The organism is Escherichia sp. E1130, from assembly GCF_005781065.1.
GTDB lineage: Bacteria > Pseudomonadota > Gammaproteobacteria > Enterobacterales > Enterobacteriaceae > Escherichia.
Genome location: NZ_VATL01000012.1, coordinates 230686 through 461371, shown reverse-complemented (window position 1 = coordinate 461371; position 230686 = coordinate 230686). Strand labels below are relative to the sequence as shown.

The window sequence follows — 230686 nt, the reverse complement described above, 5'->3', positions numbered from 1 at the left end:
TCGCCCCTCCCCCAGCATCTATACTTATCTTTTTGCTCTGTTTTCTCACTGGAGGAGTCATGCGGTGGATCCTGTTCATCCTCTTCTGCCTGCTGGGCGCACCTGCCCACGCGGTATCCATACCCGGCGTTACAACCACAACGACAACGGACTCAACGACTGAACCGGCCCCGGAACCGGATATCGAACAAAAAAAAGCGGCTTATGGCGCACTGGCGGATGTGCTGGATAATGACACCTCGCGTAAAGAGTTGATCGACCAGTTGCGCACCGTCGCCGCGACGCCCCCTGCGGAACCGGTCCCGAAGATCGTGCCGCCAACGCTGGTTGAAGAGCAAACCGTGCTGCAAAAGGTCACCGAAGTCAGCCACCATTATGGTGAAGCCCTTTCCGCCCGCTTCGGGCAACTTTATCGCAATATCACCGGCTCCCCACATAAGCCGTTTAATCCACAAACCTTCAGCAATGCGCTGACCCATTTTTCAATGTTAGCGGTTTTAGTGTTTGGTTTTTACTGGCTGATTCGCCTGTGCGCACTGCCTCTGTATCGCAAAATGGGCCAGTGGGCGCGGCAAAAAAATCGTGAGCGCAGTAACTGGTTGCAGCTTCCGGCGATGATTATCGGGGCGTTTATTATCGACCTGCTGTTACTGGCTCTGACATTATTTGTCGGTCAGGTTTTAAGCGACAACCTGAATGCGGGCAGTCGCACCATCGCTTTCCAACAAAGTTTGTTTCTCAACGCCTTTGCCCTGATTGAATTTTTCAAAGCGGTTTTACGCCTGATTTTTTGCCCGAACGTGGCGGAGTTGCGCCCGTTTAACATCCAGGATGAGAGCGCCCGTTACTGGAGTCGCCGCCTGAGCTGGTTAAGCAGTTTGATAGGCTATGGCCTGATTGTGGCAGTGCCGATTATCTCTAATCAGGTGAATGTACAAATTGGCGCGCTGGCAAACGTAGCAATCATGCTGTGCATGACCATCTGGGCGCTGTACCTGATCTTTCGTAATAAAAAAGAGATTACCCAGCATTTGCTCAACTTTGCGGAGCATTCGCTGGCCTTTTTCAGCCTGTTTATCCGCGCCTTTGCGCTGGTCTGGCACTGGCTGGCAAGCGCCTATTTTATCGTGCTGTTTTTCTTTTCGTTGTTCGATCCGGGCAATAGCCTGAAATTTATGATGGGCGCGACGGTGCGCAGCCTGGCGATTATTGGTATCGCAGCGTTTGTTTCCGGTATGTTTTCCCGCTGGCTGGCGAAAACCATCACCCTCTCGCCACATACTCAGCGTAACTATCCGGAGCTGCAAAAACGGCTGAATGGCTGGCTTTCGGCGGCACTGAAAACGGCGCGTATTCTGACAGTCTGCGTGGCGGTAATGTTGCTGTTGAGCGCATGGGGATTGTTCGATTTCTGGAACTGGCTGCAAAACGGTGCGGGGCAAAAAACGGTAGATATCCTGATCCGTATCGCGCTCATTCTTTTCTTCTCAGCGGTTGGCTGGACGGTGCTCGCCAGTTTGATCGAAAACCGACTGGCCTCGGATATCCATGGTCGCCCGCTGCCCAGCGCCCGCACACGTACCCTGCTGACGCTGTTTCGTAACGCGCTGGCAGTGATCATCAGTACCATCACCATCATGATTGTGTTGTCGGAAATCGGCGTCAACATTGCGCCGCTGCTGGCAGGTGCAGGGGCGTTGGGGCTGGCTATCTCTTTCGGTTCGCAAACGCTGGTGAAAGATATTATCACCGGGGTATTTATTCAGTTTGAAAACGGTATGAACACCGGAGATTTAGTGACCATCGGGCCGTTGACGGGTACGGTGGAACGAATGTCGATTCGATCCGTTGGCGTGCGCCAGGATACCGGGGCGTATCACATCATTCCGTGGTCTTCGATTACCACCTTTGCCAACTTTGTCCGTGGCATTGGTTCAGTGGTGGCAAATTACGATGTTGATCGCCATGAAGATACTGATAAAGCCAATCAGGCGCTGAAAGATGCGGTAGCGGAATTAATGGAAAACGAAGAAATTCGCGGGCTGATTATTGGTGAACCGAACTTTGCCGGGATTGTCGGCTTAAGCAATACCGCATTTACACTGCGTGTGTCGTTCACCACGCTGCCACTCAAACAGTGGACGGTACGCTTTGCCCTCGACAGCCAGGTGAAAAAGCATTTCGACCTGGCGGGTGTTCGCGCGCCAGTGCAGACTTATCAGGTGCTGCCGGCTCCGGGCGCGGCCCCGGCAGAACCGCTGCCACCGGGGGAGCCAACGCTTTAACGCTGGCGATTGACAAAACGGCGACGCTGCTCGTCGTTCATAAAGGTCCAGGCAATAAAGCGACTCTGCTTTTGCCCCTGGGCCATCTCTTTTTTTACCACCTTCACCGCGCCCACGTCCGTCAAAGCACGATACAACGGCGGTAAGTTTTCACCACGAGATACCAGCGAGGTAAACCACATCACTTGCTTCGCGAAGCCTTTGCTCTCTTCAATCATCTTTTTGATAAAGGCGACTTCACCGCCTTCACACCACAACTCCTGTTGCTGACCACCAAAGTTCAGTGCATCGTCTTTGTTCAGCCCAAGGTTACGGCGTTTACGCTCACTACCTGCCCGTGCCGCAGCGGCGGAATCGTGGAACGGTGGGTTACACAAGGTGGCATCGTATTGCTCATTTTTATGGATAATGCCGTTAAAAATCGCCCCGCTCTCTTTCTGCCGACGCAGACGAATGGCGCGGTTAAGCCCCGGATTAGCACTGATGATCGCCTGCGCACTGCTTAACGCCTGGCTGCTGGTTTCGCTGCCGGTAAAACGCCAGCCATATTCATGTACGCCAATCAGCGGGTAAATACAGTTCGCACCAACGCCGATATCCAGAATGCTGGCATTAGCTGGAATTGTTCCGCTTGCTTCAGCCAGTAAATCGGCAAGGTGATGAATATAATCCGCCCGGCCCGGTACTGGCGGGCAGAGAAAACCGTCCGGAATGTCCCAGTTCGCTACGGCGTAAAAATGGGCCAGCAACGCCTTATTGAGCGCCTTCACCGCCAGTGGATTGGCAAAGTCTACGCTTTGCTCCCCGGCGGGTGTAAGCGTGAGGAATTGCTTGAGTTCAGGATTGACCTGACAAAGCGTGGCGAGATCGTAGCGGCTGTGATGACGGTTGCGCGGATGCAACCCCGGTTTCTGGGCGGACATAGCATTCTCCTTTAAGCAGCGGCGTAAGATACCCGCATAACGCGACAGGGTAAATATCTGGCTGCATTTATCATTCCCAAAAACCTTAACATGACTATGGTTTATGGCAATTCACCATAAAAATCAGCATCATGCATGTCATTGATTTGTCTTATTTTGTAAAAATATATCGTTCAAAAAACAAGCACATCTCTGTCAATTTTTTGCGTCATTTGCATCGCACAGGCGACCTACACTTATCAGGCACTACTCGTTGTATTTCTGAGGATGTCATTATGAAAAAGTGCCTCGCACTACTGATTACCACCGTCCTGAGCGGAATCTCTCTCACGGCTTATGCCGCGCAGCCTCTGAGTAACCAGGACAGCGGTCAGCTACGGCCCGCCGGTACCGTTTCGGCAACTGGCGCATCAAACCTAAGCGATCTGGAGGATAAACTGGCAGAAAAAGCGCGCGAACAAGGCGCGAAAGGTTATGTCATTAATTCCGCAGGCGGAAATGACCAGATGTTCGGTACTGCAACCATCTACAAATAACCCCACCAACGTAACTGCATTCGCCTCTGGATGCAGTTTTCGTTTGTTTTGTAATCAAAAAACATCAAATATGAACGCAATGTAAATAAATGTATTTCTTTTTCGCGCAATGGGTGATAGAAAATCGCGCCAAGTGATAATGCTTATCAAAATTATTATCACTTTCACGAATACTATTACGGGATTAACAGTGGCATCGCATCCGCAGAGATGCTTTCTCGTGACAGTGAAAACTTAAACATATAAGAAAAAGTCACCTGCTAAATGGAAAACAATCGCAATTTCCCTGCCAGACAATTTCATTCGCTCACGTTCTTTGCCGGTCTTTGTATTGGCATCACGCCTGTGGCACAGGCACTCGCCGCCGAAGGGCAAACTAACGCGGATGACACGCTGGTTGTCGAAGCATCAACGCCTTCGCTTTATGCGCCACAACAATCTGCCGATCCGAAATTCTCGCGTCCGGTAGCGGATACGACCCGCACGATGACGGTGATTTCCGAACAGGTGATTAAAGATCAGGGCGCGACTAACCTTACCGACGCACTCAAAAACGTCCCCGGCGTAGGCGCATTTTTTGCTGGTGAGAACGGTAACTCCACCACTGGCGACGCCATTTATATGCGCGGTGCCGATACCTCTAACAGTATTTATATTGATGGCATTCGCGATATCGGCAGCGTCTCGCGCGACACCTTCAATACCGAGCAGGTCGAAGTAATTAAAGGGCCGTCAGGCACCGACTACGGGCGCAGCGCACCGACAGGCTCGATCAATATGATCAGCAAACAGCCGCGCAATGATTCCGGCATTGACGCCTCCGCCAGTATTGGCAGCGCCTGGTTCCGCCGCGGCACGCTGGACGTCAATCAGGTCATTGGTGATACCTCCGCGGTGCGTCTGAATGTGATGGGCGAAAAAACGCACGATGCCGGACGCGACAAAGTCAAAAATGAGCGTTACGGCGTCGCCCCTTCTGTAGCTTTTGGCCTTGGCACAGCGAATCGTTTGTATCTTAATTATCTGCATGTCACCCAGCACAACACGCCAGACGGCGGCATTCCGACCATCGGTTTGCCGGGCTATTCCGCCCCATCTGCGGGAACAGCGGCACTGAATCATTCCGGAAAAGTAGATACGCATAACTTTTATGGCACGGATTCCGATTACGACGATTCGACCACCGATACCGCCACCATGCGTTTTGAGCACGACATCAACGATAACACCACCATTCGCAATACGACTCGATGGTCGCGCGTGAAGCAGGATTACCTGATGACGGCGATTATGGGCGGGGCGTCGAATATTACCCAGCCCACCAGCGATGTGAATACTTGGACCTGGTCACGTACGGCGAACACCAAAGATGTGAGTAATAAAATTCTCACCAACCAGACCAACCTGACTACCACATTTTATACCGGCTCTGTCGGTCATGATGTCAGTACTGGCGTGGAATTTACCCGTGAAACGCAGACCAACTACGGCGTTAATCCGGTGACGTTACCGGCGGTGAATATTTATCATCCTGACAGCAGCATTCATCCCGGCGGCCTGACGCGCAACGGCGCAAACGCCAATGGTCAGACGGATACCTTCGCAATTTATGCCTTCGATACGCTGCAAATCACCCGTGATTTTGAGCTGAACGGCGGGATCCGTCTGGATAATTATCATACTGAATATGACAGTGCCACCGCCTGCGGCGGCAGTGGACGCGGCGCAGTCACCTGCCCTGCTGGCGTGGCAAACGGTTCTCCGGTCACCACCATCGACACTGCCAAGTCGGGCAATCTGGTGAACTGGAAAGCCGGGGCGCTGTATCACCTGACGGAAAACGGCAATGTCTATATTAACTATGCCGTTTCCCAGCAGCCGCCAGGCGGCAACAACTTCGCCCTTGCGCAGTCTGGCAGCGGTAACAGCGCCAGCCGCACCGACTTTAAACCGCAAAAAGCCAACACCAGTGAGATTGGCACCAAATGGCAGGTGCTGGATAAACGCCTGTTGCTTACCGCCGCGCTGTTCCGTACTGATATCGAAAATGAAGTTGAGCAAAACGATGACGGGACTTACTCGCAATACGGTAAGAAACGCGTCGAAGGCTATGAGATATCCGTGGCCGGGAATATCACGCCCGCGTGGCAGGTGATTGGCGGATATACCCAGCAAAAAGCGACCATTAAAAATGGCGCGGACGTGGCTCAGGATGGTTCCTCATCTCTGCCATATACGCCGGAGCACGCCTTTACCTTATGGAGCCAATATCAGGCAACCGATGATATTTCCGTTGGCGCGGGCGCGCGTTACATCGGCAGTATGCATAAAGGTTCAGACGGCGCGGTGGGAACGCCAGCATTTACCGAAGGTTATTGGGTCGCCGATGCCAAACTGGGGTATCGGGTTAATCGCAATCTCGACTTCCAGCTAAACGTCTACAACCTGTTTGATACCGATTACGTCGCCTCGATCAACAAGAGCGGCTACCGTTATCACCCGGGCGAACCAAGAACGTTCCTGCTCACCACCAATATGCATTTCTGATTCAGATGTGGGGCGCACGGCCCCACTTTTTGGAGAACTTGTATGATGTACCACATTCCTGGCGTGCTATCGCCACAGGACGTCGCCCGGTTTCGCGAACAACTGGAACAAGCCGAATGGGTTGATGGACGCGTCACCACCGGTGCACAAGGCGCACAAGTTAAGAGCAATCAGCAAGTGGACACCCGTAGCGCCCTGTACGCCGCACTGCAAAATGAGGTGCTGAACGCGGTTAACCAACATGCTTTGTTCTTTGCCGCTGCCTTGCCGCGTACCCTTTCCACACCGCTGTTTAATCGCTATCAGAACAATGAAACTTATGGTTTTCATGTGGATGGCGCAGTACGCAGTCATCCACAAAACGGCTGGATGCGCACTGACCTTTCAGCCTCGCTGTTTTTGAGCGATCCACAAAGCTACGACGGCGGCGAACTGGTCGTTAATGACACCTTTGGACAACATCGGGTAAAACTTCCGGCAGGCGATCTGGTGTTGTACCCCTCCAGCAGCCTGCACTGCGTGACACCCGTAACCCGCGGCGTGCGAGTGGCATCATTTATGTGGATCCAGTCGATGATTCGCGATGATAAAAAGCGCGCCATGCTGTTTGAACTGGACAACAATATTCAGTCGCTGAAAAGCCGCTATGGCGAAAGTGAAGAGATCCTGTCGCTGCTCAATCTTTATCATAATCTGCTGCGGGAATGGTCGGAGATCTGACGCTTGAACTGCCCGAGTTCGTCCCTATATTAGCTACACTTAACTGTACAAGCATTGATATGGGGAGGACGATATGGCATACGGTTGGGCTAACGATGACGCCGTCAACGAACAGATCAACAGTACAATTGAAGATGCGATCGCTCGCGCTCGGGGTGAAATTCCGCGTGGCGAAAGCCTGTATGAATGTGAAGAGTGTGGCGCCCCCATCCCGCAGGCCCGTCGGGAAGCCATTCCTGGCGTGCGCTTATGCATTCATTGTCAGCAGGAGAAAGATTTACAAAAACCAGCTTATACAGGATATAATCGCAGAGGTTCGAAAGACAGCCAGTTACGTTAACTGCAACTGGCGCGATGCATAGCGAGTATAATTTGTATTTTGCGTGGCATTCCGTGCCTTTAACGCTACCGTGACTGCCACGCGATATAAAACGGGTCCATAAGTACAACAAATAAATGGTTTATCAATATGTTAGATATCAATCAATTTATTTGAACAAGGTGGTCAATTCTCTTCGATTTTATCTCTCGAAAAAAAACGTGATACTCATCACATCGACGAAACAACGTCACTTAAACAAAAATCACCTGCGAGAGATTAATTATGAAAACTATCAATACTGTTGTTGCTGCTATGGCTCTTTCAACTCTGTCATTTGGCGTGTTTGCGGCGGAACCGGTAACGGCATCTCAGGCCCAGAGCATGAACAAAATCGGCGTAGTTTCTGCCGATGGCGCATCCACCCTCGATGCCCTGGAAGCGAAACTGGCTGAGAAAGCTGCGGCAGCCGGTGCTAGTGGATACAGCATTACTTCCGCCACCAACACTAATAAATTAAGTGGTACCGCGGTAATTTATAAGTAATTCGTAAGCCGGATCAAGCGTTTACACCGCATCCGACAACAGATGCCTGATGCGACGCTACCGCGTCTTATCAGGCCTACAAAATCCGAACCGTTGGTCGGATATGACGTTTACGCTACGTCCAGCACAAGTATTTCCCTGTCTGTTTGCCGACAGACGCATGTGCTCTAACCCTCATTGATCCTATGTTACCCTTGTTTGCCCGTCCGTCACTGGACGGGCTTTTTTTAGCTGGCTAATTGTTAGCAGAAAGCCAGCAACGTCTCTTCTGACATACCAACCTGTCGCGCTGCATCGCAAATGGCCTGCCAGCTCCCAGCATCCAGCGGGATCCCAAACTCCTGCCGTTCACGGCGCATATTCACTTCCCACTCGCCTGGTAGCAAAATCGGTTTATCTTCATCATGCGGCGAGGCTTTCACCCACTGGGTAAAGGCTTCTGTTTGCGCTGTGCATTCCGGCGCACCAAACAACTCCGGATTAACGATAATAGTGGTCTACAGTTAAAACCGGCATCGGGGCTACTCTGCAATGTGTCCTGATGGGTAGTTTTACCGCCAGAAAGCGCACCACCAAGAATTTCGCACATCATCGCCAGAGCATAACCTTTATGTTCAGCAAAACTCAGTAACGCTCCCAACGGTGGCTCCTGCATTACCGCCGGATTGGTCGTTGGCACACCGTTAGCATCAATCAGGCAACCTGGCGGCACGGGTACGCCTTTATGCCAGGCGACACGCGTTTTACCAAACGCAATGGTGCTGGTCGCGTAATCAAGCAGCAGCGGGAAACCATCTTTTCGAGGAAAGACGACGCAAAACGGATTTGTGCCTAAGCGACTGTCCCGGCCACGGAACGGCGCAACAGCCTTACTCCCGACCACACTGACAAAGTGGATAGAGACGAATCCCGCCGCCGCGCACTGTTCCGCCCAATAACCGATACGCCCGATATGATGTGAGTTACTCAGCGCTATGGCGGCAATGCCGTGCTGGCGTGCTTTTTCAATCCCCAGCGCCATTGCCTCATATGCAGCTACCTGACCGCATGCACGATCGCCATCAAGCGTGACCATTGCCCCCGCATCTTTGACAATTTTAGCGTGATGGTTGAGTTGCAAATAACCCTGCTGCCAGGAACGCACATAGTTCGGGATCATGCCAATACCATGTGAATCATGTCCTGCCAGATTTGCCGCAATTAAATGATCTGCTACTAGTTTTGCTTCCTGTTCCTCGCTACCCATCTGACGAAACACAGCCAGGATAAAGTTGTGCAGCGTCTGGGCATCAAAGCGACGACCACTTTCCATGGTTAACTCCTTTTATGTTATATGCCTGTTGCTTTTTTATGCTGCGCGCCGCACACGGGAAGGTCAATCAAGATGCTGCACTTTGATTTTGCTGGGGAGTAAAGACCGGATGACAGTGATCATCCGGCTGGGGGAGAACTTAAAATGATTGTTTAACGCGCGCCAGACCGTCGTTAACGGTTGCCACTTCACCCGCCGCCAGCAGGCAGCAAGCCATCTGGATTTTCAGCGATTCAGGAATCGGTTCGCTGCCAGCCAGGCAACGCTCAATCCACTTCGCCGTGGTTTCCGGGTCTTTGGCTTGTGGCAGTAGCTCGTTGCCAGCAGTGTCCTGTTTTTCATACAGCACCCGCATCCCTTCACGGTCGATCAAATTGATTTGCGGGCAGCGTTGCGGATTAGCATAAACTTCACCTTCGGTGCCATGCATTAACAGCGCTCGTCCGCCAATATCGCTAAAGAATTTTGCGACTCGCCCGATATATTCCGGATGCGAAACGCTGGAAAGACGCAGCGCCTCACCTTCGGCAAATGGCGTCGCCAGTTTCGCCAGGGTATGCGCACTGTTACGCACGCCCATCCGCCAGCGCATCGCCAGTTGTTTTTCCAGCGGCGGGCAAAACGCGCCTACAGGCATAAACACCGGTTGATGTTCGTCGAGCTTCGCCTGCGCCTGCCCGGCATGTAGCGTTGGCGTAATACCCATCAGTTCGAAAATGGTTTCGGTCAGCACGCGGGTTGGATCTTCGCTAACCCCGTGAACCACCACAGGAAAACCGAGTTTGTGTAGCAGAAGTGCCAGCAACGGCGTCAGGTTGGCCTGTTTACGCGCACCGTTGTAACTGGGGATGACAATGGGCATCGGCTTGCCGGTAGGCGGCGTCAGCTTGATGGTGTGATTTTGCATGGCTTCGTAAAAGCCGAGCATCTCTGCTTCCCCTTCCCCTTTGATACGCAGCGCAATCAATACGCCGCCCAGCTCGAGGTCAGGGACTTCACCGTTGAGCATATGGGCATACAGACCGCGCGCAGTATCCCGGTCTAAATCGCGCGCGTGGTTTTTCCCGCGCCCGATCTCTTTAATGATTTTGCGATAGTCCATTTACGACTCCTTACCTGACTCACATCATTAACGCCGCCGACGGCGTGGGGATTTCGCTTTTTCTTTCTTTTTAACTATACCTTCAGGGACTTCCGGTTGCTCAATCGGAAATACCGGTAATGCATCCAGTAGTCGCTTGCCATAGTTTTTGGTCAGCAAGCGTTTATCGTAAATCACCACTTCCCCCCAGCAGCCGTGGCTTCGGATCAAACGCCCAACCTGCTGGATCAGGTTAAACGAGGCGCTCGGCAGGCTTTGCACCTCAAACGGATAGCGGTTGAGGCTTTTCAGCCATTCTCCTTCGGTGATCACCACCGGGCTGTCAATAGGCGGAAAAGCGATTTTGTGGATATGCACCTGGCTGAGAAGATCGCCTTTCAAATCCAGCCCTTCGGCAAAAGACTGTAAACCCACCAGTACGCTGCGCTCACCGTTGGCGACGCGTTTGCGATGCAGTTCAACTAAACGGTAACGCGGCTGATCGCCCTGCACCAGCAACATCAACCGTAAATCCGTCACATAGTCGAGAAACCGCTGCATCGCACGCCCGCTGGCAAACAGTACCAACATACCGAGATGTTTTTTGCTCTCCACCTGCTCACGGAAGAACGCCGCCATTTCAGCAATGTGCTGTTCTTCGTTGTCAATGGAAGGCTCAAAGCGCATCCGGGGAATAACAATTTTGCCCTGTTCGCAGTGGTTGAAGGGAGAATCCAGCGCCACAAAGCGGTCGCCTGCTTTCTCTTTCAGCCCGCTCATCTCCTGCAAACGCGAAAAACTGTTCAGCGAACGCAAGGTCGCGGAGGTGACAATAATGTGCGGAATGCTGCGCCACAGCAGCCTTTCCAGTTGATCGCTAACACGTATTCCCACGCAGTGAAACCAGAGATGCAGCTGCCCTTCGCGCTCTTCCCGCGTCGCCCATTTGGTCACGGGCGCACCGGAAGATTGCGCCAGCGAAGCCAACCGCCAGAGTTTGCTTTGCGCCTCAAACATCCCCAGCGCGCGGTTCATCTGCAAAATCAAACGGTGCAGACGCACAATGTCATGAGTACCAGTTTTCTCGCTTAAATCGTTAAGAAATAACTCCGCCAGACCACGCAGCATCTCGGTGAGTTTTGCCAGCCGCTGGCAGATCTCCAGCACTTCCTCAGGCAGTTCGCCCATCGCAAAACGGTGCTCTGCCTCCTGCCCGGCAGGCATGTAGAGATTGAGAATGTTGTTTAACGAGGCGATAAGCTCATACAACTCTTCACAATGCGCATTCAAACGCTCGGGGATCGCCAGCGGTGGGATCGTCTTCGGGCGAAACTGTTCCATGCAGGTGGCGACCAGTTTGGTGAACAAGTCCAGCTGTAGCCGATACCACGGTGCGGTGATTTCGGCGCTCATCTCCAGCGCATCTCGCGCCACATCCGGCAGGTGATGACCTTCGTCCAGCACCAGCAGCAGATTTTTCGGGTCAGGTAATACGGCTTCGCTTTCCATCGCCGCCATCACCAGCGCATGGTTTGCCACCACCACTTCCGCTTCCTGAATCTCCCGACGGGCAACAAAAAACGGGCATTCGCGATAGTAATAACAGTTGCGGTTAAGGCAACTGGCCTTGTCGGTACTCAAACGACGCCAGAGATCGTCATCTATAGCGATATCAGTATGATCGCGCAGACCGTCCCATTTATAAGTGTCGAGATCGCCCTTCAGCTTCGCACAACGTTTTTGCTCTTCCTGATTATTTGGCGTCAGTTCGTCGTCAAGAAACGCCAGCAGATCCTGTTGCGTGGGTTCAGTGCTGGCTAGCGCCGTCAGGTTACGCGGGCAAACGTAGCGCCCACGCCCAAAAGCAGCGGTGAATTTAAGATCGGGAATGATCTTTTTAAGCAGCGGTAAATCTTTGCTGTAGATCTGATCCTGCAACGCCACGTTGGCGGTACTCACCACCAGCGTTTTTTGCTCTTCGCGGGCAATGGCGATGCCGGGAATCAAATAGGAGAGCGTTTTCCCAACGCCGGTGGGCGCTTCAATCGCCAGATGCCGCCCTTCTTCTCCGGCCAGCGTTTTGGCGACGTCCGCAATCATCTGCCGCTGCGGCGCACGGGGAATAAAGTCGGGGATCTGTTCCTGAAGCGCCTTATACCAGGCAGCGATTTGCGCTTTAAGCGCGGCGGTTAATGCCATGAGAAAACCTGAAATACTGTATAAACAGCCAATATTGTGGCATTTTTCGGTTTTCAGGGGTAATGGTTTTTCTGTTTCTGGAAAGCGGCTCGCAATAACGTTTACTGGAGGTGAGATTTTCCCGCAGCAGAAGAAGCATCATTGCGTAGTAAAAGACAATGCACGCAGGCTTATTGCGCTGGCGGCCATTGCAGGGCGGTATGTAAAACACGCAATACCGAGAGCGTATCGCCCTCCACTTGATAGATAAGCACATAATGCGGCCTGACAACGGCTTCATGTGTACCAGCGACTCGTCCGGCCCGGTACATATCCGGGCGTTCACAGGCCTGTTCCGCAATGGCTTCAAATTGATTATCCAGGGCAATTGCCGCTTGCGGATTATCTTTACTGATGTATTTCATGATTTGCTCCCTGTCAGACAGGGACATTGGCTTCCATTCCAGACGCATTAATCCCCCTTCAACAAGGCTTTTTTACGGGCAGCAAATAGACTTTTGGCCTCTTCATGAGAGAGCGCCGGGCGTGGATCGTCAATGGCGGCCTGCACCTGTTCACGAAACCAGGCATCATACGCGGCAGCTTCATGAGCTCGTTTTAATGCCTCTGCCCTGTCAGGTCGGGTCGTTTTCTTCTGACCGTCCGGGTCGTAATTAGAGGCGTCGACTTCAAACCGGGCAATACCAACATCTTTCAGGTAGTTGACAACCGTTTCCAGCCGTTTAAACAAGCGAATTTGCCGACTGCGTTGTGCTGCAAGAGGCCGTTCAGTGTGGCCGTATTTCACGGTCAACGACCAGCCTCCCTGGGTGCCAATAACATGTGCTGCATCCACTACGCCAGATTCAACCAGTTTATGTAAGGTTGAGTGATCGATCGTTTCTGGTGCCATAATGCGCTAACCTCTTTGTATACGGCATGCAATTTATAATTAAAGATAGCGCAATTAATAATAAGTTGCAGCACCTTGATCGTAAATTGCCCAGGATATAATTGCGGTAGAAAGAGACTTGTTGCGAAGATGCCGGGCATAGCCCGGCATAAAAGATTACTGCGCAGCGGCAGGTTTACGCGGACGGCGACGACGTTGTTGCTCGCCTGCCGGTTTGGCATCGCCGAGGCGACGAGACGGTTTTTCTGCGGGCTTCGCATTACCAGACTTCGCACCACCTTCAGCGCGGCGTGGTTGCTGTTGACCGCGACCACCACCTTGCCCACGACCGCCGCCACCACGTTGCTGGCGACCATTCTGGATTGGTTCCGCTTTGATTGACGGGTCCGGCTCATAGCCCGGAATCGCAATGCGCGGGATCTCTTTTTTCAGCAGTTTTTCGATATCACGCAGCAGTTTGTGTTCATCAACACATACCAGCGACAACGCTTCACCGGTAGCTGCGGCACGACCGGTACGCCCGATACGGTGGACATAATCCTCCGGTACGTTTGGCAGTTCATAGTTGACGACGTGCGGCAACTCTTCGATATCCAGACCGCGCGCAGCGATGTCAGTTGCCACCAGTACGCGAATATCGCCCGATTTAAAATCGGCCAGCGCACGAGTACGCGCACCTTGCGATTTATTACCGTGGATCGCCGCACTGCGGATGCCATCTTTATTGAGCTGTTCCGCCAAATGGTTAGCGCCATGTTTGGTACGGGTAAACACCAGCACCTGCTGCCAGTTCCCTTTACCAATCATATGCGACAGCAATTCGCGTTTGCGTTTCTTATCAACAAAGTGAACGTGCTGGGTCACCTGATCAGACGCGGTATTGCGGCGTGCCACTTCGATTTCCAGCGGGTTGTGCAGCAGCTTTTCTGCCAGCGCTTTAATATCGTCAGAGAAAGTGGCGGAGAACAGCAGGTTCTGGCGCTTCGCTGGCAGTTTTGTTAACACGCGACGAATATCGTGGATAAAGCCCATGTCGAGCATGCGGTCAGCTTCATCGAGGACGAGGATTTCTATCTGGTCCAGCTTCACCGCATTCTGATGTTCCAGGTCCAGCAAACGCCCCGGCGTTGCCACCAGCACATCAACGCCGCCACGCAGTTTCATCATCTGCGGGTTAATGCTCACACCACCAAACACCACCAGCGAACGAATGTTCAGGTATTTGCTGTAATCACGGACGTTTTCGCCAATCTGTGCCGCCAGTTCACGGGTCGGGGTAAGAATGAGCGCACGAACCGGACGACGCCCTTTGGCGTGCGGCTCGCGGGAAATCAGGTGTTGTAGTAGCGGCAACGTAAAGCCCGCTGTTTTGCCCGTGCCGGTCTGGGCACTGGCCATCAGGTCGCGGCCTTCCAGCACCGCAGGGATCGCCTGCTGCTGAATAGGGGTGGGTTCACGGTAACCTTGCTCGGCAACGGCGCGCAGGATATCAGGGCTTAAACCCAAAGAATCGAAAGACATAACTACTCCGAACCGCCCCGACCGTTACCGGTGTAGTTTTCAGGGAGATACTGAAAAGGAAAATGACAAAAACCACAATGTCATGAGGGAGCGGAGTGTAGCAGTTTTTGTGACGCAGCGCATAAATTATCCCTGTGACTGGCGTTGCTAAAATTCCTGGCCATACTGGACAACGCTAAAAATGAGTCATAATCTTAATCAATCATTTGATTAAGAATGGGCTGTGCTATGAATAGTCCTGCCATGACAACCAAAGGTGAACAGGCGAAAAAACAGCTGATTGCTGCGGCACTGGCACAGTTTGGTGAGTATGGAATGAACGCCACCACCCGCGATATCGCCGCCCAGGCCGGGCAGAATATCGCTGCCATTACCTATTACTTCGGTTCGAAAGAAGATTTGTACCTCGCCTGCGCCCAGTGGATTGCCGATTTTATTGGCGAGCAGTTCCGTCCGCACGCCGAGGAAGCCGAACGCTTGTTCGCACAACCACAGCCGGATCGCGCCGCTATCCGCGAACTGATCCTTCGCGCCTGCAGGAACATGATCCAACTGCTCACCCAGGATGACACCGTCAACCTCAGCAAGTTTATCTCCCGTGAACAGCTCTCTCCCACGGCGGCCTACCATCTGGTGCATGAACAGGTGATTAGCCCGCTACACAGCCACCTGACACGCCTGATTGCCGCCTGGACCGGCTGCGACGCCAATGACACCCGCATGATCCTTCATACCCATGCGCTGATCGGCGAGATTCTGGCGTTTCGTCTCGGCAAAGAAACGATTCTGTTACGTACCGGCTGGACCGCGTTCGATGAAGAAAAGACCGAACTGATTAACCAGACGGTAACCTGTCATATCGACCTGATTTTGCAAGGATTATCGCAAAGGAGTTTGTAGTGATGAAAAAACCTGTCGTGATTGGACTGGCGGTAGTGGTACTTGCCGCCGTGATTGCCGGAGGCTACTGGTGGTATCAAAGTCGCCAGGATAACGGCCTGACGCTGTATGGCAACGTGGATATTCGCACCGTAAATCTGAGCTTCCGTGTCGGTGGTCGCGTTGAATCGCTGGCGGTGGACGAAGGTGATGCGATCAAAGCGGGTCAGGTGCTGGGCGAGCTGGATCACAAGCCATATGAGATTGCGCTGATGCAGGCGAAAGCGGGCGTTTCGGTGGCGCAGGCGCAGTATGACCTGATGCTTGCCGGGTATCGCGATGAAGAAATCGCTCAGGCTGCCGCCGCTGTAAAACAGGCACAGGCCGCTTATGACTATGCACAGAACTTCTATGCTCGTCAGCAAGGATTGTGGAAAAGCCGCACCATTTCGGCAAATGACCTGGAAAATGCCCGCTCCTCGCGCGACCAGGCGCAAGCCACGCTGAAATCAGCACAGGATAAATTGCGTCAGTACCGTTCCGGTAACCGTGAACAGGACATCGCCCAGGCGAAAGCCAGCCTCGAACAGGCGCAGGCGCAACTGGCGCAGGCGGAGCTGAATTTACAGGACTCAACGCTGGTAGCTCCGTCTGATGGCACGCTGTTAACCCGCGCGGTGGAGCCAGGCACGGTCCTCAATGAAGGTGGCACGGTGTTTACCGTCTCACTGACACGTCCGGTGTGGGTACGTGCCTATGTTGACGAACGTAACCTTGACCAGGCCCAGCCGGGACGCAAAGTGCTGCTTTATACCGATGGTCGCCCGAATAAGCCCTATCACGGACAAATTGGCTTTGTCTCGCCAACCGCTGAATTTACGCCGAAAACCGTCGAAACGCCGGATCTGCGTACCGACCTCGTCTATCGCCTGCGTATTGTGGTGACCGACGCCGATGATGCGTTACGCCAGGGAATGCCGGTGACGGTGCAATTCGGTAACGAGGCAGGACATGAATGATGCCGTTATCACGCTAAACGGCCTGGAAAAACGCTTTCCGGGCATGGACAAGCCCGCCGTCGCGCCGCTCGATTGTACCATTCATGCCGGTTATGTGACGGGGCTGGTGGGGCCGGACGGTGCGGGCAAAACCACGCTGATGCGGATGCTGGCGGGATTACTGAAACCCGACAGCGGCAGCGCCACGGTGATTGGCTTTGATCCGATCAAAAACGACGCTGCGCTGCACGCCGTTCTCGGCTATATGCCGCAGAAATTCGGTCTGTATGAAGATCTGACGGTGATGGAGAACCTCAATCTGTACGCGGATTTGCGCAGCGTCACCGGTGAAGCACGTAAACAGACTTTTGCTCGCCTGCTGGAGTTTACGTCTCTTGGCCCGTTTACCGGACGGCTGGCGGGCAAGCTCTCCGGCGGGATGAAGCAAAAACTCGGCCTGGCCTGTACCCTGGTGGGCGAACCGAAAGTGTTGCTGCTCGATGAGCCCGGCGTCGGCGTTGACCCTATCTCACGGCGCGAACTGTGGCAGATGGTGCATGAGCTGGCAGGCGAAGGAATGTTAATTCTCTGGAGCACCTCGTATCTCGACGAAGCCGAACAGTGCCGTGACGTGTTACTGATGAACGAAGGCGAGCTGCTGTATCAGGGAGAACCGACGGCCCTGACGCAAACCATGGCCGGACGCAGCTTTCTGATGACCAGCCCGCACGAGGGCAACCGCAAACTGCTACAACGCGCCTTGAAACTGCCACAGGTCAGCGACGGCATGATTCAGGGGAAATCGGTACGCCTGATCCTCAAAAAAGAGGCCACGCCAGACGATATTCGCCATGCCGACGGGATGCCGGAAATCGACATCAACCCAACCACGCCCCGCTTTGAAGATGCGTTTATTGACTTGCTGGGCGGTGCCGGAACCTCGGAATCGCCGCTGGGCGCAATATTACATACGGTGGAAGGTACACCTGGCGAGACGGTGATCGAAGCAAAAGAGCTGACCAAGAAATTTGGTGATTTTGCCGCTACCGATCACGTCAATTTTGCCGTTAAACGTGGGGAGATTTTTGGTTTGCTGGGGCCAAACGGCGCGGGTAAATCCACCACCTTTAAGATGATGTGCGGTTTGCTGGTGCCGACCTCTGGTCAGGCGCTGGTGCTGGGGATGGATCTGAAAGAGAGTTCAGGTAAAGCGCGCCAGCATCTCGGCTATATGGCGCAAAAGTTTTCGCTCTACGGCAACCTGACGGTCGAACAGAATTTACGTTTTTTTTCTGGTGTGTATGGCTTACGCGGTCGGGCGCAGAACGAAAAAATCTCCCGCATGAGCGAGGCATTTGGCCTGAAAAGCATTGCCTCACACGCCACCGATGAACTGCCATTAGGTTTTAAACAGCGACTGGCGCTGGCCTGTTCGCTGATGCATGAACCGGACATTCTGTTTCTCGACGAACCGACTTCCGGCGTTGATCCCCTCACCCGCCGTGAATTTTGGCTGCATATCAACAGCATGGTAGAGAAAGGCGTCACGGTGATGGTCACCACGCACTTTATGGATGAAGCGGAATATTGCGACCGCATCGGCCTGGTGTACCGTGGGAAATTAATCGCCAGCGGCACGCCGGACGATTTGAAAGCACAGTCGGCTAACAATGAGCAACCCGATCCCACCATGGAGCAAGCCTTTATTCAGCTGATCCACGACTGGGATAAGGAGCATGGCAATGAGTAATCCGATCCTTTCCTGGCGTCGCGTGCGGGCGCTGTGCGTCAAAGAGACGCGGCAGATCGTTCGCGATCCGAGTAGCTGGCTGATTGCGGTAGTGATCCCACTGCTACTGCTGTTTATTTTTGGATACGGCATTAACCTCGACTCCAGCAAGCTGCGCGTCGGGATTTTACTGGAACAGCGTAGCGAAGCGGCGCTGGATTTCACCCACACCATGACCGGTTCGCCCTACATCGACGCCACCATCAGCGATAACCGTCAGGAACTGATCGCCAAAATGCAGGCGGGAAAAATTCGTGGTCTGGTGGTGATTCCGGTGGATTTCGCCGAACAGATGGAGCGCGCCAACGCCACCGCACCGATTCAGGTGATCACCGACGGCAGTGAGCCGAATACCGCTAACTTTGTGCAGGGGTATGTCGAAGGGATCTGGCAGATCTGGCAAATGCAGCGAGCGGAGGATAACGGGCAGACTTTTGAACCGCTTATTGATGTACAAACCCGCTACTGGTTTAACCCGGCGGCGATAAGCCAGCACTTTATTATCCCCGGTGCGGTGACCATTATCATGACAGTCATCGGCGCGATTCTCACCTCGTTGGTGGTGGCGCGAGAATGGGAACGCGGCACCATGGAGGCTTTGCTCTCTACGGAGATTACCCGCACGGAGCTGCTGCTGTGTAAGCTGATCCCTTATTACTTCCTCGGTATGCTGGCGATGTTGCTGTGTATGCTGGTGTCAGTGTTTATTCTCGGCGTGCCATATCGCGGGTCGCTGCTGATTCTGTTTTTTATCTCCAGCCTGTTTTTACTCAGTACCCTGGGGATGGGGCTGCTGATTTCAACGATTACCCGCAACCAGTTCAACGCCGCTCAGGTCGCCCTGAACGCCGCGTTCCTGCCGTCGATTATGCTTTCCGGCTTTATTTTTCAGATCGACAGTATGCCCGCGGTGATCCGCGCGGTGACGTACATTATTCCCGCACGTTATTTCGTCAGCACCCTGCAAAGCCTGTTCCTCGCTGGGAATATTCCAGTGGTGCTGGTGGTGAACGTGCTGTTTTTGATCGCTTCGGCGGTGATGTTTATCGGCCTGACATGGCTTAAAACCAAACGTCGGCTGGATTAGGGAGAAGAGCATGTTTCATCGCTTATGGACGTTAATCCGCAAAGAGTTGCAGTCGCTGCTGCGCGAACCGCAAACCCGTGCGATTCTGATTTTACCCGTGCTGATTCAGGTGATCCTGTTCCCGTTCGCCGCCACGCTGGAAGTGACCAACGCCACCATCGCCATCTACGATGAAGATAACGGCGAGCACTCGGTAGAACTTACTCAACGTTTTGCCCGCGCCAGCGCCTTTACCCATGTGCTGCTGCTGAAAAGCCCACAGGAGATCCGCCCGACCATCGACACACAAAAGGCGTTACTACTGGTGCGTTTCCCGGCTGACTTCTCGCGCAAACTGGATACCTTCCAGACCGCGCCGTTGCAGTTGATCCTCGACGGGCGTAACTCCAACAGTGCGCAAATTGCCGCTAACTACCTGCAACAGATCGTCAAAAATTATCAGCAGGAACTGCTGGAAGGAAAACCGAAACCCAACAACAGCGAGCTGGTGGTACGCAACTGGTATAACCCGAATCTCGACTACAAATGGTTTGTGGTGCCGTCGCTGATCGCCATGATCACCACTATCGGCGTGATGATCGTCACTTCACTTTCCGTCGCCCGCGAACGTGAACAAGGTACGCTCGATCAGCTACTGGTTTCGCCGCTCACCACCTGGCAGATATTCATCGGCAAAGCCGTACCGGCATTAATTGTCGCCACCTTCCAGGCCACCATTGTGCTGGCGATTGGTATCTGGGCGTATCAAATCCCCTTCGCCGGATCGCTGGCGCTGTTCTACTTTACGATGGTGGTTTACGGTTTATCGCTGGTGGGATTCGGTCTGTTGATTTCATCACTCTGTTCAACACAACAGCAGGCGTTTATCGGCGTGTTCGTCTTTATGATGCCCGCCATTCTGCTTTCCGGTTACGTTTCGCCGGTGGAGAACATGCCAGTATGGCTGCAAAACCTGACCTGGGTTAACCCTATTCGCCACTTTACGGACATTACCAAGCAGATTTATTTGAAGGATGCGAGTCTGGATATTGTGTGGAACAGTTTGTGGCCGCTACTGGTGATAACGGCCACGACAGGGTCAGCGGCGTACGCGATGTTTAGACGTAAGGTGATGTAACTTCTTATCTTTCGCCAGCAAAGATACTACCGCCGGGCCGGCAAGGATTGCCAGCCCTGCAATCGCCAGCAAAAAGTTGTTTTCCAGTACGCGGGACAGCAGCCACAGCACAATCAGCGCCGCGCCAAAATACCAGGTGGTGGTCAGCTCTTCCAGCACATCCGCCACCTCACGCCAGCGTTGCTCGGGGTGACGCTGAAACACCAGCATCATTACCACGGTGACACAATACAGCACGCATAATCCCACGCCGACGTGAACCAGAGTTTTACTCATCCAGCCCACCACCAGCAGCGCCACTACCAGTAAATGCAACATAATCTGCCAGCAACTTAGGCCAGTTGCGACACGAACACGTTGTTGCCACTTCATGGCTTCTCTCCTGAAGAATTTATCTCTACTTACTCAGAGTACCGAACTTTACGGAAAATTCCGTAAGACCGCACCTTTTTGTGACGCCGACTACACTATTTCAATGAGATAAGAGGCCAAAACGGGAAAATTATGCCCGATCAAACACAACACGTTTCGTTCAAGGTACTCACCATCAATATTCACAAAGGCTTTACCGCGTTTAACCGACGCTTCATTTTGCCGGAACTTCGCGACGCCGTGCGCACCGTCGGCGCCGATATAGTTTGCCTGCAGGAAGTGATGGGCGCGCACGAAGTTCATCCGCTGCATGTAGAAAACTGGCCCGATACCTCGCACTACGAGTTTCTCGCCGACACAATGTGGAGCGATTTTGCCTACGGTCGCAATGCTGTATATCCGGAAGGGCATCACGGCAACGCCGTACTGTCGCGCTATCCCATTGAACATTATGAGAATCGCGATGTTTCGGTCGATGGTGCGGAAAAGCGCGGCGTGCTCTATTGCCGCATTGTTCCGCCGATGACCGGGAAAGCGATTCATGTGATGTGCGTACATTTGGGCCTGCGTGAGGCGCACCGTCAGGCGCAGATTGCGATGCTCGCCGAATGGGTGAATGAGCTGCCGGACGGCGAACCGGTATTGGTGGCGGGTGATTTCAACGACTGGCGGCAAAAAGCTAATCATCCATTAAAAGTGCAGGCCGGGCTGGATGAGATATTTACCCGCGCCCACGGGCGCCCGGCGCGCACGTTTCCGGTGCAATTTCCTCTACTACGACTGGACAGGATCTACGTCAAAAATGCCAGCGCCAGCACGCCAACCGCGTTGCCGCTGCGGACATGGCGACACCTTTCTGATCATGCCCCTTTAAGTGCGGAGATTCATTTATGAAATGTAGCTGGCGCGAAGGCAATAAGATCCAGTTGCTGGAAAACGGCGAGCAATATTATCCCGCGGTGTTTAAAGCAATTGGCGAAGCGCAAGAACGCATTATTCTTGAAACGTTTATCTGGTTTGAGGATGACGTCGGCAAACAGCTGCATGCGGCGCTACTGGCAGCAGCGCAACGCGGAGTAAAAGCGGAAGTCTTGCTGGATGGCTACGGTTCGCCGGATCTCAGCGATGAGTTTGTCAATGAACTGACGGCGGCTGGCGTGGTGTTCCGCTACTACGATCCCCGCCCTCGCCTTTTTGGTATGCGCACCAATGTGTTTCGCCGGATGCATCGCAAAATTGTGGTGATCGACGCGCGTATCGCCTTTATTGGCGGGCTGAATTACTCCGCTGAGCATATGTCCAGCTACGGTCCAGAGGCTAAACAGGATTACGCGGTACGCCTCGAAGGGCCGATTGTTGAAGATATTCTCCAGTTTGAACTGGAAAACCTGCCAGGACAGAGCGCGGCACGACGCTGGTGGCGACGTCATCATAAAGCGGAAGAAAACCGCCAGCCGGGAGAAGCGCAGGTATTGCTGGTCTGGCGCGATAACGAAGAACATCGCGATGATATCGAACGTCACTATCTGAAAATGCTCACTCAGGCGCGGCGGGAAGTCATTATCGCCAACGCCTACTTCTTCCCCGGCTATCGATTTTTACACGCCTTACGTAAAGCGGCACGGCGCGGGGTGCGGATCAAACTGATCATTCAGGGCGAACCGGATATGCCCATTGTCAGAGTCGGCGCACGCTTGCTGTATAACTATCTGGTTAAAGGCGGCGTTCAGGTGTTTGAGTACCGCCGCCGCCCGCTACATGGCAAAGTCGCATTGATGGACGATCACTGGGCAACGGTGGGTTCCAGTAATCTCGACCCGCTCAGTTTGTCGCTGAATCTCGAAGCAAATGTCATCATCCACGATCGAAACTTTAACCAGACGCTGCGAGACAATCTTAACGGCATTATCACCGCCGATTGCCAGCAAGTGGATGAAAGTATGCTGCCAAAACGGACCTGGTGGAACCTGACCAAAAGCGTGCTGGCGTTCCACTTTTTACGCCACTTCCCGGCGCTGGTGGGCTGGCTTCCGGCGCACACGCCACATCTGGCGCAAGTTGATCCCCCCGCACAACCGGCAATGGAAACGCAGGATCGGGTCGAAACTGAAAGTTCGGGGATGAAGCCCTGATGAGTAAATCACATCCGCGCTGGCGCTTAGCAAAGAAGATCCTCACCTGGCTGTTTTTTATCGCGGTGATTGTGTTGCTGGTGGTCTACGCCAAAAAGGTGGACTGGGAAGAGGTCTGGAAGGTCATCCGCGACTACAATCGCGTTGCGCTGCTCAGTGCGGTCGGGCTGGTGGTCATCAGTTATCTGATTTACGGCTGTTATGACCTGCTCGCCCGCTTCTACTGCGGTCACAAACTGGCGAAACGCCAGGTGATGCTGGTGTCGTTTATCTGCTACGCCTTCAACCTGACACTCAGTACCTGGGTCGGCGGCATTGGTATGCGCTATCGTTTGTACTCCCGGCTAGGGTTACCGGGCAGCACTATTACACGAATTTTCTCGCTCAGTATTACCACCCACTGGCTGGGCTATATTTTACTGGCAGGGATTATCTTTACCGCAGGCGTGGTGGAACTGCCGGATCACTGGTATGTCGATCAAACTACGCTGCGTATTCTCGGCATTGGCTTAATGATGATTATCGCGGTTTATTTGTGGTTTTGCGCTTTCGCAAAGCACCGCCATATGACCATCAAAGGGCAAAAGCTGGTGCTGCCTTCATGGAAATTCGCCCTCGCCCAGATGCTGATTTCCAGCGTTAACTGGATGGTAATGGGAGCGATTATCTGGCTGTTACTTGGTCAAAGCGTGAACTATTTCTTTGTACTGGGCGTGTTGCTGGTCAGCAGTATTGCCGGGGTAATTGTGCATATTCCAGCGGGTATTGGCGTGCTGGAAGCGGTATTTATCGCGCTACTGGCTGGGGAGCATACCTCCAAAGGCACAATTATTGCCGCCCTACTCGCTTACCGTGTGTTGTATTACTTTATCCCGCTGCTGCTGGCGCTGATCTGTTACCTGTTGCTGGAAAGCCAGGCGAAGAAGCTACGGGCGAAAAATGAAGCGGCGATGTGAAGTTCGGTTAAGTTCTTTAGTATGTGCATTTACGACTAATGAAAAAACCGCGGATGCCTTTGCCAGACAAGCGTTATCGCTATTGCTGCAAGTATCCCAAAGAAGCCGATAAAATAGTAATAGAGTGTTAATGCACCTATAAAAGCGCAACGAACCGGACTCCATAATTCTTCACTATGGCATTTTCCCGCCAGTGCAAGGAGCTTATTTCGTCCATGAAAGATGGATGCGAAAAACACAACCACCACGCCATAAATTGCTTTTTATACCAGACTCTTGTTTGTTATCGTTTTAAATAAAAAAATCCCGACACATGGCCGGGATATTGGTGGTGAAAAAAGAATTAACGACGATTGCCAAAAATTCGCAGCAACATCAGGAACAGGTTGATGAAGTCCAGATACAAGGTTAATGCGCCAAGAATGGAGTATTTGCGCAGGTTCGACACGTCGCGGGTATCAATCTGCTCACCCATATTTTTCAATTTCTGAGTGTCATACGCCGTCAATCCGACAAAGACAATCACGCCGATGTAGGTGACCGCCCACATCAACGCTTCGCTTTTCAGCCAGAAGTTGACCAGCGATGCCAGCACAATGCCGATCAACGCCATAAACAGCATATTGCCGAAGCCGCTTAAATCGCGTTTGGTGGTGTAACCGTACAGGCTCATTGCGCCGAACATCCCGGCAGTAACGACGAAGGTGCTGGCGATAGAGGCAGCGGTATAGACAATGAAAATACTGGAAAGCGTCAGGCCCGTCAGCGCTGAATAAAGCATAAAGAGCATGGTTGTCACACCTGCACTCAGCTTTTGAATCATCGCTGATAACACAATAACCAGAGCTAATTGTGCTATTACCAGACCAATTAAAAAGATGCGGTTGGTGAATAACAGCTCCATAACGGCGGCGGAATTGGCCGCATACCAGGCAACAAACGCAGTAAGCAGCAAGCCTACCGTCATCCAGCCATAGACCTGTGCCATATAGGTTTGCAGGCCAGTTCGGGTTTGTACGATTGAATCAGAACGTGGGAATCTGTCCATGACTTTCTCCTGAAGATATAAGGAATAACTTAAGGATACTGCAAATGATGGGGCTGTGCATCGGCGCAGCGTAAACGCATGTACTGAGCGGTGAAATTGCCGGATGCAGCTGTGCGGTATCCGGCCTGCTAAAAACTACCAGCGTTTTGCCGCCTGCTGATCGCTCTCCCGGGCTTCGACCCAGCGGTCGCCTTCCGGCGTGGCTTCGCGCTTCCAGAACGGCGCGCGGGTTTTGAGATAGTCCATAATAAACTGCCCGGCTTCAAACGCACTGCTGCGATGCGCACTGGTAACACCGACAAAAACAATTTCATCACCCGGCCATAATTCACCAATACGGTGAATTACCGTGACACGCCCCAGCGGCCAGCGGTTACGCGCTTCATCAACGATTTCCGCCAGTGCTTTTTCTGTCATTCCCGGATAGTGTTCGAGGGTTAATGCTTTGACGCAGTCTCCCAGGTTATGATTGCGCACCTTACCGGTAAACGTGACCACTGCACCGTCTTCGTCACGCTCCGCCAGCCACGGGTACTCTTCCCCTACACTGAACGGCTGCGGGCCGACAACAATTTTGGTTTCTGCCATTTTAACCTCCAGTTACCGGCGGGAAGAAAGCCACTTCGTCGCCGTCAGTCAGCGGATGGTCAAAACTCACCAGCGTCTGGTTGACGGCAGCCAGCAATTTGCCATCTTCCAGCGCCAGCGCCCAGCGATCGCTCTGCGCAGCCAGGTGCTGGCGTAACGCTTCAACGGTTGGGAAATCCGCAGCCACTTCGGTTGCATCTGTTCCCACCAACTCGCGTACCTGGGCGAAAAAAAGAACTTTAATCATCCGCTTCCACCTTAAAGTCACCTGATTTGCCGCCGCTCTTTGCCAGCAAACGTACCGGACCAATCACCATATCTTTTTGCACCGCTTTGCACATGTCATAAATGGTCAGCGCCGCCACGGAGGCCGCGGTTAACGCTTCCATTTCAACGCCGGTTTTCCCGGTCAGGCGGCATAAGGTTTCTATACGCACCCGATTGTGCTCCGGCTCGGCCTGTAAATTGACTTCGACTTTACTGAGCATCAGCGGATGACACAGCGGGATCAGATCCCAGGTGCGTTTTGCCGCCTGAATACCGGCAATACGTGCGGTAGCAAACACGTCGCCTTTGTGGTGGCGACCATCGATGATCATCGCCAGCGTCTCGCTGCGCATAGTGACAAAGGCTTCAGCTCGCGCTTCACGTACGGTTTCCGCTTTGGCGGAGACATCCACCATGTGCGCTTCGCCAGCGGCGTTGATATGGGTCAGTTGCGACATACTTATTTCTTCAAATGTGGATGGAAATTACACGGACGCGTACGGGCATCCAGCTGCGGCGCGATGATATTTTCCCACGCGGTGCGGCACGCTTTGGTTGAACCCGGCATGGCGAAAATCAGTGTCTTATTCGCTACGCCCGCTACCGCACGGGATTGCAACGTTGCTGTGCCAATCTCTTCGAACGACAGCATACGGAACACTTCACCAAAACCTTCGACTTCACGGTCGAACAGCGGCAGCAGTGCTTCAGGAGCCTGATCGCCTTCAGTCAGGCCAGTGCCGCCAGTAATCAACACCACTTGTACATCGTCACTGGCTATCCACGCAGATACCTGAGCGCGAATAGCGTAGCGGTTTTCTTTGACAATGGCTTTATCGACAACGTGATGGCCCGCTTCCTGCGCCGAATCGCGCAGATAGTGACCGGAGGTATCGTCTTCTTCACCGCGACGATTAGAAACCGTAAGAATAGCAATACGGGTCGGGATAAATTCAGTGCTTACCTGACTCATCTGATCTCTCCTTTTGACGTTTTATCCGCCAATGTACGATAAGTTTTGCGTAATACCGGTATTGTTTTGATGCAGGAAATGGGTCTGTTTTTTCTCCCGCAGCGCCGCTGAAATACGCGCTTCCAGCGCCTGTTGCTGGGTATCGTCTTCCAGCAGATCGCGCAGGTTAACGCCGCCTTCACCAAACAGGCAGAGATGGAGTTTACCAATGGAGGAGACACGCAGGCGGTTGCAAGTGGCGCAGAAGTCTTTTTCATACGGCATAATTAGGCCAATCTCTCCGGCGTAATCCGGATGACAAAAGACTTGCGCGGGACCGTCGCTACGTTGACGTAATTGGTGGATCCAGCCGCGACGCAGTAGCTCGTCACGCAGAACCTGACCAGAGATGTGATGTTTACGGAATAGCTCGCTGCCCTCTCCCGTTTCCATCAGTTCGATGAAACGCAGCTGGATAGGACGATGTTGGATCCAGTTCAGAAAGGTGTCGAGCTGGTGATGGTTGACATCGCGCATCAGCACGGTATTGACTTTGACCTTCTCAAAGCCCGCCTCAAATGCAGCATCAATGCCAGCCATGACCTGATTGAATTTATCCTGGCCGGTAATGGCATGAAACTGACGAGCGTCGAGACTATCAACACTGACGTTAATGCCCGTCAGTCCGGCATCGCGCCAGTTCGCCACGTCGCGTTCCAGACGGTAACCATTAGTGGTGACCGCAATCTGACGGATGGCGTCATTTTCCCGCACTGCGGCGATGATATCGGTAAAGTCGCGACGTAAAGACGGCTCTCCGCCTGTCAGACGAACTTTTTCGGTGCCCAGACTGGCAAAGGCGCGCGTAACCCGGCGAATTTCATCGACGGTCAGAAAGCCTTTATTGGTGACGCCGCTCGGCTTGTAGCCATCCGGCAGGCAATATGTGCAACGAAAGTTACACACATCGGTAATCGACAGGCGCAAGTAATAAAACTTACGCGCAAATGCATCAGTCAGTTGTGAAGCCATGTACACCTTTCCAGATACGGGAGGCGAAGTCATTTCTTCCTTCGCCCTGGTGGCAACCTTTCAAAGCATTGTCACGGCCAAAGCACCATATCAGTTGACCCAGGTGCAGAGGCTAGAGTGTTTAGTGGTTATGCCGATACTAGCGCGTAAATGAGATTTTTACCATTCACCCTTTTCGCTATGTAATCATGTATATAGCGTCATGATCGGCCTATTTCGCTACAGAATAAGGGAAAATGGCGGTTTTACTTTGATATACATCATCAGGGACGCAGAGCGAATATTGTCCTTTGGGGGTAGAAAACCATGAGTTGTATCCTCAATATTGGCAGGCTAATTGCTGTTTCCCCGTAATTTGCGCTACTGTAGCGCGGATAATCTGACTTCAGGAATGTATATGCGCAATCGTACGCTGGCTGACCTTGATCGTGTCGTTGCTCTCGGCGGGGGGCATGGACTGGGACGCGTTCTCTCATCACTTTCGTCTTTAGGCTCTCGCTTAACGGGTATCGTCACCACCACGGATAACGGTGGCTCGACGGGACGTATTCGTCGCTCGGAAGGCGGTATTGCCTGGGGCGATATGCGCAACTGTCTCAACCAACTGATAACGGAACCGAGCGTCGCCTCCGCGATGTTTGAATACCGTTTTGGCGGCAATGGCGAGCTTTCCGGTCATAATCTCGGAAACTTGATGTTAAAGGCGCTGGATCACCTTAGCGTGCGGCCTCTGGAAGCCATCAATTTAATTCGTAATCTGTTGAAAGTGGACGCGCAATTAATTCCGATGTCAGAGCATCCCGTTGATCTGATGGCCATTGACGATCAGGGACATGAAGTTTACGGCGAGGTCAACATCGACCAGCTAACTACGCCGATTCAGGAACTACTGTTAACCCCCAACGTACCTGCCACCCGTGAAGCGGTGCTGGCAATTAATGAGGCTGACCTGATAATCATCGGGCCAGGCAGTTTTTATACCAGCCTGATGCCAATCCTGCTGCTTGAGGAAATGGCGCAGGCACTACGCCGCACGCCAGCCCCGATGGTTTATATTGGCAATTTGGGAAGAGAATTAAGCCTGCCTGCGGCGAATCTGAAGCTTGAAAACAAGCTGGCGATTATGGAGCAGTATGTCGGTAAAAAGGTGATTGATGCGGTTATTGTTGGGCCGAAGGTCGATGTTTCTACAGTTAACGACAGATTAGTCATTCAGGACGTACTGGAGGCCAGCGATATCCCCTATCGTCATGACCGCCAGTTGTTACATAACGCACTGGAAAAGGCATTACAGGCTTTGGGTTAACGGGAAGTCGAAAGAAAATTCCGGCTTCCTATTGAAGACAAAGTACACGTTGTTCATGCCGGATGCGGCGTGAACGCCTTATCCGGCCTACAAACCGCGCAAATTCAATGTATTGCAGAGATCATGTAGGCCTGATAAGCGTAGCGCATCAGGCAATTTTGCTTTTGCCATCTCTCTTCTTCGTTATCCTGTCACGAAGCCGCAATAAACAACTCACGCAGCTGATGCAACTGGTCACGAATTTGCGCCGCCTCTTCGAACTCCAGATTTTGCGCGTGTTGCATCATCAGCCCTTCCAGTTCATGGATTTTCTGCTGCAACGCTTTAGGCGACATATCCATCGGTACATTATCCGGCTCAACAATCGGGCGCGATTTTCCTCTGCCCTTCGCTTTGGTTTTGGCAATGTTCTGCCCCAGCGCCAGGATATCGACCACTTTCTTGTTCAAACCTTGCGGCGTAATGCCGTGTTCCTCGTTGTACTTCTGCTGCTTCTCGCGGCGACGTTCGGTTTCGCCAATCGCTTTCGCCATTGATGGGGTGATCTTATCGCCGTAGAGAATCGCTTTACCGTTGACGTTACGCGCCGCGCGACCAATGGTCTGAATCAATGAACGTTCGGAACGCAGGAAGCCTTCTTTGTCAGCGTCGAGGATCGCCACCAGCGAAACTTCTGGCATATCCAGACCTTCGCGCAGTAAGTTGATCCCCACCAGCACATCAAACTCGCCCAAACGCAAGTCGCGGATGATTTCCATACGCTCGACGGTGTCGATATCCGAGTGAAGATAACGCACGCGTTCACCGTGTTCTTCCAGATATTCGGTGAGATCTTCCGCCATCCGCTTAGTCAACGTCGTGACCAGTACGCGTTCGTTAATTGCCGCTCGCAGGCGAATTTCTGAGAGAAGATCATCAACCTGGGTCGCTACCGGGCGCACTTCGATAATCGGGTCCAGCAGCCCTGTTGGACGCACGACCTGATCCACAACATCGCCACCGGATTTCTCCAGCTCGTAATTACCGGGTGTTGCAGAAACATAGATGGTTTGCGGGGCTAACGCTTCGAACTCTTCGAATTTCAGCGGACGGTTATCCAGCGCCGATGGCAGGCGGAAACCGTACTCCACCAGCGTCTCTTTACGCGCCCGATCACCTCGATACATGCCGCCAATTTGCGGAATAGTCACGTGGGATTCATCGACCACCAACAGGCCATCGGCGGGGAGATAATCAAACAGCGTCGGCGGTGGCTCACCGGGTCCACGACCGGAAAGAAAGCGCGAATAGTTTTCAATGCCTGAGCAATAACCGAGCTCGTTCATCATCTCCAGATCAAACTGGGTACGCTGAGTCAGGCGTTGTTCTTCCAGCAGCTTGTTATTTGCCAGCAGCACTTTGCGCCGATCGGCCAGCTCTTCTTTGATCTCTTCCATCGCCTGCACAATACGTTCACGCGGGGTAACGTAGTGTGTTTTCGGGTAAATGGTAAAGCGGGGAATGGTTGAGATAATCTGCCCTGTTAACGGGTCGAAAAGCGACAACCGCTCTACCTCTTCGTCGAACAATTCAACACGTAGCGCAACGTCGTCGGACTCCGCCGGAAAAATATCAATCACTTCCCCGCGAACACGGAAAGTCCCGCGCTGGAACGCCTGGTCGTTACGGGTGTATTGCAGTTCCGCCAGGCGCCGCAGAATCGCGCGCTGATCGATAATCATGCCGACCGTCAGATGCAGCATCATCTTAAGATATAAGTCAGGGTCGCCCAGACCGTAGATGGCTGAAACAGAGGCGACCACCACCACATCGCGCCGCTCCAGCAAAGCTTTGGTCGCTGAAAGCCGCATCTGTTCAATATGTTCGTTTACCGAGGCATCTTTTTCAATGAAGGTGTCCGAGCTCGGCACATAGGCTTCCGGTTGATAGTAGTCGTAGTAAGAGACGAAGTATTCCACCGCATTTTCCGGGAAAAATTCTTTCATCTCGCCGTACAACTGGGCTGCCAGCGTTTTGTTGGGCGCCAGCACCATCGTCGGGCGCTGAAGGTCGGCAATGACGTTAGCAATGGTAAATGTTTTCCCGGAGCCCGTTACGCCGAGTAGAGTCTGGTGAGCCAGGCCATCTTCAAGCCCTTCTTCGAGGCGTCGAATTGCCTCAGGCTGATCGCCAGAAGGTTTAAAAGAGGAATTCAGTTTGAACGGTTTACTCATGAGTCGCTACCTGAAGGAGTGGGCGGGCAGGTATGTAATTTTACTCGTCGTGTTTAATAATGCCAACAAATTATACTGGATAAAAAAACAGTTTCACGCCACATTATTTCTGTTACACCGTCAACGAAGGTATCAATCATGAGCATAATTTGCTCAGTGACGAGATAAAACTCCAGGATTGCGGGGTTATCCCCAAAGCAACGGCTTTTTTAACAATTGTCAAGATGGCTGATGACGGATTTATGGCAAGAGATGTCACTTTCATGACTGCCATTGCTTTTATATAATTAATTGAAAAATAACAAATATTTCCTTAAGCCTTCTTTCGCGTCAATTCGCGTGCAAGCCGCGTATTCTCTCGCTTGCATCGCGTTTTCTAACTCTAATGCACATGGTTATCCACAGGAATAGTGGATAACTGCCTGCAGCCCGTATGCCCTGCCGCCTGGGCAATTCCCACACTAACCGCATATTGTGGGGGTAAATATTTTTTCTCAATTCTTTTGAAATTTAATTGGTTGAATTGCAGGCAGCAGACGACGCGATCTCGCTCGCAATTTAACCAAATATATTGCTACAACAATGCGGTGAGATTGAGGTACTTTCCGGTTAGCGCGTTTTCAGGGGGTTCATCAAGCCATGGGATCTCCCCAAGCAGCGGTGCGGAAATCATCCGCTTGAGCGTGGCCATATATTCAGCGTGACGTTTGCCTGGTGGAGTGACATCGTTCGCTACCCACCCTGCAAGGGTAAGTCCGGCTTGCTGTACAGCCTGTGCGGTCAGCATCGCGTGATTAATACAGCCGAGTTTCACGCCCACAACCAGTATCACTGGCAGTTGTTCTTGCGTTACCCAATCCGCGAAAGTGAAAGACTCAGAAAGCGGCGTAAACCAGCCTCCTGCACCTTCTACCAGTACCCAGTTTGCATGCTGTGCCAGCGCGTGTAACCCGGCGCTCATAACCACGGGGTCGATGGGTCTGCCCTCTTGCGCGCTGATGATGTGCGGCGAGGTCGGTTCTGCGAAGGTGTAAGGGTTTACCGTGGCGTAATCCAGCTGCAGGCTACTGTTGCGTTGCAACGCCAGTACGTCGCTATTACGTAAGCCTTCTACTGTCATTTCGCTGCCGGAGGCAACAGGTTTGTAACCTGCCGTCCGGTAGCCTGCCGCCTTCGCGGCCTGTAAAAGCGCACAACTGGCGACGGTTTTCCCTACTTCGGTATCCGTTCCGGTGACAAAATAACGTTTACTCACGAGCAATCACTCCCAAAAAAAGATGATACGTCAGAGGATATCGCCCCTGTTGTTGCGGCCAGGCTAGTTGCAATCGCTGCAACTGCGAACGCGTTAATATTCGCGGGTCGCGCCCTTCATGAAGATGCGTTGCGCCAATGCCTTTCAGCGAGCGCATGGCACTGAGCGCATCATCAAACCACAGTGTGACGGGCTGAATATGGTGTTGATAACGCAAGCCTTTCAGCGACTGTTCGATTTCATCTGGCGGTAAAAAGCGATTAGCATGCGGGCGTTCGTCTACCGCCAGCCACGCCTGATGCAGTTCGGGTAACGATCCCTGCGCCAGCGTGGTAAACGCGACCATGCCTCCGGGGCGCACCACCCGATACAGCTCGCGGAGTGCCGTGGATAAATTACCGCACCACTGCACCGCGAGATTGCTCCATGCAAGATCGAACGTCGCGTTTGCCAGCGGTAAGGATTCGATATCGCCCGCCAGATAATGATCTGCGGCATCTTGTTGGCGTGCCTGCGCAAGCATAAGTGGCGAGAGGTCTAAGGCCGTCACCTGTGCATAACGTTCGCGCCAGTGGCGGCTCATCCAGCCTGGTCCACAGCCAGCATCCAGTACGTGGGGGTATTTACGCTGTGGGAGCATTGCCAGTAAGGCATCGGCACTCTGGCGCTGTAAATCTGCGTGTTCCTCGTATTGCGCGGCTGCCCGACCAAATGCCGCCGCAATGGCTTGTTTATTGACCGTTGCCATGCAGCACCTCCAGCAGGCGGTCGATATCCTGTGTTTCATGTGCCGCAGTCAACGTCAGGCGCAGTCGCGCAGTGCCGACGGGTACGGTTGGCGGGCGAATCGCCGTGACCCAGCAGTCTTGCTGGCGCAGTTTTTCTGCCAGTTGTAACGCACGGCTGTTATCACCGACAATCAATGGCTGGATGGCGCTGCATGAATCCACAAGCGTAAACGGCAGCCCCTGCACTCCGGCACGAAAACGCGTAATGAGTGCCGCCAGTTTTTCGCGCCGTGCATCACCCTCATCACTACGAATGACCGCCAGCGATGCACGTAATGCCTGCGCCTGAGCGGGCGGCATACTGGTGCTGTAGATAAGATGGCGGGCGAATTGCAGCAGATAATTCGCCACGCTATCAGAACAAAGCACCGCCGCGCCGCTGACACCAAATCCTTTGCCAAAAGTGACTACCAGCAGTTCCGGCTTCACCTTTTGCTGCCAACAACTGCCTCGCCCCTGTTCACCGATAACCCCCGTGCCGTGGGCATCATCGACCATCAACCAGCCATTGTGCTGTTGCGTTACCTGTTGAATTTCCGTAAGCGGCGCGCTATCGCCGTCCATACTAAACACACCTTCTGTCACCACCAGTTGCTGCCCCAGACAGGAGGCAGCAAGCAGACGTTCCAGATGAGCGACATCGTTATGAGTAAAACGGCGAAGCTGCGACGGGCTTAAACTGGCAGCCTCCAGCAAGGAGGCGTGGCTAAGCCGGTCGGCAACAATACGATCCTCTTTCGCCATCATCGCAGTAATGACCGCCTGATTAGCGGCAAAACCAGAGATAAACAACAGCGCCCGCGAATAGCCCAGCCACTCGGCCAACTCTTCTTCCAGCGACTGATGCGCCACGCTATAACCGCTGACATGACCGGAACCGCCGCTACCGACGCCAAATTGTTCCGCCCCCTTCTGCCAGGCACGGATAATTTGCGGATGATGGCTTAAACCGAGGTAATCATTGCTGGAAAAGTTCAGATACTGGCGCTCGTCCGCCACCAGCCAGCGTCCGGCTCCTTGCGCCACCGGATAACGGCGACGCAGGGCATCGGCAGCACGCCGCGCATCGAGCGCCGCGTTGATTTTCTCCTGCCAGCTCATAGTGCTGCCGCGTTGTAATATTCGTCGGTGTCCGGGGTCATCAGCGCCTGCTCCAGACGCTGTTGTTGCTCGTTATCGCCCGCCAGAACGGCGGTTTGCTGCGGATTTAGCCCCAGTTTGCGGAACAGTTGCAGGTCTTTATCTTCTTCTGGATTCGGCGTGGTTAGCAGTTTGCAGCCGTAGAAAATCGAGTTTGCGCCAGCCATAAAGCACATCGCCTGAGTCTGTTCGTTCATCTGCTCACGTCCGGCAGAAAGGCGCACGTAAGAGGTCGGCATCATGATCCGCGCTACGGCAATGGTGCGAATAAAATCAAAGGCATCGACATCATCGTTATCGGCCAGAGGCGTGCCTTTCACCTTCACCAACATGTTGATTGGCACGCTTTCCGGCGGCGTCGGCAGGTTTGCCAGTTGCAGCAATAATCCGGCGCGATCTTTTACTGTTTCGCCTAAGCCGACAATGCCGCCAGAACAGACTTTGATCCCGGCATCGCGCACTTTTTCCAGCGTATCGAGACGTTCCTGATAAGTGCGTGTGGTGATGATATTGCCGTAAAACTCCGGCGAGGTGTCGAGGTTGTGGTTGTAGTAATCCAGCCCGGCATTCGCAAGGCGCTGCGCCTGAGATTCACTCAACGTACCCAGCGTCATACACGCCTCCAGGCCCATCGCTTTTACCCCCTGCACCATTTGTTCCAGATACGGCATATCGCGTTCGTGGGGATTCTTCCACGCCGCGCCCATGCAAAAACGCGTCGATCCCGCCGCTTTCGCTTTGCGCGCCGACTCCAGCACCTGTTCGACTTCCATCAACCTCTCGGCTTCCAGTCCGGTTTTGTAGCGCGAGCTTTGCGGGCAATATTTGCAATCTTCCGGACAAGCTCCGGTTTTAATCGACAGCAAAGTGCTGACCTGCACCTGACGAGGATCAAAATGCTGGCGGTGGACCTGCTGTGCTTCAAACAGCAGATCCAGCAACGGTTTTTCAAATAATTCTGTGACTTGCGACAATGTCCAGCGTGGGCGGTGAGCCATGGGGCTTCTCCAAAACGTGTTTTTTGTTGTTAATTCGGTGTAGACTTGTAAACCTAAATCTTTTCAATTTGGTTTACAAGTCGATTATGACAACGGACGATCTTGCCTTTGACCAACGCCATATCTGGCACCCATACACATCCATGACCTCCCCGCTGCCGGTTTATCCGGTGGCGAGCGCCGAAGGTTGCGAGCTGATTTTGTCTGACGGTAGACGCCTGGTTGACGGTATGTCGTCCTGGTGGGCGGCGATCCACGGCTACAATCACCCGCAGCTTAATGCCGCGATGAAGTCGCAAATTGATGCTATGTCGCATGTGATGTTTGGCGGTATCACCCATGCGCCAGCCATTGAGCTGTGCCGCAAACTGGTGGCAATGACGCCGCAACCGCTGGAATGCGTTTTTCTCGCGGACTCCGGTTCCGTGGCGGTGGAAGTGGCGATGAAGATGGCGTTGCAGTACTGGCAGGCCAAAGGCGAAGCGCGCCAGCGTTTTCTGACCTTCCGCAATGGTTATCATGGCGATACCTTTGGCGCGATGTCGGTGTGCGATCCGGACAACTCAATGCACAGCCTGTGGAAAGGCTATCTGCCAGAAAACTTGTTTGCTCCGGCTCCACAAAGCCGTATGGATGGCGAATGGGATGAGCGCGATATGGTGGGCTTTGCCCGCCTGATGGCAGCGCATCGCCATGAAATCGCGGCGGTGATCATTGAACCGATTGTCCAGGGCGCAGGCGGGATGCGCATCTACCATCCGGAATGGTTAAAACGAATCCGCAAAATGTGCGACCGTGAAGGTATCTTGCTAGTTGCTGACGAGATCGCCACCGGATTTGGTCGTACCGGCAAACTGTTTGCCTGCGAACATGCAGAAATCGCGCCGGACATTTTGTGCCTCGGTAAAGCCTTAACCGGCGGCACGATGACCCTTTCCGCCACGCTTACCACGCGTGAGGTTGCAGAAACCATCAGTAACGGCGAAGCCGGTTGCTTTATGCATGGGCCAACTTTTATGGGCAATCCGCTGGCCTGCGCGGCAGCAAACGCCAGCCTGGCGATTCTCGAATCTGGCGACTGGCAGCAACAGGTGGCGGCTATTGAAGTACAGCTGCGCGAGCAACTTGCCCCCGCCCGTGATGCCGAAATGGTTGCCGATGTGCGCGTGCTGGGGGCAATTGGCGTGGTCGAAACCACTCGCCCGGTGAATATGGCAGCGCTGCAAAAATTCTTTGTCGAACAGGGCGTCTGGATCCGGCCTTTTGGCAAGCTAATTTACCTGATGCCGCCCTATATTATTCGCCCTGAACAGTTGCAGCGCCTGACCGCAGCGGTTAACCGTGCGGTACAAGATGAAACATTTTTTTGCCAATAACGAGCAGTCAGCCTGAAGGTTTCTGGCTACACTTTCTGCAAACAAGAAAGGAGGGTTCATGAAACTCATCAGTAATGATCTGCGCGATGGCGATAAGCTGCCACATCGTCATGTCTTTAACGGCATGGGTTACGATGGCGATAATATTTCGCCGCATCTGGCGTGGGATGATGTTCCTGCAGGAACCAAAAGTTTTGTTGTCACCTGCTATGACCCGGATGCGCCAACCGGCTCCGGCTGGTGGCACTGGGTGGTGGTTAACTTACCCGCTGATACCCGCGTATTGCCGCAGGGGTTTGGCTCTGGTCTGGTAGCAATGCCGGACGGCGTTTTGCAGACGCGTACCGATTTTGGTAGAACCGGGTACGATGGCGCCGCGCCGCCGAAAGGCGAAACGCATCGCTACATTTTTACCGTTCACGCGCTGGATGTAGAACGTATTGATGTCGATGAAGGTGCCAGCGGCGCGATGGTCGGGTTTAACGTCCATTTCCACTCTCTCGCCAGCGCATCGATTACCGCGATGTTCAGTTAATCACTCTGCCAGATGGCGCAATGCCATCTGGTATCACTTAAAGGTATTAAAAACAACTTTTTGTCTTTTTACCTTCCCGTTTCGCTCAAGTTAGTATAAAAAAGCTGAATGAGAAACAGGAAAAATAACCAATATCAATGTGTTATGATGGTTTTAGTCTAAATAATAGACTACATAATACTGCAAAACACAGCATGTGCAGTCACTATGAATCAACTACTTAGATGGTATTAGTGACCTGTAACAGAGCATTAGCGCAAGGTGATTTTTTGTCTTCTTGCGCTAATTTTTTGCCATCAAACCTGTCGCACTCCGGAGAAGCACAAAGTCTTGCAATCCAGTGCAAAGATTTGTGCGCCCCCCCCCCACTACGACCTGCATAACCAGTAAGAAGATAGCAGTGATGTCAAACGACGCAGTTGTCTTCTTTTCTTTCACGACTTCCCCACACCCAGCAAAGACTTAACAGTGTTGCCAGACAGCTCAACGAAAGGCCGAGAAAAACGCTAGACTATGAATCACCCGCAGAGCTGTTCAATAAGTGTGTTGCGTCCATCGATTGGACTCACAGCACAAAGCGGCCCCAAAAGTGTCCATTCTATCTAAACGTTCTGGGTGAAAATGTTGAGTGCCGCTTCCTCGCTGATTCGCCGTCAGAAATATTTTACCTCTTTTAGTAATGGGGCATCATCTATTATGGAGGAAATTATTAAATGCTTCAGGCAGAACGTAATTTTCAGGTTGAATAAAGTCTGCGTCTAAAATGTTATCAACCAATGTTATTTTTAACGATACTGCTATATTCCCAAGGAGGCTTTCGATTCTTGTTGATGAATGTAAAACAATAATTGTCAGAGGACATGCCTTAGGGTATTTTTTAAATATCTCCTCAATTTCATCTTTTGATTCTATTTTGGCTTTACTTATTGTTTCGTTGATATCGTGGGTGATAATATTAATAGCTTGATGGGGATTGGCATACAAGATCCCTTCTATTTTTGCATGTTCCGCAATATTCATTGCATTCAATAAAATATAACCAGTATTACATTGTGCGCGATTAATCTGCTTTGCAGCAGATCGGATGTTATCAACCACAGTTTTGGGATTATTACTGTTTAATGTCTTGCAAGCAACAGATGTGACTGTATCATTAAAATCGAATATTATATCAGGGTTCGAGCCATTAGAGGAATTAATGGGATCATCCAAGGTGACATTTTTTCCTGCTGATACCGCAAATAAACCAAAAATTAGCTCAATGAATTTATTGGTTTTGTCGTCTTGCTTACCTGTAACGTTACTCAAAAAATTAGTTTTTCTATTAATTTTAGGAACAGCTTCAACTAAAAGTTTTAAATGAGGAATGAGTTTGTCAAATTCTTCACAATCTTTGACAGACCAAATCCACCGATATAATTCATGTAATCCCATAACTGCAATCCGTCCCTTTTCGGATAGAGTCGGTTGTGGTGTTTGGTTGTATTTTTCAATATAATCCATTGCTTCTAAATAATCATCTTCCAAACCAGAACCAGTTTTGGGGATGACATCCGAATCTTTTAGGAATGACACTAATTCGTCAAGTTGTGGCTTCACTTCATTTATATTAAAAAACATAGTTTCCTCATATCTCAAGCAACCCAAGAAAATGTGTGTTTAAAAGGCTTATTTAATAACAACACAAATATAATTACATTATGAATGTCACTCACTAGCGATGAAAAACAGCGAATGTTCTATAGCATTCTTGCATCCATGTCAATTTTTATCGCTAGTAAAATATTGCGAATTTTTTGTTCTAAATACCAATTCTCGTAATCTTGGAAAGATTAATCTTTTGAAGATAACGTTGCATCACCACGTTGAATCCACAGCGATAATCGGAAATAACACGATGGTATGATGAGATATGGGCGGCAGATTAATTAATTTGCTCCTTAGTGTGACACTCAGGGTTTCCATCCTTATGCTGCCATTTTTATTTAGGACGGGATGATGTTAATGTTGCAAGGTATGTTGGCATGAACCATTCTCTAACAAGTTCTTCGTACATATTTGAAAGATTTGTTAACCGATGCCAAATATATTCAGAGCAGCAAGTCAAAAAATGTTCATAATCTTCAGGCTTTAATTCCTTATCAATGTCAATTTTAAGTTCGAGCAGTTCTTTGTGGCTCCATACCATTGGTTCCCAAAATTCATGCCCAGACCAAATGTCTTGCCTTAGGGCAATTACGATAAAATTCTTTATCATTTCAACGGTATCTTCAAAAGAGACTGAATGTGGTGCAGTCGCTTTACCTTGCATTCGATTAATCTCTTTTAATTGATAATTAAAAAGAGAGAATGCTCCATACATTTTTGATCTTTTGCCATATACACGTAATGGGACAAGTGCATATTCATCATCCAAAATTTCGTTTTCAAGAGGTATATGGATAACCTTTGAATTCCTTTGTGAAAACACGGGGTCTTCTGGGATGAGAACTTTGTCTATGTAATCATTGAGACAAACAAAATATGCTTTTTCTGTATTAGTATCAACTAGTATCAACAATACTGGAATTGCAATACCAATAGATTGCACGGTCAATATATCTGATATATCCAACTGAAATTTGGCAACAGGAATTTCAACAAAATCATCTTTATTTTCTGTTAACTTACTTTTTGCTACATTTCCACGTTTGTAAACTTTGCGGGAAGTATATTCAATGCAGTCTGACGATTTTAGTTGTACAAAGAAATTTTCGCCAAGGGTTTCTGCTACAGTTTCACTTTCATCAATAAAGTCAAATAATTCAACGACGCAATCAATACCATAATCGGCGCCATAACTATGCACAACCCATTCACGAGGTAGTTTCTTTCGCAGAACCGTAACAGAAATTTCTTCTTTTACTTGATTAATTGAGCGTCTTTTCTTTGGCACAGTACCACCTACTTAACTAAATAAAAAGAGATATTACACTATAAAATTTACATTGTCCGCCTCAGACACATAGCAGCCCTAGAGATAGTGGCGTACAGTCATAGATGGTTGGTGGGAGGTGGTGGAAATCCTCTCATGCAAAAAATACGTAAAATCGATAACAGCTGGAAATCATTCAATACTCGCACTATCGGAAGTTCACCAGCCAGCCGCAGTATTCTGCCATGACAAGTTGCTGCGGCTTTTTATGTTTAACGGATAAACAGCCAGACCAGCAGACACGCCACCACCGGCACAGAAAAATCCATAAGGCTTCCTCCATCCCAAGCGCGCGGATCAAAACCGCTCCACCACGGCATGTTAATCCGCTTGCCATGCCCAAACATTTCAATCCAGCGATATTCTGCCTGGGTGTGTTCACGCGCAATGAAGAACGTACAACCAGCTATCGCTCCGTAAGCCAAGTTTCCGGTAAAAATACCAACCAGTATCTGCGCAGCCACAGCACAAAGTACATGAAGAATTGAGGTTATATCCATCATAAATTCTTCGACGAAACCACAGCATAATTACCTTTGTTATTAAATCGGAAAACATTGTAACCCACGTTACGGAATTGCTTGCTTCACTGTGAATGATATACATGATAGAATCTGCAACTTAAATCATATAAAACTTAAGCCGTTCCGCGTTTTATGCCCGTTGCTTCCACGGGCTATTTTCACAAAGATCACTCACAAAAAACTATCATATTCACTTTTATTCTAATAAAGAATAAAATAATCAGTCGTCAATTTGTACCATTAATTTTGTTTCAAGCCTTCCCCGCTTTCGAGAGAATGCGGGGTTTTTTATATGGACATAACTTCTCACCCACTATTTGTACACTTATAATTCAGCTTCGCTGAAAGACGTTCAGGATGTACTTTGACAGATTTAATCATGTTTCACTTATCACCAACAAAATAATAACCAAGAAAACTATCACACACATTAACTATACCTCGCCGCATTGCAGCACGGTATACAGATGACATCATTAAATGATGTTACAATGCTGAGATATAATGCTTCATGTTATGATGATAGAATTTTGAACATTCATAAACACTACTAATATTAGAGGCTACAATATGAGAAATGATATTACTGCCACATCTGAAAATATAGTGGATTTTTTTAAACAGTCACCATTAAATGACTACATAAAAAAAGCATGGTTATACAATGAAAATTGCTTCGTTGTTGATTTTGAATATAATGGCGTGAAATTTGCTCTGGATTTCTCATATAGTCAACCAATTGATAAACAAAATTTAAATGTTGATTTCGTACCAAGAAGCAATCCGTTTAACTTCACAATTGCGAAGGGGGAAAATAAAGAACGTATATCATCAGAGGCAAATCTTACATCTGCATTGGCTTCTTCCCTTCTAAAAGTAACAAGTGTAATTAACATCATTAATTCTTGTCACCCTATTGATGTTAGTGTAGTTATACCTGTGCACAACCGCGAAAAACTTATTCTTGAATGCATTAATTCACTTAATAACCAAACAATTAATAAGGATCGCTTTGAGGTTATTTTTGTCGATGATTGTTCAAGTGACAAAAGCATTGCCGCTATAGAATATAATATATCACCGGATATTAACTACAGAATTATTCGCCGAGAAATTGGTTCAGGTAACGCTTCAACCCCGCGAAATGAAGGGATAAAAGCAGCAAAAGGGCGTTATATTTTCTTCATGGATTCTGATGATTATATTGACGAAACCCTTCTTGAGAGAGGGGTTCATATTGCTGATAAAAATAATAGTGATATTGTTTACTTCAAAATTGCATCAGATGGTAATCGTAAGGTGCCGACCCGTCCATACAAAGTAAAAATTGTAGATAAAGCCGATATAACCAAGCACCATCTATTGCGGTCATTAGCCATATTCAAATTCTTCCGAAGAAACATGCTTAAAGAGCATAACATACTCTTTAATCCTGCTATCACTGTAGCTGAAGATAAAATATTTATGGTTCACGTTTTGTCTGTAGCTAAGAATATATCCATTCTTGCCGACAAAGATTATTATCACATAACACTTCATGACGGAAGTCATTTATCACGACAAAAATTCCCTCTTGAGGACAGGCATTTCATTCTCAACTCGATCATTAACACTATTTACTTTTGCGAAAAAACGGATGAAGAAAAGGCCAAGCTTTACAATGCGTGGCTGGTGATATGCCTTGAAATGATGGAAAAAATATGTGGTAAAGCAGGTGGCAACGAGCAAAAGAAACGGATGTTCTTTAACATGCTCTCAACCACTTTCAATATCCGCTCAGATTTAGTAAATCAGGATATGATTTATACCCCTCAGCGTAAGTTCATCAAACCTTTTTTACAAAATAATTATGAAGGTTTTATAGCTGAAATTTAAAACATTGCCCAGCATGTAGCTGGGCATACATTAAAAGTATCACATATCAACCATTTAGTGTTAATTTTAATAATCTTTCCAGATCATTAATCTTTGATGTGATATTGGCAATATCCTGCTCATGGCGATGATATAGTGCGCTCATTGCCAGAAACATTAACTCGTCATAGCGCACTGATAATTTCCTTCCTGATTCTACAAGTAGCCTTACCTCACCCGTTTCATACTCTTCTTCCTCTGTGATTTCATCATATTGACCAGACTCTTCATCAACCAAAATTTTCCTGGTCACATTTCTTGTTGCATAGACTTTCTCGAACTCGTCATTCCACTCTTCATAACAAAGAACCCCATAAGAAAATGCATCAAGCCCTGCCGATTCAAAGATGGATTGTATATCTTGCGCAATTACACCGATATGCTCACGCGCTAATAAGCCTTTTTCTTTTACAGCATCCTTCATTCTGAATTTTTTTATCAGCGGGTAAATAGCCATTCCAACCCGCAGTTCTGCATCAGATAATGAAGTTTCATCCTGCTTGTAATTTCTGTCGCTGGTTACAATTGGACTATTATTGATGTACAGATTTCTGACAGTATTCGACTGTGTACCAATATCATAGAGATTTGAACCTGATGGTCGAAAATGACCTAATTCTGTTAATACCCATCTGTCACGCAAGCCGTCACTCTCTCCCATAGTTCCAAAGTAAAAAGCAACTGGGATATTTTCTCCGGAAGGATTGCCTCTTGTGACGCATTTAATGCTTGCGCATTGCACAGCCTTACTACCCGTATCACCGGCCCATACATGAGTACCCAATACATCCCCTGTCTGCAGGGCTCCAAAATTATCAGTTGATACAACACCAGAACGAGATTTATACATTATTGCTCTTGGTCCTTCTGCGGTATCTGACTGATGCCGAGAAACCCAAGAGTTGCTCATCCCTTCCGTACCATTTGAAGCTAACTGCATTCCACCAGTAATTCCGCCATCAAGGAACAATATAGGGTTATCCCGGTTAGTTTGAATACCCTTTCTTGTTGGCCAAACTGTCCAGTGAAAAGTATCATTATACTCCCTTACTCCATATTTGTACTCCGGGGAGCCAGAGCTATGAAGACCAGTATTACTGGATACAGAACGGCTTGCTTTGCTTTGCACTACCGAACCAGACCTGCCTATATCAAACAGATATACATTTTTCCCGTTCTCAGCAACTCCTTTATATGTGCATATCCCCAGCGTTAAAACATACCCACTCTCCGTTCTAATTACTGTTAGGGACTCAGGCTCTTTATAAACAGGAGTTCCTGTACTATCAGATTTTGCTTCATCATCACCAACAGTTGAAATATCTACTCGCTCAATAAACCTGCCTGTTAAGTCAAATACGTAAATATAATTAGTCATGCCAACATACGTATGTGACTCAAGTATGTAAATGTATGCCCCATCGCAAGCAATTGATTGGGTAAATGCTTCTTGTGATGGTTTTTGATAGCTAAACTCAACTAAATAATCATCACTATAATCAGTTTTATGAGCTCTGTTATTCCACATGCTGACTATGTCGAAAACACGAACCGTGCAGGTAATTCCATCCGATGAAATTTTCTTGGCAAGGAGATAGTTTTCACAACTTGATACAGTTGGAGTAGAGCTTGCGCTCATTCCATCATAGGGGAACAACTTCCAGGTGATAAAACCTTCAGATACTCCGTTAGTTGTCCCTGTGTAACTCAATATATTTTCCATCGAAATACATTGATTGGCGGCATCAGTTCCATAAGGCTTCGATGTCCACAGCACGACAGTACCATCAGGATTATGATGCAATCCAAGCCCCTGATGCCCAAGTTCAGTAGAACGAGTTCTGTCGTATCTTCCTAGTTCACCAGAATTCGTCACGTCAAAGGCATTAATGCAATAACCGTATGCTGTGGTAGATGATAAAGTAAAAATCTTGTCGTTAATTTCATCATAACAACACCCTTGAATGACCGCATATAAACCTCCCGCACCTTCAGTTCTGCGCAACGTGTGTCTGGTGTTATATACTTTTGGCATTCCGGAAAATATCAATGGCTCTCTTTTATCTCTTACTTTAAGATCACCAATCGCAATTCGTTTACTGCCATCACGAATAAAAGAACCATTTATATAGCTATTTTTAATAAAACTTTTAGTAACAAAAAATGCTCTTCCACTTAAATCAATAACCCTATTTTTTATATCCATTTCCAACGCGACAAATGCTTCAGTATCATCGCTAATCCCATCCCCCTTAGCTCCAAAATAAAGAGGAGACATATTTAGCATATCATTTGATAATACTTTTTGTTTAAACTGATCCGGGTCATACTTCAGCACATTAGGAAAATAGAACTGCTGTGCACCATACGCATCATAAACAGCCATAGAATGGCCTTGCACAGTTACGAACTTGGCAATCTGTCCGTTATATACCGGATATCCAGCAGCGTTAATGATGATTGGTTGCGAAACAGGAGCATGAGAGCCATCTTCGTTCTCTACATAAACCTGAATCTGGTTTTCAGGGTTTACCGGGTCAGTGTCAATTTTACCGATATAAATTTTACCATTGGCTACGGCTTTAAAAGAACGCGCCATAGTGAAGAGTTGCGAAGGCATACTCACTACAACATTAGCTGTAATGTCTGTCATTTAATTTGCTCCAGATACAAGGAATCGCCGCAGCATTGCCACAGTGATGCATTATTAATCAAACAAAGAGACCACTGTGGTCTTATTGAGGATGCAACCAGCAGATAATAAGATGCCGATCCACTCACAAAAGCGAGGCATCAAGAATGGGAAGAGATGACCCGCAATTTAATCTGCGGCTACCTTACGAATTAAAGGAAAAACTAAAACAGCGAGCCAAATCCAATGGCCGCTCTCTTAATTCAGAATTAGTTCAGATAGTGACTGATGCTGTATCAAAGCCATCCAAAATTTCAGGCTATCGAGACGATGCGGAACGAATCGCTGATGAGCAGTCCGAACTTGTTAAGAAGATGGTGTTTGATACGCTGAAGGATTTGTACAAAAAACCCACCTGACGGTGGGTTTTATTAGTGCTTGTATAGCTTGAACTCCCTGTCGAGCCATAAGACATAAAAAGTGGCTCAGGACACAAACACAAGCCTCTGACAGCGAGAATCAACAGTGATAATTCTGTTACGTTACATTCATGGCTTGATCGCTACGAAAAAATCCTCGCCAACAGAGGAATCAAGCAGAAGACACTCATAAATTACATGAGCAAAATTAAAGCAATAAGGAGGGGTCTGCCTGATGCTCCACTTGAAGACATCACCACAAAAGAAATTGCAGCAATGCTCAATGGATACATAGACGAGGGCAAGGCGGCGTCAGCCAAGTTAATCAGATCAACACTGAGCGATGCATTCCGAGAGGCAATAGCTGAAGGCCATATAACAACAAACCCGGTCGCTGCCACTCGCGCAGCAAAATCAGAGGTAAGGAGATCAAGACTTACGGCTGACGAATACCTGAAAATTTATCAAGCAGCAGAATCATCACCATGTTGGCTCAGACTTGCAATGGAACTGGCTGTTGTTACCGGGCAGCGAGTTGGTGATTTATGCGAAATGAAGTGGTCTGATATCGTAGATGGATATCTTTATGTCGAGCAAAGCAAAACAGGCGTAAAAATTGCCATCCCTACAACATTGCATGTTGATGCTCTCGGGATATCAATGAAGGAAACACTTGGTAAATGCAAAGAGATTCTTGGCGGAGAAACCATAATTGCATCTACTCGTCGTGAACCGCTTTCATCCGGCACAGTATCAAGGTATTTTATGCGCGCACGAAAAGCATCAGGTCTTTCCTTCGAAGGGGATCCGCCAACCTTTCACGAGTTGCGCAGTTTGTCTGCAAGACTCTATGAGAAGCAGATAAGCGATAAATTTGCTCAACATCTTCTCGGGCATAAGTCGGACACCATGGCATCACAGTATCGTGATGACAGAGGCAGGGAGTGGGACAAAATTGAAATCAAATAATGATTTTATTTTGACTGATAGTGACCTGTTCGTTGCAACAAATTGATAAGCAATGCTTTTTTATAAGGCCAACTTAGTATAAAAAAGCAGGCTTCAACGGATTCATTTTTCTATTTCATAGCCCGGAGCAACCTGTGAACACATTTTCAGTTTCCCGTCTGGCGCTGGCATTGGCTTTTGGCGTGACGCTGACCGCCTGTAGCTCAACACCGCCCGATCAACGTCCTTCTGATCAAACCGCGCCTGGTACCTCTTCTCGCCCGATTCTGTCGGCAAAAGAAGCGCAGAATTTCGATGCTCAACACTATTTTGCGTCCCTGACGCCTGGTGCTGCGGCGTGGAATCCTTCCCCGATTACTCTGCCTGCGCAACCTGACTTTGTTGTCGGCCCGGCGGGTACACCGGGCGTGACGCACACGACTATTCAGGCAGCGGTGGATGCGGCAATTATCAAACGTACCAATAAACGCCAATATATTGCTGTGATGCCAGGTGAGTATGAAGGCACGGTCTATGTCCCTGCAGCTCCGGGTGGAATCACCGTCTACGGTACAGGCGAAAAACCGATTGATGTGAAGATTGGGCTTTCCCTTGATGGTGGCATGAGTCCTGCCGACTGGCGTCACGACGTCAACCCGCGCGGCAAATATATGCCAGGTAAACCAGCGTGGTACATGTACGATAGCTGCCAGAGCAAACGCAGCGACAGTATTGGCGTGCTCTGTTCTGCGGTTTTCTGGTCACAAAACAATGGCCTGCAACTGCAAAACCTGACCATCGAAAACACGCTGGGCGATAGCGTAGATGCGGGTAACCATCCGGCGGTGGCACTGCGTACTGATGGCGACAAAGTGCAGATCAATAACGTCAACATTCTCGGTCGTCAGAACACCTTCTTTGTCACCAACAGTGGTGTGCAAAACCGTCTGGAAACCAATCGTCAACCGCGTACTCTGGTGACGAATAGCTATATTGAAGGGGATGTGGATATCGTTTCTGGTCGCGGCGCGGTGGTGTTCGATAATACCGAATTCCGCGTGGTGAACTCCCGTACTCAGCAAGAAGCGTATGTGTTTGCACCGGCTACGCTGTCTAACATCTATTACGGTTTCCTCGCCGTAAACAGCCGTTTCAATGCTTCCGGTGATGGCGTGGCGCAACTGGGCCGCTCGCTGGATGTTGATGCCAATACCAACGGTCAGGTGGTGATCCGTGATAGCGCCATCAACGAAGGTTTTAACACGGCTAAACCGTGGGCCGATGCGGTGATTTCCAATCGTCCATTTGCGGGTAATACCGGCAGCGTTGACGATAGCGACGAAGTACAGCGCAATCTGAATGACACTAACTACAACCGCATGTGGGAATACAATAACCGCGGCGTGGGTAGCAAAGTGGTTGCAGAAGCGAAGAAGTAATACGTTTAAAATTACCGGATGGTGATGTGTATACATCTCATCCGGAATTATAAAGTCATGAAAGTCAATATTAACATCATGACAAATAAAACCGCTGCAATTTTTATCGATAACGGAAAGAAAATAACTTTAGCGTTTTTCTTATTTCGCTCCAATACACTAATTAATCTTTTTTTAGCATCTGTTTCAGGAAAATTTATCCCTTCCGCTTTAGTCTCCCACTCCAGTTCATTTTTGCTGGTCGTCGCATAAACATATTTTTTCCCTTTCAAATAAAACTGAATAAATACCCTGACGTTATTTCCTGCAGAAAATTTTTTTAATGAGTATGGAACATCCACATTTTCAATCACAATCCCTTTGTCTGAAATTTCGATAGCTTTGATAAAAAAATAGGGTATTAGCAAACCACTAATGCCAACCATTAATCCACTTCCAAGCAACCATGCCATCAGATTATCCATACCTGTTAAAAAGTGTATATTATTTTCAGTTACGACTTGACAATTGCGAATAAAACCGATAAAAAATGAAAATGCCATTATACACAAACTGCTGGTGAAAATTTTTATAGGTAAAGATACCGGCTGCATAACTAAATAGCTATTTTCAATTTTACACGCTTTAGATAACGACTTCATTTTTATCAGAAATAGAATCTGCAATAATGATAAAAAGAATAAATACATACCCCACTTCATAAAACCACCTGTTATCAATAGTTATGTAACAATAGATATATAAGCAATCATTTTGAATATTGCATCTTTAAATTACGATACAAAAATATCATCAAACTCCCTTACTACAATTGTAACCATGGAGCCATATATCTCGCCAAAGCATCTTTAAGATAGACATATTATTGCGACAGAGAAATCATTTCTTAGTAACAATTTACAATATTCATCATCATTGGTTATATTAAAACACCAACACATCCACAATGTGGATAAATAATGTGACGCATACCATTAATCGAATGGATAATAATTAATTGATAGAAATATAATTGCTGTATGAGAGGGATACCAATGAAAACATTGGTATCCCTTGCTCTGCTATATCTGACGGTTTTTATTGAAGTTAATCAAACTACCCGCTTTGATAATCTCGCGCTCTTCAGCAGTCAGACTTTCCATATAGAGCGTAATCTCCGTTACCGGCGCATCTTTATGGATCACATAACCTTTAAACGTCATACCTGGATTATCCAGCGCAGCTTTAATGCCAGGGATGTAAATGTAATCACCTACGTTAAAATTCGGTGCTTCCGCCATTTGCAGCGGTAACATCCCCCAGTTGATGACGTTAGAACGGTAGCGTTTAGTCGCGTACTCCTCGGCAATATTCGCCAGACCGCCAATCACACGCTGGCAACTCGCCGCCTGCTCACGCGCAGAACCATCGCCTGGTTTGACCGCATAGACCATGCTGCCAATTTCAGTTTGCAGCGGATCAATATTTTCCTGACCAGCAATCTGCTTAATACGCGCAAAAACGTCTGCCAGTTCGCTGACATTCCCCGCCAGACGCTGATTTTCCAGCTCGGCAGTGGCTTTACTTCTGCCAACATAACCCGGATCACGGCGTGACAGGGTAAACTCCGCCAGACCAATTGGATTTGAACGATACGAAGAGGTTTCACCGGAAGGAATCAATTCGTCAGTGGTGGTCACTTCGTCGAGGATCTTCGAGCACACTTTGAGGACGATATTGTCAGTCAGCGCGCCTAATTCCGGCCAGTCTTTAATGTTCGGTCCGTAGATCAGCGGTTGCTGAGTCGCCCCTTTCACAAAACCCTGATAAACACGGTTTTTATACGGCGTTACATCGAAGGCGTACTCCGGCACGTTGTCCCAGCAATCGAGTTCGCTGGCAGAGGTTAAATAGCCACCGTTTGCCGCAGTCGCAGCGATAGAGCGAGCGTCCATCAACGCCACCGCTGACATCTGCCCATTGGCTGGCTTAGAGCCTTCGCGGTTCGGGAAGTTACGCGTGGTGTGGCGAATACTCAAACCGTTGTTGATTGGCGTATCGCCCGCGCCAAAGCATGGGCCGCAGAACGCAGTTCTGATGATTGCGCCTGCGCCAATCAAATCTGCTACCACACCTTTTTTGGCGAGATCCATAAACACCGGCTGTGATGACGGGTAAACCGCCAGCGAGAAGGTGTCATTGCCACAGGATTGACCGCGCAGCGCATTTGCTGCGGCGATAACGTTTTCATAGTTACCGCCAGAACAGCCAGCGATAATCCCCTGCTGCACTTTCAGGCGACCATTTTCCACTTTATCCAGCAGCGAGAGTTTGGCTTTACCATGCGCCACGCGTTCGGACTCAATTTCAATCTCACGCAGAATGTCAGTCAGATTCTGGTTCAGCGTGTCGATTTCATACACGTTGCTCGGGTGGAACGGCAGCGCAATCATCGGTTTGATGGCACTTAAATCAACGCTGATGCAGCCATCGTAGTACGCCATTGGCTGAGGATTAAGCTGGCAGTAATCCTGGCCGCGACCGTGCAGCGCCAGCCAATTATGCACTTCTTCATCGGTTTGCCAGACAGAACTTAAACAGGTCGTTTCAGTGGTCATCACGTCAACGCTGTTACGGAAATCGGTAGAGAGCGCAGCAACACCGGGACCTACGAATTCCATCACTTTGTTTTTGACGTAGCCGTTTTTGAACACGGCGCCGATGATAGCCAGCGCCACATCCTGCGGCCCCACATACGGCGCAGGTTTTCCGGTCAGATGCACCGCAACCACGCCCGGATAGTCGATATCCCAGGTGTCATTAAGCAGTTGTTTTACCAGCTCGCCGCCGCCCTCACCGACTGCCATTGTCCCTAATGCACCGTAACGGGTGTGGCTGTCTGACCCGAGGATCATTTTGCCGCCGCCTGCCATCATTTCACGCATATATTGATGGATGACCGCAATATGCGGAGGCACAAAAATACCGCCATAACGCTGGGCCGCCGATAAACCAAAAATATGGTCATCACCGTTAATGGTGCCGCCCACAGCACAGAGTGAGTTATGGCAGTTGGTCAGCACATACGGCAGCGGGAAACGTTCCATACCGGACGCTTTAGCGGTCTGTACAATACCAACAAAGGTAATATCGTGAGAGGCTAATGAATCAAACTTAATTTTAAGTTTATCCATATTTCCGGACGTATTATGAGAAGAGAGTATTGACCAGGCAATAGTGCCTTTTTTTGCTTCTTCTTTTTTTATTTCGCCGGTGAAATGTTCTTCGGCAATTATTTCGTTATTACTGGCGAGAAACACGCCTTTTTCAGATAACTTGATCATCAAATGCTCCAGATATCTGCGCACCGTGAAGTGCGCAGAAAGATAATAAATGGATATACTCTAAATAATTCGAGTTGCAGGAAGGCGACAAGCGAGTGAATCCCCAGGAGCTTACATAAGTAAGTGACTGGGGTGAGCGAACGCAGACGCCGCACATGCAGCTTGAAGTATGACGAGTATATTTACAGCATGTTCCAGCCGATCAGCATATTCCACCACCATACGCCGAGGGTGATATGCACCAGGAAGGTTAATATCGTCAGTACCGCACCGACCAACCACCAGGATTTAATATCGTTGTAACCCACACCAAAGATGACCGGACCAGCCGCGCCACCATAGTGAGTAACCATGCCGCCATAGGAGTTGGAGAACAACAGTGCCAGCGCGGTTAACATTAACGGTGCGCCGGAGACGTTCGCCAGCATGGCAAATACCGGCAACATGGCAACGATATAGGCACTACCGGAAGCGAAGAAATAACGCACGATGATGCTAAGGAAAATAATAACGAAGAAAGCAACGTTACCGTGGCCATCAAATGCCAGGTTATTTTTAAAGACTTCAGCTAACCATTCGAAGAATTTCACTTTCGATAATAATGAGCTTAAGCCGATAATACCGCCGTACCAGATTAAGGTATTCCAGCCGCCTTTATTTTTAACCACGTCTTCCCAGGTAACAATACCCAGCAGCAGCATGGTCGCCATAACAACGATTGCCACTGAAGATTCATCAACACCCAGGCTCTTACTGAAAATCCAGCCCAGCAGTGCCAGCACAAAGACAACGAGCAGCATTTTTTCACGGATTTTCATCGGCCCCAGTTCAGCAAGGCCCGCTTTGGCGATGGTTTTGTTATCCACCTTTTTAATTTCTGGCGGATACATGGTGTAAATCACCAGCGGAGTAACCAGCAGCATAATGATGCCCGGCAATCCGGCGGCCAGCGCCCATCCACCCCAGCTAATTTGCAGGTGCAGAATGTCGTTGATCATTTTCAGCGCCAGAATGTTCCCCGCCATTGCGGTAAAGAACATATAGCTGGTGGTTTTGGTGACCATGTAAATGGACATCATCAAGTAATGTCCGACACGACGCGGGCTTTTTTCAGGTTCTGACCCCAAAGCCACCGCCACGCTGTTGATGATCGGTAACACAATGCCGCCCGCACGCGCGGTGTTAGACGGTGTTGCCGGAGCCAGTACCAGATCGAGGAATACCGTAACGTAACCCAGACCCAGGGTAGTGCTACCAATTTTACCAATCAGCAAATAGGCAATACGTTTGCCTAAGCCGGTGGTCACAAATGCGGCGCTTAAGGTAAACGCCGAGAACACCAGCCAGGTGGTACCTGAAGAGTAACCGCTTAATACGGCGGTGGTTTTAAACGCACCGTCGGATAAGTTACCGACCACCACCATCGAGGCAGCAACGGCAATTAACAGTACGACAGGTTCCGGGAAAGGCTTGATAACCAGCCCCACAATCGCCGCCAGGTAAATACCAAAAAGTACCCATGCCAGTTCGCTTAATCCTGCCGGGGCTGGCATAACGCCAATAATACATGGGATCGCTAATATCAGAATTAGCTTCCATAACGATTTCTTATTCATTTAAAATCCTGTTCTTTCTGTATGACTCATACAGAAGTCCTTTATTGATTGTCCTTATCACGACAACGAAATTTTTCAGGGAAGATAAACTTCACCGGAAAATATTTTTCTGGTCGTCCGAATAACAGATGCACGTAACGTTGTGGCATCCTGACCGTCATTACTTAAATGAACGTCAAGCGCACCACTGGGGTGTTCAATATTGATATTGCCGTACCCCACAGAAGGGACAATTTGTCGGGTGACGGTGCCTTCCAATGCACAGCTACTGGAAATGGCAATAGCGCCAGTTATCGCCAGTGCGCGATGGCAAGAATGCGGCATAAAATAACGCACATTAATTGCCCCGCCTTTCTGCGCTGGAGAAATAAGCACAGGTTTAGGGATAACCATATTACTAACATCGCCTAAGCCCATTGCTTTACCCGCTTGCAGACGGATAGATTCAATGCGGGCTAATAATGCTTTGTCGGCATCCAGTTCCGCCGGTAATTCATAGCCTGTTTTGCCCAGATATTCAGCCGGAATAATGACGACTGGCATCGCCATATCAATACAGGTCACTGGAACATCGTCAAAATAATCAATCTGTTTATCAGTCGGGAAGACTTTTCCGGTTTTTGTTCCTGCTGCATTCAGGAAAGTGAGAGCGACCGGTGCGGCTGTCCCTGGCACACCATCAATTCTGGCGCTACCCTCGTACTTGACAACACCATTTGGCGTTTGCACATCAGCTTCGATGAACGTACCAGTATTGACGTTGCGGATACGCACACGGGTGATCGGTGATGTCGCTGCAATCAAACCATTTTCAATGGCGAATGCCCCAACCCCAGACAGCATATTGCCGCAGTTTGGTGTCGTATCAACACGCTGCTCATGGACGATAACCTGAGCAAACAGATAATCGACATCAGCACACGGATCGTCGGAACGGCTAATAATGGCGACTTTACTGGTCAGCGGATTACCGCCGCCGATACCGTCTATTTCCAGATCGTTACCGGAACCCATAATTGCCATCAATATTTTATCGCGCTGCGTTTGATCTTCGGGTAAATGTTCCGCTAACAGGAACGCGCCCCTCGAGGTTCCACCTCGCATCATCACGCAGGGTATTTTTTTCATAATAATGCCCTCAATTTAAAAACATAACTTATTGCGATATGGTTACATTAAGGGCAAAGCATCTCTAATGACTTTAGCTCCACGATTAATAACATTTTTTCATTAATTTAAGTGATTAAATTGCAGTTAAACTGTTTAACTGTAAATCACTAAAATGCACCGCTTCCATTTTTCGGAGTAATAATGAAGCATGAATTATCAGGTATGAAGGCATTTGTCATACTGGCAGAGTCCAGTTCATTTAACAATGCCGCTAAATTACTCAATATTACGCAACCTGCATTAACGCGAAGAATAAAAAAGATGGAAGAAGATTTACATATTCAACTTTTTGAGCGTACAACTCGCAAGGTTACGTTAACAAAAGCAGGAAAAAGGTTGCTCCCGGAGGCGCGGGAATTAATAAAGAAATTCGATGAAACGCTTTTTAGTATTCGTGATATGAATGCTTATCATCGTGGTATGGTGACGTTAGCGTGTATTCCGACCGCCGTATTTTATTTTTTACCGCTGGCTATCGGTAAATTTAATGAGCTGTATCCCAATATTAAAGTGCGGATTCTGGAACAAGGTACGAATAATTGCATGGAATCGGTGCTGTGCAATGAATCTGACTTTGGCATAAACATGAACAATGTCACAAATTCATCCATTGACTTTACCCCACTGGTCAATGAGCCGTTCGTGCTGGCCTGTCGGCGTGACCATCCATTGGCCAAAAAGCAGCTAGTGGAATGGCAGGAGTTAGTAGGTTACAAAATGATTGGCGTGCGTTCCTCCAGCGGCAACCGACTGCTAATTGAGCAAAGATTGTCCGACAAGCCCTGGAAACTGGACTGGTTTTATGAAGTGCGTCATCTTTCGACGTCATTAGGATTGGTGGAAGCGGGACTGGGGATTTCGGCGCTTCCTGGCCTGGCAATGCCTCATGCGCCCTATTCTTCGATTATTGGTATCCCATTGGTGGAACCCGTTATACGTCGGACATTGGGAATAATTCGCCGTAAAGATGCCGTACTTTCTCCAGCAGCAGAACGCTTTTTTGCCTTGCTGATTAATTTATGGACTGACGATAAAGACAATTTGTGGACCAATATCGTCGAACGCCAGAGACACGCGTTACAGGAGATAGGCTAATACTCCCGGCGCAGGAGATTCAGCGCCGGGTAAATCAGCGGTTAGTGTGCGTTCACCACAACCCACATTGGCCCCTGCCCTACCGCATAGCGGCCTTTTTCATGCAGCAGCCCCTGCTCGCCGACAATTTCGTATACCGAGATATGGTGCGATTTTTGCCCGGCGGCAATCAGATATTTGCCACTGTGATCAACATTAAAGCCGCGCGGCTGAGTTTCCGTTGGCTGGAAGCCTTCTTTACTCAACACGCTGCCATCTTCCGAAACGCTGAAAACGGTAATCAGACTGGCGGTACGGTCGCAGGCGTATAAATGACGACCATCCGGGGTGATATGAATATCAGCCGCCCAACGGGTGTCGGAGAAGTTTTCCGGCATCATATCCAGCGTCTGGACACATTCGATATTGCCGTGCGGATCTTTCAGTTCCCAGACATCCACTGAGCTGTTTAACTCATTGACGCAATATGCATATTGTTCGTTTGGATGGAACACCATATGACGCGGACCGGCCCCTTCAACGGTAGTCACTTCTGCGGGGTCCTGCGCCACCAGATGACCGTCATCGCTGACCGTAAACAGGCAAATACGATCCTGCTTTAATGCCGGAACCCACAGGGTGCGGTTATCTGGTGAAATATTGGCGGAATGACAGCCGTCCAGTCCCTCAACCACATCGACAACGCCCACAGGCAGGCCATCTTCCAGTCGCGTTACGCTCACGTTACCCGCATTATAAGAGCCGACAAAGACAAACTGCCCATGGTGATCGGTGGAAATATGCGTCGGGCTACCCGGCAGCGCAGACTCTGCGGCAAATGTCAGTGCGCCATCATCTGGTGCAATGCGATACGCCAGAACGCGAAATTCGGGACGAACGCCAACGTAGAGGTAACGTTTATCCGGGCTGACCACCATCGGCTGCACCTGCCCCGGCACATCGACAACCTGTGTCAGCGTCAGCACGCCTTCATGATTCAGGTTCCAGACGTGAATTTGCTGGCTCTCAGGGCTGGCGATATAAACTGTTTGCTTCATGAATGCTCCTTTGCATTTAGCAACTGACTTTAACAGCTAAAATTAGTCGCTTTTGGCGGTGAATGCTGAATTAAAACGCAGAATTTTGTCCGATAGTGGTATCGGTGTACCATTCGTGCAGACGAAAATTCTTAACCTTAATCTGGAAAACGCCATGACCACACGCGTGATTGCTCTCGACTTAGACGGCACCTTATTGACCCCGAAAAAGACTCTGCTTCCCTCATCGATTGAAGCGCTTGCCCGCGCTCGCGAAGCAGGTTACCAATTGATTATCGTCACGGGTCGCCATCACGTCGCTATTCATCCTTTTTATCAGGCGCTGGCGCTGGATACACCTGCTATTTGCTGTAATGGCACCTATTTGTATGATTATCATGCAAAAACTGTGCTTGAAGCCGATCCAATGCCCGTTAACAAAGCCCTGCAACTCATCGAGATGCTGAATGAACACCACATTCACGGTCTGATGTATGTGGATGACGCAATGGTCTATGAGCATCCGACCGGACATGTCATTCGCACGTCTAACTGGGCGCAGACTTTGCCGCCGGAACAACGCCCGACTTTCACACAAGTCGCTTCTCTGGCTGAAACGGCGCAACAAGTTAACGCCGTGTGGAAGTTCGCTCTGACGCACGATGACCTGCCGCAGTTACAGCATTTTGGTAAGCATGTTGAACATGAGTTGGGTCTGGAGTGTGAATGGTCCTGGCACGATCAGGTTGATATTGCACGCGGCGGCAACAGTAAAGGCAAACGCCTGACGAAATGGGTTGAGGCGCAAGGCTGGTCGATGGAAAACGTAGTCGCATTCGGCGATAACTTCAATGATATCAGTATGCTGGAGGCTGCCGGAACGGGTGTAGCGATGGGCAATGCCGATGACGCGGTAAAAGCACGCGCCAATATCGTGATTGGTGACAATACCACCGACAGCATCGCCCAGTTTATTTATAGCCACCTGATTTAATCAGGCGGTTATCGACACACTTTTAATTTGCGCGTATAGCCACAGGCCAGGTTTGATCGCCAGTTCATCCCTGGCCCACGGGCTTATTCGCGCCCACAGCGTTTTACCGCCGACTTCCAGTTCCACTTCCACCTGGCCGTTATCGTCATAGCTATTGACGACTTTTGCGCGCAGCACATTGCGGATGCTGGTTTGTTGCGGCGGTTGTAAAACCAGAGAAACATCGGAAGCCTGGATGCGGATGCGTAGCGCGGCTTGCAGCGGTTCATCCAGCTTATTAACCCATAAATGCTGATCGCCCAGCGCCAGCGCGGTCATTGCGTAACGCGGATGATGTTCCAGTACCGTTACTTTCAGAATGCTGCTTTGTTGCTCTTTCGGCAGCCACGGATTCATCACGCTACTGCCCCACACTTCTTCCAGCGCCCCGAAAGCTTTCACCTGGCCGTTTTCCAGTACCATCACTTTGTCCGCCAGATGGAGGATTTCATCCAGCGAATGACTGACATACAGCATCGGAATGTTGATTTCCCGCGTCAGCCGTTGCAGATAAGGCAATAGCTCGCGTTTGCGCGGAAGATCCAGCGACGCCAGTGGTTCATCCAGCAATAATAATTCCGGAGCCGTCAGCAATGCCCGACCAATTGCCACACGCTGTTTTTCGCCTCCGGACAGGCTGCCCGGTAAACGGTCAAGCAACGGTTCAATGCCTAAAAGCGCCACCAGCTTATCGAACTGATCGACCATACTTTTCGACATGCCGTAGCGCAGATTGCCACGCACTTTGTAATGCGGGAACAGCCGTGCATCCTGAAACACATAGCCAACGCGACGCTTTTCCGGCGTCAGGCAGATACCTTTTTCGGCATCATTTAGTACCCGACCATTGAGGACAATCCGCCCTTTTTGCGGGCGCGTCAGTCCACTAATGGCGTTAATCAGCGAAGTTTTTCCGGCACCGGAGACGCCAAAGATAGCAGTGATGCCATTGGCGGGCAGCGTTTCATTAATGGTCAGGCAATGGTTGCCCAAGGTCTGGGAAAAATTCAGTTCCAGCATGATTATCGCCCCGCCCGTTCACGGCTGATTCTGGCCAGCCATTCTGAAATCAACAGGGAGATCATCGCCAGCGCAATAGAAATAATGCAGAGTCTCGCCGCGCCGCTTTCACCGCCTGGGGTCTGGATCAGGGTATACATGGCAGAAGGAATGGTTCGCGTTTCACCTGGAATGTTAGAAACAAAGGTGATGGTTGCACCAAATTCACCGAGCGAACGAGCAAATGCCAGTACTGTACCGACGATAATTCCCGGCAACGTCAGCGGTAACGTGATAGTAAAGAAAACACGCCAGCGCCCAGCCCCCAGCGTTCTTGCGGCCTGTTCCAGTTTGACATCAACCCCTTCCAGCGCCAGACGAATCGCCCGCACCATCAACGGAAAAGACATGACTGCGGCAGCGAGAACCGCGCCGCGCCAGCTAAACGCGAAGGTAATGCCAAACCAGTCATACAGGCGTTCGCCGATAAATCCGCGCCGTCCCATAGAAACTAACAGCAAGTAACCGACAACCACGGGCGGTAACACCAGCGGTAGATGCAGTACGCTGTCGAGCAGAGCTTTGCCCGGAAACGTGCAACGCACCAGTAACCAGGCAAAAAAGATCCCAAACGGCAGGCTAAACAGCACAGCCAGGGAAGAAACTTTCAGGCTTAATAAAACCGCCTGCCATTCTGGATCGGTCAGTATCATTACTTAGTTGTAAATCCGTAACGTTTAAAGATTTCCGCAGCCTGCGGTCCCTTCAGATAATCGTAAAATGCTTTCACTGTCGCGTTGTTATGCCCTTCCACGACGGCAACCGGATATTCCACTTTTTTATGCGAATCTTCCGGGAAAGTGGCGACCACTTTTACCCCTTTGCTGGCAACTGCGTCAGAACCGTAGACAATACCCAGCGGCGCTTCATTACGTTCGACCAGCGCCAGCGCCCCACGAACATCTTCTGCCGGAGCCAGTTTCGGGGAGAGCGTATCCCATGCGCCCAGTTTTTGCAGAGCTTCTTTCGCATAAATGCCAGCCGGAACATGTTCCGGATCGCCAACCGCCAGGCGGCCGCCATTCAGCAGAGAGGTCCAGTTAGTTTTGCTGTCGATGGTGAACTCTTTCTGCTCGCTGGTTTTCGGTGCTACAACGACCAGGCTATTGCCGAGCAAGGTTTGACGCGTGGCGGTATCAATTCCTTTTTTATCAATTGCATAATCCATCCATTTCTGATCGGCAGAAATAAACAGATCCGCAGGCGCACCTGCTTCAATCTGACGAGCCAGAGTAGAAGAGGAGGCGAAAGAAGAAACGACGTCTACGCCTTTCTCTTTTTTATACTGCGTAGCGATATCCTGCATCGCGTTGGTCAGTGATGCTGCGGCAAAAACCGTGATTTTCCCTTCATCCGCCAACGCATTGCCAGCAACAGTGAAAGAGAGCGCCGCCCCGGCAAACAGGTTTAACCATTTACGAGCCATTTGTAACCCCTTTATTTAACGTTATGTAGGCGTCAATATAACGGCAAGTTCAGAATTTTCCCAGCAGTTATTGTTAACCTTTGAGAGGTAGATAGAAAAAATATCGGCAGGAAAAGCAGGAAGTTGAGAAAAAGAAAATGCCCGACTCAGCGGGCATTCATGGAATCAATGATTTTGTCCGGGCTGGTCTTTTTTACCAACACCAGAAAAGATGTTGAATACTTCACCAAGACCGTAAATCAGACCCAGGATGATGGCCATCACGACAGGTACCATGATTACGGCGAATACCAGACTTTTTAATAACTCTAACATGGTCAACTCCAGATGTAGTCCTGTGACTATTCTAACCGTTAAGCACAGAAAAGCACTCCCCTTTTGTGCGGTCAGCTTTGCGTGGCGCTCATTTTCCGTCACAATAAGACTTTTGCCAGGACATTGTTATGCAGGCCGAAATCCTTCTCACTCTTAAGCTGCAACAAAAGCTCTTTGCCGACCCACGCCGCATTTCGCTACTAAAACACATCGCGCTTTCCGGTTCCATCAGCCAGGGGGCGAAAGATGCCGGTATCAGCTATAAAAGCGCCTGGGATGCCATTAACGAAATGAATCAGTTAAGTGAGCATACGCTGGTTGAACGAGCTACGGGCGGAAAAGGCGGTGGCGGTGCTGTGCTGACCCGCTATGGTCAACGACTGATTCAGCTTTACGATCTTCTCGCCCAGATCCAGCAAAAAGCCTTTGATGTGTTAAGTGACGATGACGCCCTGCCGCTGAACAGTCTGCTGGCCGCGATCTCACGTTTTTCACTGCAAACCAGCGCCCGTAACCAGTGGTTCGGTACCATCACCGCCCGCGATCATGATGACGTTCAACAGCATGTTGATGTCTTACTGGCCGACGGCAAAACACGCTTAAAAGTCGCGATTACCGCGCAAAGTGGCGCGCGTCTGGGGCTGGATGAAGGCAAAGAAGTGTTGATTCTGCTGAAAGCGCCGTGGGTGAACATTACCCAAGATGACACCGTAGCCCAGAGTGCCGACAACCAATTGCCGGGCATTATTCGCCATATAGAGCGCGGCGCAGAACAGTGCGAAGTATTAATGGCGCTACCCGACGGGCAAACCTTGTGCGCCACGGTGCCGGTAAATGAAGCGACTTCTCTTCAGCAAGGACAGAATGTCACGGCCTACTTTAATGCCGACAGCGTGATTATCGCCACGCTGTGCTAAGCGTGTTGACAATTTGTTATGAAACACGTATCCCTGTCAGTAATCGCTGCACAAAATGGGATATAAAATGTCATCGTTGCAAATTTTGCAAGGCACGTTTCGTCTTAGCGACACAAAAACGCTGCAATTGCCTCAGCTAACGTTAAACGCGGGCGATAGTTGGGCGTTTGTCGGTTCTAATGGCAGCGGGAAGTCGGCGCTGGCCCGCGCGCTGGCCGGTGAACTTCCGCTTTTGAAAGGTGAACGGCAAAGCCAGTTTTCCCACATCACTCGTCTCTCCTTCGAGCAATTGCAAAAGCTCGTCAGTGACGAATGGCAGCGGAATAACACCGATATGCTCGGCCCTGGCGAAGATGACACCGGGCGCACCACGGCTGAGATCATTCAGGATGAAGTTAAGGATGCACCGCGTTGTGCGCAACTGGCGCAGCAGTTCGGCATTACCGCCCTGCTCGACCGACGTTTTAAATATCTTTCCACTGGCGAGACGCGTAAAACCCTGCTCTGTCAAGCGCTGATGTCGAAGCCTGACTTATTGATTCTTGATGAACCGTTCGATGGTCTTGACGTTGCCTCACGTCAGCAGCTGGCAGAATTACTCGCCTCGTTACATCAGTCCGGTATTACTCTGGTACTGGTGCTCAATCGCTTCGATGAGATCCCGGAATTTGTCCAGTTTGCTGGCGTGCTGGCAGATTGCACGTTAGCGGAAACTGGCGCTAAAGAGGAACTGCTCCAGCAAGCACTCGTCGCGCAACTGGCGCATAGCGAACAGCTTGAAGGTGTGCAACTGCCGGAGCCGGATGAACCTTCAGCACGTCACGCCTTACCCGCCAACGAACCGCGCATTGTGCTGAACAACGGCGTGGTTTCTTATAACGATCGCCCCATTCTTAATAACCTTAGCTGGCAGGTGAATCCCGGCGAACACTGGCAAATTATCGGGCCAAATGGCGCGGGAAAATCGACATTATTAAGCCTGATTACTGGCGATCATCCGCAAGGTTACAGCAACGATTTGACGCTTTTCGGCCGACGTCGCGGCAGCGGCGAAACCATCTGGGATATTAAAAAGCATATCGGTTACGTCAGCAGTAGTTTGCATCTGGATTACCGGGTCAGCACTACCGTGCGTAATGTGATCCTTTCTGGCTATTTTGATTCGATTGGCATTTATCAGGCCGTTTCGGATCGCCAGCAAAAGCTGGTGCAGCAGTGGCTGGATATTCTCGGCATTGATAAACGCACGGCTGACGCCCCTTTCCATAGTCTTTCCTGGGGGCAACAACGCCTGGCACTGATCGTCCGCGCACTGGTGAAACATCCGACTTTGCTTATTCTCGATGAACCACTACAGGGGCTGGATCCGCTCAATCGCCAGCTTATCCGCCGTTTTGTTGACGTGCTAATTAGCGAAGGTGAAACGCAATTATTGTTTGTTTCGCACCATGCGGAAGATGCGCCTGCCTGTATTACCCATCGTCTGGAGTTCGTGCCAGACGGTGACCTCTATCGTTATGCGCTGACAAAAATAAATTGAGTCGGTAATGCTGACTGTGCCGGATGCGGCGTAAACGCTTTATCCGGCCCACGGTTCGACGCATCTAGGCATAAAACCGCATCTTTTTTTCAGATAAAAAGCGCAATCATTCATAAACTCTCTGTTTTATAATCACTTAATCGCGCATAAAAAACGGCTAAATTCTTGTGTAAACGATTCCACTAATTTATTCCATGTCACACTTTTCGCATCTTTGTTATGCTATGGTTATTTCATACCATAAGCCTAATGGAGCGAATTATGAGAGTTCTGGTTACCGGTGGTAGCGGTTACATTGGAAGTCATACCTGTGTGCAATTACTGCAAAACGGTCATGATGTCATCATTCTTGATAACCTCTGTAACAGTAAGCGCAGCGTACTGCCTGTTATCGAGCGTTTAGGCGGCAAACATCCAACGTTTGTTGAAGGCGATATCCGTAACGAAGCGTTGATGACCGAGATCCTGCACGATCACGCTATCGACACCGTGATCCACTTCGCCGGGCTGAAAGCCGTTGGCGAATCGGTACAAAAACCGCTGGAATATTACGACAACAACGTCAACGGCACTCTGCGCCTGATTAGCGCCATGCGCGCCGCTAACGTCAAAAACTTTATCTTCAGCTCCTCCGCCACCGTCTATGGCGATCAGCCCAAAATTCCATACGTTGAAAGCTTCCCGACCGGCACACCGCAAAGCCCTTACGGCAAAAGCAAACTGATGGTGGAACAGATCCTCACCGACCTGCAAAAAGCCCAGCCGGACTGGAGCATTGCCCTGCTGCGCTACTTCAACCCGGTTGGCGCGCATCCGTCGGGCGATATGGGCGAAGATCCGCAAGGCATTCCGAATAACCTGATGCCGTACATTGCCCAGGTTGCTGTAGGCCGTCGCGACTCGCTGGCTATTTTTGGTAACGATTATCCGACCGAAGACGGTACTGGCGTACGCGATTATATCCACGTAATGGATCTGGCGGACGGTCACGTCGTGGCGATGGAAAAACTGGCTAACAAGCCTGGCGTACACATCTACAACCTCGGCGCAGGCGTAGGCAGCAGCGTGCTGGACGTGGTTAATGCCTTCAGCAAAGCCTGCGGCAAACCGGTTAACTATCATTTTGCACCGCGTCGCGAGGGCGACCTTCCAGCCTACTGGGCGGACGCCAGCAAAGCCGACCGTGAACTGAACTGGCGCGTAACGCGCACACTCGATGAAATGGCGCAGGACACCTGGCACTGGCAGTCACGCCATCCACAGGGATATCCCGATTAAGGAACGACCATGACGCAATTTAATCCCGTTGATCATCCACATCGCCGCTACAACCCGCTCACCGGGCAATGGATTCTGGTTTCACCGCACCGCGCTAAGCGCCCCTGGCAGGGGGCGCAGGAAACGCCAGCCAAACAGGTGTTACCTGCGCACGATCCAGATTGCTTTCTCTGCGCAGGTAATGTGCGGGTGACAGGCGATAAAAACCCCGATTACACCGGGACTTACGTTTTTACCAATGACTTTGCGGCCTTGATGTCTGACACGCCAGACGCGCCAGAAAGCAACGATCCGTTGATGCGTTGCCAGAGCGCGCGCGGTACCAGCCGGGTGATCTGCTTTTCACCTGATCACAGTAAAACACTGCCAGAACTCAGCGTTGCGGCATTGACGGAAATCGTCAAAACCTGGCAGGAGCAAACCGCAGAGCTGGGAAAAACCTATCCGTGGGTGCAGGTATTTGAAAACAAAGGTGCAGCGATGGGGTGCTCTAACCCGCATCCGCACGGACAGATTTGGGCAAATAGCTTCCTGCCTAACGAAGCTGAGCGCGAAGACCGCCTGCAAAAAGAATATTTTGCCGAGCAGAAATCGCCAATGCTGGTGGATTATGTCCAGCGCGAGCTGGCAGACGGTAGCCGTACCGTTGTCGAAACCGAACACTGGTTAGCCGTAGTGCCTTACTGGGCTGCCTGGCCGTTCGAAACGCTACTGCTGCCCAAAGCCCATGTTTTGCGGATCACCGATTTGGCCGACGCCCAGCGCAGCGATCTTGCGCTGGCGTTGAAAAAGCTGACCAGTCGTTATGACAACCTCTTCCAGTGCTCCTTCCCCTACTCTATGGGCTGGCACGGTGCGCCGTTTAATGGCGAAGAGAATCAACACTGGCAGCTGCACGCGCACTTTTATCCGCCTCTGCTGCGCTCCGCCACCGTACGTAAATTTATGGTCGGTTATGAAATGCTGGCAGAAACCCAGCGTGATCTGACGGCAGAACAGGCAGCAGAGCGTTTGCGCGCAGTCAGCGATATCCATTTTCGCGAATCCGGAGTGTAAGAAATGAGTCTGAAAGAAAAAACACAATCTCTGTTTGCCAACGCATTTGGCTACCCTGCCACTCACACCATTCAGGCGCCTGGCCGCGTGAATTTGATTGGTGAACACACCGACTACAACGACGGTTTCGTTCTGCCCTGCGCGATTGATTATCAAACCGTCATTAGCTGTGCGCCACGCGATGACCGTAAAGTTCGCGTAATGGCAGCCGATTATGAAAATCAGACTGACGAGTTTTCCCTCGATGCGCCCATTGTCGCGCATGGAAACTATCAATGGGCGAACTACGTTCGTGGCGTGGTGAAACATCTGCAACTGCGTAACAACAACTTCGGCGGCGTGGACATGGTGATCAGCGGCAACGTGCCGCAGGGTGCCGGGTTAAGTTCTTCCGCCTCACTCGAAGTGGCAGTCGGAACCGTATTGCAGCAGCTTTATCATCTGCCGCTGGACGGCGCACAAATCGCGCTTAATGGTCAGGAAGCAGAAAACCAGTTTGTTGGCTGTAACTGCGGGATCATGGATCAGCTAATTTCCGCACTCGGCAAGAAAGATCATGCCTTGCTGATCGACTGCCGCTCGCTGGGGACCAAAGCGGTTTCCATGCCGAAAGGCGTAGCTGTGGTCATCATCAACAGTAACTTCAAACGTACCCTGGTTGGCAGCGAATACAACACCCGTCGTGAACAGTGCGAAACCGGTGCGCGTTTCTTCCAGCAGCCAGCCCTGCGCGATGTCACCATTGAAGAGTTCAACGCTGTTGCGCATGAACTGGACCCGATCGTCGCGAAACGCGTGCGTCATATCCTGACCGAAAACGCGCGTACCGTTGAAGCTGCCAGCGCGCTGGAGAAAGGCGACCTGAAACGTATGGGCGAGTTGATGGCAGAGTCTCATGCCTCTATGCGCGATGATTTCGAAATCACCGTGCCGCAAATTGACACTCTGGTCGAAATCGTAAAAGCTGTGATTGGCGACAAAGGTGGCGTACGCATGACCGGCGGCGGATTTGGCGGCTGTATCGTCGCGCTTATTCCGGAAGAGCTGGTGCCTGCCGTACAGCAAGCTGTCGCTGAACAATATGAAGCAAAAACAGGTATTAAAGAGACTTTTTACGTGTGTAAACCATCACAAGGAGCAGGACAGTGCTGAACGAAACTCCCGCACTGGCACCCGATGGTCAGCCGTACCGACTGTTAACTTTGCGTAACAACGCAGGGATGGTAGTCACGCTGATGGACTGGGGTGCGACTTTACTTTCCGCCCGTATTCCGCTTTCCGATGGCAGCGTCCGCGAGGCTCTGCTTGGCTGCGCCAGCCCGGAATGCTACCAGGATCAGGCCGCATTTCTTGGAGCCTCTATTGGTCGTTATGCCAACCGTATCGCCAATAGTCGTTATACCTTTGACGGTGAAACCGTGACGCTGTTGCCAAGTCAGGGCGTCAACCAACTGCACGGCGGCCCGGAAGGGTTCGACAAACGCCGCTGGCAGATTGTGAACCAGAACGATCGTCAGGTGCTGTTTGCCCTGAGTTCAGATGATGGCGACCAGGGCTTTCCGGGTAATCTCGGCGCAACGGTGCAATATCGTCTGACCGACGATAACCGCATCTCTATTACTTATCGCGCCACAGTTGATAAACCTTGCCCGGTGAATATGACTAATCACGTCTATTTCAATCTTGACGGCGAGCAGTCTGACGTGCGCAATCACAAGTTGCAGATTCTGGCGGACGAATACCTGCCGGTTGATGAAGGCGGCATTCCGCACGACGGCCTGAAATCTGTCGCCGGAACGTCTTTTGATTTCCGCAGCGCCAAAATCATCGCCAGTGAGTTTCTTGCCGACGACGATCAGCGCAAAGTGAAAGGTTACGATCACGCGTTCTTGTTACAGGCCAAAGGCGATGGCAAAAAAGTGGCGGCGCATGTCTGGTCAGCAGATGAAAAATTGCAGCTGAAGGTCTACACCACCGCTCCGGCTCTGCAATTCTACTCCGGCAACTTCCTCGGCGGCACGCCATCAAGAGGAACTGAACCTTACGCCGACTGGCAGGGGCTGGCACTGGAAAGCGAGTTTCTGCCGGACAGCCCGAACCACCCTGAATGGCCGCAGCCGGACTGCTTCTTGCGGCCTGGCGAAGAGTATTCCAGCCTGACGGAATATCAGTTTATTGCTGAGTAATGTTAAGCCCTCGTCATGAGGGCTTTATCCTCGTATTGTTCAAATCACCAGCAAATACCGACATATTTGCAACTCAATATTCACAACAACCTTACACTGCGACACTATTTTCGCTATGGTTATGCGTAAGCATTGCTGTTGCTTCGTCACGGCAATATAATGAGAATTATTATCATTAAAAGATGATTTGAGGAGTAAGTATATGGCTGTAACTAAGCTGGTTCTGGTTCGTCATGGCGAAAGTCAGTGGAACAAAGAAAACCGTTTCACCGGTTGGTACGACGTGGATCTGTCTGAGAAAGGCGTAAGCGAAGCAAAAGCAGCAGGTAAGCTGCTGAAAGAGGAAGGTTACAGCTTTGACTTTGCTTACACCTCTGTGCTGAAACGCGCTATCCATACCCTGTGGAACGTGCTGGACGAACTGGATCAGGCATGGCTGCCCGTTGAGAAATCCTGGAAACTGAACGAACGTCACTACGGTGCGTTGCAGGGTCTGAACAAAGCGGAAACTGCTGAAAAGTATGGCGACGAGCAGGTGAAACAGTGGCGTCGTGGTTTTGCGGTGACTCCGCCGGAACTGACTAAAGATGATGAGCGTTATCCGGGCCACGATCCGCGTTACGCGAAACTGAGCGAGAAAGAGCTGCCGCTGACTGAAAGCCTGGCGCTGACCATTGACCGCGTGATCCCTTACTGGAATGAAACCATTCTGCCGCGTATGAAGAGCGGTGAGCGCGTAATCATCGCTGCTCATGGTAACTCGTTGCGTGCGCTGGTGAAATATCTCGATAACATGAGCGAAGAAGAGATTCTTGAGCTGAATATCCCGACTGGCGTGCCGCTGGTGTATGAGTTCGACGAGAACTTCAAACCGCTGAAACGCTATTATCTGGGTAATGCTGACGAGATCGCGGCGAAAGCAGCTGCTGTCGCTAACCAGGGTAAAGCGAAGTAAACGTCATTTGTTTAATAATGAGAAAGCCGACTGCAAGCGAGTCGGCTTTTTTGTTTGTCGTTGCTAACAATGGAGCACATTGCCTGATGCGACGCTGCGCGTCTTATCAAACCTACAAACATACAGTCATGGCGATTTGACTATAAATTATCCACGACGCGCTTTTACTGCATTTGCCAGTTGACGTAACAGAGCATCGGTATCGTCCCAGCCAATGCAGGCATCAGTGATACTCTTGCCATAAGCCAGCGGCTCCCCGCTCTCCAGACTCTGATTGCCTTCCACCAGATGACTTTCCACCATCACGCCAATAATGGCCTTTTCGCCACCGGCAATCTGCTGGCAAACGTCAGCACAAACATCCATCTGCTTTTTGAATTGTTTGGACGAGTTAGCATGGCTGAAATCGATCATCACTTGAGCTGGCAGGCCTGCTTTGTTCAGCCCTTCTTTCACTTCAGCAACGTGTTTTGCACTGTAATTAGGCTCTTTACCGCCGCGCAGAATGATATGGCAATCGCCGTTACCGCTGGTATTCACAATCGCCGAATGCCCCCATTTGGTCACTGAAAGGAAGCAGTGCGGCGCACCGGCGGCATTAATGGCATCGATAGCCACTTTAATCGTACCGTCTGTGCCATTTTTGAAACCTACCGGGCAAGAAAGACCAGACGCCAGTTCGCGATGCACCTGCGATTCGGTGGTACGTGCGCCAATTGCGCCCCAGCTCATCAGGTCAGCGAGATACTGAGGGGTGATCATGTCGAGAAATTCGCCCGCCGCTGGCAGACCGCTGTCGTTAATATCGAGCAGCAATTTACGGGCAATTCGCAAACCGTCGTTGATCTGGAAGCTGTTGTCCATATGCGGATCGTTAATCAGCCCTTTCCAGCCCACCGTGGTGCGCGGCTTTTCAAAATAAACGCGCATTACGATTTCCAGGTCGTCTTTTAGCTCTTCACGCAGCGCCAGCAAGCGAGTGGCATACTCTTTTGCCGCGACAGGATCATGAATTGAGCATGGGCCAATCACCACTAACAGGCGATCATCATTACCTTTCAGGATCTTATGGATCGCTTTTCGGGCATGGGCTACCGTATTCGCGGCATTTTCAGTAGCGGGGAATTTTTCCAGCAGTGCGACAGGAGGAAGTAACTCTTTGATTTCTTTGATGCGTAAATCGTCGTTCTGATAATTCATGTCTGTTCCAGTGTTGCCATACTTATCTTGGTGAATGCAATCCTTCCAATCTATATCTTCCGTCAGAATGTGTAAACGGGGTTTTACACTATGGACGGAATAATCCTGGAATCGACAAGAAATACGCCAGATTGTCGCGAAAAACGAGATCTCCCCTACAATTTCTAACTGTAACTTCTCTATTTATTAATTTTTTCAAGATTCTCAGCTGGATCTCTTCTTCTGGCTGAAATCTTCAACCATTGCCTGATATTCACCTGCAAATGCACTGTTGGAAGAGGTTATCCGACATAACGACCATAACAGGAGCATCCTATGAAAATGACAAAACTGGCCACACTATTTCTGACTGCCACTCTGAGCCTTGCCAGCGGTGCCGCACTGGCTGCCGATAGCGGGGCGCAAACCAATAACGGCCAGGCAAACGCCGCAGCTGATGCGGGCCAGGTAGCCCCTGACGCCCGTGAAAATGTCGCACCAAATAACGTCGACAATAACGGGGTTAATACCAACTCGGGCGGGACGATGCTGCACCCGAATGGTTCATCCATGAATAATGACGGCATGACCAAAGACGAAGAGCACAAAAACACCATGTGCAAAGACGGTCGCTGCCCGGACATCAATAAAAAGGTACAAACCGGTGATGGCATCAACAATGATGTCGATACCAAAACCGACGGTACTACGCAGTAAGCCAGGATATATGGCTGATAATGGGAGAGCGGAGGCTCTCCTTTTTAATTTTTCCCTTCTAAAAGCAGTATGATGTCATAAAGTTAAGTGAGATAAATTAAGGGATGACTCGTCATGGCGCACTCACACACTTCCCCACACCTGCCAGAAGATAATAATGCTCGTCGCTTGTTGTATGCTTTCGGCGTAACTGCCGGGTTTATGCTGGTAGAAGTCATTGGCGGTTTTCTTTCCGGTTCTCTGGCATTGCTGGCTGATGCCGGACATATGTTGACCGATACTGCCGCCCTGCTTTTCGCCCTACTCGCAGTGCAATTTTCACGTCGTCCTCCCACCATTCGCCACACTTTCGGTTGGCTAAGATTGACCACGCTCGCGGCGTTTGTGAATGCCATCGCCCTGGTGGTGATTACGATTTTGATTGTCTGGGAGGCGATAGAACGTTTCCGCACGCCGCGTCCGGTTGAAGGCGGTATGATGATGGCGATTGCCGTGGCGGGATTGCTGGCAAATATACTTTCTTTCTGGTTACTTCATCACGGTAGTGAAGAGAAAAACCTCAACGTGCGAGCAGCGGCACTGCATGTGCTTGGGGACCTGCTGGGTTCCGTTGGTGCTATCGTCGCCGCGTTGATAATTATCTGGACCGGCTGGACACCTGCGGACCCCATTCTCTCGATACTCGTGTCGCTTCTGGTTCTACGCAGCGCGTGGCGATTATTGAAAGACAGCGTGAATGAATTACTTGAAGGTGCGCCCGTTTCGCTGGATATTGCTGAAATGAAACGCCGCATGTGCCGGGAAATCCCGGAAGTCCGCAATGTGCACCATGTACATGTGTGGATGGTGGGCGAAAAGCCAGTGATGACGCTGCATGTGCAGGTGATCCCGCCACACGATCACGACGCGTTGTTGGATCAGATCCAACACTATCTGATGGATCACTATCAGATTGAGCACGCCACCATCCAGATGGAATATCAACCTTGTCATGGGCCAGACTGCCACCTGAATGAAGGGGTGTCTGGCCATTCACATCATCACCATTAATGGGAAAGCGCGCGTGAACCTCTTTCGCGTGCGCTGTTGATCCACATCCGGCTGCCGTTGAGGGCAATAAAGGTCAGGATCAGATACTCCAGCGACATGGCATAGACGCCCTGCAAGGCGAAAATCACCACGCTAATCACGTTAATGATGACCCACAATAACCAGTTTTCGACGTATTTACGCGTCATCAGGATCATTGCCACGATGGAGAGTACCATCATGCAGGAGTCCCAGAATGGGAAGGCGTCCGGTTGCAATTCTGGCATCACTACCTGCAAACCCAATGCTTGCATAATCGTGACTGCCACGCGGGTCAAAAATGCAAACACCGGATTGATAAATACCGTCATCAGACCAATCGAAACCACGCAAACCGCCAACCAGCTTAGCGCCTTCGGCAATGGCAACCAGCGAATTTTTAACTCAGCTTCATGTTGACTGGTTTGTCGCGACCAGGCATACCAGCCATAAATGTTAGCGGCAAAGAAAAACACCTGTAACAGCAGGCTGGCATACAGCTGAATCTGAAAGAAAATAATGCCAAACAGGGTAACGTTGATCAGGCCAAAAAAGTAGTTGCTGATCTTCTCCAGACTGGCAAGGCCAATACACAGTAACCCAGCGATCGTCCCCACCGCTTCGATCCATGAGAGATCGTAACCGCCAGCACCGATCGGTATATGAACCAGAATGCTCTGTGTGCTAAAAAAATCCATCTTTCCCCCAATGCGTAGCGTGACGCCTTATTGTCAGTTATCCACGTAGTGTAGCCGCAAAATCCAGCATACGGTTGAGCGGCACCAGCGCCCTCTCTCGCAGATTTTCGTCAACATGAACCTCGTGATTGCTTCCTCCCTGTTCCAGCGCCTCTGCGATGGCCTGAAGGCCATTCATTGCCATCCACGGACAATGAGCGCAACTTCGACAGGTAGCGCCCTCGCCTGCGGTTGGCGCTTCCAGCAATTCTTTATCTGGCACGGCCTGCTGCATTTTGTAGAAAATGCCCCGGTCAGTCGCCACAATCAGCTGCTGATGCGGCAATGTTTTTGCAGCGTTAATCAACTGACTTGTGGAACCAACAGCATCGGCCATATCGACAATAGCTTGTGGTGACTCCGGATGCACCAGTATGGCAGCATCAGGGTACTGTTTTTGTAAGCGGGTTAACGCCTGAGTCTTAAACTCGTCATGAACGATACAGGCACCTTGCCAGCATAAGATGTCTGCGCCTGTCTGTTTTTGCACGTAACGCCCCAGATGTTTGTCTGGTGCCCAGATAATTTTTTCACCCAAACTATCCAGATGATCAATGAGTTCGACGGCAATGCTTGAAGTTACCACCCAATCTGCACGCGCTTTTACCGCAGCAGAAGTGTTGGCGTAGACAACGACAGTACGATCGGGATGGGCATCGCAAAATGCGTTGAATTCTTCAATCGGACATCCGAGATCCAGTGAACATTCAGCCTGAAGTGTTGGCATCAGAATTGTTTTTTCCGGGCTGAGAATTTTGGCGGTTTCCCCCATAAATCTCACCCCAGCGACTAACAGCGTAGAAGCGGGATGCTTTGCACCGAAGCGGGCCATTTCCAGAGAATCAGAAATACAGCCACCGGTTTCTTCAGCCAGCTGTTGAATTTCGGGATCGGTATAGTAGTGGGCGACCATCACCGCATTACGTTCTTTCAGCAGACGTTTTATTTTCTCGCGATAATACGCTTTTTCATCAATGCTTAACGGCGTTGGCTTCGGTGGAAAAGGATATATCGCCGTTTCAGGATCAAACATCACGCTCATTTGGCCATCTCGTTTTACAGGCTTAACGTTTATGCCGACATGAAGCGTTCAATCCGCTGCAATCGGCCTCAATTGTTTTATATGCTAAACAAAATAGCCGAATGGTGAGGAAAAGTCACACGTATTACGCCTGATGTGCAGGATGCGTCATTTTACGCCTAATTCCACCGACGTAGAGTTGCTTGCACAGCAAGCTCTGACTATGTCATCAGGTTTACAACTTGAAATTGTGGGATGCCTGAATAGCAAAAAAGCGCCTTTAGGGCGCTTTTTTACATTGGTGGGTCGTGCAGGATGACTCGCTTCGCTCGCCCTTCGGGCCGTCGCCGCGAGCGGCTCCGTTGTTTCGCTACGCTCAACTCGAATCTGCTGCAGGTTCGAATCTTTGAGTATCGCAGATAGCAAAAAAGCGCCTTTAGGGCGCTTTTTTACATTGGTGGGTCGTGCAGGATGACTCGCTTCGCTCGCCCTTCGGGCCGTCGCCGCAAGCGGCTCCGTTGTTTCGCTGCGCTCAACTCGAACCTGCGACCAATTGATTAAAAGTCAACTGCTCTACCAACTGAGCTAACGACCCCTTGCGGGATTATGCTGCTTTAATCATTCAGGATGGTGGGTCGTGCAGGATTCGAACCTGCGACCAATTGATTAAAAGTCAACTGCTCTACCAACTGAGCTAACGACCCCTTGCGGGATTATGCTGCTTTAATCATTCAGGATGGTGGGTCGTGCAGGATTCGAACCTGCGACCAATTGATTAAAAGTCAACTGCTCTACCAACTGAGCTAACGACCCATATGGGTGTTACCTGAAAGATTTTTACTCGAATCCAATCTTTAAGATTGGTGGGTCGTGCAGGATGACTCGCTTCGCTCGCCCTACGGGCCGTTGCTGGCGCAACGTTATCCTTCACGCTTAACATCTGAGTTTGATGTTAAAATTGGTGGGTCGTGCAGGATTCGAACCTGCGACCAATTGATTAAAAGTCAACTGCTCTACCAACTGAGCTAACGACCCGAGTGGTGGGTGATGACGGGATCGAACCGCCGACCCCCTCCTTGTAAGGGAGGTGCTCTCCCAGCTGAGCTAATCACCCGATACTACGCTGGATACTACAAACTACTTCCACCAAACCCACCGCAATTAGTGGTGGGTCGTGCAGGATTCGAACCTGCGACCAATTGATTAAAAGTCAACTGCTCTACCAACTGAGCTAACGACCCGGTGGTGGGTGATGACGGGATCGAACCGCCGACCCCCTCCTTGTAAGGGAGGTGCTCTCCCAGCTGAGCTAATCACCCGATACTACACTGGATACTACACTGGATACTACTTAAAGTGGTGGGTCGTGCAGGATGACTCGACTTCGTCTCGCCCTTCGGGCCGTTGCTGACGCAACGTTATCCTTCACGTTTTACTACCGCTTCCACCTTAGCGATTGGTGGGTCGTGCAGGATTCGAACCTGCGACCAATTGATTAAAAGTCAACTGCTCTACCAACTGAGCTAACGACCCACTTTTTCGTTGCTTTCGGTTTGTTTGATATCCCGTGGCAACGGCGGCATATATTACTGATTTCAGACTTGAGCGCAACAAAAATTTCGATGTAGATCACTCAACTGCTTATGAATCGCACGACACGACCAGAAATAATGCGACTTCTGGTCGCGTGTTATGCATTACATGGCGTTCAGACGTTTTTGCGCCTGTTTAGCACCATCAGTACCAGGGTATTTACTGATAACCTGCTGGTACACGGCTTTTGCTTTCGCGGTGTCACCTTTGTCCTGCATGATGACGCCAACTTTAAACATCGCATCTGCAGCCTTCGGTGACTTCGGATAGTTTTTCACTACCGAAGCAAAATAGTACGCCGCATCATCTTTCTTACCCTTGTTGTAGTTTAACTGACCCAGCCAATAATTAGCGTTGGGCAGGTAAGTTGAATCAGGATAATTTTTGATGAAATTCTGAAATGCCACCATCGCGTCATCCTGGCGGGATTTATCCTGTACCAGCGCAATAGCTGCATTGTAATCAGTGTTTGCATCGCCGCTTTTCACCGGCGCACCAGCATTCGCAGTACCTGCATCAGCTGTTGGCGTCGTTGCCGCCGCTCCGCTTTGATCGCCGCCGGCTGATTGTGCCGCTGCACCACCGCTGCTAAGGCTATCGATCTGCAACAAGATCTGCTTCTGCCGCTCCACGACCTGATTCAATTGATACTGATTTTCCTGAATTTGACCACGCAGGGAATCAATATCGGACTGATTATCAGAGAGTTGCTGCTGGAGTTGGGTCAAAAGCTGGCTGTGAGCATTTGAAATACGCTCAAGTTGAGTGACGCGGTCTTCGACCGAGCCTGAGCCGACACTACTGATTGGTGCCTGAGCAAAAGCGGCCCAGGGGGCCGCTATACCAACCAGTAACGACAGACTCAATAGTTGATGTCTGAAGTTACTGCTCATGCAATTCTCTTAGTAAACCAGTACCGCACGACGGTTTTTGGAGTATGCCGCTTCGTCATGACCCAGTACTGCAGGTTTTTCTTTACCGTAAGAAACGATGGAGATCTGGTCTGCAGAAACGCCTTTACCCTGCAGGTACATCTTAACGGCGTTCGCACGACGTTCACCCAGGGAGATGTTGTATTCCGGAGTACCACGTTCGTCCGCGTGACCTTCTACGGTGACTTTGTAAGACGGGTTGCTACGCAGGAAGTTTGCGTGTGCATCCAGCATTTGAGCGAAGTCAGAACGGATATCGTATTTGTCCAGATCGAAGTAAACGATGTTGTTCTGCTGCAGCTGTTGCATTTGCAGACGAGCCTGCTCTTCGGAAGACATGTTGCCATTTCCGCCGTTCGCATCCATGCCAGTGCCGGCACCCAGCATGCCTTCGCTGCCGTCATTGCTGGCGTTCTTGTTGGAAGAACATGCCGCAATTGCCATAACAGGCAGAGCAATCATCAGCCCTTTCAGCACTTTGTTCAGTTGCATTTCAATGATTCCTTTACTATTCAATTAATTATTATCACAGATACGGCGACCAGGCAGGAAATTTGACCTGTCCATCAGTTGCCGGAAGACGCGCTTTGAAACGCCCATCTGTAGAAACCAAATTCAGCACGGATCCCATCCCCTGAGAAGAGCTGTAGATTACCATAGTGCCGTTAGGTGCCAGACTTGGCGTTTCATCCAGGAACGTTGAGGACAGAACTTGTACGCCTCCCGTTACCAGATCTTGTTTGGCAATGTGCTGCTGCCCACCATTGGAGCTAACCATTACCATAAATTTACCGTCGCTGCTGACATCCGCATCCTGGTTCTGCGAACCTTCCCAGGTAATACGTTGCGGCGCACCGCCGTTGATATTCACTTTATAAACCTGCGGACGACCGGCCTGGTCAGAGGTGAAGGCCAGGTTTTGACTGTCCGGGAACCAGGTCGGTTCGGTGTTGTTGCTGCGACCATCTGTCACCTGACGGATTTGACCAGAGGCTAAATCCATTACGTACAGATTCAGGCTACCAGTTTTCGACAGAGCAAAAGCCAGTTTGCTGCCGTCCGGCGAGAATGCAGGCGCACCGTTGTGACGCGGGAAGGAAGCAACCTGACGCACTGCACCGTTAGCCAGCGTCTGGATTACCAGCGCGGAACGACCGCTTTCGAAGGTAACATATGCCAGTTTAGAACCGTCCGGTGACCACGCCGGAGACATCAGCGGCTGCGGAGAACGGTGAACCACAAACTGGTTGTAGCCATCATAGTCAGACACGCGCAACTCATACGGGAACTGGCCACCATTGGTCTGAACAACATAGGCAATACGGGTACGGAACGCACCTTTAATGCCGGTCAGTTTTTCAAACACTTCATCACTGGCGGTATGGCCAGCGTAACGCAGCCATTGTTTGTTTACTTTGTATGAGTTCTGAGCAAGCACAGTACCCGGTGCACCGCCGGTATCAACCAGCTGATAAGCAACATTGTAAGAACCGTCCGGATTCGGAGTGACTTGACCTACAACGACAGCGTCAATGCCCAGCGCAGACCATGCAGCAGGTTGAACTTCCTGCGCGCTACCTGGCTGTTGAGGCAGACGAGCGCGATCTAACGGATTAAATTTACCGCTGTTACGCAAGTCAGCAGCAACGATGCCGCCAATATCTTCAGGTGCCGCACCTGGACCCGCCCACTGGAATGGAACGACACCAATAGGACGACCGGAATCTACACCACTGTCGATCACAATGCGGACTTCAGCATGCAGAACTGACGCCCACAGTATGAGAAAACCAAATGCTACTCGTAATGCCTGCTTCATCATATCTCCCTTATCTGGACAGATAGCCCACGATAATTTAGCAGAATGTTAACAAACTCAAATACACAAAACTACCAGAACCCTGCGACAACCGATGTCTGATGTTGACCGCCGTGACGACCAACATCGCGATTACGGTTTGAAGTCCAATGGTGCGTTCTTGAACACTTCATATACTGCCTGGCTTGGTGGTTTCGGGATCTTCGCAAGTTTAGCTGCTGCCAACGCAGCCTGACAAAGAGCGGGATCGCCACCTTCAGGTTTGATATCCAGTAACATGCCATCCGGTGCCAGCTTTATGCGCAGCGTACAGGTTTTACCTGTATAGGACGATGCATCATAGAACTTACTTTCGATAGCAGATTTAATCTGCCCGGCATAGTTATTGATATCTGCGCCTGATGCGCCATTGTTTTTAGTATTACCACTCCCGGCAGGCGAAGCATTGTTCCCTTTCGCCCCTCCCCCCGTTTTCGGTGCATTCTTACCAGAGCTTAGCTCACCGAAAATATCATCTGCCTCCGCGGCAGCTTTTGCTGCAGCCGCTTTTTCAGCTGCTGCTTTTTCAGCTGCTGCTTTTGCCGCTGCGGCTTTTTTGTCTGCGGCGGCTTTTTCTGCCGCTGCTTTCTTATCAGCTGCTGCCTTTTCAGCAGCCGCTTTTTCTGCTGCTTTTTTGTCGGCTGCAGCTTTTTCAGCGGCGGCTTTCTTATCTGCAGCCGCCTTTTCAGCAGCCGCTTTCTGCTCAGCTTCGGCCTTCGCTTTTTCAGCAGCTTCAGTTGCCGCTTTCTTTCTTGCTTCAGCTGCAGCAGCTTCTGCCGCTTCCGCTTTCTTCTTCAGCGCCGCTGCAGCTTTGGCGGCTTCGGCCTCGGCTTTTTTCTGCGCTTCGGCTGCGGCTTTGGCGGCTTCTGCTTCTGCTTTTTTCTTCGCGTCCGCAGCCGCTTTCTTCGCTGCTTCTTCGGCAGCTTTGGCTTCCGCTTCAGCCTTCGCTTTAGCATCTGCCGCCGCTTTCGCTGCTGCCTCTTCCGCTTGCTTCTGCTTTAACTCGGCCTGTTTAGCGGCTTCTTCAGCCTGTTTCTTCTGTTCCTGAGCAGCTAACCGTTCTTTCTCAAGCTGCTTCAGGCGTTCCTGTTCAGCCGCTTGTTTCTCACGCAGTTCTTCAGCAGCCTGCTGTTCCTTCATCTTGCGCTGCTCTTCAGAACGCTTCGCGCTTGATTCCTGGCTTTGCATACGTTTGTACTGCTCAACTACCGCACCTGAATCAACCATTACAGCATCGATGGACGAACCACCGCCGCCTCCGGCTGAAGCTTCTATATTCTCATCGAACGAACTCCAGATCAGCGCTGCAAATAAGATGACATGCAGCACTGCTGAAATAATTATCGCCCGTTTGAGCTTGTCGTTTTGTTCGGTTGCCTTTGACACTCTCGGTTCCCAAAAACTGTTCGCCTGTTACCCGCTCTCTTAAAGCAAGGGAAACGCAGATGCTTAAATAGGCTGCGTCATTAAACCAACCGATTTCACACCCGCACTGTGTAACAAGTTCAGCGCTTTAATTATTTCATCGTAAGGCACATCTTTTGCGCCACCGATCAGAAAGACCGTTTTCGGGTTGGCCTTGAAACGGCTGGATACTTCCGCCACCACCTGCTCTGGTGGTAAACGCTCCAGACGATCTTTCTCAACCACCACGGTGTACTGACCAATACCAGACACTTCAACAATCACAGGCGGATTATCGTTACTGCTCACCGCCTGTGATTCAGTAGCGTCTGGCAGATCGACCTCCACGCTCTGGGTGATGATGGGCGCTGTCGCCATAAAGATCAGCAACAGCACCAGCAGTACGTCCAGCAACGGTACAATGTTGATTTCGGACTTGAGATCGCGACGACCTCGTCCACGCGCTCTGGCCATGGCTTACCCCTTGTTGCTCTCGCTAACGGTAAACGCCTGGCGGTGCAGAATGGCGGTGAACTCTTCCATAAAGTTGTCGTAGTTCAGCTCCAGTTTGTTGACGCGCTGGTTCAGACGGTTGTAAGCCATAACCGCAGGGATTGCGGCAAACAGACCGATAGCCGTGGCGATCAACGCTTCTGCGATACCCGGTGCAACCATTTGCAGCGTCGCCTGTTTCACCGCGCCGAGCGCGATAAAGGCGTGCATGATCCCCCAGACTGTACCGAACAGACCGATATACGGGCTGATGGAACCTACCGTACCGAGAAACGGAATGTGCGTTTCCAGATTTTCCAGCTCACGGTTCATGGAAATACGCATCGCGCGCGACGCGCCTTCCACTACGGCTTCCGGTGCATGGCTGTTAGCACGATGCAGGCGCACAAATTCTTTGAACCCACTGTAAAAGATTTGTTCCGACCCCGAGAGATTATCTCGTTTTCCCTGGCTCTCCTGATAGAGGCGAGAAAGTTCGATTCCAGACCAGAATTTATCCTCAAACGCTTCGGCTTCGCGAGCCGCGGCGTTAAGAATACGGGTCCGCTGGATAATAATGGCCCAGGATGCGATTGAAAAACCAATCAAAATCAACATGATAAGTTTAACCAGAAGGCTCGCCTTCAGGAACAAATCAAGGATATTCATGTCAGTCACTGCTTAAACTCCGCGACAATAGACTTGGGAAGCGCACGAGGCTTCATTTTGAGTGGGTCAACGCAAACAATCAGAACCTCAGCTTCATTCAGCAGAGTATTCTCAGCGTTGACAATACGTTGCGTGAAAACCAAAGAGGTGCCACGCATTGATGTTATTTCAGTCTGTATTTCGAGCATATCGTCGAGCCGCGCAGGCGCGTAATATTCCACCGTCATCTTACGCACCACGAAGGCAACGCGTTCAGCCATCAGAGCCTGTTGACTGAAGTGATGATGACGCAGCATCTCTGTGCGTGCTCTTTCATAAAAAGCGATGTAACTGGCGTGGTACACCACACCACCGGCATCGGTATCTTCATAGTAGACGCGAACCGGCCATCGAAACAGCGTTGTATTCACTTTACATCCCAGTAATGCAACAAAAATTAGAACTTTTAAACGCTGCTACTATACGCGCGCGATTGAGGTTTGGGAATGAGGGCAAGTTAAGGGAGCGTAAAAATTTATGGACTGTTGAAGGTCCATAAATTTTTAAAGAGAATTCTGATTTAAAAGAAGAAGAAAATCAGCCCGACAATGAGAACGATATCGGCAAGCAGTGGGCAAAAAATCCCTTGCCAGAGAACCTTCTGCGGACGAAAACCCACGCCGTGAATTACGCCTGCACAGACGGCCCACATCAGCAATAAACCATGCCAGATTTCCAGTTCACTGGTCTTCGCGGCAAAACGTGATGGGTCCCAAAACATACATCCTGCTAACAGAAGCGCCATCACGAAGGAAAGCGCCCGCAGGGGGCGCTTGTCCATTACCGCATACAAAGTTGCGATAACCTTACTCATCAGCTGTCTTCTTGACCGGCTTTACCTGATTCGACGTGCTCAAGCGCCAGCGCGGTGATTACCCCAAACGAACAGGCAAGAAGCGTTCCCAGAATCCATGCGAAATACCACATTTTTAGCTCCTTACTTAGTACAGAGAGTGGGTGTTACGTTCAATATCTTCTTTGGTGATACGTCCGAACATTTTCCAGTAACACCAGGCGGTGTAGAGCAGAATGATCGGAACCAGAACCACCGCAACCCAGGTCATGACGTTAAGCGTCAGCTGGCTGGAAGTTGCATCCCACATTGTCAGACTTGCATTCATCATGGTGCTGGACGGCATTACAAACGGGAACATTGCAATACCGGCAGTCAGGATGATGCAGGCCAGCGTCAGGGAGGAGAACACAAACGCCCACGCGGCTTTATCCATACGTGCAGTCAGGATGGTCAGCAGCGGCAGAACCACACCCAGCGCCGGAATAGCCCACAGAATCGGCGTGTTGTTGAAGTTCACCAACCATGCGCCAGCTTCACGAACCACTTCTTTATTCAGCGGGTTAGAGGCAGCGTAATGGTCCATTGTCGATTTCACGACATAACCATCGATACCGTACATCACCCATACACCCGCCAGTGCGAAGCAGACCAGCGTCACCAGTGCCGCTACCTGTGCCGTTGCACGGGTACGCAGGTGCAGTTCGCCCACGGTACGCATCTGCAGATAGGTTGCGCCCTGGGTAATGATCATCCCTACGCTTACCACACCTGCCAGCAGGCCGAATGGGTTAAGCAGCTGGAAGAAGTTACCGGTGTAGTACAGACGCAGATATTCATCAACGTTAAACGGTACGCCCTGCAACAGGTTACCGAACGCCACACCAATCACTAGCGGCGGAACGAAGCTACCAATGAAGATGCCCCAGTCCCACATGTTACGCCAGCGGGTTTCTTCAATCTTGGAGCGGTAATCAAAACCGACCGGACGGAAGAACAGAGACGCCAGCACAAGGATCATCGCCACATAGAAGCCGGAGAACGCAGCGGCATAGACCATCGGCCAGGCAGCAAACAGTGCGCCGCCTGCGGTGATAAGCCAAACCTGGTTACCGTCCCAGTGTGGTGCGATGGAGTTAATCATAATTCGACGCTCGGTGTCGTTACGACCGAGGAAACGGGTGAGCATGCCCACCCCCATGTCGAAACCGTCAGTGACTGCAAAACCAATCAGCAGAATGCCAACCAGCAGCCACCAGATAAAACGCAATACTTCATAATCGATCATTTGACGACTCCTGTCTTAGCGTGCCGGCTGAGTAGTCGTGGAGGACTGCTCAAAGTGATAGCGACCGGTTTTCAGGCTGCTTGGGCCGAGGCGTGCAAACTTGAACATTAAGAACAATTCTGCCACCAGGAACAGGGTATACAGGCCGCAAATCAGCACCATCGAGAAGATGAGATCGCCTGCGGTCAGTGACGAGTTCGCCACAGCTGTCGGCAGCACTTCACCGATAGCCCACGGTTGGCGGCCATATTCAGCCACGAACCAGCCCGCTTCTACAGCAATCCACGGCAGCGGAATACCGTACAGCGCGGCGCGCAGCAGCCATTTTTTCTCGCCAATGCGGTTGCGGATGACACTCCAGAAGGAGAGCGCAATGATTGCCAGCAGCAGGAAGCCACACGCCACCATGATACGGAACGCGAAGTACAGCGGCGCTACACGCGGAATGGAGTCTTTGGTTGCTTGTTGAATCTGAGCTTCAGTCGCATCAGCCACGTTCGGCGTATAGCGTTTCAGCAGCAGACCGTAACCGAGGTCTTTCTTCATGCTATTGAACTGGTCACGAACCGCCTGGTCGGTAGAACCAGAACGCAGTTGTTCGAGCAGAGAGTACGCTTTCATCCCGTTACGGATGCGTTCTTCATGCTGAACCATCAGCTCTTTCAGGCCGATCACTGGCGTATCCACGGAACGCGTTGCAATGATACCCAGCGCGTAAGGGATCTGAATCGCAAATTTGTTCGTCTGCTCATCCTGATCAGGAATACCGAACAGAGTAAAGGCAGCAGGCGCAGGTTGAGTTTCCCACTCGGCTTCAATTGCAGCCAGTTTGGTTTTCTGCACGTCGCCCATTTCGTAACCGGATTCATCACCCAGAACAATAACAGACAGAACGGCAGCCATACCGAAGCTTGCAGCGATAGCAAAGGAGCGTTTAGCGAAGGCGAAGTCACGGCCTTTCAGCATATACCATGCGCTGATACCGAGGATGAACATCGCGCCAGTCACATAACCAGAGGCTACAGTGTGAACGAATTTCACCTGAGCAACCGGGTTAAGCACCAGTTCGGAGAAGCTCACCATCTCCATACGCATGGTTTCGAAATTGAAATCGGACGCGATTGGGTTTTGCATCCAGCCGTTCGCAACCAGAATCCACAGTGCGGACAGGTTTGAACCGAGCGCCACCAGCCAGGTGACACACATATGCTGAACTTTACCCAGACGATCCCAACCGAAGAAGAACAGACCTACAAAGGTGGATTCGAGGAAGAAGGCCATCAGACCTTCGATTGCCAGCGGCGCACCGAAGATATCCCCTACATAGTGGGAATAGTAAGACCAGTTAGTCCCGAACTGGAACTCCATGGTCAGACCGGTTGCCACACCCAGAGCAAAGTTGATACCAAACAACTTGCCCCAGAACTTGGTCATATCTTTATAAATCTGTTTGCCGGAAAGGACGTAGACCGTTTCCATAATGGCCAGCAGGAACGCCATACCGAGCGTCAGCGGCACAAAAAGGAAGTGGTACATCGCGGTCAAGGCAAACTGTAAGCGCGACAGTTCGACTATATCTAACATCATGACTCCTTGCTCATCGCATGAAGACTCCGAGAGTGAACCCCGTTAGAAAGGGTCACACGCATGCCCCAATACAAAATTATTTGCTCGCCCCTATCGTTGCCATTTCATCAAAAGAGGAAAGACAATGATAAAAAAGTTACAAATATGTTAATGAATAAACCAAATTGATCCCGTAATTATATTACGCCGCAAAATCCTTACAATAAACAGGTTTTTATTGAGCAAATTTGCATTTTTCGACAGTGATCAATTTATAGTGAAATTGTCACCATCCCACCAATTTGATCTACGACAATTTATCGCGTTTTGCAGATTTTTTTCAAGAATTAAAAATTGATTTATATCAAAATCAACCAGATATGTTAACCATGTATAATCTATAGATCATTGGTAATTTTATTGTTAATTTATTGTAACCAAATAGCGCAGTAAAATTACCACTATGGAAATGCATAGATAAAAAACCAGTATTTTATTTAACAGAACCGCCTTACCCACTTTTTATAAGACTAATTGGTTAGATTAGCCAATTTGTTGTCATTTTACATAACATATTTTTATCAAAGTTAATTGATTGTTGTCTTTATGAGCACCAACCTTTACCCCGGAATGTTATTGTTGCTTTGCTAATAATCACATTGAAGGATGGATTTGTAGAATTCAGGAAGAAGGGAAAGAGAGCTTTTAAGCTAAATTACATCTGATATAAGTATTTTTCCCCTTTTTATATTCAATGAACGGCTCAGTGCCCCAACATCAAACAACATGAGATTCAATAACTAAGTTTATCCTGTGTTGGTATATGTAAATTATTTTTATTAACCCAGCAGCAAGACGAGACAATGAAACGGTATTATATCTGGACGTTATTGAACACCAGCCCACTCTAAGTAATACGTTCCACTGCTCAAGAATAATCATTTGAGTAGAAGTGATTAATTAGGTCCAATGAATAGCACAACCCCAAATGAGTTATTAACCATTTGTTACTTTAAACATTACCGTTACAATTCCATGTTAAGACGGCAGTAAATTGCATTAATAATGCGCACCAAACTTTATGAACTACTTTTATAACCAGTCCCCTCTTAAAAAATGCAAATCAGATGTTGATCACAAATATATCAATACATTAAATCAATATAATTTGAAAAATTAAAATCAATAACAACCATACACGTAACCCATTGAAATAACCGTCATATTTAAAGCAATTACATAAACAAGCATTTTTCGAAAGATATTTTGAAAATAGATCAATTGCAACCAGACGACAGGACACAGACACTCCAGTGTTATTAATCATGTGCCACAGAAACGGCCATAAATACGACGTGTGTAACTTATTTTACTCTCTGTCTTACAAAGGATTACCCATGAAGAAAGCAATACTAGTGCTTGGCGTTATTGGTGCCGACTGCCATGCAGTTGGCAATAAAGTTCTGGATCGCGTTTTTACTTCTCATGACTTCAGAGTCATAAACCTGGGCGTAATGGTCAGCCAGGATGAATATATTGATGCTGCCATTGAAACTGGCGCTGACGCGATAGTGGTTTCCTCTATCTATGGGCATGGGGATATCGACTGTCTGGGTATGCGTGAACGCTGCATCGAACGTGGGCTGGGCGACATTCTGCTCTATGTAGGCGGTAACCTGGTGGTGGGTAAACATGACTTCGCTAACGTGGAAATCAAATTCAAAGAGATGGGTTTTGACCGCGTCTTCGCCCCCAGCCATGACTTAGAAGATGTCTGCCAGCTGATGTCCAACGATATCAACCAGCGTCATGGTGTTGAAACACGTATTTTCGAAGAGGCCATCTGATGCAAATCGTCTCTGTCGATATTGGATCGACGTGGACCAAAGCTGCCCTCTTTACCCGGGAGGGGGACGCGTTAACGCTGGTTAACCACGTTCTGACCCCAACCACCACGCATCATCTGGCCGATGGTTTTTTCTCAAGCCTGAATCAGGTGTTAAACGTAGATAACGCCCTCCCCCTGTTAAAAAGCGGCGAAGTCGCATTGAAGTACTCTTCTTCAGCCAAAGGTGGACTGGCGGTTGCCGCAATGGGATTAGTGCCTTCTATTACCCTGGAATCCGCGAAAGTAACCGCTCACTCTGCTGGCGCTAAAATTGCGCAGCATTACTCCTACAAGCTGAACCGCCGTGATATTCAGGCGCTGGAAGAGTCACCACCCGATATCCTCTTATTCACTGGCGGCACCGACGGCGGAGAAGAGAGTTACGGGCTAAATAACGCCCGTGTGCTGGCGGAATCAAAACTCGATTGCGCCATTATTTATGCCGGAAACAGGGACATTCAGGACAATATACAGGACATCCTCGGGCATAAAGATCTGACCATCGTCGATAACGTCCTGCCTGACCTTGAAAATCCCTCCCCTTTCGCCGCGCGACAGGCCATCTGCGACATTTTCCTCAAACGCATTGTTAAAGGAAAAGGACTGGATGTCATTGTTGATGAAACGGGCGAAGAGCCAATGCCAACGCCGTGGACAGTTTTTGAACTGGTTAAGGCAATCAGTAATGTCGATATCAGTTGGAAAGAGTTCATGCTGATCGACATGGGCGGCGCAACCACCGATATGTATTCTGCCTGTGCCAATAATCTCTCACCCGACACCGTTTTACACGGCGTACCGGAACCCTTCGTAAAACGGACCGTTGAAGGCGATCTGGGAATGCGCGTCTCAGCAATGGTGGTTGGTGAAAGCGCAAAAGACTTAGTTAATGTGATCTTTTCTCAGCACCCCACGCAGCAGGACGCTTTTTATCATTATCTCCGTCATTTGGTTGCACATCCCGACCATTTACCCACTAACGCAGAAGAAAAATATTTCGATACTGTGCTGGCCGGACTGTGCGTAAGTTACGCCACTGAACGTCATGCCGGCACCAAAAAAGAAGTCTGCACCTGCGTCGGCAATGTCGATTTACAGATGGGACGCGACCTGACCACCGTGCGCAAAGTCGTTGGTTCCGGTGGATGGCTGTCGCGCGCCAGCCAGTTTGATATTCATCGTTGGTTGAAATACCGCGAGTTAAACGACGACGGCAAACGCATTCTCTTACCGACCGAATTTGAATATTACCGCGATTCACGGGGGCTATTTCCACTGCTGGCAAACGTCGCCAGAGTCGATCCGCAGGCCGCCGCGCGTACCAGTATTCAATGCTTAACCCTATAACAATTAAGGTAGCAATCAATGGAACTTCGAAATAAGAAATTAACCCATGACGAATTCATGACCGAGCGGCAACAGGTACTGAAAACCTGGGAAACTGGCAAGGATGTTGAAAACTTCGAAGATGGCGTTAAATATCAACAAACTATTCCTGATCACAAACGCTTCTCCCTTGCCCTACTGAAAGCAGACCTGGAAGGTAAAACGCTTAGCCAACCGCGCGCAGGCGTGGCGTTGATGGACGAGCACATCGAACTACTGAAAACACTGCAAGATGAGTGCGATTTGCTGCCGAGCACCATCGATGCCTATACCCGTCTGAATCGTTACGAAGAAGCCGCGGTAGGGATTAAAAAATCCATCGAAGCCGGAACCTCTAAACTGAACGGTTTACCGGTGGTTAACCACGGCGTCGCAGCATGCCGTCGTCTGACCGAAACCTTGCAAAAACCGCTACAGATCCGCCATGGCACACCAGATGCGCGGCTGCTGGCTGAAATCTCAATGGCCAGCGGCTTCACCAGCTATGAAGGCGGCGGCATTTCCTACAATATTCCGTATGCCAAACGCGTAACGCTGGAAAAATCGATCCGCGACTGGCAGTACTGCGACCGTTTAATGGGGCTGTATGAAGAGCACGGAATTCGCATCAACCGCGAACCGTTTGGCCCGCTTACAGGTACCTTGATTCCACCGTTTATCTCGCACTCTATTGCGATAATCGAAGGCTTGCTGGCACTGGAACAGGGCGTGAAATCTATCACCGTCGGTTATGGTCAGGTCGGAAGCCTGACGCAAGATATTGCGGCGATCCAGTCTCTGCGGGAACTCGCTCACGAATACTTCCAGAATCATGGCTATGCAGAGTACGAATTAAGTACGGTGTTCCACCAGTGGATGGGCGGTTTTCCGGAAGACGAGTCAAAAGCGTTCGCGATTATCTCCTGGGGCGCGGCGGTTGCTGGAATGTCGGGCGCGACCAAAGTCATCACCAAGAGTCCGCATGAAGCCTGGGGCATCCCTACCGCTGCCGCCAACGTGCAGGGACTGAAAGCCTCCCGCCAAATGCTCAATATGGTTAGCGATCAGAAATTCCCACCGTGTCCTGCGGTGGAACTGGAAGCTGAGCTGATTAAGAGTGAAGTTCGCGCCGTGCTGAATAAAGTGTTCGAACTGGGGAATGGGGATATCGCGCGCGGTACGGTGCTGGCATTTGAAGCGGGCGTACTGGATGTGCCGTTTGCGCCAGCCGCCTGCAACGCGGGCAAAATTCTTCCGGTTCGCGACAACACTGGCGCGATACGCGTGCTGGAAGCCGGCGCCGTTCCGTTGCCAAAAGACATTCTCGACCTTCACCACGATTACGTTGCTGAACGCGCACGCTTTGAAGGACGCCAACCGACATTCCAGATGGTTGTTGATGACATCAATGCTGTATCCCACAGTAAATTAATAGGAAGACCATAATGAAAATAAAACAGGCCCTGTTCACCGCTGGCTACTCCTCATTCTATTTCGATGACCAGCAGGCGATAAAAAACGGAGCGGGCCACGACGGATTTTTTTATACCGGGGAGCCGGTTACGTCTGGATTTAGCGCAGTACGTCAGGCTGGGGAGTGCGTTTCAGTTCAGTTGATTCTGGAAAATGGCGCGGTCGCGGTTGGTGACTGTGCTGCGGTACAGTACTCCGGGGCAGGCGGTCGCGATCCGCTGTTCCTCGCCGAGCATTTTATTCCGTTCCTTAATGACCATATCAAACCGTTACTGGAAGGCCGCGATGTGGATGCGTTTGTGCCGAACGCCCGTTTTTTCGACAAGCTGCGTATTGACGGCAACTTGCTGCATACCGCCGTGCGCTATGGATTATCGCAGGCGCTACTTGACGCTACCGCGCTGGCAACGGGCCGTCTGAAAACTGAAGTAGTTTGCGATGAATGGCAGTTACCGCGCGTGGCGAAATCCATTCCTTTATTTGGTCAGAGCGGCGACGATCGGTATATCGCCGTCGATAAGATGATCCTTAAAGGGAGCGACGTACTGCCCCATGCGCTGATTAATAACGTCGAAGAGAAGCTGGGCTTTAAGGGCGAAAAACTGCGCGAATATATCCGCTGGCTGTCAGATCGCATTCTGAGCAAACGCACCAGCGCTCGCTACCACCCTACGCTGCACATCGATGTATACGGCACCATCGGTCTGATCTTCGACATGGATCCCGTTCGCTGCGCGCAATACATCGCCAGCCTGGAAGAAGAAACACAAGGTCTGCTGCTGTACATTGAAGGCCCGGTCGATGCCGGTAACAAACCTGACCAAATTCGCCTGTTGACTGCCATCACCAAAGAGCTGACGCGCCTCGGTTCCGGCGTGAAAATTGTCGCCGACGAATGGTGTAACACCTACCAGGATATCGTTGATTTCACTGATGCAGCCAGTTGCCACATGGTGCAAATCAAAACGCCTGATCTGGGCAGTATTCACAACATCGTCGATGCGGTTCTGTACTGCAACAGCCACGGAATGGAAGCCTATCAGGGTGGCACCTGTAACGAAACCGATGTCAGCGCCCGAACTTGTGTCCACGTAGCTCTTGCCGCGCGTCCCATGCGGATGCTGGTAAAACCGGGGATGGGGTTTGACGAGGGCCTCGACATCGTGTTCAACGAAATGAATCGTACTATCGCGCTGATGCTGGCTAAGGATTAACAGATGGCTCGTTCTTTTAAAGTCTTATCACCTACTGCGATCCTCGGTTACGGCTTCCCTGAAGAGAGCTTCCGCAAAGCGATGGCGGAATCTCCCGACCTGATCGCCGTTGATGCCGGTTCTTCCGATCCTGGCCCGCACTATCTGGGGGCGGGTAAGCCCTTTACCGACCGCGCGGGAGTTAAACGCGATCTACGCTATATGATCACCGCTGGCGTGCAAAATAATATTCCAGTGGTGATCGGGACGGCAGGTGGTTCTGGCGCAGCCCCGCATTTGGAGTGGTGTCGTCAAATTATTCACGAGATTGCGCAAGAGGAAAAACTTTCGTTTTCGATGGCGCTGATCCCGGCGGACGTTGACAAAGCCATCGTCCACCAGGCACTGGATAACGGCAAAATCACGGCGCTGGATTTTGTCCCGCCGTTAACGCACGACGCGATTGACGAAAGTACCTATATCGTCGCGCAAATGGGCATCGAGCCCTTCCAGCGGGCGCTGAAAGAAGGCGCACAGGTGGTGCTGGGCGGCCGGGCTTATGATCCGGCCTGCTTTGCAGCGCTACCCATCATGCAAGGCTTTGACGAAGGGCTGGCGCTGCACTGTGGGAAAATTCTCGAATGTGCAGCAATTGCCGCGACACCAGGCTCCGGCTCTGACTGTGCGATGGGCATCATCGACGATAATGGCTTCACGCTGAAGACGTTCAATCCGCAGCGTAAATTCACCGAAACATCCGCAGCCGCGCATACGCTGTATGAGAAATCGGACCCGTACTTCCTGCCGGGACCAGGTGGTGTTCTGAATCTGAAAGGCTGCACCTTCAAAGCCGTGAACGACGGTGAAGTTTATGTCAGCGGTTCTAAGCATGAAGAAACGCCATATGCCCTGAAACTGGAAGGTGCGCGGCAGGTGGGCTTCCGCTGCCTGACCATCGCAGGCACTCGCGACCCAATAATGATCGCCGGGATCGACAAAATCATTGAAGATGTCAAAGCCAGCGTAACGCGCAACCTGTCGCTGACCGATGACAGCATTCGAATGACATTCCACCTGTACGGTAAAAATGGTGTCATGGGCGACCACGAGCCCATGGAAACTGCCGGACATGAACTGGGGATCGTCCTGGATGTGGTCGCGCCGACGCAAGAAATCGCCAACAGTGTTTGTTCACTGGTGCGCTCCACTATGCTGCACTACGGTTATGAAAATCGCATCGCCACTGCGGGCAACCTGGCGTTCCCGTTCTCCCCTTCTGATATCCAGAGCGGACCCGTATACGAGTTTTCTATCTATCACCTGATTGAAGCCAACGACGCACTGCGGTTTGATTTCCATATTGAACAGGTGACGCCAGAAGGAGTTCAGGCATGAAACAGTCAATTGTCTCACTGGCGCAAGTCATTCGTTCAAAAAATGCCGGACCCTACGAACTGGTTTTAGACATTTTATTTAAAACGAAAGAAAACTATGAGCGAGTTAAATCATCAGGGCAATTAACTCCAGAGCTGATTGCGCGCTTATATCATGTTGAACCTAACTTTATTCATCGTATTGTCTGGTTTGATCCTTCTAATGCAGTAAAAATCGTCATGCCACGAGATATTATCTCCGGGAATGTAGGCGATAATGATGTTTATGGTGCGCAGCAGCACGCACCTTTATTAAGCATTCATTTTGATATTTAATACTGTTTAGATTATCAACCCCATAAATGTACCTGCACAGATTCCTTTATGTCAGGTACATTTATCTAAACATATCAATAAAATAGATTACAAAGCACGCCAGCATTTTCACAGCTGGAATAACTGGTGGCCTACGTTCCCCTAAAAACCATACAACCATCACTCGTAATTAAACAAAAAATACTTAAGTCAATACCGAATCTCTGCTGGAAAAACGACCTGCCTTATCATTCGGTAAAAAATAACCACAATGTGAGAACACATCATGTCCAAACCATTTATCTGGCAAGAACCGTTTTTACAATATAAAGACGCAACGGAATATAAATTAATCAGCGATCAATATATTACAGTAACGGAAATAGACGGCGAAGAAGTGATAAAAGTCGCTCCGGAAGCATTAACGTTGCTTGCCCGGGAGGCATTTTATGAAGCCTCTTTTTTCTTACGTCCCGTTCACCTGCAACAAGTCGCCAGCATTCTGAACGATCCGCAGGCCAGCAGTAATGACAGATATGTGGCCTTGCAGCTACTGCGCAATGCCGAAGTCTCAGCAAAAGGGATATTACCCAACTGCCAGGACACCGGCACCGCCACCATTGTCGCCAGTAAAGGGCAACACTTCTGGACCGGAGGTAATGACGCCGAAGCCTTAAGCAAAGGTATTTACATCACTTTCCAGGAAAATAATCTGCGCTTTTCACAAAATGCGCCACTGGATATGTATACCGAAGTCAATACACAAACCAATCTTCCGGCACAGATTGATATCAGCGCCGTCCCCGGCGACGAGTACCATTTTCTGTGTGTCAATAAAGGGGGTGGCTCCGCCAATAAAGCTGCGCTTTACCAGGAAACTAAATCTCTCCTGCAACCAGAAAAACTGACTGCGTTTTTAATCGAAAAAATGAAATCGCTGGGAACTGCCGCCTGTCCGCCCTACCACATCGCCTTTGTCGTCGGGGGACTTTCTGCCGATCAGGCGTTAAAAGTCGCCAAACTAGCGTCGACAAAATACTACGATAATCTGCCCACCAGCGGAAACGAGCAGGGACAAGCCTTCCGCGATGTTGAGCTGGAAAAAACCTTGCTCGACGCCAGCCAACAATTTGGTATTGGTGCTCAGTTTGGTGGCAAATATTTCGCTCATGATATTCGTGTTATTCGTCTACCGCGTCACGGCGGCTCCTGCCCAATCGCTATGGCGCTCTCCTGTTCCGCCGATCGTAATATTAAAGCCAAAATTAACAAGCACGGCATCTGGCTGGAAAAACTCGAACATAATCCGGGGCAATATATTCCAGCCTCAATGCGGGAAGACAATCACACGCATAACGTACAGATTGATCTAAATCGTCCATTGCGTGAGGTAATGCAGGATCTCGCCACCTTACCGATCGGCACCCGTGTGTCGTTAAGCGGCCCCATCGTGGTGGCGCGTGATATCGCCCACGCAAAAATAAAAGAACGACTGGATAACGGCGAACCGATGCCAGATTACCTGAAAAATCATATCGTCTATTACGCTGGCCCCGCGAAAACACCGGAAAATATGGCCTGTGGTTCTCTTGGGCCCACCACGGGCGGTCGAATGGACGGTTATGTCGACGCTTTCCAGGCGGCTGGCGGCAGTCTGGTAATGTTATCGAAAGGCAACCGCAGCCAGCAGGTTACCGATGCCTGTCACAAACATGGCGGCTTTAATCTGGGAAGTATCGGCGGTGCAGCGGCGTTACTGGCGCAAGAATATGTCAAAAGCCTGCATTGCCTGGAATATCCGGAGTTGGGCATGGAAGCAGTGTGGATGATGGAGGTTGAAAACTTGCCCGCGTTCATTCTGGTGGATGATAAAGGCAATAATTTCTTCAGCCAGTTTGAGCAGCAACACCACTGCGCCAATTGCCCCACTGGGCATTAAGGAAAGTGAATGGAAGCGCGGATCTCAACTGAACGGCATATTCAGCGCCAGCAGAAACTGAAACAACAGGTCGACACACGCATCGCGGCGGCGACGGAGAAAAAAGGAATATTGATTGTTTTCACTGGTAACGGAAAAGGAAAATCCACCGCCGCTTTTGGTACCGTGACGCGCGCCGTAGGTCATGGCAAAACGGTTGGCGTTGCGCAGTTCATCAAGGGACTGTGGGACAACGGCGAATATAACCTTCTCCATCCACTGGGCGTTGAATTTCATATTATGGGAACAGGTTTTACCTGGGAGACACAGAATCGGCAAGCGGATATCGACGCGGCGAAAGAGGTCTGGTCTGAATGCAAGCGAATGCTGGCTGATGAGCGTTACGATTTAGTGGTGCTCGATGAGCTGACCTACATGCTGGCTTACCATTATCTGGATACCGAAGAAGTGATCGCTTCGCTACAAAATCGCCCGGAGCAGCAAAACGTCATTGTCACCGGGCGCGGCTGCCATAGTGAGATAGTAAAAATGGCGGATACGGTAAGCGAAATCCGCCCCGTCAAACATGCTTTTGATAACGGTATTCAGGCACAGCCTGGTATCGACTGGTAATGACTGCGCCTGGCATCTCACCAGGCGCAGATTTTACATCTCCTCCGGTACGACCGATTTTGCCAGCAACCACTCACGAAAGAGTTGCAAGTGCGGATAATCAACCTTCTCTTCCCGCCACGTCATAATAAAGCGATTGCCGGTACGAATAGGCACATCACACGGAATCACCATGTCACCGCTATCTAAATCGTGTTGAATTGCAAACCGAGGCAGGAGCGCCACACCGAGATTAGATCGCACGGCGGCAATCAGCATTGAAAGTAAATCAAAACGTGGCCCGTTATTCACCAACGGACTACTCACACCAGACAATGCAAACCACTCTTCCCAACCAGTAATACGGGTGCTTTGATGCAGCAGTGGTAGCTCACTTAATAGCTCTGCAACAGACAGTTTTTGGTCAGGAAGTGAAAGTAAACTGCCGCTGCATACCGGCAGGATCTCTTCCTCAAAGAGATATTCTACCTCCGACCAGGGCGCACAAAAATTTTCGCGCATAATGACGGCATCGTATTCCCGATTAAGAAAATCCCCGTTATTAGCTAATGAGTGAATATTGACAATAATATCGGGATACAATTTATTGAACTCACGTAAATTGGGGATCAACCAGTGCGTGCTGAAAGTAGGATTGACAGCAAGCTCAATAACCTGAACCGTAGGCTGCCAGGTCATGATAGTATTTGTGTCACGTTCAAGCTTATTCAATGTTTCTTTAACAATGCCCAGATAATGCTTTCCGGCATCATTAAGAAATATTCTTTTTTTAGAATGCGCAAATAATGATATATGTAAAAAATCTTCCAGTGCGCTAACTTGCCTGAATACTGCGCTTTGGGTTAACGCTAACTCCTCTGCCGCTCTGGTATAACTTTCATGGCGTGCGACCACCTCAAAAGTTACCAACAGTTCCGTTTTGGGTATTTTTCCTCTCATAATGCCGTCCCTTAAAAATAGTTTAAACTATCAAAAAACCATTACTTATTACTAAGTAATGGCAACCAAAGCAGCAATAGATATTTTATAAAAATCATGATCGATATTTATAACCCAGCAAGCCCGGCGTGACAATTGTCTCAATCAGATAATAATAATCCGAAAAGCAAAACGCCCTTCGGATTATTATGATTCAAGTTAAGTGAAGATTATTAAATTGATAGCAATCATCATATCTATGGATATTATGATAAACAATCAACAAAAATTTTATTTTTGATTTATAGCATATCCTTCTAAGAATTTTTGCGAAGCTGCAATATCTGGGGTAAAGACCCGATCCTGGTCGACAAAAGGCACGACTTTTCTGTATTCGGTAAACATTGCTTTGGTGGATTTCCCTAATGCCAGTTGTGGAGCGGCCTGCAACCGTAAATCGAGAGCCTGTGCGGAATGCATCAGTTCAATGCCATAAATCACGTTCAGATTATCGACAACCTGTTTCAATCTTCTGGCTGCGTGGTCATTATTGGCGCCGGTATCTTCTATACCTCCGGCAACCGGTTGAATATCGAAAGAAACAGGATTGGCGAGATCGACGTTTTCTGCATGCAGCGCGACAAACGGAATATGCAGCGAACCGAAGCCGTGACCTTTATTACCGGGTGCCGACAGGAAGCGCGTTAAACCGGTAAAGTGCTCATCTTCCAGGTGCAGCGAGCGACGCATACTGTTATGCGAAACATGCACCAACGCCACGGTCAGACGCTGAGTGGCAAGCGCAACAGGTAACGATTCGAAATTCGCCGTCGGGAAGATCCCACCGCTGACTGCGCCATCTTTAACAAAATATTGCGCGACCTGACTGGAGTCCTGATACGCCTTGTCAGCATTCAGCACCGTTGCTGGGTTGTCATCGGAACTATTGATTTGTACGGTTATGACCTCTTCAGCATCATGCAAAGCGCGTACTGATTCAGCAATGGTATATACCGTAGTTCTGAACGATAACGGATCTTGCAATGCACGTTTGTCATCTTTATGCCATAAATATGAACCGTTTAACGCATCGCGAATCTCTTTTGCAGAGTCAGCCAACTGCGGGAAAGGACGCTCGGCAATTGACTGCGGCAGTACCGGTGCGACGTTACCATTCAACGCTTCCAGACTCATAGCGAAAACCACCGGGCTGACATTCAGCAACTGACGTGCCGAACGAACTGCTTCGATAGCGTAGGCTGTCCCGACGCTGTTGTTCGACAAAATCGCCAGCATATCTTTACCCTGCGGCACCAGTGGCTTAAGTCCCACTTTCGCCAGCGCGTCACCACCGCTCATTTGCACGCCATTGACTCGGGCTTTCCATTCCCCCATCATCACCAGACCAACGTGCGAAGCGAGCATAATATCCGCTGCGCCGATGCTTCCCCGCGCCGGAATTAACGGTGTAACGCCGCGATTAATAAATTCAGCATACAGTTCGGCAATATAAGGCTGCGCGCCGGTTTGCCCATGCAGCATGGTATTTAAACGTAATACCATTGAAAGGCGTGCCAGATAATCCGGTAACATCGGACCAACGCCCGCAGAATGGGCGCGCAGCGCGGCAGCATTAAATTTTTTCGACGCATCAATCACCTCAGGCGTTAAATTTCCTTTGGCATCAAATATCGGCTGGTCTTTATTTAGCCCCACGCCTACGGTTAAACCATAAACGGGTGTTCCAGAATGCGCGGCGGTCATCACCAGATCATAACTTTTTTCCATTCTGTCCAGAGCTTTCGCCGCGATTTTGACGTCGTTATCACCTAACGCAATTGACCAGGCCTGGTCAATTGAAAGATGTTCGCCATCCAGAGTAATGGTTGATTTCGCCATCGCGATGGAGCAAACGCTCCAGAGCACAACGGTGACAGTGACTCTTCGTATCAATCCTTTCATTGTGTTTCCTTATCATGATGAGTTTAACAACGGGTTACTGCGACAACGTCTTAATTTGTTTGATCTGTTTTCCCCCGCCGGACAATACTGGTCACCAGGCGAGCGGCAACTTTCGCCGTCAAATTATCGCGGTCCAGTTCCGGGTTAAGTTCAGCAATATCCGCAGCAATCAACTTCTCGCTATTGGCGATTAAATTCACAATGGCTTCAGTAATATTTAACGGCACGCCTAACGGTGATGGCGCAGAAACGCCGGGTGCCTGATAACCAGGCAAGACATCGAGACAGATGGCTAAATAAATGGCGTCACACGCCTGAATATCTGTCGAGAGCGCATTAACGATCTGCTGCAAACCACGTTCAAATTGCAGAGATTCATCCAGCCAATAACGCACGCCAAATTCATCAGCCCGATCAAATAACGCCTGGGTATTTGCAAAACGACTTATTCCCAGCACGCGATAATTAAACGGTTTGCCATGCTGCGCGTTCCACTCTTGCATCTGACGAAACGGCGTACCTGAATTGGCTTTTTCCGCCATCCGTAAATCAAAATGCGCGTCAAGGTTCACAATCAGTAACCGCCGAATATCAGGACGCGACTGCATAATCCCCTGAAATGTTCCCCACGCCACTTCATGACCGCCACCCAGAACCACCGGTAAACTGCCGCGCGCAATGGCTGTAGATACGTTGGCCGCCAGACGATTTTGTGCGGATTCCAGCGCGTGGTCCTCGCTTTGTACATCGCCCATATCGAAAATAGCGCCTTCACAGAGCACCGGCATATTGCCCAACATGCTGCGCAACGCGCCCGGTCCGCCTGCTGTACCCGCTCGCCCACCATTACGTTGCACCCCGTCATCAACGGCAAAACCAATCAGCGTACAACCGCCGTGGCTTTGTTCACTAAACGGTTGCACATGCTGATGCCAGCGAGTGCTGATGCCGGTTTCCTGCGAGTCAACACGCCCACTCCACAGCAAAAATGTTTGCTTCATTACCAACTCCTTTTTCCGCCGACAATCAGCCCCTGGCAAGGCTGATGCCCAAACCAGTAAGCCAGTTCACGTGGATGGTTAAGATCCCAGACCGCCATATCCGCCCGTAATCCCGGTGCAAGTTCACCCCGATCAATAAGTCCAAGTGCCTTTGCCGCATGACGCGTAACGCCCTGAACGGCTTCCAGCGGCGTCATGCGAAACAGCGTACAGGCCATATTGATCATCAATGGCAATGACATATTGGGAGACGTTCCGGGGTTATGGTCCGTGGAGATAGCAATCGGCACGCCCGCTGCCCGCAAAGCGGCAATCGGCGGCAGATGGGTTTCGCGCAGGAAGTAATAAGCACCGGGGAGCAGTACCGCCACCGTTCCAGCCATTTTCATGGCGGCGATCCCCGACTCGCTAAGATATTCCAGATGATCGCAGGAGAGTGCAGAAAACGCCGCCGCCAGCGCAGCGCCTTGCTGGTCAGAAAGCTGTTCGGCATGCAGTTTTACAGGCAATCCATAATGTTGCGCTTTACTGAAAACGCGCCGTACCTGGTCTGGGCTAAAGGCGATGTTTTCACAAAAAGCGTCAACCGCATCAATCAGCCCCTGTTCATGTAAGACGCCCATCCAGTCGCAAAGCGCCGTAATGTAATCATCACTGCGCCCGGCAAACTCTGGCGGCAAGCTGTGCGCCCCAAGAAACGTAGACTGAATACGTAATCCTGTAGATTCCTGCAAGCGGCGGATAACGCGCAAACAGCGCGCTTCATCTTCCAGCGTCAAGCCATAACCAGATTTTATTTCCAGCGTACTGACGCCTTCACGCAACCAGTTTTGTAGTCGCTGCGCCGCCAGTTCAAACAGTTGTGTTTCGCTGGCCGCACGCGTGGCATTGACGGTAGATAAGATCCCGCCGCCCGCTCTGGCGATATCTTCATAAGCCACGCCTTGCAGCCGCATCTCAAACTCATTCGCCCGCTGGCCGCCATACACCAGATGCGTATGGCAATCCACCAGACCGGGGGTCAGCAACTTACCCTGCAGGTCGTGTTCCTCTGTAATGTCCGCCATCAGTTCGCGAGGGATCTGCGTGGCCTTGCCAAGCCAGACAATAGTGTCGCCACGGCTGATTAATGCACCATTTTCAATCACTCCCCAGTCGTTAGCGGAAAGCGTCGCCAGCGTGGTATTTCGCCAGAGCGTTAATGCACTCATAAGGATTTTTCCCCTCGTAGATAATAAAGCCACCAGCCCGCCAGCTCACCGACGGAGACTTTTTTCCGTGGTACGAAACGCCAGGGCTTGCCATCAGTCGCAACCAGCCATAACAACATATTTGCCGCGACAAACACCCTTTTCTCGCCGCTTACCCACTCCCCTTCACACAGCGTGAACAGGCCCGCTTGCGCAAGTGATGGCGGAAGCCAGTCAACGGCACTTTGCACCCACAACATCCCCGTATCGCCTTCCCGCGCCATGACATTGAGATCGCGAACTGCACCGCCCAGCAGCTGGCAATCTGGCCTGGCTTCTCCAGGGAAAATTAAGGCAGGATCGTGACGTTGCAGGTTGATTATCGAATCGGCAAACGTCAGCCTCACCCCTTCCCCATCGAGAATGGCGAGGCCACGTACCACGCCAGGCCACGCCGAAAAAGGACCGTCCTGGCTGACATTGGCCATACTGATGCGTAACAGCCAGTTTTCATCATCAGGCCAGGCATGCAGTTGTCGCGTAAAACCCCCGCCGTTGCGCCACGGTTGCAAGGGCTTATCCATTGCAGATATCAGCATTGGTTCCATATTACGACTCGGGATAAATAGTCTGGGCAGGAACGCTGGTAGTACGTTTTGCCCACGGGTAATAAATAACGGCAGTAATTAACAAGCCGATAATCCAGGAAATATCCGCCCCGCCCATCAGTACAGAAATGGGTCCCTGATACAGTTTTTGATTCAGGAAGGGGATCTGCACCAGCACACCAATTCCGTAGCAAACCAACGCGGTTTTGTTATACGCGCCATAGCGTCCCTCCGGGGTATAAAGTGCTGGAATATCGGTTTTACCTTGTGAGATGAAGTAGTAGTCGATGAGATTGATAGCGCTCCACGGCACAAATACCGTCAACAGCAGCAGAACGAAGTTTTTGAAATTATTCAAAAAGTCTGCGCTTGCCGCCAGCGCGACGACCATCGACAACAGCACGAAGCCCACAACGTAGGCAGCACGAACACGCTGTGAAACCTGGCTGCGATTGTTAAAGGCGCTGACGGTCGCCAGAATCGACATAAAGCCGCCGTAGGCATTCAAACAGTTAACCGTCAGTTTGCCGCAAACAATTACCGTATAAATCAGAATGGCAAACGTTGGTCCGGCTAAATCGCCCATAAAACCAACCTGATCTTTCAGGAAGTTAGCACCGCAAGCAGCAACAAGAACGCCAAAAGTCATGGCACATTGCGCGCCAAGCGTAGTTCCCAGAAAGGTGGCAAAGAAGATTGATTTTGCTGGTGTATCAGAGGGTAAATAGCGGGAATAATCAGAGGCGTATGGTGCAAACGTTAATTGCCATCCGGCTGAGAGTGCAATCGTTAATAAGAACACCGATAAGCTAAATGGCTTTTGACCAAATGCCGCAGCCACATCGTAGTGACCGCTAAGTTGAGTGGCCAGGTAAATAAACCCCAGAATACTTAATATCCCTGCAACACGGCCAACGACGTGAATAAGTTTATAACCGACCAATGCGATCATCGCGGTAAGCATGCCGAAAATAATAATTCCGGTCGATGCTGACTCAAAACCAAATATCCGGTTAATCGCCTGACCGGATAATACCGTACCAGTTGCAGCAAACCCGAGATACATAATAATCACCATCAGTAACGGTAGCGCCGCTCCTTTGACGCCAAAGCGGATACGACTGGAGATCATCTGTGGTAATCCCAGCTTTGCCCCCTGCGACGAGTGCAATGCCATAACCGCGCCGCCGATAATATTACCGATTAATAAACCAATTATTGCTGACATGGCTTCAGAGCCAAAAATAATCGCTAACGCGCCGTCCACCACGGCGGTAATTTGTAAGTTAGCACTTAGCCACAACGTAAACTGGCTGGAGGGCGCACCGTGGCGAGCGGACTCAGGAACGGCGTTAATCGTATTTGATTCTAATACTGGTTTTTTACTGCGGATAGGGCTGCTTGATTCCATGAAAAAGTCTCCTGCAAAATGAGAGGTCATTTTTTGAAACAGCAATAGAGGGTCGAGAGATATTTCTTTCGACGATGTAATGAATATTTTTGATAATTATTGTTATACAGGCGGATGACTTCCCGCCTGTATTAGCGCGAATATTAAATAACAGCGTTAATATTTAGCGAATCATCGGCAATTTCAGACCATAATTTTTGGCACATTCAATTGCCGCTTCATAACCCGCATCCGCGTGACGCATTACCCCGGAAGCACAGTCATTTACCAACACACGCGCCAAACGTTTTTCGGCTTCTTCGCTACCATCGGCAACAATAACCATCCCGGCGTGTTGTGAATACCCCATCCCGACGCCGCCGCCATGATGCAGAGACACCCACGTTGCTCCACCTGCGGTATTGAGCAGACCATTGAGCAGCGGCCAGTCAGAAACTGCGTCACTGCCATCGAGCATGCTTTCAGTTTCGCGGTTCGGGCTGGCGACAGAACCGGTATCAAGATGATCGCGACCAATCACAATCGGTGCTTTTAGTTCACCGTTGCGCACCATTTCGTTGAATGCCAGCCCCGCCAAGTGACGCTCACCAAGCCCCAGCCAGCAAATACGTGATGGAAGCCCCTGGAAGGCGATACGCTCACGCGCCATATCCAGCCAGCGATGGGTCAGTACGTTATTGGGGAATAGTTCTTTAATTTTGGCATCGGTTTTATAGATATCTTCCGGGTCACCAGACAGCGCCACCCAACGGAACGGGCCTTTGCCTTCACAAAACATGGGACGAATGTAAGCAGGAACGAAGCCCGGGAAATCGAAGGCATTTTGCAGACCTTCGTTGAAAGCCACCTGGCGGATGTTGTTACCATAATCGACAACCGGGATCCCCATCGCCTGGAAGTCCAGCATCCCCTGAACATGCGCCACGCAACTCTGTGCCGCTTCTTTTTGCAGTCTGGCGTGCTGTTGTGGATCCTGCTGTGCAGCACGCCATTGTTCTACGCTCCAGCCCGTTGGCAGGTAACCATAGACCAGATCGTGAGCGGAGGTCTGGTCGGTCACCAGATCCGGCTTGATCGCCCCCTGACGTGCACGTTTCACCAATTCAGGAACAATTTCCGCCGCATTGCCCAGCAGCGCGATAGAAACGGCTTCTTTGCGTTCGGTGTGGTATTTAATCAGCGCCAGTGCATCATCAAGATCTTTCGCTTGTTTATCGACATAACGGGTACGCAGACGGAAGTCGATGCTACTTTGCTGGCACTCGATATTTAATGAACAAGCCCCCGCCAGAGTCGCCGCCAGCGGTTGTGCACCGCCCATACCACCGAGCCCCGCGGTCAGGATCCATTTTCCACTTAGCGAATTGTTGTAGTGCTGGCGACCTGCTTCGACAAAAGTTTCGAACGTCCCCTGCACAATGCCCTGACTACCAATGTAGATCCACGAGCCAGCGGTCATCTGGCCGTACATGAACAGACCTTTGCGATCCAGTTCATTGAAGTGATCCCAGTTGGCCCATTGCGGCACCAGGTTAGAGTTGGCAATCAGCACGCGTGGCGCGTCAGTATGAGTTTTAAACACGCCCACGGGTTTACCGGACTGTACCAACAGCGACTCATCAGGCTCGAGATTTTTTAGTGATTCGAGGATCTGGTCGAAACATTCCCAGTTACGCGCCGCGCGGCCAATGCCACCGTATACCACCAGATGCTGTGGATTTTCGGCTACGTCGGGATCAAGGTTGTTCTGCAACATCCGATAGGCAGCTTCGATCTGCCAGTTTTTGCAATGCAGTTGAGTTCCTTGTGGCGCATGGATGACTCGACTGGTATCAATACGAGGGTCTGAAGGCTTACTCATGAATCTTCTCCTGTTACTGGATAAAATAAAATGCTGTCATCGCCCAGAAAAAATGAGCGAAGGAATACAGAAACGGTTTATATAATCTCCGTTTATAATTTCGCATTATCAATTCATTTGGTGAATTTCATTTGTTCTGGAATATTCACCCTGAATGTAAATTCAAAAAACTGCCAACGCTTTGTATGCGATTTCAATATGCTTAATTTAACTTTTGGAAAAAGTGATATTGTTGGCAAAATATTTTCTCATTTGAACATATGAATATGATGAGATTGCAAGATGTCTGTAATTTAATTATCTGAGAGATGCGTTAATAACAACCAGACATTAGCATAACACCAGGTAAGCCGACACCACGCAGTGCGCATAACACTATGATATTTAAAATAAGATCTTCATTATTCGTCATAAAAACATGTTGTATTATCATTAATAATTCATTTGTTTTCCTCCCACTTTTGATAATTAAAAAACGGCAAAAATGGATAGTTACCCGACGTAAAAACAGGCGTAAAAATAAATTATAAAATATATACTCTGGTAATTATCATTTTTCATTTTTACAATCTGGCGTCGATAACTCACCTCCTTTATAACAACACTCCCCTTTATCAATCGGCATTTTTATCTTGTATTCATCGTCATTGCTGAATACACTACGCGCGTTTTCTTTCCCTTTTGCTGGCTGCTGACCGGAAAGACAAAATTACCCTCGCAATACAGGGGGTTGATTAACGTCTATATTTCAGGACAGCGTTATGCATCATCTTTCGAGGCTTGATAAAGCCTTTCTGCGCAAAGGGATCCAACTTTCCCGCGCCAACAATATTGTTTCATTATCTCGTCAATCAGGTGCCAGTGCCCGCGTACTGCTGCCGGACGAACTGCCGCTAGAAGAAAAAGCAGTGACACAACTGCTTGATTTTGCAGAAGTGAAGCTACCAGATCATCCAGGTTATGTACGCCAGACGTGCGCGACGCCAGATTTTCACCCCGGCAATGGCGTCCCCGTTGGCGCAGTGGTGGCCTCAACGCCGGATTTAATCATTCCCGCCGCCATCGGCACCGATATTTCTTGTGGCATGCGACTGCTGACGACTGGATTAACACTTGCGCAAGCCGAAGCGCATAAAGACGTCATCACTCAGCGGTTAACGCAAGTGTTACTGCAAAATGAGCGCGATGTTCCGTTATCTGCACGAGCGTTCACCGCGCTTTTTGATGGCGGACCGGCAAATTGTGTGTCGGCCTTGCCATCAGCGGGTCTCTGGACACGCACTAATATCCCCCGGATGGCGCAAGAAATTGACCGCTGCATTGGGCTGAACGAGCATGACAGTCATTCGCGTTATGCCCCACCCGCCCTGCTGGCAACGGACCGCGCATTACTCCGCGATCCTTGTCTTGGTACGCCGGGTTCAGGTAATCATTTTATTGAACTTCAGGTGGTTGATAGCGTGGTCGATCGCCATGTGGCCTGGCAACAAGGGCTGAAAATGGGCGATATCGTGGTGATGATCCATAGCGGATCGCGAGATGTCGGATTTTACGTCGGACGACGCTGGATGGATCGCGCCCGTGCAGCCTGGCCCGCCGGGCATAAACATCCACAAAGCGGATTATATGCTCTGGGCGGTGAGCTGGCGGAGGAATACCTGCAGGCTATGGGAATGGCGGCGCGTTACGCGTGGTTAAATCGCGTGACCATTGCGGAAATGGTTCGCGTATGTTTTGCCGATTTATTCCATCAGGATGATTCACATCTGGTGGTGGATGTGCCGCATAACATCATCCTTCGCGAGCATGAAATGAATATTCATCGCAAAGGTGCAACACCGGCACGCACGGGCGATCTGGCGTTAATCCCCGGTTCAATGGGCGATTATTCGTGGCTTGCGGTAGGTTGTGGCAACCCGGAGTGGCTGTGGTCTTGCAGTCACGGAGCTGGACGCAGCCAGCGTCGGCAGGCCATGCGCTCGCGCGCGACTGAAGAGTCAACGTTGCCGTGGCAATGCGTCACATTGCGCGAAGAACGACGTCTTGAAGAAGCGCCAGCTGCTTATAAAGATATTGGTCCGGTTATCGAAGCCCAACAAGAAGCCGGATTAATTCAGCCAGCGGTCAGATTTCGACCGTGGTTAACATTTAAGGCATAAAAAAGGCCATCATACGATGGCCAACCATGTCGAAACCGACAGCCCTTCGCCATTCCTGTAGAGGGAAGCGGCGAGGGCTATTTCTTATTACAGATATTTATTTCAGAACAGTTTTCAGTGCTTCACCGATATCCGCCAGGCTGCGAACGGTTTTCACGCCTGCGGCTTCCAGAGCAGCGAATTTCTCATCCGCAGTCCCTTTACCACCAGCGATGATGGCGCCTGCGTGGCCCATACGTTTGCCTTTCGGCGCAGTCACACCAGCGATGTAACCCACAACTGGTTTGGTAACGTGCTCTTTGATGTACGCAGCCGCTTCTTCTTCAGCGCTACCGCCGATCTCACCGATCATCACGATCGCTTCGGTCTGCGGATCTTTTTCGAACATTTCGAGGATGTCGATAAAGTTAGAGCCAGGGATCGGGTCGCCGCCGATACCGACACAGGTCGACTGACCGAAACCGTAATCCGTGGTCTGTTTAACCGCTTCATAGGTCAGTGTACCGGAACGGGAAACGATACCCACTTTACCCGGTTTGTGAATGTGACCCGGCTGAATACCGATTTTGCATTCGCCCGGGGTGATAACGCCCGGGCAGTTCGGGCCGATCATACGAACGCCTGCTTCGTCCAGTTTCACTTTCACAGTCAGCATATCCAGCGTCGGGATGCCTTCAGTGATGGTGATAATCAGTTTGATGCCTGCATCAATAGCTTCCAGAATGGAGTCTTTGCAGAACGGAGCCGGTACGTAGATAACAGAAGCGGTAGCGCCAGTAGCAGCAACAGCTTCACGCACGGTGTTGAACACAGGCAGGCCGAGGTGGGTGGTGCCGCCTTTGCCTGGGGTTACGCCGCCAACCATTTTGGTGCCGTATGCAATGGCTTGTTCAGAGTGGAAAGTCCCCTGGCTACCAGTAAAGCCCTGGCAGATAACCTTGGTGTTTTTATCAATTAAAATGGACATTATTTCCCCTCCACTGCGGCAACAACCTGCTGAGCTGCATCCGTCAGACCTTTTGCTGCAATAATATTCAGGCCGCTGTCAGCCAGTTTCTTCGCGCCGAGTTCGGCGTTGTTACCTTCCAGACGTACCACGACCGGTACGTTAACACCCACTTCCGCTACCGCGCCGATGATACCGTCAGCGATCAGGTCGCAACGAACGATACCGCCGAAGATGTTAACCAGAACGGCTTTCACTTTGTCGTCAGAGAGGATGATTTTGAATGCTTCGGTTACACGTTCTTTGGTTGCGCCGCCGCCAACGTCCAGGAAGTTAGCTGGTTCGCCACCGTGCAGTTTAACGATGTCCATGGTGCCCATCGCCAGACCTGCGCCGTTAACCATACAACCGATGTTGCCGTCCAGCGCAACGTAGTTCAGTTCCCACTGTGCAGCTTGTGCTTCACGCGGATCTTCCTGCGACTGGTCACGCATTTCGCGCAGATCAGGTTGGCGGAACAGTGCGTTACCGTCAGCGCCCAGTTTGCCGTCGAGGCAAATCAGATCGCCCTGTTTGGTGATAACAAGCGGGTTGATTTCGATCAGTGCCAGATCGCGCTCCAGGAAAATGGTCGCCAGGCCCATGAAGATTTTGGTGAACTGCTGAACCAGTTTACCTTCCAGACCCAGTTTGAACGCCAGCTCGCGTCCCTGATATGGCATCGGGCCAGTCAGCGGATCAAGCGCAACTTTGTGGATCAGGTGCGGAGTTTCTTCCGCCACTTTTTCGATTTCCACGCCGCCTTCGGTGGAGGCCATAAAGACCACGCGACGGGAACTACGGTCTACAACAGCACCAAGATACAGCTCTTTAGCGATATCGGTCGCCGCTTCAACCAGAATCTGGTTAACCGGTTGGCCATTAGCATCTGTTTGATACGTTACCAGACGCTTGCCCAGCCAGTTTTCTGCAAAAGCACGGATGTCTTCTTTGCTGTTTACAACTTTCACACCGCCCGCTTTACCGCGGCCACCAGCGTGAACCTGACATTTCACTACCCACGGACCGGCACCGATTTTTGAAGCGGCTTCTTCTGCTTCGCGCGGAGTAGTACAGGCATAACCCACCGGTGCTGGTAAGCCATAGCGGGCAAACAGTTGTTTTGCCTGATATTCATGTAAGTTCATGTGTTCTGTCCATCCTTCAGTAATCGTTATCTTTTAAACCGTAGACCGAATATTTCGTATCGCTTCCGGGCATTGTCGGATGCGGCGCAAGCGCCTTATCCGACCTACATCGGTAGTCCCCGTAGGCCTGATAAGACGCGTTAAGCGTCGCATCAGGCTTCAAATGCCGGAGAAGGCGATAATGTCTTATCCGGTCTACAGTGCAGGTGAAACTTAAACTACTACACGTCCAGCAGCAGACGCGTCGGATCTTCCAGCAACTCTTTGATCGTTACCAGGAAGCCTACGGATTCGCGACCATCGATCAGACGGTGATCGTAAGACAGCGCCAGGTACATCATCGGCAGGATCTCAACCTGACCATTCACTGCCATCGGACGATCTTTGATAGCGTGCATACCCAGAATTGCGCTCTGCGGCGGGTTGATGATAGGCGTAGACATCAGGGAACCGAACACACCACCGTTGGTGATGGTGAAGTTACCACCAGTCAGATCTTCAACCGTCAGCTTGCCGTCACGGCCTTTAATGGCCAGTTCTTTGATTTTCTTCTCGATGTCTGCCATGCCGAGGGTATCGACATCACGCAGTACCGGCGTCACCAGGCCGCGCGGCGTAGAAACCGCCATGCTGACGTCGAAATAGTTGTGGTAAACCACATCATCGCCGTCGATAGACGCGTTCACTTCCGGATAACGTTTCAGGGCTTCAACCACCGCTTTCACGTAGAAGGACATAAAGCCCAGACGGATGCCGTGGCGTTTTTCAAACGCTTCACCGTACTGCTTACGCAGATCCATAATCGGCTTCATGTTGACTTCGTTGAACGTGGTCAGCATAGCGGTGGAGTTTTTCGCTTCCAGCAGACGCTCTGCCACACGCTTACGCAGGCGAGTCATCGGGACACGTTTTTCGCTACGTGCAGCCAGGGCCGGTTGCGCCGCCGGAGCAGCCGCTGCCGGAGCAGACTCTTTCGCTGGGGCTTTCGCCAGATGTTTTTCCACATCTTCACGGGTCAGACGCCCCCCCACACCGGTGCCTTTAATGGCGCTGGCGTCAAGATTGTGTTCAGCCAGCAGGCGACGGATCGCCGGGCTTAACGCATCGTTGTTTTGCTCTTCCAGAGACGCCTGTTGGCGTTGTGCCGGAGTGGACGCTTTCTCTTCAGATTTGGCGCTGGTTTCTTTACCAGCACTGTTGCCTTCACGCAGGCGACCAAGGATCTGACGAGACGTTACCGTTGTACCTTCATCTTCCAGAACCGCATCCAGAATGCCGTCTGCTGATGCCGGTACTTCCAGTACCACTTTGTCAGTTTCGATTTCTACCAGCACTTCATCACGTACGACTGCGTCGCCGGGTTTTTTATGCCAGGTTGCGACGGTGGCATCGGCTACGGATTCAGGCAGGTCAGGGACCAGAATATCTACGCTACTCATTGTGTATCCTTTATTTATTCGACGTTCAGCGCGTCATTAACCAGATCTTGTTGCTGTTTCTGGTGAACGGACATATACCCTACCGCCGGAGAGGCGGAGGCCGGGCGGCCTGCATAACGCAGAGAAGCCCCAAACGGAATCACTTCACGGAAATGATGCTGGCTGCAGTACCATGCGCCCTGGTTGAGCGGCTCTTCCTGGCACCAGACAAAATCCTTGACGTGAGCAAACTGCTGCAACACTTCCTGCATCGCTTTATGCGGGAACGGGTAGAGTTGCTCGATACGCACAATGGCGACATCGTGTTGATTGTTCTTACGACGTTGTTCCAGCAGGTCGTAATAAACCTTACCAGAACACATCACTACGCGCTTCACGCCCTTCGGATCAAGCTCGTCGATTTCACCGATGGCTGGCAGGAAGGTGCCGTTCGCCAGTTCTTCGAGGCTGGAAACCGCCAGCGGATGACGCAGCAGGGATTTCGGCGACATCACGACCAGCGGACGACGCATCCCGCGTAGCGCCTGACGACGCAGCATGTGGTAAACCTGTGCTGGGGTAGACGGTACGCACACCTGCATGTTTTGCTCAGCGCAAAGTTGCAGATAACGTTCCAGACGCGCGGAGGAGTGCTCCGGCCCCTGCCCTTCGTAACCGTGCGGCAGCAACATCACCAGGCCACACATCCGGCCCCATTTCTGTTCGCCAGAGGAGATGAACTGGTCGATAACCACCTGTGCGCCGTTGGCGAAGTCACCGAACTGCGCTTCCCAGATGGTCAGAGTGCGTGGTTCTGCGGTGGCATAACCATATTCAAACGCCAGCACGGCTTCTTCAGACAGTACGGAGTCCCAGACACGAAATGCGCCTTGGCCGTTATGGATATGTTGCAGCGGCGTGTAAGTGGAACCATTAGACTGGTTGTGGATCACCGCGTGGCGGTGGAAGAAGGTACCGCGACCGGAGTCTTCACCCGACAGGCGAACCGGAATTCCTTCATCAACCAGCGTGGCGTAAGCGAGGTTTTCCGCGCCGCCCCAGTCGAACAGTTTCTCACCGGCTGCCATCGCCTGGCGGTCGCCATAAATCTTGGCAACACGAGACTGCATTTCAACTGCTTCCGGCACCGTACTGATGCGTTTAGCCAGCTCCTGCAGGCGCTTCATATCAACTTTGTTCGGGTACTCTTCGTCCCATTCGTGGTTGAGGTATGGCGACCAAGTGAAAGAGTGCATGTTCATCGGACGCCACTCTGCCACTACGCAATCGCCAGCATCCAGCGCATCGCGGTACAGGTTAACCATCTCGGTGGCATCTTCCAGCGTCGCCACTTTTTCCTGCTCCAGCTTGTCAGCGTAGATTTTGCGCGGCGTCGGATGTTTTTTAATTTTCTGATACATCAGCGGCTGGGTTGCGCTCGGCTCGTCGGCTTCGTTATGCCCGTGACGGCGGTAGCATACCAGGTCGATGAAGACATCACGTTTAAAGGTGTTACGGAAATCGAGCGCCAGACGGGTCACAAAGGCAACGGCTTCCGGATCATCCGCATTAACGTGGAAAATCGGTGCCTGAACCATCTTGCCGATATCAGTACAGTACGGCGTAGAACGGGCATCCAGCGGATTAGAGGTGGTGAAACCAACCTGGTTGTTGATAACGATACGTACCGTACCGCCAACTTCATAACCACGCGCTTTCGACATGTTCAGGGTTTCCTGAACTACGCCCTGTCCGGTCACTGCGGCGTCACCGTGGATGGTAATTGGCAGGACTTTGTTGCTGCTCGGCTCATCCAACCTGTCCAGACGGGCACGAACAGAACCGATAACGACCGGGCTTACAATCTCAAGGTGAGACGGGTTAAACGCCAGCGCCAGGTGCACCAGGCCGCCATCGGTCTGGAAGTCAGACGAGAAGCCCATGTGGTATTTCACGTCGCCTGTGCCAAGGTGTTCTTTATGTTTACCGGCAAACTCGTCGAACAAGTCTTGCGGTTTTTTACCCAGCACGTTCACCAGCACGTTCAGACGACCACGGTGCGCCATCCCGAGAACCACTTCGCGGGTGCCGCTGTTGCCAGCGTGGCGGATCATCTCTTTAAGCATCGGGATTAACGCGTCACCGCCTTCCAGCGAGAAGCGTTTTGCGCCAGGGAATTTTGCGCCGAGGTAACGTTCAAGACCTTCAGCGGCGGTCAGTTCACTTAAGAAGCGTTTTTTCTCTTCGCTATTGAACGTCGCGCGACCAGACTCGATACGCTGTTGGATCCAGCGTTTTTCTTCGGTGCTGGTAATGTGCATATACTCGGCACCAATCGGGCCGCAGTAGGTTTGCTTGAGGGCTTCCAGCAGTTCGCCAAGTTTCATGGTTTCTTTGCCGCTGGCAAATGAACCGACGTTGAAAGTCTCCTGGAAGTCTGCTTCGGTCAGATCGTGGAAAGAAGGATCCAGATCGGCCACTTTATCTTGCTGCCACAGTCCCAGCGGATCGAGATTCGCATGCTGGTGACCACGGAAGCGGTATGCGTTAATGAGCTGCAGGACTTTAACCTGCTTCACATTGGTGTCAGGGTCGGAGATCGTTGAAGAGTAACGTGAAGCGTCTTTCGCCAGGCGGCGGAAATATTCACGCGTTTGAGAGTGGAATTGATCCGGTTTGACTCCCGTACCAGGTAACTGCTGGAACGTCGAACGCCAGTTAGCGTCAACCGAGTCAGGATCGGTTAAGAAGTCTTCATAGAGCTGTTCTATCCAGCTCTGGTTTGCGCCAGAGAGGTAAGAAGAGTCCAACCAGGCTTTCAAAGCGCTGTTCTGCATCGTGATCCCTTAAGCATCTTTTTTATGCTTACTTCGCCGTGGATACTACCACGCACATTTCACATCAGATGTGCGTGCCGGGGTTCACTTGTTGCGGACTTGTCGTGTTTTCTGCGTCCGCTAAGGAACCTTTAAAAACTGTCTTAGTGTCAGGGGCAGTTTTTAAAGATTTCCTGCATTTCTTTGTTACGCCTGATGCGCTGCGCTTATCAGGCCTACGGGTAATGACTTGTAGGCCGGATAAGGCGTTCACGCCGCATCCGGCTCTGGTTGCCTGATGCGACGCTTACGCGTCTTATCAGGCCTACGGTTTATGCATTACGCTGCAATAACATCGACTTGATATGGCCGATGGCGCGCGTCGGGTTCAGCCCTTTCGGACATACACTGACGCAGTTCATGATGCTGTGACAGCGGAATACACTGAATGCATCACTCAAACCGTCGAGGCGCTCGTCAGTCTCGGTATCACGGCTATCGATCAGGAAACGATATGCCGCTAACAAGCCTGCCGGGCCGATAAACTTATCGGGATTCCACCAGAAAGACGGACAAGAGGTTGAACAACATGCGCAGAGAATACATTCATACAGCCCATCGAGTTTTTCGCGCTGCTCTGGCATCTGTAAATGCTCGCGAGCTGGCGGATTTTGCCCATTATTCAACAGGTAAGGTTTGATTTTCTCATATTGCGCATAGAATTGTCCCATGTCTACCACCAAATCGCGGACAACCGGTAAACCAGGTAACGGGCGAATTACAATTTTCTTACCCGGCTGGTTGAGTGCCGAAATTGGGGTAATACAGGCCAGACCATTCTTACCGTTCATGTTCAGACCGTCGGAACCACATACCCCTTCACGGCAGGAGCGGCGGAACGACAGGCTGGGATCTTTCTCTTTCAACTGGATAAGCGCATCCAGCAGCATCATGTCGCGACCTTCATCCGCTTCCAGGATGTAATCCTGCATACGCGGAGCATCATCAACATCCGGGTTATAGCGATAAATTGAAAACTCGAGTCTCATTTTCCTGTCTCCGCATTAGTAAGTACGAATCTTCGGCGGGAATGCCGGGCGCAGTTTCGGTTCCATGTTGACGCTTCGGCGCGTCATGGATTCCGACTCTGGCAGATACAGGGAGTGGCACAGCCAGTTTTCATCATCGCGATCCGGGAAGTCGAAGCGGCTATGCGCGCCACGGCTTTCGGTACGGAAGTTGGCAGAAACAGCCGTTGCATACGCCGTTTCCATCAGGTTATCCAGTTCCAGGCACTCAACGCGCTGGGTGTTGAACTCGCTGGAAGTGTCATCCAGGCGGGCATTTTTCAAACGCTCGCGGATAACTTTCAACTGCTCAAGACCTTTCGCCATCGCATCACCTTCACGGAAGACCGAGAAGTTATGCTGCATACATTCTTGCAGCGCTTTACGAATCGCCACCGGATCTTCACCGTTACGGTTGTTATTCCAGCGGTTCAGGCGATTGAGAGACGCTTCTACATCAGACTCGCTGGCATCGCGCAGTGCGCCCTGCTCGGCAATAGACTCTTGCAGATGCAGACCCGCCGCACGACCAAATACCACCAGGTCCAGCAGCGAGTTGCCGCCCAGACGGTTTGCGCCGTGTACGGATACGCAGGCAATTTCACCTACCGCGAACAGCCCAGGGATCACCACATCTTCGCCTTTCTCGTTCACGGTCAGCGCCTGACCGGTCACTTTAGTCGGAATACCGCCCATCATGTAGTGACAGGTTGGGATTACCGGAATCGGCTCTTTCACTGGATCAACGTGAGCGAAGGTGCGGGAGAGTTCAAGGATACCCGGCAGACGGGATTCAAGAACTTCTTTACCCAAGTGGTCGAGTTTCAGTTTTGCGTGTGGCCCCCACGGACCATCACAGCCGCGACCTTCACGAATTTCGATCATGATGGAACGCGCCACCACGTCACGGCCCGCCAGGTCTTTGGCGTTCGGCGCATAACGCTCCATAAAGCGTTCGCCATGTTTGTTCAGCAGATAACCGCCTTCACCACGGCAACCCTCGGTTACCAGTACGCCCGCACCGGCAATACCGGTCGGGTGGAACTGCCACATTTCCATATCCTGTACCGGTACGCCTGCACGGATAGCCATGCCGACGCCGTCGCCAGTGTTAATGTGGGCGTTGGTGGTGGACTGATAAATACGCCCTGCCCCGCCAGTCGCCAGCACGGTAGCGCGAGCTTTAAAGTAAACCACTTCACCAGTTTCGATACACAGTGCGGTACAACCAACCACCGCGCCATCGGCGTTTTTCACCAGATCCAGCGCATACCATTCGGAGAAAATAGTGGTGTGGTTTTTCAGGTTCTGCTGATAAAGCGTGTGCAGCAGTGCGTGACCAGTACGGTCGGCAGCCGCCGCAGTACGTGCCGCCTGCTCGCCGCCGAAGTTTTTCGACTGACCGCCAAACGGACGTTGATAGATACGACCATCATCAAGGCGCGAGAACGGTAGGCCCATATGTTCCAGTTCCAGAATCGCTTCCGGCCCGGTTTTACACATATATTCAATCGCGTCCTGGTCACCGATATAGTCCGACCCTTTTACGGTGTCGTACATATGCCATTCCCAGTTATCTTCATGGGTATTACCCAGCGCAACGGTAATGCCGCCCTGCGCAGACACGGTATGGGAACGGGTCGGGAAAACTTTAGAGAGCAGCGCACAGGTCTGGCCGCTCTGGGAAATTTGTAGCGCCGCGCGCATACCTGCGCCTCCGGCACCAATCACAACTGCATCAAATTCTCTGACTGGCAATTTCATCACACACCCCACACCACAACGAATCCATAAATCACGTAAACCACCAGTGCAACGACAATCACCAGTTGCAGAATCAGGCGCAAGGCCAGCGGTTTAACGTAGTCGGTCAACACCTGCCACATGCCGATCCAGGCATGGATCAAAATGGAAAACAGTGCCAGCAGAGTGAAGACTTTAGTGAACGCAGAGGCAAAGAAACCAATCCAGACGTCATATGTCAGTTCGCCACTGATAGCAAAAAAACCGACCATATAAATGATGTAAAGCGTCAGGACGATAGCAGTAGCGCGAACGAGGATGAAATCATGTACGCCATTGCGTCCTAATGCGGAGGCGTTGCTTACCATACGAGGACTCCTGCAAGAATTGAAAGCACGACAGTAATGACAAAGGAGATTTTGGCAGAGCGTTTACCCGCTTCGAATGTTTCTTCCAGATAGCCAAAATCCATCATCATGTGGCGAATACCTACGACGACGTGATATGCCAGAGCGGTAAGGATGCCCCACATGATAAATTTCACGAAGAAGCTGCCCATAATGGCGGAAGCTTGCTCGAAACCTTCAGGGGAAGAGAGGCTGGTACCCAGAAGCCACAGCAGGATGCCCACTGCAACAAACGTAATCACACCGGAAACGCGATGAAGAATGGACGCTATCGCCGTGATGGGGAACCGGATGGTCTGTAGGTCCAGATTAACAGGTCTTTGTTTTTTCACATTTCTTATCATGAATAACGCCCACATGCTGTTCTTATTATTCCCTGGGGACTACGGGTACAGAGGATAACTTTCTGTTACCTGGAGACGTCGGGATTTCCTTCCTCCGGTCTGCTTGCGGGTCAGACAGCGTCCTTTCTATAACTGCGCGTCATGCAAAACACTGCTTCCAGATGCGAAAACGACACGTTACAACGCTGGGTGGCTCGGGATTGCAGGGTGTTCCGGAGACCTGGCGGCAGTATAGGCTGTTCACAAAATCATTACAATTAACCTACATATAGTTTGTCTGGTTTTATCCGGAACAGTGATCTGGGTCACGATAACAACATTTATTTAATTTTTAACCATCACATTTGACAATCATTCAACAAAGTTGTTACAAACATTACCAGGAAAAGCATATAATGCGTAAAAGTTATGGGGTCACTATTTCACCGAAGATTAACTTATGTAACAGTGTAGAAGTATTGACCAATCCATTCGAGACAGTTATTAGTGATAGACAGGTTTAATAATTCGGATTGCTAAGTGCTTGATTCGCCGTTTATTCGTCATCAATGAATTCTTTACCTGCAAGCGCCCAGAGCTCTGTACCCAGGTTTCCTCTCTTCCACAGAGCGGCGAGCCAAATAACAAACGGGTAAAGCCAGGTTGATGTGCGAAGGCAAATTTAAGTTCCGGCAGTCTTATGCAATAAGGCGCTAAGGAGACCTTAAATGGCTGATACAAAAGCAAAACTCACCCTCAATGGGAACACAGCTGTTGAACTGGATGTGCTGAAAGGCACGCTAGGTCAAGATGTTATCGATATCCGTACGCTTGGTTCAAAAGGCGTATTCACCTTTGACCCTGGTTTCACTTCAACAGCATCCTGCGAATCTAAAATTACTTTTATTGATGGTGATGAAGGTATTTTGCTGCATCGTGGCTTCCCGATCGATCAGCTGGCAACCGATTCTAACTACCTGGAAGTTTGCTACATCCTGTTGAATGGTGAAAAACCAACCCAGGAACAGTATGACGAATTCAAAACTACGGTGACTCGTCATACCATGATCCACGAACAGATCACCCGTCTCTTCCACGCTTTCCGTCGCGACTCGCATCCGATGGCGGTAATGTGCGGTATTACTGGTGCGCTGGCGGCGTTTTATCATGACTCTCTGGACGTCAATAACCCGCGCCATCGTGAAATCGCCGCGTTCCGCCTGTTGTCGAAAATGCCGACCATGGCAGCAATGTGCTACAAATATTCCATCGGGCAGCCGTTTGTTTACCCGCGTAATGACCTCTCCTACGCTGGAAACTTCCTGCACATGATGTTCTCCACGCCGTGCGAACCGTATGAAGTCAATCCGATTCTGGAACGCGCGATGGACCGTATTCTGATCCTGCACGCTGACCACGAACAAAACGCCTCTACTTCTACCGTACGTACCGCAGGTTCTTCGGGCGCAAACCCGTTTGCCTGTATCGCGGCAGGTATTGCTTCTCTGTGGGGACCAGCACACGGCGGCGCCAACGAAGCTGCACTGAAAATGCTGGAAGAAATCAGCTCGGTTAAACACATTCCGGAATTTGTTCGTCGTGCGAAAGACAAAAATGACTCTTTCCGTCTGATGGGCTTCGGTCACCGTGTGTACAAAAACTACGACCCGCGCGCGACTGTAATGCGTGAAACCTGCCATGAAGTGCTGAAAGAGCTGGGTACCAAAGATGACCTGCTGGAAGTGGCCATGGAGCTGGAAAACATCGCGCTGAACGACCCGTACTTTATCGAGAAGAAACTGTACCCGAACGTCGATTTCTACTCTGGTATCATCCTGAAAGCGATGGGCATTCCGTCTTCCATGTTCACCGTCATCTTCGCCATGGCCCGTACCGTTGGCTGGATCGCTCACTGGAGCGAAATGCATAGTGACGGCATGAAGATTGCCCGTCCGCGTCAGCTTTACACTGGTTACGAAAAACGCGACTTTAAAAGCGACATCAAGCGTTAACCATTGATTGCCTGACAGTAAATCCTTCTAACCCGTCTTTTCTATGGCGGGTTATTTTTATTTGCCTAAACACAAAAAATTGTAAAGATAAAATCCATTATCGGACCAACATAGATATTGTAAAAAAATAACACAGCTCATTTTATGAGCAATTTAATGGTTTTTTATTACCCTCTCCAGATAGCAACATTTTTAACCTCATGAAAATGAGGAAAATATCTAATAAACCTGCATCCTTTTCATTAAGCAATTAATTCACCGCATCAATTAATTGGCCTTGTGTTTAATACAGTTAACAATGTTTTTAAGTAAAACTAAAAACATTTGATATTCAAGTAAGTTATTCTGGTACCGCTATACTTTTTCTATTTCCTTAAAGGACTCCGTTATGTTTAAAGGACAAAAAACACTGGCGGCGCTGGCCGTATCTCTGTTAATTTCAGCCCCTGTTTATGCTGCAAATGAAGGCTCTGGTGAAATTCACTTTAAAGGTGAAGTTATTGAAGCGCCTTGTGAAATTAAGCAAGAAGACATTGATAAACAAGTAAATCTTGGTGAGGTGACCAAGACCCGCATCAACCAGGATCATCACAGTGCACTAACGCCTGTCGATATTCATTTAGTTAACTGTGACCTGCCAAATTCCGATAACGGTTCTGGTTCCGTAGTATCAAAAGTCTCAGTAACCTTTGACAGTTCGGCGAAAACCACGGGAGCCTCACCAATGCTCAGTAACACCAGCGCTGGTGAAGCCACTGGTGTTGGCGTGCGCTTAATGAACAAAGACCAGTCCAACATCACTCTGGGTTCAGAAAGTCCAGATATTGGGCTGGAACCAACAGCCACAGAACAAACACTAAACTTCTTCGCCTGGATGGAGCAGATTGATAACGGCACTCCCGTGACGGCGGGTGAAGTCACTGCCAACGCGACCTATGTGCTGGATTATAAATAATCACCGCGTCGTCATTGATTAATCTATACATATGACAGCGACGTATTACGGCGGCAAGTTAGCCGCCTTTCTTCAAATATTTATCAGGTATGGATGCCGTGAATATTTACCGAGTTTCTGTTTTATCCTGCCTGACAATGGCTATCCCCTCTGCATTGGCAGTGGAGTTTAACCTTAACGTCCTTGATAAATCGATGCGCGATAGCGTTGATATTTCTCTGCTCAATGAAAAAGGCGCTATCGTCCCCGGTGATTATTTTGTTAGCGTCGTTGTTAATAATATTCAAATCAGCAGTGGGCAATCTATTCACTGGCAAAAAGCCAACGACAAAACAATTCCTTGTATCAATGATTCCCTGTTGAGTAAATTTGGCCTTAAAGAAAAAATCCGCCAGACATTGCCGCAGGTTTATCAGTGTTTTGATTTTAGCGGCCTGCCGGAAATCGTCTTTACGTTTGATCAGACCAACCAACAACTTAATATCTCGATTCCACAAGCCTGGCTGGCATGGCATTCAGACAACTGGGCGCCGCCTGAAACATGGGATGCCGGAGTTTCGGGCGTCCTGCTAGACTACAACCTGTTTGCCAGTACTTATCGCCCGCAGGAAGGGAGCAGTAATACCAATCTGAATGCTTACGGTACAACGGGTATTAACGCCGGAGCATGGCGGTTGCGTAGCGATTACCAGCTCAACCAGTCCGATAATGGTGATGTACATGATCAATCCGGGGCCATTTCCCGAACCTATCTGTTTCGCCCGCTACCACAAATAGGCTCCAGATTAACGCTTGGCGAAACCGATCTCAGTTCCAATATTTTTGACGGTTTTTCGTATACCGGCGCCTCCCTGACCAGCGATGACCGAATGCTTCCCTGGGAATTACGCGGATATGCACCGCAAATTAGCGGCGTGGCGCAAACTAACGCTACCGTCACCATAAGCCATACCGGACGCGTCATTTATCAGAAAAAAGTCCCACCTGGCCCGTTTATCATTGATGACCTGAATCAGTCAGTTCAAGGCACACTGGATGTTAAAGTGACGGAGGAAGATGGCCGGGTTAATAATTTCCAGGTATCCGCAGCATCAACGCCTTTTCTGACCCGCCAGGGGCAGGTGCGTTATAAACTTGCAGCGGGTCGTCCGCGTCCTTCGTTGTCTCATCATACTGAAAACGAAACGTTTTTAAGTAATGAAGCTTCCTGGGGGGTGCTCTCCAATACTTCACTGTATGGCGGGTTGATTCTCGCCGGGGACGATTATCATTCTGGCGCGCTGGGTATAGGGCAAAATATGCTGTGGCTGGGGGCGCTCTCCTTCGACGTCACCTGGGCTAAAAGTCGTTTTGATAATCAACCGGACGAGAAAGGTTACAGTTATCGCTTCAACTACAGTAAACGGATAGATGCCACCGACAGTCTTCTTTCGATAGCGGCATATCGTTTCTCCGACTGCCATTTCCATAGCTACGCCAATTATATCGATCATAAATACAATGACGCTGATGCTCAGGATGAAAAAAGGACAATCAGCCTTTCCGCCGGGCAACCCATTACGCCGCTGAACCTCAACCTGTACGTCAACGTGTTGCGTCAAACCTGGTGGAATGCGGAGTCCTCCACAACCGCCAATATTACCGCTGGCTTTAACGTTGATATCGGTGACTGGAAAGATATTTCCGTCTCAACCTCATTTAACACCACACATTACGAAGACAAAGCTCGTGATAACCAGATTTACCTGTCCATTTCATTGCCTATTGGTGACGGTGGCCGCATTGGTTATGACATGCAGGACAGTAAAAATAGTACCTCGCACCGCATGTCGTGGAACGATAACCTGGATGACCGTAACAGCTGGGGAATATCGACCGGCCTGCAATCTGACCGCCCTGACAATGGCGCGCAGGTTAGCGGCAATTATCAGCATCTTAGTTCTGCGGGCGAGTGGGATCTGTCTGGCACGTACGCCGCTAATGATTACAGCTCTGCCAGCACCAGCTGGAGTGGCTCCTTTACTGCTACACGCTATGGCGCTGCGTTTCATCGCCGTAGCTCCACCAACGAACCTCGTCTTATGGTTAGTACAGACGGTGTAGCCGACATTCCGATTCAGGGTAATCTCGACTATACCAACCGCTTTGGCATTGCGGTCGTACCGTTTGTCTCCAGTTACCAACCCTCGACTGTCGCGGTCAATATGAACGACTTGCCCGACGGCGTCACGGTATCCGAAAACGTGGTCAAAGAAACCTGGACGGAAGGTGCGATCGGCTATAAAGCGCTGGCTTCACGTTCTGGAAAAGATGTCAACGTCATCATCCGCGACTCCAGCGGTCATTTCCCACCACTCGGCGCCGATATCCGGCAAGAAGGAAGCGGAATCAGCGTCGGAATGGTGGGGGGAGATGGCCACGCCTGGTTAAGTGGTGTGGGTGAAAGTCAGCGATTCACAATACTTTGGGGTGATAAACAGCGTTGTTTAATTCAGCTTCCTCAGCACCTGGAAGATATGAGTAAACGTCTGATTCTCCCCTGTCATTAATTAAGGAAAAGACAATGACAATTTTTAAAGGAATGCCCCTTATTCTGCTGATCGTGAGCTTATGCAGCCATGCTGCGTTACAGCCCGATCGCACTCGCATCGTGTTTAACGCCAAAGATAAAGCGACCAGCCTGCGGATAGAAAATCGCAGCGATAAACTTCCCTATCTCGCATACTCATGGATAGAAAATGACAAAGGGGATAAAAGCGATGATTTCCTCGTAGCCTTGCCGCCAATCCAACGTCTGGAAGCGAAAGCGACATCGCAGGCGCGTATCGTCAAGCAATCTTCTACCAGCCAATTGCCGACCGATCGTGAGTCGCTGTTTTACTATAATCTGCGCGAGATCCCCCCCGCTCCGGAAAAAGCAACCGGTCATGCCATTCTTCAAGTTGCTATCCAGAGCCGTATAAAGTTGTTCTGGCGGCCCGCCGGATTACGCAAAAAATCGGGCGAGCATGTGGAATTACAGTTACAGGTCAGTCAGCAGAATAATCAGCTTACCCTGAAAAACCCGACCCCTTATTACCTGACCATCGCCTATCTTGGCCGCGATAAAAAAGGCATTCTGCCCGGCTTTAAAAGTACGCTCATAGCGCCTTTTACTTCGGCAATCGCCAGTACGGGTAACTATAACGGCAACCAGTTTTATCTTGGTTATATGGATGACTATGGCGCGTTGCGTATGACGACGCTCAACTGTCAGGGGCCATGCAAAATGCAGCGCGTGGTGGAGGATAAACAATGAGTATAAGCAAAGGACTGTTACTCATTGCCTGTTTGTTATTTCTGCCCTTAAAAAACGCGTTGGCGCTGGACTGTTATTTTGGCGCCTCAGGCGGCTCGGTGGAAAAAGCAGAAACGATTATGCCATTCGCCGTCCCGGCTAACGCCAAAACGGGAGATAAAATCTGGGAATCCGATGATATTAAAATCCCCGTCTATTGTGATAACAATACTAACGGTGATTTCGAAAGTGAGCACGTTTATGCATGGGTAAACCCCTACCCCGGTATGCAGGATCGCTACTATCAACTCGGTGTAACCTATAACGGCGCGGATTATGACGCCAGCCTCGGAAAAAGCCGTATCGATACTAACCAATGCATCGACAGTAAAAAAATTGACATGTATACGCCAGAGCAAATAATCGCAATGGGATGGCAAAATAAAATTTGCTCTGGTGATCCTGCAAATATCCGTAAATCGCGAACATTTATGGCACGTATGCGACTGTACGTCAAACTACGCGAAATGCCGCCGCACGATTACCAAAGCACCCTTAGCGATTACACTATCGTACAATTTGATGGCGCTGGCAGCGTCAACGAAGATCCCTCGGCCAAGAACCTGAAATATCACATCTATGGGCTGGAAAATATTCGCGTTCTTGACTGCAGTGTCGACTTCGCCATTACCCCTGATAATCAGGTCATCGATTTTGGCAAATTTAACGTGCTGGATATTCGCCGTCACAATATAACAAAAACGTTTTCCATCAAAACGACCAAAACCCAAAATGGTGAATGCACCGATGGCTTCAAAGTCAGTTCTTCGTTTTATACCGAAGAAACATTGGTGGAAGGCGATCAGGCGCTGCTCGTGGGGAATGGATTGCGGCTACGTGTGCTGGATGAAAATTCTTCACCCTATACATTCAATAAATATTCTGAATACGCCGACTTTACCAGCGACATGCTGGTCTATGAAAAAACCTATACGGCAGAACTGTCATCTATAAGCGGCACCCCCATTGAGCCCGGCCCCTTTGATACCGTGGTGCTGTTCAAAATTAACTACAACTAAATTCTATTCACGCGGATAGAACGTTGTGTGTATCACTGTCGTTATATTGTTATCAACGTTCTGGCCTTCTGGTCAGAACGTTTTCTAACCAGCATATACTCTAAATTATTTAAAAAAACACCCCATCGGTTGACCATAGAAAAAATAATGCAAAAGCCTCCTGGTAAAATACCCCCGAAAAAATCACGGGGGTCATACTCAATCAAAGGGTATTACATTTATTGTTTAAACCAGCAGCAAAGATATTATCGGAATATAGGTAATGACCAACAGAAGTAAAATCAGACTTATCAGTAGTGGCACCGCTTCTCGCATAAATTGTCCGACTGAAACCTGTACGGTATTACACACCAGCAGCATCACCGTTCCGACAGGCGGTGATAACGTTCCTAACGATAAGTTGAGGATCATGATGATGCCAAAATGCACCGGATCAATGCCAAAATGCGCCACCACAGGTTTGAGCAACGGCACTAATATCAGCAGGATGGCGCTGCCTTCAAGGAACATGCCAAGCACCAGCAGCAATAGATTAATAATCAATAAAAAGACGTATTTATTATCGGTCAGAGAGGTCACAAACTCCGCAACTGTTATACCGGCCCGCTCAAGGGAAAATATCCAGCCCAGCGCGGCACTCGCCATAATGATTAACATGACTGACGCCGTGGAACGCGCCGTCTCAGAGAGCGCAGTAAATACATGGCTGATTTTCAGTTCGCGATAAATGACAAAACCAATAAACATCACCAATAATACTGCTACGGCTCCGGCTTCCGTTGGCGTGAAGATATTTGCCCGAATGCCGCCGATAACCGCAACGATTAAAAACAGTGCTGGCCAGGCCTGCACCAGAGCCACCGACACTTCTTTCGGTTTTGGCCAGTGTTCACTGGAAGGCTTTAAATCGCGACGAATAGCCACCAGCCAGACGGTGACAATCAACATCGCGGCGCACAGCAGTCCCGGAAGGATCCCGGCCATAAACATGGAACCGATGGAGACATCCGCCACCAGTCCGTAAAGGATCAGTGCAATACCCGGTGGGATAATAGGCGTGATCAGCGAGCCGCTGGCAGTTATCGCAGCGGCAAAGCCACGGGAATAACCTTTCTGTTCCATTTCCGGCACCATCATGCGCGACAACATCGCAGCATCCGCCAGGTTAGAAGCACTGACGCCGCCCATCATGGTACTCACCAGAATGTTAGCCCCGCCCAGGCCACCGCGCATTCTACCAACCAACACGTTGGCAATTTGCAAAATACGCGCGGCAATACCGGTATAGCTCATTAGCGTACCTAATAAGATAAAAAACGGAATAGCTAACAGCGAAGGAGTTTGCGTCGTGGCAATCAAACGCTGAATTGCCACCATTAACGGTACGTTTGAATAGCAAAGGAAGTAGGTCAGAATGCCGCAAAACATCGCCAGCCATACCGGCATATTAATAAATAAACAGATGAACATCAGCGGAATGATCATCAGCCAGTTATCCAGCCAACTTCCCGCCAGTAATTCACTCAATGCGGTCATTATTCACCTTCCTTGTTGGGTGTTTTCTTTATCAGGTGTAAGGCGGTAAAACAGGCAATGCCGATAGCGCCAACCGTGACGGCAATATCGATCCAGAACCAGGATATTTTTAATATTTGTGTTGTTTTAAACGCTGTCCCGGCAGCTAATTTCCATGCAGACCAGGCCATAACAACCAGCAAAATAATAGATATCAGAGAGACAAATATGGTTAATACGCGTTGCCAGCGAGGTGTAAGTGCATCAGCTAAAAATGGAATAGACAAATGAGTATTATCTCTTTCAGCAACAACGGCACCGAACATCACCACCCAAACCATTAATAAACCGGAGATTTCTTCTGTCCATTGTAATGGCATATTAAATACGTAGCGCATGATTACCGCGCCAATGGTTATTATCACTAATAAAAAGAGCGTTAATACTGCGGCAACTTCAATTACTTTCCCTAAAAGACGCATACACACCTCTGCTCTTAACGGTCGGTGCCGAAACACCGACCTGTCCTTGTGCCATGAAGTTATTTCAGCTGTTGCTGAATAGTGTCATATAACCCCGGGGTCCATTCCGGGAATTGTTGGTACACTTTTAAGGCTTTTTCTTTGAAAGGAGCCACGTCAGGATAGATAATTTCTACGCCCTGCTCCTGCATGGTTTTCAACATTGCCGCGTCCTGCTCGGTGGTAATTTTCTGGCTATATAAACCAGCTTCATATGCTGTCTGGTGAATAATATCTAACTGCGCAGGTGTCAGGGTACTGAAAAATGCTTCGCCACCCAGCCATAATGATGTATTGGTCAGATAGTTCACCATTGACAGATATTTCGCCTGCTCATGCAGTTTTTGCCCATAGAGAACAGAAACTGGGTTTTCCACGCCGTCGATCATCCCCTGCGTCAGCGCCGGATAAACGTCTCCCAGCGGCATTGGCGTTGGCGTTGCGCCCATTGCTTCAATGGCCTTAATCTGCATGACGTTATTCGGTACGCGAATCTTCATTCCTTTCAGGTCTTCCGGTGTACGAATTGGTTTTTTAGCAATGATCTGCCGGGTACCGTACAGATAGTTGCTCATGACAATATGCACACCTTTTTCCCGCAGCTTTTGTTCTTTCTGTTTAAACCAGTCGCTGGCATAAATCGCAAACAGTTTCTGCGGATCGTCGGTTAAATAAGGCCCAAATAATATTCCCAGGTCTGCATCATAGTCAGTTAAAAAACCAACATCACTGATGGTGATAATATTCATCCCCATCAACGCTTGCTCTGTAATATCTTGTTTAGAACCTAACTGTGAACTTGGGTAAAGCTCGAAAACAATATCTCCATTGCTTTTTTTCTTCACAAGATCTGCCCAGTACTTCACTACTGTATCCGCGGGTTCGCCAGGGTTACTTTCATAGGCGATTTTGATAGTTACCGGTGCGGCATTCAGCATCGGACTTAATATAGCGAAAAGAAATAAAAATGACGTCAGAAATTTCTTCATTATTATTACCTGTGAGAGCTTTATTGATTAACGGGGATCTGCCCGACAGACTGCGTTTTTGTTGTAATCAAATGCTTTATACGTTAAAACAAACTCCTGATGTTCCAGTCGTTCTGCGGCACAATGTTGACCGTTGGCGACATTTTCAATCACCTGCATAATATCGTCCGCAATGTCGTCGAGCGTTGCGCCTTCGCTAATAACTCGTCCGGCATTTACGTCCATATCGTCAGATAAATGCTCCCACGTCTGCGGGTTATTACACACTTTAATAATCGGTGCGATCACAGAACCAATAACCGAACCGCGCCCCGTGGTAAATAACACCATATGACAGCCAGAGGCGATAAGTTCCAGCGCTTCTGATGAGTCATTAATATTCGGATAACCAAAACGTGGCTCACCATCAGGCACAACGTCCATCAACCAAAGTCCGGGAAAAGGTGTTTGTTGTGTCGGTAAAATAACGCCAGCAATATGCGCATCACCCGATTTGGTATATGCCCCGAGGGATTTTTCTTCCTGCGTGGTTAAGCCACCTTCGGCATTACCATTGGAAAAACTCCCCAGCCCCATCAAACTGTAATAACGCTCTGCTTTTGTCATTGCCGCTTCGATGGCATCACGTGCCTGCGGACTGCCCGCTCGCGACATCATATGTTGCTCACAACCAAGCAACTCACCGCTTTCTTCAAAAATGCAGGTAGCCCCTTTCTCCAGCAACTGGTCAAAGGCACGCCCTACTGCCGGATTGCCCGTGATACCACTGGTGCCATCGGAACCACCGCAGATAGTGCCAACCACCAGGTCGCTCCAGTTCAGAGTACAACGCGGTGTATCCGCAAGCTGTTCCAGCATTTCAGCGACCAACTGCTTACCCTGAGTAATGGTGTTGGTCGTACCTTTATTTTCCTGAATCACCAGCGTATGACACGGTCGCCCGCTTTCGCGAACTTCTTGCTCCAGCCGACGGCGATCGAAATTCTCGCATCCCAGCGAAATAATCAGTACGCCGCCAACGTTGCTATGCGTCGCCAGATTTTTCACCAGCCGATAGCCGTAATCGCTGGGATAACAACCTGAAAAACCAAAATACTGCACATCGTGACAAGGAAATCCCTCGGCAATCTTTTTAGCGACGTGGCTGGCACACTCCACCATAAAGATTACCTGCACAGTATTACGAATACCCGGTCGGCCATTTTGCCGTACATAACCTTCCATTATGCTTTTTCCTCTGGCTGATAGCCGGCATCATCATGATGAAAAATGGCGATGGCATTGCTGGCAAGATTATGGGAATGCACATGTTCACCCATGGCAATATCACGAGTGGCATGTCCGATAATGGCGCCATATTTCAGAATCGAATCACCATTGTTCAGCGCTTCGCAGGCCAGTTTGTGACCCAGGGTAACGGAACTACAGGCCACCATTTCCCCCTCATCCCACCAGACAATATCGCCACTGGCGATGTCATTCAGCGCGACTACACAGTTATCTTTGGCATGTAGCTTTAACGCACGTTTGCGCATAATTCCTCCGTACATCAGAAGCCGATCAATGCGCCGCCATCGACCACCAGCACCTGACCACTGACAAATGCCGCTGCGTCTGAAGCCAGGTAAACCGCTGCCCAACCGATATCTTCCGGCTTACCGAATTTTTTCATCGGTGTACGACCAAGGATTTTGTTACGGCGTTCGTCATCACCCTCAATGGCCTTACGCAGCATCGGCGTATCAATCCAGCCAGGCGCAATACCATTGACGCGAATCCCGTGTCCGGCAAGCTCCGTGGTCATACCGCGAATCATGCCGAGATAGGCTGACTTCGCAGCGCTGTAGCCAGTAACCAGAGGCTGCCCAAGAAATGAGGTCATAGAGGCGGTAAACAGAACACAACCTTGACCGCGTTGTTTCATATGCGGCACAAGGGCTTTGGTTAACGCAAATGCACCGACCACGTGAACGTCGAGCACTGACTCAAAATCACTGACACTCATCTCTTCAATCGGTTTTTTGCAGTGATTGCCTGCGTTATTAACCAGGATATCGATCGCCCCGTGTTCGTTAATAAGCACATCAACTTTTTCCTGCGCGGCTGCGGTATCGCCGACATCCATTTGTATCCAACTGGCCTGCGAACCTAATGTTCCAGCGGTAGCTTGTGCCAGCTCGCTGTTCATGTCAGCAATAATGACCTTCGCCCCGCTGACTATCATGCATTTGGCCATTGCTAGCCCCAATCCACTGGCCGCCCCTGTAATCAGCGCGGTTTTGTTATGTAAAGAAAAAGCATTCATGGTGTCGCTCCTTAAAGGTCAATGAGGATTTTGGTATACGCGCCGGGATCACTTGCCCAGTCGCTAAAAGCGTGATCGGCCTGTTCCAGCGGGTAGTGAGCGCTCACCAGATTGCTGACCGGATAACGCCCGGACTCCATCAACGCCAGCACGGCACGAAAATCCGCCACGGTGGCATTGCGCGAACCACGGATATCCAGTTCTTTCATCAGGAACTGCGCACTCTGATAACTCACTGGTTGTTTGGCGTAACCGACATAAACCACACGACCGCTAAACGCCACCAGCCCTGTAGCCTGTTCAATGGTTTGTTGATTACCCACCGCTTCAATCACCACTTCCGGGCCGCGACCGTCATTTAACAGCGCCAGTTCTGCCGCCACGTCACATTGCTGCGAATTAAGAAAACGTTGCGCGCCGCACTCCTGGGCAATGTTCTGCTTGCGATCATCAATATCGATAGCAATTACGCGCGCGCCCATCGCGGATGCCGCAGCGATAGCGCCAAGGCCAATTACCCCACAACCGATAACTGCGACCCATTCACCGACATTAATTTGCGCACGTCTGGCTGCATGTAGTCCCACCGCCAGCGGTTCTACCAGCGCTAACTCATCAACACTTAAGGCATTACAGACAATGACTTTATGTGCAGGCATCGTCAGTTGTTGCGCCATCCCACCCTGACGCTGTACACCGAGAGTCTGGTTGTTCTTACAGGCGTTAGGACGACCGCTCAGACAGGAGCTGCACACGCCACACTCAGTGCACGGCAGTACGACCACCCGGTCACCAGGCTTGATCGCCCCCGCCATATCGCCAGTTGCCAGCACCGTGCCGCCAATTTCATGCCCCGGAATACAGGGATAATTAACCAGCGGATTCAGCCCCCGCCAGGTATTGAGGTCAGAGCCACACAGCCCAACACGCTCAACATTGATAAGCACTTCTCCTTTCCCGCAGACCGGTTCGGGGATATCAACAAATCGCGCCTGACTTCCCTGCTCAATGGTTAATGCCTTCATTCGTTGCTCTCCTTACATTACGCCGAAGGTTTCAAAGGCCTGTACCGTGCTCATGCCATCACTGATGGCTTTGCGCACTTCACTTTCAGTTGCCACTTTTTCCAGAGCCTGGCTAATAACTTCTTTCTCAACGGTCTGAGGAATAATCAGTAATCCGTCACGATCGCCAAACACGATATCGCCCGGATTCACCCGCACACCGTGAAATTCGATGGGTACGCCGAAATCGATAACTTTGCCGCGCGGACCTTGATCCTGTGCGTAAGTGCCATGACAAAAGGTGGGAAATTTAAGTTCAAGAATTTCAGCAGAGTCACGGGCGTAACCATCAAGTACCGCACCTGCTGCTTTCAGATGCATGGCACGGGTCGACATCAACCCGCCCCACAACGCATAGCGCAGAGAGCTGCCCGTAGTGATGTAAACATCGTTCTCTTTGAGGGCATCCAGCGCTTCAAACATGATGCCAAACGGTTTTTCGCCGATCGCCGTCTTACCCGACGTCGATTTGGTTTCGTAAACGTCGGACTCCAGCACCGGCATTGCCCGGCCTGCCACCACCATATTCACCTCCAGCGGCTTGATTGCCGGAGAAACAAACTGGTGCATATAGCCCAGCGTGTCGAGAATATCGCCAACCACGGCGGTAAATAGCCGGGTTTTCATCAACGCAAAAAGTTCGTTATCACTCTTCCACATCATATTTACCTATAAGCCTGTTTAACAGGTTTACAGGGTAAGAAGAAAAAGCGCACAATACTGCGATGGGCGTCACGAAAAAATTGGGGATTTACTATTTCTTCGCCACGCTTTGACGCAATATGTCTTTGATTCGCACTGCATGGCGGGCGCACAGGCGCAGTAGTCTATTGATAATCAAGGGTTCTGGAGGAAAATATGAAGGATACAGTCCCGGTATTCTGGATTTTACCGACCAGGAAAAAGTACAACAGGAGTAAAAATGAGTGAGAGTGCGTTATTGACCAGCGTAACGTTATCGTCACAGGTCAAAAATCATATTCTTAATCTGATCGCCGAACAAAAATTGACACCGGGGATGCCAGTTCCCAGTGAAGTTCAGTTGATTCAGAAATTGGGCGTCAGTCGGGGTATTGTGCGTGAGGCCTATCGTTCACTTGCCGCCCTGGGGATTCTGGAAACGCACAGCGGTAAAGTGCCACGAATCAAAAAATTTGATGATGAAGTGCTGCGCGTGGTGTTTGGATTTGCCCTGGCGACCGAACAAGTGACAACAGAGCAAATTCTTCAAGTACGCCGCTGGCTGGAGTTGGGCGTTGTGGAAGCGGCTGCCCGTAATGGCGAAGAGGAAGATTTTGCTAACCTACGGGCTGAAATGGCAAAAATCCGCGAACAGTTCGATGATGTCGAAAGCTTTATCACCCATGATATCCGCTTCCATCAGTTACTCGCCGTTGCCTCAAAAAATCCGCTTTTTATGATGTTATTGCAGGCATTACATCAGCAGTTGCGGCAATCCATCCAGGAGGGGTTAAACGCCCAAAGCGATCAAAAAGAGTATGGCAATCACATCATCACACTACACCAGAAAATCTGCGACGCGGTGTGTGCCAGAGATGTCGAAACGGCGACTCAAGCCATGAAATCACACTTCGACAGCCCGGTCAGTGCACTGATCAATAATTCCTCGCCTTGACATCCTCCACGCCCTGAATGACGAGGATCCCTGCTACGTTCAGCCTGTCGCCTGAATCATTTCGGTGGGTTCCTGCTTCAACGGGCGGCCTGACTGCACCATCCCTCCACAGGCAAGAACGGCGTGCCCCGCCGCTAAAATGTTACGAGCGCCATTTACATCGGCGTTCGCTGTATATCCACATGCCTGACACTCGAATTTACTTTGTGACGGGCGATTTTCTTTCGCTGTATGACCACAGCACGCGCAACGCTGGCTTGTGTACGCTGGCGGAACCGCAAGCACCTGACCGCCACGCCAGAGCTCTTTGTACTCAAGCTGGCGGCGCATTTCATACCAGCCCTGGTCCAGTATCGAACGGTTTAAACCTGATTTTGCCCGGACATTGCGCCCCGGCTGGCTGACCGTACCCGCGGCTGACTTTGACATGTTGCTGACCTTCAAATCCTCAATGACTATCATTGCGTGGTTTTTGCTGATTGTCGTTGTGACTTTGTGAAGGTAGTCCCTGCGGATATTTGTGATACGGGAATGCAGACACTGTATTTTGCGTTTCTGCTTCTGCCAGTTGTTGCTGAGTTTGACCTAGCGGCTTAACTGTCGCTGAAGTCTCGCCAGCTTCTTCTGGTTTTTCTGGAAACTGTTTACAGGCTCAAAGACTGTGCCATCTGACAGCGTGGCAAGTTTAGCCACGCCAGCATCCAGTCCGACCATTGATACTGAAGGGTGAACAGGAGTGGATACTTCACTTTCAGTCTGAATACTGATGTACCACTTACCGCAGGACTGGCTGACTGTGACATTTTTTACAACCCCCGTGACCTGACGACTGTTCCGGTAGCGCATCCAGCCAAGTTTCGGCAGAAAAATACGGCTGTTTTCCTGATCGAGCTTAACGCCCTGCGGGTAGCGGAATGCATCATTCTGTCCCCGCTTTTTGAATCGGGGAAAAGCAGCCCGATTCTGGAAGAAGTTTTTGTAAGCCCGCTCAAGGTCTTTCAGTGACTGTTGCAATGGCTGTGATGGGGCATCTTTAATCCATTGTGTTTCAGTGGCATTTTTCCACTCAACCAACCAGGAAGCCATTTTCGCGTAAGGGATGTATTTATTACCGGCCTCATGATTCTCATTCTGAAGCGCCAGAGCACGATTGAAAACGAAACGACACGCGCCTGCGAAGCGCCTCATTTCACGCTCCTGTTGACCACCGGGTCTTCACTGGAATTTAAATGCCTGTAGTCGTTTCACCGGTCAAATTATATTTTGGTCTATGAAAAAAGAAACCGATATCCGACGCGGAAGGCACTGTGTTTTTCCCATGCATGTTCACCTGGTCTTTGTCACCAAATACCGACGTCAGATTTTTGACTATGACGCGACAGGAAAACTACGCACTTACTTTTCAAATGTATGTGCTGATTTTGAAGCTGAACTGGTTGAAATGGATGGCGAACAAGATCACGTCCATTTGTTAATTAACTATCCACCCAAGCTGGCGATATCCAGTCTGGTAAACAGCCTCAAAGGCGTATCGAGTAGGTTACTGCGACGAGATCGACCAGATATTGCAGTCAGGTATTACCACAAAGGCGTTTTGTGGAGTCCCGGCTATTTTGCCAGTAGCTGCGGAGGTGCGCCAATATCCGTCATCCGCCAATACATTGAACAACAGCAAACACCTGGTTAGGTGAAAAACCGCGCCTTATATCCCCGCTCTGATTGAACTGCCCCCATAAACCTGGACAGTGATAATTAGTCCGCGATATGGCCTGAGTCCGGTATTCTACCGGACTCAGGCCCTTTAACTTCTCTTTTACAAACGAGAGGGAGACAACGGTACTTAATACGCCCTTTAGCCAAAATCTGTCTTTTTCTTGATTACCGCTATTTTTTCGTTAAGGCGCATTCTTTATGCTGTATCGATACACCAAAGGTAAGTTAAACAGGGAGTGACGGATGCCAGTGCTACAGTGGGGAATGTTATGTGTTCTGTCACTTCTCCTTTCTATTGGCTTCCTCGCTTTACATCTCCCGGCGACACTCCTGCTTGGACCAATGATCGCCGGGATCATCTTCAGTATGCGCGGGGTTACCCTGCAACTCCCCCGCTCCGCTTTTCTCGCCGCGCAGGCCATTCTTGGCTGTATGATTGCGCAAAACCTGACCGGTTCGATCCTGACCACGCTGGCGGTTAACTGGCCGATTGTGTTAGCTATTTTACTGGTGACGTTGCTTTCCAGTGCTATCGTGGGATGGTTACTGGTGCGCTATAGCTCACTGCCCGGAAATACTGGTGCCTGGGGCTCCTCGCCTGGTGGTGCGGCGGCAATGGTCGCGATGGCGCAGGATTACGGCGCAGATATCCGCCTGGTGGCGTTTATGCAGTATCTGCGGGTACTGTTTGTCGCGGGGGCCGCTGTTCTGGTCACTCGAATGATGCTGGGCGATAACGCTGAAGCGGTTAACCAGCAGATAGTATGGTTTCCGCCAGTGAGCATTCATCTCCTGTTCACCATCCTGCTCGCGGTCATTGCGGGTACGGCGGGATGCCTGTTGCGTATACCTTCCGGCACGATGCTTATCCCGATGCTGGCAGGTGCGGTGCTCCAGTCTGGTGAGTTCATCACGATTGAGTTACCGGAATGGCTGCTGGCGATAGCTTATATGGCGATTGGCTGGCGAATTGGTCTGGGCTTCGATAAACAAATCTTACTGCGGGCATTGCGTCCGCTGCCGCAAATCCTGCTGTCGATATTTGCTCTGCTCGCCATCTGCGCCGCGATGGCGTGGGGGGTGACCTGGTTTATGCATATTGATTTTATGACTGCCTACCTCGCCACCAGCCCCGGCGGACTAGATACGGTGGCGGTCATCGCCGCAGGGAGCAATGCCGATATGGCGCTTATTATGGCGATGCAAACCCTGCGCCTGTTCAGTATTTTGCTGACGGGGCCTGCCATTGCGCGGTTTATTTCAACCTATGCGCCGAAACGAACGGCCTAGTGCTGGCAACCAGGACACCAGTAAAACGGGCGCGATGACAACGTGGTTTTCTCAATGGTGCCGCCACAGCGTTCGCACGGTTCGCCATCACGATGAAAAACCTTAAAACGGAACAGCGCGCCGTGATGTTTATTTTCATCCACCTGCCCCCGCGTAGCGTAAGAAAGTCGCGGAATATCCAGTAACGCGTGTGCGAGCGCATCCAGTTGCGCCGCGTTGAGATCTTTCGCTTTATGATTTCCGGTCAACCCAACCTGCCAGAGGATCTCCACGCGCAGATAATTGCCAAGCCCTGCCAAAAACGCCTGGTCAAGCAGTAACCCGGCAAACTGACGGTTACGAAAGCGCGGCGACAATAACCGTTCTTTCACCACATCCGGCGTCAGATTCGGGTCGAGCACATCGGGGCCAACGCGTTGTAAGAACGGATGCGTCGTCAGTTGTTCCGGCGTTAACATTTCAATATCAGAGGCGCTATAAAGCAGAATGGTTTTGTCGGCTGTTTGCAGCTTTACCCGCAACACCCGCGTGGTCTGCGGCTCTTCGCCAGTATCAACCACGCGCCAGACACCATAGAGTTGGTTATGGCTATAGAGCGTTAAGCCATCCGAAAAATGGGTCAGCAACGCTTTTCCGCGCGTTTCCACATAAGTGACATGCTGACCAATAAGTTGTGATTGATAAGGTTTTAACTGCGGGAAGGCAAACCAGACATCGGTCAGTGGTTTGCCTTTGATCGCCGCCTCCAGGTTATCCGCTGCACGGCGGATCTCCGGACCTTCAGGCATGGTGATATCCTTTTTTCATTCTTTGTTCAGAGGGATTATGCTGCGACAACAATCCCCTTTTCGGCAAATGCAGATCGTAGCCGGCGGGCGAACGCCAGTGCGTGTTCTCCGTCGCCATGCAGGCAGACCGTTTGCGCCGCGACCGTTGCCCATTCGCCGGTGATACTTTTGACTCTGCCGTGTTGCACCATCTCCAGCGTTTGCGCCAGCGCCTGTTCTTCGTTTTCAATCAACGCGCCTGGTTGGCTTCGCGGCACCAGCGAACCGTCGGCTTGATAGCCGCGATCGGCAAACACTTCCTCGCGCGTTACCAGGCCATATCGTTCGCCTGCACGAATCAGCTCGCTTCCTGCCAGTCCAACGAGAATCAATGCCGGATCGCAGGCGTAAACGGCTCTGGCGATGGCGTCTGCCAGTTGTGCGTCTTTCGCTGCCTGGTTGTATAACATGCCGTGCGGTTTGACATGACGCATTACGCCACCTTCCGCCCTGGCAATCGCTGCCAGCGCGCCAATTTGATACAGCGTCTGGGCGTAAACGGTTTCTGGCGGCAGCTGCATGGCGCTGCGACCAAAATTTTCCCTGTCGGGAAAGCTCGGATGAGCGCCAATAACCACACCATTTTTTATTGCTTCTCGCACGCTTACCAGCATGGTTTGTGCATCGCCTGCATGAAATCCACAGGCAATATTGGCCGACGAAACTAGCGTTAAAAGTTCCGCATCGCTGGAACTCCCTTCGCCCAGATCGGCGTTAAGGTCAATTTTCATTGTGCAGCCGCCACGCTAATTGTTCGAAATAACGTTGCTGATCTTGCCGCGCTTTCAGCGCCTCTTCCAGTGAACACTGGACAAAATGAATCGGCTGACCGAGCGGAATTTGCGCCAGATGGTACATATCAGCCTCAATGATGCAGGCAATGCGCGGGTAACCGCCGGTAGTTTGCGCGTCGTTCATCAACACAATGGGCTGCCCGTTATGCGGCACCTGCACCACGCCTGGCAACAAACCGTGAGATAACAGTTCGCGATCGGTGGTGCGTTTTAAAATTTGCCCCTGTAAGCGATAGCCCATGCGGTTACTTTGCGGGCTAAGCTGCCAGGGCGAACGCCAGAATGCATCCTGCGAGGCGCGATCAAACTCATGATATTCCGGCCCCGGTAAGGCGCGAATCCGGTTGCCCCACAGCAACTGTTTAACGCCCTGCGCTTCCATAAAATCACGCTTCGCTTTGCCAATGGGGAGTCGGTCACCATCCTTCAGTAAACGCCCTTCCAGCCCGCCAATCCCCACCTTGAGATCGGTGCTGCATGACCCCATCACTGGCGGCACATCAATACCGCCCGCCACCGCCAGATAGCTACGTACACCATGTTGTGGACGTTTAAGCATTAAACGCTGACCTGCTTTCATCGGCAAGCGCCAGCCAGTCCAGACAGAATTATCATCCAGCCGCGCCTCGCAACCAGCGCCAGTCAATGCAAACCAACCATCGCTTTCAAACTCAACCGTTAACTGACCGAGCGTGATCTCCAGCGCGGGGGCATTGGCGTCATTACCCACCAGCAGGTTAGCAATGCGTAGCGCAGGCATATCCAGTGCGCCGCAGTGGCTGATACCCGACTGGCGAAAACCGTGACGGCCGCCATCCTGCACGGTGGTATACATGCCCGCACGAATGATTTTCAGCATACTCCCTCCTTCTGCGGTACAAAGCGCACGCTGTCTCCCGGACGCAATAAGATAGGTTCGTCACGCGTCGGGTCAAACAGACTGAGCGAAGTATGACCTATCAACTGCCAGCCGCCCGGCGTTGCCAGCGGATAAACACCAGTCTGCGGCCCGCCAATCCCGACAGAACCTGCCGGAACGAGCAAGCGCGGTTCAGCGCGCCGTGGCGTGTGTAGTTGTTCCGGCAAACTCCCGAGATACGGGAATCCTGGTTGAAAACCTAAAAACCAGACCACGTATTCCACGGAGGAGTGCAGTTCAACGACCTGTTTTTCGCTCAACCCACAATGTGCAGCGACCACCGCCAAATCCGGCCCGCCTGCGCCACCGTAAACCACCGGAATTTCGATAAAGCGAGACTCCGGTTCCAGCGCCTCACTCTCTTCCCACCAGCGTTGCAAACGCTCTATGGCGTCCAGCGCCAGCGTTTCAGGGTTACGCAAAATCACCGTGATATTGTTCATGCCGGGAATAGCTTCAACGACATTCGGCATATCCACCAGACGCTGGGCCAGCCGCCAGATCCGTTTCTGGCTGGCCAGCGTCACCGGCGGCTCCAGTTCCAGCACTACCGCCGTTTCACCTATCAGATAACAACGCGCTCGTTGCACTTTCGATCCCTCTGATTATTCGTTATGCAGGATTAGGAATATCAATAAAGGTCACATCAAGATCGGTATTTTCATTCAACCACTCGCTCAACGCGCGAATACCACCGCGTTCAGTGGCATGGTGACCCGCAGCATAAAAATGCAATCCCTGCTCGCGGGCTGAATGAATGGTCTGTTCAGAAACTTCGCCAGTAATAAAAGCATCCACGCCAAAACGCGCGGCACTATCAATAAAACTTTGCCCACCACCGGTGCACCAGGCGACGCGCTGTACTACCTCCGGGCCGTTGTCGCCACACCACAACGGCTTGCGTCCCAGACGCGCTTCAATCCATGAGGCCAGTTCCAGCCCCGGTACTGGCATGGTCAGTTCGCCCCACGGCACCAGTGGTTCGATCTCGCCCATGATCGTGATCCCCAGTAACGCCGCCAGTTGCGCGTTATTGCCCAGCTCAGGATGTGCGTCAAGTGGCAGATGCCAGCCGTACAGGTTGATATCATTCGCCAACAATGTTTTTAAGCGGTTACGCTTCATACCGCGAATTACTGGCGATTCCCCTTTCCAGAAATAACCATGATGCACAATGACCGCATCAGCGCCCAGGCGTACCGCTTCATCGAGTAGCGCCTGGCTGGCGGTGACACCGGTAACAATTTTTTGCACCGTCTCTTTGCCTTCCACCTGCAAACCATTCGGCGCATAATCACTTATCGCCGCGCTGTTCAATTTCTCGTTAATCAGTTGTTCCAGTTCGGTGTTTTTCATCATTGCGCCTTCCATATTCTGATAGCTACTCCGTTAACATAGCGTTCCCTCGCCTGTTCGTCGATAGCCAATCTTTCGACATATTAAGAAACAAACCCATCGCCAAAAGGCGCAAATTGTTTATCTCATAAATGCATAGTTCATGTATATTTATGCAATCAGACAGCATATTGCATAAATAATCAGATCTGTATCAAAGTTTTAACTTTAAGGAAACACACGCACGCCGCGCAACTATTACGTGGTGTCGCATCCAACCGCGGAATTACTATGAATAAACACGCATCACAGCCGCGCGCTATCTACTACGTTGTCGCGCTGCAAATCTGGGAATATTTTAGCTTTTACGGCATGCGTGCCTTGCTGATTCTCTATCTCACCAATCAACTGAAATACAACGACACCCACGCTTACGCGTTATTTAGCGCCTACTGTTCGCTGGTGTATGTCACGCCGATCCTCGGCGGTTTCCTGGCGGACAAAGTGCTCGGCAACCGCATGGCAGTAATGATAGGGGCATTGTTGATGGCAGTCGGGCATGTGGTACTGGGCGCCAGCGAAATCCACCCGACATTCCTCTATCTGTCGCTGGCGATTATTGTCTGCGGCTATGGTCTGTTTAAATCCAACGTCAGTTGCCTGCTTGGTGAACTGTATGAACCGACCGATCCACGTCGCGATGGCGGTTTCTCGCTGATGTATGCGGCGGGTAACGTGGGATCGATTATTGCCCCTATCGCCTGTGGTTACGCCCAGGAAGAGTACAGTTGGGCGATGGGCTTTGGCCTGGCGGCGGTTGGCATGATCGCGGGTCTGGTCATTTTCTTATGTGGCAATCGTCATTTCACACATACCCGCGGCGTTAACAAAAAAGTACTGCGTGCGACAAACTTTCTCCTGCCGAACTGGGGATGGCTGCTGGTTCTGCTGGTCGCAACGCCTGCGCTGATTACTGTACTGTTCTGGAAAGAGTGGTCGGTATACGCCTTAATTGTCGCCACTATCATTGGTCTGGCGGTACTGGCGAAAATTTATCGCAAAGCAGAAAACCAGAAACAGCGTAAGGAGCTGGGGCTGATTGTGACGCTCACCTTCTTCAGCATGTTGTTCTGGGCCTTCGCACAACAGGGCGGCAGCTCGATTAGCCTTTATATCGACCGCTTCGTTAATCGCGATATTTTCGGTTATAGCGTTCCGACCGCCATGTTCCAGTCGATTAATGCTTTTGCTGTGATGTCGTGCGGTGTGGTGCTTGCCTGGGTGGTAAAAGAGAGCGTTGCGGGTAATCGTACCGTGCGCATCTGGGGGAAATTTGCTCTTGGCCTCGGCCTGATGAGCGCCGGGTTCTGTATTCTTAGCTTAAGCGCCCGCTGGTCTGCAATGTATGGCCACTCTTCCCTGCCGCTGATGGTGCTTGGTCTGGCAGTGATGGGGTTTGCCGAACTGTTTATCGATCCGGTTGCTATGTCGCAAATTACGCGTATTGAAATCCCCGGCGTGACCGGCGTATTAACCGGCATTTACATGCTGCTTTCCGGTGCGATTGCTAACTATCTGGCGGGCGTCATTGCCGATCAGACATCGCAAGCTTCGTTTGATGCCTCCGGGGCGCTCAATTACTCCATCAATGCATATATAGAAGTGTTTGATCAAATCACCTGGGGTGCGCTGGCGTGTGTAGGACTGGTGCTGATGATTTGGCTGTATCAGGCGCTTAAGTTCAGAAACCGCGCGCTGGCACTGGAGTCTTAATACGCCAACACCGATGCCTGATGCGACGCTTAACGCGTCTTATCAGGCCTGGATGGCCCATTGAATTTGCACTATTTACCAGGCCGGATAAGGCGTTCATGCCGCATCCGGCATCTGGGCACGAGTCTGTTATTTCCCCTTCCTCGCCGCCTCATACGCTGCCAGCGTTCGCAGCCTCGCCTCTTTGTGATCGACAATCGGCTGTGGATAATCCAGCTTCACGCCCGCTTTCTGCGCCCACTTCCACGGCTCATGCACCGCTTTCCCTGGCACATCGCGCAACTCCGGTAGCCACTGGCGGATAAACTCGCCTTCGCGGTCAAATTTCTCGCCCTGGGTTGTCGGGTTAAAAATACGAAAATACGGCGCAGCATCGGTTCCGGTAGAAGCGGCCCACTGCCAGCCGCCGTTATTGGCCGCCAAATCACCATCAATCAGTTGTGACATGAAATACCGCTCGCCTTCGCGCCAGTCGATCAACAAATCTTTCACCAGAAAACTGGCTGTAATCATCCGCAGACGGTTATGCATCCAGCCAGTGTTGTTAAGCTGACGCATAGCAGCATCGACAATCGGGTATCCCGTTTTGCCTTCCTGCCAGGCCTTTAAATGCGCGGGATTACTCTGCCACTGCACACGATCCGTCCAGGCAATAAACGGACGATGTTTACACAGCGAAGGATAATACGTCATCAAATGGCGGTAGAACTCGCGCCATATCAGCTCATTAAGCCAGACGTTACCCGGTCCGCCTTCCAGCGCCTGCGGCTGTTCCGCCAACAGGCGATGTAAACACTGGCGAGGCGATAACCCACCCGTTGCCAGGCTGGCGGACAAACGACTGGTGCCTTCTACTGCCGGAAAATCTCGTTGTTGCTCATATTCTCCGGCACCGTTCTGGCAAAACTGGCGTAATTGCGCAATCGCCGCTTTTTCTTCCACCGGGAAATGCGCGGTATCGAAAGACTGACGAGGGTAATTCAGCGTAATGGATGGCGCGGGCTCTATCGATCCGCTACTACGAACTTTTGGTGCACCGACGCACTCCGGCATCCCTTCCCGCAACCGTTTCAGCCAGGCGTTTTTAAACGGCGTAAAGACTTTGTACATCTCATGATTGCCAGTCATCACCGCCCCCGGCGGCAGGATCACGCTGTCATCAAATCCTTCACACACCACGTTACGCAGCGCTCTCTCAACCTGCACATCCCGCGCCCGCTCATGCACTTCATACTGATAGTTATAAAACAGGTGGGTAACACGATTTTCCGCGCACACCTGTTTAACAGTTTCGACGCTGGCGACAAAGTCATCCACTTCACGGAACAATAAAGGAATACCTTTTTCCGCCAGCGCTATTCGTAGCCCATTCAGTTGAGCATTGATAAGTTCAGCCTGACGCGGCGACATGTTATGCGTCGCCCACTGGCGTGGTGTAGCGATATACACCGCCAGCACGCGTGCAGACGAATTGCGACAAGCGGCAGCCAGCGCGAGATTATCGTGCAAACGTAAATCCTGGCGAAACCAGACCAGATGGATGGTCATAAAACTCCTGCATGGCGCAAGTTAACCACACGCGGCCAAAGTTCGAAATAACGCTGCCCTGAAAGCCAGGCGTTAGGATAAAGCACCATATAGTGTTTGATACGCATCAGCGGCGCAAGAAGCGGTTGCTCGCCACGGCGATAACTGTCGATAAGCGCCGCCAGCTGCTGGCGTTCTGTGGAATCAAGATGCGGGCGAAAATACCCCTGAACGTGCATCAAAACGTTGGTGTGATCGCGCGGGTTGGCGGGATGAGAAAGCAAAACAATTACGCGTTGGCGGTACTGGTTGTAAAAATCATCCAGATTTTGCCACTGATGAATATCAGCCACAAACGGGCCAAGTTTGCGGTATTCCGGCTGGGAATGAGCCAGAAAGACGAGTTTATAGCGGCTGTGATAATCGAGAAGCGCTCCGCGCGTTAAGCCATGTTCTTTCAGTCGATGTAACTCATGAAGGGCGAAGATACGGATTAGGGTGCTGTCATCAAATCGTTGCTGATTCATTACTGCTCCTGAACGGTTTACAGGAGTAAGTGTAGACGTTGGGAAATGAAATTTTTGAAGTTAATCCTGTTGTAGCAGGGCAAGATTACGAAAGCCCGCTCCCCGCAAGGACTGACGCCAGGTAGTTTCTGTCCATAGCTGCCCTTTCCATTCAAACGTGAAATCAATAAGTTCATCAGGGACATCGCAAACAATATGAAGACGGGTTTCTTCTCTGCCGTGACTCTTTTCACTAATTGCGTAACTGTCATGCTTTGGATTATTTAATTCTTTCACCGGAAATTTTTCCTCAAAGGCTTTATTAAGCCGCCCCTGATTTCCTTTTACAGCGAATAAATAATCACCTCCCTGTTTTTGTATCTTCTCTGCAATATCTTTCTGGCACCCCATCGCATCAGTTGTGATAATTTTTCCTTTAATATCCAACATGTTAAGAAGTTCAGGGATAGCTGTGATCTCATTGGATTTCTCATCCGTCTTGATCTGTCCGATGACCAGACTGTGCATTGTTGAGAACGCACTAATGACATGAATCGCTCCCTTGCGGCGACTCTTGTCATAAGAGTGCCGGAGCGTTTTTCCATCAATTGCAATGACGTCTTTATCATTTGAGGAATGGCAGTCACGCATCCAGTTAATAAAGCACTCGTGAAATTTTGCAGGACAGATCAGGATACAACTCTGGCAATAGTATCGTGAACAGGAATACCATTTTCAAAATCACCATATTGCTTCAAAAAACCGAGATGTGTTTCCCCAATTCCTAACCTTCTGCACCAGAAATAACGGCACAAATAGTCAACAGTAGAATATCCAACATTTTATGTTCCACTTTCCAGGCTTGTCTGTAATCGGGGATAATAGAAATATGTTCCATCAACTATTCAAGTTCCATTTTATTCTCCTTATTTATATAAAGAGTATTTGATCACATATAAGCTGTGAAAAACAATTTTAAGCAATAAAGTATCACTCAATTCTTGAACATAAAATACGAATTATTTAGTATAAAAAGTATGCTACTTATGTTCTCTCCTTGAGGTTGTACTACATACAAAATGCCTTTACCTGACTACCGTCTCAATAATAACCATTCAGCAGAATTCAAATATTAAATTATTTTACTGACTTTGTTTAGAATTATTTGATTCTTTATTAAAAAGCAGTTCAAGCTCCAGTAAATCTTTTTTTCTTTCTTTAATCCTTTTTGCAGGAATACCGAAGTAACAGCCCCAAGGTTTGGTAGATTTTGTCACCATCGTCATAGCTCCGACTGAACATCCTTCTTCAATTGTTACACCAGGAAATACTAATGAATTTGTACCAATTATGACATGCTTACCAATTACAACTTGCTTAATTATTTCCTTTTTAAATTTTTTGGGTATCGTAGGGTTAGTCATAGTACGCCCAGTATAATCATCTGATTGAGAAAAGACGTGGCAACCATATGCTAGTCCAGAGAAATCACCAAGTGTTACACCTTCTATACCTCCAGCAATATTGCAAAATGCCGCAATATGTACATTCTTTCCTACCGTAACTTTTCCGGATAATAGACAAAAATCATCAATTCTTGAGTTATCCCCAATTTCAATATTTTCAGAATTGTAAATTGAAGCCTTGCTGCTAATCTTTACATTTTTACCAATTTTTTTGAAACCTAATTCTTTAAGTTCTAAATCAGACAAAAATGACATAGTTCACCCCAATATATTAAAAATATAATTAATGCTTTTGAATAATAATTCAAGCATTAAATCCTAATAGTAGACTCAAAAAAACAACTACTAGATTAAAAATGTATGAAATCATAGAAATCTAAGTTACAATAAAATTATATCACTGAAGTATCATATGAAAAGCAAATGATTTATTACGAATAAAATGTAGCGTGCGCATAACGATCTTCAATATATATAAAGAAAAATTAGTAATGTCAATAGAATATTGAACCAAAAACGCATCTAAAAATACAATAGTCATTAACCACAAATAAAACATCACGAAATTGCATTCAACATATAATCATAACCAAAACAATTTCACAACATAAATTTTAATGCATGTTTGACAAACAAGTTATCAATAACTAACCAAGCAACGGAATTAACCTCCAAATACTTTAAGATAAATATTTTTCTAATGTGTTATGGTACATTTTAATTATTTTATTTTCGTCAAATTTTCTAATAATATACTCTCTCCCTGCGTAGCCCATATTTATTCTTTCTTGTGACGTAAGCGCAATAAATTTACGCATTGCATTCGCTAAGCCAATGTGATCACGTACATTGCAAATAAATCCCGTTTCACCATCGACTACAACATCCTTGCAGCCTACGTTGTTAGTGGTGATTATTGGCTTGCGCATTGATGATGCTTCCATTAATGCTCGAGGTACTCCTTCTCTATAGAATGAAGGTAAAACTATACAATCAGCGCTCATTAGATGTGGTCTAATATCATTTTCTACACCTAAATACTCAACTATGCCTTTAAGTTGCCAATTTTCAATTTCTTGTCTTGTAATGGCACCAGGGTTATGACTATCACAAGCGCCTAACAATTGAAATCTAACATTGGGACACTCAGCTTTTAAAAGCTCGGCAGCATCAACATATACACCAACACCTTTTTCCCAGAGCATTCGGGCTACAAGAAGAAATATAATATTATCATCAGAATTTATCTGTTCCAAAACTTGTTTGGGGCTAAAATAATCAGTATCAACACCTTCACTTGCCAAAATGAATGATTTATTATTATTTATTATTCTTTTTCTTAAAAAGACATCCCTATCATCCTCATTCAAAAACCATACCTCTTTTGCAAAACGAAATGAAAACGCATATAGATGAGTAATGAACTTAGTTAGAAGTGTTTCTTTGTTAAATACAAAACCAAGTCCTGTAGTTATCGCTATAGATTTGCAATTAGTAATACCAGCCGCTATCGAGCCATAAATATTTAGTTTGATGGTATAATGAAAAATAAAGTCAGGCTTTATTTTCCTATATATTTTTATCAACTTCAACAACAGCATTAAATCTTTAAATGGATTTCTTCCTTGAGATGAAACAGAAATTGATTCAAAATGGCACCCTAAGCTCTTGATTTTTTCTATATAATCGTCTGCTGGAGCAACGACAGTAACTTCATATCCTTTTGCAATTAAACTTTTTATCAATCCTTTCCGAAAATTATAGACTGACCAAAGTGTATTTGCCACAAGCAATATATGTTTACCATTTTTACGAGACATATTTAATCCTTATTTACTTAAACCATCCAGTAACAAATAAAATTTTAAAAATTACATCATCCATAAATTTTACTCTCTTTACACGCCTCGCAAGAACATACTTCAATCTACCTACTAAACTATCTTGGCATTCAACAAAATCTCTACTCATTGCATACGCTTCTTTTTTGTTATGTCTTAAACAGTATAAAGAAATCAACTCCATCTGAAACAATAAAAGATGGCTTCCATTTTTTTTATTTTTTTTAAATTGCCTTATTCTATTATGAAAAATATTTTTAAATCCTGATTTTATGCCTACAACATTATTATCATGCTGTCTATAACTGAGATAACTGTTGTGGTCATATATTAATATGCCGGATATTTTTGCCAGTATTAAAAAAAACCAATCATGCATAACAATCCGATTGGCAATATTTTCCTCTTCTAAATCTAAATCTAAATATAATTTACGTAAATATTGGTTGAAAACAAAAGTACAACCAGGTGCACAATTTTCAATCAATATATTATTCAGCGAAAAATCACTATGAGAATCATAACAACCTATATAATTCAATTTATCATCAACATAATTATACGAAGAGCAATAGCCTATTGCTGTATTTTGCTCATATTGTGCAATCTTAGTTGTTGCAGCAATCAATTTAAGGGGATCCCATACATCATCCTGATCACAAAAGGCGTAGTAATCATAATCCTCAACTTTCTTAACCAACCACAAAAAACTAGCTATAACCCCAACATTTTCACCTTCATACAAAAATATGGAGTGATTTTGCGACATATAGTTTTTAATAATTTCACATGTTGAATCAACAGAACCATCATCTCGTATATGAATATGCAAATCGAAATCTCTATAGCACTTTATTATCGACTCCAGTTGTTCTCTAATATATTTTTCACCATTATAACTCGATAATAAAATAGCCATTTTTTTTAATTTCATTTTTTTCCTATATCATCAACATTAATTGTATTTCACATACTGAATAAAACTCAGGTTTTACTTATATCTGATATTATCCAAATCTACAGAACCGAGTATTCTTTTAAAATCTCAAGATGATAAATATTTATATAAAACATTATAAAGCATATGCCAACGACGACTAGTTTTGCAAAATTTTTTTGCTTGAAAAGGAGGGCTAAGGATGGAAGTAATATTATCTCACTGATAGAAAAAAGTTCACTAACACGTAATGAAAAAACTGGCAGTGAAGATAAAACAATGAAAGCAAGCGGGGATAAAGAATAGATTTTTAAAAAAAGCACCCCCTTACCTATCAATAATTTTTCCCGAGCAATAACAAAAGAAAGTGTAACTATAAGCAGATGTAATATTTGCATTACAGAAAAAATATTAACAGGGACAAAATCAGCACCTTGACTTTGGTTAATATAATCACTGAACTTATATTGTACATAAGAAATAGGGATAAAATTTACTACAGTTAAAAAGTTCACCCCCAAATAATAAGACAAATACGCACCAAATAGCATTAAAAAATAAATAATGATGTATTTTCGGCTAACAGCATATGGATCAAACAATAAAACAACAAGAAATAATAATGCAGTTATATGGAATGTTGCTGCAAGAGAGATCAATATGACAAATTCTATGGCTTTTGTCTTTTTAGCATACTGCAATACCGAATATAAGACTATAGCACCTGCAACCCCAGCCCTTATCTGAGTCATATCTTGCAATAAAAAAGTATTAGAGTAATACACGAGCACTGATAGCAATAAAAAAGGTGAACATTTTTTAATTACATTATATTTTAATGAAATTGATATCAGCGCAAAAACGACAAAAACAATTAAATAGGCATTAAATGCATTGATTGCAATAAAACTCATCAATTTAAATGATGGCTCTATTGGAAATAATAAGTTATTTGCCGAATCAAAAATCAACATGATATAGTTTGCATAATCCCTATCGACAGACTCGCCGCGAAATGCACACATTAAAAACAAGAATATCATTATTGCTTTTAGCAAGAGTTTCTGCGCAGGAAGAAATGATAGTGCAGCGATGCTTATAAATATTGATAGGTATAAAAACATTACAATCTCATTTCACGATAAAATGGTTAATATAGCTTAACATTAGTTTTTAATTGCCAATATATTATCAAGAATTAGAGAAGTAACCTTTCCCCATTTTACCTGTTACACCATCTCTTATTGCAATCGCTAACAACTTGATTTTCTTTAATTTTGAAGATGCACTAAGTGTATGTACAATTATAAATAATGGTAACTTAAAAAACAAATATACACGATGATTGAATGATATTTTATTTTTACGAACTAGATATATTGAATTTCTCACTATGAAATAATGTCTAAAATCACTATGCATTATCACATTTTTCCCAAATACACGTTTCGCTTCATTTCCAATATTGTGCATCATGACAATGTTTGGCACTACATAAGATATTAACCCCATTTTCTTCGCACGTTCGCACCATTCAATATCGACAAAATCTATAAACAAAGACTCATCCATAACACCTATTTTTTCCAGGACTTCCATTCTAATCAAACTCCCTGAGGAAATTAGAAAATCAGTCTCTATCGGGTGTACGCCTTGGAGCAATGTTGTTTTCTGAAAAGGTTTTATATGGATTGCTCCTGTTATCTTTCCAGTTTTCTCATCCTTAAATGCTGGACCAAGTACAGCTACTTGTTTTCCGTCATTTATAAGAGAACGTTCACTCAACAGCAACGTATTAACCATATCTTCTGGAAGGATACTGTCTTGATCCAAAAATAAAATATGTGATGCCTTCGATTGCTTGGCATATTGAATTCCAATATTCTGAGCTTTTGCAATACCCAAATTGTTGTTTAAACGATAGAGCTCAATTTTATCTTCGTATGATTCAAACTCTGCATCAGGTATAATAAAATTCGGATCATCCGTGTTATCTACAAGTACAATTTTGTCAACTTGTACAATTGTTGTTCTTAATAATTCATGTACCCGATTAGTTTCCGGCCTGAAAAGAATCACAATCGCAATAATATACTTACCTTGTTCTATCATGTTTTTCCTATCACTAGTTAGATGCAATGTATTAAATCATACAACGGTCAATCCATTAGTAAAACTTAACCAAACCAACATAGATTATGTTATATGTAACTAGTTTACAATTTGCTATTACCAAAAAAAAATTCAATTTCTTGCAAGCAATTAATAACTCTATCTATTGATTTATTATGTTCAGCTACTATATGACTATAGACTCTATCTTTGGTCCTTTCTGCCCAATTAATTTGTTCTTCAGTAAAACCATAAGCTATCCCATAACGGTCGCTTTCATTAGGGTACCAGTCGTTCACACTTTGCTCTTCTGTTGGTACAACATATGATGGGCAACCACATAGAACAGAAAATATAGAATATGCAGTATAATCATCATAAGAAATAAATTTTTGTGCTCGTTTAAATATATTCGCTATTTGTTGATGTGTTAAACCATCAATTTTTATTGAATTTGGGGGATGAACTATTTTTTTGTCAGAACCTTTCCGAATAAGATAACAACATTCTATATCCCTTTCTTGACTTACTTTATTGTTGTATATCTGAATCGGGTAGTAAATTACCTTTAGCTCATTTGATGCTAAGCAAGATCCCTCATTATAAAAGTCATTAATCGCTGAGTTAAATTTAAAATAGAGTTCATTTTTTCCATAGTCCACAATATTAGTATGATATCCTGGCTGATGTAACAGCCACCTTACAACATTTTTTATTTTTAAAGGATTACCATTAATTATTTCAGGATAGATCACCACAGAATCTGACGGAAAATTATTTAGTTTTAGCCAAACAGGAGTATCCCACTCATTATTAGTTTTAAACTTAAATTTACCATAAAGCTCCCATTTTAATTTTGATAGAAACTTCCTAATTGTTCTGCTTCCATAATAAAATGGGTCTAATTTAACTAAATATGCATTATGAGTACTGTATTTGTTAATTATATGACATAGCCGATGCAAAACCACAGAACCGCCGCTATTTTCATCATATGAGTTTGTATATATATATATATTCATTTATCAGTAATCTTTAATGAAATTTGTGAAACTCTTTTCGCTATCAACATACAGTGAACAAGAGCAAACACAAGCCCTGCAAAGCCCACTAAAAATAGTTGTACAAATAAAATCCATTTAACACCATGCTCATATTGAAATTTCGTAGAAAACTTAAAATATATCAACTCTATCAAAAATAAAGGGATGATATATAAATATATAATCCGTAATCCTTTGATAAAGAACTTGGCAAAATTATACCCGCCCCATAATAAAAATAAAAAAGCAGAACTTACACCAAAGAAAATAGATGTTCCCTCTCCAAAATATTTTTTTGCAACAAAGATATTTACCGGGATTACGATAATACTAAATAGTGCATAGACAATAGTATGTTTCTTTAGTTCACCAAAGCTATATAACAGTAAAAACACAAAATTGGAATATATTGAAAATACTCCACCTATAAATAACCATGGTAAATAGTTGGCAGCTTTTACTGATAATGTTTCATTACCGCTCCATATAAATATAATATCCTTACTATAAAAAACCAAAAATGCACTTAGCGGTATTGTAACGATAAATATAAATATCAATGAATTGCTAAACAATTCAGAATATGCTTTTAAGTTTTTTTGATGATAATATCTTGTTAGCTTGGGTTGTAAATATTGATTTAGTGGGTCACTCAATATAGCTAATACACTTATTATTGATACCGCCACACTGTAAATGCCATATTCGGTCAATGTACTGTATTTGGTTAGTGCTAATTTATCTGATTGATTAACCAAAACCCATAAAATTGATAAAGTTGACAACTGTAACGCGAATCCTATTATTTTCTTAACTGATGTATCACTAAGTTCGATATTATTTTCTTTTGGTGGACATAATAATAATCCTGTTTTTCTTATTTTCTCACTACACAACACCATTAAAGCACAACTAATAGCCGATGAAATCAATTGCATCGAAAAATAAAACTCAATCCCTTCATTAAAGTATTTCATTAAAAATATCGTTAATGGTTGAGATAGTGTAATGCTGAATAAATTAATAGTTGTCAATGTAACTTGTGATTCGTTAGAAAGTAGTATGCTACGAGATGGCCCTTGCATATAACGTAATGCAAATATCCAAAACATCAATGTTGTACAAAAAACAACCACCCCTCTATCCAGTTGTGTATTTAGCCATGAAGCACTATACTGCTCACTTATCCACCAACCAATGATAGCTAATAAAAATGACACAACTAAAAAAAACATAACTATTTTTTTATATAGTATGTTAAATTTTTTATATGTTTCTTGATTTTTCCTAGAAATAATTGCTTCTCTAGTTATTACGCTTCCCAAGCCAGCATCCAAGATACTAAGGCAAGCCTGAAGAACTGTAAAAAATCCAATTAGACCATATGTCTCTAATCCAACTATATCTATCAGTATTGGAATAAGAATAATTGTAATTAATGCGGAATATATCCTTACGCTATATATGTAGGTTAAAATCTTAACTTGTTTATTCATAAACCATACTTCATAATATATGACTTCCTCCAGAGCATAAAGTGGTGGTTATAATACCACCACTTTATTTCAAGCATTTTTTTTAAAGAATTCAGTTATCTTTTCCGAAATATAGTTAACCTGCTTACTCTCCAACTCATAATACATTGGTAGTCTGAGCAAACAATCTGAAAATTTGTCACTATTTTTCAAATTAACCTTTTCATTTTGTTTAATATAGTATTCACTTTTATTTAATGATAGGTAATGAAAAACAGAATGTATTTTATTTTCTTTAAGGTAAGAGATAAGTTCAGAGCGTTTTTTAAGATCATGGCACAGTATATAAAACATATGTGCATTATTGGTTGCGTATTCCGGTATTTTAGGAAGTTGAATATATCCAGAACTAGCCAAATCATTTAGGTTACTATAGTATTCATTCCACAATTCCTTTCGTTTATTTTGAATGGTTTCAATATTCTCCAATTGTGCATAAAGATAAGCGGCTATTATATCCGATGGAAGAAAAGAAGAACCTATATCAACCCATCCATATTTATTGACTTCCCCCCTGAAGAAAGAGGCGCGATTAGTTCCTTTCTCTCTGATAATTTCTGCTCGATGAGAATATTCACCATCATTTAAAACAATTAATCCTCCTTCTCCTGATATTATATTTTTGGTCTCATGAAATGAAAATGTCCCAAATGTACCAATACTGCCTAGCGGTCTATCTTTATAATATGAATCAATTGCCTGGGCAGCATCCTCAACAATATGAATCCCGTATTCTTTAGCAATCTCTAAAAATCTATCCATATCGCATGCTACACCTGCATAGTGCACAACGATTATTGCTTTTGTTCTATTTGTGATAAGTTTACTCGCAGATTCTGGGTCCATATTTGGATTATCATCATAACTATCAGCAAAAATTATTTTTGCACCTCTGAGAGCAAAAGCATTTACAGTTGAAACAAAGGTATAAGCAGGTGCTATAACTTCATCGCCAGGCTTGATATCTAACAGAATTGCTGCCATTTCCAGCGCGTCTGTGCAGGAAGTAGTCAAAAGCGCTTTCTGAAATCCATATTTTTCCTGAAAAAAATCATGACATTTTTTTGTAAAAATTCCATCACCTGAGATCTTACCATTCGACACAGCTTCTGAAATATATTTCAACTCATTTCCATGAAGATACGGTTTATTAAAAGGTATCATCTGCATTCCTTATTCTCCAAAAAAAAATCAGCATTTTTATCTTTATCCGATAGGATAAGTTCATTACTTTTTATTGGCCAGTCAATATTCAATATAGGATCATTCCATCTGATACAACCTTCGGCACTTGGCATGTAATAATTGGTCGTTTTATATAGAAATTCGGCCTCTTCACTAATTACTACAAAACCATGAGCAAAGCCTTCGGGTATCCATAATTGTTTTTTATTTCGCGCTGAAAGGAATACACCAACCCATTTACGGAATGTACTTGAGTCAGGACGTATATCAACAGCGACATCATAAACTTCACCTTTAACACAGCGAACTAATTTTGCCTGAGAATAAGGTTTAATTTGAAAATGCAATCCTCTTAAAACACCTTTAACTGATTTCGAATGGTTATCCTGAACAAATTCGACCTTACGCCCCACTGCCTCTTCGAATACTTTCTGATTAAAGCTTTCCATAAAGAAGCCACGTTCATCCCCAAAGACTTTTGGTTCAAAAATCAGCACATCAGGAATTTCAGTTTTAATTACATTCATTTTATTAATAACCTTTAATCATTTTGAGCAGATACTGACCATAAGCATTTTTCTTCAACGGTTCGGCTAATACTTTCACCTGCTCAGCATCAATAAACCCTTTACGATAAGCAATTTCTTCCGGGCAGGATACTTTTAATCCCTGACGCTCTTCAATTGTTGCAATGAAGTTACTTGCTTCAATAAGGCTTTGATGCGTCCCTGTATCCAGCCATGCATAGCCACGCCCCATCATAGCGACAGACAAACGTCCCTGTTCCATATAAATACGGTTAATATCGGTAATTTCCAGTTCGCCACGGGCAGAAGGCTTAAGGTTTTTCGCCATTTCCACAACGTCATTGTCATAGAAATAAAGCCCAGTAACCGCATAGTTACTTTTTGGTTCCAGCGGTTTTTCTTCCAGGCTAATTGCCGTACCGTTATTATCAAACTCCACCACACCATAGCGTTCAGGATCATTAACGTGATAAGCAAATACCGTTGCACCGCTTTCTTTGTTAACCGCAGCGTCCATTAATTTCGGCAAGTCGTGTCCATAGAAGATATTATCGCCAAGCACGAGTGCACAATCATCACCACCAATAAAGTCTTCACCAATGATAAACGCTTGCGCCAGGCCATCCGGACTCGGTTGTACTTTATACTGTAGATTAAGCCCCCACTGGCTCCCGTCCCCCAACAATTGTTGGAAACGCGGTGTATCCTGTGGCGTACTAATAATCAAAATATCGCGAATACCCGCCAGCATCAGTGTTGAGAGCGGGTAATAGATCATAGGCTTGTCATAAATAGGCAGGAGTTGTTTACTCACGGCCATAGTCACAGGATAAAGACGAGTGCCGGAACCACCAGCCAGAATAATACCTTTACGCGTTTTCATTTCACCATTCCTTTTAATTCATCCCGCTCTGGCATCATAAGCGAGATGCAAAAATTTGTTAAATTGCCGTAGTCGTAAATAATTCGTTGAGCATACGTTTCACGCCCACCTGCCAGTCAGGCAAGACAAGCGCAAAGTTCTGCTGAAACTTTTCTGTATTGAGGCGAGAGTTATGTGGTCGACGGGCTGGTGTGGGATAGGCCGTTGTTGGCACGGCGTTAAGTTTGTTAAGAGCAAGGTTGATCCCTGCTTTGCGCGCTTCTTCAAATACCAGAGCGGCATAATCATGCCAGGTTGTTGTACCACCAGCAACCAGATGGTACAAACCAGCAACTTCTGGTTTGTCTACTGCTACGCGAATGGCATGAGCGGTGCAATCAGCCAGCAATTCGGCACCTGTTGGTGCGCCAAACTGATCGTTTATCACAGCCAGTTCTTCGCGCTCTTTTGCCAGACGCAACATTGTTTTGGCGAAGTTATTTCCTTTACCTGCATATACCCAGCTGGTACGGAAAATAATATGCTTCGCGCAATGTTCTTGTAACGCTTTTTCTCCGGCTAGTTTAGTTTCACCATAAACATTCAAAGGTGCTGTTGCATCCGTCTCCTGCCACGGTATTTCACCGGTCCCCGGAAATACGTAGTCAGTAGAGTAATGAATAACCCAGGCGCCGACTTCATTAGCTGCTTTTGCAATCGCTTCGACACTTGTCGCGTTAAGTAATTGTGCAAATTCCGGTTCTGATTCAGCTTTGTCTACTGCGGTGTGAGCGGCTGCGTTGACTATAACATCAGGCCGAATGCTTCTTACGGTTTCAGCTACACCTTCGGGATTACTAAAATCACCACAATAATCAGTGGAGTGAACATCAAGAGCAATCAGATTACCCAGCGGTGCCAGAGCACGTTGCAATTCCCAACCAACCTGCCCTGTTTTGCCGAATAGGAGGATATTCATTACTGGCGGCCCTCATAGTTCTGTTCAATCCACGATTGATAGGCGCCACTTTTCACATTATCAACCCATTTTGTATTGGACAGGTACCATTCCACTGTCTTTCGAATCCCGCTCTCAAACGTTTCTTGCGGTTTCCAGCCCAATTCACGGCTAATTTTATCGGCATCGATTGCATAACGGCGATCATGTCCCGGGCGATCAGCAACATAAGTAATTTGCTCACGATAAGATTTCTCTTTCGGGACTATCTCATCCAACAAATCACAAATAGTCAGCACAACATCGATGTTTTTCTTTTCGTTGTGTCCGCCAATGTTATAGGTTTCCCCCGCTTTACCTTCAGTAACTACGGTATACAACGCTCGAGCATGATCCTCTACATACAACCAGTCGCGGATCTGATCTCCTTTGCCATAAATAGGTAATGCCTTACCTTCCAGTGCATTAAGAATAACCAGTGGAATAAGCTTTTCCGGGAAATGATAAGGACCATAGTTGTTCGAGCAATTAGTCACAATTGTCGGTAAACCATAAGTACGTTTCCATGCACGAACCAAATGATCGCTTGACGCTTTAGAAGCAGAATACGGACTACTTGGCGCGTATGCTGTCGTTTCCGTAAATAACGGCAACGTTTCATTGCTATTTACTTCATCCGGATGGGGTAAGTCACCATACACTTCATCAGTAGAAATATGATGAAAGCGGAAGTTTTTTTTCTTTTCATCATCCAGACCAGACCAATAATTGCGCGCTGCTTCTAAAAGTACGTAAGTTCCTACAATATTAGTTTCAATGAATGCCGCCGGGCCAGTTATTGAGCGGTCAACGTGGCTCTCAGCCGCCAGATGCATCACCGCATCTGGCTGGTGTTGTGAAAAAATACGAGCCATCGCTGCGGCATCGCAGATATCTGCATGCTCAAATGAATAACGTTCAGAATCAGAAATTTCAGCGAGCGATTCCAGATTTCCGGCGTAGGTTAATTTATCGACATTAACAACACTATCTTGCGTATTATTTATTATGTGACGAACAACAGCAGAACCAATAAATCCTGCGCCACCAGTAACAAGTATCTTCACTTTTTTATTCCATATAGCCAGAGAGCATGCTGTGAAATAGACTGCTCCAGATTTGATTAATAGATGCATTAATGCACGCTACCGCCCCTGGCTTAACAGCTACCAGAGCACTGCGTACATTTCCACGATGTGACGAGCGTAACCCACTCGTGCCAAATCCGAAAAATTCAAACGCTAATTGTCTTACCAAACAGCTGTAGAAACAAGGAAAATCCTGGAAAAATTTGAACTATGATTGCAAGCTAACATACTGTTTTTATTATATTTATAAAAACAACAACGGCAGTGAGATTCAATGAGCAAAACTTATGCTACGAATCTTCACTGCCGTTTTTAATTACTTACTGACCGACACTTCCAGTCAGGAATTTGTTACTCGCTTAACAACTTCTCAATGCCTTTGCGGAACTTAGCGCCTTCCTTCAGGTTACGCAGTCCATACTTCACAAACGCTTGCATATAACCCATTTTCTTACCACAGTCGTAACTGTCCCCAGTCATCAGCATTGCGTCAACTGCTTGTTTTTTTGCCAACTCAGCAATGGCATCAGTCAACTGAATACGTCCCCATGCTCCAGGTTGAGTACGCTCCAGTTCAGGCCAAATATCGGCAGAAAGCACATAGCGACCTACTGCCATGATGTCTGAGTCCAGGGTCTGCGGCTGATCCGGTTTTTCGATAAATTCAACAATGCGGCTAACTTTGCCTTCGCGATCAAGCGGATCTTTGGTCTGGATGACGGAGTATTCAGAGAGATCGCCCGGCATGCGTTTTGCCAGAACCTGGCTGCGGCCAGTTTCGTTAAAGCGCGCAATCATTGCGGCCAGATTGTAACGCAGCGGATCGGCACTGGCGTCGTCGATAACAACATCCGGCAGCACCACGACAAACGGGTTATCGCCAATGGCTGGTCTGGCACACAAAATCGAGTGGCCCAGACCTAAAGGTTCCCCCTGACGCACGTTCATAATGGTCACACCTGGCGGGCAGATAGATTGTACTTCCGCCAGCAGCTGGCGCTTCACGCGCAGTTCAAGGAGAGATTCTAATTCATAAGAGGTATCGAAGTGATTTTCGACTGCGTTCTTGGACGCATGAGTTACCAGGAGGATTTCTTTGATCCCTGCAGCCACAATCTCGTCAACAATGTACTGAATCATTGGCTTGTCGACGATCGGTAGCATCTCTTTAGGAATCGCCTTAGTTGCAGGCAACATATGCATCCCAAGACCCGCTACAGGAATAACTGCTTTTAAATTCGTCATTATTTCATCCACCTGTAAAATGGTTGCTGAATTATAGCTTGTTCGATTTTTTTCGCCAGCATCAATTCCCCTGAATTGATTACTGATTTACTTCCGATGTTACGCCGCTTCGCTCAAGATTGCAGTAGCGTTATTCCTAAGTATGGCTCTATTTTTCCAGGAATGGTCGCAAATCTACCTGCCCCGTTCCGGCAGCTTAAAGTTAATATTTTCCACATTAACGACATGGTGATTAATCCTGTCGATATCGACTGAACTTTGTCCTTTTTCATTCACCGCATGAACATTTACCAGCGACAGTAACGTCTCGTTCTTTGCCATAAAGACACCACGAACGTCCTTTCGCAGGTCGAAATTCATGGTCAATGCCGGCCCCGCAGTGGATTCTTGCATTACGTTGATATTACGCATAAAAATGTGTTGCGGCTTGTTGTGAAGCTCCAGCGAAGAACGCTTTATTTCAATGTTGTTCAACGCCACGAATGAGACGGCATTCCCTGCGGAAATTTGGATTCCGCGCAATTTCCAGGCAATGTTAGTGTTATCAAGATGAATATTATTCAATCTGAAGTTTTGTGGTATTGAGAGATACTTACCTTTAATGACTCCGTAACCGATTAACATTCCGGCACTATTGGTCATTTCTATATTGTCAATAACAAAGTTATCACATCCATATATCGCTACCGTGGCGTTATCAATACCCGCTTTCTTGCTGAAAGCTGGCGTAATATTATGAGCCTTGATATTACGAATGATGAAGTGTTTGCCGTTCTCAACATGAATCAGTTGCCGACAATCCGATCCCGTGATATTCGCCACGACAAAGTTTTTAACCGACTGGTCTTCCGGGTAGTTATTATTGTAAGTACTTCCTGCCAGTCCTATGCCAATACCCCAGTTGATTTTGCCGTTAGTACAGTTGATGCGCTCGATGACATGGTCAGATATCAAAATGTCGCGATCATTGATTGCTACATTCCATTCAATAGCGTCGCCCTGTAAGTCGCTGAACTTACAATTGGTGATGTTGGCACCGATAATCTGGTTATGAAATCCCTGGCGTAAAATGGCGTAATTAGCGTGGCTAACAGTCAGGTTATCGATAGTCAGGTTGCGCATGACACGTTTATTTTTGCCGCCGATATAAATCTGCGTTACCGGGCCAAAGCCGCTCATCGCCAACCCTTTAATGGTGCAGTCAGAACCGCGCACATCAAGGGTGATGTTATGCATACGGCCGCCCTCCTCCCCTGTCACCTGGCTGCCGTCCTGTAAGACAAATCGCCCTCTGCCGTTGCCGCGCAGGCTTCCAAGGATGTGTAACGTTTTGCCACGAGGAATGAAGATGCCGGTGTTGATATTGTCACAAACCAATCCGGCAGGCACGACGACCGTTTGCCCTTCGCTGAAAGCCTGTTTAAATGAGGCGATCCAGTCGTGTGGATTGTAGTCGTTGATATTAACGCTTTGTCGGGCAGGAAGTGCACGGGCGAAAGGGGTATGAAGGAAGGCAAGCGCCGAGCTTGCCGTCAGGAAGGTGCGTCGGGAGAGTTTTTTAAATGGCATGCGTTCTCCTCTATAAAGCTTGCAACAAGCTGGCGAGTTCTCGGTTAATCACCTGCTGGTTAAAATCGTGTTCGACTTTTTCGCGCGCGCGTTTGACGACCGGAGCCAGTTCGTCGGTGTCCAGTTGGCTAAACGCCGCCAGTCGTTGCGCCAGTGCACAGGCATCGTTCTCAGGTACCAGCCAGCCGGATTTATCGGCCTCTACCAGTTCCGGAATTCCGCTATGCAGAGTAGAAACCACCGGAATGCCGACCGCCATCGCCTCCATCAGCGCCACCGGAATGCCTTCCATATCACCGTCCGCGCCCGTAACTGATGGCAGCAGGAAAACATCCGCGTCGTCGAGCATCGCCTTCACTTCGTGGCTCGGTTTAAAGCCCGGCATCTCCACCACATCTTCCAGTTGATATTGTTCGATGAGGGTACGCAGCCGTCGTTCCCACGGGCCAATGCCGAGAATGCGATAGCGAAATGCCACGCCCTGCTCTTTCAACTGACGGCAGGCTTCAATCGCCACGTGCAGGCCTTTTTTCTCGGTTAAGCGTGCGACGGAAATGATTTCCAGCGGTGTTGCGGGCGCTTTCACCGGACGTGGGCTAAAGCGCGTCATGTCCACGCCCATACGCGATACGGCAATTTTTTCCCTAGGGCAGCCCATTTTTTGCAGCCTTCCGGCCCACAAATCGCTTATCGGTAACATCAGGTCGCCACGGCGGAACAGTTGCTGATATTCGGGAGTGTAGTGGTTGAGCACTTCCCGACTGGAGATATCAATGCCATGGAAGATAGTCGCAATTTTGCCGCGAATGACACCCAGTTCGCGTAGTTTTGCTGCGGTTACCCCCGCCGGGCCAAAATGAGCGATAAATACATCGGCATGAAGCGGTGTTGCGACCTGGCCGCAAATAGCAGACAAAATCAGGTTCCGCGACTCGGCACCATAGCGTTTAAGGTTGAGCGCCTGCCAGGTATTTTTATGATGAATGCCGCGTAAGGTCTGGCTGGCGCGGTGGCGCAGTTTCGCTACTTTGCCTTGTGGTTCGTCCTGTAACCAGCGGGTTCTGGCGGCAAGGTTATATTTCGTCCATGCCGCGTGAGTGTTCTGGGTGTCGCCTTTTTGCAGCGCGACAATCTCCACCTCAAAGCCCATATCAATAAACGCGGTAATTTGGTTGAGAACGAAGGTTTCCGACGACAGCGGAAATTTCAGTAAAAAGAAGCCGACCTTCATTTCGCCTCCCCGATGCGCTCAAGCACAGATTGCACCATCTGCATTCCTGTCTGACGTTCGCGACTGACGGCTTCGTTAAGTCGCGCGTTCAGCGCCGGAAGCTGGCCTAAGGTATCCGCAACCATCGCTTGCAGGCTGCCGTCCAGTAAATGACGGATATCAATTGCCATCTCTGGCAGTCCCAGCTGCTGCATAATCCCGGCGGATTTATGTTCGTAGTTGATGGCAATCGCCGGAGTGGCAAAGTTCATTGAGATAATGGCAGAGTGCAGGCGCGTACCGACGGTGAGTTCACAGGCACCAAGAATTTTGCCCATTTCCAGGTCGTTGAGTTCATCCATCACCACGTGGTAACGAGCAGGATCGCTGATATGCTGGCGCAGATTGAGCGCCACCATGCGGTCGTCTTTGTTATAGCTGTCGATGCCCGTACAGGTGGAGAGCGCAATCACCTGATAGCCTTCGTCGAGAATGCGATTGACCACCCCGGCAAAGGCTTTTTCATACGCTTGCTGAGTGGTGCCGAGACGTTTGTCGAACGGTGCCAGTTCGCGCAGGGTAATTGCCACCGTTTTCTGTTGTGCGGCAACGTCCAGCCAGTGTTGAACAGCATAGCTGGCGGTGAAATCTTCTGTGTGGTGATCGACCAGCCACGCGGTATCGACGCCATGTTCAACTTTTGCGGTAGTGATATTGCTGCGTTTCATCAGTTCAAGACTGACCGATTCGCGCAGGATCAGCGCGTCGCAGTGACCAAAGACGTAGTTCGCCAGTTGGTTAAATTGCTCATCCTGGAATGGACCGACGCTATGACCAATCATAAACAGCGGCTTTTTTGCCATAAACGTGCAAAGTGCGTGTTCAAACTGCGGCACGCCGTAGAGATCGACAAAAAACGATCCGCCGACCTGGATAATGGCGTCGTAACCTGACAGCAGGCGCACGAAGTCGGTGAATCCCTGGGCGATAGCGATATTACGCAGCTTGCCAGTGTCGGTCACACGGGAAAGCAATACCTGATGCTGGTAGCGGCGACGGAGGACTTTTTTAACGCGCCCGACAACGCCCGCCGCGCTGTTGTGTTGTTTCATTTGCAGGAACAGCGGATCGCCCATTACCGGGCGATTGAGCAGCCAGGAAGAACTGACCGGATAGCGGCTCATCACGTCCACTTCGGCGTGTGGATTTAGGATGTTGATGGCATCAAGTAAGCCGCGCAGGATGGCGCTGTCACCGCGATTGCCGCAAGTGTGGTTGCCCAGAATAAGTAATTTCATTTTTTCCTCATAAATTAGACGCCAGGTGAGGCTGTGCTTGTTGTGTTCGTTGCCGCTTTTTACCTGATGCGACGCTGGTGCGTCTTATCAGGCCTACAGGTCCCGAGCATAGAACCGTAGGCCGGATAAGGCGTTTACGCCGCATCCGGCAACCGTTATCGGAACCGAAAACAACAACTCACCCCGCCCGTAAAAGCATTTTCATTTTTTCGCCGCGACAAAACTGACGCTTCACTTCCACCACCAGCGCATGGCGCGACAGCACAATCATCACCACAAACGCCAGCACGCCCGCGGCTATTTGCACCGCCAGCAGCATCCCCAGCGCCAGTTGTGCTTTCAGCAATACGCCCAGCGAATAACTGACCACCAGCGTCGGCAGCGAGAGATAAAACGGCAGCCATAAACTCAGGATGTACTGGCGATAACTGGAACCGAGCACCGGTTTAATCATCACGAAGTAACTCAGAATGGTGTTGATAATCTGCACCAGCAGGAAGCCAAGCGTGACGCCAATCGCGCCCGCCATCTGCCCACCAATAACAATCGACGGAATAAACAGAAAGGTTTTGAATACGTTGAATTTAAAGCTGATATCGACCCGCGCTTTCGCCATCAGCAGCGAACCAATCGGGTTACCCACGGAGCGCAGAAGCCCCACGACACACAGCAATTGCAGTACCGGAATAATGCTGTTCCACTTTTCACCAAAGACCAGCGGTACAAAGTTATTCGACACCACCATCAGCCCGAGCAGCGCCGGAAAGTTGATAATTCCTACCACCGACAGCAGCTTGTAGAAGTTAATGCGCAGCTTTTCGGTGTCGTCCTGAATTTTGGCAAACGCCGGAAACAACACGCGGGTGATGATTGGGTTCAGTTTCATCGGCGGCACAACGGCCACGTTGTACGCCAGGTTGTATCCTCCTGCCACGCCCGCGCCAAGAATACGCGCCAGCACCAGCGTCGAAAGGTTGGTGTTGAGATAGTTGATGATGCTGTCCGCCGTCAGCCAGGCGCCAAAGCGTAAGTTCGGTGCCACCGACGCCAGCGAGAAATGCAGACCGGGGCGATAAATTTTGCGACCAAAGTAGCCAAACAGCAGCGTTCTTACCGCACTATTGACCAGATAACCGAGGATCGCGGTCATCGCCAGCGGCCAGAAATGGGCGCTAACCACCGTAAAAGTGAAGCCCGCCAGCACCGCGCTGGTTTCGATCATGCCGATTTTGTTGAACTCCAGCTCCTTCTGCATCAACGCGCGGAACTGCTGCCCGTGGGGGATCACCACAAACGCCAGCGACAATGTTTTAATCAACGGTGCCAGGTCCGGGTTATTCAGCACGTCACCAATGGCATCACTCAACAAAAACACCGCCACGCACACCACGATCCCCAGCCCGACGTTCAGCCAGTACAGCGTGGTGAGTTCCAGGTGGCTGATTTCTTTTCGCTGAATAATCGAGTTAGCGATACCGAAGTCAGAAAGCGTATCTGCCAGCGCGATGATCACCAGCGACACAGTAAGCAAACCGAACTGGTGGTTGTCGATAATCCGCGCCAGCACGGTCATCTGCACCAGCCCGAGGCCGATAATGATCACCGTGGCAATCGCCGACCACTTCGCGCCGCTGATGGTTTTTTCACGTAAGCTCATATCAATATGCCGCTTTATTAACGAAGCCTTTGAATACCGTCAGGAAAACGATTTTGATATCGAACCAGACGCTCCATTCGCGGATGTACTCAAGGTCGAACTCGACGCGTTTTTCCATTTTCTCCAGCGTGTCGGTTTCGCCGCGCCAGCCATTAATCTGCGCCCAGCCAGTAATGCCCGGTTTCACCTTATGGCGCAGCATGTAGCCTTCAATGAGCTGGCGATATTGTTCGTTATGCGCCACCGCGTGCGGACGTGGACCCACAATCGACATCCCCCCGGTCAGCACATTGATAAACTGCGGCAATTCGTCCAGCGAAGTGCGGCGCAGAAAGTTCCCCACTTTGGTTACGCGCGGATCGTTCTGCGTCGCCTGAGTCACCACTTTGTCGTTCTCCATCACTTTCATGGAACGGAACTTCCACACTTTGATCGGTTTGCCATCCATGCCGTAGCGAGTCTGGCGGAAAATAACCGGCCCTGGTGAACTGAGTTTTACCGCCAGCGCAATACAGCACAGCACCGGGGAGATCAGCAGCAAGATCAGCGTCGCCAGCACAATGTCTTCCGCACGTTTTAGCAGGCGGTTAACTCCGGAAAGCGGCGTGTCGTATAGCGGCACCACCGGTACGCCGTTCATCTCTTCGATACGGGAATGAAGAATATTGAAGGTAAATACATCAGGGATCAGCAGCACCGAACAGGTGGTATCCGCCAGTTGATGGACCAGTTTTTTCACGCGCGCGCCGTCGCACATTTGCATCGCAATATAGACGTTATGAATCTTGCCCGCTTTCGCATCCTCGACCAGCTGTTGCAGATTGCCCGCCCAGTCGTTAGAAACGCCGCCTGGTTTCGGGTCGTGGTATACGCCCACCACTTCAAACCCTAACCACGGCTGATTACGGAAGCTCTCCATCAGCATTTGTCCGGCGGCTAAATCCCCCGCCACTGCGACCATGCGCTTGTTATAGCCATGGTTACGCAGCCAGCCCGCCCCAATGCGAATACACGAACGGCAAACCACCAGTCCGATACTTGTCAGCGCATACCACGCCAGCCAGATTTTCAGTTGCGTGTCGAAATCATTATTGAACGCCACCAGTCCGGCGCTGAAAATCACGCTTAAGGTCCAGTTTTGTAGCAACAGGGCAAATTCTGTCGCTGCCCGAACACCGCGCCATGAGCGATAAAAATCGGTGATGCCGCCCAGCATCTGGAACACCACCAGCGTAATCAGCGCCACCAACAGGTGCATGTAGAGGAATGACAGTCCGCTGACTTCGCAAACCAGCCATAGTCCGGCAAACATGATGGTGATATCTGAAAAGCGTTGCACCATAGAGATTAACGATGCATTGGTTTTCGCTCGCTCGCGCTTTTTTAGATTTGTCATCGTTGTTCCTGTTATTAGCCCCTTACCCGCAATGGGGTAAGGGAAGATCCGACATTACTCGTTCAGCAACGTCAGCAGAGTTCGCGTTCGCGCTTCCATCAGCGGCACATCACCGCGCGATTCCACATTCAGGCGCACCACCGGTTCGGTGTTGGAAGAGCGCAGGTTAAAGCGCCAGTCGGCAAAGATCATGCTGATGCCATCGGTACGATCCACTGCCAGCGCCTCACGGCTAAAGTGCTGTTCGACGCGGTTAATCGCCTCAACGGGTTGCGCCAGTTTGCTGTTGATCTCACCGCTTGCCGGAAACGCCGCCATCCGGTCGCGCACCAGTTCGCCCAGCGTTTTCTCTTTCAGGCACACCAGTTCGGCGACCAGCAGCCACGGGATCATGCCGCTGTCGCAGTAAGCAAAATCACGGAAGTAGTGGTGGGCGCTCATTTCGCCACCGTAGATGGCGTCTTCCTTGCGCATACGTTCTTTAATAAAGGCGTGTCCGGTTTTCGACATCACCGGCGTGCCGCCTGCGGCAGTCACCACATCAACGGTGTTCCAGGAAAGACGGGGATCGTGGATGATCTTCGCGCCGGGATTTTTTTCGAGGAACGCTTCTGCCAGCAGGCCGACAATGTAGTAGCCCTCGATAAACTGCCCTTTTTCGTCAAACAGGAAACAGCGGTCAAAATCGCCATCAAAAGCAATGCCCATATCTGCGCCGTGTTTAATGACTGCATTGCGAGTGTCGTCGCGGCATTCCGGCAGCAGCGGGTTAGGAATACCGTTGGGGAAATTGCCGTCCGGCGTGTTGTGCACTTTGATTAATTCCACAGGCGCGCCGAGGGCTTTAAAGCGGGCTTCAATGGCGTCCACCACCGGACCCGCTGCGCCATTCCCGGAGTTAATCACCAGCTTGAGCGGCGTGAGGTTTTTGACGTTGATATAACCGAACAGGTGATCAACGTAAGCGTCACGCAGATTGATTTGCTGATAGCGACCGCGTTTGGTTTCATCGACGGGAGGAAAGTCGTTAGCTTCTGCCAGGCGCTGGACATCGCGCAGTCCGGTATCACCACTGATCGGGCGAGCCCCTTCGCGCACCAGTTTCATGCCGTTGTAATCCATCGGATTATGGCTGGCAGTAACTTCGATGCCGCCATCCACACCGAGATGGAACGTGGCGAAATAGATCTCTTCGGTGCCGGACATGCCAATATCCAGCACATCGACGCCCGCATCCTGTAAACCTTTTGCCAGCGCCAGTTTTAAGGTTTCGCTGGTGAGGCGGATATCACCGCCTAAAACAATGGTTTTCGGTTTAAGAAATTCGCCATAGGCACGACCAATGCGCCAGGCAATATCTTCATTCAGTTCTTCGCCTAATTTTCCGCGAATATCATAGGCTTTAAAGCAGGTTAATTTTTTCATGTCGTTACCCTTTTTCAGGCAATAGTTGGCCCTGACCGAAGCGGCCAATTTTGTTTTTGTCGTTATTTACATCGTGGTTTCGCATTCATTGCCTGATGCGACGCTACCGCGTCTTATCAGGCCTACAAATCCGAGCCGTAGGTCGGATAAGGCGCTTACGCCGCATCCGACAAACAGTGCCTGATGCGACGTTTACACCCGTCCGTAGCGATCCGCGAAGCGCACCACATCATCCTCTTCGAGATAAGAGCCGGAGCGCACTTCAATTAAATCGAGCGGAATTTTCCCCGGGTTTTCCAGGCAGTGCGTCGCCCCCAGCGGAATATAAATGGACTCGTTTTCACCAAGCAGTTTGATATCACCGTTGATGGTGACTTTTGCCGTTCCCGCGACCACGACCCAGTGTTCCGCGCGGTGATGGTGCATTTGTACCGACAAGCCCTCACCCGGTTTCACGGTGATGCGTTTCACCTGGTAGCGATCGCCCGCGTCGATAGAGTCATATTTACCCCACGGGCGATACACTTCGCGATGCACCCGATGCTCATGGCGACCATCGGCTTTGATCTGCTCGACCACTTTTTTCACATCCTGCACCGCATTACGGTCGGCAATCAGCACCGCATCTTTGGTCTGTACTACCACCAAATCTTTCACCCCGACGGTAGTGACCAGGCCAGATTCGGCATACACATAGCTGTTTTCAGTTTTGTGATTAATCACATCGCCGTGGCAAACATTGCCTTCCGCAGTGTGAGCGCTGATCTCCCATAAAGAGGACCAGGAACCGACATCGCTCCAGCCCGCATCCATCGGCACCACAACGGCATCTGCCGTACGTTCCATGACCGCGTAATCCACTGACTCTTCCGGGCAGGCCAGAAAAGCCTCTTCATCCACACGAATAAAATCGAGATCCGGATCGACGGTGCTCATCGCTTTCTCACAGGCGTCGAGAATATCCGGGCGATATTTTTTCAGTTCTTCGAGATAACGTCCGGCGCGGAACAGGAACATGCCGCTGTTCCAGTAATATTCGCCGCTTGCCACATAGGCCTGGGCGGTTTCCAGATTCGGTTTTTCGACAAACTGCGCCACTGCAAAGGCCACCGTATCCTGCTCACCCGCCGACACTTCACCGCGACGAATATAGCCATATCCGGTTTCTGGTAGATCCGGCACAATGCCGAAAGTCACCAGTTTGCCCGCTTCGGCATACGGCATGGCGTTACGCACGGCGGCGCGAAAAGCATCTTCATCGGCAATCACATGATCCGCCGCCAGCACCAGCATTAATGGGTCGCTCTCCGGGCTATGACGTTTTGCCGCCAGTGCTGCCAGCGCAATGGCGGGTGCAGTGTTTCGCCCTGCCGGTTCGAGAATAATGTTCTCGGTGAGTTTGTTCAGTTGACGCAGCTGTTCCGCGACAATAAAGCGGTGCTGCTCATTGCAAATCACCACCGGGCTTTCGCACTCCACGCCGTTCAGGCGGCAGATGGTGGTTTGCAGCATGGTGAGATCGCCTTTCAGGCATAAAAACTGCTTGGGGTAAAGTACGCGGGAAAGCGGCCATAAGCGGCTACCGGAGCCACCTGCCATCACAACTGGATAGAGTTTCGACTGCGCCATAATTATCCCCGAATATCATTTATAAATTGACGTAACACGTTCTCTTTATCGAGCGTGCGTTCGGCATATTCACGTGCCACCGTGTTGTGTTTGGGCAGCAGGAGCGCCTGACGAATCCCCGCCACCAGCGCCTCGACCGATTCCGGTTCTACGCAAACCGCGATCCCCGGAAAGGTTTCGCAAAGCTGCCCCAGTTCTGTGTGGGCTTCTGCGGTAATCACCGCGTTACCGCCTACCGCCAGAATATTGGTCAGTTTCGACGGCAATACGGCATCTGCCGCGCCGCGTTTTTGCACCACCAGATGGCAATCGCCCATCTTCAGCAGTGCGGGTAAAACGTCATACGATTGCAGCGGGAAAAATTGCATGTTGCGCAGTCCACGCTGCTGCGCCATTTTTTCCAGCCGCGCTTTGCCGCCGCCCTGCCCGACAATGGCAAAAATCAGCGGTTCATCGCGCAGGCGATCGGCAGCTTCAATAACGTTTTCCAGCCCCTGCTTTTCCCCAATATTGCCGGAGTAAAGAATGATTGATTTGTTATCCGGCAGGCCAAGTTGGTTACGAAGGGCATCAACATCGGCGTCTGCAACATGTTGAAAACGGGCGATTTCCGACCAGTTGGGGAAGAAGATGACGTTTTCCGCCGCCACGCCTTTTTCGATGGCTTTATTCATCATCGAACGCGAAATCGTGGAGACGTTACCAACGTGATGCAGTCCGCTACGTTCGAAGGCCGTCGCCAGCTGTGCCACTTTGCCGCCTTTGCCTTTTCCGGCAAGGCCCAGCCCCAGCATGGCATCCACTTCGTAATCCTGAATATGCAGCACGGTGCGCGCGCCAGAGAGTTTCGCCAGCAGGCGCATTCCCGGTGTGCAAAACAGTGTTGGTACTACGCCGATAATGCGATCCGGCTTCCAGCGACGTTGCGCCATCAGCGGAAAGAAACTGCTGGCGGCAAAACTGCCGAGATGCAACAGGCGTTTCAGAGTGCTCGGCTGTTTTGGCACGTACAGCGGGCAGCGCCACACCGTGGCGGCCCCCTCTTCTCGTTTGTACCGCCAGGCGGAATAGTTCTCGCCCACCTGCCATTGCGGGTAGTAAGGCGGTGCGGTAATGACCCGCACCTCATGACCTTGTGCCGCCAGCCATTCCACCATCTCGCCGGTGTATTTGCCGATGCCGGTTAACTCCGGCGAGTAGTTAATGCCGTAGACCAGTATTTTCATAATCCGGGTACTCCGGCATGCTTCTCAGCGAGAAAATAGGCGCGGCTGTTAGCGTGAACATTGTCACTGGCGAGCAGTGCGTCCGGCGTCAGCCAGCGGTAATCGTCATGCTGCTCATCCGGCAGTAACAGATCTTCTTCAGCGACTCTGAAGCGAAAACCGAGCACCACATAGTGAGTGGTGAAATCCGTGCCGGAGAAGTTATCGTCATAAAAGTGCTGCCAGACACCGTAAAACTGGCCTGCTGTTATCGGCAGACGCAGCCCCAGTTCCGCCATCGTCAGCCGCTCAAATGCGGCTTCCAGCGTTTCGTCTTTCTGCACGCGCCCTCCCGGCACAAACCAGTAACCCTGCGCCGGGCGGTTGGTTCTTTTGCCAAGCAGAAACTCGCCGCGACTGTTCTCGACAATAAAGTCGAGAGAGACAAGCGGTGTGGAGCGCACTACCGTGGCAAAGTCTTCCTGACGTAAAAACATCATTACCCCCGAAAGCGGTCTTGATTCTCAAGGAACCACTGGTAAGTGCTGGCAAGCCCCGCTTCCAGTGAGATTTCGTGATACCAGCCAAGCTGATGCAGGCGCGTCACATCCAGCAGTTTGCGCGGCGTACCATCCGGTTTACTGGCATCAAAAACCACCCGACCTTTGTAACCCACCACTTTGGCGATGGTTTGTGCCAGCTCGCGGATAGTGCAGTCAACGCCCGTGCCGACGTTAATGTGCGACAACATCGGCTGGGTGTTCTCCAGCCAGACTTCGTGCGCCAGCTCCATCACATGAATGCTTGCCGCCGCCATATCATCGACATGCAGAAATTCGCGCATCGGTGTACCGCTGCCCCACACCACCACGTCCGGCGCATTCTGTGCCGTCGCCTCGTGGAAGCGACGCAGCAATGCAGGGATCACGTGCGAGTTACTCGGGTGGAAGTTGTCGTGCGGCCCGTACAGGTTGGTCGGCATGACTGAGCGGTAATCGAGTCCATACTGGCGGTTGTAAGATTCGCACAGTTTGATCCCAGCGATTTTGGCAATGGCATAAGGCTCGTTGGTCGGCTCCAGCGTGCCCTGTAACAGCTCGCTTTCTGCCATCGGCTGTTTTGCCAGTTTCGGGTAGATACAGGACGATCCGAGAAACAGCAGTTTGTTCACGTCGTTCTGATGCGCGGCGTGAATGATGTTGCTCTCAATCATCATGTTCTGGTAGATGAAATCCGCCGGATACGTGTTATTGGCAACAATACCGCCCACTTTCGCCGCCGCCAGATAAACCTGGTCAATGCGCTCGCTGGCAAAGAAATCATGCACCGTGCGGCTGTCCAGCAGGTTCAGCTCGTCGCGGGTGCGTAATACCAGTTCCACATCACCGCGCTGTTCGAGCTGACGCCTGATGGCGGAACCGACCATCCCGCGATGGCCAGCGATAAAAATGCGTTGTTTACTCATGCTTATGACTCCAGCGCGATCGCCACGTCGTAGCCGTGAGATTTCAGCAGAGAGTGTTTTTTCGCCGCTTCGAGGTCATTAGCCACCATTTCAGACACCATCTCTCTGAGAGTGATTTCCGGTTTCCAGCCCAGTTTTTCGTGCGCTTTGGTCGGGTCGCCGAGCAGCGTTTCAACTTCAGCCGGACGGAAGTAACGCGGGTCAACGGCGATAATCACATCACCCGGTTTAACGCCCGGCGCGTCATGCCCAGTGACGGAAACCACAATGCCCTTCTCTTCAACACCCGTGCCTTCAAAGCGCAGTTTGATGCCCAGCTGTGCTGCCGCCATTTCTACGAACTGACGCACGGAGTACTGAACGCCGGTGGCAATAACGAAATCTTCCGGTTGTTCCTGTTGCAGCATCATCCACTGCATTTTTACGTAGTCTTTGGCATGGCCCCAGTCACGCAGGGAATCCATATTGCCGAGGTACAGGCACGACTCCAGCCCCTGGGCGATGTTGGCGATTGCGCGGGTGATTTTGCGGGTAACGAAGGTTTCGCCGCGGCGCGGGGATTCATGGTTAAAGAGAATACCGTTACAGGCGTACATGCCGTAGGATTCGCGGTAGTTAACGGTGATCCAGTAGGCGTACAGTTTGGCGACCGCATATGGAGAGCGCGGGTAGAACGGCGTGGTTTCTTTCTGCGGAATTTCCTGCACCAGACCGTACAGTTCAGAGGTGGAAGCCTGATAGAAACGAGTTTTCTTTTCCAGACCGAGGAAGCGGATCGCCTCGAGCAGGCGCAGCGTACCCATCGCGTCAACGTCTGCGGTATATTCTGGTGACTCAAAAGAGACCGCAACGTGGCTCATTGCGCCCAGGTTGTACACTTCATCCGGCTGCACTTCACGCAAAATGCGCGTCAGGTTGGAGGTATCACTCAGGTCGCCATAATGCAGATGGAATTTCGGGTTGCAGGTGTGCGGATCCTGATAAATGTGATCCACGCGCTCGGTGTTGAATGACGATGCACGACGCTTAATACCATGCACCTCGTAACCTTTTTCCAGCAGCAGTTCTACCAGGTAAGAACCGTCTTGTCCGGTTACACCGGTGATGAGAGCGACTTTTGACATGTCTTATTCCTCTGTATTTTTTGAATTTATTCAGTTTCAACGCGTTCGCGTATCACCAATGCGGGATTCCCCCGGCAAACCACATTTGCCGGAAGCGATTTAAAAACACTGCTTCGCGCACCCACGACGGTGCCGTCGCCGATCGTGACGCCAGGCGCGACAAAGACATCTGTCGCCAGCCAGCATTTCTCGCCAATCACAATAGGCGTGGCGTTAATGGTGAAATGTCGACTTGCGTGGTCATGGCTACCGGTGCACAAATAACTTTTTTGTGAAATCACTGAATGTGCACCAATGGTTATTTCGCCGAGGGTATATAAATTGACGTCATCGCCAACCCACGCGTAATCACCTAAAGTTAATTTCCACGGATAGGTAATTTTTACTGACGGACGAATAACTACGTTTTTTCCTATTTTTGCGCCGAATAAACGTAATAAAAATGCCCGCCAGCGATACAATACTTGTGGCGACCAGGCAAATATTGTCGCCTGTACTGCCCACCACAATTGCACTTTAATAGCGTTGCCGCCCCGGAACCCTTTCGGCACCGAGAAACCGCTTAAATCTTGCATTGTTTTCCCTTATATTCAGCTTTTGTTATATAAGGCTTTCGTCTTTGAGGTAGTACGTTGGCGTAAATGCCAGGATAATTCTGCCCAGAAGCCAGGCACATGTAATATTTGTCGTTGGACTTTTTTCGCATCGGCACACAATTCCATATTATTGGTGGTAGATACCCCACCCATGGAAAATTCAGACACCAGGCCATTGAGTTTTTTAAATGCATAACCAGTTTTATACATTTTGGCCGCCAGCGCGTAATCGGAAGAAACTTTATATTCCAGGTCATAACGCCATTTTTTCAAACCGGATACCGGGAAAAATATCGCCTGATGACTGGCGGGCAAGCTGTGATAAATATACCAGCCCGGTTTGGCGCTACGTTTAATTTTATGTCCGTCGCCAAAATCCAGCAGCGCATCGCCGGTGATCATCACGTTATCTTTTTGCATTTTTAACTTACGGACAAAATGTGCGGCATCCTGATGGAAAATATCGCCCGAGTTGAGAAACAACGCGAACTTGCCTTGCGCCATTTCTATGCCTTTGTTCATGGCGTCATAGATACCGTTATCTGGCTCGCTGACAAAGCGTAGGTTATAGATACCATTGAGATTTTGCAGATACTCACGGGTGCCGTCATTGGAACCGCCATCGACAACAATCCATTCGAAGCTGATATCGTCCGCCTGCGCCAGATGCGCCAGCGAGGCATGTGTTTTGACTATCCCTTCGAGGTTACGAAACGCGACAGTGATTATGCTAAGCAACATGTTTTACCTCGTTATCCCCGTCATACTTCAAGCTGCATTTGCGTTGGTTTTCCTCGCTCACCCCAGTCACGTACTCGTGTACGCTCCTGGGGATTCGCTGCGTCACCAACTTCCTGCAACTCGAATTATTTAGGGTGTATATTTAACGCTTTTCGCAAAATAAACGGACAGACGATTAAAAAAGCATATTCCGGGCTAAATATCGATCCGGTAAAAAACAGCGACACCGGAGTAAAAAGATAGAGCTGCACACGAAAATTGCGATTATCACCAAAAGCGTTGATCATCATTTTTATTACTTTCCCCATGTACCACAGCGATAAAAACACTGCGAACCAGGAAAAATAAATAATCAGCAGATACAAACCATTGTCTATGGTTTTTCCGACATCCGCACCGTTAAATATTCCGAATGATGCAACATATTCATAAAGTGAGCCAAATCTGACTACACCGTCAATATGGGTCAAAGAATAACCGACCATCACCAGCGGACCGACAATACGATAATACGATGACGATCCTTCCGTACCTAAATCGCCCAGACGGGTGGAAATATAAGGAAGCGCGATTACCACACCAACCAGGAATACAGCCAGAGAAATCAATGCTAACGGTAACTTTTTCTTAATCGCCTCTTTATTCAGATATTGAAATGCCCACTCCAGCAAATAAAACAGGATAAAGGTCATAACCCCTGAAAACGATCCAGATAATATTATTCCTGCGAGAATCATAGCATCTGTTTTAGGCGTTTTGATACCAAACTGTTTGATACTGAGCCAAATTGAGATTAATGCCAGAGCGAAAAATGCCGGTTCGAAATAAAGTGCTGTCGTGCGCTTGCCGCCGAATTTAATGAAATTCAGTACATAGCTGTTGCTGTAAATCAGATATTTCGAAATCGACTCCATAATACTGCTGCCGCCGGTGAGGATAATTTGCGCCATCTCCACCGCCGCCAGCGCCACCACCAGCCCGACCACCAGATAAAAAAAGCGTAATATCTTGCGATGGTTGTGTGGTGAAATCGTTTTAAAGCGAATACTCCACACCATACCAATAATGATCACAATATAGACAAACAGCATGGTTGAAGTGACGTATTTACTGGCATCCAACGACTGACCAAACAGGTAGTTAAACGCCGTGAGTCCCGCACCAATCCCCAGGGCAATCATCAATTTTTTAACGCTGATGCGCTCTAAAAACAGCAGTAATAAGACAGGTAAAAAAGTGACGATGGTGATGGGGAAACTTTCGCCAAGCTGGGCGATTTTGACGTTAACCAGCAGGTAAATCAGCGGCAGCAGCAGGTAGCTACAGATTCTGATAGACGTTGACATACTCCTCCAGCATCTGTTGTCCACTGTAGGCGGCGCGGCTGCGTTGGCTGAACTCAGCCAGCGTGGTACCAAATATCGCCTGCGCGATTTCCGGTTTGCTTAACTGCACCAGTTGCAGCACGTCTTCTTCGCTGACGGTTTTACCGCCGGATTTTTGCAGCACTTCCCGCGCCGCGTCGCTATGGGTAGCGATTACAGGTACACCAATCGATAGCGCCTCACACAAAATCAGCGGGTAGTTATCGACGCGAGAACTGAACACCAGCGCATCCATCTGATTGAGCGCGCTCATTAACTTACGTTTGTCGGTTTCAAAGCCGTGATTAACCACATTACCAGCGGTGAACGGCGAGAACTTACCGAAGGTATGCAGTTCGATTTTGTTGCCCAGCGCCATCATCTCGCGCACCAGTCGCTGGTTAGTTTTGCCGTCGTAACGCAGGTCATGCGCCACCACCGCGATTTTCGGCTTACCCTGAGTTTCGCGCACCGGAGGCAAGTCCGCCAGAATCGCCTCGGTTGCCATATCAATGCCATTATTGATAATCCGGCAACGCCCTGGACCGTACAGGCTATTGAAAGCATCAGCCACATGCTGGCTGGGGGAAATAAACTGACAGCCCAGTGCCAGCATCTCACGGAATAACTGGCGTTTGCCCGCCACCAGCTGGTGCGCGCGATCAATCTTCACCGGCGGATAATTATTTAAGGTCGGGCATTTCTGGCAGCCCGTTTTCCAGCCTTCACAACCATCAGTAAAGGCGCAGCGCCCGGTAACACTCCAATGGTCGTGCAGCGTCCAGACCAGAGTCACGTCCGGTTTATGGTTTTTCACCTTTTCGCAAAAGCGCACCACGCTCTTAAGATTCAACCAGTAGCTATGCAGCACATGGAAATGCAGGACCACCGGTCCCGGGGTGCGAGTAATGGTGCGATATAACTCATTGAAATTGCCAAACAGATCGCGATTAAACAGACGAAACAGGGCAATGTTCGCCATCGCGGTCATCCGCGGCGTATGTTTGATTACCTGCGGATAGTTTTGATGACTGACGCTCTCTTTGCCGCCTTTGCCGTAGCCGTAGACAAAATGTGATGCCAGCCCCTGTTGCAGCGCACGCTGGTGGAGATCTAACGCCACACCTGCCGCCCCGCCTTCCGCCAGTCGCACATTAAATTGCAGAATATTCATTTAATTACCTTCACTCGCGCTTTTTCTCCCACCACCAGCGCGTTGTCCGGGACAGAGTCGAGCACCACGCTGCCCGCGCCCACGGTGACGTTGTTACCAATCGTGATATCACCAAGAATAATGACGTTGGCACCGAGTTCGACGCCGTTGCCAATGTGTGGACATGCCATGTTATCGGCACCCCGATTGCCGATAGTGACGCCGTGGCGAATGGTGAAATCATCCCCCGCTACCACGTTTTTATTGATCACTACGGCGTAACCGTGATGGATAGTGAAACGGCGGCCAATGGTTGCGGCAGCCTGGATTTCATAACCGAAAAAGCATTCGGTGATAATGCGATACAGCACCAGCAACGGGACCGCCCACAGATTGTTGAGGACGTTCTTTTTGCGCCACACCGAACAAAAATGAGCGACGCGATAGGCAAGAACCATGCAGCACGGGCGTAAACTCCAGCTGTTGGCGCGCAGATCTTCCAGCATCCTTAACGCCCCCGAATACCATCAGCCAGACGTTTGCCGTTCCGCACCGACAGCAGCGTCAGCAAAGTGCGCCAGGTCATGCGTTTATTGCGGATCTGGTAGAGGGTAAACAGCTGATATTTTTTGCTGGCACGGTCAAATTTGTCTTTGTGCTTGCGGTAAAAGTGGAAGTATCCGGAGAATTTTTTCGGTGACGAGGTGATCTGCATTTCGCCGTGATTGATATGCAGGATCTGCGTCGCCTCTTCCACTTTCCACGGTTCGCCGTACTCCACCACCATCCGCAGGAAGATGTCGTAATCCTGTGCCGCTTTCAGTTCGGTATCGAACAAACACTCTTTGAAACGCCATGCCCAAGTAAAAACCTGATTGCCAATGATATTGCGTTTGTAAAACAGGCGGCGTGAATACGGCGATTTGGGATACAGCGGTAAGCTTGCCGGTTGGGAATAGACTTCGCCCTGGCAAACGTAGTCGTTAGCGTACAAAAAGGCGTGAGTGACCAGTTGCTGTTTATGGGCGAGGAAGACGCTCAGGCGGTTGGGTGTCCATTCATCATCATCATCGATCCCGGTGATGTATTCCCCTTGCGCCAGCATAATCGCCTGGTTACGTACCGCGCACGCCCCGCTGTTAATGTCGTTGTGGATGTAAGTGATACGCGGATCGTTGAGGGCGGTGACGTACTGTTGCAGCTGTTCCCAGGAGGTGGAGCAATCATCCACGATGATCATCTCCCAGTTGTTGTAGTCCTGGCGCAGGACCGATTTTATCGCCCGAATCGCCAGTTGTTGGCGGTTCCAGGTCGGCATATAGATTGAGATCAGCGGATTGTCTTTCATAGTTTGTTCTCCCGGCTTATGGGCTGGTTTGCTTGCCGGATGCGGCGTGAACGCCTTATCCGGCCTACGGGGCGGTGCGAATGCAGGTGTCGTTATTTCGCGTCCGACTTATATTCGTATTCGTAATAGCCATAATCCTGATACGCGCTGGCGCGGCGGAAGATGGAGTTCAGAATCACCCCTTTCACCGGAATACCGTTTTGCTCAAAGCGGCTCAGACTGGTTTCCACTTCTTTCAAGGTGTTGACCGCATAACGCGCCACCATCAACGTGGTTCCGACATGACGCCCGACAATTGCCGCATCGGTCACTGCCAAAATCGGCGGCGTATCAATCAACACCAGGTCGTAGTTTTTACTCGCCCAGTTCACCAGTTCGGCAAAGCGTTCGCTCATCAACAGTTCAGAAGGATTTGGCGGCACCTGACCGCGCGGGATCAGGTCAAATTTGGCAATAGAGGTCGGTTTTGCAGCGGTAGTAATATCGCCCTGACCAATCAGAATTTCAGACAGGCCATTAACGTTATTAGTGCCCAACAGCTCGTGGGTGTAGCCTTTGCGCATATCGCAGTCGATCAACAACACCCGTTTATTGGTCTGGCTGATCACCGCCGCCAGGTTGGCGCAGACAAAGGTTTTACCGATTGACGGGCTAACCCCGGTCATCATCAACACATTGTTCTGCGCCTGCATCATCGCGAAGTGCAGACTGGTACGCAGACTGCGGATGGCTTCAATCGCCAGATCGGTTGGATTCCCCACCGCCAGTAGCTGGCTCTGTTTATAGCGTTTAATCCCTTTGATGGTTTTGACGCTATCGCGCGCTTTCTGCCATTCCGACAGCGGGATGCTGGCATAGACGCTGATACCGTGCTCTTCCAGCACCTGCGGGCTTTCGATACCGCGATTAAACAACGAGCGCAGCAGTACACCCACGATAGAGAGCATCAGGCCAAGGATAATCGCGCCGAGGATAATCAGCCCTTTCTTCGGTTTCAGCACGCCAGGCTGGGTGATTGCCGGGTCAACAATGCGCACATCGCCGACGGTGCTGGCTTCGGTGATTTTCAGCTCCTGCTCTTTATTCAGCAGTTGCATATAGACCTGCTGACCAGACTCGACATCGCGGGTCAGACGGACAATTTCCTGCTGGGTTTTCGGCATCGCCGTTACGCGACCGTTAAGTTTGGCCTTTTCATCTTCCAGCGCCTGACGTTTCTCCAGCAGCGTGCGATACGCCGGGTGAACTTTGGTGAACAGCTTGGAGATTTCCGCTTCTTTAAAGGTCAGTTCGTTCAATTGTGCGTCGATGTTCACCATCGAATCGAGCACCGCTTTCGCTTCCAGCGGCAGATCAACAGAATCTTTATCCTGACGGAAGGCATTCAGTTTGTTTTCGGCAACATCGAGGCGGCTACGTACTTCCGGTAACTGTTGCGCGAGGAAAGCGAGGCTTTTCGACGCTTCCGCCGATTTGCGCTCAATATTTTGTTCCTGATAGTTACGGGCGATGCTGTTAAGAATGTCGCGGATCTGTTCGCGATCTTCACCGGTATAAGTCAGGCTCAAAACGCCTGCGTCTTTGCCGTTCTCCGTTACCGTCAGGCTGTTTTGCAGTTGGTTGATCATCCCCAGCGTGGAGTATTTGGTGACGGTAAACTCACTGCCCGGGCTGGCGTGAATAGCTTCAACCATCAGCGTGACGCCTTCTTTTTTCAGCATCTGGCCCGCTTGCCCACGGGCGCTAAAGCCGCCGTCGCTGCTCAAGGTGTAGTTTTTGTTGTCCAGCACATTAAGCGAAAACACCTGATCCGCCATCTCTTTCGGGCGGTTAAAGGTGGTGACTTTCACCGTCTCGTTCTGACGACCCATCAGGCGATCCCAGCCCGCACCGAAAATCGGGAACGTGTTTTTGCTCACCGCAATATCGAGGTCGAGATCGTCCACCGTTTTACCAAGCACCAGACGCGAACGAATCAACTGGATCTCAGCGTCCGATGCTGGCGGTTTGTTGGCTAATGCCGATCCGATATCCTGCACCAGCGAATTGCCGCTGCTTTGCTCGATTTGTACCAGTGCGTCGGCACTATAAATCGGCGTAGCGAAGAAGGTGTAAACCACGGCACAGAGGGCGAATACGGCGGTGATGCCAATCACCCACCAGCGCGCTTCAATGACGGTGCCGACCAGGCGACCGATATCGATTTCATCACTGCCCGTTACCGGAGCGGCATGTTGTTTTACTTTTTCTGTCATTCTTATACCTGCTCTGCGTTCAATGCCTGCGCCCACTGGCGGGCAGACCGTTCAAGTAATGTGTACACCGCTGCAAACGTTTCCCGACTTTTGAGATACGGATCGGGGATTTCACATTCGTTATCCCAGTGACCAAACAGCATCACTTTGCCGCGCATCTCAGGTGCCATCTCGCATAAGCGTTCGATATGGCGCTTTTCCATGGTCAAAATCAGGTCGTAGTTGCGACACAGACGGCGGCTGATTTGACGGGCACAGTGACCTTCCAGAGACAGTTGATGTTCTGCGGCGACGCTGATAGCGGTAGGATCAGCGCCCTTACCGACCAGCGCGCCGAGTCCAGCGGACTCCACTTTCAGCTCCGGGTGATAACGTTGCAGTAAGCGTTCCGCCGTCGGGGAACGGCAAATATTGCCGACACAGACAACTAAGATGTTGTTAAACATGACGATTACCAGTTATGAATGTCGCTGGCTGTATCCGTCATGTAACGGACACCGCTAATAGTTGGCAGCAACTGATTGATCAGACGGTTCCAGCGGGAAACCGGAGCAGTGGTGACATACACCACGTCATAAGGTTGCAGGCGGAATTCTGTCGCCATCACCAGCGACGTGGCATCGGACATATCCAGCTGGTAGATATTGGCAATCTTGCCGTTACGCCCCCCCTCGCCTTTCAGCGGACGAATGACAAAGATGCCGCTGGCGTTGGAGGTGGTCATGTCGATGCCTTCAGCATTGCCCAGGGCTTCAGTCAGGGTCATGCCGCTAAAGTCCATTTTCAGGGTGCTCTGTTTCTTCACTTCACCCATCACAAATACTTTCAGATCATCATTACGCGGCACGTAGAGAATATCGCCGGGGTAAAGCAGTCGGTTCTGATTGAGGTCGCCGTTTTGCATCAGCGCCTGCAAAGAAATGCGTTCTTCACGACCATTGTGTGTTAGCACCACGTTGCGCCAGTCAGCGGTGTCGGTCAGGCCACCTGCGGCGTTGATGGCATCGAGAATGGTCAGTGGTACGTTGGTGATCGCCTGTTGACCGGATTTATTCACCTGACCGGAGATATACGCTTTTTGCGAGCGGAAGGCGGCGATATTAACGTCCACCTGCGGGTCAGCGATGTACGTCGCTAAGCGCCCGGTAATATCACTGCGGATTTCAGCGAGCGTTTTCCCCACTACGTGAACCTTGCCGATATACGGGTAGAACATGGTTCCGTCAGGCTGTACCCAGTTGCCGGTGTCGCTGGAGCTACGATACTGACCGGCTGGCGTGGTGAGTTCCGGGTGATCCCAGACGGTGACATTAAGAACATCGCCCGGCCCGACGCGATACTGGTAATTCGCGATCTCACTTTCCAGCGTCATATTGGGGCGCGCTACATTCGGGCGTGGGCGTAATTGATCAATCAGGCGCGGGGTCAACGGATAAACATTCACCATTTTGTCGAGATCGAAATCAGCGTCCTGCTGTTTGATGACGTCTTTCCCCATCGTCGACATATTGCTGCCCGGAAGTACTGTGCAACCGCTTATCAAGGTTACTGACACCAATAATGGCATCAATTTCATTTTGGATTTCATCATTGTTTATTTATCACTTTGGCAGAGTAATTATCCTGTGCACTATTAATAGCAATGTCGCATGCACATTTACCTTGCAGTTAATTGAATAAGAATTTAACTGGCATCAGTCCTAAAAAAATTGATTTCATCCGCTGGCTATTGACAGAATAATTCAGACTGGTCTTTCAGGCATCCAGACACGCTACCGCCCCTGGCTTTTTAGCTACCAATACACTGATTTAGTTTATATTTTCCAACTCTTTCATCATGCAGTCGTTTATGAAAAAGCGTTATTCGGTGAATTAATTTTCCAGATGTAATGTGGCATTATGATATTTGAATATTGGCGCTCCAATAATGCAGGAGGAAGTGTTACAGCTAACGGAATAGCAGGCAAGGTAACAATTCGGCAATTGGCTATTTTTAAGAATTATATTAAGTGTCATTCGTGGTATTTTTTAGGAGTTTCTTTAGGTTGACAATATTTAATATAGCGTCTCTATATGCGGTATTTCTTAAATAATATTTAATCATTCCCGCTTTTAATTCAGGGATAATGCGATGTTATAATCCTCAAATAATGTGAGATAAATAGTGCTGTGACATTGCATTTTTGCCCTGATTTATCCATGATCGAATTGTGACATTTGTCATACAACGAATAGGTTTTGTACTTACTATGGAATGGATTGCCGATCCGTCTATCTGGGCCGGGTTAATCACGCTGATTGTGATCGAACTGGTCCTCGGCATTGATAACCTGGTCTTTATTGCCATCCTCGCCGAAAAACTACCGCCGAAGCAGCGCGACCGCGCACGGGTGACCGGGCTGCTGCTGGCGATGTTAATGCGCCTGTTACTGCTGGCGTCAATCTCCTGGCTGGTCACCCTGACCCAACCACTGTTCAGCTTCCGCTCGTTTACCTTTAGCGCCCGCGACTTAATCATGCTGTTTGGTGGTTTCTTCCTGTTGTTCAAAGCCACGATGGAGCTAAACGAACGGCTGGAAGGGAAAGACAGCAATAACCCCACACAACGCAAAGGCGCGAAGTTCTGGGGCGTGGTGACGCAAATTGTGGTGCTGGACGCTATCTTCTCACTCGACTCGGTGATTACCGCCGTCGGTATGGTTGATCATTTACTGGTTATGATGGCCGCCGTCGTTATCGCTATCAGCCTGATGTTGATGGCCAGCAAACCGTTAACCCAGTTCGTTAATAGCCATCCGACCATCGTCATACTCTGTTTAAGTTTCCTGTTGATGATTGGCTTTAGCCTGGTGGCGGAAGGTTTCGGATTCGCTATTCCGAAGGGCTATCTGTACGCTGCCATTGGTTTCTCGGTGATGATCGAGGCGCTCAATCAGTTGGCTATCTTTAACCGGCGACGTTTTCTCTCCGCTAACCAGACGCTGCGCCAGCGGACTACCGAAGCGGTAATGCGCCTGCTTAGCGGGCAAAAAGAAGATGCGGAACTGGATGCCGAAACTGCATCAATGCTGGTGGATCATGGCGACCAGCAAATCTTTAATCCGCAGGAACGGCGGATGATTGAGCGGGTACTTAATCTTAACCAGCGTACTGTCAGCAGCATCATGACCTCGCGCCACGATATTGAGCATATCGATCTCAACGCACCAGAGGAGGAAATCCGCCAGTTGCTGGAGCGAAATCAGCACACGCGACTGGTGGTTACTGACGGCGATGACGCGGAAGATTTGCTCGGTGTCGTTCACGTTATCGACCTGCTACAACAGTCGCTGCGTGGCGAACCGCTCAACCTGCGGGTACTGGTACGCCAGCCGCTGGTGTTCCCGGAAACCTTGCCGTTGTTACCTGCCCTGGAGCAGTTCCGTAATGCCCGCACGCACTTTGCTTTTGTGGTGGATGAGTTTGGTTCAGTGGAAGGGATTGTGACATTAAGTGACGTCACTGAAACCATTGCCGGTAACTTACCGAACGAAGTGGAAGAGATTGACGCCCGCCATGATATTCAAAAAAATGCCGACGGTTCCTGGACGGCGAATGGTCATATGCCGCTGGAAGATCTGGTGCAATATGTGCCGCTGCCGCTGGATGAAAAACGAGAATATCACACTATCGCCGGGCTGCTGATGGAATATTTACAGCGCATTCCAAAACCAGGTGAAGAAGTTCAGGTAGGGGATTATTTGCTTAAAACGTTGCAGGTGGAAAGCCATCGCGTGCAGAAGGTGCAGATTATTCCGCTGCATAAGGATGGCGAGATGGAGTATGAGGTGTGATAAAACATCAAATGCGCAGGTTCAAACTGCGCATTTGATTTATACAAAATTTAGTATAATCTAAGGATGGAGTAATGAGAAAAAAGCTGGCTTTTCTTGATACCAGTCTTGACGATTTACGCGCATTTCCAGAATCGTCTCGACAGGAAATTGGCTATCAACTCGACAGGATCCAACAAGGGTTAAACCCATACGACTGGAAACCTTTTTCAACTATCGGCCCTGGTGTGCGAGAGATTCGTACTCGCGATGCTGATGGGATCTATCGCGTCATGTATGTCGCAAAATTTGAAGAAGCGGTTTACGTATTGCATTGTTTTCAAAAGAAAACACAGACTACCAGTCAATCGGATATTGATTTAGCCAAACGACGCTATAAAGAACTTGCTCAGGAGCGAAAAAATGAAAATTGAAACCTTTGATAGTGTGTGGGATGCGGTGAGTGACACCCCTGAACAAGCGGAAAATATGCGGATCCGTGCCGAGCTTGTAACGATCATTAATAACTGGATTGAACAACAAGGGTTTAGCCAGGCTCAGGCAGCGTCTGCTTTAGGGGTCACTCAACCTCGCATATCTGAACTTGCCAGAGGTAAAATCCAGATCTTTAGTATCGATAAATTGATCACCATGATGGCTCATGCAGGATTGCATATTCAACGTATTGAAGTTCAATATCCACATGCTGCTTAGTGCTATAAATACAGATGGCGACAAATTGACGCCGCCATCTGCATAACTTGTCTTACATCTTCTCCAGCAACTTCTTCACATCTTTGCCATTGCGGGAATCTTTATTGCGCTCGGCCCAGTCGTTAAGACGGCGTTTGGCTTCGTCCTGTAAGTGTTTACGCAGCAACTGATCCACTTGCAGGCTGTAATTGAGTTGCTGCCAGTTGCCATAAACCCGCAGAGGAACCGGCGTTTCTTTGAGGAAATCAATCAGTTTGCTTTCCCCGTTCCAACCGCCTATCACACGAATGTCAAACTGGGTGTCGCAGGTTTGCTCCGCCAGATTCAACGTGCCAGCCCCTGAAAGCGCCAGCACTGGCGATTGACCTTGCATGTCGTTTAACGTCACGACACCATCCTTCAACGTCAGATCGGTGGTAAAGCTATCAAGCCGCGTCACGTTATCGAAGTTTTCAGCGGCCTTCACATCACCGCCATTACGTTCTACCGCTTGCTGAATCATCTGCTGGAAGTTCATGCCTTCCATGCGCGTATCGGTCATTTCGACATGCGCCGTCCCCTGCCAGGTGTGGCGGAATGCGTTGGCATCAATGTCAGCACCAGAGAAATCCCCCGCCAGCGACATTTTCCCCGTTAGTGAGATGGGGTAGTTGAAGGCATTCAGGATGGTGCCAATCTCGACATTTTCCAGCCGAGGATGGAAGACTATACGCGGATGTGAGGCTGTGGCATCCAGCGTACCCGGTAACGACACGACACCGTCGTTAAGTTTGCCCTGCAACTGGATAATCTCCAGCAGCCCCGCCTTGTTAGTCATTTGCGCAGTGACATCGGCAAAATCCATTCCACGCCAGCGCACGTTATTGGCCTGCAACAAAATATCTGCCGCAAAGCCTTTCAGCCCCTGATACGCAGGTTCATCAATGCGTGAGGAAATGACCGGACGTGGCAGCGTCGGTTGGCTTTGCCCCTGTTGAGCAACACCATTTTTCTTAGTCATCGCATCATTCATCGGCAGCAAATTATCCAGATTTAGCTGGGCAAATTGCAGTCTGAGCAGCCATTCTGGCTTCTCAAGCAGCGCTACCTGCGCCTGACCGGTCAGATTACTGTCGTTAGCGGTTAAATTGATTTGTTCAAAGGAGAGACGTTTTTGCGCTTCCTGCCACTGAGTCCTGAACTGACCATGGCCCTGAATCCCCTGCTTCGGGAGATCAGCGCCCTGCAGTTGCCAGTCAATCTGTTGAATATCTGCCGTTAAATCATGCGGGTAATCAGAAGCATCAACAGTCCCCTTGAGCGCTAACGTGAGATCGCGTTGGTCGCGATTTACCCGACCAGAGAATTCAAACGAACCGCGATGTTGTTGGTCCTGCTCCATTTGCAGGCGGATATCACGTACCGTAACCTGTTCGTCATTTTCATGCTGGAACACCAGCACGCTGTCACTGACTCGCAGACTGGCGATATCGAACGACCAGCCACGATCTTCCGCATCATCAGGTAATGTATTGTCTTTCGGGGCTATTGGGGCGTCTTCACTGCGCACTGCTTCTGTTTCCGGCGTCAGTTGAATGACTGCCCCTTTGAGCATGACTTGCTTAACGCTGAGTTGATGACTCAATAAAGGCCACAAGGCCACATCAAGGCGCATATTATCGGCACGTACCAGCGGTTGGCTGGCCCCGTTGGCCGTTAATATCATGCGACCAGAGAGGATACTAAGCTGCGGCCAGACGTGCCAACGCAGTGGCCCGTCAAGCTGCAATTGATAACCGCTACGTGCAGCAACCTGCTTGACCATATAGTCACGGAAATCATTCGGATTCACCAGCAACACTAACGCAGATAACCCAGCCACCAGCACGACCAGGAGTATCATCAGCGTCGTCAGAAATCGTCTCATGGTATCCTCAATGGGCCTGAATTAGTCTTTATCGATACGGCTAGCGACTGCGCCCTGCTGGTTGCGATATTTCGCATCTTCACGGCGGTTATACGGACGCGCTGCCGGACCTGAAAGCGGCTCAAAGCTCAGCGCGCCAATCAGCATACCGGGGCGCAGGGCCAGCGGCAGCTTACCGGAGTTGTAGAACTCCAGCACAATACAGCCAGACCAGCCCGGATCGATACGGTGTGCAGTGACATGCACCATAAGTCCCAGACGCGCCAGTGAGGAACGCCCGTCCAGCCAGCCCACCAGATCGGCAGGCAGCGTCACTGACTCCAGCGTTACCGCCAGTGCCAACTCCCCCGGATGAAGATAGAAAGCTTCGCTTTCATCAAGCACAATTTCATCGCTCATCACACGGTCAAGCGCGGCACTCACTTCGTCTTTGGGACCGCTCAGATCGATAAACGCTGCCGTGTGGCCACGGAAGGTACGAAATTTATTGCCCAGGCGTACATCCACCGTCGCGCCATTAATACGCTCCACGGGTGGACGTGGGTTGATCGACAAACGGCCTTCATCAAGCCAGGCTTCAATATCTCGGTCACACAGACGCATGGCATTTTCTCCTTTCGCGCATCACTCCCTTAACGCCAGTTACGTCAAGGGCATACCAGGTTATCACTGAACGGTACACAATTTACCAAGCTTATTCAAAGAACTGACTTATTTTCGCTTTCAATATATCGATCGCGATGCGGTTTTTACCGCCGCGCGGCACAATGATATCTGCATACTGTTTAGACGGTTCAATGAATTGCAGGAACATCGGGCGCACGGTTTTTTGATATTGCGCCATTACAGAATCCATCGAACGACCACGCTCATTAACATCGCGCTTAATGCGACGCATCAGGCAGATATCCAGTGGGGTATCCACAAAAATCGAGAAGTTCAGCTCGTCGCGCAGACGCGCATCCGTCAGCAGCAAAATGCCTTCGAGAATAATGACTTTCTTCGGTTCAACCTTCACCGTTTCTTTCATACGCGTATGTTCAACGTAGCTGTAAACCGGCAGGTCGATAGCCGAGCCACGTTTCAGCGCCTGCAAATGTTGCAGCAGCAGGCTGTGATCCATCGCGCTGGGATGGTCATAATTAGTTTTAACCCGTTCTTCCATCGACAGATGGCTTTGATCTTTGTAGTAACAGTCTTCCGGAATAACGCCGATGTGTTCATCACCGACTTGTTCACGTAATTCACGATAAAGGGTACTGGCAATGAGACTCTTGCCGGAAGCCGATGCGCCTGCAATACCGATAATGACGCACTGATGAGACTGATCAGTCATAAATTTAGCGACCTGAATAACCTGGATGTTAGGAAGGGGGCGCCGAAGCGCCAAACGCGGCAATTATAGGGATTTCATCCGCGTGATACCAGTCGAATAGCGTTGCCTTGCTCTCAGAGTTAATTGTTGACGATCAATTCCCTGATGCAAATTTAATTGCTCAGTTATGACGCAAGGTGAAAAATGTTATGCATAGTTGCGCAAATCATCCGCCATTACGTCACTTTATGAGCAATTTGCATATAAAATGTAAAACTTTTGTACTAGCATAAACACAGATACTAATACTGACGGCCTGGCCATGCGGAAAGAGCGGTAATGAGTAAACCATCACAGCGTGTTTTAATTACCTTGCCTCATCCTCTGCTTCACCTCGTCAGTTTAGGTTTAGTCTCGTTTATCTTTACCCTTTTCTCGCTTGAGCTTTCGCAATTTGGCACTCAGCTTGCGCCGCTATGGTTCCCTACTTCCATTATGATGGTGGCGTTTTACCGCCATGCCGGACGCATGTGGCCTGGTATCGCGTTAGCCTGCTCACTGGGCAACATAGCCGCATCCGTGCTGCTCTTTTCCACCAGTTCGCTCAATATGACCTGGACGGCTATCAACATTATTGAAGCCGTCGTGGGCGCAATGCTGCTGCGAAAATTATTACCGTGGTATAACCCGCTACAAAATCTAGCTGACTGGCTTCGTCTTGCATTTGGCAGCGCCATCGTTCCACCTCTGTTGGGGGGCGTTCTGGTTGTCCTGCTGACACCCGGAGACGATCCTCTCAGGGCATTTTTGATATGGGTACTTTCAGAATCCATCGGCGCCCTGGCGCTGGTACCGCTGGGCCTGTTGTTTAAACCGCATTATCTATTACGCCATCGTAACCCACGACTGTTGTTTGAAACGCTGCTGACGTTAGCGATCACATTGACATTAAGCTGGCTTTCGATGCTGTACCTGCCGTGGCCTTTTACTTTCATTATTGTGCTGCTGATGTGGAGCGCCGTGCGCCTGCCACGAATGGAAGCCTTTTTGATCTTCCTCACGACAGTGATGATGGTGTCGTTAATGATGGCTGCCGATCCCACCCTGCTTGCCACGCCGCGAGCGTACCTGATGAGCCATATGCCGTGGCTGCCATTTTTGCTGATTCTGCTTCCCGCCAACATCATGACCATGGTGATGTACGCCTTCCGCGCGGAACGTAAGCATATTTCCGAAAGCGAAACCCGCTTTCGGAACGCCATGGAATATTCTGCTATCGGCATGGCGTTAGTGGGTACTGAGGGACAATGGCTGCAAAGCAACAAAGCCCTGTGCCAGTTTCTCGGCTACAGCCAGGAAGAACTGCGTGCTCTCAGCTTTCAGCAGCTGACCTGGCCGGAAGACCTCAATAAAGATCTGCAACACGTTGAGAAGTTGATTAGCGGTGAAATCAATACCTACTCGATGGAGAAACGCTACTACAACCGCCACGGCGACGTAGTTTGGGCGCTGCTTGCCGTCTCACTGGTACGCCACACCGATGGCACGCCACTCTACTTCATTGCGCAGATAGAAGACATTAACGAGCTAAAACGCACCGAGCAGGTGAATAAGCAACTGATGGAACGCATCACGCTGGCTAACGAAGCGGGCGGGATTGGTATCTGGGAATGGGAGTTGAAGCCGGATATTTTCAGTTGGGATAAGCGGATGTTTGAACTTTACGAAATTTCCCCGCAAATCAAACCAAACTGGCAGGTTTGGTATGACTGCGTGCTGCCGGAAGATCGAGAACACACCGAGAAAGTCATCCGCGATTCGTTGCAGGCTCGCTTGCCTTTTAAACTGGAATTTCGCATTACGGTAAAAGACGGTATTCGTCATATCCGCGCACTCGCCAATCGGGTTCTGAATAAAGAAGGTGAAGTCGAACGCCTGCTTGGCATCAATATGGATATGACAGAAGTAAAACAGCTCAACGAGGCGCTGTTCCAGGAAAAAGAACGTCTGCATATCACCCTGGACTCTATCGGTGAAGCTGTGGTCTGTATTGATATGGCGATGAAAATCACCTTTATGAATCCAGTCGCTGAAAAAATGAGCGGCTGGAAGCAAGAAGAGGCGTTGGGTGTTCCGCTGCTAACGGTATTGCATCTTACAACTGGTGACACTGGGCCGTTAATTGAGAACATTTACAGTGCCGACACCTCTCGTTCTGCTATTGAACAGGACGTAGTTCTCCACTGCCGTAGCGGTGGCAGCTATGACGTTCATTACAGTATTACGCCGTTAAGCACCCTGGATGGTAGCAGCATTGGTTCGGTACTGGTGATTCAGGACGTCACCGAAGCACGCAAAATGCTACGTCAGCTTAGCTATAGCGCCTCTCACGATGCCCTGACGCATCTGGCGAACCGTGCAAGTTTTGAGAAACAACTGCGAATACTGCTGCAAACCGTTCACAGTACGCATCAGCAACATGCACTGGTATTTATCGATCTTGATCGCTTTAAAGCAGTAAATGACAGCGCCGGGCATGCGGCCGGCGATGCTTTGCTGCGCGAACTGTCTTCGTTGATGCTGAGTATGCTGCGCTCCAGCGATCTACTGGCACGACTCGGTGGTGATGAATTTGGTCTGTTACTGCCAGACTGTAATGTCGAAAGTGCTCGTTTTATCGCGACGCGCATTATCAATGCGATTAATGATTATCACTTTATGTGGGAAGGTCGGTTACATCGGGTAGGAGCAAGCGCCGGGATGACGTTAATAAACGACAGTAATCACCAGGCAGCAGAAGTTATGTCCCAGGCCGATATCGCCTGTTATGCTTCGAAAAATGGTGGTCGTGGTCAGGTCACAGTTTATGAACCACAGCAGGCAACTGCACATAATGAACGGACAGTGATGTCGCTCGATGAACAGTGGCGGATGACTAAAGAGAATCCGCTTATGATGATTGCCCACGGCATCGCTTCTCCACGAATCACGGAAACGCGTAATTTGTGGTTGATTTCGCTTAAGCTCTGGAGCAGCAAAGGCGAGTTGATTGATGAACAGGCATTCCGCCGTAGCTTCAGCGATCCGGCACTCAGCCACGCGCTTGACCGCCGGGTATTACGTGAATTTTTCCAACAAACAGCAAAAGCGGTTGCCAATAAAGGTTTAAGCATCGCCCTCCCCCTTTCCGTTGCGGGGCTAGGCAGCGTCACTCTGGTAGACGAATTGCTTGAGCAACTGGAACAAAGTTCATTACCACCACGGTTGTTCCATTTGGTAATTCCGGCAGAAGCAATTTTCGACCACGGACTGGCTGTGCAAAAACTGCGGCTGGCCGGCTGCCGGATCGTACTCAGCCAGGTAGGGCGCGACCTACAAATATTCAATATGCTCAAAGCAAATATGACGGATTATCTACTGCTTGACGCCGAGTTATGCGCCAGCGTACAGGGCAATTTAATGGATGAGATGCTGATTTCGATTATCCAGGGGCATGCCCAGCGCTTGGGTGTGAAAACCATCGCTGGGCCAGTAGCGTTGCCATTGGTATTGGATACGCTTTCTGACATTGGTGTTGATCTGATTTATGGCGATGTCATTGCCGAGAGCCAGCCTCTGGATTTGCTGGTTAATAGCAGTTATTTCGCGATTAATTGAGGGAGCATTTCCCCATCGCCTGATGCAACGCTAACGCGTTTTATCAGGCCTACAATTCGTCCGTTCCGTAGGCCGCGCCGCATCCGGCGACCAGCGTCATACTTCTTCTGGTTGCCAGCCTTCCGTATACCAGATATGCAACAGCGCATAAGAACGCCAGGGCTTCCAGCGTTCGGCATAACGGCGGATTTGTGCCGGTGTCATTCCTGGAAATCGCTGTTTAATCAAATAATCATCCGGCAGAAAAACATCTTTCGCTTGCCAGCCACGCAATGCGAAATAATTCGCCGTCCATCGCCCAACGCCAGGATATGTTTGCAGCGTTTTCATCGCTTGTTCTACGTCGTCCGGAATTGTCATCGGTAAGGTGCCATCCAGTGCTGCATTGGCTAAATGAATCAGTGCCTCTGCCCGTTTCAACGGCATACCCAACGCTTTTAATGCCTGCGGGTCTGCAGCTGCCAGCCGCTGAGGCGTGGGGAAGCAGACATAATCCGGAAAATCATCCAGCCGTTCGCCATAAAGCTGTGCCACTTTGGCGGTCAATTTTGCCGCCATCGCCACGCTCACCAGTTGGCCTAAAATCGCCCGCACGCCCTGCTCAAAAGCATCAACACAGCCGGGTAAACGCAATCCGGGCCGGGCCGCGCCTAACTCGCCCAACGCCTCGTTCACAATCTGCGGGTTACATTGCAGATCAAATAAGCGGCTCATTTTCGCCAGGCACTCAGCGGCAACGGATTCTAAACCTGCACTTAAATTTATGTGCAGAGTATGGCGGGCTATATCCGGAATAGCAGTCACCACGCCGCGATATTCGCCCACCGCCAGACTACGGGCATAATAATCGTCAGCGATCGTTTCCACACTGCTCACCGCACGGGCGGCGAGAAATCCCAACATCCACGACCAGTCATACGGCGGCTGCCAGTTCAGGGTATACATCGCATCTCCTTATTCATCCGCTTTCAGCATAAACGTTATTCAGACGCTGCGCTTTGCTTTCATATTCCGGTTGTCGCGACGGCAACATTTCGCTAAAGTCACGCCCCTTCTTCACCGGCATGGGGATTATTTCGTGTTTATTGGTTTTGATTACGGTACAGCAAACTGTTCAGTGGCGGTCATGCGCGACGGTAAACCGCAATTACTGAAAATGGAAAACGACAGCACGTTGCTGCCTTCAATGCTTTGCGCGCCAACGCGTGAAGCGGTTAGCGAATGGCTGTACCGCCATCATGATGTTCCGGCAGACGACGATGAAACGCAGGCGCTGTTACGTCGGGCGATTCGTTATAACCGCGAAGAAGATATCGATGTTACGGCGAAAAGCGTGCAGTTCGGTCTTTCCTCTCTGGCACAGTACATTGATGATCCGGAAGAAGTGTGGTTTGTAAAATCACCAAAATCGTTCCTCGGTGCCAGCGGCTTAAAACCGCAGCAGGTAGCGCTGTTTGAGGATCTGGTCTGCGCAATGATGTTGCACATTCGCCAGCAGGCGCAGGCGCAGCTGCCAGAAGCGATTACTCAGGCGGTGATTGGTCGCCCGATCAACTTCCAGGGTCTGGGCGGCGATGAAGCAAACACCCAGGCGCAAGGGATTCTGGAACGCGCAGCGAAGCGTGCCGGGTTTAAGGATGTGGTATTCCAGTACGAGCCGGTCGCGGCTGGGCTGGATTACGAAGCCACCTTACAGGAAGAAAAACGGGTGCTGGTGGTGGATATCGGCGGTGGTACGACTGACTGTTCATTGCTGCTGATGGGGCCGCAGTGGCGTTCACGTCTCGATCGTGAAGCCAGCCTGCTGGGTCACAGTGGTTGTCGTATTGGCGGTAACGATCTGGATATCGCACTGGCGTTTAAAAACCTGATGCCGTTACTGGGCATGGGTGGCGAAACCGAAAAAGGCATCGCCCTGCCGATTCTGCCGTGGTGGAATGCGGTTGCCATCAACGACGTACCTGCGCAAAGTGATTTCTACAGTAGTGCCAACGGTCGCCTGCTTAACGATCTGGTACGCGATGCCCGCGAACCGGAAAAAGTGGCCCTGTTACAGAAAGTCTGGCGTCAGCGTTTAAGCTATCGCCTGGTGCGCAGCGCGGAAGAGAGCAAAATTGCGCTTTCCAGCGCAGCGGAAACCCGCGCCTCACTGCCGTTTATCAGCGACGAACTGGCTACGCTGATTAGCCAGCAGGGTCTGGAAAGCGCCCTCAGCCAACCACTGGCGCGGATTCTGGAACAGGTGCAACTGGCGCTGGATAACGCCCAGGAAAAACCGGATGTCATCTATCTGACCGGCGGTAGCGCCCGTTCCCCGCTGATTAAAAAAGCGCTGGCAGAACAGTTGCCGGGCATTCCAATTGCCGGCGGCGATGACTTTGGCTCCGTCACCGCCGGGCTGGCACGCTGGGCGGAAGTGGTGTTTCGTTAATTGAAAAATGGCTCAGCAACGGCTTAAATCAGCCTGCGCCTGAGCCAGTTTTTCTGCCGCCTGACGTAACGGTTCCATCAACGGCATGGTCCGTGCAGAGGCATGGAGATGGAATCGCTGCAACTCTGTCGCGCCCTCTGTCAATGCGGCTTCCAGCCGATGTCGTTTGGCGGCCATTTTTGCCATTACCGCTTGTCTGTCTGCTGGCATTACCGCTTCATTCGGCCTGAACACAAAACGGCGTTCGCAACTCGCTTTCCAGTCGATAACTGCCTGGGTCAGATGATCACCAAACCCTTTCACTTGCTTAACGCCACGACGGGTAACATCTGCCGCCGTTTCAATACCAAAGGACCGTAACGCCGCTTTACGCGCAGGGCCAACGCCGGGAATAGAGGCAACATCAATAAAAAATCCCTCCAGAAACTTCTGCTTCTGCCGTTCCCTTGCGGTGTCCTGAAGTGCTGCCAGATCGCACTTTTCTTCTTCCGGTAACCCCAGAATTTCGTCCTTCATTTTTTCGAGCATCGTCCGTTTGGCGATAAAACCTTCCAGTCCGCCCAACTGTTGGATCTGGCTGACTAAATGGTCATAATCCATTTTCGCACGATTAAAAGCCTCACGGCGTTGCTGGATTTCTGCTTTGTACGCTTTGCTTGTCAGACTGCCAATAATCCAGATAGCCGCCAGCACCGGAACCAAAATAATATAACGCGGTTCTGCCTGAAGGCCGCAAAGCAGTAGAGATAACGCTGACAGTGCGATCTCAATCAGAATGATGTATTCGCGCCGTAACAGGCCTAAAGGAAGCGGCCTGCCCGCAGGTTGGAAATGAGCGGGTAATGGTAACTTTAGCGGTGGCGGTGCTACTGACGACGTTACCATCGCCCAGACTTTCGCCAGCACAAAATCACCACCGGTGGTAATGACCTCTTCGCCGAGATCAATAAAATAGATAACGCCTTGATTATCCAGCGTACACCACGGGCAGTCGGTCAAATGAGCGGGGTAAACATGCATTGCCGAAACGGGACATTTCTTTAACTGTTGGCGTAGGGAATCAAGTGCCGCTACCCACGCTTTAGCCGTCGGACGCCCGGTTTCTACGCCACTTTCCGTGAATGCCTGCTGAAACATGGCTTCAACATCACTCGGTAACATCGATAGCGGAATAGATCGTGGCGGCGGTTTTAAACCACGTCGCTGATTATCTGACGCGTAGGCATAACGGAAATGGGCAATATCCGTCTCCAGCACATTACCCGCTTCAGAGATAAGCGGTACACCAGAATAAGGATGCCGCCCACCAAACAAGACGTGAAAAATCAGCAACGCAAGGCCAAAATTATCGTGATTCGCGGTGCGTTCAAAGCCGACAAATGATGGCAAGGTTTGTAGCTCTGGCGGCGTAAAATGCGACACGCCGACTTCGCATAAATGCAGTGTGCCATTGGCGTTAATCTGAAAGGAATCACTATCGATCAACACCACTTTGCTGTCACGGCCTACCATAAAGCTGTTCTGGTTTACGTCACCCACGACGTGCCCGTGCTCGTGAACCGTAGCAAAAGATGAAGCAATATTGCGCGCAACATAGAGTAGAAAATCCCACGCACAATGAGGGTAACTCTGGCGGCGATGTGCCGGGCTATAGATCATATGAATCGGTTCTTTACCAGAAACTTTTGGCATCATAAAACCGATAACTTTTCCGCCTCGTCCACCGTGAAGCGTTGCCTGCGGCCAGGCGACATAATTCAGCAACTGCGCGTCAGCTGTCGCAGCCATAAAGGCAAGTTTGTCCTGTTTTAAGGCGGGTGGCGGTGTGTGATAAATCTTGGCGACGCTATCGACAAACTCCTCGATATCATAAACCGCGCCTTCACCACCTTTGCCCAGTTCACGGCCAAGAGTGGTCAATTCACCTGTCGATGTAAATACTTTTATATTTGTCTTCATAATATTTCGCAGGTAGCTATATTATATTTTAATGATTAACGATAACTAACCATTAAAGATATTTCTATGTAAGTGAGTTCGGTTCAAGAATAAAAAGGATAATGCACTTTTATCAGGATACAATTCAATTCCAACCTGATAATGATTAAGTCCCATAGGTTTTTGCTAACTTTTACTACACAGAGATTCTGGAGAAAAAAATGAAAAAGATATTACTTATGTTGAGCCTGCTATTTTTTACTACCGCAGGCTATTGTGAAGTTTCGGATACGTTAGTGACGGGAGGTTATGATAAACAAGCGATGTCTGACGCGATTAAACATGCGCGGAAAGAAACCGATCAATTCATCGAGGTTATGAATAAAAAAGATGCAGATTCTTACGCGGTTAAAGCACCGATAACCGATCACGGAAGAACCGAGCATTTCTGGCTAACAGAGATCTCTTATGCTGACGGTATGTTTACTGGAATAATAAACAATGACCCCGGTATTGTTACAAACGTAGAATATGGCCAGGAGTGGAAAATAAAGAAAGAAGATATTTCAGACTGGATGTATACCCGTGGGGATAAAATTTACGGTGGTTATACCATTGATCCTTTATTGGTCACCTATCCAAAAGAAGAAGCCGACGAGCTAAGAGCAAAATTAGTTCGCTAATCAGCCGTTATATTGATTGCTTAAACTGGCGGTTGATCTGTTGACTTCAACCGCCATGCGATGTTCATTCTGTCCACAGTGCCAGTGCTAACGTTTTATCATCATCGGTACGCTCATTTACCGCCGGGCTGGACAAAAACTGCTTTAACAATTCAGGTAATAAATCGAGTTGTTCCCGCGTTGCTGACGCCAGTCCATTGAAAAACGGGGTAAAGAAAGGCACGTGCGGAGAATTATCCAGCATATTTAACGCCAGTCGCTGGATACCATCCGTAAATGCTGCAACTTTATGCGCATGCTCAGTGCTGGTGAAAGTTTCCAGTCTGGAAACGGCATCTTCATCGGTAATGAAGTGCGTCATATTGGCATATTCACCTACCATCGGCGTGAGAGGCAGTTGCAGACCATGCCCAAAATCTACCACCACGCCGCCATCGCCAATCTGCATAATCAAGGTGCCATTAGCCGATGAAATCAATCCCAAAAACGTGCAGGCAAAATCGCGAACCGCTAATTCTTTGGCTTCCGCCTCGGCAAAAAGTCGCTGACGAATGGTCAGCACAATATCCGTTGCGAGGACATCATTGAGCCCCAATTCCCCGCCCTGCACTTTTTGCGACATATAAGCCATCGCTTCATTGACGGCGAGCATCGCGCCTTCGCCCCCCTGCGAGACGCTGCCTGCACCATCAGCAAGAAACATCACCAGTAATGGTTGCTGGTCGTTTAACCAGGCAGCCTGCATCTGGCAGGCATCCTGACAAGGCAAATCAGCGCTGATGTGCGACGTTCCGACGGCTGATGCATAGACCAGACGCCAACTCACACTGACGTCCAGCCTTTTGGTGCTTCCAGTACAACTTCCGTTCCCGGCGTGGAGCGGGAAACCGAACGTAACGAACTGGATAACCAGCTAAACAGTTCACGGAATTGTAATCCCTGCAATGGCAAAGGCTGACGGACGCTGATTTGTGCCAGGGTCTTCATATCCGCCCCCTGAACACCGATGGTAAAGAAGGCAAACTTTTTATCTTCTTCCCCCTGAAACACTTTGTTGGCGGCAGCCTGCCACTCATCGGTTGGTGCGCCATCGGTGATCAGGAAAATCCACGGACGATAATACGAAATGCCATTGGCGCGGTACTCACGTTTCCGCTCTTCAACCATATCCAGGGCTTTGGTAATGGCGGCGCCCATTGGCGTATCGCCCTGAGCAAACAGGATAGGTGGGAAAAAATTAGCGGCGCTGGTAAAGGGTTGTTCCACATGCACCGGGCCGAACGTCACAATGCCGAGTTCCACTCTTTTTAAAGCCAGCGAATCGGCAAGCAGCTCATCGCGAAAGGTAACCAATCCGGCGTTAAGTTCATTAATGGGTCTGCCGCTCATCGAGCCAGAAACATCCAGCAGCAAAATGCAGGGGCAACGTGGTTCCGGGTTACTGGCAAAATCGCTGGTAGCAAACGTGATTTGTTCGCTCATAAGAGGTCCTTTCTTAGAGAGTTATTGAGGTCCGGTATCATACCGACTGCAATAATGAAATAAGAGCAAACGAAGACATTTTCAGAATTAGGCCCGGTGGCGCAGATAATTTTGCTATTCGCCTCGCAAGAACGGAGAGCCGTCGATTGACACTAAGGGCGGAGTGACATAATTTCAGGAGTGAGGGTTAGGGAGAGGTTTCCCCCTCCCCCTGGTGTTCTTAGTAAGCCTGGAAGCTAATCACTAAGAGTATCACCAGTATGATGACGTGCTTCATCATAACCCTTTCCTTATTAAAAGCCCTCTTCTCCGGGAGAGGGTTTCCCGTTTCAGCGTCCCGCTGAAATCGTCGGCTTACCTCCTTTCGCCCTGTATGCAGTCTATCGCTGACTTGCGGATAAAATAGTTTCCTCTGTGATTATTGCGTAACGACTCGCAAAGAATATTTGCTGGCAGGATCGCAGACTACAAAGCCTGCGGATTGACAATCTTATCGTGAAGGCATACTTTCAGGAGTGAGGGTAGAGCGGGGTTTCCCCCGCCCTGGTAGTCTTAGTAAGCGGGGAAGCTTATGACTAAGAGCACCACGATGATGAGTAGCTTCATCATGACCCTTTCCTTATTTAAGGCCCCTTCCTCGGGAGGGGCTTTCCCGTTTCAGCGTCCCGCTGAAATCGTCGGCTTACATCCTTTCGCCATGCACGTAGTCTATCGCTAACGCGTGAACAAAATAGTTTCACCCGTGATTATTGCGTAACGTCTCGCAAAGAATATTTGCTGGCAGGATCGCAGACTGCAAAGCCTGCAGATTGACAATCTTATCGTGAAGGCATACTTTCAGGAGTGAGGGTAGAGCGGGGTTTCCCCCGCCCTGGTAGTCTTAGTATGCTGGGTAGCTAATCACTAAGAGCACCACGATGATGAGTATCTTCATCATGACCCTTTCCTTATTTAAGGCCCCTTCCTCGGGAGGGGCTTTCCCGTTTCAGCATCCCGCTGAAATCTTCGGGTTACCTCCTTATTGCCATGTACGCAGTCTATCGCTAACCTGCGAATAAAATAGTTTCCTGTGTCATTACTGGATGCATGCTCGCAAAGCGCACCGTCATTCAGACGATTCCCGAAACTGTTTCATAATTCCTCCATTTTTCGCCCTTATTGGCTGGCTACACTAGTATCATTCCGCGAAACGTTTCAGGAAGAGAAACTCTTAACGATGAAAGGCAGTTATAAATCCCGTTGGGTAATCGTAATCGTGGTGGTTATCGCCGCCATCGCCGCATTCTGGTTCTGGCAAGGCCGCAATGAATCCCAGAGCGCAGCACCAGGTGCGACGAAACAAGCGCAACATCCACCTGCGAGTGGTCGCCGTGGTATGCGTTCCGGCCCATTAGCCCCGGTTCAGGCGGCGACCGCCGTAGAACAGGCAGTTCCGCGTTACCTTACCGGGCTTGGCACTATTACCGCTGCTAACACCGTTACGGTGCGCAGTCGCGTAGATGGTCAACTGATGGCGTTACATTTCCAGGAAGGCCAGCAGGTCAAAGCAGGCGATTTGCTGGCAGAAATTGACCCCAGCCAGTTCAAAGTTGCATTAGCACAAGCCCAGGGCCAACTGGCAAAAGATAAAGCCACGCTTGCCAACGCCCGCCGTGACCTGGCGCGTTATCAACAACTGGCAAAAACTAATCTCGTCTCCCGCCAGGAGCTGGATGCTCAACAGGCGCTGGTCAGTGAAACCGAAGGCACCATTAAGGCTGATGAAGCGAGCGTCGCCAGCGCACAACTACAACTCGACTGGAGCCGCATCACCGCGCCAGTCGATGGTCGCGTTGGCCTGAAGCAGGTTGATGTTGGTAACCAAATCTCCAGTGGCGACACCACCGGGATTGTGGTGATCACCCAGACGCATCCTATCGATTTAGTCTTTACCCTGCCGGAAAGCGATATCGCTACCGTTGTGCAGGCACAAAAAGCCGGAAAACCACTGGTGGTTGAAGCCTGGGATCGCACTAACTCGAAGAAATTAAGTGAAGGCACGCTGTTAAGTCTCGATAACCAAATCGATGCCACTACCGGCACGATTAAAGTGAAAGCACGCTTTAATAATCAGGATGATGCGCTGTTTCCCAATCAGTTTGTTAACGCGCGCATGTTAGTCGACACCGAACAAAACGCCGTGGTGATCCCCACCGCCGCCCTGCAAATGGGCAACGAAGGCCATTTTGTCTGGGTACTGAATAGCGAAAATAAAGTCAGCAAACATCTGGTGACACCGGGCATTCAGGACAGTCAGAAAGTGGTGATCCGCGCAGGTATTTCTGCAGGCGATCACGTAGTGACGGACGGTATTGATCGCCTGACCGAAGGAGCGAAAGTGGAAGTGGTGGAAGCCCAGAGCGCCACCGCACCGGAAGAGAAAGCCACCAGCCGCGTATACGCGAAAAAAGGAGCGCGCTCCTGATGCAGGTGTTACCCCCGAGCAGCACAGGCGGCCCGTCGCGCCTGTTTATTATGCGTCCTGTCGCCACCACGCTGCTGATGGTGGCGATCTTACTCGCCGGGATTATCGGTTATCGCGCCCTGCCCGTTTCGGCACTGCCGGAAGTGGATTATCCGACTATTCAGGTGGTCACCCTCTACCCTGGCGCCAGCCCGGATGTCATGACCTCCGCCGTTACCGCGCCGCTCGAACGCCAGTTTGGGCAGATGTCCGGCCTGAAACAGATGTCGTCGCAAAGTTCCGGCGGTGCGTCAGTTATCACTTTGCAGTTCCAGCTAACATTACCGCTGGATGTCGCCGAGCAGGAAGTGCAGGCCGCGATTAACGCCGCCACTAACCTGTTGCCGAGCGATCTGCCTAACCCGCCGGTTTACAGCAAAGTGAACCCAGCAGATCCGCCGATCATGACGCTCGCCGTCACCTCAACCGCCATGCCGATGACGCAAGTGGAAGATATGGTGGAAACCCGCGTCGCGCAGAAAATCTCGCAGATTTCCGGCGTCGGGCTGGTGACACTTTCCGGCGGTCAGCGTCCGGCCGTTCGCGTCAAACTTAACGCCCAGGCGATTGCCGCACTCGGTCTGACCAGCGAAACCGTGCGCACCGCCATTACCGGCGCTAACGTCAACTCGGCTAAAGGTAGCCTTGATGGCCCTTCCCGCGCGGTCACGCTTTCCGCGAACGACCAGATGCAATCCGCCGAAGAGTATCGCCTGCTAATCATCGCCTACCAGAACGGCGCGCCGATTCGTCTTGGCGATGTCGCAACCGTAGAGCAAGGTGCTGAAAACAGCTGGCTCGGCGCGTGGGCGAACAAAGAACAGGCCATCGTGATGAATGTTCAGCGCCAGCCCGGTGCTAACATTATCTCCACCGCCGACAGCATCCGGCAGATGCTGCCACAGCTCACCGAGAGTTTGCCGAAATCGGTGAAGGTGACGGTACTTTCTGACCGTACCACCAATATCCGTGCATCGGTCGACGATACCCAGTTTGAGCTGATGATGGCTATCGCGCTGGTAGTAATGATTATCTACCTGTTTTTGCGCAATATTCCGGCGACCATCATTCCCGGCGTCGCAGTGCCGCTGTCGTTAATCGGCACCTTCGCGGTCATAGTGTTTCTCGATTTTTCAATCAATAACCTGACGTTGATGGCGTTAACTATCGCCACCGGATTCGTGGTCGATGACGCCATCGTGGTGATCGAAAACATTTCCCGCTATATCGAAAAAGGTGAAAAACCGTTGGCAGCGGCGCTCAAGGGCGCGGGTGAAATCGGCTTTACCATTATCTCGCTGACCTTCTCACTGATTGCGGTGTTGATCCCACTGCTGTTTATGGGCGATATCGTCGGGCGACTGTTCCGCGAATTTGCCATTACTCTGGCAGTCGCGATTTTGATCTCAGCCGTGGTGTCGCTGACCCTGACACCGATGATGTGCGCGCGGATGCTCAGCCAGGAGTCGCTGCGTAAACAGAACCGCTTCTCCCGTGCCTCGGAAAAAATGTTCGACAGGATAATCGCCGCCTATGGACGTGGACTGGCGAAAGTGCTGAATCATCCGTGGCTGACCTTAAGCGTGGCGCTCAGCACGCTGCTGCTTAGCGTTCTATTGTGGGTGTTCATTCCGAAAGGCTTCTTCCCGGTACAGGACAACGGCATTATTCAGGGCACTTTGCAGGCGCCACAATCCAGCTCCTTTGCCAATATGGCCCAGCGGCAACGCCAGGTCGCGGACGTGATTTTGCAGGACCCGGCAGTGCAAAGCCTGACCTCATTTGTTGGTGTTGATGGCACTAACCCGTCGCTGAACAGTGCGCGTTTACAGATCAACCTCAAACCGTTGGATGAACGTGATGATCGGGTGCAAAAAGTCATCGCCCGTCTGCAAACGGCGGTAGATAAAGTGCCGGGCGTCGATCTCTTCCTGCAACCAACGCAGGACCTGACCATCGATACTCAGGTCAGCCGCACCCAGTACCAGTTTACCTTGCAGGCCACGTCACTGGATGCGCTCAGTACCTGGGTGCCACAGTTGATGGAAAAACTCCAGCAACTACCACAGCTTTCTGATGTCTCCAGCGACTGGCAGGACAAAGGGCTGGTGGCGTATGTCAATGTTGATCGCGACAGCGCCAGCCGTCTGGGGATCAGCATGGCGGACGTCGATAACGCCTTGTACAACGCGTTTGGTCAGCGACTGATTTCCACTATTTATACTCAGGCTAACCAGTATCGCGTGGTGCTGGAGCACAACACCGAAAATACTCCTGGGATTGCGGCGCTGGATACTATTCGCCTGACCAGCAGCGACGGTGGCGTAGTGCCGCTAAGCTCAATTGCCAAAATTGAGCAGCGTTTTGCCCCGCTCTCCATCAACCATCTGGATCAGTTCCCGGTAACGACCATCTCCTTTAACGTGCCGGATAACTATTCGTTGGGCGATGCGGTGCAGGCGATTATGGACACCGAAAAGACGCTGAATCTGCCAGTGGATATCACCACGCAGTTCCAGGGCAGCACCCTCGCCTTCCAGTCGGCGCTGGGCAGCACTGTCTGGCTGATTGTCGCAGCGGTGGTGGCGATGTATATCGTGCTCGGCATTCTGTACGAGAGCTTTATTCACCCCATCACTATTCTCTCGACGCTACCCACCGCAGGGGTCGGCGCACTGCTGGCGTTAATGATTGCCGGTAGCGAACTGGATGTGATTGCGATTATCGGCATTATTTTGCTGATCGGTATCGTGAAGAAGAACGCCATCATGATGATCGACTTCGCGCTGGCTGCCGAGCGCGAGCAAGGCATGTCGCCGCGCGATGCTATTTACCAGGCTTGTCTGTTGCGTTTTCGTCCGATCCTGATGACCACCCTGGCGGCTCTGCTTGGCGCGCTGCCGCTGATGTTGAGTACCGGGGTCGGTGCGGAACTACGTCGTCCTTTAGGCATCGGTATGGTCGGCGGTCTGGTTGTCAGCCAGGTGCTGACGCTGTTTACCACGCCGGTGATTTATCTGCTGTTCGACCGCCTGGCATTGTGGACCAAAAGCCGCTTTGCCCATCATGAAGAGGAGGCGTAAGTGAAGTTTTTTGCCCTCTTCATTTACCGCCCGGTGGCGACGATTTTACTGTCGGTTGCCATTACCCTGTGCGGCATTCTGGGCTTCCGTATGCTGCCGGTCGCCCCGCTGCCGCAGGTTGATTTTCCGGTGATTATGGTCAGCGCCTCGCTGCCCGGTGCATCGCCAGAGACAATGGCGTCTTCCGTTGCCACGCCACTGGAACGTTCGCTTGGGCGCATTGCCGGAGTCAGTGAAATGACCTCCAGCAGTTCGCTCGGCAGCACACGCATTATTTTGCAGTTTGATTTTGACCGGGATATCAACGGCGCGGCGCGTGATGTGCAGGCGGCAATCAACGCCGCGCAAAGTTTGCTGCCCAGCGGGATGCCAAGCCGTCCGACCTATCGCAAAGCGAACCCGTCGGATGCGCCAATTATGATCCTGACGCTAACCTCCGATACTTATTCGCAAGGTGAACTGTACGATTTCGCCTCAACACAGCTTGCCCCGACGATTGCGCAAATCGACGGTGTCGGTGATGTCGATGTCGGTGGCAGCTCGCTGCCCGCCGTGCGCGTCGGGCTGAATCCGCAGGCGCTGTTTAATCAGGGCGTCTCGCTGGACGACGTACGCTCCGCCATCAGCAATGCCAACGTGCGTAAACCGCAGGGGGCGCTGGAAGATGATACTCATCGCTGGCAGATCCAGACCAACGATGAACTGAAAACCGCCGCCGAATATCAGCCGTTGATTATTCATTACAACAACGGCGGCGCGGTTCGTCTGGGCGATGTGGCGACGGTGACGGATTCAGTGCAGGATGTGCGCAACGCCGGGATGACCAACGCCAAACCGGCTATTTTGCTGATGATCCGCAAACTGCCAGAAGCCAATATTATCCAGACGGTAGACAGCATCCGGGCGAAATTACCGGAGTTGCAGGAAACCATTCCGGCGGCAATTGATCTGCAAATTGCCCAGGATCGCTCCCCCACCATTCGCGCCTCGCTGGAAGAAGTCGAGCAAACGCTAATTATCTCGGTGGCGCTGGTGATTCTGGTGGTGTTTTTATTCCTGCGCTCGGGTCGCGCCACTATTATTCCCGCCGTTGCGGTGCCAGTTTCGCTGATTGGTACGTTTGCGGCGATGTACCTGTGCGGATTCAGTCTCAATAACCTTTCGTTAATGGCGCTCACCATTGCTACTGGTTTCGTGGTGGATGACGCCATCGTGGTGCTGGAAAACATTGCCCGCCATCTGGAAGCGGGGATGAAACCACTACAGGCCGCGCTACAAGGTACTCGCGAAGTCGGTTTTACGGTGCTGTCGATGAGTCTGTCACTGGTGGCGGTGTTCCTGCCGCTGCTGTTGATGGGCGGATTGCCGGGCCGCCTGTTACGCGAGTTTGCCGTGACGCTTTCTGTCGCCATTGCTATTTCGTTGCTGGTTTCCCTGACGCTAACGCCGATGATGTGCGGCTGGATGCTGAAAGCGAGCAAGCCGCGTGAGCAAAAGCGACTGCGTGGTTTTGGTCGCATGTTGGTAGCCCTGCAACAAGGCTACGGCAAGTCGCTGAAATGGGTGCTCAATCATACCCGTCTGGTGGGCGTGGTGCTGCTTGGCACCATTGCGCTGAATATCTGGCTATATATCTCGATTCCGAAAACCTTCTTCCCTGAGCAGGACACCGGCGTACTGATGGGCGGGATTCAGGCTGACCAAAGTATTTCGTTTCAGGCGATGCGCGGCAAATTGCAGGACTTCATGAAAATTATTCGTGACGATCCGGCAGTGGATAATGTCACCGGCTTTACCGGCGGTTCGCGAGTGAACAGCGGGATGATGTTTATCACCCTCAAGCCACGCGACGAACGCAGCGAAACGGCGCAGCAAATTATCGACCGTCTGCGCGTGAAGCTCGCAAAAGAGCCAGGAGCGAATCTGTTCCTGATGGCGGTACAGGATATTCGCGTTGGCGGACGTCAGTCGAACGCCAGTTACCAGTACACGTTGCTGTCCGACGACCTGGCGGCACTGCGCGAATGGGAGCCGAAAATCCGCAAAAAACTGGCAACGTTGCCGGAACTGGCGGACGTGAACTCCGACCAGCAGGACAACGGCGCGGAGATGAATCTGGTTTACGACCGCGACACCATGGCGCGGCTGGGAATCGACGTGCAGGCTGCCAACAGCCTGCTGAATAACGCCTTCGGTCAGCGACAAATCTCGACCATTTACCAGCCGATGAACCAATACAAAGTGGTTATGGAAGTTGATCCGCGCTATACCCAGGACATCAGTGCGCTGGAAAAAATGTTCGTTATCAATAACGAAGGCAAAGCGATCCCGCTGTCGTATTTCGCTAAATGGCAACCGGCGAACGCGCCATTGTCGGTGAATCATCAAGGATTATCGGCAGCCTCGACCATCTCGTTCAACCTGCCGACCGGGAAATCGCTCTCGGACGCCAGTGCGGCGATCGACCGAGCAATGACCCAGCTTGGTGTGCCTTCGACGGTGCGCGGCAGTTTTGCCGGAACAGCGCAGGTGTTCCAGGAGACGATGAACTCGCAAGTGATCCTGATTATCGCAGCGATCGCCACGGTGTATATCGTACTGGGGATGCTGTATGAGAGTTACGTACATCCGCTGACGATTCTCTCCACATTGCCTTCGGCGGGCGTCGGGGCGCTGCTGGCGCTGGAGCTGTTCAATGCCCCATTCAGCCTAATCGCCCTGATAGGGATCATGCTATTAATCGGCATCGTGAAGAAAAACGCCATTATGATGGTCGATTTTGCGCTTGAAGCCCAACGGCACGGTAACCTGACGCCGCAGGAAGCTATTTTCCAGGCCTGTCTGCTGCGTTTTCGCCCGATTATGATGACCACCCTGGCAGCACTGTTTGGCGCGCTGCCGCTGGTATTGTCGGGCGGTGACGGCTCGGAGCTGCGGCAACCCCTGGGGATCACCATTGTCGGCGGTCTGGTAATGAGTCAGCTCCTGACGCTGTATACCACGCCGGTGGTATATCTCTTTTTCGACCGTCTGCGGCTGCGTTTTTCGCGTAAACCTAAACAAACGGTAACCGAGTAAATGACAGATCTTCCCGACAGCACCCGCTGGCAATTGTGGATTGTGGCTTTCGGCTTCTTTATGCAGTCGCTGGACACCACCATCGTTAACACCGCCCTTCCCTCAATGGCGCAAAGCCTCGGGGAAAGCCCGCTGCATATGCACATGGTCATTGTCTCTTATGTGCTGACCGTGGCGGTGATGCTACCCGCCAGCGGCTGGCTGGCGGATAAAATCGGCGTGCGCAATATTTTCTTTACCGCCATCGTGTTGTTTACCCTCGGTTCACTGTTTTGCGCGCTTTCCGGCACGCTGAACGAACTGTTGCTGGCACGCGCGTTACAGGGCGTTGGCGGTGCGATGATGGTGCCGGTCGGCAGGTTGACGGTGATGAAAATCGTACCGCGCGAGCAATATATGGCGGCGATGACCTTTGTTACGCTGCCCGGGCAAGTCGGCCCACTGCTTGGCCCGGCGCTCGGCGGTTTGCTGGTGGAATACGCATCGTGGCACTGGATCTTTTTGATCAACATTCCAGTAGGAATTATCGGTGCGATCGCCACGCTGATGTTAATGCCGAACTACACCATGCAGACGCGGCGCTTCGATCTCTCCGGCTTTCTGTTGCTGGCGGTTGGCATGGCGGTATTAACGCTGGCGCTGGACGGCAGTAAAGGTACAGGACTGTCGCCGCTAACCATCGCCGGACTGGTGGCGGTTGGCGTGGTGGCACTGGTGCTTTATCTGCTACACGCCAGAAATAACCACCGAGCTCTTTTCAGTCTGAAACTGTTCCGCACTCGTACCTTTTCGCTGGGCCTGGCGGGGAGCTTTGCCGGACGCATCGGTAGCGGCATGTTGCCCTTTATGACGCCGGTTTTCCTGCAAATTGGCCTTGGTTTCTCACCGTTTCATGCCGGATTGATGATGATCCCGATGGTACTCGGCAGCATGGGGATGAAGCGAATTGTGGTGCAGGTGGTGAATCGCTTTGGTTATCGTCGGGTGCTGGTGGCGACCACGCTGGGTCTGTCGCTGGTCACCCTGTTGTTTATGACCACCGCGCTGCTGGGCTGGTACTACGTTTTGCCGTTCGTCCTGTTTTTACAAGGAATGGTCAACTCGACGCGTTTCTCCTCCATGAACACCCTGACGCTGAAAGATCTCCCGGACAATCTGGCGAGCAGTGGCAACAGCCTGCTGTCGATGATTATGCAATTGTCGATGAGTATCGGCGTCACCATCGCCGGGCTGTTGCTGGGACTTTTTGGTTCGCAGCATGTCAGCGTCGACAGCGGCACCACACAAACTGTCTTTATGTACACCTGGCTTAGTATGGCGTTTCTTATCGCCCTTCCGGCGTTCATCTTTGCCAGAGTGCCGAACGATACGCATCAAAATGTAGCTATTTCGCGGCGCAAAAGGAGCACTGAATGAAGTTCTGGCGGCCCGGCATTACCGGCAAACTGTTTCTGGCGATCTTCGCCACCTGCATCGTCTTGCTGATCACGATGCACTGGGCGGTACGTATTAGTTTTGAGCGTGGTTTTATTGATTACATCAAGCATGGCAATGAGCAACGGCTGCAAATGCTTGGCGACGCGCTTGGCGAGCAATACGCCCAGCACGGTAACTGGCGTTTTCTGCGTAATAACGATCGCTTCGTATTTCAGATCCTGCGTTCGCTTGAACACGATAGCAACGACGATAAGCCCGGCCCCGGTATGCCACCACACGGCTGGCGTACCCAGTTCTGGGTGGTCGATCAAAATAACAAAGTGCTGGTTGGCCCACGCGCCCCCATTCCACCGGACGGTACACGGCGACCTATTCTGGTCAATGGTGTGGAAGTCGGCGCGGTGATCGCTTCCCCCGTTGAACGCCTGACGCGCAATACCGATATCAATTTTGATAAGCAACAGCGGCAAACCAGCTGGCTGATTGTGGCTTTATCTACTTTATTGGCGGCGCTAGCGACATTTCCACTGGCACGCGGTTTGCTGGCTCCGGTAAAACGGTTAGTTGACGGCACGCACAAACTGGCGGCGGGCGATTTCACCACTCGCGTGACGCCCACCAGCGAAGATGAACTGGGGAAACTGGCACAAGACTTCAACCAGCTTGCCAGCACGCTGGAGAAAAACCAGCAAATGCGCCGCGATTTTATGGCCGATATTTCTCACGAACTGCGTACGCCATTAGCGGTGCTGCGCGGTGAACTGGAAGCCATTCAGGATGGCGTGCGTAAATTCACGCCGGAGACGGTGGCGTCTTTACAGGCGGAGGTCGGCACACTGACCAAACTGGTTGACGATCTCCATCAGTTGTCGATGTCTGATGAGGGCGCTCTCGCCTACCAAAAAGCACCGGTAGATTTGATCCCACTGCTGGAAGTGGCGGGCGGCGCATTTCGCGAACGATTCGCCAGCCGTGGCCTGAAACTGCAATTTTCCCTGCCAGACAGCATTACCGTATTTGGCGATCGCGACCGTTTAATGCAGTTGTTCAATAATTTACTGGAAAACAGCCTGCGCTACACCGACAGCGGCGGCAGCCTGCAAATCTCTGCCGAGCAGCACGATAAAACGGTGCGCCTGACCTTTGCCGACAGCGCGCCGGGCGTCAGTGATGATCAGCTGCAAAAACTGTTTGAGCGTTTTTATCGCACCGAAGGTTCCCGCAACCGTGCCAGCGGCGGTTCCGGGCTGGGGCTGGCGATTTGCCTGAACATTGTTGAAGCGCATAATGGCCGCATTGTTGCCGCCCATTCGCCTTTTGGCGGGGTAAGCATTACAGTAGAGTTACCGCTGGAACGGGATTTACAGAGAGAAGTATGACCGAGTTACCTATCGACGAAAACACGCCGCGTATTTTGATCGTGGAAGATGAACCCAAGCTGGGGCAGTTGCTCATTGATTATCTGCGTGCCGCGAGCTACGCGCCAATACTTATCAGCCACGGCGATCAGGTACTGCCGTACGTGCGCCAGACGCCGCCGGATCTGATCCTGTTGGATCTGATGCTCCCAGGCACCGATGGTCTGACGCTGTGCCGGGAAATTCGTCGTTTTTCCGATGTCCCAATTGTGATGGTGACGGCGAAAATCGAAGAGATCGATCGCCTGCTGGGGCTGGAAATTGGTGCTGATGACTATATCTGCAAGCCGTACAGCCCGCGTGAAGTAGTGGCGCGCGTCAAAACCATTTTGCGCCGCTGCAAACCGCAGCGCGAGTTGCAGCAACAGGATGCCGAAAATCCGTTGATTATCGACGAAGGTCGTTTTCAGGCTTCATGGCGTGGCAAAATGCTTGACCTGACGCCTGCGGAATTTCGTCTGCTGAAAACGCTCTCCCATGAACCGGGTAAAGTATTCTCCCGCGAACAATTGCTCAATCATCTTTACGACGACTACCGCGTGGTAACTGACCGAACTATCGACAGCCACATTAAAAACCTGCGCCGCAAACTGGAATCTCTCGACGCCGAACAGTCATTTATCCGCGCCGTTTACGGCGTCGGTTACCGTTGGGAAGCTGACGCCTGCCGTATTGTTTAGCCTGTTCCTTTTAATGGCAGTCTCAGACTACAACGCGTACCGTTCCGTCGCCCACTGAGTATTATTACCCTCTCTGAAAAAGAGAGGGATAAAGCCGTGCTCGTATTCAGATTTCAGCATATTTATCAGTAATCTCCCCCATGCATTAGAGGGTATTCCCCTGATTGGCAACCACCTGAATATCACCCATACTTAAATCGTTACATACTGTTTTCGATACGCAATTTCAAGCAAGGAGTCAATATGGCTGGTTGGTTTGAACTTAATAAGAGCAGTGATAATCAGTTCCGTTTTGTGTTAAAAGCGGGAAACGGAGAAATCATTCTCACAAGCGAATTGTATGCCTCAAAAGCCTCTGCGGAAAAGGGCATCGCCTCGGTACAAAGCAACAGTCCGCAGGATGAACGCTATGAGAAAAAGACGGCGAGCAACGGCAAGTTTTATTTCAATCTGAAAGCGGCCAATCATCAGATAATTGGTTCCAGCCAGATGTATGCTACCGCTCAATCACGCGAAGTCGGAATTGCCTCTGTAAAAACCAATGGCGTAAGCCAGACGGTGAAAGATAAGACTTAATCATTGTGCCGGGCGCGGATGACGCGCCCGGCTTTATTTCTAATAAACACTGGCTTATTGATGCTAAGGATCAATCCGCGCCATTAAAATAATGAGAGGATAAGTTTCATATTCGGTGAAAGAATTTTTGTTCTTCTTTTTGAACGCCACGTTATTTATTTCCTGCAAGTGCCGAAGAAATTATCGTTATTCGCATCCTTACCAAAACCAGGAGACGACCAGACATTTACACTGGAGCCAACCCCACCGATTGCGCTACAATGCCCGCCCTTAAAGTGGGGACACTCCCCTAACCGCTTCATCAGGTGAAGCGGATCTGACCTGTCATCAGAACGAGAGAATTATGTTTAAACCGGAACTCCTTTCCCCGGCGGGAACGCTGAAAAATATGCGTTACGCTTTCGCTTATGGCGCAGATGCTGTTTATGCGGGCCAGCCGCGTTACTCCCTGCGTGTGCGCAACAACGAATTCAACCACGAAAATCTTCAGCTCGGCATCAATGAAGCCCATGCGCTGGGGAAAAAGTTTTATGTCGTGGTCAACATTGCGCCGCACAACGCTAAGCTGAAAACCTTTATCCGTGACCTGAAACCGGTAGTGGAAATGGGGCCGGATGCGCTGATTATGTCCGATCCTGGGCTGATTATGCTGGTGCGTGAGCACTTCCCTGAAATGCCGATCCACCTTTCCGTGCAGGCTAACGCCGTAAACTGGGCGACGGTAAAATTCTGGCAGCAAATGGGCCTGACCCGCGTGATCCTCTCCCGTGAACTATCACTGGAAGAGATTGAAGAGATCCGCAATCAGGTGCCAGATATGGAGCTCGAAATCTTCGTTCACGGCGCACTGTGCATGGCCTACTCCGGTCGCTGCCTGCTCTCTGGCTATATCAACAAACGCGACCCGAACCAGGGCACCTGCACCAACGCCTGCCGCTGGGAGTACAACGTCCAGGAAGGTAAAGAAGATGACGTCGGCAACATCGTACACAAATACGAGCCGATTCCGGTGCAAAACGTTGAACCGACGCTGGGTATCGGCGCGCCAACCGACAAAGTGTTTATGATCGAAGAGGCCCAGCGTCCGGGCGAGTATATGACCGCGTTTGAAGACGAACACGGCACTTACATCATGAACTCGAAAGATCTGCGCGCTATCGCACACGTTGAACGCCTGACCAAAATGGGCGTGCATTCGCTGAAAATCGAAGGCCGCACCAAATCTTTCTACTATTGTGCACGCACCGCGCAGGTTTATCGTAAAGCTATCGATGATGCCGCTGCGGGCAAACCGTTCGACACCAGCCTGCTGGAGACGCTGGAAGGTCTGGCGCATCGCGGCTATACCGAAGGTTTCCTGCGTCGCCATACGCATGATGATTATCAGAACTACGAATACGGTTATTCCGTTTCTGACCGCCAGCAGTTTGTTGGTGAGTTTACCGGTGAGCGTAAAGGCGACCTCGCGGCGGTAGCGGTTAAAAACAAATTCTCCGTTGGCGACAGCCTTGAGCTGATGACTCCACAGGGCAATATCAACTTTACCCTTGAGCATATGGAAAACGCCAAAGGCGAAGCTATGCCGGTTGCGCCGGGCGATGGTTATACTGTGTGGATCCCAGTCCCGCAGGATCTCGAACTGAACTACGCGCTGCTGATGCGTAATTTCTCTGGGGAAACCACGCGTAACCCGCACGGCAAGTGATTAATTTCAAGTATTTTTCCCTGATAGAAAATTCTTAGAAACCGATCACATACAGCTGCATTTATTAAGGTTATCATCCGTTTCGCTGAAAAACATAACCCATAAAATGCTAGCTGTACCAGGAACCACCTCCTTAGCCTGTGTAATCTCCCTTACGCAGGCTTATTTTTTTGCACCACGACTTTCATCCTGTTCTGACTCCACCTTCTCTTTTCTGCTCTACACTTTCTAAAGATCAATAATAAAGGCATACGACGATGGCCGATTTTCCCGCCAGTTTGCTGATTCTTAACGGCAAAAGTGCTGACAATGAAACATTGCGCGAGGCGATTATGCTGTTGCGTGAGGAGGGAATAACGATCTATGTACGGGTCACCTGGGAGAAAGGTGATGCCGCGCGTTTTGTGACTGAAGCGCGCCAACTCGGCGTCGCGACAGTGATAGCAGGCGGTGGTGATGGCACCATTAATGAAGTCTCCACGGCGTTGATTCAGTGTGAAGGCGATGACATTCCTGCTTTGGGGATTTTGCCGCTAGGTACAGCGAATGATTTCGCCACCAGCGTGGGGATCCCTGAGGCGCTGGATAAGGCGTTGAAACTGGCGATTGCCGGTAACGCTATTGCGATTGATATGGCGCAGGTTAACAGGCGCACCTGTTTTATCAATATGGCAACGGGCGGGTTTGGTACGCGTATCACCACCGAAACACCGGAAAAATTAAAAGCCGCGCTGGGGGGAGTCTCTTACATCATTCATGGCTTAATGCGCATGGATACATTGCAACCGGACCGTTGTGAGATCCGTGGTGAAAATTTTCACTGGCAAGGAGATGCCCTGGTTATTGGCATTGGCAACGGGCGTCAGGCCGGTGGCGGACAGCAGTTGTGCCCAAATGCGCTGATTAATGATGGCTTGTTGCAGTTGCGTATTTTCACCGGAGATGAAATTCTTCCGGCCCTCGTATCCACATTAAAATCTGACGAAGATAACCCGAATATTATCGAAGCCGCTTCGGCGTGGTTCGATATACAAGCACCACACGAAATTACGTTTAATCTTGATGGCGAACCGTTGAGTGGACAAAACTTTCATATTGAAATACTTCCGGCGGCGCTGCGTTGTCGATTACCACCGGATTGTCCGTTATTGCGTTAATCAAATTATTCTCTCTTGAATTAGGGAAAATCAGTTATGCCGGATGCGGTGTAAACACCTTATCCGGCCTACGGGGCTGTGCTGTGCGTAGGCATGATAAGACGCTTCAGCGTCGCATCAGGCATAGGTTGCCGGATGCGGCGAGAACGCCTTATCCGTCCTACGGGGCTGTGCTGTTCGTATGAAGCGTATCAGGCGATAGTAATTTTGCTATCGAGATAAACGTCCTGCACGGCGTTAATCAGTTTCACGCCGTCGGCCATCGATTTCTTGAACGCTTTACGTCCAAGAATCAGCCCCATTCCGCCTGCGCGTTTGTTGATAACCGCAGTACGCACCGCATCACTAAGGTCGGTTTCACCGCCTGCAGCACCGCCGGAGTTAATCAGCCCTGCACGCCCCATATAGCAGTTAGCTAACTGATAACGCACCAGATCAATCGGGTTTTCACTGGTCAGCTTGCTGTACACGCGATCGTCGGTATAACCGTAATTAATCGCTTTATAGCCGCCGTTATTTTCCGCCATTTTTTGTTTGACGATATCTGCACCGATGGTCGCCGCCAGATGGTTCGCCTGACCAGTCAGGTCGGCGGAAACATGGTAATCAACGCCATCTTTCTTAAAGGCGGAGTTACGCAAATAGGCCCACAGCACTGTCACCATGCCCAGCTCGTGCGCACGTTCAAAGGCCGCAGAAATTTCTTCAATCTGGCGACGTGACTCTTCCGAGCCAAAATAGATAGTCGCACCAACCGCCACCGCACCCATGTTGAACGCCTGCTCCACGCTGGCATACAGCGTTTGATCGTAGGTGTTCGGGTAACTTAGCGTCTCGTTGTGATTAAGTTTGACGAGGAATGGAATGCGGTGCGCATAACGCCGCGATACCGATGCCAGCACGCCGTAAGTTGACGCCACACAGTTGCAGCCCGCTTCGATCGCCAGTTCCACAATGTTTTTCGGGTCAAAGTAGAGCGGATTGGCGGCGAATGAAGCTCCGGCGGAGTGCTCGACGCCCTGGTCAACCGGCAGAATAGAAAGGTATCCTGTGCCGGCCAGACGCCCGGTGTTGTAGAGCGTCTGCATATTACGTAACACCGCTGGCGGACGATTATTGTCAATCATCACGCGGTCTACGTAATCATGTCCGGGGAGATAAAGCTGGTCAGAAGGAATAGTCATACAACGGTGCTGTAAAAGGTTGTCGGCGTCTTTGCCAAGCAACTGCGCAATATCTGTCATTACTATGCTCCCGTAAATTCCGATTGGATATCGGCTATGGATTGTCCTGGCCCACCTTTTGCGGGCAATCATAATCCTGGTCGTTACGGGCTGGTTTTGCCATCTTTTGGATGTTTTTTCAGCGTTTTCTGTTGGCACGATTCATCAGAAAAAATGTTACAGCGGTCAAGCTTTCACCGCAAAGGTATTTAAAAGGTATTGTTAAGTGGTATTGTCAGCGCGTACCTTACATTACCTGTCATGAAGGAATTAAAAGATGAAAACAACAGCAAAGCTGTCGTTCATGATGTTTGTTGAATGGTTTATCTGGGGCGCGTGGTTTGTGCCATTGTGGCTGTGGCTAAGTAAAAGCGGTTTCAGTGCCGGAGAAATTGGCTGGTCCTATGCATGTACCGCCATTGCGGCGATCCTGTCGCCTATTCTGGTTGGCTCCATCACTGACCGCTTTTTCTCGGCGCAGAAAGTGCTGGCGGTATTGATGTTCGCCGGTGCGGTGCTGATGTATTTCGCCGCGCAACAGACCACCTTTGCCGGGTTCTTCCCGTTACTGCTGGCCTACTCGCTAACTTATATGCCGACCATTGCGCTGACTAACAGCATCGCGTTTGCTAACGTGCCGGATGTGGAGCGTTATTTTCCGCGCATTCGCGTACTGGGGACTATCGGCTGGATTGCCTCTGGCCTGGTCTGCGGATTCTTGCCTCAGATGCTGGGATATGACGATATCTCACCGACCAATATTCCGCTGTTAATTACCGCAGGAAGCTCCGCATTGCTCGGTGCGTTTGCCTTATTCCTGCCAGACACGCCGCCAAAAAGCACCGGCAAAATGGACATTAAAGTCATGCTCGGCCTGGATGCGCTGATCCTGCTGCGCGATAAAAATTTCCTCGTCTTTTTCTTCTGCTCATTCCTGTTTGCGATGCCACTGGCGTTCTATTACATCTTTGCCAACGGTTATCTGACTGAAGTCGGCATGAAAAACGCCACTGGCTGGATGACGCTCGGCCAGTTCTCTGAAATCTTCTTTATGCTGGCATTGCCGTTTTTCACCAAACGCTTTGGTATCAAAAAGGTATTATTGCTTGGTCTGGTCACCGCCGCGATCCGCTATGGCTTCTTTATTTATGGCAGCGCGGATGAATATTTTACCTACGCGTTACTGTTCCTCGGCATTTTGCTGCACGGCGTAAGCTACGATTTTTACTACGTTACCGCCTACATCTATGTCGATAAAAAAGCGCCCGTGCATATGCGTACCGCCGCGCAGGGGCTGATTACGCTCTGCTGCCAGGGCTTCGGCAGTTTGCTCGGTTATCGTCTTGGCGGCGTGATGATGGAGAAGATGTTTGCTTATCAGGAACCGGTAAACGGGCTGACCTTCAACTGGGCCGGGATGTGGACTTTTGGCGCGGTGATGATTGCCATTATCGCCGTGCTGTTCATGATTTTTTTCCGCGAATCCGACAGCGAAATTACGGCTATCAAGGTCGATGATCGCGATATTGCGTTGACACAAGGGGAAGTTAAATGAAAACAGAACGTATTCTCGGTGCTCTTTATGGGCAGGCGTTAGGGGATGCGATGGGGATGCCCTCCGAGCTTTGGCCACGCAGCCGCGTTAAAGCACACTTTGGCTGGATTGACCGTTTTCTGCCTGGACCAAAGGAGAATAACGCGGCCTGTTATTTTAACCGCGCCGAATTCACCGACGATACCTCGATGGCGCTGTGTCTGGCGGATGCGTTGCTGGAACGTGAAGGCGAGATCGATCCGGATCTGATTGGGCGTAATATTCTCGACTGGGCGCTGCATTTCGACGCCTTCAACAAAAACGTGCTTGGCCCAACCTCGAAGATTGCGCTTAACGCCATTCGCGACGGTAAACCCGTTGCTGAACTGGAAAACAACGGCGTGACTAACGGTGCGGCGATGCGCGTCTCACCATTGGGGTGTTTACTTCCGGCGCGTGATGTTGATTCCTTTATTGATGATGTGGCGCTAGCGTCCAGCCCGACCCATAAATCCGATCTGGCGATTGCGGGGGCGGTGGTTATTGCATGGGCGATTTCTCGTGCCATTGACGGCGAAAGCTGGTCAGCGATTGTGGATTCTCTACCCTCAATTGCGCGACATGCTCAACAAAAACGCATCACTACCTTCAGCGCCTCACTGGCGGCGCGCCTGGAGATTGCGCTGAAAATTGTGCGCAATGCCGACGGCACCGAATCCGCCAGCGAACAGCTTTACCAGGTCGTTGGCGCAGGCACCAGCACCATTGAGTCCGTGCCATGCGCCATTGCGCTGGTTGAACTGGCACAAACCGACCCGAACCGTTGCGCCGTCCTGTGCGCTAACCTTGGCGGCGACACAGACACCATCGGTGCTATGGCGACGGCAATTTGCGGCGCGTTGCATGGCGTTAACGCTATCGATCCTGCGTTAAAGGCGGAACTGGATGCGGTAAATCAGCTTGATTTCAACCGCTATGCCACAGCGCTGGCGAAGTATCGCCAACAACGGGAGGCGGTATGAGCGGCGCTCGATTACACACGCTGCTGCCTGAATTAACCACGCGTCAGCCAGTTATGGTGATTGGCGCGGCGGTCATTGATGTGATCGCCGACGCTTACGCCCTGCCCTGGCGCGGGTGCGATATCGAGCTGAAACAGCAGAGCGTTAACGTTGGCGGCTGCGCACTGAATATTGCCGTGGCGTTAAAGCGCCTCGGCATCGAAGCGGGTAATGCCCTGCCGCTCGGTCAGGGGGTGTGGGCGGAGATTATTCACAACCGGATGGCGAAAGAGGGGTTAATCAGCCTGATCGATAACGCCGAAGGCGATAACGGATGGTGTCTGGCGCTGGTTGAGCCGGATGGCGAACGCACGTTTATGTCGTTCAGTGGTGTGGAAAATCAGTGGAATCGCCAATGGCTGGCGCGATTAACCGTTGCGCCTGGCAGCCTGCTCTATTTTTCCGGTTATCAACTGGCCTCGCCCTGCGGCGAATTGTTAGTGGAATGGCTGGAAGGGCTGAAAAACGTGACGCCGTTTATCGATTTTGGCCCACGTATTGGCGATATCCCGGATGCATTACTTGCGCGGATCATGGCCTGTCGACCTTTAGTGTCACTCAATCGTCAAGAGGCTGAGATTGCCGCCGAACGTTTTGCTTTATCCGCAGAGATAACAACGCTTGGCAAGCAATGGCAGGAGAAATTTGTCGCGCCGTTGATCGTCCGTCTCGATAAAGAAGGTGCCTGGTATTTCAGCAACAACGCTTCTGGCTGCGTTCCGGCATATCCAACGCAAGTTGTAGACACCATTGGCGCAGGTGATAGCCATGCAGGTGGCGTACTTGCCGGGCTGGCCTCTGGTCTGCCACTGGCGGATGCCGTATTAGTGGGCAATGCAGTGGCGTCGTGGGTTGTCGGGCATCGCGGCGGTGATTGTGCGCCAACGCGCGAGGAACTACTCCTCGCACACAAAAACGTATAGATCGCTGCGACAGTGGCTGATGCTGTACTCAATAGGCCGTTGCTGTTGGTCAAGTGCCACTTGCTTGATCACCAGCACCGGTATTTTGCTATCTAACTGAATATGTGACTGAAACTCGGCATCCGGCATCCGGGCGCTAACGCGGGAACGCGTACGTTGTGGAAAAATATGCTGACTGCGGAAGTAGTCATAAAGAGAAATCCCGATGGCATCAACATCATGAATTAAATGCGCCGGAACCCACGACTCTTCAATCGATACCGCTTCTTCATCGACATAACGAATACGCTTCAATAAAAAGACATCACTGCCCGCTTCGACCGCCAGTTGCTGTGCGACTTCTTCAGGACATTTCACGACACGCTTGTTAACCCATAGCGTATCGGGCTTTTTCCCGCGCAACACCACCTGTTGAGAAAATCCTCGCGCTTCTTTCAACGAGTATTCAAAGATGTTGTTGATCTGCGTGCCGTAGCCACGCGAACGCGTCACCACGCCCTCTTCTTCCAGCGCCTGCATCGCCTTGCGCACCGTAATACGCGAAACGCCGGTTAACTGACTTAAATCACGCTCGCCGGGTAAAATATTGCCATGTTCCAGCACCCCGCTGCGCACGGCATTTTTTACCGTTTCGGCAAACTTAATATAAAGCGGCGTGTTGTCCGCCGCTAAAATACGCTCATTCAGTTGAGCGATAAGCTGGGTATGCGCTTGTTCCATTTGTCTTTTTCCAGGCGATGAGTCTGGAGGAAGTATATCACTGCTGGTTATTTAAGGCGTTTCTTTAATGCCATCAACGAAAGCCTGCAATTCCTCCGCCTTGCCATTAAACACATTAAAATCCACCGGACCATTAATGCCATCTACCTGTCCACGGTCGGAATGCTGCCAGAAGCGCCAGGCCATGCCGTCACTGTCCGGACGACGTTGATAGTAGTGCGCTACCCACCACGGATACTCATTGAAATACCCCGCCAGGTTCGTGTGATAAAACACGGCTCCTGAGTAAATAATTGGCTTTTTTCCCGTGCGTTTTTCGACCATTTTTAGCCACTGACTTACCCGTTTGCGTAATTCTTTTGCCGATAATTTTCCTCGCTCTTCTACGTCCAGCACGGCAGGGAAATCGCCGTGGGCAAAATCCACCGTTTGCAGAAATAATCTTGCCTGAACTGAAGCGGATACCGACGGAGAAAAATAGTGATACGCCCCACGCAGCAGGCCATTTTCACGGCTTCTTTGCCAGTTGCGCGAAAAATACGGGTCAACCAGCTTTTCACCTTCCGTAGCCTTAATAAAAGCAAACTGTAAGCGGATACCGTTGTCGCGCATTTTTGCGACACGCTGCCAGTCGATCCGCTCCTGCCAGCGTGAAACATCAATACCATGAATGGTGTAATTGGCAGGAATGCGAATAGCAAAAGATTTGACCGGGCGATAACCATAAAAGTGGATGTAGTCTTTAATCTGAATTGCTGTCGAATAGAAAAAATTCACCGTCTGACGGGGATGAATCGCAACGATGGAAATTAGCCCCAGAGCGCATATCAAAGCGGTGAATTTTTTTCGACTGGCGATTCTTAGCTGCATTGGTTTCATCCCTGAATTTCAGCGCGAAAAAGCTGAAAAATGCCAAAGCAGCTATACTACGGTGCTCACCACCAGGCGTGAAAGTGGTGAACCGGACCAATCCCGTGGCCAACTTCCAGCGTGTCTGCCTGCGCTAACGCCGCAGAAAGCCAGCTTTTTGCCTCCTGTACGGTGTCAGCCCAGTTTGTATGGCGCGGGCTTAGTGCAGCCAGCGCCGCAGAGAGCGTACAACCGGTGCCGTGGGTGTTTTTGGTCATAATGCGCGGTGCGGTAAATCGTTGTTCTCCCTCACGAGTAAACAGCCAGTCCGGGCTTTGCTCGTCATCCAGATGACCGCCTTTCATCAGCACTGCACCGCAGCCCATCGCCAATAATTCACGTCCCTGTTCCAGCATTTCCTGTTCGTTACGCGCGTGTGGCGCATCGAGCAAGGCGGCAGCTTCGGGCAAGTTTGGCGTTATTAATGAAACCAGTGGCAATAATCGACCGCGCAGCGTGGCAACCGCCGAAGGTGAAAGCAGCGGATCGCCACTTTTTGCCAGCATAACGGTGTCGAGTACCACGTTTTGGATCTGATAACGTTGCAGCCGTTCTGCCACCGCTTCAACAATATCGGTTTCCGCCAACATACCAATTTTAGTGGTGTCGATTCGCACATCGCTGAACACCGAATCGAGCTGGGCGGCGACAAAATCAGGCTCAATGCGATACACCGACTGTACGCCACGGGTATTTTGCGCCACCAGTGCAGTAATAACTGAGCAACCATAAGCGCCAAGTGCCGAGAAGGTTTTAAGATCGGCCTGAATCCCCGCACCACCACTCGGATCAGTACCGGCAATCGTCAGAGCGTTAATCCGTTTCATGCCTGCACCTCCTGCGTCAGCTGCCAGAGCGCGTCAAGGAAATGTGGAACAAAACTACCCGGCCCCTCGCTTCTGGCGACTGCGCGTTCTCCCGCTTGTTTCATCCAGTGACAGGTAGATGCGACATTTTCCAGCGTATCACCCGGTAATGCACAACTGGCGGCGACGACTGCCGATAATGCACAGCCAGTTCCTACCACTTTGGTCATTAACGGATCGCCGCCGTGAATGCCAACGGTGCGACGACCATCGGTAACATAATCTACCTCGCCAGTGACCACGACAACTGCGCCAGTTTCCCGTGCCAGTGTTTGTGCGGCGGGCAACGCGTTAGCTACGTCGTCAGTGGTATCCACACCACGTCCACCATTAGCAATGCCAGCTAATGCCATGATTTCCGAAGCATTACCGCGTATCGCTGCCGGTTTAAAAGATAAAAGTTCATGACAAAAACAGCGGCGATAATCGAGCGCACCAACCGCAACCGGATCAAGCGTCCAGGGCGTTTGTGATCGTGTTGCCTGCTCAACGGCGGCACGCATCGCCTGTGCGCGTGGCTGCGTCAGCGTGCCAACGTTAATCAACAAGGCACTGGCGATGGCCGCAAACTGACTGGCCTCTTCGGCTTCAATAACCATCGCTGGCGATGCACCGAGCGCCAGTAAGGTATTGGCAGTAAAGGTTTGCACCACATCATTGGTCATGCAGTGCACAAGGGGAGAGTGTTGGTGAAAGAGGTGTAACGCGTGCGCAGATTGCGCGGAACTCAGCAGGTCGACTTGCATAGTTTGCTCCTGCCATAACGTGAAGAAGCAATGACCTGATGGTCTGTGACTTCCCTACGCTGGCATTATCCAGATCAGGTGATACGGGTATTTCTCAGCCTTCACAAGGAAGGGCACCCCGAGTCGTTTGGTTGCGATGATAAATCGCAGAGGAGGATGGTAATGTCCAGCGCACGTGTTGTAAACGAGGAAAAACCGCAGTTTTACAATCGCGTTAATAAATTATTTGATATAAGAATCTAGCACCTTCAGAACGACATCCAGATCTTCTTCACGTTTTAGCTCATCCCCCTGGTGAACGATGTGTTCCGTCAGATGACCTTTAATCACTTCCCGCATCAGACCGTTTACCGCGCCACGGATAGCAGCAATCTGTTGTAAAACTGCAGCGCATTCATGCGGTTCGTCGAGCATTTTCTTGAGCGCCACGACCTGGCCCTGAATCTTACTGGCACGCGCTTTCAGTTTCTGTTTATCACGGATTGTATGAGACATGGCAACACCTGGTTAACAAGAACATGAAAAATCATAGCACTATTAATCTACTGGGGGGTAGTATCAGGTACTGGGGGGGAGTAGAATCAGATTGCCGAATTAATACTAAGAATTATTATCATGACCGAATTTACCACTCTTCTTCAGCAAGGAAACGCCTGGTTCTTCATCCCTAGCGCCATCTTACTTGGTGCGCTTCATGGCCTGGAACCAGGGCACTCAAAAACGATGATGGCGGCGTTTATCATCGCCATTAAAGGCACCATTAAACAGGCGGTGATGCTTGGACTGGCGGCAACCATTTCGCATACGGCAGTAGTCTGGTTGATTGCTTTTGGTGGGATGGTGATCAGCAAACGCTTTACTGCACAGTCAGCGGAGCCGTGGCTTCAGTTGATTTCCGCGGTGATCATTATTGGCACCGCTTTCTGGATGTTCTGGCGTACCTGGCGCGGCGAACGCAACTGGCTTGAGGATATGCACGGGCATGATCATGAGCATCATCACGACCACGAACATCATCATCACGAACATGGTCAGAGTGACGAGTATCAGGATGCTCATGCGCTGGCCCATGCCAGTGACATTAAACGACGCTTTGATGGTAGAGAGGTCACCAACTGGCAAATTTTGCTGTTTGGCTTAACCGGCGGGCTTATCCCCTGCCCCGCAGCGATAACAGTACTGTTGATTTGTATTCAGTTGAAAGCCCTCACGCTGGGAGCAACGCTGGTCGTCAGTTTCAGCATCGGCCTGGCATTAACGCTGGTAACAGTAGGCGTTGGGGCGGCAATCAGTGTTCAACAAGTTGCAAAACGCTGGAGCGGATTTAACACTCTCGCTAAACGCGCCCCCTATTTTTCCAGTCTATTAATTGGTTTAGTCGGGTTGTATATGGGAGTGCATGGTTTTATGGGTATTATGAGATAAAACAAACACCTGGGCTTCGTTATCCCTTTAGCCCAGGATGATTCTTAAATCAGCTTATTCCGCTCGCTTCTCGCTCAATGAGGATGCTTTTGCTGCATCCTTTCATTTACACTTTTTACGAAATCATGGGATCACTAACAAAATATCTCTTGTCGGTTATATTGTATGGCAGGAAAGATATGCGACTGATTTTACTGATCCCCAAAGTGGAGAGTATATGACCATAAAAAATAAGATGTTGCTGGGTGCGCTTTTGCTGATAACCAGCGCAGCATGGGCCGCACCAGCCACCGCGGGTTCGACCAATGCCTCGGGAATTTCGAAGTATGAGTTAAGCAGTTTCATTGCTGACTTCAAGCATTTCAAACCAGGTGACACCGTACCAGAAATGTACCGTACCGATGAGTACAACATTAAGCAGTGGCAGTTGCGTAACCTGCCCGCACCTGACGCCGGAACCCACTGGACCTATATGGGCGGTGCATATGTGCTGATCAATGATACCGACGGAAAAATCATTAAAGCCTACGACGGTGAGATTTTTTATCATCGCTAAAAAAAGCCCCCTCGGAGAGAGGGGGAAATGCAGACACCTTATTATTTTTTATTATTAGCCACTTGCTCGTCTTGCTTGTTATTAGTCGTATTTCACGTTGATTAATGCGGTTGCCTGCAGTGCGCCAGATTTTACTTTATTTTTATCATAAACATAGTAGCTGGCAGTTACCGGAATTGAGACCGTTGTATCTGTAATTTTTGACTTCGCCGCAATTTCTTTTAAATTTGTGTATCCTTTACTGCTGTCAGTGATATTTAAAAATGTGACTGGCGAACCATTACTTTCAAGAATAAATCCTACACCATTATCTTCCGCACCTTTAAGGATCGTGTTACTACTGCCCAACAAATCAGAACTTGATAAATACATCTGCATTTTCCGTGATGTTTGATTCTGTTGGCCTAATAAATTTTTACAACGCAGAACAATATTCCCTTTGTTACTGTTAATTGATGTTTTATTGCCAGCTTCTGGTAGTTGTGAAACAGGTATACTCTCTAAAGTAATTAATAAATCATCAGGTTTGCAGGTTGTGTTTAACGGGTTGTATGACAATGTCAGATTAAAGGAATAGACACCTGCATTTTGAGCCAAGGCATTTCTGTAGCTATTTACACATGCATCCCATGACTTCCCACCTAATAAACACAGTAAAAATTGTACTGCGGCACTCCCACGCGTTGTTGAGGAAGCACTGGATAATGTCGCGACTCCATTAATCATCACTGAACCGCCGCCCCCCGCAGAAACATTCACTTTTGCATTACTGGTCGCAGGTGTCACCGTTACCGAATAACCACTGGTGAAACTGGTCTGGTTATTTGACAACGTGATGTTGTTTTTGTTGGTCCATTCAAAATGTAAATTTAATTTAATGGTATCGTTATAAAGCCCAACAATAATATCCGACGGACTCATGGGAGTGATAGTATTTGTACTCACGCATGACGAATCATTAAAATTATGCTCATATGTCGCCGTTTGTGTTTGAGTAAGTGCAAAATCCCCCTGAACAACCAAATTGTGCTGCACGGATAGTTCACCATAACATGCCGCATAGCTCACGGGGATAACCATCATCATTAATATAAATAGCATTATACGAATTTTCATAGAACCACCTGACTATTACTGGCAAATATAATTTCTACTTTCATCAATCTCTTTACCGAAGGTGATTGTGCATGAAAGCCCTTGTTGCTTATCAATTGCCACATTAACCGATGGCGGTACGTCATTAGTGCGAATAAATATCTGACTTCCCTGGCCGACAACACCAATATTGTGACCGTGGATATCATTGACTTCATAACCAAACGTTAATGGTTGCCCATCCGCTCTTGACGCTTTTATAAACCAGGGCTTGCGCTGATCGGTATCAAAATTAACCAATACAACCGCGCCGCGATAAGGTGCGGCAATTTTCCGGTTACCGCGCAATTCTGCTTCGCTATCGCTTTGCGACACATCCAGCATCAGGTGATTTTCCCGATAAGGTGTCATTCCGTCGTATACCACCACTCCATTACGGTTTGTTGTGCGATATTTTTGCCCATTGACATAAGCATCTTTAATTCCTGGCGCCTTCATCACAGCAAACGTTTCGGAAAGACGGTTCGCCAGATTAACGCCACCCGACCAGGCGACAATGCCCCCTGAAACACTTGCTCCAGCCTGTCGATAAGTACTCGACTGACTATAGCTGCCATTCACTGTTGCCACCGGCGCGTTCCAGGTTAAATTCGCTCCAGCTGTCGTTTCATTTCCCTGGTGTTGATGGCTCAAGTTGATCCCATAGTTAAACTGATCGCGATTACCAACGGTTCCCGATAATCCGGTATTATTTGAGGAAAAACCCTGATCATCAAAGGTCGTTGAGTTAGACATATATATTTGTCGCCGCGACGTCGTAACGTCATCACCCCAGTCAAAGGGAATCGATATAAAAATATTAAAACGTTTCTCTTCGGCGTGGTTCTCGTCATACGCCTGGCTTGCCGCGAGGGTATAGCTTATCTGCCGCCAGTTATTGGAATAACTCAGTTGATAATCTTTACTACTGCCACTGCGCCCCCAGTAATCACGCCATAAAGTACTTAATGACACAGATCCCCAGCCTTCTGGCAATGACTGACTCATATTGGCGGAAAAACTATTTTTGCGACCAAAATCATTCTGGTAATAATCGGCAATGTCATAGACATCGTTTTTATCACGACGATAATTATCTTTATTATTTGCCCACACATAATCGTTAAACGTCCGGTAATCACGCGACGAATAACGCCAGGCCGCCAGACCAAAACGCGTCGACGTTTGGCTCACAAATTTGTTGTAGGCAATTTGATAACTTTGCCCGTCAAACACATCACCATTGTCTTGTTTACTGTGCGATTTAGTTGCATCGACTGAAATTGCGCCAATGCGCGTGTTCCAACCTGTTCCGAGGGTAAACGCGTAGTAATTATTAGCAACCATCGTGCCGCCATACAGCGTCAATAAATTATTAAAACCATACTGATAACCTGCCTGGACAAAATCACTTTGCTTGCTCGCACCTTCAATATGACTACGGCCCGCTGCAAAATCATATTTTGATACGCCAGGTTGCAGCATATTAGGTACTGCCGCATAAGGCACCAGATATGTAGTCACAGAACCATCGGCTTCCTTAACACTCACATCAAGATCCGCACCTCCGCCCGCTAACTGCAAATCACTAATCGAAAACGGGCCAGGTGGAACCTCTTTCTGATAAACGACAAAACCGTTCTGTTCAATAGTTACCAACGCGTTACTCTGGGCAATCCCCTGTACCCGTGGGGTAAAATTTTGCCTCGAGTTTGGCAACATCTGCATATCACGAAATAACCGAACCCCGCTGAAGCGAACGGAATCAAATATATCGGCTGACGTGTACATATCACCAATACGCAGCGTACCGAGAATTTGAGAAAATCCACGCTCCAGATACAGTGTGTTGCTTTTCCACTCCCCTGGATTATTATCCGTTTTGCTAAAACTGGCATCAGAATGCAGCTGCCATCCCAGCAAATTTAGCCCACTGTTAAAACGCACATAGGTACTCTTACTATTACCCGAGGCTTTATAGTCACTGTAATACTGACTTACATAATAAGACGTATAAAACGCATTAATTCCCCGTTCCCAGTTTTCTGGCGGAACGTAACCATTTTCCAGTTCTTCGACCCAGGCTTGCGGGACAGCAAGATCCAAACGAAAAATTCCAATATCCCAGGCGTAGCTTCCACCCTGTACAAGTTGCTCAAATGTTAAACATTGTTTGTCGCGTGCAAAATTATCGCTATTTATACCTAACCGCTTTACAATTTCACGCGTCAGGCAAGTTTCATCTGGGTTATCTTTTACGATAATCTCATATTTTCCACGCCATTGCTTATTAACATAAATATCAATGTCGTACTGGCCGGGTAAAGGCTGATTATCATCAAGACGCAAATTTGTTACTTGCTCACCTTTCATTCCTCCCATCATAAAATGGGTGTCAAAGGTTTCTTCTGTTGCATGTGCTTCAATGCCGAGCAATAACGCGACTATTGCTGATGCAAGCGGGGTCATTCTCAACATAGGAAGCTCCTGCAATTAAATTTTGTCACTAATATAGTTGCCGTGATCATCGATAATGGTCAGTTGCCAACCATCCGTATTATTATTTTTTACACTGATATTCTGACTTTCTAGTGGTGCAATCATGATAGTTTCATAATTCACTTTGACATTATTAGCTTTAACGTCAGAAATCGTTACCCAATTTGGCGAGTCATTTTTTATGACTACGTTATTACCGCTACGACTCACCCGCAATTTTTTAAAGGTCGTTTTATTTACTGGGGCAACACCTGCAGGTCGGTAAAACAACTTGATTCTGTTTTGCATGGCAAATTTTAACGCATTCTTTCCTTCATCTTCTGGGCTATTCGGTGGAATATCCAGAACGTTTAGATAGAAAATACTCTCCTTATTAACAGGTAATTTATTAGGCATGATTTTAATTTTTATTTGTTGCCCAGAATTGGCCGCTACTTTCACTACTGGTGGCGTTAACATGAAAGGAACCTGAATCTTTTCTGGCGGCAGAGACGTGTCACCATCATCAATCCACGTCTGCACCAGCGAAGAGCGGTTTCCCTGATTCATCAGTTGTACCATGACTTCTTTCTGCTCTGCCGGGTAAATGATACGTGTCCCGAAAATAACCATTCCGGCATGCGCAGGAAATATCATAGAAGAGATGAGTAAAGATAATAATCCTTTCATCTTAATGCCTCTTATATTTATTCTGACCGCCATGAACATGGCGGCCATTTTAATTTGCTGAAAAAATAAGATGATTATTTTAAATGTTTAATCCTGGGCAACACGCATAACCAATGAAGAGTTAACAGTACCAGATGCAACACTACTGTCAGTCAACTTCAGATATTTTGCCTTAAACGGTATGGCATATTGCCCATCAGCAGTTTTATAACTTTCAATATTAAACGGTGCGGAAATATCCAGTACGTCACTACTATCACCCAAATAGAGATAGTATCCAACGGTGTCATTACTACTGGATATCGCCTTATCATTACCAAGAATTTTCTCGTTGGTGATCAATGAAAGTTTTACGCCATCAATAGTCTTCGGACAAGAAATTTTCAGCATACTGCTGGTTACACCAACCGCGTTATCATAAGTTGAATATTTCGCTTTACCATCAAATACAGTGGTTGGTACAGTCGGCATATTAATACTGACTGAATCACCACCAGCGACAAATGTACATGGAGATTCAGCAATATTACCTTTAATGGTTAAAGTTCCGGTATCTACTTCAGCAGCGAAAATACCAGCACTCATAAATACAGAAGATAAGACAGCGGCAGCAATAATTGAATTTTTCATAATGCATTCCTTAATAGGTTTATTTTGTTTTGTTAAGAGTCTGTATCTCTTGGAAACAAATTTCTCACACCCAAAAGGTTGCCGCAATGTAAACATATTGTTTTGTTGATTTAAAACAAATTAACTAATGCAATATAATTACAACAAATAATTCGCCATAACAAACATTTTTGAAACTGATTAATTACCGCAAATTACCGTAAATAACATTTATTAAATAAATAAAAAAGCCAAAATCATTCACGAGAATGATTTTGGCTTTCTAAATATGCTTAAACGGTGTTGCCAAATTAATCGTAACGATTTAACACGATTTTGCGTTTGTCATTATTACCCACAGCAACCACTTCTGTCGTAACGCCTTTTGCAGTAGAAGAAGCGCGATAGTTGGTTTCAACTCGTTGTAACAACCGCCCACAACGTTGCTGAAGATGATTATTAACAACATCCATACTGCATGTAGGGGAACTAATCCTGCCATTGATGGTTAATGTTGCAGTATCAGAAGAGAACGCGGGTGATGCTAGTCCATAAGCAAGAAAAACAACTCCTGACAACCAATACTTATTCATTGAACGTTATCCCTGTAGTAAAGGTTATGCCGGGTAGATTGAGTGCATAACAAACTATAGCTGTACATCCGCTACACAGCCACGAGGGATGATAAAGAGACAGTGCTTGCACAATCAATCGCCTTTGTACAGTTTCGGACTAAAATCCGCTGAATATTCGCAGCATTAAAAAAGGGGTTATTAAAGCTGCAAAAAATTCACCGCATCAATTTAACATTGATGCGGTGAATGAATAATAACCAGAAAGATTAATACGCGTTATACGGCGCGAAAGGCAATCTCGCCAGGAATGACTTCGCCCTGCCAGTAGAGCTGGGCTGCAACACGGTCCGCCAGCTGGCGGTAGATAGCGGTAAATTCGCTCTCCGGACGGCTGATAACCGTTGGCGTGCCTTTATCGAGATCTTCACGCAGGGAGATGTGTAAAGGCATCTGCCCCAGCAGTTGCGTGTGGTATTTCTCTGCCAGTTTCTCTGCGCCGCCAGTGCCGAAAATCGGCTCGTGGTGACCACAGTTGCTGCAAATATGCACACTCATGTTCTCGACAATACCGAGCACAGGAACTTCGACCTTTTCAAACATCACGATGCCTTTTTTGGCATCAATCAGCGCGATATCCTGCGGGGTGGTGACCACGACAGCACCGGTTACCGGAATGTTCTGCGCCAGCGTCAGCTGAATGTCACCAGTTCCTGGCGGCATGTCGAGCACCAGATAGTCGAGGTCTGGCCATAAGGTTTCTTGCAACATCTGCATTAGCGCCTTGCTGGCCATTGGACCCCGCCATACCATCGCATTGTCGTCAGTGACCAGATAACCAATTGAATTGGTTGCCAGGCCATGAGACATAATCGGTGCCATGTGAGTACCATCCGGCGAGGTTGGACGCTGATTTTCCGCCCCCAGCATGGTTGGGATTGATGGGCCGTAGATATCGGCATCCAGAATACCAACTTTCGCCCCTTCTGCCGCCAGTGCCAGCGCCAGGTTTACCGCCGTGGAGGATTTACCCACGCCGCCCTTACCGGAACTGACTGCAATAATGTTCTTCACGCCATTAATACCCGGCTGATTCTTCACGCGTTTCAGAGTGGCGATGTTATGCGACAATTTCCAGTCGATAGCTTTCGCCCCGGTGATACGCAGCAATTCGGCGCTACATTGCTCTTTTAACTCTTCAAACGCACTATGCCAGACAAACGGCATAACCAGTTCCACATGCAACGTGTCGTCCATCCAGGCAACATGGTGCAACGCTTTTAGCGTAGTGAGGTTATGCTTGAGGGTTGGGTGCTGAAAATTGGCCAGTGTCCCGGCGACCATTGCGCGCAGGGCTTCTGGTGATTTGGCCTGGGATTGTTCGTTCATCCCGACTCCTTATTTATAAAGATAACTTATCGCTATTAGTTTACCTGAAGTTAACAGCTAAGTACTTACCTAATAATGCATCATAAGATGCTTGCACAGGACTTACGTAACCATGCCCCATTTGGTACTATCTAAGCCCTTTTCACTACAAAGAAGTAATGCCTACTATGACTCAAGTCGCGAAGAAAATTCTGGTAACGTGCGCACTGCCGTACGCCAACGGCTCAATCCACCTCGGCCATATGCTGGAGCACATCCAGGCTGATGTCTGGGTCCGTTACCAGCGAATGCGCGGCCACGAGGTCAACTTCATCTGCGCCGACGATGCCCACGGTACGCCAATCATGCTGAAAGCCCAGCAACTTGGTATCACACCGGAGCAGATGATTGGCGAAATGAGTCAGGAGCATCAGACTGATTTCGCAGGCTTTAACATCAGCTACGACAATTACCACTCTACGCACAGCGAAGAGAACCGTCAGCTGTCGGAGCTTATATACAGCCGCCTGAAAGAGAACGGTTTTATTAAAAACCGCACCATCTCTCAACTGTACGATCCGGAAAAAGGCATGTTCCTGCCGGACCGTTTTGTAAAAGGCACCTGCCCGAAATGTAAATCACCGGATCAATACGGCGATAACTGCGAAGTCTGCGGCGCAACATATAGCCCGACTGAATTGATCGAACCGAAATCGGTGGTTTCTGGCGCTACGCCGGTAATGCGTGATTCTGAACACTTCTTCTTTGATCTGCCCTCTTTCAGCGAAATGTTGCAGGCGTGGACTCGCAGCGGCGCGTTGCAGGAGCAGGTGGCAAACAAAATGCAGGAATGGTTTGAATCCGGCCTGCAACAATGGGATATCTCTCGCGATGCGCCTTACTTCGGTTTTGAAATTCCGAACGCACCGGGCAAATACTTCTACGTCTGGCTGGACGCGCCGATTGGCTACATGGGTTCCTTCAAGAATCTGTGCGACAAGCGCGGCGACAGCGTAAGCTTCGATGAATACTGGAAGAAAGATTCCACCGCCGAGCTGTACCACTTCATCGGTAAAGATATTGTTTACTTCCACAGCCTGTTCTGGCCTGCCATGCTGGAAGGTAGCAACTTCCGCAAGCCGACCAACCTGTTTGTTCACGGCTATGTGACAGTGAACGGCGCGAAAATGTCCAAGTCTCGCGGCACCTTTATTAAAGCCAGCACCTGGCTGAATCATTTTGACGCCGACAGCCTGCGTTACTACTACACGGCAAAACTCTCTTCGCGCATTGATGATATCGATCTCAACCTGGAAGATTTCGTTCAGCGTGTGAATGCCGATATCGTGAACAAAGTGGTTAACCTGGCCTCCCGTAATGCGGGCTTTATCAACAAGCGTTTTGACGGTGTGCTGGCAAGCGAGCTGGCTGACCCTGAGCTGTACAAAACCTTTACCGATGCCGCTGAAGTGATTGGCGAAGCGTGGGAAAGCCGCGAATTTGGTAAAGCAGTGCGCGAAATCATGGCGCTGGCTGACCTGGCTAACCGCTATGTCGATGAACAGGCTCCGTGGGTAGTCGCAAAACAGGAAGGTCGCGATGCTGACCTGCAGGCGATTTGCTCAATGGGCATTAACCTGTTCCGTGTGCTGATGACATATCTGAAGCCGGTTCTGCCGAAACTGACTGAACGTGCAGAAGCATTCCTGAATACGGAACTGAGCTGGGATGGTATCCAGCAACCGCTGCTGGGCCATAAAGTGAATCCGTTCAAGGCGCTGTATAACCGCATCGACATGAAACAGGTTGAAGCACTGGTGGAAGCATCCAAAGAGGAAGTAAAAGCCACTGCTGCACCAGTTACTGGCCCGCTGGCAGACGATCCGATTCAGGAAACCATCACCTTTGACGACTTCGCCAAAGTTGACCTGCGCGTGGCGCTGATTGAAAACGCAGAGTTTGTTGAAGGTTCTGACAAACTGCTGCGCCTGACGCTGGATCTCGGCGGCGAAAAACGTAATGTCTTCTCCGGCATTCGTTCTGCTTACCCGGATCCGCAGGCACTGATCGGGCGTCACACCATTATGGTGGCCAACCTGGCACCACGTAAAATGCGCTTTGGTATCTCCGAAGGCATGGTAATGGCTGCTGGTCCTGGCGGGAAAGATATCTTCCTGTTAAGCCCGGATGCTGGTGCTAAACCAGGCCATCAGGTGAAATAATCCCCCTTCAAGGCGCTGCATCGACAGCGCCTTTTCTTTATAAATTCCTAAAGTTGTTTTCTTGCGATTTTGTCTCTCTCTAACCCGCATAAATACTGGTAGCATCTGCATTCAACTGGATAAAATTACAGGGATGCAGAATGAGACACTTTATCTATCAGGACGAAAAATCACATAAATTTTGGGCGGTGGAGCAGCAAGGCAACGAGTTGCATATCAGTTGGGGCAAAGTCGGCACCAACGGGCAAAGCCAGGTAAAAAGTTTTGCTGATGCTGCTGCGGCGGCAAAAGCGGAACAGAAGCTGATCGCAGAGAAAACGAAAAAAGGCTATGTGGAAGGCGATTCGGCAAACGTATATATCCCTCCAGTCACCAAAGCCACTCCTGAAGTTAAAACTCCCCCTGTGAGTCAAAATAAACGCCCATGGCTGGCTGATGATGCAGTCATTCCGGTAACTGACGATATTAATCGATTTGCTTTTCCTCATCGCCGCAGGCCAAGAGAAATTAATTATCCGCGCAATAAAGGAGAGATATGGAAGCGTATTGCAGATAACACCAATGCATATGATTTAAAACAATACTACAGTTCTTATCCGGAAAACTGGAAGCAGGCGTTTGCCGAATTACAGTTGCGAATCCGGGATAATCTACAGACAGGGAGTGCGCAGTCTGACGCAGCATTACTCT

Annotated in this window: 202 protein-coding genes, 8 tRNA genes, 1 other RNA gene, 5 pseudogenes and 2 riboswitches (1 of these 218 cut by a window edge); of the genes and pseudogenes, 73 read left to right on the top strand and 143 right to left on the bottom strand. The window is 49.7% G+C overall.

The genetic code is table 11. The annotated features are described in order from the left end of the window. The first annotated feature begins 59 nt into the window (after positions 1-59). The gene (gene ybiO, locus FEK66_RS12855) at positions 60-2285 is read left to right on the top strand and encodes a mechanosensitive channel protein (protein WP_138211472.1); all 2226 of its coding nucleotides are present in this window, start codon (positions 60-62) and stop codon (positions 2283-2285) included. Here ybiO and rlmF read toward each other — a convergent pair. Continuing rightward, complete coding sequence (gene rlmF / locus FEK66_RS12850; RefSeq protein ID WP_069913319.1) at positions 2282-3208, bottom strand: 23S rRNA (adenine(1618)-N(6))-methyltransferase RlmF; 927 nt, start codon at positions 3206-3208, stop codon at positions 2282-2284. The genes ybiO and rlmF overlap by 4 nt on opposite strands. Positions 3209-3483: 275 nt before the next feature. Here rlmF and mcbA point away from each other — a divergent pair, with 275 nt between their 5' ends. The 5 genes from mcbA to ybiJ all read left to right on the top strand — a co-directional run bounded on the left by mcbA (position 3484) and on the right by ybiJ (position 7876). Then, positions 3484-3744, top strand: coding sequence for a DUF1471 family periplasmic protein McbA (gene mcbA / locus FEK66_RS12845; protein WP_135493596.1), 261 nt, complete (start codon positions 3484-3486; stop codon positions 3742-3744). A 264-nt stretch (positions 3745-4008) separates the two neighbouring features. Then, positions 4009-6291, top strand: coding sequence for a catecholate siderophore receptor Fiu (locus FEK66_RS12840; RefSeq protein ID WP_135493595.1), 2283 nt, complete (start codon positions 4009-4011; stop codon positions 6289-6291). A gap of 42 nt (positions 6292-6333) precedes the next feature. Further along, positions 6334-7011, top strand: a complete 678-nt coding sequence (ybiX, locus tag FEK66_RS12835) for a PKHD-type hydroxylase YbiX (RefSeq protein WP_135493594.1) — start codon at positions 6334-6336, stop codon at positions 7009-7011. A 73-nt stretch (positions 7012-7084) separates the two neighbouring features. Next, positions 7085-7351, top strand: a complete 267-nt coding sequence (ybiI, locus tag FEK66_RS12830) for a C4-type zinc finger protein YbiI (protein WP_135493593.1) — start codon at positions 7085-7087, stop codon at positions 7349-7351. Positions 7352-7615: 264 nt separating this feature from the next. Continuing rightward, on the top strand, positions 7616-7876 hold the full coding sequence (gene ybiJ / locus FEK66_RS12825; protein WP_130259773.1) for a DUF1471 family protein YbiJ: 261 nt from the start codon (positions 7616-7618) through the stop codon (positions 7874-7876). 242 nt (positions 7877-8118) lie between these two features. On the opposite strand, the pseudogene FEK66_RS12820 reads toward ybiJ, so the two are convergent. From FEK66_RS12820 to rhlE, 6 genes and pseudogenes are all read right to left on the bottom strand, one after another. Continuing rightward, positions 8119-9188: pseudogene (locus FEK66_RS12820) on the bottom strand (malate/lactate/ureidoglycolate dehydrogenase). Positions 9189-9327: 139 nt separating this feature from the next. Next, on the bottom strand, positions 9328-10290 hold the full coding sequence (gene ybiB / locus FEK66_RS12815; RefSeq protein ID WP_135493592.1) for a DNA-binding protein YbiB: 963 nt from the start codon (positions 10288-10290) through the stop codon (positions 9328-9330). A gap of 27 nt (positions 10291-10317) precedes the next feature. Then, a complete protein-coding gene (gene dinG / locus FEK66_RS12810) occupies positions 10318-12468 on the bottom strand; it encodes an ATP-dependent DNA helicase DinG (protein WP_135493591.1) in 2151 nt (716 codons plus the stop codon). Positions 12469-12638: 170 nt separating this feature from the next. Next, positions 12639-12920 carry a type II toxin-antitoxin system RelE/ParE family toxin gene (locus FEK66_RS12805; protein ID WP_135406241.1) on the bottom strand — a complete coding sequence of 94 codons (282 nt, stop codon included), beginning with the start codon at positions 12918-12920 and terminating at the stop codon, positions 12639-12641. Beyond that, a complete protein-coding gene (locus FEK66_RS12800; RefSeq protein ID WP_001522657.1) occupies positions 12920-13360 on the bottom strand; it encodes a hypothetical protein in 441 nt (146 codons plus the stop codon). Before FEK66_RS12800 ends, FEK66_RS12805 begins: the two co-directional genes overlap by 1 nt. A gap of 156 nt (positions 13361-13516) precedes the next feature. Further along, positions 13517-14881 carry an ATP-dependent RNA helicase RhlE gene (gene rhlE / locus FEK66_RS12795; protein ID WP_130205115.1) on the bottom strand — a complete coding sequence of 455 codons (1365 nt, stop codon included), beginning with the start codon at positions 14879-14881 and terminating at the stop codon, positions 13517-13519. Between the two features lie 228 nt (positions 14882-15109). Here rhlE and cecR point away from each other — a divergent pair, with 228 nt between their 5' ends. From cecR to FEK66_RS12770, 5 genes are read left to right on the top strand one after another with little or no spacing between them, the layout of a single operon-like run. Beyond that, positions 15110-15781, top strand: a complete 672-nt coding sequence (cecR, locus tag FEK66_RS12790) for a DNA-binding transcriptional regulator CecR (RefSeq protein ID WP_024191852.1) — start codon at positions 15110-15112, stop codon at positions 15779-15781. A 2-nt stretch (positions 15782-15783) separates the two neighbouring features. Then, positions 15784-16779: a secretion protein HlyD gene (hlyD, locus tag FEK66_RS12785; protein WP_130205709.1), complete on the top strand. Its 996-nt coding sequence runs from the start codon at positions 15784-15786 to the stop codon at positions 16777-16779. Beyond that, a complete protein-coding gene (locus FEK66_RS12780; RefSeq protein WP_135491052.1) occupies positions 16772-18508 on the top strand; it encodes an ATP-binding cassette domain-containing protein in 1737 nt (578 codons plus the stop codon). Before hlyD ends, FEK66_RS12780 begins: the two co-directional genes overlap by 8 nt. Next, on the top strand, positions 18501-19634 hold the full coding sequence (locus FEK66_RS12775; RefSeq protein ID WP_000070131.1) for an ABC transporter permease: 1134 nt from the start codon (positions 18501-18503) through the stop codon (positions 19632-19634). Before FEK66_RS12780 ends, FEK66_RS12775 begins: the two co-directional genes overlap by 8 nt. 10 nt (positions 19635-19644) lie before the next feature. After that, positions 19645-20751, top strand: a complete 1107-nt coding sequence (locus FEK66_RS12770; protein WP_135493590.1) for an ABC transporter permease — start codon at positions 19645-19647, stop codon at positions 20749-20751. Here FEK66_RS12770 and FEK66_RS12765 read toward each other — a convergent pair. Continuing rightward, the gene (locus FEK66_RS12765; protein WP_077737778.1) at positions 20713-21123 is read right to left on the bottom strand and encodes a YbhQ family protein; all 411 of its coding nucleotides are present in this window, start codon (positions 21121-21123) and stop codon (positions 20713-20715) included. The genes FEK66_RS12770 and FEK66_RS12765 overlap by 39 nt on opposite strands. 132 nt (positions 21124-21255) lie before the next feature. Here FEK66_RS12765 and FEK66_RS12760 point away from each other — a divergent pair, with 132 nt between their 5' ends. Genes FEK66_RS12760 through FEK66_RS12750 form a run of 3 tightly spaced genes read left to right on the top strand, consistent with a single transcriptional unit; the run spans position 21256 to position 24211 of the window. Further along, positions 21256-22017, top strand: coding sequence for an endonuclease/exonuclease/phosphatase family protein (locus tag FEK66_RS12760; RefSeq protein WP_135493589.1), 762 nt, complete (start codon positions 21256-21258; stop codon positions 22015-22017). After that, positions 22014-23255, top strand: a complete 1242-nt coding sequence (clsB, locus tag FEK66_RS12755; RefSeq protein WP_130205109.1) for a cardiolipin synthase ClsB — start codon at positions 22014-22016, stop codon at positions 23253-23255. Before FEK66_RS12760 ends, clsB begins: the two co-directional genes overlap by 4 nt. Continuing rightward, a complete protein-coding gene (locus FEK66_RS12750) occupies positions 23255-24211 on the top strand; it encodes a YbhN family protein (protein WP_135493588.1) in 957 nt (318 codons plus the stop codon). Before clsB ends, FEK66_RS12750 begins: the two co-directional genes overlap by 1 nt. A gap of 35 nt (positions 24212-24246) precedes the next feature. Here FEK66_RS12750 and FEK66_RS12745 read toward each other — a convergent pair. The 7 genes and pseudogenes from FEK66_RS12745 to moaA all read right to left on the bottom strand — a co-directional run. Continuing rightward, a pseudogene (locus FEK66_RS12745) lies at positions 24247-24429 on the bottom strand (BAX inhibitor (BI)-1/YccA family protein); the annotation flags it as partial. Between the two features lie 125 nt (positions 24430-24554). After that, positions 24555-25259 carry a Bax inhibitor-1/YccA family protein gene (locus tag FEK66_RS12740; RefSeq protein ID WP_135493587.1) on the bottom strand — a complete coding sequence of 235 codons (705 nt, stop codon included), beginning with the start codon at positions 25257-25259 and terminating at the stop codon, positions 24555-24557. Between the two features lie 135 nt (positions 25260-25394). Next, positions 25395-25847 carry a molybdopterin synthase catalytic subunit MoaE gene (gene moaE / locus FEK66_RS12735; RefSeq protein WP_135493586.1) on the bottom strand — a complete coding sequence of 151 codons (453 nt, stop codon included), beginning with the start codon at positions 25845-25847 and terminating at the stop codon, positions 25395-25397. Position 25848: 1 nt separating this feature from the next. Further along, entirely contained in the window at positions 25849-26094 is a 246-nt protein-coding gene (gene moaD, locus FEK66_RS12730; protein WP_000598612.1) for a molybdopterin synthase sulfur carrier subunit, read from the bottom strand. Beyond that, positions 26087-26572, bottom strand: a complete 486-nt coding sequence (moaC, locus tag FEK66_RS12725) for a cyclic pyranopterin monophosphate synthase MoaC (RefSeq protein WP_000080885.1) — start codon at positions 26570-26572, stop codon at positions 26087-26089. Before moaC ends, moaD begins: the two co-directional genes overlap by 8 nt. 2 nt (positions 26573-26574) lie before the next feature. Continuing rightward, positions 26575-27087: a molybdenum cofactor biosynthesis protein B gene (gene moaB, locus FEK66_RS12720; RefSeq protein WP_000084634.1), complete on the bottom strand. Its 513-nt coding sequence runs from the start codon at positions 27085-27087 to the stop codon at positions 26575-26577. A gap of 21 nt (positions 27088-27108) precedes the next feature. Next, a complete protein-coding gene (gene moaA, locus FEK66_RS12715; RefSeq protein ID WP_001295301.1) occupies positions 27109-28098 on the bottom strand; it encodes a GTP 3',8-cyclase MoaA in 990 nt (329 codons plus the stop codon). Next, a riboswitch (molybdenum cofactor riboswitch) is annotated at positions 28086-28230 on the bottom strand. It overlaps the preceding gene by 13 nt. 265 nt (positions 28231-28495) lie before the next feature. Here moaA and yvcK point away from each other — a divergent pair. Then, entirely contained in the window at positions 28496-29404 is a 909-nt protein-coding gene (gene yvcK / locus FEK66_RS12710; protein WP_130214903.1) for a uridine diphosphate-N-acetylglucosamine-binding protein YvcK, read from the top strand. A 191-nt stretch (positions 29405-29595) separates the two neighbouring features. Here yvcK and uvrB read toward each other — a convergent pair whose 3' ends face one another. The 5 genes from uvrB to bioB form a co-directional block, all read right to left on the bottom strand. Beyond that, positions 29596-31617, bottom strand: coding sequence for an excinuclease ABC subunit UvrB (gene uvrB / locus FEK66_RS12705; protein ID WP_130205097.1), 2022 nt, complete (start codon positions 31615-31617; stop codon positions 29596-29598). Positions 31618-32191: 574 nt separating this feature from the next. After that, on the bottom strand, positions 32192-32872 hold the full coding sequence (gene bioD / locus FEK66_RS12700; protein ID WP_135493585.1) for a dethiobiotin synthase: 681 nt from the start codon (positions 32870-32872) through the stop codon (positions 32192-32194). Further along, positions 32865-33620 (bottom strand): malonyl-ACP O-methyltransferase BioC, encoded by a 756-nt coding sequence (gene bioC, locus FEK66_RS12695; protein WP_135493584.1) that lies wholly within the window; start codon positions 33618-33620, stop codon positions 32865-32867. Before bioC ends, bioD begins: the two co-directional genes overlap by 8 nt. Then, positions 33604-34761 carry an 8-amino-7-oxononanoate synthase gene (gene bioF, locus FEK66_RS12690; RefSeq protein ID WP_135493583.1) on the bottom strand — a complete coding sequence of 386 codons (1158 nt, stop codon included), beginning with the start codon at positions 34759-34761 and terminating at the stop codon, positions 33604-33606. The genes bioC and bioF overlap by 17 nt, the downstream gene beginning before the upstream one ends. Next, positions 34758-35798 (bottom strand): biotin synthase BioB, encoded by a 1041-nt coding sequence (gene bioB, locus FEK66_RS12685; protein ID WP_000951213.1) that lies wholly within the window; start codon positions 35796-35798, stop codon positions 34758-34760. Before bioB ends, bioF begins: the two co-directional genes overlap by 4 nt. Before the next feature lie 86 nt (positions 35799-35884). Between bioB and bioA the strand changes: the two genes are divergently transcribed. Both bioA and FEK66_RS12675 read left to right on the top strand, forming a co-directional pair. Further along, on the top strand, positions 35885-37174 hold the full coding sequence (bioA, locus tag FEK66_RS12680) for an adenosylmethionine--8-amino-7-oxononanoate transaminase (protein ID WP_135493582.1): 1290 nt from the start codon (positions 35885-35887) through the stop codon (positions 37172-37174). A 58-nt stretch (positions 37175-37232) separates the two neighbouring features. Then, positions 37233-37709: a kinase inhibitor gene (locus tag FEK66_RS12675; RefSeq protein WP_135493581.1), complete on the top strand. Its 477-nt coding sequence runs from the start codon at positions 37233-37235 to the stop codon at positions 37707-37709. A gap of 687 nt (positions 37710-38396) precedes the next feature. Here the strand turns inward: FEK66_RS12675 and FEK66_RS12665 are convergent. The 3 genes from FEK66_RS12665 to FEK66_RS12655 all read right to left on the bottom strand — a co-directional run bounded on the left by FEK66_RS12665 (position 38397) and on the right by FEK66_RS12655 (position 41183). Continuing rightward, positions 38397-39329 carry a hypothetical protein gene (locus FEK66_RS12665; protein ID WP_135493579.1) on the bottom strand — a complete coding sequence of 311 codons (933 nt, stop codon included), beginning with the start codon at positions 39327-39329 and terminating at the stop codon, positions 38397-38399. Positions 39330-39690: 361 nt separating this feature from the next. Then, positions 39691-40644, bottom strand: a complete 954-nt coding sequence (locus tag FEK66_RS12660) for a DUF4365 domain-containing protein (protein WP_138211471.1) — start codon at positions 40642-40644, stop codon at positions 39691-39693. Positions 40645-40895: 251 nt separating this feature from the next. Further along, positions 40896-41183, bottom strand: coding sequence for a hypothetical protein (locus FEK66_RS12655; RefSeq protein ID WP_135493621.1), 288 nt, complete (start codon positions 41181-41183; stop codon positions 40896-40898). Positions 41184-41777: 594 nt separating this feature from the next. On the opposite strand from FEK66_RS12655, the gene FEK66_RS12650 reads away from it, so the two are divergent. Further along, positions 41778-43082, top strand: a complete 1305-nt coding sequence (locus FEK66_RS12650) for a glycosyltransferase family 2 protein (RefSeq protein ID WP_138211470.1) — start codon at positions 41778-41780, stop codon at positions 43080-43082. 46 nt (positions 43083-43128) lie between these two features. Here the strand turns inward: FEK66_RS12650 and FEK66_RS12645 are convergent, their stop codons facing one another. Continuing rightward, positions 43129-45774, bottom strand: a complete 2646-nt coding sequence (locus FEK66_RS12645; RefSeq protein WP_135493578.1) for a phage tailspike protein — start codon at positions 45772-45774, stop codon at positions 43129-43131. Positions 45775-45920: 146 nt separating this feature from the next. On the opposite strand from FEK66_RS12645, the gene FEK66_RS12640 reads away from it, so the two are divergent. The 3 genes and pseudogenes from FEK66_RS12640 (at position 45921) to FEK66_RS12630 (ending at position 48559) form a co-directional block, all read left to right on the top strand. Next, complete coding sequence (locus FEK66_RS12640; RefSeq protein ID WP_000532176.1) at positions 45921-46172, top strand: Arc family DNA-binding protein; 252 nt, start codon at positions 45921-45923, stop codon at positions 46170-46172. Between the two features lie 66 nt (positions 46173-46238). After that, positions 46239-47141: pseudogene (locus tag FEK66_RS12635) on the top strand (tyrosine-type recombinase/integrase); the annotation flags it as partial. A 134-nt stretch (positions 47142-47275) separates the two neighbouring features. Then, complete coding sequence (locus tag FEK66_RS12630) at positions 47276-48559, top strand: putative acyl-CoA thioester hydrolase (protein ID WP_130259788.1); 1284 nt, start codon at positions 47276-47278, stop codon at positions 48557-48559. A gap of 47 nt (positions 48560-48606) precedes the next feature. On the opposite strand, the gene FEK66_RS12625 is transcribed toward FEK66_RS12630, so the two are convergent. The 4 genes from FEK66_RS12625 to FEK66_RS12610 all read right to left on the bottom strand — a co-directional run bounded on the left by FEK66_RS12625 (position 48607) and on the right by FEK66_RS12610 (position 54626). Further along, positions 48607-49260, bottom strand: coding sequence for a hypothetical protein (locus tag FEK66_RS12625; RefSeq protein ID WP_131161687.1), 654 nt, complete (start codon positions 49258-49260; stop codon positions 48607-48609). 360 nt (positions 49261-49620) lie between these two features. Then, positions 49621-51882, bottom strand: coding sequence for a hydratase (locus tag FEK66_RS12620; RefSeq protein ID WP_135493574.1), 2262 nt, complete (start codon positions 51880-51882; stop codon positions 49621-49623). 182 nt (positions 51883-52064) lie between these two features. Beyond that, positions 52065-53498, bottom strand: coding sequence for an anion permease (locus FEK66_RS12615; RefSeq protein WP_130259791.1), 1434 nt, complete (start codon positions 53496-53498; stop codon positions 52065-52067). 75 nt (positions 53499-53573) lie between these two features. Beyond that, the gene (locus FEK66_RS12610; protein WP_135493573.1) at positions 53574-54626 is read right to left on the bottom strand and encodes a 4-oxalomesaconate tautomerase; all 1053 of its coding nucleotides are present in this window, start codon (positions 54624-54626) and stop codon (positions 53574-53576) included. A 183-nt stretch (positions 54627-54809) separates the two neighbouring features. Here FEK66_RS12610 and FEK66_RS12605 point away from each other — a divergent pair, with 183 nt between their 5' ends. Beyond that, positions 54810-55763, top strand: coding sequence for a LysR family transcriptional regulator (locus FEK66_RS12605; RefSeq protein ID WP_135406229.1), 954 nt, complete (start codon positions 54810-54812; stop codon positions 55761-55763). A 41-nt stretch (positions 55764-55804) separates the two neighbouring features. Here the strand turns inward: FEK66_RS12605 and pgl are convergent, their stop codons facing one another. After that, positions 55805-56800, bottom strand: a complete 996-nt coding sequence (gene pgl / locus FEK66_RS12600; protein WP_130209934.1) for a 6-phosphogluconolactonase — start codon at positions 56798-56800, stop codon at positions 55805-55807. A gap of 154 nt (positions 56801-56954) precedes the next feature. Here pgl and ybhA point away from each other — a divergent pair, with 154 nt between their 5' ends. Next, positions 56955-57773, top strand: a complete 819-nt coding sequence (gene ybhA, locus FEK66_RS12595; RefSeq protein WP_000213425.1) for a bifunctional pyridoxal phosphate/fructose-1,6-bisphosphate phosphatase — start codon at positions 56955-56957, stop codon at positions 57771-57773. Here ybhA and modC read toward each other — a convergent pair whose 3' ends face one another. The 4 genes from modC to acrZ all read right to left on the bottom strand — a co-directional run bounded on the left by modC (position 57774) and on the right by acrZ (position 60612). After that, a complete protein-coding gene (modC, locus tag FEK66_RS12590) occupies positions 57774-58832 on the bottom strand; it encodes a molybdenum ABC transporter ATP-binding protein ModC (RefSeq protein ID WP_130209932.1) in 1059 nt (352 codons plus the stop codon). It lies immediately after the preceding gene. 2 nt (positions 58833-58834) lie between these two features. Next, positions 58835-59524 (bottom strand): molybdate ABC transporter permease subunit, encoded by a 690-nt coding sequence (modB, locus tag FEK66_RS12585; RefSeq protein ID WP_000604034.1) that lies wholly within the window; start codon positions 59522-59524, stop codon positions 58835-58837. Then, positions 59524-60297 (bottom strand): molybdate ABC transporter substrate-binding protein, encoded by a 774-nt coding sequence (modA, locus tag FEK66_RS12580; protein ID WP_130209930.1) that lies wholly within the window; start codon positions 60295-60297, stop codon positions 59524-59526. The genes modB and modA overlap by 1 nt, the downstream gene beginning before the upstream one ends. A gap of 165 nt (positions 60298-60462) precedes the next feature. Further along, the gene (acrZ, locus tag FEK66_RS12575) at positions 60463-60612 is read right to left on the bottom strand and encodes a multidrug efflux pump accessory protein AcrZ (RefSeq protein ID WP_000891515.1); all 150 of its coding nucleotides are present in this window, start codon (positions 60610-60612) and stop codon (positions 60463-60465) included. Positions 60613-60740: 128 nt separating this feature from the next. On the opposite strand from acrZ, the gene modE reads away from it, so the two are divergent. From modE to gpmA, 7 genes are all read left to right on the top strand, one after another. Next, positions 60741-61529: a molybdenum-dependent transcriptional regulator gene (modE, locus tag FEK66_RS12570; protein ID WP_130209928.1), complete on the top strand. Its 789-nt coding sequence runs from the start codon at positions 60741-60743 to the stop codon at positions 61527-61529. Between the two features lie 67 nt (positions 61530-61596). Then, the gene (gene modF, locus FEK66_RS12565; RefSeq protein ID WP_130209926.1) at positions 61597-63069 is read left to right on the top strand and encodes a molybdate ABC transporter ATP-binding protein ModF; all 1473 of its coding nucleotides are present in this window, start codon (positions 61597-61599) and stop codon (positions 63067-63069) included. A gap of 261 nt (positions 63070-63330) precedes the next feature. After that, positions 63331-64347: a UDP-glucose 4-epimerase GalE gene (gene galE, locus FEK66_RS12560; protein WP_001265443.1), complete on the top strand. Its 1017-nt coding sequence runs from the start codon at positions 63331-63333 to the stop codon at positions 64345-64347. 9 nt (positions 64348-64356) lie between these two features. Further along, a complete protein-coding gene (gene galT / locus FEK66_RS12555; protein ID WP_053276593.1) occupies positions 64357-65403 on the top strand; it encodes a galactose-1-phosphate uridylyltransferase in 1047 nt (348 codons plus the stop codon). 3 nt (positions 65404-65406) lie between these two features. Continuing rightward, on the top strand, positions 65407-66555 hold the full coding sequence (gene galK / locus FEK66_RS12550; protein ID WP_131161683.1) for a galactokinase: 1149 nt from the start codon (positions 65407-65409) through the stop codon (positions 66553-66555). Continuing rightward, positions 66549-67589 carry a galactose-1-epimerase gene (gene galM, locus FEK66_RS12545; protein ID WP_059321515.1) on the top strand — a complete coding sequence of 347 codons (1041 nt, stop codon included), beginning with the start codon at positions 66549-66551 and terminating at the stop codon, positions 67587-67589. Before galK ends, galM begins: the two co-directional genes overlap by 7 nt. Before the next feature lie 202 nt (positions 67590-67791). After that, positions 67792-68544 carry a 2,3-diphosphoglycerate-dependent phosphoglycerate mutase gene (gpmA, locus tag FEK66_RS12540; protein ID WP_001295305.1) on the top strand — a complete coding sequence of 251 codons (753 nt, stop codon included), beginning with the start codon at positions 67792-67794 and terminating at the stop codon, positions 68542-68544. 147 nt (positions 68545-68691) lie between these two features. Here the strand turns inward: gpmA and aroG are convergent, their stop codons facing one another. Further along, entirely contained in the window at positions 68692-69744 is a 1053-nt protein-coding gene (aroG, locus tag FEK66_RS12535) for a 3-deoxy-7-phosphoheptulonate synthase AroG (RefSeq protein ID WP_130209918.1), read from the bottom strand. A gap of 315 nt (positions 69745-70059) precedes the next feature. On the opposite strand from aroG, the gene FEK66_RS12530 reads away from it, so the two are divergent. Beyond that, positions 70060-70440 (top strand): YbgS-like family protein, encoded by a 381-nt coding sequence (locus tag FEK66_RS12530; protein WP_064530615.1) that lies wholly within the window; start codon positions 70060-70062, stop codon positions 70438-70440. Between the two features lie 114 nt (positions 70441-70554). Beyond that, positions 70555-71490, top strand: coding sequence for a CDF family zinc transporter ZitB (zitB, locus tag FEK66_RS12525; RefSeq protein ID WP_130214939.1), 936 nt, complete (start codon positions 70555-70557; stop codon positions 71488-71490). On the opposite strand, the gene pnuC is transcribed toward zitB, so the two are convergent. The 22 genes from pnuC to cydA form a co-directional block, all read right to left on the bottom strand. Further along, the gene (gene pnuC / locus FEK66_RS12520) at positions 71487-72206 is read right to left on the bottom strand and encodes a nicotinamide riboside transporter PnuC (protein ID WP_135406226.1); all 720 of its coding nucleotides are present in this window, start codon (positions 72204-72206) and stop codon (positions 71487-71489) included. The two genes, zitB and pnuC, sit on opposite strands and share 4 nt — an antisense overlap. A 37-nt stretch (positions 72207-72243) precedes the next feature. After that, entirely contained in the window at positions 72244-73287 is a 1044-nt protein-coding gene (nadA, locus tag FEK66_RS12515; RefSeq protein WP_135493572.1) for a quinolinate synthase NadA, read from the bottom strand. 278 nt (positions 73288-73565) lie between these two features. Continuing rightward, positions 73566-73691: non-coding RNA, RtT sRNA (locus FEK66_RS12510), on the bottom strand. Positions 73692-73721: 30 nt separating this feature from the next. Further along, positions 73722-73861 (bottom strand) — tRNA-Lys (locus FEK66_RS25700). A 33-nt stretch (positions 73862-73894) separates the two neighbouring features. Next, positions 73895-73970: transfer RNA gene (locus FEK66_RS12500), tRNA-Lys, on the bottom strand. 33 nt (positions 73971-74003) lie between these two features. Next, positions 74004-74079, bottom strand: a tRNA-Lys gene (locus FEK66_RS12495). Positions 74080-74225: 146 nt separating this feature from the next. Next, a tRNA-Lys gene (locus FEK66_RS12490) sits at positions 74226-74301 on the bottom strand. A gap of 3 nt (positions 74302-74304) precedes the next feature. Further along, a tRNA-Val gene (locus FEK66_RS12485) sits at positions 74305-74380 on the bottom strand. 51 nt (positions 74381-74431) lie between these two features. Next, a tRNA-Lys gene (locus FEK66_RS12480) sits at positions 74432-74507 on the bottom strand. A gap of 2 nt (positions 74508-74509) precedes the next feature. After that, a tRNA-Val gene (locus FEK66_RS12475) sits at positions 74510-74585 on the bottom strand. A gap of 138 nt (positions 74586-74723) precedes the next feature. Next, a tRNA-Lys gene (locus FEK66_RS12470) sits at positions 74724-74799 on the bottom strand. Positions 74800-74963: 164 nt separating this feature from the next. Beyond that, a complete protein-coding gene (gene cpoB / locus FEK66_RS12465; RefSeq protein ID WP_130209908.1) occupies positions 74964-75752 on the bottom strand; it encodes a cell division protein CpoB in 789 nt (262 codons plus the stop codon). A 9-nt stretch (positions 75753-75761) separates the two neighbouring features. Further along, entirely contained in the window at positions 75762-76283 is a 522-nt protein-coding gene (pal, locus tag FEK66_RS12460) for a peptidoglycan-associated lipoprotein Pal (protein ID WP_001295306.1), read from the bottom strand. Positions 76284-76317: 34 nt separating this feature from the next. Then, entirely contained in the window at positions 76318-77610 is a 1293-nt protein-coding gene (gene tolB / locus FEK66_RS12455; RefSeq protein WP_010352214.1) for a Tol-Pal system beta propeller repeat protein TolB, read from the bottom strand. 132 nt (positions 77611-77742) lie between these two features. After that, entirely contained in the window at positions 77743-79035 is a 1293-nt protein-coding gene (tolA, locus tag FEK66_RS12450; RefSeq protein ID WP_135493571.1) for a cell envelope integrity protein TolA, read from the bottom strand. A 63-nt stretch (positions 79036-79098) separates the two neighbouring features. Beyond that, positions 79099-79527, bottom strand: coding sequence for a colicin uptake protein TolR (gene tolR / locus FEK66_RS12445; protein ID WP_000090097.1), 429 nt, complete (start codon positions 79525-79527; stop codon positions 79099-79101). Between the two features lie 3 nt (positions 79528-79530). Further along, positions 79531-80223, bottom strand: coding sequence for a Tol-Pal system protein TolQ (gene tolQ, locus FEK66_RS12440; protein WP_000131310.1), 693 nt, complete (start codon positions 80221-80223; stop codon positions 79531-79533). Beyond that, positions 80220-80624: a tol-pal system-associated acyl-CoA thioesterase gene (ybgC, locus tag FEK66_RS12435; RefSeq protein ID WP_001098372.1), complete on the bottom strand. Its 405-nt coding sequence runs from the start codon at positions 80622-80624 to the stop codon at positions 80220-80222. Before ybgC ends, tolQ begins: the two co-directional genes overlap by 4 nt. Before the next feature lie 149 nt (positions 80625-80773). Next, complete coding sequence (gene ybgE, locus FEK66_RS12430) at positions 80774-81067, bottom strand: cyd operon protein YbgE (protein ID WP_063096546.1); 294 nt, start codon at positions 81065-81067, stop codon at positions 80774-80776. Continuing rightward, positions 81067-81180 carry a cytochrome bd-I oxidase subunit CydX gene (gene cydX / locus FEK66_RS12425; protein ID WP_000270283.1) on the bottom strand — a complete coding sequence of 38 codons (114 nt, stop codon included), beginning with the start codon at positions 81178-81180 and terminating at the stop codon, positions 81067-81069. The genes ybgE and cydX overlap by 1 nt, the downstream gene beginning before the upstream one ends. Positions 81181-81194: 14 nt before the next feature. Beyond that, positions 81195-82334, bottom strand: coding sequence for a cytochrome d ubiquinol oxidase subunit II (gene cydB, locus FEK66_RS12420; RefSeq protein WP_000568264.1), 1140 nt, complete (start codon positions 82332-82334; stop codon positions 81195-81197). 15 nt (positions 82335-82349) lie between these two features. Next, positions 82350-83918: a cytochrome ubiquinol oxidase subunit I gene (gene cydA, locus FEK66_RS12415; RefSeq protein WP_010331061.1), complete on the bottom strand. Its 1569-nt coding sequence runs from the start codon at positions 83916-83918 to the stop codon at positions 82350-82352. A 1379-nt stretch (positions 83919-85297) separates the two neighbouring features. Here cydA and glmS point away from each other — a divergent pair. From glmS to cobO, 8 genes are all read left to right on the top strand, one after another. Beyond that, positions 85298-85747 carry a methylaspartate mutase subunit S gene (glmS, locus tag FEK66_RS12410; RefSeq protein ID WP_138211469.1) on the top strand — a complete coding sequence of 150 codons (450 nt, stop codon included), beginning with the start codon at positions 85298-85300 and terminating at the stop codon, positions 85745-85747. Then, on the top strand, positions 85747-87135 hold the full coding sequence (gene glmL / locus FEK66_RS12405) for a methylaspartate mutase accessory protein GlmL (RefSeq protein WP_135493570.1): 1389 nt from the start codon (positions 85747-85749) through the stop codon (positions 87133-87135). Before glmS ends, glmL begins: the two co-directional genes overlap by 1 nt. A gap of 18 nt (positions 87136-87153) precedes the next feature. Next, positions 87154-88599: a methylaspartate mutase subunit E gene (locus tag FEK66_RS12400; protein WP_135493569.1), complete on the top strand. Its 1446-nt coding sequence runs from the start codon at positions 87154-87156 to the stop codon at positions 88597-88599. Next, a complete protein-coding gene (locus FEK66_RS12395; RefSeq protein WP_135493568.1) occupies positions 88599-89840 on the top strand; it encodes a methylaspartate ammonia-lyase in 1242 nt (413 codons plus the stop codon). Before FEK66_RS12400 ends, FEK66_RS12395 begins: the two co-directional genes overlap by 1 nt. Positions 89841-89843: 3 nt before the next feature. After that, a complete protein-coding gene (locus FEK66_RS12390) occupies positions 89844-91214 on the top strand; it encodes an acyclic terpene utilization AtuA family protein (protein WP_130222233.1) in 1371 nt (456 codons plus the stop codon). After that, positions 91211-91528: a DUF4387 domain-containing protein gene (locus FEK66_RS12385; protein ID WP_130209894.1), complete on the top strand. Its 318-nt coding sequence runs from the start codon at positions 91211-91213 to the stop codon at positions 91526-91528. The genes FEK66_RS12390 and FEK66_RS12385 overlap by 4 nt, the downstream gene beginning before the upstream one ends. 265 nt (positions 91529-91793) lie before the next feature. Then, positions 91794-93446, top strand: a complete 1653-nt coding sequence (locus tag FEK66_RS12380) for a class I fumarate hydratase (protein ID WP_135493567.1) — start codon at positions 91794-91796, stop codon at positions 93444-93446. A gap of 9 nt (positions 93447-93455) precedes the next feature. Continuing rightward, on the top strand, positions 93456-94058 hold the full coding sequence (gene cobO / locus FEK66_RS12375) for a cob(I)yrinic acid a,c-diamide adenosyltransferase (RefSeq protein ID WP_135493566.1): 603 nt from the start codon (positions 93456-93458) through the stop codon (positions 94056-94058). A gap of 33 nt (positions 94059-94091) precedes the next feature. Here the strand turns inward: cobO and FEK66_RS12370 are convergent, their stop codons facing one another. From FEK66_RS12370 to hutU, 7 genes are all read right to left on the bottom strand, one after another. Then, positions 94092-94997 carry a LysR family transcriptional regulator gene (locus FEK66_RS12370; RefSeq protein ID WP_131161673.1) on the bottom strand — a complete coding sequence of 302 codons (906 nt, stop codon included), beginning with the start codon at positions 94995-94997 and terminating at the stop codon, positions 94092-94094. A gap of 270 nt (positions 94998-95267) precedes the next feature. Then, positions 95268-96938, bottom strand: coding sequence for an aromatic amino acid ammonia-lyase (locus tag FEK66_RS12365; RefSeq protein WP_135493565.1), 1671 nt, complete (start codon positions 96936-96938; stop codon positions 95268-95270). A gap of 50 nt (positions 96939-96988) precedes the next feature. Beyond that, positions 96989-97939 (bottom strand): formimidoylglutamase, encoded by a 951-nt coding sequence (gene hutG, locus FEK66_RS12360; RefSeq protein WP_135493564.1) that lies wholly within the window; start codon positions 97937-97939, stop codon positions 96989-96991. Further along, positions 97939-99150 (bottom strand): imidazolonepropionase, encoded by a 1212-nt coding sequence (gene hutI, locus FEK66_RS12355; protein ID WP_131161670.1) that lies wholly within the window; start codon positions 99148-99150, stop codon positions 97939-97941. Before hutI ends, hutG begins: the two co-directional genes overlap by 1 nt. Continuing rightward, positions 99147-99728 carry a HutD family protein gene (locus tag FEK66_RS12350; RefSeq protein WP_240782889.1) on the bottom strand — a complete coding sequence of 194 codons (582 nt, stop codon included), beginning with the start codon at positions 99726-99728 and terminating at the stop codon, positions 99147-99149. The genes hutI and FEK66_RS12350 overlap by 4 nt, the downstream gene beginning before the upstream one ends. 10 nt (positions 99729-99738) lie before the next feature. After that, the gene (locus FEK66_RS12345) at positions 99739-101148 is read right to left on the bottom strand and encodes a cytosine permease (RefSeq protein WP_130209878.1); all 1410 of its coding nucleotides are present in this window, start codon (positions 101146-101148) and stop codon (positions 99739-99741) included. Positions 101149-101311: 163 nt separating this feature from the next. Next, positions 101312-103009 (bottom strand): urocanate hydratase, encoded by a 1698-nt coding sequence (hutU, locus tag FEK66_RS12340; RefSeq protein ID WP_130259808.1) that lies wholly within the window; start codon positions 103007-103009, stop codon positions 101312-101314. Between the two features lie 761 nt (positions 103010-103770). Here hutU and FEK66_RS12335 point away from each other — a divergent pair. After that, positions 103771-105168, top strand: coding sequence for an RtcB family protein (locus tag FEK66_RS12335; RefSeq protein ID WP_130209874.1), 1398 nt, complete (start codon positions 103771-103773; stop codon positions 105166-105168). A 97-nt stretch (positions 105169-105265) separates the two neighbouring features. Here FEK66_RS12335 and sucD read toward each other — a convergent pair whose 3' ends face one another. The 8 genes from sucD to sdhC form a co-directional block, all read right to left on the bottom strand. Further along, complete coding sequence (gene sucD, locus FEK66_RS12330) at positions 105266-106135, bottom strand: succinate--CoA ligase subunit alpha (protein ID WP_000025458.1); 870 nt, start codon at positions 106133-106135, stop codon at positions 105266-105268. Further along, positions 106135-107301, bottom strand: a complete 1167-nt coding sequence (gene sucC / locus FEK66_RS12325) for an ADP-forming succinate--CoA ligase subunit beta (protein WP_001048602.1) — start codon at positions 107299-107301, stop codon at positions 106135-106137. The genes sucD and sucC overlap by 1 nt, the downstream gene beginning before the upstream one ends. 221 nt (positions 107302-107522) lie before the next feature. Beyond that, entirely contained in the window at positions 107523-108740 is a 1218-nt protein-coding gene (odhB, locus tag FEK66_RS12320; protein ID WP_000099822.1) for a 2-oxoglutarate dehydrogenase complex dihydrolipoyllysine-residue succinyltransferase, read from the bottom strand. 14 nt (positions 108741-108754) lie between these two features. Continuing rightward, the gene (gene sucA / locus FEK66_RS12315) at positions 108755-111556 is read right to left on the bottom strand and encodes a 2-oxoglutarate dehydrogenase E1 component (protein ID WP_130259811.1); all 2802 of its coding nucleotides are present in this window, start codon (positions 111554-111556) and stop codon (positions 108755-108757) included. A gap of 311 nt (positions 111557-111867) precedes the next feature. Then, positions 111868-112584: a succinate dehydrogenase iron-sulfur subunit SdhB gene (sdhB, locus tag FEK66_RS12310; RefSeq protein ID WP_130209870.1), complete on the bottom strand. Its 717-nt coding sequence runs from the start codon at positions 112582-112584 to the stop codon at positions 111868-111870. 15 nt (positions 112585-112599) lie between these two features. Beyond that, positions 112600-114366, bottom strand: a complete 1767-nt coding sequence (gene sdhA / locus FEK66_RS12305; RefSeq protein ID WP_131161663.1) for a succinate dehydrogenase flavoprotein subunit — start codon at positions 114364-114366, stop codon at positions 112600-112602. Then, on the bottom strand, positions 114366-114713 hold the full coding sequence (gene sdhD / locus FEK66_RS12300; protein ID WP_130209866.1) for a succinate dehydrogenase membrane anchor subunit: 348 nt from the start codon (positions 114711-114713) through the stop codon (positions 114366-114368). The genes sdhA and sdhD overlap by 1 nt, the downstream gene beginning before the upstream one ends. Next, positions 114707-115111 (bottom strand): succinate dehydrogenase cytochrome b556 subunit, encoded by a 405-nt coding sequence (sdhC, locus tag FEK66_RS12295; RefSeq protein ID WP_165383175.1) that lies wholly within the window; start codon positions 115109-115111, stop codon positions 114707-114709. Before sdhC ends, sdhD begins: the two co-directional genes overlap by 7 nt. A 380-nt stretch (positions 115112-115491) precedes the next feature. On the opposite strand from sdhC, the gene FEK66_RS12290 reads away from it, so the two are divergent. From FEK66_RS12290 to FEK66_RS12265, 6 genes are all read left to right on the top strand, one after another. Next, complete coding sequence (locus FEK66_RS12290; RefSeq protein WP_130209864.1) at positions 115492-115599, top strand: hypothetical protein; 108 nt, start codon at positions 115492-115494, stop codon at positions 115597-115599. Positions 115600-115803: 204 nt separating this feature from the next. Continuing rightward, a complete protein-coding gene (gltA, locus tag FEK66_RS12285) occupies positions 115804-117087 on the top strand; it encodes a citrate synthase (RefSeq protein WP_064528891.1) in 1284 nt (427 codons plus the stop codon). A 388-nt stretch (positions 117088-117475) separates the two neighbouring features. Beyond that, positions 117476-118042 (top strand): fimbrial protein, encoded by a 567-nt coding sequence (locus tag FEK66_RS12280; protein WP_130209862.1) that lies wholly within the window; start codon positions 117476-117478, stop codon positions 118040-118042. Positions 118043-118131: 89 nt separating this feature from the next. Then, on the top strand, positions 118132-120591 hold the full coding sequence (locus tag FEK66_RS12275) for a fimbria/pilus outer membrane usher protein (protein WP_167854218.1): 2460 nt from the start codon (positions 118132-118134) through the stop codon (positions 120589-120591). A 14-nt stretch (positions 120592-120605) separates the two neighbouring features. Further along, positions 120606-121340 (top strand): molecular chaperone, encoded by a 735-nt coding sequence (locus FEK66_RS12270; RefSeq protein WP_130209858.1) that lies wholly within the window; start codon positions 120606-120608, stop codon positions 121338-121340. Next, positions 121337-122398: a fimbrial protein gene (locus FEK66_RS12265; RefSeq protein ID WP_130259815.1), complete on the top strand. Its 1062-nt coding sequence runs from the start codon at positions 121337-121339 to the stop codon at positions 122396-122398. The genes FEK66_RS12270 and FEK66_RS12265 overlap by 4 nt, the downstream gene beginning before the upstream one ends. Positions 122399-122623: 225 nt before the next feature. On the opposite strand, the gene FEK66_RS12260 is transcribed toward FEK66_RS12265, so the two are convergent. From FEK66_RS12260 to FEK66_RS12225, 8 genes are read right to left on the bottom strand one after another with little or no spacing between them, the layout of a single operon-like run. After that, complete coding sequence (locus tag FEK66_RS12260) at positions 122624-123934, bottom strand: TRAP transporter large permease (RefSeq protein WP_130209854.1); 1311 nt, start codon at positions 123932-123934, stop codon at positions 122624-122626. Then, positions 123934-124395, bottom strand: a complete 462-nt coding sequence (locus FEK66_RS12255; protein ID WP_135493561.1) for a TRAP transporter small permease — start codon at positions 124393-124395, stop codon at positions 123934-123936. The genes FEK66_RS12260 and FEK66_RS12255 overlap by 1 nt, the downstream gene beginning before the upstream one ends. A gap of 59 nt (positions 124396-124454) precedes the next feature. Next, positions 124455-125423: a C4-dicarboxylate TRAP transporter substrate-binding protein gene (locus tag FEK66_RS12250; protein WP_135493560.1), complete on the bottom strand. Its 969-nt coding sequence runs from the start codon at positions 125421-125423 to the stop codon at positions 124455-124457. Positions 125424-125450: 27 nt separating this feature from the next. Further along, positions 125451-126647: a UxaA family hydrolase gene (locus tag FEK66_RS12245; RefSeq protein WP_130209848.1), complete on the bottom strand. Its 1197-nt coding sequence runs from the start codon at positions 126645-126647 to the stop codon at positions 125451-125453. Next, positions 126647-126958: a UxaA family hydrolase gene (locus FEK66_RS12240; RefSeq protein WP_001361279.1), complete on the bottom strand. Its 312-nt coding sequence runs from the start codon at positions 126956-126958 to the stop codon at positions 126647-126649. The genes FEK66_RS12245 and FEK66_RS12240 overlap by 1 nt, the downstream gene beginning before the upstream one ends. 14 nt (positions 126959-126972) lie before the next feature. Then, positions 126973-127728: an SDR family NAD(P)-dependent oxidoreductase gene (locus FEK66_RS12235; RefSeq protein ID WP_135493559.1), complete on the bottom strand. Its 756-nt coding sequence runs from the start codon at positions 127726-127728 to the stop codon at positions 126973-126975. An 11-nt stretch (positions 127729-127739) separates the two neighbouring features. Further along, the gene (locus FEK66_RS12230; RefSeq protein WP_000646084.1) at positions 127740-128753 is read right to left on the bottom strand and encodes a zinc-binding alcohol dehydrogenase family protein; all 1014 of its coding nucleotides are present in this window, start codon (positions 128751-128753) and stop codon (positions 127740-127742) included. A gap of 12 nt (positions 128754-128765) precedes the next feature. Then, a complete protein-coding gene (locus tag FEK66_RS12225) occupies positions 128766-129455 on the bottom strand; it encodes an RraA family protein (protein WP_240780257.1) in 690 nt (229 codons plus the stop codon). Positions 129456-129714: 259 nt separating this feature from the next. On the opposite strand from FEK66_RS12225, the gene FEK66_RS12220 reads away from it, so the two are divergent. After that, complete coding sequence (locus FEK66_RS12220; protein WP_130209844.1) at positions 129715-130428, top strand: FadR/GntR family transcriptional regulator; 714 nt, start codon at positions 129715-129717, stop codon at positions 130426-130428. Positions 130429-130467: 39 nt separating this feature from the next. Here FEK66_RS12220 and FEK66_RS12215 read toward each other — a convergent pair. Beyond that, a pseudogene (locus FEK66_RS12215) lies at positions 130468-131676 on the bottom strand (transposase). 22 nt (positions 131677-131698) lie between these two features. Between FEK66_RS12215 and tnpA the strand changes: the two are divergent. Together tnpA and FEK66_RS12205 are read left to right on the top strand one after the other, a co-directional pair. After that, positions 131699-132115 (top strand): IS200/IS605 family transposase, encoded by a 417-nt coding sequence (tnpA, locus tag FEK66_RS12210; RefSeq protein WP_167854217.1) that lies wholly within the window; start codon positions 131699-131701, stop codon positions 132113-132115. 269 nt (positions 132116-132384) lie between these two features. Then, complete coding sequence (locus tag FEK66_RS12205) at positions 132385-133431, top strand: AbrB family transcriptional regulator (RefSeq protein ID WP_135493557.1); 1047 nt, start codon at positions 132385-132387, stop codon at positions 133429-133431. Here FEK66_RS12205 and nei read toward each other — a convergent pair. From nei to ybgI, 5 genes are read right to left on the bottom strand one after another with little or no spacing between them, the layout of a single operon-like run. Beyond that, complete coding sequence (gene nei, locus FEK66_RS12200) at positions 133428-134219, bottom strand: endonuclease VIII (RefSeq protein WP_130210750.1); 792 nt, start codon at positions 134217-134219, stop codon at positions 133428-133430. The genes FEK66_RS12205 and nei overlap by 4 nt on opposite strands. A 35-nt stretch (positions 134220-134254) precedes the next feature. Continuing rightward, on the bottom strand, positions 134255-134989 hold the full coding sequence (gene pxpA, locus FEK66_RS12195; protein WP_130210752.1) for a 5-oxoprolinase subunit PxpA: 735 nt from the start codon (positions 134987-134989) through the stop codon (positions 134255-134257). Next, positions 134979-135911, bottom strand: a complete 933-nt coding sequence (pxpC, locus tag FEK66_RS12190) for a 5-oxoprolinase subunit PxpC (RefSeq protein ID WP_131162606.1) — start codon at positions 135909-135911, stop codon at positions 134979-134981. The genes pxpA and pxpC overlap by 11 nt, the downstream gene beginning before the upstream one ends. Beyond that, positions 135905-136561: a 5-oxoprolinase subunit PxpB gene (gene pxpB, locus FEK66_RS12185; RefSeq protein WP_130210756.1), complete on the bottom strand. Its 657-nt coding sequence runs from the start codon at positions 136559-136561 to the stop codon at positions 135905-135907. Before pxpB ends, pxpC begins: the two co-directional genes overlap by 7 nt. A 22-nt stretch (positions 136562-136583) precedes the next feature. Continuing rightward, positions 136584-137327, bottom strand: a complete 744-nt coding sequence (ybgI, locus tag FEK66_RS12180; protein ID WP_130261053.1) for a radiation resistance protein YbgI — start codon at positions 137325-137327, stop codon at positions 136584-136586. A 270-nt stretch (positions 137328-137597) separates the two neighbouring features. On the opposite strand from ybgI, the gene dtpD reads away from it, so the two are divergent. Further along, positions 137598-139079, top strand: a complete 1482-nt coding sequence (dtpD, locus tag FEK66_RS12175) for a dipeptide permease DtpD (protein WP_130210758.1) — start codon at positions 137598-137600, stop codon at positions 139077-139079. 129 nt (positions 139080-139208) lie between these two features. Here dtpD and phrB read toward each other — a convergent pair whose 3' ends face one another. From phrB to wza, 36 genes and pseudogenes are all read right to left on the bottom strand, one after another. Next, positions 139209-140627 carry a deoxyribodipyrimidine photo-lyase gene (gene phrB / locus FEK66_RS12170; protein ID WP_135493556.1) on the bottom strand — a complete coding sequence of 473 codons (1419 nt, stop codon included), beginning with the start codon at positions 140625-140627 and terminating at the stop codon, positions 139209-139211. Next, the gene (locus FEK66_RS12165) at positions 140624-141133 is read right to left on the bottom strand and encodes a YbgA family protein (protein ID WP_135493555.1); all 510 of its coding nucleotides are present in this window, start codon (positions 141131-141133) and stop codon (positions 140624-140626) included. The genes phrB and FEK66_RS12165 overlap by 4 nt, the downstream gene beginning before the upstream one ends. A gap of 141 nt (positions 141134-141274) precedes the next feature. Beyond that, positions 141275-142010, bottom strand: a pseudogene (locus FEK66_RS25695) (ISAs1 family transposase); the annotation flags it as partial. Between the two features lie 244 nt (positions 142011-142254). Then, positions 142255-142833, bottom strand: a complete 579-nt coding sequence (locus tag FEK66_RS12150) for an acyltransferase (protein WP_130206891.1) — start codon at positions 142831-142833, stop codon at positions 142255-142257. 425 nt (positions 142834-143258) lie between these two features. Then, positions 143259-144398 carry a glycosyltransferase family 4 protein gene (locus FEK66_RS12145; protein ID WP_130206893.1) on the bottom strand — a complete coding sequence of 380 codons (1140 nt, stop codon included), beginning with the start codon at positions 144396-144398 and terminating at the stop codon, positions 143259-143261. A gap of 13 nt (positions 144399-144411) precedes the next feature. Continuing rightward, positions 144412-145353 carry a glycosyltransferase gene (locus tag FEK66_RS12140; RefSeq protein WP_131161395.1) on the bottom strand — a complete coding sequence of 314 codons (942 nt, stop codon included), beginning with the start codon at positions 145351-145353 and terminating at the stop codon, positions 144412-144414. Between the two features lie 83 nt (positions 145354-145436). Then, positions 145437-146480, bottom strand: a complete 1044-nt coding sequence (locus FEK66_RS12135; protein WP_138211467.1) for an EpsG family protein — start codon at positions 146478-146480, stop codon at positions 145437-145439. 67 nt (positions 146481-146547) lie between these two features. Further along, complete coding sequence (locus tag FEK66_RS12130) at positions 146548-147468, bottom strand: glycosyltransferase family 2 protein (protein WP_135494428.1); 921 nt, start codon at positions 147466-147468, stop codon at positions 146548-146550. Positions 147469-147572: 104 nt separating this feature from the next. Then, complete coding sequence (locus FEK66_RS12125; RefSeq protein WP_130206901.1) at positions 147573-148490, bottom strand: WavQ; 918 nt, start codon at positions 148488-148490, stop codon at positions 147573-147575. After that, a complete protein-coding gene (locus FEK66_RS12120) occupies positions 148487-150007 on the bottom strand; it encodes an oligosaccharide flippase family protein (protein ID WP_135494430.1) in 1521 nt (506 codons plus the stop codon). The genes FEK66_RS12125 and FEK66_RS12120 overlap by 4 nt, the downstream gene beginning before the upstream one ends. 69 nt (positions 150008-150076) lie before the next feature. Beyond that, positions 150077-151210, bottom strand: coding sequence for a dTDP-4-amino-4,6-dideoxygalactose transaminase (rffA, locus tag FEK66_RS12115; RefSeq protein WP_130206905.1), 1134 nt, complete (start codon positions 151208-151210; stop codon positions 150077-150079). Beyond that, complete coding sequence (rfbC, locus tag FEK66_RS12110) at positions 151207-151758, bottom strand: dTDP-4-dehydrorhamnose 3,5-epimerase (protein ID WP_131161398.1); 552 nt, start codon at positions 151756-151758, stop codon at positions 151207-151209. Before rfbC ends, rffA begins: the two co-directional genes overlap by 4 nt. A gap of 4 nt (positions 151759-151762) precedes the next feature. Further along, positions 151763-152641, bottom strand: a complete 879-nt coding sequence (gene rfbA, locus FEK66_RS12105; protein WP_105280193.1) for a glucose-1-phosphate thymidylyltransferase RfbA — start codon at positions 152639-152641, stop codon at positions 151763-151765. Positions 152642-152699: 58 nt separating this feature from the next. After that, on the bottom strand, positions 152700-153599 hold the full coding sequence (gene rfbD / locus FEK66_RS12100) for a dTDP-4-dehydrorhamnose reductase (protein WP_135494432.1): 900 nt from the start codon (positions 153597-153599) through the stop codon (positions 152700-152702). Beyond that, complete coding sequence (rfbB, locus tag FEK66_RS12095; RefSeq protein ID WP_130206911.1) at positions 153599-154684, bottom strand: dTDP-glucose 4,6-dehydratase; 1086 nt, start codon at positions 154682-154684, stop codon at positions 153599-153601. The genes rfbD and rfbB overlap by 1 nt, the downstream gene beginning before the upstream one ends. A 372-nt stretch (positions 154685-155056) precedes the next feature. Further along, on the bottom strand, positions 155057-155950 hold the full coding sequence (gene galF, locus FEK66_RS12090; RefSeq protein ID WP_000183029.1) for a UTP--glucose-1-phosphate uridylyltransferase GalF: 894 nt from the start codon (positions 155948-155950) through the stop codon (positions 155057-155059). A 174-nt stretch (positions 155951-156124) separates the two neighbouring features. Beyond that, positions 156125-157519, bottom strand: a complete 1395-nt coding sequence (wcaM, locus tag FEK66_RS12085) for a colanic acid biosynthesis protein WcaM (RefSeq protein ID WP_130206913.1) — start codon at positions 157517-157519, stop codon at positions 156125-156127. 10 nt (positions 157520-157529) lie between these two features. Further along, positions 157530-158750, bottom strand: a complete 1221-nt coding sequence (gene wcaL, locus FEK66_RS12080; protein WP_135494434.1) for a colanic acid biosynthesis glycosyltransferase WcaL — start codon at positions 158748-158750, stop codon at positions 157530-157532. After that, positions 158747-160027, bottom strand: a complete 1281-nt coding sequence (gene wcaK / locus FEK66_RS12075) for a colanic acid biosynthesis pyruvyl transferase WcaK (RefSeq protein ID WP_135407181.1) — start codon at positions 160025-160027, stop codon at positions 158747-158749. The genes wcaL and wcaK overlap by 4 nt, the downstream gene beginning before the upstream one ends. 178 nt (positions 160028-160205) lie before the next feature. Next, positions 160206-161684, bottom strand: coding sequence for a colanic acid undecaprenyl disphosphate flippase WzxC (gene wzxC / locus FEK66_RS12070; protein WP_135494436.1), 1479 nt, complete (start codon positions 161682-161684; stop codon positions 160206-160208). Position 161685: 1 nt separating this feature from the next. Further along, entirely contained in the window at positions 161686-163080 is a 1395-nt protein-coding gene (gene wcaJ, locus FEK66_RS12065; protein ID WP_025670468.1) for an undecaprenyl-phosphate glucose phosphotransferase, read from the bottom strand. Positions 163081-163134: 54 nt separating this feature from the next. Next, entirely contained in the window at positions 163135-164505 is a 1371-nt protein-coding gene (gene cpsG, locus FEK66_RS12060; RefSeq protein WP_130260002.1) for a colanic acid biosynthesis phosphomannomutase CpsG, read from the bottom strand. A gap of 192 nt (positions 164506-164697) precedes the next feature. Further along, the gene (cpsB, locus tag FEK66_RS12055; RefSeq protein WP_135494438.1) at positions 164698-166134 is read right to left on the bottom strand and encodes a mannose-1-phosphate guanyltransferase; all 1437 of its coding nucleotides are present in this window, start codon (positions 166132-166134) and stop codon (positions 164698-164700) included. 2 nt (positions 166135-166136) lie between these two features. Continuing rightward, a complete protein-coding gene (gene wcaI / locus FEK66_RS12050; protein WP_135494440.1) occupies positions 166137-167360 on the bottom strand; it encodes a colanic acid biosynthesis fucosyltransferase WcaI in 1224 nt (407 codons plus the stop codon). Continuing rightward, entirely contained in the window at positions 167357-167836 is a 480-nt protein-coding gene (gene gmm / locus FEK66_RS12045; protein ID WP_135494592.1) for a GDP-mannose mannosyl hydrolase, read from the bottom strand. Before gmm ends, wcaI begins: the two co-directional genes overlap by 4 nt. A 2-nt stretch (positions 167837-167838) precedes the next feature. Further along, a complete protein-coding gene (fcl, locus tag FEK66_RS12040) occupies positions 167839-168804 on the bottom strand; it encodes a GDP-L-fucose synthase (RefSeq protein ID WP_135494442.1) in 966 nt (321 codons plus the stop codon). A gap of 2 nt (positions 168805-168806) precedes the next feature. Further along, positions 168807-169928, bottom strand: a complete 1122-nt coding sequence (gmd, locus tag FEK66_RS12035; RefSeq protein WP_135494444.1) for a GDP-mannose 4,6-dehydratase — start codon at positions 169926-169928, stop codon at positions 168807-168809. A 26-nt stretch (positions 169929-169954) separates the two neighbouring features. Further along, positions 169955-170503 carry a colanic acid biosynthesis acetyltransferase WcaF gene (wcaF, locus tag FEK66_RS12030; protein WP_130206930.1) on the bottom strand — a complete coding sequence of 183 codons (549 nt, stop codon included), beginning with the start codon at positions 170501-170503 and terminating at the stop codon, positions 169955-169957. 15 nt (positions 170504-170518) lie between these two features. After that, positions 170519-171265 (bottom strand): colanic acid biosynthesis glycosyltransferase WcaE, encoded by a 747-nt coding sequence (gene wcaE, locus FEK66_RS12025; protein WP_135494446.1) that lies wholly within the window; start codon positions 171263-171265, stop codon positions 170519-170521. 125 nt (positions 171266-171390) lie between these two features. Continuing rightward, positions 171391-172611 carry a colanic acid polymerase WcaD gene (gene wcaD / locus FEK66_RS12020; protein WP_135494448.1) on the bottom strand — a complete coding sequence of 407 codons (1221 nt, stop codon included), beginning with the start codon at positions 172609-172611 and terminating at the stop codon, positions 171391-171393. After that, positions 172586-173803, bottom strand: a complete 1218-nt coding sequence (gene wcaC / locus FEK66_RS12015) for a colanic acid biosynthesis glycosyltransferase WcaC (RefSeq protein WP_135494450.1) — start codon at positions 173801-173803, stop codon at positions 172586-172588. Before wcaC ends, wcaD begins: the two co-directional genes overlap by 26 nt. After that, positions 173800-174288, bottom strand: a complete 489-nt coding sequence (gene wcaB / locus FEK66_RS12010; protein WP_135491607.1) for a colanic acid biosynthesis acetyltransferase WcaB — start codon at positions 174286-174288, stop codon at positions 173800-173802. Before wcaB ends, wcaC begins: the two co-directional genes overlap by 4 nt. 2 nt (positions 174289-174290) lie before the next feature. After that, entirely contained in the window at positions 174291-175130 is an 840-nt protein-coding gene (wcaA, locus tag FEK66_RS12005) for a colanic acid biosynthesis glycosyltransferase WcaA (RefSeq protein WP_000654487.1), read from the bottom strand. Positions 175131-175222: 92 nt separating this feature from the next. Further along, the gene (gene wzc / locus FEK66_RS12000; RefSeq protein WP_130206938.1) at positions 175223-177385 is read right to left on the bottom strand and encodes a tyrosine-protein kinase Wzc; all 2163 of its coding nucleotides are present in this window, start codon (positions 177383-177385) and stop codon (positions 175223-175225) included. 2 nt (positions 177386-177387) lie between these two features. Beyond that, on the bottom strand, positions 177388-177831 hold the full coding sequence (gene wzb, locus FEK66_RS11995) for a low molecular weight protein-tyrosine-phosphatase Wzb (protein ID WP_135494452.1): 444 nt from the start codon (positions 177829-177831) through the stop codon (positions 177388-177390). Between the two features lie 5 nt (positions 177832-177836). Next, positions 177837-178976: a polysaccharide export protein Wza gene (gene wza, locus FEK66_RS11990; RefSeq protein ID WP_000978094.1), complete on the bottom strand. Its 1140-nt coding sequence runs from the start codon at positions 178974-178976 to the stop codon at positions 177837-177839. A gap of 658 nt (positions 178977-179634) precedes the next feature. Between wza and FEK66_RS11985 the strand changes: the two genes are divergently transcribed. The 3 genes from FEK66_RS11985 to FEK66_RS11975 all read left to right on the top strand — a co-directional run bounded on the left by FEK66_RS11985 (position 179635) and on the right by FEK66_RS11975 (position 181911). Then, a complete protein-coding gene (locus FEK66_RS11985) occupies positions 179635-181218 on the top strand; it encodes a TerC family protein (RefSeq protein WP_130260014.1) in 1584 nt (527 codons plus the stop codon). Positions 181219-181292: 74 nt separating this feature from the next. Then, positions 181293-181631, top strand: coding sequence for a type II toxin-antitoxin system RelE/ParE family toxin (locus FEK66_RS11980; RefSeq protein ID WP_131161415.1), 339 nt, complete (start codon positions 181293-181295; stop codon positions 181629-181631). Then, positions 181621-181911 (top strand): helix-turn-helix domain-containing protein, encoded by a 291-nt coding sequence (locus tag FEK66_RS11975; RefSeq protein WP_000687872.1) that lies wholly within the window; start codon positions 181621-181623, stop codon positions 181909-181911. Before FEK66_RS11980 ends, FEK66_RS11975 begins: the two co-directional genes overlap by 11 nt. A 52-nt stretch (positions 181912-181963) precedes the next feature. On the opposite strand, the gene asmA is transcribed toward FEK66_RS11975, so the two are convergent. The 3 genes from asmA to udk form a co-directional block, all read right to left on the bottom strand. After that, positions 181964-183817 carry an outer membrane assembly protein AsmA gene (gene asmA / locus FEK66_RS11970; protein ID WP_135494454.1) on the bottom strand — a complete coding sequence of 618 codons (1854 nt, stop codon included), beginning with the start codon at positions 183815-183817 and terminating at the stop codon, positions 181964-181966. A 21-nt stretch (positions 183818-183838) separates the two neighbouring features. Beyond that, complete coding sequence (gene dcd / locus FEK66_RS11965) at positions 183839-184420, bottom strand: dCTP deaminase (protein ID WP_001234777.1); 582 nt, start codon at positions 184418-184420, stop codon at positions 183839-183841. A 91-nt stretch (positions 184421-184511) separates the two neighbouring features. Beyond that, positions 184512-185153, bottom strand: a complete 642-nt coding sequence (gene udk / locus FEK66_RS11960; protein ID WP_064529458.1) for a uridine kinase — start codon at positions 185151-185153, stop codon at positions 184512-184514. 318 nt (positions 185154-185471) lie between these two features. On the opposite strand from udk, the gene FEK66_RS11955 reads away from it, so the two are divergent. Further along, positions 185472-188789, top strand: a complete 3318-nt coding sequence (locus tag FEK66_RS11955; protein ID WP_135494456.1) for a diguanylate cyclase — start codon at positions 185472-185474, stop codon at positions 188787-188789. Positions 188790-188885: 96 nt separating this feature from the next. Here FEK66_RS11955 and alkA read toward each other — a convergent pair whose 3' ends face one another. Beyond that, positions 188886-189734 carry a DNA-3-methyladenine glycosylase 2 gene (alkA, locus tag FEK66_RS11950; RefSeq protein WP_135494458.1) on the bottom strand — a complete coding sequence of 283 codons (849 nt, stop codon included), beginning with the start codon at positions 189732-189734 and terminating at the stop codon, positions 188886-188888. A 133-nt stretch (positions 189735-189867) separates the two neighbouring features. Between alkA and yegD the strand changes: the two genes are divergently transcribed. Next, complete coding sequence (yegD, locus tag FEK66_RS11945; RefSeq protein WP_135404966.1) at positions 189868-191220, top strand: molecular chaperone; 1353 nt, start codon at positions 189868-189870, stop codon at positions 191218-191220. A 12-nt stretch (positions 191221-191232) separates the two neighbouring features. Here yegD and yegI read toward each other — a convergent pair whose 3' ends face one another. Further along, the gene (yegI, locus tag FEK66_RS11940; RefSeq protein ID WP_135494460.1) at positions 191233-193179 is read right to left on the bottom strand and encodes a protein kinase YegI; all 1947 of its coding nucleotides are present in this window, start codon (positions 193177-193179) and stop codon (positions 191233-191235) included. A 200-nt stretch (positions 193180-193379) separates the two neighbouring features. Between yegI and FEK66_RS11935 the strand changes: the two genes are divergently transcribed. Continuing rightward, positions 193380-193841 carry a DUF2314 domain-containing protein gene (locus FEK66_RS11935; RefSeq protein WP_130260020.1) on the top strand — a complete coding sequence of 154 codons (462 nt, stop codon included), beginning with the start codon at positions 193380-193382 and terminating at the stop codon, positions 193839-193841. Between the two features lie 64 nt (positions 193842-193905). On the opposite strand, the gene FEK66_RS11930 is transcribed toward FEK66_RS11935, so the two are convergent. The 5 genes from FEK66_RS11930 to FEK66_RS11910 all read right to left on the bottom strand — a co-directional run bounded on the left by FEK66_RS11930 (position 193906) and on the right by FEK66_RS11910 (position 196260). Next, a complete protein-coding gene (locus FEK66_RS11930) occupies positions 193906-194667 on the bottom strand; it encodes a PP2C family serine/threonine-protein phosphatase (protein WP_135494462.1) in 762 nt (253 codons plus the stop codon). Beyond that, on the bottom strand, positions 194664-195323 hold the full coding sequence (locus FEK66_RS11925; RefSeq protein ID WP_000003189.1) for a VWA domain-containing protein: 660 nt from the start codon (positions 195321-195323) through the stop codon (positions 194664-194666). Before FEK66_RS11925 ends, FEK66_RS11930 begins: the two co-directional genes overlap by 4 nt. A gap of 220 nt (positions 195324-195543) precedes the next feature. Continuing rightward, entirely contained in the window at positions 195544-195603 is a 60-nt protein-coding gene (gene ibsA / locus FEK66_RS11920) for a type I toxin-antitoxin system toxin IbsA (protein ID WP_010723109.1), read from the bottom strand. A 272-nt stretch (positions 195604-195875) separates the two neighbouring features. Then, positions 195876-195932 (bottom strand): type I toxin-antitoxin system Ibs family toxin, encoded by a 57-nt coding sequence (locus FEK66_RS11915; RefSeq protein WP_001386899.1) that lies wholly within the window; start codon positions 195930-195932, stop codon positions 195876-195878. Between the two features lie 271 nt (positions 195933-196203). Continuing rightward, on the bottom strand, positions 196204-196260 hold the full coding sequence (locus FEK66_RS11910; protein ID WP_012767742.1) for a type I toxin-antitoxin system Ibs family toxin: 57 nt from the start codon (positions 196258-196260) through the stop codon (positions 196204-196206). 279 nt (positions 196261-196539) lie between these two features. Between FEK66_RS11910 and mdtA the strand changes: the two genes are divergently transcribed. From mdtA to yegS, 9 genes are all read left to right on the top strand, one after another. Continuing rightward, positions 196540-197787, top strand: coding sequence for a multidrug efflux RND transporter subunit MdtA (mdtA, locus tag FEK66_RS11905; RefSeq protein WP_135494464.1), 1248 nt, complete (start codon positions 196540-196542; stop codon positions 197785-197787). Beyond that, a complete protein-coding gene (mdtB, locus tag FEK66_RS11900) occupies positions 197787-200909 on the top strand; it encodes a multidrug efflux RND transporter permease subunit MdtB (RefSeq protein WP_135494466.1) in 3123 nt (1040 codons plus the stop codon). Before mdtA ends, mdtB begins: the two co-directional genes overlap by 1 nt. Beyond that, positions 200910-203987 carry a multidrug efflux RND transporter permease subunit MdtC gene (gene mdtC, locus FEK66_RS11895; RefSeq protein ID WP_135494468.1) on the top strand — a complete coding sequence of 1026 codons (3078 nt, stop codon included), beginning with the start codon at positions 200910-200912 and terminating at the stop codon, positions 203985-203987. After that, positions 203988-205403, top strand: coding sequence for an MFS transporter (locus FEK66_RS11890; RefSeq protein ID WP_135407301.1), 1416 nt, complete (start codon positions 203988-203990; stop codon positions 205401-205403). Further along, entirely contained in the window at positions 205400-206803 is a 1404-nt protein-coding gene (gene baeS, locus FEK66_RS11885; protein WP_135407303.1) for a two-component system sensor histidine kinase BaeS, read from the top strand. Before FEK66_RS11890 ends, baeS begins: the two co-directional genes overlap by 4 nt. Next, complete coding sequence (baeR, locus tag FEK66_RS11880; RefSeq protein WP_130206968.1) at positions 206800-207522, top strand: two-component system response regulator BaeR; 723 nt, start codon at positions 206800-206802, stop codon at positions 207520-207522. The genes baeS and baeR overlap by 4 nt, the downstream gene beginning before the upstream one ends. A 243-nt stretch (positions 207523-207765) precedes the next feature. Further along, positions 207766-208098 carry a YegP family protein gene (locus FEK66_RS11875; RefSeq protein ID WP_130206970.1) on the top strand — a complete coding sequence of 111 codons (333 nt, stop codon included), beginning with the start codon at positions 207766-207768 and terminating at the stop codon, positions 208096-208098. 343 nt (positions 208099-208441) lie between these two features. Beyond that, the gene (gene yegQ / locus FEK66_RS11870) at positions 208442-209803 is read left to right on the top strand and encodes a tRNA 5-hydroxyuridine modification protein YegQ (protein ID WP_000476028.1); all 1362 of its coding nucleotides are present in this window, start codon (positions 208442-208444) and stop codon (positions 209801-209803) included. A gap of 257 nt (positions 209804-210060) precedes the next feature. Continuing rightward, complete coding sequence (gene yegS / locus FEK66_RS11865) at positions 210061-210960, top strand: lipid kinase YegS (protein ID WP_135494470.1); 900 nt, start codon at positions 210061-210063, stop codon at positions 210958-210960. 191 nt (positions 210961-211151) lie between these two features. Here the strand turns inward: yegS and fbaB are convergent, their stop codons facing one another. Beyond that, on the bottom strand, positions 211152-212204 hold the full coding sequence (fbaB, locus tag FEK66_RS11860) for a class I fructose-bisphosphate aldolase (protein WP_000129551.1): 1053 nt from the start codon (positions 212202-212204) through the stop codon (positions 211152-211154). Between the two features lie 256 nt (positions 212205-212460). Between fbaB and FEK66_RS11855 the strand changes: the two genes are divergently transcribed. Genes FEK66_RS11855 through FEK66_RS11845 form a run of 3 tightly spaced genes read left to right on the top strand, consistent with a single transcriptional unit; the run spans position 212461 to position 215701 of the window. Further along, on the top strand, positions 212461-213738 hold the full coding sequence (locus FEK66_RS11855; protein WP_135494472.1) for a nucleoside permease: 1278 nt from the start codon (positions 212461-212463) through the stop codon (positions 213736-213738). Further along, entirely contained in the window at positions 213735-214739 is a 1005-nt protein-coding gene (locus tag FEK66_RS11850) for an ADP-ribosylglycohydrolase family protein (RefSeq protein WP_135494474.1), read from the top strand. The genes FEK66_RS11855 and FEK66_RS11850 overlap by 4 nt, the downstream gene beginning before the upstream one ends. Further along, on the top strand, positions 214736-215701 hold the full coding sequence (locus FEK66_RS11845; RefSeq protein WP_138211466.1) for a carbohydrate kinase family protein: 966 nt from the start codon (positions 214736-214738) through the stop codon (positions 215699-215701). Before FEK66_RS11850 ends, FEK66_RS11845 begins: the two co-directional genes overlap by 4 nt. On the opposite strand, the gene FEK66_RS11840 is transcribed toward FEK66_RS11845, so the two are convergent. The 5 genes from FEK66_RS11840 to rcnR all read right to left on the bottom strand — a co-directional run bounded on the left by FEK66_RS11840 (position 215675) and on the right by rcnR (position 219437). Further along, positions 215675-216421, bottom strand: a complete 747-nt coding sequence (locus FEK66_RS11840) for a GntR family transcriptional regulator (protein WP_135489099.1) — start codon at positions 216419-216421, stop codon at positions 215675-215677. The genes FEK66_RS11845 and FEK66_RS11840 overlap by 27 nt on opposite strands. A gap of 51 nt (positions 216422-216472) precedes the next feature. Beyond that, a complete protein-coding gene (locus FEK66_RS11835) occupies positions 216473-217291 on the bottom strand; it encodes a glycoside hydrolase family 25 protein (protein ID WP_135494476.1) in 819 nt (272 codons plus the stop codon). A 65-nt stretch (positions 217292-217356) separates the two neighbouring features. Further along, the gene (thiD, locus tag FEK66_RS11830) at positions 217357-218157 is read right to left on the bottom strand and encodes a bifunctional hydroxymethylpyrimidine kinase/phosphomethylpyrimidine kinase (RefSeq protein WP_135494478.1); all 801 of its coding nucleotides are present in this window, start codon (positions 218155-218157) and stop codon (positions 217357-217359) included. After that, complete coding sequence (gene thiM, locus FEK66_RS11825) at positions 218154-218942, bottom strand: hydroxyethylthiazole kinase (RefSeq protein ID WP_135494480.1); 789 nt, start codon at positions 218940-218942, stop codon at positions 218154-218156. Before thiM ends, thiD begins: the two co-directional genes overlap by 4 nt. 34 nt (positions 218943-218976) lie before the next feature. Next, positions 218977-219073: riboswitch (TPP riboswitch) on the bottom strand. 91 nt (positions 219074-219164) lie between these two features. Continuing rightward, positions 219165-219437 carry a Ni(II)/Co(II)-binding transcriptional repressor RcnR gene (rcnR, locus tag FEK66_RS11820; protein WP_000019944.1) on the bottom strand — a complete coding sequence of 91 codons (273 nt, stop codon included), beginning with the start codon at positions 219435-219437 and terminating at the stop codon, positions 219165-219167. Between the two features lie 120 nt (positions 219438-219557). Here rcnR and rcnA point away from each other — a divergent pair, with 120 nt between their 5' ends. Both rcnA and rcnB read left to right on the top strand, forming a co-directional pair. Further along, entirely contained in the window at positions 219558-220367 is an 810-nt protein-coding gene (rcnA, locus tag FEK66_RS11815) for a nickel/cobalt efflux protein RcnA (protein WP_130260035.1), read from the top strand. A gap of 217 nt (positions 220368-220584) precedes the next feature. Beyond that, positions 220585-220923, top strand: a complete 339-nt coding sequence (gene rcnB / locus FEK66_RS11810) for a Ni(II)/Co(II) efflux transporter accessory subunit RcnB (RefSeq protein ID WP_131161432.1) — start codon at positions 220585-220587, stop codon at positions 220921-220923. Between the two features lie 81 nt (positions 220924-221004). Here the strand turns inward: rcnB and FEK66_RS11805 are convergent, their stop codons facing one another. The 6 genes from FEK66_RS11805 to apbC form a co-directional block, all read right to left on the bottom strand. After that, positions 221005-222039, bottom strand: coding sequence for a putative fimbrial-like adhesin protein (locus FEK66_RS11805; protein ID WP_135407320.1), 1035 nt, complete (start codon positions 222037-222039; stop codon positions 221005-221007). Positions 222040-222054: 15 nt separating this feature from the next. Then, positions 222055-224535: a fimbrial biogenesis outer membrane usher protein gene (locus FEK66_RS11800; RefSeq protein ID WP_135494491.1), complete on the bottom strand. Its 2481-nt coding sequence runs from the start codon at positions 224533-224535 to the stop codon at positions 222055-222057. A gap of 15 nt (positions 224536-224550) precedes the next feature. Then, positions 224551-225225: a fimbria/pilus periplasmic chaperone gene (locus FEK66_RS11795; protein WP_138211465.1), complete on the bottom strand. Its 675-nt coding sequence runs from the start codon at positions 225223-225225 to the stop codon at positions 224551-224553. A gap of 87 nt (positions 225226-225312) precedes the next feature. Beyond that, entirely contained in the window at positions 225313-225855 is a 543-nt protein-coding gene (locus tag FEK66_RS11790) for a fimbrial protein (protein WP_130206998.1), read from the bottom strand. A 290-nt stretch (positions 225856-226145) separates the two neighbouring features. Next, entirely contained in the window at positions 226146-226427 is a 282-nt protein-coding gene (locus tag FEK66_RS11785; protein ID WP_135494493.1) for a DUF2574 family protein, read from the bottom strand. A gap of 258 nt (positions 226428-226685) precedes the next feature. Beyond that, positions 226686-227795: an iron-sulfur cluster carrier protein ApbC gene (gene apbC / locus FEK66_RS11780; RefSeq protein ID WP_130207002.1), complete on the bottom strand. Its 1110-nt coding sequence runs from the start codon at positions 227793-227795 to the stop codon at positions 226686-226688. A 167-nt stretch (positions 227796-227962) separates the two neighbouring features. Here apbC and metG point away from each other — a divergent pair, with 167 nt between their 5' ends. Continuing rightward, on the top strand, positions 227963-229996 hold the full coding sequence (gene metG, locus FEK66_RS11775) for a methionine--tRNA ligase (protein ID WP_135494495.1): 2034 nt from the start codon (positions 227963-227965) through the stop codon (positions 229994-229996). Between the two features lie 140 nt (positions 229997-230136). Beyond that, a protein-coding gene (locus FEK66_RS11770) for a WGR and DUF4132 domain-containing protein (protein ID WP_135494497.1) crosses the window boundary here: on the top strand, positions 230137-230686 show its 5' portion. The gene runs 3248 nt beyond the window's last position; 550 of the gene's 3798 nt are visible here — the first part of the coding sequence; the start codon lies at positions 230137-230139; its stop codon lies off the right edge, out of view.

Coding starts and splice junctions, on each gene's coding strand:
- ybiO (WP_138211472.1), top strand. CDS start 60: ATGCGGTGGATCCTGTTCATCCTCTTCTGCCTGCTGGGCGCACCTGCC.
- rlmF (WP_069913319.1), bottom strand. CDS start 3,208: ATGTCCGCCCAGAAACCGGGGTTGCATCCGCGCAACCGTCATCACAGC.
- mcbA (WP_135493596.1), top strand. CDS start 3,484: ATGAAAAAGTGCCTCGCACTACTGATTACCACCGTCCTGAGCGGAATC.
- FEK66_RS12840 (WP_135493595.1), top strand. CDS start 4,009: ATGGAAAACAATCGCAATTTCCCTGCCAGACAATTTCATTCGCTCACG.
- ybiX (WP_135493594.1), top strand. CDS start 6,334: ATGATGTACCACATTCCTGGCGTGCTATCGCCACAGGACGTCGCCCGG.
- ybiI (WP_135493593.1), top strand. CDS start 7,085: ATGGCATACGGTTGGGCTAACGATGACGCCGTCAACGAACAGATCAAC.
- ybiJ (WP_130259773.1), top strand. CDS start 7,616: ATGAAAACTATCAATACTGTTGTTGCTGCTATGGCTCTTTCAACTCTG.
- ybiB (WP_135493592.1), bottom strand. CDS start 10,290: ATGGACTATCGCAAAATCATTAAAGAGATCGGGCGCGGGAAAAACCAC.
- dinG (WP_135493591.1), bottom strand. CDS start 12,468: ATGGCATTAACCGCCGCGCTTAAAGCGCAAATCGCTGCCTGGTATAAG.
- FEK66_RS12805 (WP_135406241.1), bottom strand. CDS start 12,920: ATGCGTCTGGAATGGAAGCCAATGTCCCTGTCTGACAGGGAGCAAATC.
- FEK66_RS12800 (WP_001522657.1), bottom strand. CDS start 13,360: ATGGCACCAGAAACGATCGATCACTCAACCTTACATAAACTGGTTGAA.
- rhlE (WP_130205115.1), bottom strand. CDS start 14,881: ATGTCTTTCGATTCTTTGGGTTTAAGCCCTGATATCCTGCGCGCCGTT.
- cecR (WP_024191852.1), top strand. CDS start 15,110: ATGAATAGTCCTGCCATGACAACCAAAGGTGAACAGGCGAAAAAACAG.
- hlyD (WP_130205709.1), top strand. CDS start 15,784: ATGAAAAAACCTGTCGTGATTGGACTGGCGGTAGTGGTACTTGCCGCC.
- FEK66_RS12780 (WP_135491052.1), top strand. CDS start 16,772: ATGAATGATGCCGTTATCACGCTAAACGGCCTGGAAAAACGCTTTCCG.
- FEK66_RS12775 (WP_000070131.1), top strand. CDS start 18,501: ATGAGTAATCCGATCCTTTCCTGGCGTCGCGTGCGGGCGCTGTGCGTC.
- FEK66_RS12770 (WP_135493590.1), top strand. CDS start 19,645: ATGTTTCATCGCTTATGGACGTTAATCCGCAAAGAGTTGCAGTCGCTG.
- FEK66_RS12765 (WP_077737778.1), bottom strand. CDS start 21,123: ATGAAGTGGCAACAACGTGTTCGTGTCGCAACTGGCCTAAGTTGCTGG.
- FEK66_RS12760 (WP_135493589.1), top strand. CDS start 21,256: ATGCCCGATCAAACACAACACGTTTCGTTCAAGGTACTCACCATCAAT.
- clsB (WP_130205109.1), top strand. CDS start 22,014: ATGAAATGTAGCTGGCGCGAAGGCAATAAGATCCAGTTGCTGGAAAAC.
- FEK66_RS12750 (WP_135493588.1), top strand. CDS start 23,255: ATGAGTAAATCACATCCGCGCTGGCGCTTAGCAAAGAAGATCCTCACC.
- FEK66_RS12740 (WP_135493587.1), bottom strand. CDS start 25,259: ATGGACAGATTCCCACGTTCTGATTCAATCGTACAAACCCGAACTGGC.
- moaE (WP_135493586.1), bottom strand. CDS start 25,847: ATGGCAGAAACCAAAATTGTTGTCGGCCCGCAGCCGTTCAGTGTAGGG.
- moaD (WP_000598612.1), bottom strand. CDS start 26,094: ATGATTAAAGTTCTTTTTTTCGCCCAGGTACGCGAGTTGGTGGGAACA.
- moaC (WP_000080885.1), bottom strand. CDS start 26,572: ATGTCGCAACTGACCCATATCAACGCCGCTGGCGAAGCGCACATGGTG.
- moaB (WP_000084634.1), bottom strand. CDS start 27,087: ATGAGTCAGGTAAGCACTGAATTTATCCCGACCCGTATTGCTATTCTT.
- moaA (WP_001295301.1), bottom strand. CDS start 28,098: ATGGCTTCACAACTGACTGATGCATTTGCGCGTAAGTTTTATTACTTG.
- yvcK (WP_130214903.1), top strand. CDS start 28,496: ATGCGCAATCGTACGCTGGCTGACCTTGATCGTGTCGTTGCTCTCGGC.
- uvrB (WP_130205097.1), bottom strand. CDS start 31,617: ATGAGTAAACCGTTCAAACTGAATTCCTCTTTTAAACCTTCTGGCGAT.
- bioC (WP_135493584.1), bottom strand. CDS start 33,620: ATGGCAACGGTCAATAAACAAGCCATTGCGGCGGCATTTGGTCGGGCA.
- bioF (WP_135493583.1), bottom strand. CDS start 34,761: ATGAGCTGGCAGGAGAAAATCAACGCGGCGCTCGATGCGCGGCGTGCT.
- bioB (WP_000951213.1), bottom strand. CDS start 35,798: ATGGCTCACCGCCCACGCTGGACATTGTCGCAAGTCACAGAATTATTT.
- bioA (WP_135493582.1), top strand. CDS start 35,885: ATGACAACGGACGATCTTGCCTTTGACCAACGCCATATCTGGCACCCA.
- FEK66_RS12675 (WP_135493581.1), top strand. CDS start 37,233: ATGAAACTCATCAGTAATGATCTGCGCGATGGCGATAAGCTGCCACAT.
- FEK66_RS12665 (WP_135493579.1), bottom strand. CDS start 39,329: ATGTTTTTTAATATAAATGAAGTGAAGCCACAACTTGACGAATTAGTG.
- FEK66_RS12655 (WP_135493621.1), bottom strand. CDS start 41,183: ATGGATATAACCTCAATTCTTCATGTACTTTGTGCTGTGGCTGCGCAG.
- FEK66_RS12650 (WP_138211470.1), top strand. CDS start 41,778: ATGAGAAATGATATTACTGCCACATCTGAAAATATAGTGGATTTTTTT.
- FEK66_RS12645 (WP_135493578.1), bottom strand. CDS start 45,774: ATGACAGACATTACAGCTAATGTTGTAGTGAGTATGCCTTCGCAACTC.
- FEK66_RS12640 (WP_000532176.1), top strand. CDS start 45,921: ATGGGAAGAGATGACCCGCAATTTAATCTGCGGCTACCTTACGAATTA.
- FEK66_RS12625 (WP_131161687.1), bottom strand. CDS start 49,260: ATGAAGTGGGGTATGTATTTATTCTTTTTATCATTATTGCAGATTCTA.
- FEK66_RS12620 (WP_135493574.1), bottom strand. CDS start 51,882: ATGATCAAGTTATCTGAAAAAGGCGTGTTTCTCGCCAGTAATAACGAA.
- FEK66_RS12615 (WP_130259791.1), bottom strand. CDS start 53,498: ATGAATAAGAAATCGTTATGGAAGCTAATTCTGATATTAGCGATCCCA.
- FEK66_RS12610 (WP_135493573.1), bottom strand. CDS start 54,626: ATGAAAAAAATACCCTGCGTGATGATGCGAGGTGGAACCTCGAGGGGC.
- FEK66_RS12605 (WP_135406229.1), top strand. CDS start 54,810: ATGAAGCATGAATTATCAGGTATGAAGGCATTTGTCATACTGGCAGAG.
- pgl (WP_130209934.1), bottom strand. CDS start 56,800: ATGAAGCAAACAGTTTATATCGCCAGCCCTGAGAGCCAGCAAATTCAC.
- ybhA (WP_000213425.1), top strand. CDS start 56,955: ATGACCACACGCGTGATTGCTCTCGACTTAGACGGCACCTTATTGACC.
- modC (WP_130209932.1), bottom strand. CDS start 58,832: ATGCTGGAACTGAATTTTTCCCAGACCTTGGGCAACCATTGCCTGACC.
- modB (WP_000604034.1), bottom strand. CDS start 59,524: ATGATACTGACCGATCCAGAATGGCAGGCGGTTTTATTAAGCCTGAAA.
- modA (WP_130209930.1), bottom strand. CDS start 60,297: ATGGCTCGTAAATGGTTAAACCTGTTTGCCGGGGCGGCGCTCTCTTTC.
- acrZ (WP_000891515.1), bottom strand. CDS start 60,612: ATGTTAGAGTTATTAAAAAGTCTGGTATTCGCCGTAATCATGGTACCT.
- modE (WP_130209928.1), top strand. CDS start 60,741: ATGCAGGCCGAAATCCTTCTCACTCTTAAGCTGCAACAAAAGCTCTTT.
- modF (WP_130209926.1), top strand. CDS start 61,597: ATGTCATCGTTGCAAATTTTGCAAGGCACGTTTCGTCTTAGCGACACA.
- galE (WP_001265443.1), top strand. CDS start 63,331: ATGAGAGTTCTGGTTACCGGTGGTAGCGGTTACATTGGAAGTCATACC.
- galT (WP_053276593.1), top strand. CDS start 64,357: ATGACGCAATTTAATCCCGTTGATCATCCACATCGCCGCTACAACCCG.
- galK (WP_131161683.1), top strand. CDS start 65,407: ATGAGTCTGAAAGAAAAAACACAATCTCTGTTTGCCAACGCATTTGGC.
- gpmA (WP_001295305.1), top strand. CDS start 67,792: ATGGCTGTAACTAAGCTGGTTCTGGTTCGTCATGGCGAAAGTCAGTGG.
- aroG (WP_130209918.1), bottom strand. CDS start 69,744: ATGAATTATCAGAACGACGATTTACGCATCAAAGAAATCAAAGAGTTA.
- FEK66_RS12530 (WP_064530615.1), top strand. CDS start 70,060: ATGAAAATGACAAAACTGGCCACACTATTTCTGACTGCCACTCTGAGC.
- zitB (WP_130214939.1), top strand. CDS start 70,555: ATGGCGCACTCACACACTTCCCCACACCTGCCAGAAGATAATAATGCT.
- pnuC (WP_135406226.1), bottom strand. CDS start 72,206: ATGGATTTTTTTAGCACACAGAGCATTCTGGTTCATATACCGATCGGT.
- nadA (WP_135493572.1), bottom strand. CDS start 73,287: ATGAGCGTGATGTTTGATCCTGAAACGGCGATATATCCTTTTCCACCG.
- cpoB (WP_130209908.1), bottom strand. CDS start 75,752: ATGAGCAGTAACTTCAGACATCAACTATTGAGTCTGTCGTTACTGGTT.
- pal (WP_001295306.1), bottom strand. CDS start 76,283: ATGCAACTGAACAAAGTGCTGAAAGGGCTGATGATTGCTCTGCCTGTT.
- tolB (WP_010352214.1), bottom strand. CDS start 77,610: ATGAAGCAGGCATTACGAGTAGCATTTGGTTTTCTCATACTGTGGGCG.
- tolR (WP_000090097.1), bottom strand. CDS start 79,527: ATGGCCAGAGCGCGTGGACGAGGTCGTCGCGATCTCAAGTCCGAAATC.
- ybgE (WP_063096546.1), bottom strand. CDS start 81,067: ATGAGTAAGGTTATCGCAACTTTGTATGCGGTAATGGACAAGCGCCCC.
- cydX (WP_000270283.1), bottom strand. CDS start 81,180: ATGTGGTATTTCGCATGGATTCTGGGAACGCTTCTTGCCTGTTCGTTT.
- cydB (WP_000568264.1), bottom strand. CDS start 82,334: ATGATCGATTATGAAGTATTGCGTTTTATCTGGTGGCTGCTGGTTGGC.
- cydA (WP_010331061.1), bottom strand. CDS start 83,918: ATGTTAGATATAGTCGAACTGTCGCGCTTACAGTTTGCCTTGACCGCG.
- glmS (WP_138211469.1), top strand. CDS start 85,298: ATGAAGAAAGCAATACTAGTGCTTGGCGTTATTGGTGCCGACTGCCAT.
- glmL (WP_135493570.1), top strand. CDS start 85,747: ATGCAAATCGTCTCTGTCGATATTGGATCGACGTGGACCAAAGCTGCC.
- FEK66_RS12400 (WP_135493569.1), top strand. CDS start 87,154: ATGGAACTTCGAAATAAGAAATTAACCCATGACGAATTCATGACCGAG.
- FEK66_RS12395 (WP_135493568.1), top strand. CDS start 88,599: ATGAAAATAAAACAGGCCCTGTTCACCGCTGGCTACTCCTCATTCTAT.
- FEK66_RS12390 (WP_130222233.1), top strand. CDS start 89,844: ATGGCTCGTTCTTTTAAAGTCTTATCACCTACTGCGATCCTCGGTTAC.
- FEK66_RS12385 (WP_130209894.1), top strand. CDS start 91,211: ATGAAACAGTCAATTGTCTCACTGGCGCAAGTCATTCGTTCAAAAAAT.
- FEK66_RS12380 (WP_135493567.1), top strand. CDS start 91,794: ATGTCCAAACCATTTATCTGGCAAGAACCGTTTTTACAATATAAAGAC.
- cobO (WP_135493566.1), top strand. CDS start 93,456: ATGGAAGCGCGGATCTCAACTGAACGGCATATTCAGCGCCAGCAGAAA.
- FEK66_RS12370 (WP_131161673.1), bottom strand. CDS start 94,997: ATGAGAGGAAAAATACCCAAAACGGAACTGTTGGTAACTTTTGAGGTG.
- FEK66_RS12365 (WP_135493565.1), bottom strand. CDS start 96,938: ATGAAAGGATTGATACGAAGAGTCACTGTCACCGTTGTGCTCTGGAGC.
- hutG (WP_135493564.1), bottom strand. CDS start 97,939: ATGAAGCAAACATTTTTGCTGTGGAGTGGGCGTGTTGACTCGCAGGAA.
- hutI (WP_131161670.1), bottom strand. CDS start 99,150: ATGAGTGCATTAACGCTCTGGCGAAATACCACGCTGGCGACGCTTTCC.
- FEK66_RS12350 (WP_240782889.1), bottom strand. CDS start 99,728: ATGCTGATATCTGCAATGGATAAGCCCTTGCAACCGTGGCGCAACGGC.
- FEK66_RS12345 (WP_130209878.1), bottom strand. CDS start 101,148: ATGGAATCAAGCAGCCCTATCCGCAGTAAAAAACCAGTATTAGAATCA.
- hutU (WP_130259808.1), bottom strand. CDS start 103,009: ATGAGTAAGCCTTCAGACCCTCGTATTGATACCAGTCGAGTCATCCAT.
- FEK66_RS12335 (WP_130209874.1), top strand. CDS start 103,771: ATGCATCATCTTTCGAGGCTTGATAAAGCCTTTCTGCGCAAAGGGATC.
- sucD (WP_000025458.1), bottom strand. CDS start 106,135: ATGTCCATTTTAATTGATAAAAACACCAAGGTTATCTGCCAGGGCTTT.
- sucC (WP_001048602.1), bottom strand. CDS start 107,301: ATGAACTTACATGAATATCAGGCAAAACAACTGTTTGCCCGCTATGGC.
- odhB (WP_000099822.1), bottom strand. CDS start 108,740: ATGAGTAGCGTAGATATTCTGGTCCCTGACCTGCCTGAATCCGTAGCC.
- sucA (WP_130259811.1), bottom strand. CDS start 111,556: ATGCAGAACAGCGCTTTGAAAGCCTGGTTGGACTCTTCTTACCTCTCT.
- sdhB (WP_130209870.1), bottom strand. CDS start 112,584: ATGAGACTCGAGTTTTCAATTTATCGCTATAACCCGGATGTTGATGAT.
- sdhA (WP_131161663.1), bottom strand. CDS start 114,366: ATGAAATTGCCAGTCAGAGAATTTGATGCAGTTGTGATTGGTGCCGGA.
- sdhD (WP_130209866.1), bottom strand. CDS start 114,713: ATGGTAAGCAACGCCTCCGCATTAGGACGCAATGGCGTACATGATTTC.
- sdhC (WP_165383175.1), bottom strand. CDS start 115,111: ATGTGGGCGTTATTCATGATAAGAAATGTGAAAAAACAAAGACCTGTT.
- FEK66_RS12290 (WP_130209864.1), top strand. CDS start 115,492: ATGCGTAAAAGTTATGGGGTCACTATTTCACCGAAGATTAACTTATGT.
- gltA (WP_064528891.1), top strand. CDS start 115,804: ATGGCTGATACAAAAGCAAAACTCACCCTCAATGGGAACACAGCTGTT.
- FEK66_RS12280 (WP_130209862.1), top strand. CDS start 117,476: ATGTTTAAAGGACAAAAAACACTGGCGGCGCTGGCCGTATCTCTGTTA.
- FEK66_RS12275 (WP_167854218.1), top strand. CDS start 118,132: ATGGATGCCGTGAATATTTACCGAGTTTCTGTTTTATCCTGCCTGACA.
- FEK66_RS12270 (WP_130209858.1), top strand. CDS start 120,606: ATGACAATTTTTAAAGGAATGCCCCTTATTCTGCTGATCGTGAGCTTA.
- FEK66_RS12265 (WP_130259815.1), top strand. CDS start 121,337: ATGAGTATAAGCAAAGGACTGTTACTCATTGCCTGTTTGTTATTTCTG.
- FEK66_RS12260 (WP_130209854.1), bottom strand. CDS start 123,934: ATGACCGCATTGAGTGAATTACTGGCGGGAAGTTGGCTGGATAACTGG.
- FEK66_RS12255 (WP_135493561.1), bottom strand. CDS start 124,395: ATGCGTCTTTTAGGGAAAGTAATTGAAGTTGCCGCAGTATTAACGCTC.
- FEK66_RS12250 (WP_135493560.1), bottom strand. CDS start 125,423: ATGAAGAAATTTCTGACGTCATTTTTATTTCTTTTCGCTATATTAAGT.
- FEK66_RS12245 (WP_130209848.1), bottom strand. CDS start 126,647: ATGGAAGGTTATGTACGGCAAAATGGCCGACCGGGTATTCGTAATACT.
- FEK66_RS12240 (WP_001361279.1), bottom strand. CDS start 126,958: ATGCGCAAACGTGCGTTAAAGCTACATGCCAAAGATAACTGTGTAGTC.
- FEK66_RS12235 (WP_135493559.1), bottom strand. CDS start 127,728: ATGAATGCTTTTTCTTTACATAACAAAACCGCGCTGATTACAGGGGCG.
- FEK66_RS12230 (WP_000646084.1), bottom strand. CDS start 128,753: ATGAAGGCATTAACCATTGAGCAGGGAAGTCAGGCGCGATTTGTTGAT.
- FEK66_RS12225 (WP_240780257.1), bottom strand. CDS start 129,455: ATGATGTGGAAGAGTGATAACGAACTTTTTGCGTTGATGAAAACCCGG.
- FEK66_RS12220 (WP_130209844.1), top strand. CDS start 129,715: ATGAGTGAGAGTGCGTTATTGACCAGCGTAACGTTATCGTCACAGGTC.
- tnpA (WP_167854217.1), top strand. CDS start 131,699: ATGAAAAAAGAAACCGATATCCGACGCGGAAGGCACTGTGTTTTTCCC.
- FEK66_RS12205 (WP_135493557.1), top strand. CDS start 132,385: ATGCCAGTGCTACAGTGGGGAATGTTATGTGTTCTGTCACTTCTCCTT.
- nei (WP_130210750.1), bottom strand. CDS start 134,219: ATGCCTGAAGGTCCGGAGATCCGCCGTGCAGCGGATAACCTGGAGGCG.
- pxpA (WP_130210752.1), bottom strand. CDS start 134,989: ATGAAAATTGACCTTAACGCCGATCTGGGCGAAGGGAGTTCCAGCGAT.
- pxpC (WP_131162606.1), bottom strand. CDS start 135,911: ATGCTGAAAATCATTCGTGCGGGCATGTATACCACCGTGCAGGATGGC.
- ybgI (WP_130261053.1), bottom strand. CDS start 137,327: ATGAAAAACACCGAACTGGAACAACTGATTAACGAGAAATTGAACAGC.
- dtpD (WP_130210758.1), top strand. CDS start 137,598: ATGAATAAACACGCATCACAGCCGCGCGCTATCTACTACGTTGTCGCG.
- phrB (WP_135493556.1), bottom strand. CDS start 140,627: ATGACCATCCATCTGGTCTGGTTTCGCCAGGATTTACGTTTGCACGAT.
- FEK66_RS12165 (WP_135493555.1), bottom strand. CDS start 141,133: ATGAATCAGCAACGATTTGATGACAGCACCCTAATCCGTATCTTCGCC.
- FEK66_RS12150 (WP_130206891.1), bottom strand. CDS start 142,833: ATGTCATTTTTGTCTGATTTAGAACTTAAAGAATTAGGTTTCAAAAAA.
- FEK66_RS12145 (WP_130206893.1), bottom strand. CDS start 144,398: ATGTCTCGTAAAAATGGTAAACATATATTGCTTGTGGCAAATACACTT.
- FEK66_RS12140 (WP_131161395.1), bottom strand. CDS start 145,353: ATGAAATTAAAAAAAATGGCTATTTTATTATCGAGTTATAATGGTGAA.
- FEK66_RS12135 (WP_138211467.1), bottom strand. CDS start 146,480: ATGTTTTTATACCTATCAATATTTATAAGCATCGCTGCACTATCATTT.
- FEK66_RS12130 (WP_135494428.1), bottom strand. CDS start 147,468: ATGATAGAACAAGGTAAGTATATTATTGCGATTGTGATTCTTTTCAGG.
- FEK66_RS12125 (WP_130206901.1), bottom strand. CDS start 148,490: ATGAATATATATATATATACAAACTCATATGATGAAAATAGCGGCGGT.
- FEK66_RS12120 (WP_135494430.1), bottom strand. CDS start 150,007: ATGAATAAACAAGTTAAGATTTTAACCTACATATATAGCGTAAGGATA.
- rffA (WP_130206905.1), bottom strand. CDS start 151,210: ATGATACCTTTTAATAAACCGTATCTTCATGGAAATGAGTTGAAATAT.
- rfbC (WP_131161398.1), bottom strand. CDS start 151,758: ATGAATGTAATTAAAACTGAAATTCCTGATGTGCTGATTTTTGAACCA.
- rfbA (WP_105280193.1), bottom strand. CDS start 152,641: ATGAAAACGCGTAAAGGTATTATTCTGGCTGGTGGTTCCGGCACTCGT.
- rfbD (WP_135494432.1), bottom strand. CDS start 153,599: ATGAATATCCTCCTATTCGGCAAAACAGGGCAGGTTGGTTGGGAATTG.
- galF (WP_000183029.1), bottom strand. CDS start 155,950: ATGACGAATTTAAAAGCAGTTATTCCTGTAGCGGGTCTTGGGATGCAT.
- wcaM (WP_130206913.1), bottom strand. CDS start 157,519: ATGCCATTTAAAAAACTCTCCCGACGCACCTTCCTGACGGCAAGCTCG.
- wcaL (WP_135494434.1), bottom strand. CDS start 158,750: ATGAAGGTCGGCTTCTTTTTACTGAAATTTCCGCTGTCGTCGGAAACC.
- wcaK (WP_135407181.1), bottom strand. CDS start 160,027: ATGAAATTACTTATTCTGGGCAACCACACTTGCGGCAATCGCGGTGAC.
- wzxC (WP_135494436.1), bottom strand. CDS start 161,684: ATGAGCTTACGTGAAAAAACCATCAGCGGCGCGAAGTGGTCGGCGATT.
- wcaJ (WP_025670468.1), bottom strand. CDS start 163,080: ATGACAAATCTAAAAAAGCGCGAGCGAGCGAAAACCAATGCATCGTTA.
- cpsG (WP_130260002.1), bottom strand. CDS start 164,505: ATGAAAAAATTAACCTGCTTTAAAGCCTATGATATTCGCGGAAAATTA.
- cpsB (WP_135494438.1), bottom strand. CDS start 166,134: ATGGCGCAGTCGAAACTCTATCCAGTTGTGATGGCAGGTGGCTCCGGT.
- wcaI (WP_135494440.1), bottom strand. CDS start 167,360: ATGAAAATACTGGTCTACGGCATTAACTACTCGCCGGAGTTAACCGGC.
- gmm (WP_135494592.1), bottom strand. CDS start 167,836: ATGTTTTTACGTCAGGAAGACTTTGCCACGGTAGTGCGCTCCACACCG.
- fcl (WP_135494442.1), bottom strand. CDS start 168,804: ATGAGTAAACAACGCATTTTTATCGCTGGCCATCGCGGGATGGTCGGT.
- gmd (WP_135494444.1), bottom strand. CDS start 169,928: ATGTCAAAAGTCGCTCTCATCACCGGTGTAACCGGACAAGACGGTTCT.
- wcaF (WP_130206930.1), bottom strand. CDS start 170,503: ATGCAAGATTTAAGCGGTTTCTCGGTGCCGAAAGGGTTCCGGGGCGGC.
- wcaE (WP_135494446.1), bottom strand. CDS start 171,265: ATGTTGCTTAGCATAATCACTGTCGCGTTTCGTAACCTCGAAGGGATA.
- wcaD (WP_135494448.1), bottom strand. CDS start 172,611: ATGTCAACGTCTATCAGAATCTGTAGCTACCTGCTGCTGCCGCTGATT.
- wcaC (WP_135494450.1), bottom strand. CDS start 173,803: ATGAATATTCTGCAATTTAATGTGCGACTGGCGGAAGGCGGGGCGGCA.
- wcaB (WP_135491607.1), bottom strand. CDS start 174,288: ATGCTGGAAGATCTGCGCGCCAACAGCTGGAGTTTACGCCCGTGCTGC.
- wcaA (WP_000654487.1), bottom strand. CDS start 175,130: ATGAAAGACAATCCGCTGATCTCAATCTATATGCCGACCTGGAACCGC.
- wzc (WP_130206938.1), bottom strand. CDS start 177,385: ATGACAGAAAAAGTAAAACAACATGCCGCTCCGGTAACGGGCAGTGAT.
- wzb (WP_135494452.1), bottom strand. CDS start 177,831: ATGTTTAACAACATCTTAGTTGTCTGTGTCGGCAATATTTGCCGTTCC.
- wza (WP_000978094.1), bottom strand. CDS start 178,976: ATGATGAAATCCAAAATGAAATTGATGCCATTATTGGTGTCAGTAACC.
- FEK66_RS11985 (WP_130260014.1), top strand. CDS start 179,635: ATGGAATGGATTGCCGATCCGTCTATCTGGGCCGGGTTAATCACGCTG.
- FEK66_RS11980 (WP_131161415.1), top strand. CDS start 181,293: ATGAGAAAAAAGCTGGCTTTTCTTGATACCAGTCTTGACGATTTACGC.
- FEK66_RS11975 (WP_000687872.1), top strand. CDS start 181,621: ATGAAAATTGAAACCTTTGATAGTGTGTGGGATGCGGTGAGTGACACC.
- asmA (WP_135494454.1), bottom strand. CDS start 183,817: ATGAGACGATTTCTGACGACGCTGATGATACTCCTGGTCGTGCTGGTG.
- dcd (WP_001234777.1), bottom strand. CDS start 184,420: ATGCGTCTGTGTGACCGAGATATTGAAGCCTGGCTTGATGAAGGCCGT.
- udk (WP_064529458.1), bottom strand. CDS start 185,153: ATGACTGATCAGTCTCATCAGTGCGTCATTATCGGTATTGCAGGCGCA.
- FEK66_RS11955 (WP_135494456.1), top strand. CDS start 185,472: ATGAGTAAACCATCACAGCGTGTTTTAATTACCTTGCCTCATCCTCTG.
- alkA (WP_135494458.1), bottom strand. CDS start 189,734: ATGTATACCCTGAACTGGCAGCCGCCGTATGACTGGTCGTGGATGTTG.
- yegI (WP_135494460.1), bottom strand. CDS start 193,179: ATGAAGACAAATATAAAAGTATTTACATCGACAGGTGAATTGACCACT.
- FEK66_RS11935 (WP_130260020.1), top strand. CDS start 193,380: ATGAAAAAGATATTACTTATGTTGAGCCTGCTATTTTTTACTACCGCA.
- FEK66_RS11925 (WP_000003189.1), bottom strand. CDS start 195,323: ATGAGCGAACAAATCACGTTTGCTACCAGCGATTTTGCCAGTAACCCG.
- mdtA (WP_135494464.1), top strand. CDS start 196,540: ATGAAAGGCAGTTATAAATCCCGTTGGGTAATCGTAATCGTGGTGGTT.
- mdtB (WP_135494466.1), top strand. CDS start 197,787: ATGCAGGTGTTACCCCCGAGCAGCACAGGCGGCCCGTCGCGCCTGTTT.
- FEK66_RS11890 (WP_135407301.1), top strand. CDS start 203,988: ATGACAGATCTTCCCGACAGCACCCGCTGGCAATTGTGGATTGTGGCT.
- baeS (WP_135407303.1), top strand. CDS start 205,400: ATGAAGTTCTGGCGGCCCGGCATTACCGGCAAACTGTTTCTGGCGATC.
- baeR (WP_130206968.1), top strand. CDS start 206,800: ATGACCGAGTTACCTATCGACGAAAACACGCCGCGTATTTTGATCGTG.
- FEK66_RS11875 (WP_130206970.1), top strand. CDS start 207,766: ATGGCTGGTTGGTTTGAACTTAATAAGAGCAGTGATAATCAGTTCCGT.
- yegQ (WP_000476028.1), top strand. CDS start 208,442: ATGTTTAAACCGGAACTCCTTTCCCCGGCGGGAACGCTGAAAAATATG.
- yegS (WP_135494470.1), top strand. CDS start 210,061: ATGGCCGATTTTCCCGCCAGTTTGCTGATTCTTAACGGCAAAAGTGCT.
- fbaB (WP_000129551.1), bottom strand. CDS start 212,204: ATGACAGATATTGCGCAGTTGCTTGGCAAAGACGCCGACAACCTTTTA.
- FEK66_RS11855 (WP_135494472.1), top strand. CDS start 212,461: ATGAAAACAACAGCAAAGCTGTCGTTCATGATGTTTGTTGAATGGTTT.
- FEK66_RS11850 (WP_135494474.1), top strand. CDS start 213,735: ATGAAAACAGAACGTATTCTCGGTGCTCTTTATGGGCAGGCGTTAGGG.
- FEK66_RS11845 (WP_138211466.1), top strand. CDS start 214,736: ATGAGCGGCGCTCGATTACACACGCTGCTGCCTGAATTAACCACGCGT.
- FEK66_RS11840 (WP_135489099.1), bottom strand. CDS start 216,421: ATGGAACAAGCGCATACCCAGCTTATCGCTCAACTGAATGAGCGTATT.
- FEK66_RS11835 (WP_135494476.1), bottom strand. CDS start 217,291: ATGCAGCTAAGAATCGCCAGTCGAAAAAAATTCACCGCTTTGATATGC.
- thiD (WP_135494478.1), bottom strand. CDS start 218,157: ATGAAACGGATTAACGCTCTGACGATTGCCGGTACTGATCCGAGTGGT.
- thiM (WP_135494480.1), bottom strand. CDS start 218,942: ATGCAAGTCGACCTGCTGAGTTCCGCGCAATCTGCGCACGCGTTACAC.
- rcnR (WP_000019944.1), bottom strand. CDS start 219,437: ATGTCTCATACAATCCGTGATAAACAGAAACTGAAAGCGCGTGCCAGT.
- rcnA (WP_130260035.1), top strand. CDS start 219,558: ATGACCGAATTTACCACTCTTCTTCAGCAAGGAAACGCCTGGTTCTTC.
- rcnB (WP_131161432.1), top strand. CDS start 220,585: ATGACCATAAAAAATAAGATGTTGCTGGGTGCGCTTTTGCTGATAACC.
- FEK66_RS11805 (WP_135407320.1), bottom strand. CDS start 222,039: ATGAAAATTCGTATAATGCTATTTATATTAATGATGATGGTTATCCCC.
- FEK66_RS11800 (WP_135494491.1), bottom strand. CDS start 224,535: ATGTTGAGAATGACCCCGCTTGCATCAGCAATAGTCGCGTTATTGCTC.
- FEK66_RS11795 (WP_138211465.1), bottom strand. CDS start 225,225: ATGAAAGGATTATTATCTTTACTCATCTCTTCTATGATATTTCCTGCG.
- FEK66_RS11790 (WP_130206998.1), bottom strand. CDS start 225,855: ATGAAAAATTCAATTATTGCTGCCGCTGTCTTATCTTCTGTATTTATG.
- FEK66_RS11785 (WP_135494493.1), bottom strand. CDS start 226,427: ATGAATAAGTATTGGTTGTCAGGAGTTGTTTTTCTTGCTTATGGACTA.
- apbC (WP_130207002.1), bottom strand. CDS start 227,795: ATGAACGAACAATCCCAGGCCAAATCACCAGAAGCCCTGCGCGCAATG.
- metG (WP_135494495.1), top strand. CDS start 227,963: ATGACTCAAGTCGCGAAGAAAATTCTGGTAACGTGCGCACTGCCGTAC.